The 230,686-nt window shown below is 48.5% G+C and carries 228 protein-coding genes, 2 tRNA genes, 4 pseudogenes and 2 riboswitches (1 of these 236 running past the window's edge); of the genes and pseudogenes, 123 read left to right on the top strand and 111 right to left on the bottom strand.

Annotation, left to right across the window (positions count from 1 at the left end; genetic code table 11):
• Positions 1-41 precede the first annotated feature (41 nt).
• From FC49_RS01430 to dtd, 5 genes are all read left to right on the top strand, one after another.
• Entirely contained in the window at positions 42-323 is a 282-nt protein-coding gene (locus tag FC49_RS01430) for a hypothetical protein (RefSeq protein ID WP_034537465.1), read from the top strand.
• Between the two features lie 68 nt (positions 324-391).
• The gene (prmA, locus tag FC49_RS01425; RefSeq protein ID WP_003715161.1) at positions 392-1,354 is read left to right on the top strand and encodes a 50S ribosomal protein L11 methyltransferase; all 963 of its coding nucleotides are present in this window, start codon (positions 392-394) and stop codon (positions 1,352-1,354) included.
• Entirely contained in the window at positions 1,354-2,109 is a 756-nt protein-coding gene (locus FC49_RS01420) for a 16S rRNA (uracil(1498)-N(3))-methyltransferase (protein WP_056983871.1), read from the top strand. Before prmA ends, FC49_RS01420 begins: the two co-directional genes overlap by 1 nt.
• 404 nt (positions 2,110-2,513) lie before the next feature.
• A complete protein-coding gene (locus FC49_RS01410; protein ID WP_056983870.1) occupies positions 2,514-4,751 on the top strand; it encodes a RelA/SpoT family protein in 2,238 nt (745 codons plus the stop codon).
• Between the two features lie 11 nt (positions 4,752-4,762).
• Positions 4,763-5,200, top strand: coding sequence for a D-aminoacyl-tRNA deacylase (gene dtd, locus FC49_RS01405; RefSeq protein WP_003715210.1), 438 nt, complete (start codon positions 4,763-4,765; stop codon positions 5,198-5,200).
• A gap of 170 nt (positions 5,201-5,370) precedes the next feature.
• On the opposite strand, the gene FC49_RS01400 is transcribed toward dtd, so the two are convergent.
• Complete coding sequence (locus FC49_RS01400) at positions 5,371-6,213, bottom strand: fructosamine kinase family protein (protein WP_056983868.1); 843 nt, start codon at positions 6,211-6,213, stop codon at positions 5,371-5,373.
• Positions 6,214-6,567: 354 nt separating this feature from the next.
• Between FC49_RS01400 and aspS the strand changes: the two genes are divergently transcribed.
• The 6 genes from aspS to FC49_RS01375 all read left to right on the top strand — a co-directional run bounded on the left by aspS (position 6,568) and on the right by FC49_RS01375 (position 11,138).
• A complete protein-coding gene (gene aspS / locus FC49_RS01395) occupies positions 6,568-8,355 on the top strand; it encodes an aspartate--tRNA ligase (protein WP_003715229.1) in 1,788 nt (595 codons plus the stop codon).
• Positions 8,356-8,559: 204 nt separating this feature from the next.
• Positions 8,560-9,501, top strand: coding sequence for a pyrimidine-specific ribonucleoside hydrolase RihA (gene rihA, locus FC49_RS01390; protein ID WP_056983866.1), 942 nt, complete (start codon positions 8,560-8,562; stop codon positions 9,499-9,501).
• A gap of 116 nt (positions 9,502-9,617) precedes the next feature.
• A complete protein-coding gene (locus FC49_RS01385) occupies positions 9,618-9,932 on the top strand; it encodes a MazG-like family protein (RefSeq protein WP_003715265.1) in 315 nt (104 codons plus the stop codon).
• Positions 9,925-10,074 (top strand): hypothetical protein, encoded by a 150-nt coding sequence (locus FC49_RS10030; protein WP_003715215.1) that lies wholly within the window; start codon positions 9,925-9,927, stop codon positions 10,072-10,074. Before FC49_RS01385 ends, FC49_RS10030 begins: the two co-directional genes overlap by 8 nt.
• A complete protein-coding gene (locus tag FC49_RS01380) occupies positions 10,074-10,319 on the top strand; it encodes a hypothetical protein (protein ID WP_003715234.1) in 246 nt (81 codons plus the stop codon). Before FC49_RS10030 ends, FC49_RS01380 begins: the two co-directional genes overlap by 1 nt.
• 36 nt (positions 10,320-10,355) lie before the next feature.
• Positions 10,356-11,138: a PhzF family phenazine biosynthesis protein gene (locus tag FC49_RS01375; protein WP_056983864.1), complete on the top strand. Its 783-nt coding sequence runs from the start codon at positions 10,356-10,358 to the stop codon at positions 11,136-11,138.
• 228 nt (positions 11,139-11,366) lie between these two features.
• On the opposite strand, the gene FC49_RS01370 is transcribed toward FC49_RS01375, so the two are convergent.
• Positions 11,367-12,107: an amino acid ABC transporter ATP-binding protein gene (locus FC49_RS01370; RefSeq protein WP_003715150.1), complete on the bottom strand. Its 741-nt coding sequence runs from the start codon at positions 12,105-12,107 to the stop codon at positions 11,367-11,369.
• Positions 12,097-13,605: an ABC transporter substrate-binding protein/permease gene (locus tag FC49_RS01365; RefSeq protein WP_056983863.1), complete on the bottom strand. Its 1,509-nt coding sequence runs from the start codon at positions 13,603-13,605 to the stop codon at positions 12,097-12,099. Before FC49_RS01365 ends, FC49_RS01370 begins: the two co-directional genes overlap by 11 nt.
• A gap of 311 nt (positions 13,606-13,916) precedes the next feature.
• On the opposite strand from FC49_RS01365, the gene rpsU reads away from it, so the two are divergent.
• The 18 genes from rpsU to pepT all read left to right on the top strand — a co-directional run bounded on the left by rpsU (position 13,917) and on the right by pepT (position 33,149).
• Entirely contained in the window at positions 13,917-14,108 is a 192-nt protein-coding gene (gene rpsU, locus FC49_RS01360) for a 30S ribosomal protein S21 (protein ID WP_003665847.1), read from the top strand.
• A gap of 64 nt (positions 14,109-14,172) precedes the next feature.
• Complete coding sequence (locus FC49_RS01355) at positions 14,173-14,622, top strand: GatB/YqeY domain-containing protein (RefSeq protein ID WP_003715212.1); 450 nt, start codon at positions 14,173-14,175, stop codon at positions 14,620-14,622.
• Positions 14,623-14,654: 32 nt separating this feature from the next.
• Positions 14,655-15,632, top strand: coding sequence for a choloylglycine hydrolase (gene bsh, locus FC49_RS01350; RefSeq protein ID WP_003715241.1), 978 nt, complete (start codon positions 14,655-14,657; stop codon positions 15,630-15,632).
• A gap of 347 nt (positions 15,633-15,979) precedes the next feature.
• Positions 15,980-17,209: an argininosuccinate synthase gene (locus FC49_RS01345; protein ID WP_003715160.1), complete on the top strand. Its 1,230-nt coding sequence runs from the start codon at positions 15,980-15,982 to the stop codon at positions 17,207-17,209.
• The gene (argH, locus tag FC49_RS01340; RefSeq protein WP_056983861.1) at positions 17,199-18,581 is read left to right on the top strand and encodes an argininosuccinate lyase; all 1,383 of its coding nucleotides are present in this window, start codon (positions 17,199-17,201) and stop codon (positions 18,579-18,581) included. The genes FC49_RS01345 and argH overlap by 11 nt, the downstream gene beginning before the upstream one ends.
• A 240-nt stretch (positions 18,582-18,821) precedes the next feature.
• Positions 18,822-19,814: a PhoH family protein gene (locus tag FC49_RS01335; RefSeq protein WP_003711878.1), complete on the top strand. Its 993-nt coding sequence runs from the start codon at positions 18,822-18,824 to the stop codon at positions 19,812-19,814.
• A complete protein-coding gene (ybeY, locus tag FC49_RS01330; protein WP_056983859.1) occupies positions 19,814-20,293 on the top strand; it encodes an rRNA maturation RNase YbeY in 480 nt (159 codons plus the stop codon). Before FC49_RS01335 ends, ybeY begins: the two co-directional genes overlap by 1 nt.
• Positions 20,277-20,672 carry a diacylglycerol kinase family protein gene (locus tag FC49_RS01325; RefSeq protein WP_056983878.1) on the top strand — a complete coding sequence of 132 codons (396 nt, stop codon included), beginning with the start codon at positions 20,277-20,279 and terminating at the stop codon, positions 20,670-20,672. Before ybeY ends, FC49_RS01325 begins: the two co-directional genes overlap by 17 nt.
• 8 nt (positions 20,673-20,680) lie before the next feature.
• The gene (gene era / locus FC49_RS01320) at positions 20,681-21,586 is read left to right on the top strand and encodes a GTPase Era (protein ID WP_003711858.1); all 906 of its coding nucleotides are present in this window, start codon (positions 20,681-20,683) and stop codon (positions 21,584-21,586) included.
• 22 nt (positions 21,587-21,608) lie between these two features.
• A complete protein-coding gene (gene recO, locus FC49_RS01315) occupies positions 21,609-22,394 on the top strand; it encodes a DNA repair protein RecO (protein WP_003711834.1) in 786 nt (261 codons plus the stop codon).
• 282 nt (positions 22,395-22,676) lie between these two features.
• The gene (glyQ, locus tag FC49_RS01310) at positions 22,677-23,666 is read left to right on the top strand and encodes a glycine--tRNA ligase subunit alpha (protein WP_288636341.1); all 990 of its coding nucleotides are present in this window, start codon (positions 22,677-22,679) and stop codon (positions 23,664-23,666) included.
• A 1-nt stretch (position 23,667) separates the two neighbouring features.
• The gene (gene glyS, locus FC49_RS01305; protein ID WP_003711916.1) at positions 23,668-25,743 is read left to right on the top strand and encodes a glycine--tRNA ligase subunit beta; all 2,076 of its coding nucleotides are present in this window, start codon (positions 23,668-23,670) and stop codon (positions 25,741-25,743) included.
• A gap of 140 nt (positions 25,744-25,883) precedes the next feature.
• Positions 25,884-27,755 (top strand): DNA primase, encoded by a 1,872-nt coding sequence (gene dnaG, locus FC49_RS01300; protein WP_003711815.1) that lies wholly within the window; start codon positions 25,884-25,886, stop codon positions 27,753-27,755.
• A gap of 1 nt (position 27,756) precedes the next feature.
• On the top strand, positions 27,757-28,899 hold the full coding sequence (rpoD, locus tag FC49_RS01295; RefSeq protein WP_003715240.1) for an RNA polymerase sigma factor RpoD: 1,143 nt from the start codon (positions 27,757-27,759) through the stop codon (positions 28,897-28,899).
• Positions 28,900-29,086: 187 nt separating this feature from the next.
• Positions 29,087-30,274, top strand: coding sequence for an aminotransferase class I/II-fold pyridoxal phosphate-dependent enzyme (locus tag FC49_RS01290; RefSeq protein WP_003711925.1), 1,188 nt, complete (start codon positions 29,087-29,089; stop codon positions 30,272-30,274).
• 94 nt (positions 30,275-30,368) lie between these two features.
• Complete coding sequence (locus FC49_RS01285; protein WP_003711897.1) at positions 30,369-31,070, top strand: tRNA (adenine(22)-N(1))-methyltransferase; 702 nt, start codon at positions 30,369-30,371, stop codon at positions 31,068-31,070.
• Positions 31,063-31,905 (top strand): Nif3-like dinuclear metal center hexameric protein, encoded by an 843-nt coding sequence (locus FC49_RS01280; RefSeq protein ID WP_003711850.1) that lies wholly within the window; start codon positions 31,063-31,065, stop codon positions 31,903-31,905. The genes FC49_RS01285 and FC49_RS01280 overlap by 8 nt, the downstream gene beginning before the upstream one ends.
• The gene (gene pepT / locus FC49_RS01275; RefSeq protein WP_056983857.1) at positions 31,905-33,149 is read left to right on the top strand and encodes a peptidase T; all 1,245 of its coding nucleotides are present in this window, start codon (positions 31,905-31,907) and stop codon (positions 33,147-33,149) included. The genes FC49_RS01280 and pepT overlap by 1 nt, the downstream gene beginning before the upstream one ends.
• Positions 33,150-33,208: 59 nt before the next feature.
• On the opposite strand, the gene FC49_RS01270 is transcribed toward pepT, so the two are convergent.
• On the bottom strand, positions 33,209-33,412 hold the full coding sequence (locus FC49_RS01270; protein ID WP_003711847.1) for a DUF2929 family protein: 204 nt from the start codon (positions 33,410-33,412) through the stop codon (positions 33,209-33,211).
• A 119-nt stretch (positions 33,413-33,531) separates the two neighbouring features.
• Here FC49_RS01270 and dnaE point away from each other — a divergent pair, with 119 nt between their 5' ends.
• From dnaE to FC49_RS01185, 17 genes are all read left to right on the top strand, one after another.
• Positions 33,532-36,873 carry a DNA polymerase III subunit alpha gene (dnaE, locus tag FC49_RS01265; RefSeq protein WP_056983855.1) on the top strand — a complete coding sequence of 1,114 codons (3,342 nt, stop codon included), beginning with the start codon at positions 33,532-33,534 and terminating at the stop codon, positions 36,871-36,873.
• Between the two features lie 169 nt (positions 36,874-37,042).
• Positions 37,043-38,464 (top strand): pyruvate kinase, encoded by a 1,422-nt coding sequence (pyk, locus tag FC49_RS01260; RefSeq protein WP_003711891.1) that lies wholly within the window; start codon positions 37,043-37,045, stop codon positions 38,462-38,464.
• 125 nt (positions 38,465-38,589) lie between these two features.
• The gene (locus FC49_RS01255; RefSeq protein WP_003711821.1) at positions 38,590-39,468 is read left to right on the top strand and encodes a CvfB family protein; all 879 of its coding nucleotides are present in this window, start codon (positions 38,590-38,592) and stop codon (positions 39,466-39,468) included.
• Positions 39,469-39,473: 5 nt separating this feature from the next.
• Positions 39,474-40,361 (top strand): tyrosine-type recombinase/integrase, encoded by an 888-nt coding sequence (locus FC49_RS01250; protein ID WP_003711879.1) that lies wholly within the window; start codon positions 39,474-39,476, stop codon positions 40,359-40,361.
• A gap of 13 nt (positions 40,362-40,374) precedes the next feature.
• Positions 40,375-40,734, top strand: a complete 360-nt coding sequence (locus FC49_RS01245; protein ID WP_003711844.1) for a hypothetical protein — start codon at positions 40,375-40,377, stop codon at positions 40,732-40,734.
• A complete protein-coding gene (locus FC49_RS01240) occupies positions 40,724-41,500 on the top strand; it encodes a segregation and condensation protein A (RefSeq protein ID WP_003711851.1) in 777 nt (258 codons plus the stop codon). Before FC49_RS01245 ends, FC49_RS01240 begins: the two co-directional genes overlap by 11 nt.
• A complete protein-coding gene (gene scpB, locus FC49_RS01235) occupies positions 41,478-42,083 on the top strand; it encodes an SMC-Scp complex subunit ScpB (RefSeq protein ID WP_039929885.1) in 606 nt (201 codons plus the stop codon). The genes FC49_RS01240 and scpB overlap by 23 nt, the downstream gene beginning before the upstream one ends.
• Positions 42,083-42,799, top strand: coding sequence for a pseudouridine synthase (locus FC49_RS01230; RefSeq protein WP_003711819.1), 717 nt, complete (start codon positions 42,083-42,085; stop codon positions 42,797-42,799). The genes scpB and FC49_RS01230 overlap by 1 nt, the downstream gene beginning before the upstream one ends.
• A 193-nt stretch (positions 42,800-42,992) precedes the next feature.
• Positions 42,993-43,112: riboswitch (FMN riboswitch) on the top strand.
• Between the two features lie 93 nt (positions 43,113-43,205).
• Positions 43,206-43,784 carry an ECF transporter S component gene (locus tag FC49_RS01225; RefSeq protein WP_003711928.1) on the top strand — a complete coding sequence of 193 codons (579 nt, stop codon included), beginning with the start codon at positions 43,206-43,208 and terminating at the stop codon, positions 43,782-43,784.
• Between the two features lie 215 nt (positions 43,785-43,999).
• Positions 44,000-45,040 (top strand): helix-turn-helix domain-containing protein, encoded by a 1,041-nt coding sequence (locus tag FC49_RS01220; protein ID WP_034537479.1) that lies wholly within the window; start codon positions 44,000-44,002, stop codon positions 45,038-45,040.
• Positions 45,030-46,463: a RecQ family ATP-dependent DNA helicase gene (locus tag FC49_RS01215; protein WP_056983852.1), complete on the top strand. Its 1,434-nt coding sequence runs from the start codon at positions 45,030-45,032 to the stop codon at positions 46,461-46,463. The genes FC49_RS01220 and FC49_RS01215 overlap by 11 nt, the downstream gene beginning before the upstream one ends.
• A 94-nt stretch (positions 46,464-46,557) precedes the next feature.
• Positions 46,558-47,139 carry an SAG1386/EF1546 family surface-associated protein gene (locus FC49_RS01210; RefSeq protein WP_003711926.1) on the top strand — a complete coding sequence of 194 codons (582 nt, stop codon included), beginning with the start codon at positions 46,558-46,560 and terminating at the stop codon, positions 47,137-47,139.
• Between the two features lie 28 nt (positions 47,140-47,167).
• Positions 47,168-47,854: a (d)CMP kinase gene (gene cmk / locus FC49_RS01205; protein WP_003711812.1), complete on the top strand. Its 687-nt coding sequence runs from the start codon at positions 47,168-47,170 to the stop codon at positions 47,852-47,854.
• A gap of 72 nt (positions 47,855-47,926) precedes the next feature.
• A complete protein-coding gene (rpsA, locus tag FC49_RS01200; protein ID WP_003711800.1) occupies positions 47,927-49,168 on the top strand; it encodes a 30S ribosomal protein S1 in 1,242 nt (413 codons plus the stop codon).
• 86 nt (positions 49,169-49,254) lie between these two features.
• Positions 49,255-50,568 (top strand): ribosome biogenesis GTPase Der, encoded by a 1,314-nt coding sequence (der, locus tag FC49_RS01195; RefSeq protein ID WP_003711831.1) that lies wholly within the window; start codon positions 49,255-49,257, stop codon positions 50,566-50,568.
• A 179-nt stretch (positions 50,569-50,747) separates the two neighbouring features.
• A complete protein-coding gene (locus FC49_RS01190) occupies positions 50,748-51,023 on the top strand; it encodes an HU family DNA-binding protein (protein WP_003711911.1) in 276 nt (91 codons plus the stop codon).
• A gap of 102 nt (positions 51,024-51,125) precedes the next feature.
• The gene (locus FC49_RS01185; RefSeq protein WP_003715290.1) at positions 51,126-52,388 is read left to right on the top strand and encodes a tetratricopeptide repeat protein; all 1,263 of its coding nucleotides are present in this window, start codon (positions 51,126-51,128) and stop codon (positions 52,386-52,388) included.
• Between the two features lie 167 nt (positions 52,389-52,555).
• On the opposite strand, the gene FC49_RS01180 is transcribed toward FC49_RS01185, so the two are convergent.
• On the bottom strand, positions 52,556-53,383 hold the full coding sequence (locus tag FC49_RS01180) for a site-specific integrase (protein ID WP_003711835.1): 828 nt from the start codon (positions 53,381-53,383) through the stop codon (positions 52,556-52,558).
• A gap of 144 nt (positions 53,384-53,527) precedes the next feature.
• Between FC49_RS01180 and FC49_RS01175 the strand changes: the two genes are divergently transcribed.
• The 4 genes from FC49_RS01175 to FC49_RS01160 are packed head-to-tail and all read left to right on the top strand — an operon-like array spanning position 53,528 to position 58,140.
• Complete coding sequence (locus FC49_RS01175) at positions 53,528-54,733, top strand: CCA tRNA nucleotidyltransferase (RefSeq protein WP_056983850.1); 1,206 nt, start codon at positions 53,528-53,530, stop codon at positions 54,731-54,733.
• Between the two features lie 18 nt (positions 54,734-54,751).
• Positions 54,752-56,653, top strand: a complete 1,902-nt coding sequence (locus FC49_RS01170; RefSeq protein ID WP_003715276.1) for an ABC-F family ATP-binding cassette domain-containing protein — start codon at positions 54,752-54,754, stop codon at positions 56,651-56,653.
• A 16-nt stretch (positions 56,654-56,669) separates the two neighbouring features.
• A complete protein-coding gene (locus FC49_RS01165; protein ID WP_056983848.1) occupies positions 56,670-57,632 on the top strand; it encodes a thymidylate synthase in 963 nt (320 codons plus the stop codon).
• Between the two features lie 10 nt (positions 57,633-57,642).
• Positions 57,643-58,140 carry a dihydrofolate reductase gene (locus FC49_RS01160; protein WP_003711822.1) on the top strand — a complete coding sequence of 166 codons (498 nt, stop codon included), beginning with the start codon at positions 57,643-57,645 and terminating at the stop codon, positions 58,138-58,140.
• Here FC49_RS01160 and trhA read toward each other — a convergent pair.
• Positions 58,120-58,761 (bottom strand): PAQR family membrane homeostasis protein TrhA, encoded by a 642-nt coding sequence (gene trhA / locus FC49_RS01155; RefSeq protein WP_003711856.1) that lies wholly within the window; start codon positions 58,759-58,761, stop codon positions 58,120-58,122. The genes FC49_RS01160 and trhA overlap by 21 nt on opposite strands.
• A 194-nt stretch (positions 58,762-58,955) precedes the next feature.
• Between trhA and FC49_RS01150 the strand changes: the two genes are divergently transcribed.
• The 9 genes from FC49_RS01150 to FC49_RS01110 all read left to right on the top strand — a co-directional run bounded on the left by FC49_RS01150 (position 58,956) and on the right by FC49_RS01110 (position 67,568).
• Entirely contained in the window at positions 58,956-59,798 is an 843-nt protein-coding gene (locus FC49_RS01150; protein ID WP_003711807.1) for a DegV family protein, read from the top strand.
• A 161-nt stretch (positions 59,799-59,959) separates the two neighbouring features.
• Positions 59,960-60,871, top strand: a complete 912-nt coding sequence (locus FC49_RS01145) for an SGNH/GDSL hydrolase family protein (protein WP_056983846.1) — start codon at positions 59,960-59,962, stop codon at positions 60,869-60,871.
• A 3-nt stretch (positions 60,872-60,874) separates the two neighbouring features.
• Complete coding sequence (locus tag FC49_RS01140) at positions 60,875-61,480, top strand: YpmS family protein (RefSeq protein WP_003711870.1); 606 nt, start codon at positions 60,875-60,877, stop codon at positions 61,478-61,480.
• A 16-nt stretch (positions 61,481-61,496) separates the two neighbouring features.
• Positions 61,497-61,721, top strand: coding sequence for a YozE family protein (locus tag FC49_RS01135; RefSeq protein ID WP_056983843.1), 225 nt, complete (start codon positions 61,497-61,499; stop codon positions 61,719-61,721).
• 13 nt (positions 61,722-61,734) lie between these two features.
• A complete protein-coding gene (ylqF, locus tag FC49_RS01130; protein ID WP_003711909.1) occupies positions 61,735-62,607 on the top strand; it encodes a ribosome biogenesis GTPase YlqF in 873 nt (290 codons plus the stop codon).
• On the top strand, positions 62,600-63,367 hold the full coding sequence (locus FC49_RS01125; protein ID WP_003711903.1) for a ribonuclease HII: 768 nt from the start codon (positions 62,600-62,602) through the stop codon (positions 63,365-63,367). The genes ylqF and FC49_RS01125 overlap by 8 nt, the downstream gene beginning before the upstream one ends.
• A gap of 46 nt (positions 63,368-63,413) precedes the next feature.
• On the top strand, positions 63,414-64,274 hold the full coding sequence (dprA, locus tag FC49_RS01120; protein WP_056983841.1) for a DNA-processing protein DprA: 861 nt from the start codon (positions 63,414-63,416) through the stop codon (positions 64,272-64,274).
• A gap of 129 nt (positions 64,275-64,403) precedes the next feature.
• Positions 64,404-66,542, top strand: a complete 2,139-nt coding sequence (topA, locus tag FC49_RS01115) for a type I DNA topoisomerase (RefSeq protein ID WP_056983839.1) — start codon at positions 64,404-64,406, stop codon at positions 66,540-66,542.
• Between the two features lie 147 nt (positions 66,543-66,689).
• Positions 66,690-67,568, top strand: coding sequence for an aldose 1-epimerase family protein (locus tag FC49_RS01110; RefSeq protein ID WP_056983837.1), 879 nt, complete (start codon positions 66,690-66,692; stop codon positions 67,566-67,568).
• Between the two features lie 96 nt (positions 67,569-67,664).
• Here FC49_RS01110 and plsY read toward each other — a convergent pair whose 3' ends face one another.
• Positions 67,665-68,294, bottom strand: a complete 630-nt coding sequence (gene plsY, locus FC49_RS01105) for a glycerol-3-phosphate 1-O-acyltransferase PlsY (protein WP_003711846.1) — start codon at positions 68,292-68,294, stop codon at positions 67,665-67,667.
• Between the two features lie 222 nt (positions 68,295-68,516).
• Here plsY and parE point away from each other — a divergent pair, with 222 nt between their 5' ends.
• From parE to FC49_RS01080, 5 genes are all read left to right on the top strand, one after another.
• Positions 68,517-70,508, top strand: coding sequence for a DNA topoisomerase IV subunit B (gene parE / locus FC49_RS01100; protein ID WP_056983835.1), 1,992 nt, complete (start codon positions 68,517-68,519; stop codon positions 70,506-70,508).
• 22 nt (positions 70,509-70,530) lie between these two features.
• A complete protein-coding gene (gene parC, locus FC49_RS01095) occupies positions 70,531-73,008 on the top strand; it encodes a DNA topoisomerase IV subunit A (RefSeq protein ID WP_056983834.1) in 2,478 nt (825 codons plus the stop codon).
• Between the two features lie 33 nt (positions 73,009-73,041).
• Positions 73,042-73,560: a DUF1836 domain-containing protein gene (locus FC49_RS01090; protein ID WP_056983831.1), complete on the top strand. Its 519-nt coding sequence runs from the start codon at positions 73,042-73,044 to the stop codon at positions 73,558-73,560.
• Between the two features lie 12 nt (positions 73,561-73,572).
• Positions 73,573-74,049: an NUDIX hydrolase gene (locus FC49_RS01085; protein ID WP_056983829.1), complete on the top strand. Its 477-nt coding sequence runs from the start codon at positions 73,573-73,575 to the stop codon at positions 74,047-74,049.
• A gap of 97 nt (positions 74,050-74,146) precedes the next feature.
• On the top strand, positions 74,147-75,082 hold the full coding sequence (locus FC49_RS01080) for a manganese-dependent inorganic pyrophosphatase (RefSeq protein ID WP_003711820.1): 936 nt from the start codon (positions 74,147-74,149) through the stop codon (positions 75,080-75,082).
• A gap of 242 nt (positions 75,083-75,324) precedes the next feature.
• Here the strand turns inward: FC49_RS01080 and FC49_RS01075 are convergent, their stop codons facing one another.
• The 3 genes from FC49_RS01075 to FC49_RS01065 form a co-directional block, all read right to left on the bottom strand.
• Positions 75,325-76,329: a LacI family DNA-binding transcriptional regulator gene (locus tag FC49_RS01075; protein WP_003711825.1), complete on the bottom strand. Its 1,005-nt coding sequence runs from the start codon at positions 76,327-76,329 to the stop codon at positions 75,325-75,327.
• Positions 76,330-76,423: 94 nt separating this feature from the next.
• Positions 76,424-77,767: a gluconate:H+ symporter gene (locus FC49_RS01070; protein ID WP_003711901.1), complete on the bottom strand. Its 1,344-nt coding sequence runs from the start codon at positions 77,765-77,767 to the stop codon at positions 76,424-76,426.
• 19 nt (positions 77,768-77,786) lie between these two features.
• Positions 77,787-79,307, bottom strand: coding sequence for a gluconokinase (locus tag FC49_RS01065; RefSeq protein WP_056983827.1), 1,521 nt, complete (start codon positions 79,305-79,307; stop codon positions 77,787-77,789).
• A gap of 203 nt (positions 79,308-79,510) precedes the next feature.
• On the opposite strand from FC49_RS01065, the gene FC49_RS01060 reads away from it, so the two are divergent.
• Both FC49_RS01060 and FC49_RS01055 read left to right on the top strand, forming a co-directional pair.
• The gene (locus tag FC49_RS01060; protein ID WP_003711854.1) at positions 79,511-79,900 is read left to right on the top strand and encodes an iron-sulfur cluster biosynthesis family protein; all 390 of its coding nucleotides are present in this window, start codon (positions 79,511-79,513) and stop codon (positions 79,898-79,900) included.
• A gap of 283 nt (positions 79,901-80,183) precedes the next feature.
• A complete protein-coding gene (locus FC49_RS01055; RefSeq protein ID WP_003714835.1) occupies positions 80,184-81,557 on the top strand; it encodes an NAD-dependent succinate-semialdehyde dehydrogenase in 1,374 nt (457 codons plus the stop codon).
• 107 nt (positions 81,558-81,664) lie between these two features.
• Here the strand turns inward: FC49_RS01055 and FC49_RS01050 are convergent, their stop codons facing one another.
• Positions 81,665-81,985 carry a hypothetical protein gene (locus tag FC49_RS01050; RefSeq protein ID WP_003711875.1) on the bottom strand — a complete coding sequence of 107 codons (321 nt, stop codon included), beginning with the start codon at positions 81,983-81,985 and terminating at the stop codon, positions 81,665-81,667.
• A 191-nt stretch (positions 81,986-82,176) separates the two neighbouring features.
• Between FC49_RS01050 and FC49_RS01045 the strand changes: the two genes are divergently transcribed.
• Both FC49_RS01045 and FC49_RS01040 read left to right on the top strand, forming a co-directional pair.
• Complete coding sequence (locus tag FC49_RS01045; protein ID WP_056983825.1) at positions 82,177-83,859, top strand: glycoside hydrolase family 13 protein; 1,683 nt, start codon at positions 82,177-82,179, stop codon at positions 83,857-83,859.
• A gap of 17 nt (positions 83,860-83,876) precedes the next feature.
• Positions 83,877-85,262, top strand: coding sequence for an SLC45 family MFS transporter (locus tag FC49_RS01040; protein WP_056983823.1), 1,386 nt, complete (start codon positions 83,877-83,879; stop codon positions 85,260-85,262).
• Positions 85,263-85,411: 149 nt separating this feature from the next.
• Here the strand turns inward: FC49_RS01040 and FC49_RS01035 are convergent, their stop codons facing one another.
• Positions 85,412-86,410 carry a LacI family DNA-binding transcriptional regulator gene (locus FC49_RS01035; RefSeq protein ID WP_225349467.1) on the bottom strand — a complete coding sequence of 333 codons (999 nt, stop codon included), beginning with the start codon at positions 86,408-86,410 and terminating at the stop codon, positions 85,412-85,414.
• A gap of 156 nt (positions 86,411-86,566) precedes the next feature.
• On the opposite strand from FC49_RS01035, the gene FC49_RS01030 reads away from it, so the two are divergent.
• The 4 genes from FC49_RS01030 to FC49_RS01015 all read left to right on the top strand — a co-directional run bounded on the left by FC49_RS01030 (position 86,567) and on the right by FC49_RS01015 (position 91,231).
• Positions 86,567-88,885 (top strand): glycoside hydrolase family 31 protein, encoded by a 2,319-nt coding sequence (locus FC49_RS01030; protein WP_056983821.1) that lies wholly within the window; start codon positions 86,567-86,569, stop codon positions 88,883-88,885.
• A gap of 226 nt (positions 88,886-89,111) precedes the next feature.
• On the top strand, positions 89,112-89,636 hold the full coding sequence (msrA, locus tag FC49_RS01025) for a peptide-methionine (S)-S-oxide reductase MsrA (RefSeq protein ID WP_040458656.1): 525 nt from the start codon (positions 89,112-89,114) through the stop codon (positions 89,634-89,636).
• 61 nt (positions 89,637-89,697) lie between these two features.
• Positions 89,698-90,471 (top strand): triose-phosphate isomerase, encoded by a 774-nt coding sequence (tpiA, locus tag FC49_RS01020; protein ID WP_056983819.1) that lies wholly within the window; start codon positions 89,698-89,700, stop codon positions 90,469-90,471.
• A gap of 22 nt (positions 90,472-90,493) precedes the next feature.
• Positions 90,494-91,231, top strand: a complete 738-nt coding sequence (locus FC49_RS01015; RefSeq protein ID WP_003711857.1) for a DUF975 family protein — start codon at positions 90,494-90,496, stop codon at positions 91,229-91,231.
• 87 nt (positions 91,232-91,318) lie between these two features.
• Here FC49_RS01015 and FC49_RS01010 read toward each other — a convergent pair whose 3' ends face one another.
• Positions 91,319-91,633: a hypothetical protein gene (locus FC49_RS01010; protein ID WP_056983817.1), complete on the bottom strand. Its 315-nt coding sequence runs from the start codon at positions 91,631-91,633 to the stop codon at positions 91,319-91,321.
• Positions 91,634-91,705: 72 nt separating this feature from the next.
• Positions 91,706-92,356 carry a phosphatase PAP2 family protein gene (locus FC49_RS01005; protein ID WP_003711848.1) on the bottom strand — a complete coding sequence of 217 codons (651 nt, stop codon included), beginning with the start codon at positions 92,354-92,356 and terminating at the stop codon, positions 91,706-91,708.
• A gap of 120 nt (positions 92,357-92,476) precedes the next feature.
• Here FC49_RS01005 and FC49_RS01000 point away from each other — a divergent pair, with 120 nt between their 5' ends.
• The 3 genes from FC49_RS01000 (at position 92,477) to FC49_RS00990 (ending at position 98,837) form a co-directional block, all read left to right on the top strand.
• Complete coding sequence (locus FC49_RS01000) at positions 92,477-93,727, top strand: chloride channel protein (RefSeq protein WP_056983815.1); 1,251 nt, start codon at positions 92,477-92,479, stop codon at positions 93,725-93,727.
• A 157-nt stretch (positions 93,728-93,884) separates the two neighbouring features.
• On the top strand, positions 93,885-94,556 hold the full coding sequence (locus FC49_RS00995) for a hypothetical protein (protein ID WP_003711841.1): 672 nt from the start codon (positions 93,885-93,887) through the stop codon (positions 94,554-94,556).
• A 294-nt stretch (positions 94,557-94,850) separates the two neighbouring features.
• The gene (locus FC49_RS00990) at positions 94,851-98,837 is read left to right on the top strand and encodes a mucin-binding protein (protein WP_056983813.1); all 3,987 of its coding nucleotides are present in this window, start codon (positions 94,851-94,853) and stop codon (positions 98,835-98,837) included.
• Positions 98,838-98,962: 125 nt separating this feature from the next.
• Here FC49_RS00990 and thiE read toward each other — a convergent pair whose 3' ends face one another.
• From thiE to xerS, 6 genes are all read right to left on the bottom strand, one after another.
• Complete coding sequence (gene thiE / locus FC49_RS00985) at positions 98,963-99,616, bottom strand: thiamine phosphate synthase (protein WP_003711899.1); 654 nt, start codon at positions 99,614-99,616, stop codon at positions 98,963-98,965.
• Positions 99,606-100,427 (bottom strand): bifunctional hydroxymethylpyrimidine kinase/phosphomethylpyrimidine kinase, encoded by an 822-nt coding sequence (gene thiD / locus FC49_RS00980; protein WP_003711888.1) that lies wholly within the window; start codon positions 100,425-100,427, stop codon positions 99,606-99,608. Before thiD ends, thiE begins: the two co-directional genes overlap by 11 nt.
• Before the next feature lie 14 nt (positions 100,428-100,441).
• Positions 100,442-101,206 (bottom strand): hydroxyethylthiazole kinase, encoded by a 765-nt coding sequence (gene thiM / locus FC49_RS00975; RefSeq protein WP_003711802.1) that lies wholly within the window; start codon positions 101,204-101,206, stop codon positions 100,442-100,444.
• 53 nt (positions 101,207-101,259) lie between these two features.
• Positions 101,260-101,365, bottom strand: a riboswitch (TPP riboswitch).
• 250 nt (positions 101,366-101,615) lie between these two features.
• The gene (locus FC49_RS00970) at positions 101,616-102,263 is read right to left on the bottom strand and encodes a site-specific integrase (RefSeq protein WP_003714840.1); all 648 of its coding nucleotides are present in this window, start codon (positions 102,261-102,263) and stop codon (positions 101,616-101,618) included.
• Positions 102,264-102,280: 17 nt separating this feature from the next.
• A complete protein-coding gene (locus FC49_RS00965; RefSeq protein ID WP_003714885.1) occupies positions 102,281-103,135 on the bottom strand; it encodes a patatin-like phospholipase family protein in 855 nt (284 codons plus the stop codon).
• Between the two features lie 406 nt (positions 103,136-103,541).
• Positions 103,542-104,606, bottom strand: a complete 1,065-nt coding sequence (xerS, locus tag FC49_RS00960; protein ID WP_003711918.1) for a tyrosine recombinase XerS — start codon at positions 104,604-104,606, stop codon at positions 103,542-103,544.
• Positions 104,607-104,699: 93 nt separating this feature from the next.
• Between xerS and FC49_RS00955 the strand changes: the two genes are divergently transcribed.
• Positions 104,700-104,939 carry a hypothetical protein gene (locus FC49_RS00955; protein WP_003711892.1) on the top strand — a complete coding sequence of 80 codons (240 nt, stop codon included), beginning with the start codon at positions 104,700-104,702 and terminating at the stop codon, positions 104,937-104,939.
• Positions 104,940-105,335, top strand: a complete 396-nt coding sequence (locus FC49_RS00950; protein ID WP_003714793.1) for an ASCH domain-containing protein — start codon at positions 104,940-104,942, stop codon at positions 105,333-105,335.
• A gap of 62 nt (positions 105,336-105,397) precedes the next feature.
• On the opposite strand, the gene FC49_RS00945 is transcribed toward FC49_RS00950, so the two are convergent.
• The 3 genes from FC49_RS00945 to FC49_RS00935 all read right to left on the bottom strand — a co-directional run bounded on the left by FC49_RS00945 (position 105,398) and on the right by FC49_RS00935 (position 109,633).
• A tRNA-Pro gene (locus FC49_RS00945) sits at positions 105,398-105,471 on the bottom strand.
• A gap of 247 nt (positions 105,472-105,718) precedes the next feature.
• Positions 105,719-106,576, bottom strand: coding sequence for a 5'-nucleotidase, lipoprotein e(P4) family (locus tag FC49_RS00940; RefSeq protein ID WP_003711804.1), 858 nt, complete (start codon positions 106,574-106,576; stop codon positions 105,719-105,721).
• 138 nt (positions 106,577-106,714) lie between these two features.
• On the bottom strand, positions 106,715-109,633 hold the full coding sequence (locus FC49_RS00935; RefSeq protein ID WP_056983811.1) for a YfhO family protein: 2,919 nt from the start codon (positions 109,631-109,633) through the stop codon (positions 106,715-106,717).
• 177 nt (positions 109,634-109,810) lie between these two features.
• Here FC49_RS00935 and FC49_RS00930 point away from each other — a divergent pair, with 177 nt between their 5' ends.
• Entirely contained in the window at positions 109,811-110,344 is a 534-nt protein-coding gene (locus FC49_RS00930; protein WP_003714892.1) for a GNAT family N-acetyltransferase, read from the top strand.
• Positions 110,345-110,560: 216 nt separating this feature from the next.
• Here the strand turns inward: FC49_RS00930 and FC49_RS00925 are convergent, their stop codons facing one another.
• Together FC49_RS00925 and FC49_RS00920 are read right to left on the bottom strand one after the other, a co-directional pair.
• The gene (locus tag FC49_RS00925) at positions 110,561-110,845 is read right to left on the bottom strand and encodes an MDR/zinc-dependent alcohol dehydrogenase-like family protein (protein WP_003711913.1); all 285 of its coding nucleotides are present in this window, start codon (positions 110,843-110,845) and stop codon (positions 110,561-110,563) included.
• Between the two features lie 160 nt (positions 110,846-111,005).
• A complete protein-coding gene (locus FC49_RS00920; protein ID WP_003714897.1) occupies positions 111,006-111,779 on the bottom strand; it encodes a (S)-acetoin forming diacetyl reductase in 774 nt (257 codons plus the stop codon).
• 164 nt (positions 111,780-111,943) lie between these two features.
• Here FC49_RS00920 and FC49_RS00915 point away from each other — a divergent pair, with 164 nt between their 5' ends.
• A complete protein-coding gene (locus tag FC49_RS00915) occupies positions 111,944-112,255 on the top strand; it encodes a hypothetical protein (RefSeq protein ID WP_003711816.1) in 312 nt (103 codons plus the stop codon).
• 272 nt (positions 112,256-112,527) lie between these two features.
• On the opposite strand, the gene FC49_RS00910 is transcribed toward FC49_RS00915, so the two are convergent.
• The 5 genes from FC49_RS00910 to FC49_RS00890 form a co-directional block, all read right to left on the bottom strand.
• Entirely contained in the window at positions 112,528-113,724 is a 1,197-nt protein-coding gene (locus FC49_RS00910) for a phosphopentomutase (RefSeq protein ID WP_003711814.1), read from the bottom strand.
• On the bottom strand, positions 113,724-114,446 hold the full coding sequence (gene pnuC / locus FC49_RS00905) for a nicotinamide riboside transporter PnuC (protein WP_056983809.1): 723 nt from the start codon (positions 114,444-114,446) through the stop codon (positions 113,724-113,726). Before pnuC ends, FC49_RS00910 begins: the two co-directional genes overlap by 1 nt.
• A 3-nt stretch (positions 114,447-114,449) precedes the next feature.
• Entirely contained in the window at positions 114,450-115,187 is a 738-nt protein-coding gene (locus FC49_RS00900) for a nucleoside phosphorylase (protein ID WP_056983807.1), read from the bottom strand.
• 5 nt (positions 115,188-115,192) lie between these two features.
• The gene (locus tag FC49_RS00895) at positions 115,193-115,867 is read right to left on the bottom strand and encodes a Crp/Fnr family transcriptional regulator (protein WP_235804856.1); all 675 of its coding nucleotides are present in this window, start codon (positions 115,865-115,867) and stop codon (positions 115,193-115,195) included.
• A 185-nt stretch (positions 115,868-116,052) separates the two neighbouring features.
• A complete protein-coding gene (locus FC49_RS00890; protein WP_056983803.1) occupies positions 116,053-117,981 on the bottom strand; it encodes an amidase family protein in 1,929 nt (642 codons plus the stop codon).
• 170 nt (positions 117,982-118,151) lie between these two features.
• Between FC49_RS00890 and FC49_RS00885 the strand changes: the two genes are divergently transcribed.
• Positions 118,152-119,093 carry a diacylglycerol/lipid kinase family protein gene (locus FC49_RS00885; protein WP_056983800.1) on the top strand — a complete coding sequence of 314 codons (942 nt, stop codon included), beginning with the start codon at positions 118,152-118,154 and terminating at the stop codon, positions 119,091-119,093.
• A gap of 96 nt (positions 119,094-119,189) precedes the next feature.
• Here the strand turns inward: FC49_RS00885 and FC49_RS00880 are convergent, their stop codons facing one another.
• From FC49_RS00880 to FC49_RS00850, 7 genes are all read right to left on the bottom strand, one after another.
• Positions 119,190-120,134 (bottom strand): sugar-binding transcriptional regulator, encoded by a 945-nt coding sequence (locus FC49_RS00880; RefSeq protein WP_056983798.1) that lies wholly within the window; start codon positions 120,132-120,134, stop codon positions 119,190-119,192.
• A 136-nt stretch (positions 120,135-120,270) separates the two neighbouring features.
• Complete coding sequence (gene deoC, locus FC49_RS00875; protein ID WP_003713003.1) at positions 120,271-120,924, bottom strand: deoxyribose-phosphate aldolase; 654 nt, start codon at positions 120,922-120,924, stop codon at positions 120,271-120,273.
• A gap of 86 nt (positions 120,925-121,010) precedes the next feature.
• A complete protein-coding gene (locus tag FC49_RS00870; RefSeq protein ID WP_056983795.1) occupies positions 121,011-122,156 on the bottom strand; it encodes an ArgE/DapE family deacylase in 1,146 nt (381 codons plus the stop codon).
• Positions 122,157-122,342: 186 nt separating this feature from the next.
• Positions 122,343-122,996, bottom strand: a complete 654-nt coding sequence (locus FC49_RS00865; protein ID WP_056983793.1) for a nitroreductase — start codon at positions 122,994-122,996, stop codon at positions 122,343-122,345.
• 24 nt (positions 122,997-123,020) lie between these two features.
• Positions 123,021-123,704, bottom strand: a complete 684-nt coding sequence (locus FC49_RS00860) for a DUF554 domain-containing protein (RefSeq protein ID WP_056983791.1) — start codon at positions 123,702-123,704, stop codon at positions 123,021-123,023.
• A 529-nt stretch (positions 123,705-124,233) separates the two neighbouring features.
• A complete protein-coding gene (locus FC49_RS00855; protein WP_003713042.1) occupies positions 124,234-124,929 on the bottom strand; it encodes a hypothetical protein in 696 nt (231 codons plus the stop codon).
• Positions 124,930-124,944: 15 nt separating this feature from the next.
• Positions 124,945-125,517, bottom strand: coding sequence for a TIGR01440 family protein (locus FC49_RS00850; protein WP_003713001.1), 573 nt, complete (start codon positions 125,515-125,517; stop codon positions 124,945-124,947).
• A 136-nt stretch (positions 125,518-125,653) separates the two neighbouring features.
• On the opposite strand from FC49_RS00850, the gene FC49_RS00845 reads away from it, so the two are divergent.
• From FC49_RS00845 to FC49_RS00830, 4 genes are all read left to right on the top strand, one after another.
• Positions 125,654-125,726, top strand: a tRNA-Arg gene (locus FC49_RS00845).
• Positions 125,727-125,889: 163 nt separating this feature from the next.
• A complete protein-coding gene (locus FC49_RS00840; RefSeq protein ID WP_003712999.1) occupies positions 125,890-126,297 on the top strand; it encodes a hypothetical protein in 408 nt (135 codons plus the stop codon).
• Positions 126,298-126,730: 433 nt separating this feature from the next.
• On the top strand, positions 126,731-127,090 hold the full coding sequence (locus FC49_RS00835) for a zinc ribbon domain-containing protein (protein WP_003713040.1): 360 nt from the start codon (positions 126,731-126,733) through the stop codon (positions 127,088-127,090).
• A gap of 56 nt (positions 127,091-127,146) precedes the next feature.
• Positions 127,147-127,944 carry an HAD-IIB family hydrolase gene (locus tag FC49_RS00830; protein WP_003713009.1) on the top strand — a complete coding sequence of 266 codons (798 nt, stop codon included), beginning with the start codon at positions 127,147-127,149 and terminating at the stop codon, positions 127,942-127,944.
• A gap of 58 nt (positions 127,945-128,002) precedes the next feature.
• Here FC49_RS00830 and ubiE read toward each other — a convergent pair whose 3' ends face one another.
• From ubiE to FC49_RS00775, 12 genes are all read right to left on the bottom strand, one after another.
• Positions 128,003-128,713, bottom strand: coding sequence for a bifunctional demethylmenaquinone methyltransferase/2-methoxy-6-polyprenyl-1,4-benzoquinol methylase UbiE (gene ubiE / locus FC49_RS00825; protein WP_056983789.1), 711 nt, complete (start codon positions 128,711-128,713; stop codon positions 128,003-128,005).
• 225 nt (positions 128,714-128,938) lie between these two features.
• On the bottom strand, positions 128,939-129,673 hold the full coding sequence (locus FC49_RS00820; RefSeq protein WP_003713018.1) for a LutC/YkgG family protein: 735 nt from the start codon (positions 129,671-129,673) through the stop codon (positions 128,939-128,941).
• Positions 129,666-131,177, bottom strand: coding sequence for a LutB/LldF family L-lactate oxidation iron-sulfur protein (locus FC49_RS00815; protein ID WP_056983787.1), 1,512 nt, complete (start codon positions 131,175-131,177; stop codon positions 129,666-129,668). Before FC49_RS00815 ends, FC49_RS00820 begins: the two co-directional genes overlap by 8 nt.
• Complete coding sequence (locus FC49_RS00810) at positions 131,178-131,987, bottom strand: (Fe-S)-binding protein (protein ID WP_003713026.1); 810 nt, start codon at positions 131,985-131,987, stop codon at positions 131,178-131,180.
• Positions 131,988-132,155: 168 nt separating this feature from the next.
• Entirely contained in the window at positions 132,156-132,632 is a 477-nt protein-coding gene (locus tag FC49_RS00805; protein ID WP_003713031.1) for a nucleoside 2-deoxyribosyltransferase, read from the bottom strand.
• 31 nt (positions 132,633-132,663) lie between these two features.
• Positions 132,664-132,825, bottom strand: a complete 162-nt coding sequence (locus FC49_RS10025) for a hypothetical protein (RefSeq protein WP_003713011.1) — start codon at positions 132,823-132,825, stop codon at positions 132,664-132,666.
• Entirely contained in the window at positions 132,822-133,706 is an 885-nt protein-coding gene (locus FC49_RS00800) for an alpha/beta hydrolase (protein ID WP_056983785.1), read from the bottom strand. Before FC49_RS00800 ends, FC49_RS10025 begins: the two co-directional genes overlap by 4 nt.
• Positions 133,707-133,751: 45 nt before the next feature.
• On the bottom strand, positions 133,752-136,061 hold the full coding sequence (locus FC49_RS00795; protein WP_003713015.1) for a P-loop NTPase family protein: 2,310 nt from the start codon (positions 136,059-136,061) through the stop codon (positions 133,752-133,754).
• 300 nt (positions 136,062-136,361) lie between these two features.
• Positions 136,362-137,207 (bottom strand): DNA/RNA non-specific endonuclease, encoded by an 846-nt coding sequence (locus FC49_RS00790; protein WP_003713008.1) that lies wholly within the window; start codon positions 137,205-137,207, stop codon positions 136,362-136,364.
• Positions 137,208-137,323: 116 nt separating this feature from the next.
• Positions 137,324-138,709 carry an amino acid permease gene (locus FC49_RS00785; RefSeq protein WP_003714903.1) on the bottom strand — a complete coding sequence of 462 codons (1,386 nt, stop codon included), beginning with the start codon at positions 138,707-138,709 and terminating at the stop codon, positions 137,324-137,326.
• A gap of 273 nt (positions 138,710-138,982) precedes the next feature.
• On the bottom strand, positions 138,983-140,167 hold the full coding sequence (locus FC49_RS00780) for a mucin-binding protein (protein WP_003714818.1): 1,185 nt from the start codon (positions 140,165-140,167) through the stop codon (positions 138,983-138,985).
• A 106-nt stretch (positions 140,168-140,273) separates the two neighbouring features.
• Positions 140,274-142,049 (bottom strand): 1-deoxy-D-xylulose-5-phosphate synthase, encoded by a 1,776-nt coding sequence (locus tag FC49_RS00775; protein WP_056983783.1) that lies wholly within the window; start codon positions 142,047-142,049, stop codon positions 140,274-140,276.
• Positions 142,050-142,239: 190 nt separating this feature from the next.
• Between FC49_RS00775 and FC49_RS00770 the strand changes: the two genes are divergently transcribed.
• Both FC49_RS00770 and FC49_RS00765 read left to right on the top strand, forming a co-directional pair.
• Entirely contained in the window at positions 142,240-143,490 is a 1,251-nt protein-coding gene (locus FC49_RS00770; RefSeq protein WP_056983781.1) for a DUF2075 domain-containing protein, read from the top strand.
• Positions 143,490-144,185: a TVP38/TMEM64 family protein gene (locus FC49_RS00765; RefSeq protein ID WP_056983779.1), complete on the top strand. Its 696-nt coding sequence runs from the start codon at positions 143,490-143,492 to the stop codon at positions 144,183-144,185. The genes FC49_RS00770 and FC49_RS00765 overlap by 1 nt, the downstream gene beginning before the upstream one ends.
• A 204-nt stretch (positions 144,186-144,389) precedes the next feature.
• Here FC49_RS00765 and FC49_RS00760 read toward each other — a convergent pair whose 3' ends face one another.
• Positions 144,390-145,217 (bottom strand): exodeoxyribonuclease III, encoded by an 828-nt coding sequence (locus tag FC49_RS00760; RefSeq protein WP_003714629.1) that lies wholly within the window; start codon positions 145,215-145,217, stop codon positions 144,390-144,392.
• 157 nt (positions 145,218-145,374) lie between these two features.
• Here FC49_RS00760 and FC49_RS00755 point away from each other — a divergent pair, with 157 nt between their 5' ends.
• Genes FC49_RS00755 through FC49_RS09700 form a run of 6 tightly spaced genes read left to right on the top strand, consistent with a single transcriptional unit; the run spans position 145,375 to position 149,668 of the window.
• Positions 145,375-146,274 (top strand): glycine betaine ABC transporter substrate-binding protein, encoded by a 900-nt coding sequence (locus FC49_RS00755; protein WP_003714631.1) that lies wholly within the window; start codon positions 145,375-145,377, stop codon positions 146,272-146,274.
• A gap of 2 nt (positions 146,275-146,276) precedes the next feature.
• Complete coding sequence (locus tag FC49_RS00750) at positions 146,277-146,942, top strand: ABC transporter permease (RefSeq protein WP_176605825.1); 666 nt, start codon at positions 146,277-146,279, stop codon at positions 146,940-146,942.
• Complete coding sequence (locus tag FC49_RS00745; protein ID WP_003714627.1) at positions 146,917-147,687, top strand: ABC transporter ATP-binding protein; 771 nt, start codon at positions 146,917-146,919, stop codon at positions 147,685-147,687. The genes FC49_RS00750 and FC49_RS00745 overlap by 26 nt, the downstream gene beginning before the upstream one ends.
• Positions 147,680-148,327, top strand: a complete 648-nt coding sequence (locus tag FC49_RS00740) for an ABC transporter permease (protein ID WP_039930331.1) — start codon at positions 147,680-147,682, stop codon at positions 148,325-148,327. The genes FC49_RS00745 and FC49_RS00740 overlap by 8 nt, the downstream gene beginning before the upstream one ends.
• Before the next feature lie 19 nt (positions 148,328-148,346).
• The gene (locus tag FC49_RS00735) at positions 148,347-148,811 is read left to right on the top strand and encodes an Rrf2 family transcriptional regulator (protein ID WP_056983777.1); all 465 of its coding nucleotides are present in this window, start codon (positions 148,347-148,349) and stop codon (positions 148,809-148,811) included.
• A complete protein-coding gene (locus tag FC49_RS09700; RefSeq protein WP_003714623.1) occupies positions 148,808-149,668 on the top strand; it encodes an NAD(P)H-binding protein in 861 nt (286 codons plus the stop codon). The genes FC49_RS00735 and FC49_RS09700 overlap by 4 nt, the downstream gene beginning before the upstream one ends.
• Before the next feature lie 50 nt (positions 149,669-149,718).
• Here the strand turns inward: FC49_RS09700 and FC49_RS00725 are convergent, their stop codons facing one another.
• Entirely contained in the window at positions 149,719-152,241 is a 2,523-nt protein-coding gene (locus FC49_RS00725; RefSeq protein ID WP_056983775.1) for an excinuclease ABC subunit UvrA, read from the bottom strand.
• Between the two features lie 93 nt (positions 152,242-152,334).
• Here FC49_RS00725 and FC49_RS00720 point away from each other — a divergent pair, with 93 nt between their 5' ends.
• A complete protein-coding gene (locus FC49_RS00720; protein ID WP_034537204.1) occupies positions 152,335-152,727 on the top strand; it encodes a VOC family protein in 393 nt (130 codons plus the stop codon).
• Positions 152,728-152,925: 198 nt separating this feature from the next.
• On the opposite strand, the gene FC49_RS00715 is transcribed toward FC49_RS00720, so the two are convergent.
• Both FC49_RS00715 and FC49_RS00710 read right to left on the bottom strand, forming a co-directional pair.
• Positions 152,926-153,768 carry a YdcF family protein gene (locus tag FC49_RS00715; RefSeq protein WP_003714640.1) on the bottom strand — a complete coding sequence of 281 codons (843 nt, stop codon included), beginning with the start codon at positions 153,766-153,768 and terminating at the stop codon, positions 152,926-152,928.
• A gap of 6 nt (positions 153,769-153,774) precedes the next feature.
• Complete coding sequence (locus FC49_RS00710) at positions 153,775-155,496, bottom strand: ABC1 kinase family protein (RefSeq protein ID WP_056983773.1); 1,722 nt, start codon at positions 155,494-155,496, stop codon at positions 153,775-153,777.
• A gap of 133 nt (positions 155,497-155,629) precedes the next feature.
• On the opposite strand from FC49_RS00710, the gene FC49_RS00705 reads away from it, so the two are divergent.
• The gene (locus FC49_RS00705) at positions 155,630-156,991 is read left to right on the top strand and encodes a hemolysin family protein (protein ID WP_003714866.1); all 1,362 of its coding nucleotides are present in this window, start codon (positions 155,630-155,632) and stop codon (positions 156,989-156,991) included.
• A gap of 43 nt (positions 156,992-157,034) precedes the next feature.
• On the opposite strand, the gene acpS is transcribed toward FC49_RS00705, so the two are convergent.
• The gene (acpS, locus tag FC49_RS00700; protein ID WP_003714628.1) at positions 157,035-157,391 is read right to left on the bottom strand and encodes a holo-ACP synthase; all 357 of its coding nucleotides are present in this window, start codon (positions 157,389-157,391) and stop codon (positions 157,035-157,037) included.
• A 163-nt stretch (positions 157,392-157,554) separates the two neighbouring features.
• Between acpS and FC49_RS00695 the strand changes: the two genes are divergently transcribed.
• The 3 genes from FC49_RS00695 (at position 157,555) to FC49_RS00685 (ending at position 161,216) form a co-directional block, all read left to right on the top strand.
• Positions 157,555-158,934: a DHA2 family efflux MFS transporter permease subunit gene (locus FC49_RS00695; protein ID WP_056983771.1), complete on the top strand. Its 1,380-nt coding sequence runs from the start codon at positions 157,555-157,557 to the stop codon at positions 158,932-158,934.
• A gap of 171 nt (positions 158,935-159,105) precedes the next feature.
• Positions 159,106-160,257 (top strand): MFS transporter, encoded by a 1,152-nt coding sequence (locus FC49_RS00690; RefSeq protein ID WP_003714625.1) that lies wholly within the window; start codon positions 159,106-159,108, stop codon positions 160,255-160,257.
• A 74-nt stretch (positions 160,258-160,331) separates the two neighbouring features.
• A complete protein-coding gene (locus FC49_RS00685; RefSeq protein ID WP_003714637.1) occupies positions 160,332-161,216 on the top strand; it encodes an aldo/keto reductase in 885 nt (294 codons plus the stop codon).
• Between the two features lie 108 nt (positions 161,217-161,324).
• Here the strand turns inward: FC49_RS00685 and FC49_RS00680 are convergent, their stop codons facing one another.
• The 3 genes and pseudogenes from FC49_RS00680 to FC49_RS00670 form a co-directional block, all read right to left on the bottom strand.
• Positions 161,325-162,188 (bottom strand): alpha/beta hydrolase, encoded by an 864-nt coding sequence (locus tag FC49_RS00680; protein WP_003714894.1) that lies wholly within the window; start codon positions 162,186-162,188, stop codon positions 161,325-161,327.
• Positions 162,189-162,726: pseudogene (locus FC49_RS00675) on the bottom strand (sugar O-acetyltransferase).
• A 143-nt stretch (positions 162,727-162,869) separates the two neighbouring features.
• Positions 162,870-163,355 (bottom strand): flavodoxin, encoded by a 486-nt coding sequence (locus tag FC49_RS00670; RefSeq protein WP_003714848.1) that lies wholly within the window; start codon positions 163,353-163,355, stop codon positions 162,870-162,872.
• Between the two features lie 155 nt (positions 163,356-163,510).
• On the opposite strand from FC49_RS00670, the gene FC49_RS00665 reads away from it, so the two are divergent.
• Entirely contained in the window at positions 163,511-164,302 is a 792-nt protein-coding gene (locus FC49_RS00665; protein ID WP_003714852.1) for a Cof-type HAD-IIB family hydrolase, read from the top strand.
• Positions 164,303-164,493: 191 nt separating this feature from the next.
• Here the strand turns inward: FC49_RS00665 and FC49_RS00660 are convergent, their stop codons facing one another.
• Together FC49_RS00660 and FC49_RS00655 are read right to left on the bottom strand one after the other, a co-directional pair.
• Positions 164,494-165,285: an Rpn family recombination-promoting nuclease/putative transposase gene (locus FC49_RS00660; protein ID WP_003714908.1), complete on the bottom strand. Its 792-nt coding sequence runs from the start codon at positions 165,283-165,285 to the stop codon at positions 164,494-164,496.
• A 108-nt stretch (positions 165,286-165,393) separates the two neighbouring features.
• Positions 165,394-165,684, bottom strand: coding sequence for a hypothetical protein (locus FC49_RS00655; RefSeq protein WP_056983770.1), 291 nt, complete (start codon positions 165,682-165,684; stop codon positions 165,394-165,396).
• A 116-nt stretch (positions 165,685-165,800) separates the two neighbouring features.
• Here FC49_RS00655 and FC49_RS00650 point away from each other — a divergent pair, with 116 nt between their 5' ends.
• On the top strand, positions 165,801-166,181 hold the full coding sequence (locus tag FC49_RS00650) for a winged helix-turn-helix transcriptional regulator (RefSeq protein ID WP_056983768.1): 381 nt from the start codon (positions 165,801-165,803) through the stop codon (positions 166,179-166,181).
• Positions 166,182-166,281: 100 nt separating this feature from the next.
• Here FC49_RS00650 and FC49_RS00645 read toward each other — a convergent pair whose 3' ends face one another.
• The 9 genes from FC49_RS00645 to FC49_RS00605 all read right to left on the bottom strand — a co-directional run bounded on the left by FC49_RS00645 (position 166,282) and on the right by FC49_RS00605 (position 172,442).
• Positions 166,282-166,557, bottom strand: a complete 276-nt coding sequence (locus FC49_RS00645) for a Txe/YoeB family addiction module toxin (RefSeq protein ID WP_056983766.1) — start codon at positions 166,555-166,557, stop codon at positions 166,282-166,284.
• A complete protein-coding gene (locus tag FC49_RS00640) occupies positions 166,557-166,820 on the bottom strand; it encodes a type II toxin-antitoxin system RelB/DinJ family antitoxin (protein ID WP_056983764.1) in 264 nt (87 codons plus the stop codon). Before FC49_RS00640 ends, FC49_RS00645 begins: the two co-directional genes overlap by 1 nt.
• Before the next feature lie 115 nt (positions 166,821-166,935).
• Positions 166,936-167,799 (bottom strand): aldo/keto reductase, encoded by an 864-nt coding sequence (locus tag FC49_RS00635; RefSeq protein ID WP_003714832.1) that lies wholly within the window; start codon positions 167,797-167,799, stop codon positions 166,936-166,938.
• Between the two features lie 14 nt (positions 167,800-167,813).
• Complete coding sequence (locus FC49_RS00630) at positions 167,814-168,695, bottom strand: aldo/keto reductase (RefSeq protein ID WP_003713799.1); 882 nt, start codon at positions 168,693-168,695, stop codon at positions 167,814-167,816.
• Between the two features lie 105 nt (positions 168,696-168,800).
• Entirely contained in the window at positions 168,801-169,013 is a 213-nt protein-coding gene (locus FC49_RS00625) for a type 2 periplasmic-binding domain-containing protein (protein WP_039930181.1), read from the bottom strand.
• Positions 169,014-169,058: 45 nt separating this feature from the next.
• On the bottom strand, positions 169,059-169,676 hold the full coding sequence (locus tag FC49_RS00620) for a LysR family transcriptional regulator (RefSeq protein WP_003713783.1): 618 nt from the start codon (positions 169,674-169,676) through the stop codon (positions 169,059-169,061).
• A gap of 1 nt (position 169,677) precedes the next feature.
• Positions 169,678-171,027, bottom strand: a complete 1,350-nt coding sequence (locus FC49_RS00615) for an MFS transporter (protein ID WP_003713839.1) — start codon at positions 171,025-171,027, stop codon at positions 169,678-169,680.
• Between the two features lie 179 nt (positions 171,028-171,206).
• The gene (locus tag FC49_RS00610; protein WP_003713829.1) at positions 171,207-171,683 is read right to left on the bottom strand and encodes a flavodoxin; all 477 of its coding nucleotides are present in this window, start codon (positions 171,681-171,683) and stop codon (positions 171,207-171,209) included.
• A gap of 18 nt (positions 171,684-171,701) precedes the next feature.
• Positions 171,702-172,442 carry an SDR family oxidoreductase gene (locus tag FC49_RS00605; RefSeq protein ID WP_003713793.1) on the bottom strand — a complete coding sequence of 247 codons (741 nt, stop codon included), beginning with the start codon at positions 172,440-172,442 and terminating at the stop codon, positions 171,702-171,704.
• Between the two features lie 164 nt (positions 172,443-172,606).
• Between FC49_RS00605 and FC49_RS00600 the strand changes: the two genes are divergently transcribed.
• From FC49_RS00600 to FC49_RS00590, 3 genes are all read left to right on the top strand, one after another.
• Positions 172,607-173,494 (top strand): LysR family transcriptional regulator, encoded by an 888-nt coding sequence (locus FC49_RS00600; RefSeq protein ID WP_003713776.1) that lies wholly within the window; start codon positions 172,607-172,609, stop codon positions 173,492-173,494.
• Positions 173,491-174,360 carry a LysR family transcriptional regulator gene (locus FC49_RS00595; protein WP_003713834.1) on the top strand — a complete coding sequence of 290 codons (870 nt, stop codon included), beginning with the start codon at positions 173,491-173,493 and terminating at the stop codon, positions 174,358-174,360. Before FC49_RS00600 ends, FC49_RS00595 begins: the two co-directional genes overlap by 4 nt.
• 121 nt (positions 174,361-174,481) lie before the next feature.
• The gene (locus tag FC49_RS00590) at positions 174,482-175,669 is read left to right on the top strand and encodes an ATP-binding protein (RefSeq protein ID WP_003713755.1); all 1,188 of its coding nucleotides are present in this window, start codon (positions 174,482-174,484) and stop codon (positions 175,667-175,669) included.
• Positions 175,670-175,796: 127 nt separating this feature from the next.
• Here FC49_RS00590 and FC49_RS00585 read toward each other — a convergent pair whose 3' ends face one another.
• The 5 genes from FC49_RS00585 to FC49_RS00565 all read right to left on the bottom strand — a co-directional run bounded on the left by FC49_RS00585 (position 175,797) and on the right by FC49_RS00565 (position 179,560).
• The gene (locus tag FC49_RS00585; protein ID WP_056983760.1) at positions 175,797-176,735 is read right to left on the bottom strand and encodes a nucleoside hydrolase; all 939 of its coding nucleotides are present in this window, start codon (positions 176,733-176,735) and stop codon (positions 175,797-175,799) included.
• Between the two features lie 275 nt (positions 176,736-177,010).
• The gene (locus FC49_RS00580) at positions 177,011-177,385 is read right to left on the bottom strand and encodes a DUF3021 domain-containing protein (protein ID WP_056983758.1); all 375 of its coding nucleotides are present in this window, start codon (positions 177,383-177,385) and stop codon (positions 177,011-177,013) included.
• A 14-nt stretch (positions 177,386-177,399) separates the two neighbouring features.
• Entirely contained in the window at positions 177,400-177,852 is a 453-nt protein-coding gene (locus tag FC49_RS00575; RefSeq protein ID WP_056983755.1) for a LytTR family DNA-binding domain-containing protein, read from the bottom strand.
• A 23-nt stretch (positions 177,853-177,875) separates the two neighbouring features.
• Positions 177,876-178,715 (bottom strand): ABC transporter permease, encoded by an 840-nt coding sequence (locus tag FC49_RS00570; protein WP_056983753.1) that lies wholly within the window; start codon positions 178,713-178,715, stop codon positions 177,876-177,878.
• Positions 178,715-179,560: an ABC transporter ATP-binding protein gene (locus FC49_RS00565; RefSeq protein WP_003713807.1), complete on the bottom strand. Its 846-nt coding sequence runs from the start codon at positions 179,558-179,560 to the stop codon at positions 178,715-178,717. The genes FC49_RS00570 and FC49_RS00565 overlap by 1 nt, the downstream gene beginning before the upstream one ends.
• A gap of 245 nt (positions 179,561-179,805) precedes the next feature.
• On the opposite strand from FC49_RS00565, the gene FC49_RS00560 reads away from it, so the two are divergent.
• Positions 179,806-181,200: a DHA2 family efflux MFS transporter permease subunit gene (locus tag FC49_RS00560; protein WP_003713831.1), complete on the top strand. Its 1,395-nt coding sequence runs from the start codon at positions 179,806-179,808 to the stop codon at positions 181,198-181,200.
• On the opposite strand, the gene FC49_RS00555 is transcribed toward FC49_RS00560, so the two are convergent.
• Genes FC49_RS00555 through FC49_RS00545 form a run of 3 tightly spaced genes read right to left on the bottom strand, consistent with a single transcriptional unit; the run spans position 181,201 to position 182,574 of the window.
• Positions 181,201-181,638, bottom strand: a complete 438-nt coding sequence (locus tag FC49_RS00555; protein WP_003713817.1) for a GNAT family N-acetyltransferase — start codon at positions 181,636-181,638, stop codon at positions 181,201-181,203.
• Between the two features lie 2 nt (positions 181,639-181,640).
• Positions 181,641-182,081 carry a MarR family winged helix-turn-helix transcriptional regulator gene (locus FC49_RS00550; protein WP_003713764.1) on the bottom strand — a complete coding sequence of 147 codons (441 nt, stop codon included), beginning with the start codon at positions 182,079-182,081 and terminating at the stop codon, positions 181,641-181,643.
• Positions 182,082-182,100: 19 nt separating this feature from the next.
• Positions 182,101-182,574, bottom strand: a complete 474-nt coding sequence (locus FC49_RS00545) for a TetR/AcrR family transcriptional regulator (RefSeq protein ID WP_056983751.1) — start codon at positions 182,572-182,574, stop codon at positions 182,101-182,103.
• Between the two features lie 85 nt (positions 182,575-182,659).
• Here FC49_RS00545 and FC49_RS00540 point away from each other — a divergent pair, with 85 nt between their 5' ends.
• A complete protein-coding gene (locus tag FC49_RS00540) occupies positions 182,660-183,514 on the top strand; it encodes an alpha/beta fold hydrolase (RefSeq protein ID WP_056983749.1) in 855 nt (284 codons plus the stop codon).
• A 21-nt stretch (positions 183,515-183,535) separates the two neighbouring features.
• Here the strand turns inward: FC49_RS00540 and FC49_RS00535 are convergent, their stop codons facing one another.
• Positions 183,536-183,718, bottom strand: a complete 183-nt coding sequence (locus tag FC49_RS00535) for a hypothetical protein (RefSeq protein WP_056983747.1) — start codon at positions 183,716-183,718, stop codon at positions 183,536-183,538.
• 13 nt (positions 183,719-183,731) lie between these two features.
• Positions 183,732-184,436, bottom strand: coding sequence for an alanyl-tRNA editing protein (locus tag FC49_RS00530; protein ID WP_225349502.1), 705 nt, complete (start codon positions 184,434-184,436; stop codon positions 183,732-183,734).
• Positions 184,437-184,602: 166 nt separating this feature from the next.
• Here FC49_RS00530 and FC49_RS00525 point away from each other — a divergent pair, with 166 nt between their 5' ends.
• Complete coding sequence (locus FC49_RS00525; RefSeq protein ID WP_003713752.1) at positions 184,603-184,923, top strand: carboxymuconolactone decarboxylase family protein; 321 nt, start codon at positions 184,603-184,605, stop codon at positions 184,921-184,923.
• Positions 184,924-184,976: 53 nt separating this feature from the next.
• Here the strand turns inward: FC49_RS00525 and FC49_RS00520 are convergent, their stop codons facing one another.
• On the bottom strand, positions 184,977-186,002 hold the full coding sequence (locus tag FC49_RS00520; protein ID WP_056983745.1) for a threonine aldolase family protein: 1,026 nt from the start codon (positions 186,000-186,002) through the stop codon (positions 184,977-184,979).
• A gap of 358 nt (positions 186,003-186,360) precedes the next feature.
• Between FC49_RS00520 and FC49_RS00515 the strand changes: the two genes are divergently transcribed.
• Positions 186,361-187,383 carry a serine hydrolase domain-containing protein gene (locus FC49_RS00515; protein ID WP_056983743.1) on the top strand — a complete coding sequence of 341 codons (1,023 nt, stop codon included), beginning with the start codon at positions 186,361-186,363 and terminating at the stop codon, positions 187,381-187,383.
• Positions 187,384-187,554: 171 nt separating this feature from the next.
• Here FC49_RS00515 and FC49_RS00510 read toward each other — a convergent pair.
• Positions 187,555-188,450 (bottom strand): annotated as a pseudogene (locus FC49_RS00510) (IS30 family transposase).
• Between the two features lie 277 nt (positions 188,451-188,727).
• Here FC49_RS00510 and FC49_RS10295 point away from each other — a divergent pair.
• From FC49_RS10295 to FC49_RS00495, 6 genes and pseudogenes are all read left to right on the top strand, one after another.
• Entirely contained in the window at positions 188,728-189,009 is a 282-nt protein-coding gene (locus FC49_RS10295) for an SDR family NAD(P)-dependent oxidoreductase (protein ID WP_003713827.1), read from the top strand.
• Between the two features lie 112 nt (positions 189,010-189,121).
• Positions 189,122-189,244 (top strand): annotated as a pseudogene (locus FC49_RS10290) (SDR family NAD(P)-dependent oxidoreductase); the annotation flags it as partial.
• Positions 189,245-189,283: 39 nt separating this feature from the next.
• Positions 189,284-189,427 (top strand): hypothetical protein, encoded by a 144-nt coding sequence (locus FC49_RS10110; protein WP_003713837.1) that lies wholly within the window; start codon positions 189,284-189,286, stop codon positions 189,425-189,427.
• Positions 189,428-189,522: 95 nt separating this feature from the next.
• A complete protein-coding gene (locus tag FC49_RS10105) occupies positions 189,523-190,014 on the top strand; it encodes an AraC family transcriptional regulator ligand-binding domain-containing protein (protein WP_225349504.1) in 492 nt (163 codons plus the stop codon).
• Complete coding sequence (locus FC49_RS10100) at positions 189,947-190,399, top strand: helix-turn-helix domain-containing protein (RefSeq protein ID WP_225349505.1); 453 nt, start codon at positions 189,947-189,949, stop codon at positions 190,397-190,399. Before FC49_RS10105 ends, FC49_RS10100 begins: the two co-directional genes overlap by 68 nt.
• A gap of 432 nt (positions 190,400-190,831) precedes the next feature.
• Positions 190,832-192,688: a mucin-binding protein gene (locus FC49_RS00495; RefSeq protein WP_056983741.1), complete on the top strand. Its 1,857-nt coding sequence runs from the start codon at positions 190,832-190,834 to the stop codon at positions 192,686-192,688.
• Positions 192,689-192,748: 60 nt separating this feature from the next.
• Here FC49_RS00495 and FC49_RS00490 read toward each other — a convergent pair whose 3' ends face one another.
• From FC49_RS00490 to FC49_RS00480, 3 genes are read right to left on the bottom strand one after another with little or no spacing between them, the layout of a single operon-like run.
• Entirely contained in the window at positions 192,749-193,960 is a 1,212-nt protein-coding gene (locus FC49_RS00490; protein WP_056983739.1) for a chloride channel protein, read from the bottom strand.
• Positions 193,957-194,460 (bottom strand): MarR family winged helix-turn-helix transcriptional regulator, encoded by a 504-nt coding sequence (locus tag FC49_RS00485; RefSeq protein ID WP_003713830.1) that lies wholly within the window; start codon positions 194,458-194,460, stop codon positions 193,957-193,959. Before FC49_RS00485 ends, FC49_RS00490 begins: the two co-directional genes overlap by 4 nt.
• Before the next feature lie 35 nt (positions 194,461-194,495).
• Positions 194,496-195,182, bottom strand: coding sequence for an FMN-dependent NADH-azoreductase (locus FC49_RS00480; RefSeq protein WP_003713824.1), 687 nt, complete (start codon positions 195,180-195,182; stop codon positions 194,496-194,498).
• A gap of 201 nt (positions 195,183-195,383) precedes the next feature.
• On the opposite strand from FC49_RS00480, the gene hpt reads away from it, so the two are divergent.
• The gene (hpt, locus tag FC49_RS00475; RefSeq protein ID WP_056983737.1) at positions 195,384-195,923 is read left to right on the top strand and encodes a hypoxanthine phosphoribosyltransferase; all 540 of its coding nucleotides are present in this window, start codon (positions 195,384-195,386) and stop codon (positions 195,921-195,923) included.
• A 45-nt stretch (positions 195,924-195,968) separates the two neighbouring features.
• Here hpt and FC49_RS00470 read toward each other — a convergent pair whose 3' ends face one another.
• Positions 195,969-196,946 (bottom strand): alpha/beta hydrolase, encoded by a 978-nt coding sequence (locus tag FC49_RS00470; RefSeq protein WP_202812913.1) that lies wholly within the window; start codon positions 196,944-196,946, stop codon positions 195,969-195,971.
• A gap of 140 nt (positions 196,947-197,086) precedes the next feature.
• Between FC49_RS00470 and FC49_RS00465 the strand changes: the two genes are divergently transcribed.
• The 5 genes from FC49_RS00465 to FC49_RS00445 all read left to right on the top strand — a co-directional run bounded on the left by FC49_RS00465 (position 197,087) and on the right by FC49_RS00445 (position 202,403).
• On the top strand, positions 197,087-197,971 hold the full coding sequence (locus FC49_RS00465) for a LysR family transcriptional regulator (RefSeq protein WP_003713766.1): 885 nt from the start codon (positions 197,087-197,089) through the stop codon (positions 197,969-197,971).
• Positions 197,972-198,262: 291 nt separating this feature from the next.
• Entirely contained in the window at positions 198,263-199,009 is a 747-nt protein-coding gene (locus FC49_RS00460; RefSeq protein WP_003713832.1) for an ABC transporter ATP-binding protein, read from the top strand.
• Positions 198,987-200,108, top strand: a complete 1,122-nt coding sequence (locus FC49_RS00455) for an ABC transporter permease (protein ID WP_056983733.1) — start codon at positions 198,987-198,989, stop codon at positions 200,106-200,108. The genes FC49_RS00460 and FC49_RS00455 overlap by 23 nt, the downstream gene beginning before the upstream one ends.
• 21 nt (positions 200,109-200,129) lie before the next feature.
• A complete protein-coding gene (locus tag FC49_RS00450; RefSeq protein ID WP_056983731.1) occupies positions 200,130-200,747 on the top strand; it encodes a TetR/AcrR family transcriptional regulator in 618 nt (205 codons plus the stop codon).
• Between the two features lie 384 nt (positions 200,748-201,131).
• Positions 201,132-202,403, top strand: a complete 1,272-nt coding sequence (locus FC49_RS00445) for an ATP-binding protein (protein ID WP_003714855.1) — start codon at positions 201,132-201,134, stop codon at positions 202,401-202,403.
• Positions 202,404-202,515: 112 nt separating this feature from the next.
• Here the strand turns inward: FC49_RS00445 and FC49_RS10020 are convergent, their stop codons facing one another.
• The 3 genes from FC49_RS10020 to FC49_RS00435 all read right to left on the bottom strand — a co-directional run bounded on the left by FC49_RS10020 (position 202,516) and on the right by FC49_RS00435 (position 204,465).
• On the bottom strand, positions 202,516-202,683 hold the full coding sequence (locus tag FC49_RS10020; protein WP_164477252.1) for a hypothetical protein: 168 nt from the start codon (positions 202,681-202,683) through the stop codon (positions 202,516-202,518).
• A 27-nt stretch (positions 202,684-202,710) separates the two neighbouring features.
• Positions 202,711-203,715 carry an aldo/keto reductase gene (locus FC49_RS00440; protein WP_056983729.1) on the bottom strand — a complete coding sequence of 335 codons (1,005 nt, stop codon included), beginning with the start codon at positions 203,713-203,715 and terminating at the stop codon, positions 202,711-202,713.
• A 99-nt stretch (positions 203,716-203,814) separates the two neighbouring features.
• Positions 203,815-204,465 (bottom strand): glucose-6-phosphate 1-dehydrogenase family protein, encoded by a 651-nt coding sequence (locus FC49_RS00435; RefSeq protein ID WP_056983728.1) that lies wholly within the window; start codon positions 204,463-204,465, stop codon positions 203,815-203,817.
• A 270-nt stretch (positions 204,466-204,735) separates the two neighbouring features.
• Between FC49_RS00435 and FC49_RS00430 the strand changes: the two are divergent.
• Positions 204,736-205,061, top strand: a pseudogene (locus FC49_RS00430) (DMT family transporter).
• Between the two features lie 64 nt (positions 205,062-205,125).
• On the opposite strand, the gene FC49_RS00425 reads toward FC49_RS00430, so the two are convergent.
• From FC49_RS00425 to FC49_RS00415, 3 genes are all read right to left on the bottom strand, one after another.
• Positions 205,126-205,992, bottom strand: coding sequence for an alpha/beta hydrolase (locus tag FC49_RS00425; RefSeq protein WP_003713789.1), 867 nt, complete (start codon positions 205,990-205,992; stop codon positions 205,126-205,128).
• Complete coding sequence (locus FC49_RS00420; RefSeq protein ID WP_056983726.1) at positions 205,979-207,280, bottom strand: PTS sugar transporter subunit IIC; 1,302 nt, start codon at positions 207,278-207,280, stop codon at positions 205,979-205,981. Before FC49_RS00420 ends, FC49_RS00425 begins: the two co-directional genes overlap by 14 nt.
• 106 nt (positions 207,281-207,386) lie before the next feature.
• Positions 207,387-208,427 carry an alcohol dehydrogenase catalytic domain-containing protein gene (locus tag FC49_RS00415; protein ID WP_003713822.1) on the bottom strand — a complete coding sequence of 347 codons (1,041 nt, stop codon included), beginning with the start codon at positions 208,425-208,427 and terminating at the stop codon, positions 207,387-207,389.
• A 211-nt stretch (positions 208,428-208,638) separates the two neighbouring features.
• Between FC49_RS00415 and FC49_RS00410 the strand changes: the two genes are divergently transcribed.
• Positions 208,639-209,481: an IS30 family transposase gene (locus tag FC49_RS00410; RefSeq protein ID WP_003713796.1), complete on the top strand. Its 843-nt coding sequence runs from the start codon at positions 208,639-208,641 to the stop codon at positions 209,479-209,481.
• 232 nt (positions 209,482-209,713) lie between these two features.
• On the opposite strand, the gene FC49_RS00405 is transcribed toward FC49_RS00410, so the two are convergent.
• From FC49_RS00405 to FC49_RS00350, 12 genes are all read right to left on the bottom strand, one after another.
• Positions 209,714-210,130 (bottom strand): MerR family transcriptional regulator, encoded by a 417-nt coding sequence (locus FC49_RS00405; protein ID WP_003714929.1) that lies wholly within the window; start codon positions 210,128-210,130, stop codon positions 209,714-209,716.
• 36 nt (positions 210,131-210,166) lie between these two features.
• Positions 210,167-210,514, bottom strand: a complete 348-nt coding sequence (locus FC49_RS00400; protein ID WP_056983725.1) for a MerR family transcriptional regulator — start codon at positions 210,512-210,514, stop codon at positions 210,167-210,169.
• A 12-nt stretch (positions 210,515-210,526) separates the two neighbouring features.
• A complete protein-coding gene (locus tag FC49_RS00395; protein WP_056983723.1) occupies positions 210,527-210,979 on the bottom strand; it encodes a flavodoxin family protein in 453 nt (150 codons plus the stop codon).
• Positions 210,980-211,151: 172 nt separating this feature from the next.
• Positions 211,152-211,709: a flavodoxin gene (locus FC49_RS00390; protein ID WP_235804855.1), complete on the bottom strand. Its 558-nt coding sequence runs from the start codon at positions 211,707-211,709 to the stop codon at positions 211,152-211,154.
• 211 nt (positions 211,710-211,920) lie between these two features.
• On the bottom strand, positions 211,921-213,093 hold the full coding sequence (locus tag FC49_RS00385) for an MFS transporter (protein ID WP_056983720.1): 1,173 nt from the start codon (positions 213,091-213,093) through the stop codon (positions 211,921-211,923).
• Positions 213,094-213,217: 124 nt separating this feature from the next.
• Positions 213,218-214,504 carry a ferric reductase-like transmembrane domain-containing protein gene (locus tag FC49_RS00380; protein ID WP_056983718.1) on the bottom strand — a complete coding sequence of 429 codons (1,287 nt, stop codon included), beginning with the start codon at positions 214,502-214,504 and terminating at the stop codon, positions 213,218-213,220.
• Positions 214,505-214,523: 19 nt separating this feature from the next.
• A complete protein-coding gene (locus tag FC49_RS00375) occupies positions 214,524-215,147 on the bottom strand; it encodes a flavodoxin (RefSeq protein ID WP_056983716.1) in 624 nt (207 codons plus the stop codon).
• Between the two features lie 19 nt (positions 215,148-215,166).
• The gene (locus FC49_RS09685) at positions 215,167-215,994 is read right to left on the bottom strand and encodes an alpha/beta hydrolase (protein WP_162253469.1); all 828 of its coding nucleotides are present in this window, start codon (positions 215,992-215,994) and stop codon (positions 215,167-215,169) included.
• A gap of 70 nt (positions 215,995-216,064) precedes the next feature.
• Positions 216,065-216,655 carry a flavodoxin gene (locus FC49_RS00365; RefSeq protein WP_156402449.1) on the bottom strand — a complete coding sequence of 197 codons (591 nt, stop codon included), beginning with the start codon at positions 216,653-216,655 and terminating at the stop codon, positions 216,065-216,067.
• Positions 216,656-216,750: 95 nt separating this feature from the next.
• A complete protein-coding gene (locus FC49_RS00360; RefSeq protein ID WP_056983710.1) occupies positions 216,751-217,629 on the bottom strand; it encodes an alpha/beta hydrolase in 879 nt (292 codons plus the stop codon).
• A gap of 1 nt (position 217,630) precedes the next feature.
• Entirely contained in the window at positions 217,631-218,515 is an 885-nt protein-coding gene (locus FC49_RS00355; protein ID WP_056983708.1) for an alpha/beta hydrolase, read from the bottom strand.
• A gap of 40 nt (positions 218,516-218,555) precedes the next feature.
• Positions 218,556-219,734 carry an oxidoreductase gene (locus tag FC49_RS00350; protein WP_056983706.1) on the bottom strand — a complete coding sequence of 393 codons (1,179 nt, stop codon included), beginning with the start codon at positions 219,732-219,734 and terminating at the stop codon, positions 218,556-218,558.
• Between the two features lie 159 nt (positions 219,735-219,893).
• Between FC49_RS00350 and FC49_RS00345 the strand changes: the two genes are divergently transcribed.
• Both FC49_RS00345 and FC49_RS00340 read left to right on the top strand, forming a co-directional pair.
• Positions 219,894-220,472: a TetR/AcrR family transcriptional regulator gene (locus FC49_RS00345; protein ID WP_056983704.1), complete on the top strand. Its 579-nt coding sequence runs from the start codon at positions 219,894-219,896 to the stop codon at positions 220,470-220,472.
• Between the two features lie 120 nt (positions 220,473-220,592).
• A complete protein-coding gene (locus tag FC49_RS00340) occupies positions 220,593-221,552 on the top strand; it encodes an NAD(P)H-dependent flavin oxidoreductase (RefSeq protein WP_056983702.1) in 960 nt (319 codons plus the stop codon).
• A gap of 57 nt (positions 221,553-221,609) precedes the next feature.
• Here FC49_RS00340 and FC49_RS00335 read toward each other — a convergent pair whose 3' ends face one another.
• The 4 genes from FC49_RS00335 to FC49_RS00320 form a co-directional block, all read right to left on the bottom strand.
• Positions 221,610-221,930, bottom strand: coding sequence for a carboxymuconolactone decarboxylase family protein (locus tag FC49_RS00335; protein WP_056983699.1), 321 nt, complete (start codon positions 221,928-221,930; stop codon positions 221,610-221,612).
• 23 nt (positions 221,931-221,953) lie between these two features.
• The gene (locus FC49_RS00330; protein ID WP_056983697.1) at positions 221,954-222,697 is read right to left on the bottom strand and encodes an SDR family oxidoreductase; all 744 of its coding nucleotides are present in this window, start codon (positions 222,695-222,697) and stop codon (positions 221,954-221,956) included.
• A 222-nt stretch (positions 222,698-222,919) separates the two neighbouring features.
• Entirely contained in the window at positions 222,920-223,906 is a 987-nt protein-coding gene (locus tag FC49_RS00325) for an aldo/keto reductase (RefSeq protein ID WP_056983695.1), read from the bottom strand.
• A 66-nt stretch (positions 223,907-223,972) separates the two neighbouring features.
• Positions 223,973-225,334 (bottom strand): MFS transporter, encoded by a 1,362-nt coding sequence (locus tag FC49_RS00320; RefSeq protein WP_056983693.1) that lies wholly within the window; start codon positions 225,332-225,334, stop codon positions 223,973-223,975.
• A 121-nt stretch (positions 225,335-225,455) separates the two neighbouring features.
• On the opposite strand from FC49_RS00320, the gene FC49_RS00315 reads away from it, so the two are divergent.
• Complete coding sequence (locus tag FC49_RS00315) at positions 225,456-226,334, top strand: LysR family transcriptional regulator (RefSeq protein WP_056983691.1); 879 nt, start codon at positions 225,456-225,458, stop codon at positions 226,332-226,334.
• A 46-nt stretch (positions 226,335-226,380) separates the two neighbouring features.
• Here the strand turns inward: FC49_RS00315 and FC49_RS00310 are convergent, their stop codons facing one another.
• The 5 genes from FC49_RS00310 to FC49_RS00290 all read right to left on the bottom strand — a co-directional run.
• Positions 226,381-227,241, bottom strand: a complete 861-nt coding sequence (locus tag FC49_RS00310) for a GRP family sugar transporter (RefSeq protein ID WP_056983689.1) — start codon at positions 227,239-227,241, stop codon at positions 226,381-226,383.
• A 20-nt stretch (positions 227,242-227,261) separates the two neighbouring features.
• Entirely contained in the window at positions 227,262-228,416 is a 1,155-nt protein-coding gene (locus FC49_RS09680; protein WP_156402448.1) for a low temperature requirement protein A, read from the bottom strand.
• Between the two features lie 246 nt (positions 228,417-228,662).
• On the bottom strand, positions 228,663-229,331 hold the full coding sequence (locus FC49_RS00300) for an NAD(P)H-binding protein (RefSeq protein WP_056983687.1): 669 nt from the start codon (positions 229,329-229,331) through the stop codon (positions 228,663-228,665).
• 24 nt (positions 229,332-229,355) lie between these two features.
• Positions 229,356-230,147 carry an aldo/keto reductase gene (locus FC49_RS00295; protein WP_056983686.1) on the bottom strand — a complete coding sequence of 264 codons (792 nt, stop codon included), beginning with the start codon at positions 230,145-230,147 and terminating at the stop codon, positions 229,356-229,358.
• A 142-nt stretch (positions 230,148-230,289) separates the two neighbouring features.
• On the bottom strand, positions 230,290-230,686 hold the 3' portion of the coding sequence (locus tag FC49_RS00290; RefSeq protein WP_056983684.1) for a lactonase family protein. Its footprint extends 638 nt past the window's final position; the window shows 397 of its 1,035 coding nt (coding positions 639-1,035); the start codon falls outside the window, past its right edge; it ends in the stop codon at positions 230,290-230,292.

Genomic DNA, 230,686 nt, shown 5'->3' with positions numbered 1-230,686 from the left:
GGGAGGAGGTGATTACCATTCTAAATCGAACGAAGCAGTTTATGCGTGATAACGACTTGATGTATAAACGTGAATACATTCGGCCGATGATGACCCCCCAGCACGTTTATGTTTTCCGCTTTGGCAAGCATCGGTTAAATAACCGGGTAATCATTCGTTACTCCCATACTTGGACTGGTCGGTTAAAGATTAATGAAATTGACGTGCGTCTTCACCACCAGCACCACCCGCGAATTTTTCTAACGGAGTCGGATTTAATCGACTACCTGAAGCATCACATGGAAAAGGAAAAGAAGAAGCGGGACAATGATGATGACGAATAGGACAGTAGGAAATCGTGACCAGTGCTTTTAGTGGTCACGATTTTTGTTAATTTTAAGGAGGAACAAGAATGGATTGGACAGCGGTAACGGTAATTACTTCAAGTGAGGCCGTTGAGGCGGTTAGCTACATCTTGACAAGTGAGGGGGCCCAGGGAGTGCAGATAGATGACGCCGCCGACTTTGCCCACCTCCAACCGGGAAAGTATGGTCGTTACGGCGAGATTATTGATCCAGAGGAGATTCCCCATCGGAAGCAAGGGGCCGCGGTCACGGGGTACTTCCCGGAAAAGACCTTTGTCCCTGAAATCGTCCCGACCATTACGAGCAAAGTAGCTAAACTCAAAGAGTATGGGCTAAACCCGGGGGCAAATAAGGTTACTGCGGCGATGGTCAATAACGAGGAATGGGCAACGGTCTGGCAAAAGTACTACCACCCGTTGCGGGTGACCAACGAATTGACCATTGTTCCGCAGTGGGAGGACTACACCCCTGAGCAGGAGAGTGAAAAGCTACTGTACCTCGATCCGGGAATGGCATTTGGAACGGGGACCCACCCGACGACCCGGCTGATGCTCCAGGCACTGGAACAGGTTATCAGGGGCGGTGAATCCTTGATTGATGTTGGAACCGGGTCTGGCGTTCTTAGCATTGCCGCCAAGCAGCTGGGCGCTGACCAGGTGGCCGCTTACGATGTCGATGACGTGGCGGTTGAGTCGGCAAAAAAGAACCTGGCCCTGAACCCGGTCGCCAGTGATGTGAAGATCGGCGTTAATAGCCTCCTGGATGGTATTCACACGCAGGTGGACATCATTGTTGCTAATATTTTGGCTGAAATCATCGTGCCACTGATTCCTCAGGCTTACGAAAATCTCAAGCCCGGCGGTCTCTTTCTGACTTCCGGAATCATTGATGATAAGGCCGCCCTGATTCGCAAGAAATTAAATGAGCAGGGCTTTATTATTGATAGTGAAACTAAAATGAAAGATTGGCATGGTATCATTGCCCACAAGCCGACGGAGGAGGAAGCATAATGCAACGTTATTTCCTTGCTGCTGAGCCGAGCAATGATGTCCTGACCCTTCCCCGGGATGTCGCTCACCACCTGACAACGGTTCTGCGTGCCCAACCGGGCGAACAGGTAGAACTGGTTCTCGCTGACCATCGGGCTTACTTAGCAGAAGTTGCGACAATTCAGCCAGCGACCACGGTTAAACTGGTCAAGCAGTTGCCAGGGAACAGTGAGCTGCCGGTGGAGGTGACCCTCCTCTGTGGCCTCCCTAAAACGAAGGAAAAGCCAGAGTGGATCGTGCAAAAGGCGACGGAGCTGGGTGCGACCACGATTGCCTTTTTTGAGTCTGAACGTTCAATCAGTCACTGGGCAGCTAACAAGCGGGAGCGTAAATTGGCCCGCCTGCAAAAAATTGCCGATGGGGCCGCTGAACAGTCCCACCGTAACTATCAACCACGAGTGGCCTACTATGAGAACTTAACGGCCGCGTTGGCAGCCAATCCTGCTCCAATACGGTTGGTAGCCTGGGAGGAGTCAGCCAAGCAGGGCGAAACCAGCGCCCTCGCTCAAGTACTGACCAAACTAACCGCCGGGGAGCAAGTCGTTGCTATTTTCGGCCCCGAGGGTGGTTTGACAACAGGTGAAGTGGAACGGATGCAGGCCGTCGGGGTAGTCCCGGTGGGGTTGGGTCCCCGAATTTTACGGACTGAGACGGCACCCCTGTATTTCCTCTCCGCGGTGTCATACGTTTGCGAATTGGCTGCCGCTAAAAAATAATTGGTGTTACAATTGAAAAAATATCTGGGGGCGTGAAGCATCCCAGACTGCAAGGTGTTGAGAAAATGAATTTGACAAAGAAGTTTAATATTTACTTGTGGGGAACGGCCATCTTATTCGGTATTTTATTGCCGTTAATCGCTGTTAAACTGCCGCTAACTAGGGCAATGTGGGTTGGCTTGTTCTTGATAGTCATTAACTGCTGTTACAGCGTTTGGTTGGGCGGCTACCTTTATCGGCACACAGGCCGCTGGTGGACACTGTTGGTTTTTCCGGGTTTGTTTTTAGTTGCGGCCTTCCTTTTTTTGCCACGGTATACCATGTACTTTGCGGCGGCCTATCTAGCAATCGTGTACCTTTCTTGTTCGCTTCGTAAACAGAATTAGTCGGAAGGGGGCTGTTTGATGTCAGAGATAAGAGAATTAACCCATGAAGATGTCCAAAAGATGGTATCTTCCTACATGAATGCCGAGCACGTTGCCCTGGTGGAAAAGGCCTATCGTTTTGCCGAGGTTTGTCACCACGACCAGCGGCGCAAGTCGGGTGAGCCGTACATTATTCATCCCATCCAGGTAGCGGGGATTTTAGCAAATCTTCAAATGGATCCAGAAACTGTCGCGGCTGGCTACCTGCATGATATTGTTGAGGATACGGGGGCGACCCTGGACGACATTAAGGAACTCTTTGGACCCACCATTGCGATGATTGTCGATGGCGATACCAAGTTAGGAAAGATCCAGTACAAGTCCAACAAGGAACAGATGGCGGCGACTCACCGGAAGCTCCTACTAGCAATGTCTAAGGATATTCGGGTGATGATTGTGAAGCTGGCGGATCGCCTGCACAATATGCGGACGCTGAAACACCTGCGTCCTGACAAGCAACGCCGGATCTCTAATGAAACGCTGGAAATTTATGCTCCCATTGCCGACAGGCTAGGAATTAGCACGATTAAGTGGGAATTGGAGGACTTGTCCCTCCGCTACCTTAATCCACAGCAATACTACCGAATCGTCCACCTAATGAACTCCCGGCGGGATCAGCGGGTTGACTCAATCAACCGGTCAATCAAGTTAATCAAGAAGGCCATCAGCGACCTTGACCTCGGTCCGAACGTGGAGATCTATGGGCGGCCGAAGCATATTTACTCGATTTATCGCAAGATGGTGACCCAGCACAAGCAGTTCAGTCAGATTTATGACCTGCTGGCGATCCGGATTGTGGTGGACACAATCAAGGATTGCTATGCGGCCCTCGGTGCTATCCACACCAACTGGAAACCAATGCCGGGACGGTTTAAGGACTACATTGCCATGCCAAAGGCAAATGGCTACCAGTCCCTCCACACCACCATCATTGGTCCCGAGGGGCGGCCACTGGAAGTCCAGATTCGGACCCACCACATGCACCAGGTGGCCGAGTTTGGGGTGGCCGCTCACTGGGCCTACAAGGAAGGAAAGACCGACGGCGTCCAACAGACTCGCGATAGTCAAAAACTGAACGTGGTTAAGGAAATCCTGGAGATGCGGAGTGAAAGTCAGGGCACTGACGAGTTCATGCAGGGTATCCAGAGCGACATCTTCACCGACAAGGTCTACGCCTTTACGCCTAAGGGTGACGTGATTGAAATGCCGAAGGGCGCGGGCCCGCTCGACATGGCCTACCAGATTCACACGGAAGTTGGTAACCATACCACCGGTGCCAAGGTTAATGGCCGGATTGTTCCCCTCGACTATGAAATCAAGAACGGGGACATTGTCGATATTTTGACCTCTTCTTCCTCGGCTGGCCCGAGTCGCGACTGGCTCGAACTGGTTTCGACGCGGCGGGCCCGCAACAAGATCCGGTCTTTCTTTAGGGCTCACGACCGGGAAGAAAACATTGAGCAGGGACGGCACATGATTGAAAATGAGCTGCGGGAGGCCGGTTACTCTCCAGCAGAATTAATGGCCGATGACAAGTGTGCGGCGGTGGCTGAACAGCTGCACTACCACTCTGCTGATGATATGTTTGCGGCGCTCGGTTTCGGTGACTTGCCGCCGGTCGGTGTCCGCAACCGCTTCACGGCTGATATCCGGGCCAAGGCGGAAAGCGACCGGCAGGAGGCTGCCGAGAAGGCCCTGCTAGAAGACCACCAGACCCTGCAGAAACCGGATGAGCGGGAAAAGCAGAAGCAAGCCAAGGCTTCCAGCGAGGGTATTGTCGTTGAAGGGGTCGGTAACCTGCTGGTTCGGCTCAGTCATTGCTGCAACCCGGTTCCCGGTGATGCCATTACCGGCTACATCACTAAGGGCCGTGGAGTTTCCGTCCACCGGGCAGACTGTCCAAACATTCGGGCGGCCCAAAAGAGTGGTCAGCGAATCGTCAGTGTTTACTGGGCTAACCCAGACGGCGATAAGACCAACTACAATGCGGATATTGAGGTCCAGGGCTATAACCGCAACGGGATGTTGAATGATGTTCTGCGGTCGATTAACAACAGTACTAAGTACCTGAACTCGGTTAACGGGAAGGTTGACCATAACAAGATGGTCACCATCAGTTTGACGATTGGTGTGCGGAACCTGCAGCAACTGCAATTAATCATGGATGCCCTGAAGAACATCCGCGACGTTTACGTGGTTAAGCGGGTAATTCAGTAGGAGGTGCCCTAATGCGAGTAGTATTACAGAAGGTCAGTCATGCCCAGGTTTCGATTGCCGGTGAGGTCGTCGGCAAGATCGGCAAGGGTTATATGTTACTGGTCGGTTTTGCGCCTAACGATGGGGATGCGGAACTTGACTACCTGGTTCACAAGATTGTTAACCTCCGGGTCTTTGAGGATGAAAACGGCAAGATGAACCGGGGCCTCAAGGATGTCGACGGGGAAATTCTTTCCGTTTCGCAGTTTACCCTCTATGCGGATACGCGCCACGGTAACCGCCCCGGCTTTACCGACGCGGCTAAGCCCGAAATTGCGGCGCCACTCTATGACCGCTTTAATGCGAAACTAGCGGCTACTGGCGTGCATGTAGAGACCGGCCATTTTGGTGCTGACATGCAGGTCGACCTGGAAAACGACGGCCCAGTTACCATTATTTATGAAAAGTAAGTGCGAAAAAGGGAGTGGGACAGAACTAGCTTGTCTAGTTCGTCGCCCCACCCCCGCAAGCACAAACAGGCCTCCAGTGTTCGGCTTTGCCCGAGCACTGGAGGCCGTTTGTGTACTGCGCTGTTAATGTTTATCTAAGTAATAGGGTTTATATCGCAGTTCCTTTTAAGTCAGTATTGGCTCAAAATCCGGTCAACCGCGGGTCCGTAGCTTTCACCGAAGAGAACTAGGTGCATGCAGAGGTAGTAGAACCGGTACCAGGGCAGGCGGTCATTGATACCCGGGGTGAACGGGTAGGCCGCGTTGTAAGCGTGGTAGAAGTCCTCGTCAAAGCCACCAAAGACAGTAGTCATCGCCAGGTCGAATTCCCGGTCGCCGTAAACCGCGTCCGGATCGATCAGGTAGGGCTCGTGGTCGCCGGCAAACATGAAGTTGCCGGCCCAGAGGTCCCCGTGGAGGAGGCGGGCCTTTATATCCCGGCCATGGTAGTATTGTTGGAACTGCTTAACCATCTGCTGGAAGTGGTCTTCCCGCCAGCGATTCCAGCGGCCGCGATCCGCGGCGACCTTAACTTCTGGCAGGAGCCGCTGGTTAACGTAGAAATCGGTCCAAGAATTATTCCAGGAGTTGTCCTTCACCAGGGCCTTGGTCTGGTGGTTATCGATAAAGCCAAACTGGTCGTTGGTCTGCTGGTGCAGCCGTGCCACCGCGCGGCCCAGGTCGGCCTGGCTGCCGGTGCTTTCGTCGAGCCAGTTTAAGACCAGGTAGGCATCCCCGTTGATGACCCCGTTGTGGAGTGGGGTCGGGGTATTGACGGCCTGGCCCAGCGCCTTGAGTCCGTTGATTTCGTGACGGAAGTAGTCGGCTGGGTGGTTAGGCTGGACCTTGATGAAATACCTCTTCCCATCGGCAGTAATCTGATAGGCTTCGTTGATGTCGCCGCCGCTGACCGGCTGGTAACTATTAATGTTTTTGATTGGCAACTGGCTAAACCACTGGTGATTTCTACTCATTTGATCCCGCTCCCTTGCGTAAAGTTTACTTTAATTCTAGGATAGTCGGTGGAAAATGCAAGGTGGCAATCAAGTATTGACTTTCCGGCGGCTGGCGAGTACAGTTAGGACTGTAATTAAATATTCGTAGCCGTAAATAAAAGAATGCTCGGTACCGGTAGGAGGTCAGCGAGCGGGGATAGTGGGAGCCCGCCAGACGAAGGTCCGATTGACCCTTTTAGGCTGGACAGTTGTCCCGTCAGGAAACTGATGTTATCGTTGAGTTTGATACCAAGGTGGTACCGTGCATGAGCACCCTTGTTTTGTTCAGGGGTGCTTTTTTATTTGGTTATGAGCAGAAGGAGAAGTGGAAGCATGAAGCGGACAAATTACGCTGGAGACACTAATGAACAGCAAGTCGGCCAAGAAGTCGTCTTAAAGGGCTGGGTAGCGAAGCGCCGGAACCTCGGGGGCTTGATCTTTATCGACCTCTGGGACCGGGAAGGCATCGTTCAACTGGTCTTTAACGAAAAGGAAAATCCAGAAGTATTTAAGGTGGCGAACGCCGTGCGGAACCAATACGTGCTGGAAGTGCACGGGAAGGTTCAATTGCGGGCCGAAAAGGAAATTAACCCGGACATGAAGACCGGGAAGGTTGAAGTTGCCGTTGATGATATCAAGGTGCTGGCTAAGTCTGAGACGACGCCGTTTGACATCACTGATAACGTCGATGCTAGTGAAGACCTGCGGATGAAATACCGCTACCTGGACTTGCGGCGGCCAGAGATGATGAAGAACCTCAAGCTGCGGAGTAAGGTGGCCTCGATTGTCCACAACTATTACGACGGTGAAGGCTTCCTGGACGTTGAGACACCAGACCTGACCCGGTCAACGCCGGAAGGGGCGCGGGATTACATCGTGCCTTCCCGGGTATACCCAGGCCACTTCTACGCTCTGCCACAGTCACCACAACTGTTTAAGCAGTTGCTGATGGCGGCCGGCGTAGACAAGTACTATCAGCTGGCTCGCTGTTTCCGGGACGAAGACCTGCGGGGGGACCGGCAACCAGAATTTACGCAGATTGATACCGAAATGAGCTTTGCCACGCCAGAAGACATCCAGACGGTCACCGAGGGCCTGATCAAGCGGGTCATGAAGGAAGTTAAGGGGATCGACGTCAAGACGCCGTTCCCGCGGATGGAATGGCAGGAAGCCATGGATAAGTACGGTTCTGATAAGCCAGATACCCGCTTTGGCATGCTGATTCACGACCTGTCCGCCATCGTCAAGGACAGTGACTTTAAGGTCTTCTCCGGAACGGTCGCAAACGGCGGCTTCGTGCGGGCCATCTGTGTACCGGGTGGCGCTGACAAGTACTCCCGGAAGGATATTTCCAAGAAGGAAGACTACATCAAGCGTTATGGTGCCAAGGGACTGGCCTGGGTTAAGGTTACCGCAGACGGTTACAATGGTCCGGTTGCTAAGTTCTTAAACGACAAGGCTGACCAGATTAACGCCGAGATGGGTGCCAAGGACGGCGACCTGATCCTCTTCGTTGCCGCTAGCTTCCACGTCGTTGCGGATTCACTGGGTTACCTCCGGCGGGCAATTGCTGAGGAACTCGACATGATTAAGCCAGGACAATGGAATTATCTCTGGGTTGTTAACTGGCCAATGTTTGAATACGACGAAGGTTTTGGTAAGTGGATTGCGGCCCACCACCCATTCACGATGCTGAATGAAGAAGACCTGCACTACTTGGAAGACGGCGAAGACCCTCACAAGGCCCACGCCCAGAGTTACGACATCATCCTGAACGGTCAGGAAATCGGTGGCGGTTCCATCCGTATCCACGATCCAAAGGTTCAGGAAAAGGTCCTGAAGGCATTGGGCTACACCAAGGAACGGGCCGAGGCGCGGTTCGGCTTCCTGCTGAAGGCGTTGACGATGGGGATGCCGCCTGAGGGTGGACTGGCCTTTGGGCTGGACCGCTGGGTAATGCTGCTGGCGGAAGCCGACAACATCCGGGACGTCATCCCATTCCCGAAGAACTCCAAGGCCGTCGAACCACTGACCGCCGCTCCCGGCAAGGTCAGCCAGCAACAGCTTGACGATCTGAAGATTGAATTCGGCGAAGATGTTGATTCTAAGCTGGATGATTAAACAAGACTGATATATGAAAGAAGGCCATCACTCGCTTGCGGGTGATGGCCTTTTTATATGGACTGGTTGGGATTTACGTTTCTCTCTCTTTAACTTTTCTTTATTGCTATGCCAAAGATGTGGCTGATTCTGAAAGCGCTATTATGATATTATTAATATATAAGTTTATTACCGTTGTACATAAAGAAAGGACAGCGATTACGAATGAGTAAAAAGATTATTCTGGATTGTGACCCGGGACATGATGATGCCTTGGCACTAACAATGGCGGTCGCATCCCCGAAGATTGACTTACTGGCGGTGACGACCTCGGCGGGGAACCAGACGCCAGACAAGACGCTCAATAATGCCATGCGGATGCTCACTTTGCTGCATCGGGAGGACATTCCCGTTGCACAGGGAAACCAAACGCCACTGGTAAAGCCATTGGAAACTGCTCCCGAAGTTCACGGAAAAACCGGATTGGATGGTGCCAACCTGCCTGACCCAGACTTTCAAGTTCAAACAATACCCGCCATTGACCTGATTGCAAAGGTTCTGCGGGAAAGTAACGAAAAAGTAACCCTAGTCGTGACTGGTCCAATGACGAATGCCGCTTTATTCTTCCGGGTTTACCCGGACCTCGCTAGGGAAAAGATTGACCAAATCGTCTTCATGGGTGGGGCCATGGGTCTCGGCAACTGGCGGCCGTCGGTGGAATTCAACATCTTCGTTGACCCCGAGGCCGCGAAAATCGTGATGAACTTTGGCATTCCACTGGTGATGGCGCCATTAAACGTAACCCACCAAGCACAGATTATGAAAGAAGAGATTGAGCAGATTGGTGAAATTGCCAACCCGGTCGGGAAAGCCTTTTATGGCTTGCTTAACTTCTTTGAACAGTACCATGAAAACCCAAAGTGGGGCTTTAAGGGCGCACCACTGCATGATCCATGTACGATTGCCTGGCTGATTGACCCAACCATGTTTAAGTCCGATAAGATGAACGTCGATGTTGAAACACAGGGCGAGCTGACCCGGGGTGAAACGGTTTGCGATTACTACACGCTGACCGATAAGCCGAAGAATACGGAAGTTCTCCTTGGCGTTGACCGTGAGAAGTTCATTGACCTAATCATGGCCTCGATTAAGAGTTTTTCCAAATAAGTAGACGGACCCCCATGACCAGATACAAATCTCTAGTTATGGGGCCGTATTAGTATAAGGGGATTGCAATAGCAGTAAGCCATCATTTACAATACAGACAAAAAGGGATGACTGTGATGACCTACGAAGAACTGAATGCCAAAATCATGGAATGGGCGCATGAACGGCGGATTGATGAAGCGGACCCGCGGGTGGAGTTTATGAAGATGGCTGAGGAACTCGGTGAATTGTCCTCCGCCTATAATAAACAGAAGCGGGCTAAGCTTGTCGACAGTATTGGTGATCTTCAGATTGCTTTGTTGATTTTCTCCAAACTTGTCGGCGTTGACCACCATGCTGCCATGGAGAAGGCTTATCAAGAAATTTCCAGCCGTCATGGCAAGACGACGGCGGCCGGCGTGTTTATTAAAGAGAGTGACCTTGATGACTAAAGCAGTAAAGTCGCGTCGCCAGCTGACCCGGCGCGAAAGCCTGACGTTCGGTGCGCTTCTCCTGCCGATGAACGTCTTCTTCAAGCTCTACTACGCTGACCAGGAAAAGCATGATGCTAAGAAGAGAGGAAGTGATAGCTAATGAGTCGTGATGCTCAAAACTTGACTTATACTTTATTGGGAGTGGTGTTGGTTGTCGGTGGACTTTTTATTAGTTGGAAGTCTACGGCGACGATGATTAACTTAATCGGTTGCATTCTAATTTTGGTTTCCTGTATGAATACTACTGATTTGAGTGCAAAATGGCGACGTATAATTAACTATGTTTTGATTGCCGGATTTGTTGTCTTTATTCTTGGAGATGTGCTAAAACTAGCAATACTATAATGGTCTAACCATGTTTCTAAGAAGGAGGAGAGGACAATGAAAATTTACCATGTCGATGCCTTTACCGACCGGCTCTTTGCAGGAAACCCAGCAGCCGTTTGCCTGATGGACGAATTCCCAGCTGACCAAGTGATGCAAAATATCGCCCGTGAAAACCGCTTATCCGAAACGGCTTACCTAGTGCCAGATGGTGAAGACCGCTACCGCTTGCGCTGGTTTACGCCGGGCGGGGAAATCGATTTGTGCGGCCACGCGACCCTAGCTAGTGGCTTTGTCGTATTGAACTACTGCCACCACCAGAGCTCGATAATCCATTTTATAACCAAGAGCGGGGAGCTGACCGTCAGTGCAGTAGGTGACCACTATCAAATGAGTTTTCCGAGCTACAAGCTCAAAGAAGTCCCGGTAACGCCTGAGATGACTGCGGTCTTCGGCGTCAAACCAGTCGCCGCCTACCTTGACCGAGATCTCCTCTGTGTATTGCCAACTGCCGACGCTGTCCGGAACTATCACCCGGACGCTGACCACCTCGCCAAGCTGCCGGGTCTCCTCCAAAACATTACGGCTGCCAGCGATGACCCGCAGTACGACTGCATATCCCGTTGCTTTGCGCCCAAACTGGCCGTCCTCGAAGACCCGGTCACTGGGAGTGCCCACTGCCAGATTGCCCCGTACTGGTCGCACCAGCTGGGCAAGAAGACGATTGCTGCCTTTCAGGCTTCGCCGCGGACCGGGATCCTCTATTGTGAAGAGGCTGGCGACCGCATCCTCCTGTCCGGTGACGCGGTTCTGTATTCAGTTGGCGAACTGCAATTGTAGCCATCGCGCATTTCTTAACCACAACGAAAAGAGAGTGAGAAAAAACGCCTAAAATCGGCTGACGCTGATTTTGGGCGTTTGTCTTCGAACCTCCGCAAGGATGGCTAGGTTGGTCAAATGCTGATTTATCAGCGTTTGAACTGCCAGCCAGCTACCGCGCTGAGGCATTTTTATCTTTAAAGTAGCAAAGAGGCTGAGTCAATTCCCAGCCTCTTCATATCTCTAGACTTATTTCAAAACTTTCTTCAAGAATTCCTTGGCCCGGTCACTAGTCGGGTGGCTGAAGAATTCCTCGGGAGCACCGGTTTCTTGAATGTAGCCGTCTGCCATGAACCAAATCTGGTCGGCCACTTCCTTGGCAAAGCCCATTTCGTGGGTCACGACCACCATTGTCATCCCCGAATCGGCCAGCTCCTGCATAACGTTCAGCACTTCGTCGACCATCTCTGGGTCAAGGGCACTGGTTGGTTCGTCAAAGAGCATCACTTCTGGGTCCATAGCCAGGGACCGGGCAATCGCTACCCGCTGCTTTTGACCACCAGAAAGGCTGTCCGGGTAGACATCGGCTTTGTCAGCCAGGCCAACCTTTGTGAGCAGTTCCTTGGCCGTCTTGGTTGCTTCTTCTTCGCTAATTCCTTTGACCTTGATCGGGGCAATCTTGATGTTGTCGATTACGGTCATGTTTGGAAAAAGGTTGAAGCCTTGGAAGACCATCCCCATTTTTTCCCGCAGCTCATCGAGTTCCTGGTCTGAAATGTGGGTAAGGTCTTTTCCTTCGAAGAGAACCTTGCCGGCGGTTGGCTTTTCGAGGACGTTCAGGCACCGTAAGAAGGTACTTTTTCCGGCCCCGGACGGTCCGATTACGCAGATTACCTGTCCTTGATCGACTTCTTCCGAAATATCTTTGAGGACTTCAGTGCCGTTGAATTCTTTTTTCAGGTGTTGGATTTCAATCATTTTAGTGGGCATGTTGCATTCTCCCTTCGAAGTAGTTCAGGATTCTCGTCAACGTAAAGGTCAGGATAAAGTAGATCATCATGGTAATGAACAGTGGCAGAACCCCCTTGTAGGTATCTGCTTGGACCAACTGGGTCTGGTACATTAATTCGCCGACCCCAATCGTGGAAACCAGTGAACTGTCCTTTAACAGGGTGATGAACTCATTCCCCAGGGCTGGCCAGATATTGCGCAGGGCTTGTGGCAGGACGATGAAGCGGAAGGTCTGCTTCTTCGTCATCCCCAGGCTCCGGGCCGCCTCAGTCTGGCCGACCGGCAGGGATTGGATTCCGGAACGGATAACCTCGGCGACGTAGGCTCCGGAGTTGACGGATACGGCGATGATCCCGGCAACGAGGGCTGGCATCGACTGGATAATGGCCCCAATTCCGAAGTAGACGAACATGATCTGAACCAGCATTGGTGTTCCCCGAATAAATTCGATGTAGCAGATGGCAATTCCGTGGAGGAGCTTGCTCTGGGACAACCGCATCAGTGCGAAGAGGGTCCCGAGCAGGAAACCGAAGATTACGGAGATCACGGTGATGATCAGCGTGTATTCAACCCCCTTAGCGAAGAAGGTCCAGTAGCTAGCCACGGTGTTAGCCTTCTTGTAAGACTTCATGTACTTAGCGGCTTGTGGAATCCACTTCTTGTTAATCAAGTCTTCCTTATTAATCTTAGCCACGGTTTGATTAGCAGCCGCTTCAAGGGACTTATCACCCTTTGGGAAGGCCATTGCAATTCCACCAGACTGAATCTTGATGTGGGAGTTAATCGCCATCAGGTTGGAATTGTTGTTAGCGTAAGCCTTCGCGGTTGCTTCGTCCATCAGGACCCCTTCAACCTTATGCGACTGGAGGGCTAAGACCAGTGAAGGAATCTTAGCGAGTCCCTTTTCCTGAACGTTCGGGACGTTTTCCTTCACCAGGTTGTAGTCCATCGCTCCGTTTTGGGCCCCGACTTTCTTACCAGCGAAGTCCTTGGTTGACTTGTACTTGTTCTTGTCAGACTTGTTGATTAGGAAGAACTTGTGACCTGCGTAGTAGGGGTCAGAGAAGTCAACGCTCTTTTTCCGTTCAGGGGTGATGTTCATCCCGGCAATGACGGTGTCGACCTTATGAGATTCCAACGCAACCAGGAGGGAGTCGAAGTCCATGTTCTTGATCACGAGCTTAACGCCGAGATCCTTAGCAAACTGCTTGGCAACGTCCATTTCAAAACCAACGTATTCGGTTTTGCCGTTCTTCTTGGTAGTAAATTCGTATGGCGGGTAGTCAGCACTGGTCCCGACGACCAGGGTCCCCTTCTGCTTAATCCGCTGTACCGAGTCATCAGTAGCCGCTGAGTTGGTCGCATCGGAGCTCGCACTGCTACTCGAGCTGGTGGCAGCGGCGAATGCGTTCAGGGGGGCGATGACCAGTGAAACACAGAGGATGACTAGCATTAGCAATGGTTTCAAGTGCTTCATAAATCAATTACTCCTTTTCAATTAGTATTCTCAAATAATAACTGTAAATGAATATACACCCTTATAACTATTTATGCAATACTTTTCTCAAAATTAGTATAAATATTCATCTTAAAAGTATCATCAATCTGACGGTTGGTTTTGTTTCTTCATTAAAAGTAGTGGCAAAAGCAGGCTGACCGTTCTCCAAATTAGGAAATCTCTGAAAAGAAACATTGACACTAACCGGCTTATTAGGTACAATATTTTTTGTAGTGAAAGGCTGCGATGGCCTTGTTACGTAACTTTAAGCTCGGAGGGAGGGAATCAACATGTCAAAAACAGTCGTTCGTAAGAATGAATCTTTAGACGACGCTCTTCGACGCTTTAAACGTTCAGTTTCGCGCAATGGAACATTGCAGGAATACCGGAAGCGGGAATTCTACGAAAAGCCAAGTGTAAAACGCAAGTTGAAATCTGAAGCGGCACGGAAGCGCAAGAACAAGCGTGGTCGTCGTTACTAAAAACGAATGCTCCTACCTTTCCCGGTGGGGGCTTTTTTGTTCAGTATTATAGGAGATGGATAGAATGAGCTTATTACAGGATTTAACGAGTGACATGGTTAGTGCAATGAAGAGTCGGGATAAGGAAACCCTGGCGGTGGTTCGGATGCTTAAAGCAGCTGTCCAGAACGCTCAGATTGAAGCCGGGCATGACTTAACACCCGACGAAGAAGTGGCAGTAATGTCTCGGGAATACAAGCAGCGGAAGGAATCCTTAGCTGAATTTGAGAAAGCGGGCCGCCAGGACCTGGTTGATAAGACTAACCATGAATTGACGGTGGTAGAAAAGTACCTGCCAAAGCAGCTGTCCGCTGACGATGTGAATAAGATTGTTCAGGAAACCATTGCGGCGGTTGGCGCTTCAAGCATGAAGGATTTTGGTAAGGTTATGGGCGCTGTCATGCCAAAGGTTAAGGGACAGGCGGATGGCAAGGTGGTTAACCAGGCCGTCAAGGCAGCCTTGAGCAGCAACTAACCTGTCTTCTGGCCGCCAAAGGGGGAATTAAAATGTGCACTTCAATTTTATACAATGCGGGTGACCACTACTTTGGGCGAAATCTGGACTTAGAAGTTTCGTTTGGTCAGGAAGTAGTGGTGACGCCGCGGAACTACCAATTCAACTTTCGGCGGGTGCCGTCAATGGGTCACCACTATGCGATCATTGGGATGGCCCTGGTGAAGGATAACTATCCATTATACTTTGATGGGGCCAACGAAGAGGGACTGGGGATGGCCGGCCTGAACTTCGACGGACCGGCCCACTACTTCCCGTTGGAAGAGGGCAAGGACAACGTTTCACCCTTTGAACTTATCCCGTACATCCTGGGACAGTGTAAGAATGTTGCCGAAGCCAGGGAGCTCTTAAAGAAGCTCAACCTCGTCAACATCAACTTCTCTGACCAGTTGCAACTGTCACCACTGCACTGGCTGATTGCTGATCGGTCTGGAAAGTCCATTGTGGTTGAATCAACGGTTACCGGCCTGCACGTCTATGATAATCCGGTCAATGTTTTGACTAATAATCCAGAATTTCCTGGCCAGCTGACTAACCTGGCTAATTATCAGGGAATATCCCCAACAACTCCACCCAACCAGCTGGCACCGGACGTGAACCTGGCGGCATATAGTCGGGGCCTTGGCTCCCATATGCTGCCAGGCGGGATGGACTCCGCGAGCCGGTTCGTTAAGGAAGTTTTTACCCTGCACCACGCTCCAACAGGCAAAAACGAGCTGGAGAACGTTACTAACTATTTCCATTGCCTGCACGCCGTTGAGCAGCAGGAAGGGTTAGACGAAGTGGTACCCGGAAAGTTTGAAGCCACCATCTACTCGGATGGGATTAATTTATCAACCGGGACTTTCTATTACACAACCTACCAGAATAACCAAATTAATGCGGTTCAGTTGCACCACACAGATCTGAATCGCCAGGAGTTAGCGCTGTTCCCATTGCAAACGGAGCAAGTGCTGCATTTCCAAAACTAATCAGTAATGGAAATTAGAATAATTTTTAAACGCTCCTAACGTGGAAATTATTGACACGCAACAAGTCGTTAGAAAGTATAAACGGGCCTCCAGAGTTCGGCTTTATCGAGCACTGGAGGTCCGTTTGTGTACTGCACTTTGATTATTGGCCACTTTCCAAAGTGGAGTTCCTTTAGGTATAAAATAGCCAGGCGGCTAAACGCTGCTTAATTGATTTTTATACAAAAATAATGGGAAATTACGCATAAATAAAACTTTTTAGTAAAAAACTCTTGATATATATTCATGTTCAGTGTATATTGGTCTCAATTAATAAATATACAAAATTATGAATGGAGACGATTGTTATGGCAAAGGAAAAGATTGTGTTAGCTTACTCAGGGGGCCTGGACACCTCAGTTGCAATTGCGTGGCTGATGAATAAGGGCTACGATGTGATTGCCTGCTGTATTGACGTTGGTGAAGGATTAGACCTGGATGCGATTCAGCAAAAGGCCGCCGCAATCGGTGCGTGGAAGTCGGTGGTGATTGACGCTAAACGTGACTTTGCCGAACAATTTGTTTTACCCGCTCTGCAAGTTCATGCAATGTATGAGCAAAAATATCCATTAGTTTCCGCGCTTTCCCGGCCGCTGATTGTGCAAAAGTTGGTCGGGGTAGCGAAGGAGTACGGAGCAACGGCAATCGCTCATGGTTGTACCGGGAAGGGAAATGACCAGGTCCGGTTTGAAGCGGGGATTCACGCCCTGGCTCCCGAGATGAAGATTGAGGACCCTATCCGGGACTGGCACTGGTCGCGGGAAGAGGAAATCCAGTACGCTAAGGATAACAACATCCCGGTACCGATTACTAAGGCGAGTCCGTACTCAATTGACCAGAACTTATGGGGACGGGCCAATGAATGCGGAATCTTGGAAGACCCGTGGGTCGCTGCGCCAGAAGATGCTTACGAGCGGACTACTCCAATCGAAGAAACACCTGACCAGCCAACGGTGATGGAAATCACCTTTAAAGAAGGGGTTCCAACCGCGCTTGATGGTGAAGAATTGCCATTGGACCAACTGATTATGAAGCTCGACAAGGTTGCTGGTGAGAACGGCATTGGGCGGATTGATCACGTGGAAAACCGGCTCGTCGGAATTAAGTCGCGGGAAATTTATGAGTGCCCTGCTGCTACCGTGTTGCTGGCCGCACACAAGGATATGGAAGACCTGACCCAGGAGCGGGAAGTCGCTCATTTCAAGCCGACCGTGGAACTAAAGATGAACGAGCTGATTTATAATGGACTCTGGTATTCACCGCTGATGAAGGCCCTAGTTGCCTTCTTGGAGGAAACGCAAAAGGTTGTCAACGGGGTTGTACGGGTCAAGCTCTTTAAGGGCAACGTCATCTGTGAGGGGCGGAAGTCAGCCAACTCGCTTTATGACAAGAACCTGGCGACCTACACGTCCGCTGATGAATTTGACCAGGAAGCCGCTACCGGCTTTATCAAACTTTGGGAGCTGCCTGACAAGGTTTATGCCCAGGTCCAGGAAAAGGCCCAGGCAAAGAAGGGAGCGTCGGCCGATGCCCATTAAAAAGATGTGGGGTGGCCGGTTTGAAGAGGCTGGTGACCAGTTAGTCGACCAATTTGGGGCCTCGATTTCCTTTGACCAGGAAATGGCTAAGGAGGATATTATGGGTTCACTGGCCCACGTCAAGATGCTCAAGGCAACCCAAATTTTAACGCCCCAGGACGCTGATCAAATTATTGCCGGACTGCAAGAACTGGCAGCTGAACTAGCCGATCACGGCCTCCCCTTTGACGTAGAAAATGAAGATATTCATATGAACATTGAAGCGCTTTTGACGGCGAAGATTGGACCCGTTGCGGGAAAATTGCATACCGGCCGGAGCAGGAATGACCAGGTGGCTACCGACTTCCACCTGTACGTCAAGGAGCGGCTACCCCAGGTGATTGGCGCGCTCAAGGATTTACAGGCCGCCCTGGTTAAGCAGGCGGAGCAGAACGTGGAAACCGTTATGCCCGGTTACACCCATATGCAGCACGCCCAGCCAATTTCATATGGTCACTACCTGATGGCTTACTTCCAAATGTTTCAGCGGGACGTCGAACGGTTTCAGTTCAACCAGCAGCATACCGACCTATCACCGCTGGGAGCCGCTGCACTGGCCGGGACGACCTTCCCAATCGACCGAGAAATGACGGCGCACCTGCTGGGCTTTAGTGCGCCGTATGCAAATTCCCTGGATGCGGTCAGCGACCGGGACTTTGCGCTAGAATTTCTGAGTAACGCCAGCATTTTGATGGTTCACCTGTCGCGGTTGTGCGAGGAATTAATTTACTGGTGCAGCTATGAGTTCGGCTATCTTGAGCTGGCTGATGCGTACTCGACCGGCAGTTCAATTATGCCGCAGAAAAAGAACCCCGACATGGCAGAATTGATCCGGGGGAAAAGCGGCCGGGTCTTTGGCAGCCTGACCGGCCTGCTGACGGTGATGAAGGGGTTGCCACTAGCCTACAACAAGGACATGCAGGAGGATAAGGAGGGGGTCTTTGATGCTGTCAAGACAATCCTCCCGTCCTTAAAGGTAATGACCGGGATGATTGCGACCCTCCAGGTCAACAAGGAGAAAATGGCCCAGGCGACCCACCACGATTTTTCCAACGCGACCGAATTAGCTGATTACTTGGCAACCAAGGGGATTCCCTTCCGGCGCGCCCATGAGATCGTGGGGGAACTGGTCTTGAAGGGCTTAAAGACCGGTACCGACCTGGCTGATATTCCGCTGGCGGAGTTCCAACAGATCGATTCGCGGGTCGAAGAAGACGTTTATACCGTCCTCAAACCAACGGTGGCGGTCGAACGGCGGAACTCAGTTGGTGGGACCGGCTTTGCCCAGGTTCGCCAGCAGATTAAAGCAGCTCAAGAAATTTTGCAACAATAGTTAAAAAAGGGGAAGGATTGGCTTGGTGATTCCTTTCTCATCGACGCGCGGCTAGCCTGTGTGGGCAAATGATGATGTTTGACCTGCCAGCTAGCTACTGCGCATAACACCGGCACCTGAAAAACAAGGAGGATGGGGTTGATTCCCAGCCTCCTTTTTGCTGTTATGTCAACGGAAAGCTATGATATAATCAACTTGGTAAAAGAACGAATTAAATTTAATAAAGGAGAATAGTGTAGTTTGGCAGAAAACACACAAGAATACGAACAAGTTTTTCAAATTGACCAACCAGAAGTAGAAGTTGGCATTCTCGGCCCCCAAGACAAGTTTGTCAGTCTCTTTGAACAGGGGATGGACGTTACGGTCAATCCCTTTGGCAGCGACTTACAGGTTCGTGGCCGGGAGGAGGACGTCAAATTAACGATCGACGTCTTTCATGCCCTGGTTGGTCTTCTTCAACAGGGGATTCACCTCCATAGCACTGACATCGTAAGCGCAATGAAGATGGCTCACCGGGGAACGTTGGAGTATTTTGCGGACCTGTATAGTGAAACCATTATTAAGGACCGGAAAGGTCAAGCAATCCGGGTGAAGAATTTTGGCCAGCGCCAATATGTCAATGCCATTAAACACAACGATATCACCTTTGGGATTGGTCCTGCCGGAACTGGGAAAACTTACCTGGCCGTTGCGATGGCGGTAGCCGCCCTTAAACGGGGAGAGGTCGAACGGATTATCGTGACCCGGCCGGCAGTGGAAGCGGGAGAAAGCCTGGGGTTCTTGCCTGGTGACCTGCAAGAAAAGGTGGACCCCTACCTGCGGCCTATTTATGACGCGCTGAACGCGATTTTAGGGACTGACCACACCCAACGTCTGATGGAGCGGGGGATTATTGAAATTGCTCCCCTGGCTTATATGCGGGGTCGGACGCTGGACGGGGCCTTTGTGATCTTAGATGAAGCCCAAAACACTACCAACGCCCAAATGAAGATGTTTTTGACCCGGCTTGGTTTTGGCTCCAAGATGGTGATCAATGGGGATATTTCCCAGATTGACTTGAAGCATGGGGTGCGGAGTGGCCTGGTCAGTGCCCAACGGATTCTCAAGGACATTCAGTCGATTCAGTTTGTCCGCTTCGGGGCGGAAGACGTAGTTCGGCACCCGGTAGTTGCCCGGATTATCACCGCCTATGAGGAGCAGACGACGCGCAAACAAGTGAAGGAGGAAGAGTAGTGGACCTGACGATATACGATGAAACTGACGGACAGGTAAGCCCAGCCCAGCTCGCCCTGGTGCGGGATGTTTTGCAATTTGCGGCCCGCCAACTATCCTTAAAAGACAGTACTGAAATGTCGGTAACGATGATGACTAATCCGGCAATTCGCAAGCTCAACCAGCAGTACCGTGGCGTAGATCGGGCGACGGATGTCTTGAGCTTTGCGGCCGAAGAAAGAGGCGATGAGACGCCGATTATCATGGATCCTGAGCTGGCAGCCGAGCTTCCGGAGAACCTGGGCGACCTCTTCGTCTCGATTGATAAGGTCGAAGAACAAGCCAAATTCCTTGGTCATTCCGTCGACCGGGAACTGGGCTTTTTAGTTGTCCATGGTTTCCTTCACCTGAACGGTTACGATCATGAAAAGCAAGCCGATGAGCAGCGGATGTTTGACCTGCAACGGGAGATCTTAGATGAATATGGACTCCAAAGATAAGCACCAGGTTGGCAAGAACCACCATCTATACCAGGCAATGGCCCATGCAACTGCTGGGATCGTTGCAATGGTGCGCGAAGAGCGGAATATGCGTTTTCATGTGCTAGCGGCGGTAGTGGCCCTGCTATTGGGGTGGTGGTTTCGGATCGGCAGCAATGACTGGCTATGGTTGCTCCTGGTGATTTTTCTGGTGTTTGCTGCTGAATTTTTAAACACGGTTACGGAGGCTGTGACGGACGTCATGGTTAACCACCAGTATAATGTAGATGTTAAGAAAGCCAAGGACGTGGCTGCGGGCGGGGTCCTGCTAGCGGCCTGTTTCGCGGTAGTGGTGGGGCTGATTATCTTTGGGCCCCACCTGGTAGACTTAGTAAGATAGGAGTAAAAATGGATAATCCAAACTATAAATCAGGTTTTGTTGCCCTGATTGGCCGGCCCAACGTTGGGAAGTCAACCCTGCTAAACTATATCGTGGGCCAAAAGGTGGCCATCATGAGCAACGTTGCTCAGACGACCCGGAATAAGATCCAGGGGATCTACACGAGTAAGGATGCGCAGATCATCTTTATTGATACTCCTGGGGTTCATAAGCCGGCAACGAAGCTGGGGGACTTTATGGAACGCTCCACGTTGTCGGCCCTCGATGAAGTCGACGCCATTGTATACGTGGTGAGCGCGACCGAAAAGCGGGGGCCCGGTGACAACTTTATTATCGAGCGCCTCAAACAGGTCCAACAGCCCATTTATCTGGTTGTCAATAAGATTGACCAGGTTCACCCTAACGACCTGCCAGGAATTGTGGATCAGTATAAGGGGTCGTTGCCATTTAAGGGGATTATTCCGGTATCGGCCCTGCAGGGGAATAACGTCAATGAATTAATTAATGAACTGGTAGCCGGTTTGCCGAACGGTCCGCAGTACTACCCAGCTGACCAAATTTCCGACCACCCTGAACGCTTTGTTATTGCTGAGATGATTCGGGAAAAGGTCTTCATGTTGACCCGGGATGAAGTTCCGCACTCCGTTGCAGTGGACGTCACCTCAATTCAGCGGGAAGATGCAGAGCACGTTCACATTTCGGCGAACATCGTGGTGGAACGGCCCGGACAAAAGGGGATTATCATTGGGAAAAAGGGACAGATGCTCAAGAAAATTGGGACACTGGCCCGCCAAGATATTGAACGACTCCTTGGTGACCGGGTATTCCTGCAATTATGGGTCAAAGTTGTTCCGAAGTGGCGGGATAAATCTGCCATGCTCAAAGACTATGGCTACCGGAATAAGGACTATTAACTGCTGAGAAAGGAGCGATCGCGTGGCCCGGGAAACAACAGACTTTCGGGGAATTATCATCTACCGGCGTGACTACCGCGAACGTGACCTCCTAATCAAAATTTTGACGGACCGGATTGGACCCGCAATGTTCTACGTTCGGGACGCCAAGAAACGCGGCTTTCGGCTAGCCAGTGACATCCTGCCGTTTACTCATGGCAGCTATATTGGTTCGCTGGATGATCACGGCCTTAGCTTTATCAATACCGCAAGTGAGACCCACCAGTACCAGCACATTGCCGGGGATTTAAGCAGGAACGCCTATGCTACTTATATTCTGGCCTTGGTTGACCACGCCTTCACGGACGGGCAGCCACTGGGCGGCTGGTTTGACCAGGTGGCGGCTGCCCTGGCCCTTATCGACCGGGGGCAGGACGAGCAGGTGGTAACCAACGTTATTGAGACGCAGTTGCTTACTGTTTTCGGGGTGGCGCCAACCTGGGACCGTTGCGTAATCTGCGGACGGGCAGACCGGCCGTTGGACTTTTCGGAGCAGTATGGGGGGATGCTGTGCAACCGTCACTGGCACCTTGACCCCCGCCGCTTTCACTTGGACCGGCGAACCGTGTACTACCTGCAACAGTTTGCCCAGCTTAACCTGCAGCGGGTCAATAATATCAAAATCAACCCGGTTACTAAGCTGCGCCTCCAGACCGTCCTTGATACCATTTATGATGACCAGGTGGGACTGCGTCTGAAGAGCAAGCGTTTTATCCAGCAGATGCACCGCCTGGAGCAAAAAATGGGGAATTTAACTGCGGGTGATTGACAAGCCCGGAAAAGTTTTCTATTATAAAACGTGTTTATTGGTAACACTTAATTGAATAAGTCCGGCGATGACGGAGAAGAGCAATGACCGGTCCTGCCCAGCGAACGGGGGAAAGTGTGAGCCTCGTGAGGATAGTCATTGGGTGGCCCTCCAGCAGCCAATTGAACTAAGCTGTTTTGCAGAAGTGCAAAAAAGCAGGGTGGAACCGCGAATTAATTTCGTCCCTGTGGTTACGGATTCCGTAACTACGGGGATTTTTTATTTATGAAGGGAAGTATTCAGATGACGACAAAGAAGCTAACTGTTCAAGAAATCATCTTCACGCTCGAGCAATATTGGGCTAAGCAGGGCTGTATGCTGATGCAGGCTTATGACAATGAAAAGGGTGCTGGGACCATGAGCCCTTACACCTTTTTACGGGCAATCGGTCCTGAACCATGGAACGCTGCCTACGTGGAACCATCCCGGCGGCCTGCCGATGGACGGTACGGCGAAAACCCGAACCGCTTGTACCAGCACCACCAATTCCAGGTAATCATGAAGCCTTCACCGGACAACATTCAGGACTTGTACCTGGGAAGCCTCAAGGAACTGGGGATTGACCCCTTGGAACACGATATCCGCTTCGTCGAAGACAACTGGGAAAACCCATCAATGGGGTGTGCCGGTGTTGGTTGGGAAATCTGGCTGGACGGAATGGAAATTACCCAGTTCACCTACTTCCAAGTGGTCGGTGAACTGCCGATGAGCCCAGTAGCATCCGAAGTTACCTACGGTTTGGAGCGCTTGGCTGAATATATCCAAAACGTAGATTCCGTTTACGACTTGGAATGGGCCGATGGGGTTCTTTATGGTGATATCTTCAAGGAACCGGAATATGAACACTCCAAGTATGCCTTCGAAGAGAGTAACCAGGACATGCTTTTGGCAGCCTTTAACGACTATGAACGGGAAGCAAAGCGCCTGATTAAGCTTGGTCTGGTCCACCCGGCTTACGACTACGTATTAAAGTGCAGCCATACCTTTAACCTGCTTGATGCCCGGGGAGCCGTGTCGGTTACGGAACGGGCCGGCTACCTGCACCGGATCCGGATTATGGCGAAGTCAATCGCAAAGGCCTTTGTTGAAGAACGGCGGAAGCGGGGCTTCCCACTGATTCATGATGAACAGCTTCGGCAGAAAACATTAGCGGAATATACCAAGAAGGCAGAAAAGGCGAAAGAACGGGCAGCTAAGCAGGCGGCCAAGAAGGCTAAGAAGGGGGACAAGTAACATGGCAAATTCATACTTACTCGAAGTCGGGGTCGAGGAAATGCCGGCCCACGTGGTAACACCAAGTATCAAGCAGTTGCACCAGCGGGTGGCTGACTACCTCCAGGAAGAACGAATCAGCTTTGACGAGATTCAAGAGTTCGCAACCCCCCGGCGGTTAGCCCTGCTGATTCGGGGCTTAGCTGATAAGCAGCCGGACGTTGACGAGACCGTCAAGGGGCCAGCCAAGAAAATCGCCCAGGATAGCGATGGAAATTGGACTAAGGCCGCCATCGGTTTTACCCGGGGACAGGGAGCAACGGTCGATGATATTGAGTTTAGGGAAGTTAAGGGCGAAGAATACGTCTTTGTTGAAAAGCACATTGCCGGGAAGCCGGTCGCTGAAGTGCTGACGGGCCTCCCAAACGTCATCACCGCGATGAATTTCCCTACCCTGATGAAGTGGGGGTACAATAACCTGCAGTTCATCCGGCCGATTCGCTGGCTGGTTTCACTCCTGAACGACCAAGTAGTTCCCTTCAGCATCCTAGACGTTGCCGCCGGTCGAACTACCCGTGGTCACCGTTTTCTGGGGCATGATATTGAATTAGCAACTGCTGAGGACTACGAAGCGGAATTGGAAAAGGAGTTCGTGATTGTGGACCCACTGCGGCGCAAGAAGGTCATCAGTGACCAAATTGACGCCATTGTGGAAGAGCATGATTGGGTAATCGATAAAGACCCCGACCTATTAGAAGAGGTTACTAACCTGGTAGAATGGCCGACGGCGTTTGCCGGATCCTTTGATAAGAAGTACCTGGTGCTGCCGGATGAAGTGCTAATTACTTCAATGAAGGATAACCAGCGCTTCTTCTACCTGCGTGACCACCAGGGCAAGCTCTTGCCAAACTTCATTGCTGTCCGCAACGGCAATAAGGAATACCTGGAGAATATCATCAAGGGGAATGAACGGGTCCTGGTTCCGCGACTGGAAGATGCTAAGTTCTTCTATGAAGAGGACCAAAAGCTGACGATTGACCAGTACGTTGACCGCCTCAAGAAGGTTAGCTTCCACGATAAGATTAGTTCGATGTACGATAAGATGCAGCGGGTTGCAGTAATCGCCCAGTTACTTGGGAAGCGCCTGAACTTGTCCGCTGCCGAGTTAGCGGACCTTGACCGGGCTGCCCACATTTACAAGTTTGACCTGACGACTCAGATGGTCGGTGAGTTTGCGGAATTGCAGGGAGTAATGGGCGAAATTTACGCCAAGCTCTTTGGTGAAAAGGACGATGTCGCTGCGGCTATCCGGGAACACTACATGCCAATCTCCGCGGAAGGTGACTTGCCAGCTACTAAGCTGGGGGCCATCCTGGCAATTGCGGACAAGCTGGATAGCATTCTCAGCTTCTTTGCCGTAGACATGATCCCATCCGGTTCTAATGACCCCTATGCATTGCGGCGGCAAGCATTTGGAATTGTCCGGATTATCAACGACCGTGGTTGGCACCTTTCCCTGCTGGGAATTCAGCCAGTCCTCATTAAGGCCTTTGCCGACTCCGACGTTGCAATCGACTTTGATTTGACGAAGAATGCGCCCGCCGTGCGGACCTTCTTCCTGGACCGGCTTAAGCAGTTCTTTAGCGGTCGTCGCTTGCGGCATGATATTATTGATGCCGTTACCGATACGGAAAACGACGACATTGAAACGGTCTTTGAAGCCGCGGCGGCAATCGACGAGCACAAGGAAGACGCCGACTTTAAGGATGCGGTCGAGGCCCTGACACGGGTATTGCGGATTAGCAAGAAGGGCCACCAGGACTTGGCTGCCCAGGTTGACCCGAGCCTCTTTGAGAACCCTTCTGAAAAGAAACTGTACACGGCGGTAAATGAGGTTGCTGCTGGTGCCGCTAACCGGACCGTAGCGGAAAACTTTGCTGAACTGCGCCAATTAGCGCCAGTGATCACCGAATACTTCGATGAAAACATGATTATGGATAAGAACGAGGCCGTGCGGAACAACCGGTTAGCCCAGTTGGCAATCATCGCGCGGCTTGCCCGGGTCATGGGAAACTTGAATGATTTAATCGTTAAGTAGTGCTTTTTGATTGTTTTCCAGCTGCCTTGTGGTATCATATATATTAAGTGAATTATGGCTAGATAAGTAAAGGAGGGTCGCATTCCGTTGGGTTGCGGCCTTTCGTTACTGTTCACAGGTTAACTAAATGGGGTGGTTCAATGGCAAGAATACCGCGGGCGGTAATCGATGAGGTGCGTAATTCAGTTGATATTGTTGACGTAATTGGCCGTTATGTTCAACTAAAAAAGGCCGGCAAAAACTTTACCGGGCTCTGTCCATTTCACAATGAGCAGACCCCGTCGTTTTCGGTTAACGCGGAGAAGCAGTATTATCATTGTTTTGGTTGCGGCCGGAGCGGCAATGTTTTCCAGTTCTTGATGGACTACCAGCACATTAACTTTGTGGAGGCAGTGGCAGCAGTTGCTAAGGATGCCGGAATTAGCTTGCCTGAGCAATATGTTCAGTCGAGCAACCATCCAGCAGCTCCAGTCGATAGTGAAACCGGGCAGTTGATCCAGCTCCACCAGAAGGCGGCGGAACTATACCACTATATCCTGGTAGGTACCCCCGCGGGAGAGGCTGGGTTGCACTATTTGACTCGCCGGGGTGTTTCCCGGGAGCTGATTGATCAATTTCAGCTGGGGTTCGCGCCGGAACAGCAGGTGTTAAAAGCATATTGCGACAAGGAAAAGCTGGATTACCAGCTCTTGCGCAAGTCCGGCTTATTCACTGAGGACCGTGAAGGCCAGCTCCACGACCGTTTTGCCAACCGGGTGATGTACCCGATCAAGAACCGTCGTGGTCAAGTGATTGCCTTTTCTGGGCGCCTGCTCAGTACGGTTAACACCGACCTGCCCAAGTACCTCAATAGCCCGGAAACACCAATCTTTAACAAGCGGCGGACGCTCTTTAATCTGGATGTGGCGCGCAAGGCGGCCCGCCAAGACGGAAAGCTGTACCTGTTTGAAGGGTTCATGGACGTTATTTCAGCTTTTGGTGCTGGGGTTCAGGGCGGTGTGGCCTCGATGGGAACCAGTTTTACCGAAGAACAGGTGGGGACGATCCACCGGACGACTACCCAGTTAGACATTTGTTATGACGGTGACAGTGCGGGGCAAAATGCGATTGACCGGGCCATCAAGTTGGTGGAAAGTCAGCAGACTGGGAACCTCCAGGTACGGGTAGTCCAACTGCCAGCTGGGATTGACCCGGACGAGTATGTTCAACGCTTTGGGCCGGAGAAGTTTCGGCAGTACCTGGCTAGCCAGGAGGAAACGACGGTTGACTTTTACCTGCGCTTTTTGCGGCAGGGACGCAATCTGGACCAGCAGGGCGAACGAATGGACTATTTAAACCAGGTCCTGAAAGTGATTGCGACGGTGCCGACCCCGCTGGAAGAGGATTTGTACCTGAGCAAACTGGCCCAGGAATTTTCTCTTGATAAGGCCGCGTTGCAAAGTCAACTAGCCCAGGTGCGGGCGCAAACTGGAATTCGTCAGCCGCGGCCAGCTCCCGGCCAGCGAAATCAGCTGACTAGCCAGTCCCCAGCTGCGGTTGTTGAGTCCCGGCCGCAGGTAAAGATCAGCCGGGCAGAGTTGGCAGAACAGATGCTCCTGTACTATATGCTGCATAGTCAGGAGGTTTGGGCGCACGTAACGGCAACCGCTGGCTTCCACTTTGTTCATGAGCGCTACCAAACCCTGTACCTGCTGGCGGCTAGTTATTTTACTGAGCATGGCGATTACTCGGTAGCAGACTTCCTTAATTACCTGAATGAGGATGAACTGCGGACAACACTGAGCCAGATTGAGCAGCTGCGGGTCAATCCGGCCGTGCAAATGCCAGTTATTGATGACTGCATGCACATCATCACCCGGCAGACGCCACTGGATGATCAAATTAATCAGGTTCAAAAGCAGCTGCGGGAAGCCAATACTTTGAACAATACTGAACTGGTAATGAAATTGACGGTTAAATTGGTGGATTTGTTAAAAGAACAGCAACAGTATAAAGCAGAGGAGACTAATTAATATGGCAAAGAGTAAGAAGAAAGACCTTGTTATTTCCAATAGCGAAGATTTTGACCAACAAGAATACGATACTGCTGTTGGTAAATTGATTCGCCAGTACAAAAAGCAAAAGGAAATCCAATACGATGTGCTGACGGACAAACTTGCCAAGCCGTACGAACTGAATGCGGATGGCATTGATAACCTCCTCCAAAACGTTGAAGACGCCGGGATCAGTGTGGTTGATGCCAATGGTGACCCTGATCCACGGGCATTGAAGGCAACCGAAAAACTTTCCCAAAATGCGATGAAGGATACGTCCGCACCGACCGGTGTCAAGATTAACGACCCCGTTCGGATGTACCTCAAGGAGATTGGTCGGGTCAACCTGCTGACGGCTGATGAGGAAGTTAAGCTCGCCCTCCGGATTGAGCAGGGGGATGAGGTCGCTAAGCAACAGCTGGCAGAAGCAAACCTGCGGCTGGTGGTCTCCATTGCCAAGCGGTACGTCGGTCGGGGAATGCAGTTCCTAGACCTGATCCAGGAAGGAAACATGGGGCTGATGAAGGCCGTCGAGAAGTTCGACTACCGGCGGGGCTTTAAGTTTTCCACTTACGCTACCTGGTGGATCCGGCAGGCGATTACCCGGGCGATTGCCGACCAGGCGCGGACGATTCGGATTCCGGTTCACATGGTGGAAACGATTAACAAGCTGATCCGGATTCAGCGGCAGCTCCTGCAGGACCTCGGTCGGGAACCATTGCCAGAGGAAATCGGGGCAGAGATGGACATGCCAACGGAAAAGGTTCGTAACATCCTCAAGATTGCCCAGGAACCAGTTTCGCTGGAAACGCCGATTGGCGAAGAGGATGACTCCCACCTGGGCGACTTTATTGAGGACCAGGATGCGACGAGTCCGGCTGACCACGCGGCTTACGAAATGATGAAGAAGCAGTTGGAAAATGTCCTGGACACTCTGACCGACCGGGAAGAAAATGTCCTGCGGCTACGCTTTGGTCTCGACGACGGGCGGACCCGGACCCTGGAAGAAGTTGGGAAGGTCTTCGGTGTTACCCGGGAACGGATTCGGCAAATTGAAGCGAAGGCTTTGCGGAAGCTGCGTCACCCATCTCGTTCTAAGCAGCTAAAGGACTTCTTAGAGTAGTCCCTACTAAACTAAATACGGATTATTTCCCTAAGCACGTTAAATTTTTAACAATTTAGCGTGCTTTTTTGCAATAATTAAAATCAAATTAACGAATTATTAAAAACTTCTTGACGAAAATTTATTCGAATAATAAAATTATTTAAGTAAAGTTGTTATTGCTTAGAGACAGAGAGGGAGTTGCAGTATGCCTGAATTATCAACGGATTTATACGGAACTATTAGCCATAAGCTGGACGCCTTAAAACCATCTGGGATTCGTGCTTTCGATAAGGAAGTTTCACGGATTCCGGGAATTATTAAGCTGACCGTGGGTGAACCGGATTTTAACACACCGGAACACGTCAAGCGGGCGGCAATCAAGAGTATTCAAAATGATGATTCGCACTACGCACCACAGGCCGGGAAGCCGGAGCTGTTAGCGGCAATCAGCGATTATATTAAGCAGACCCGTCAGGTCGAATATGATCCCGCTAGTGAAGTAGTAGTGACGGTGGGGGCCACTGAGGCGCTCGACGCAACCCTGTTTAGCCTCTTGAACACTGGGGATAAGGTGATTGTTCCTACCCCGGCCTTTGCACTCTACTTTCCGTTAATTGCCATGACCGGGGCTACGGCAGTCCAAGTTGACACGTCTGCCGATGGCTTCGTTCTGACGCCGGAACGGCTGGAAGAGGTCTTAGAACAGGAAGGGACTGGGGTTAAAGCGGTCCTCCTCAACTATCCAAGCAACCCGACCGGGCGGGAATACCCCGCAGACGTGCTCGCTGGGCTGGCTAAAGTCATTGCCGCTCACCACCTTTATGCCATTGCGGACGAAATTTACAGTGAGTTGGTCTATGGGGTAGAGCACGCCTCGATTGCCAGCATGATTCCTGAACGGACCCTGCTGATTTCCGGACTCTCGAAGTCTCACGCAATGACCGGTTACCGGCTGGGCTACATCGCCGGGCCAGCTAAAATCATGAAGAGCATTTTGAAGATGCACTGTTACCTGGTAACCACCGTTACTGACAGCACCCAGGCCGCGGCCACGGAAGCATTGGTCAACGGTCTTGATGACCCGCTCGCTTTCCGCCAATCCTATGAGAAACGCCGGGACATGGTCATCGCGGGGCTTTCCAAGTTAGGCTTTGAAATGGCCACGCCAGAAGGAGCCTTTTACATCTTTGCTAAGATTCCAGCGGCCTTTGGCAAAGACGATGAACAATTTGCCCGGGATCTGGCCAGCCAGGCAAAAGTTGGGGTGACCCCGGGGAGTGCCTTTGGCGCCGGTGGCGAAGGCTACATTCGCTTATCCTACGCGTCCTCTGAAGCTGATATTCAGGAATGCTTAAAGCGGATTGCAAGTTTTGTTGAAAAAATTGCTGAATAAGAAATGATTCCAGGGAGAACGGGGAAATTCCTCAGGCTCCCTGCTTTTTTGGTATAATTATTCCTGAATAACTGATAAAGGAAGAATGATAAACGTGGATGCGCAACACCTTTCAAAACGGCTGGCGGTGGTCGCTTCATTTGTTCCCCAGGGAGCGCGACTCGCGGATATTGGGTCGGATCACGCCTACCTGCCGGCAGCCCTAGCGTTAGCTGGGAAAATCGACCAAGCAGTAGCGGGTGAAGTTGTCGCGGGGCCGTACCAGAACATGGCAAATGAGATTCAGCAAAGTGGCCTCGGTGGACAGGTTATCCCCCGTTTGGCAAATGGTCTCGCCGCAATTCACCCAGGCGACCACATTGATACCGTGGTAATAGCGGGGATGGGCGGGACGCTGATCGCCGATATCTTGGAACGGGGGCAAAAACAGCTGGCCGGCGTTCAGCGCTTGATTCTCCAACCCAACGTTGGCGAACCGCGCCTGCGCGCCTGGCTGCAAGCTCACCGCTACCAAATTATGGCAGAACGCTTAGTCAAAGAAGACGGGCATATTTATGAAATTATCGTTGCCGAGCCGTCACCAGTTCCGTTCCGGTATAGCGATTACGAGTTGCAGTTTGGCCCACTGCTGTTGGAGAAAAAGGGCCCCATCTTTGCGGAAAAGTGGCAGGATTATATTCAACGGCAGATAGCGGTGCTAAAACAAATTGCAGCGGCAAAACAGCCCCCAGTGGCGAAGATGGAACAGTTAAAAGCGGCAATTGCAATTGTTAAGGAGGCGCTTGCGGATGATTAATGGGACGACGTTAATTCAACGTTTTGAACGGTTTGCCAGCCCCCAGCTGGCTGAGAAATGGGATCACGTTGGCTTACAAGTCGGGGACCCGGACCAGCCCCTGCGGCGGTTAATGACCAGCTTAGATGTCCGGCCCGAGACCGTCGCCGAGGCAATTGACCAGCAGGTTGATTTTATTTTTGCCCACCACCCGGTGATGTTTCATCCAGCGCAGAATTTGGATACCAGAAATCCGCAGAATCAGATGTATGCCGACTTGCTTGCTCATCACATTACGGTTTATGCTGCCCATACCAACCTTGACACCGCCAATGGGGGGATGAATGACTGGCTTGCCGCCAAACTGGGTTTGACTAACTGCCAGCCATTGGTTCCAGCGGGAACGGACCCCATCACTGGCGCTCCCGTTGGGATGGGACGGATTGGTAACTTCAACGGTCAAATGACACCCCGGGAGTTTGCTGATTACTGCCGCCGGTTATTTGGCGTGGCGGGCCTGCGCTTGATTAACCACCCTGATGATGGCCGGAAAGAAATTCACCGGGTAGCTGTTCTCGGCGGTGCCGGTCAGGACTTTTACGCCGACGCCGTTCGAATGGGCGCGGATGTTTACGTGACTGGGGATGTTAGTTACCACTTCGCCCATGATATGCTTGCCAACCACCTGACCGTGGTGGATCCGGGCCACCATATTGAGGCGGTTTGTGAATACCAGCTGGCGGAGCTTTTTAGAAGCTGGCAAGCGGAGAACGACGGCTGGGATTTTGAGATTGTCGAAAACCAGCTCAACACGGATCCTTTTACTTTTGTAGTTGATGGAAAGGAAAATCAATAATGGCAAATGAACAGTACGAAGGTTTACTAGACCGTTTCTTAAAATATGTCAAAACCGAAACCCGTTCCAACCCGGCGGCGACGACGGTTCCGTCTGACCCTAAGGAAACCGCGTTTTTAAAAGAGCTGGCAAGGGAGCTGGAGGGGTTAGGCCTGGCAAACGTGCACATTAACCAGCAAAGTTCGTACCTGATGGCGACAATTCCAAGCAACCTGGATTATCAGGTGCCGGTACTGGGACTGATTGCCCATGTCGATACGGCGGATTTTAATGCCCACAACGTTAATCCGCAAATTGTCGAGAACTACGACGGCCATTCGCCGATTCAACTCGACGGGGATGGCAAGTACCAGTTGACGGTTGACGAGTTTCCGGCGCTCCGGAATTACCAGGGAAACACCCTGATTACAACTGACGGGTCAACTCTCCTGGGGGCGGATGATAAGTCAGGAGTTGCGGAAATTATTACACTGGCGGCGTACTTAGTGGCCCATCCAGAAGTTAAGCATGGCGAGATCAGGATTGGCCTGGGGCCGGATGAAGAAATCGGAACCGGTGCTGATCACTTTGACGTTGCGGACTTTGGGGCTGATATTGCCTACACCGTTGACGGTGGGCCGCTTGGTGAGCTGGAGTACGAAACCTTTAACGCGGCGCAGGCGGAGATTGAAATCGAAGGCAAGGATGTTCACACGGCGGTTGCGAAGGGGACGATGGTCAATGCCATCCAGGTTGCCATTGACCTCCATAATAGCCTGCCTGCCCATGAACGGGCCGAGCGGACGGCAGGACGGGAAGGGTTCTTCCACCTATATAAGTTTACCGGTACGGTTGACCATGCCACGATGACCTACATTATTCGCGATCATGACCGGCAAAGTTTTGAGGAACGCAAGCACCTCCTGAAACGAATCGTAACTGGTTTGAACACCGAATTGGGTGCCGACTGTATCAGCATGAAGCTATATGATCAGTATTACAACCTCAAGGATGCCTTAAAGGGACACATGGAAGTGGTTGAACTAGCTAAGCAGGCGATGGAAAACCTGGGGATTACGCCCAATATCTATCCTGTTCGTGGGGGAACGGACGGGTCGACGATTTCCTACCTAGGTTTGCCGACCCCGAACCTCTTTGCTGGTGGCGAAAATATGCACTCCCGCTTTGAATATGTTTCCCTCCAAACGATGGAACGAGCGGTTGATGTCTTGCTTGAGATTATTCGGCTGAACAGTCGACAATAATATAAAAACGCCAGACCGAAAATTTTCAGTCTGGCGTTTTTGAACTCAAATTATTAAAATTACTTTTCCTGTTTAGCCGGATCGGCCTTGCCGGTAATAGCGTTGACAGCATTAACCGCAATCAAGGCCATGACGGCACCAATGACGGCAACTGCCGTATAGTCGGGAGTCATTCCTTCCAACTGGGAGGTAATGTAGGCTAATACCTCGGCCAGAATTAGTCCCCAGATTGCAGCAACAATGTTTTTAGATAGCAGATTCATTAGTTTCATCCCCTCTGTATAATAAACATTTTAGCACAACTGAACGCGAAAGGCAGGGGTAAAAAGTCATCACGCCAGGAATCTTTTGTTATAATTTGAAAGAAAGGGGGCGGCCAAACGTGAATTATGTACCATTAGAGGTGCACAGCAGTTATAGCTTACTCCAGAGTCCGACTCGGATTCCGGACCTGGTTAAGGCGGCCAAACAGCGGGGGTACACCGCCCTGGCCTTGACTGATCAAAATATATTATATGGGGCTGTCGATTTTTATAATACTGCCCGACAGGCAGGAATTAAGCCGCTGTTAGGATTAGAAATCACAGTGGCCCTGGACGAGCTTGCGGGGAGTCAGCTCAAGATGACTTTGCTGGCGAAAAATGAGCAGGGTTACCGCAACCTAATGGACATTTCGACACGCCAGCAGACCGCAGAGCGCGGGAAGACAATAACGTTCACGGAACTGGCAGGATTACTGAAGGAAGTAGTCGTAATCCTGCCAGTCCAGCTGGCGGTGCTGAATTTGATCCGCCAGGGGACCGGCTGGCTGACTTCCCTGCAGCAAACCGTTGGCCGCAATCTCTATCTCGGGATCAACTTGCAATTGGATGAAGTTGAACGCTCCTCCCTCCAGCGTTTTGCCCAGGAGGCGGGTGTCCCCATTGTCGCCACGACGCCAGTTGACTATTTGAACGCGACCGACCTTTTTGCCACGAAGACCCTCCAGGCGATTGGTCAGGGGGCCCAGCTGACTGACCTGGACGCCCAGGCAACCGCCACGGGGGATAACTATCTGCCGGTACGTCAGCAGGTGGAAGCTGCCTACCATCAGCTCGGTCTAGCCGCTGCCGTTGATAATACAGCGGTCATTGCTGACCAGTGCAACGTTGAATTAAAGTTTCAGGCCCCAGTCCTGCCGCATTATCAGACCCCCCACGGGGAAACGGCGGTTGATTACCTCCGTCAACTATGTCTTGCCGGACTAAAAAAGCGACCGCTAGCGGCTGGCTATTCGGCGACAGCTTATCGGCAACGCTTAGACCATGAGCTGGCGATTATTCACCGGATGGGGTTCGATGATTACTTCCTGATTGTCTGGGACGTAATGAATTTTGCCCACCGGACAAAGATCACAACCGATCCGGGCCGGGGCTCGGCAGCCGGTTCTCTGGTGGCCTATGCCCTCGCGATTACCGAAGTCGACCCGCTGGAGTACCAGTTGCTATTCGAACGTTTCCTTAACCCAGAGCGGGCGCAGATGCCTGATATCGACTTGGATATTCCCGACAACCGCCGGGAGGAAGTCCTGGCATACGTTCATAGGAAGTACGGGCATGAGCGGGTGGCGCAGATCATTACTTTTGGGACCCTCGCTGCTAAACAGGTTCTCCGGGATGTCAGCCGGGTTTTCAAGCTGACAAAATTTGAGACAACAACCCTGCTGGATGCACTGCCGCGGGGCGGATCGTTTACCCTTGACCAGGCCCTCGCGGAGTCGCAGCGTTTGAAGAACCTCCTCAATGACCAGCCAAAACTCCGGCAGCTCTTTCAAGTGGCTCGGCAGTTGGAGGGGTTGCCCCGGCACTACTCAACCCATGCGGCCGGGATCGTCCTGTCGGCTGCTCCCCTGCACGAGATTGTTCCGTTGCAGGCGGGGAGTGAGGGACTCTTAATGACGCAGTTTCCAAAGGACACGGTGGAAGCACTGGGCCTGCTGAAAATGGATTTTCTGGGCTTACGCAACCTGTCGATCATGGACAATACGCTCCGGATGATTCGCCAACAGGAGCCCCAGTTTAGCCTGGAGCGGGTCAGCCTGGCCGACCCGGCCACCCTGCAGCTGTTCCAGCGCGGGCAGACTGACGGGGTGTTCCAATTTGAATCAGCTGGGATTCGGAATGTTTTGACCGCCTTGCATCCCGACCACTTTGAAGATATTGTGGCAGTCAACGCCCTCTACCGCCCTGGTCCGTTGGAAAACATCAGCCACTTCATCGCCCGGAAGCAGGGGCAGGAGCCGGTGCGGCTACCGGATCAATCCCTAGCGCCAATTCTTGCGCCCACCTACGGAATCCTAGTTTACCAGGAACAGGTTATGCAACTGGCGTCAGCCATGGCGGGCTTTACTCTGGGGGAAGCCGATTTGCTGCGGCGGGCAATGAGTAAGAAGAAAAAGCAGACCATGGATAACATGCGGGCTAAGTTTATGGCCGGGGCCCGGGCAAAGGGCTACCAGTCAGCCTTAGCCAGTCAGGTGTTTGACTACATTGACCAGTTTGCCAATTATGGGTTCAACCGCTCCCACGCCGTTGCCTATTCTAAGATGGCCTTTGAAATGGCCTACCTCAAGTGTCACTACCCGACAGAGTTCTATACGGCACTGCTTAATGCGGAGGGGAACATCACCAAACTTCGCCAGCACGTTACCAACGCGCAGCGGATGGGTGTTAAAATCAATGGCCCCCGCATCAACCTTAGCCGGGCCCAGTTTACGGTTCATGACCAGCAAATTTACTTTGGTTTAACCGCCATCAAGGGGGTTCGCCGGGACTTTATTGCGGATTTGCTGCAGGAACGGGACAGTAACGGTTCTTTCAAGGATATTCGGGACCTCATTCACCGCTTGCCAGACAAGTGGCAAAAAGAGGAGGTGCTTACTCCGCTGATTTATGCGGGGGCCCTTGATGGCCTCGGTTACAACCGGGCGGAAATGATAGAGAGCTTGCCTAACCTCCTATCGGGGATCGAATTACTGGCGACCTTGCCGGGCCTCTCCGGTGATCCAAGCCTCCAGTCTTCAATCAGTCACCGGCAGGAATACCCGCTGACGACCCGGCTGGCCAAAGAAAATGAACTCCTAGGCGTCTACCTGTCCGGGCATCCGGTCAGTCAGTACCGCCAGCTTGCCAGTCGTTTGCGGGCCGGACGGGTAGCTGACCTGCGTCCAAACCAGCGGGTAACCCTGATCCTATTTATTAACCGGGTCAAGGTAATCCACACGAAGAAGGATCACCGCCCGATGGCCTTTATATCCGGCTCGGACGAGAGCGGCCTCCTGGACGTGACCGTGTTTCCACAACAATACCAACAGTTCCAAGAATTGTTAGAGCGGAACCAGATCCTCGTAATTACGGGCAAGACCGAAGAACGGGCGGGGCACGGCCTCCAGGTGGTTGCCCAGCAGGTTCAGGATGCTAAGGATCTCCAGAAGCAGCTGATTCCGGCTGCTCGCTGGGTCCTGAGGGTTACCGCAAAAAATGACACGCCGGCACTTCGGCAGGCGCTGCACCGCTTTATGCAGCAGCACCGGGGTCCCGTCCCAGTGCTATTGTATTATCCGCATACTGATACGAAGCTGCTGGAACCTAGCAGCCGGTGGATGAATTCTGCTCCCGCCACCCGGCAGGGACTTGCCGAACTTCTGGGGGCAGATAACGTTGTCCTTCAATCACTGAAAAATTAGAGGGTGATGAGAAATAAAAACAATTTCCTGATGACAGCGTTTTCTTGCGAACTTTTGAACAAAAAATAAAGACACCTATTTTGAAAAGTGCTATTATACAAGTGTGCAAATGAGGGATGCAAATGGCAGACCGCAGTTGATGCATAAATGCAAAAGGAGAGATTCATTTATGAAGAAAACCAAGATTGTAAGTACCCTTGGTCCTGCAAGTACTGATGTCGATACAATCGTTAAGTTGATTCAAGCGGGTGCGAACGTTTTCCGCTTCAACTTCTCACACGGTGACCACCCAGAACACCTGGGTCGGATGCAAAACGTTAAGAAGGCGGAAGAAATCACCGGCAAGCACGTTGGTATCATGCTTGATACTAAGGGTGCTGAAATTCGGACTACTGTTCAAAAGGAAGGTAAGATCGAATACAACATTGGTGATGAAGTACGGATTTCAATGGATGCTTCTATTGAAGGTACTCATGACAAGATTGCTGTTACCTACCCAGGCCTGTACGATGACACTCATGTTGGTGGCCACGTCCTCTTCGATGATGGTCTGATTGACATGCAAATCGAAGAAAAGGATGACGCTAACCGTGAATTGGTCTGCAAGGTCCTGAACCACGGTGTCCTCGGCTCACGGAAGGGTGTTAACGCTCCTGGTGTTTCCATCAACCTGCCAGGTATTACTGAAAAGGACAGCAGCGACATTCGCTTCGGTCTGGACAACAAGATCAACTTCATCTCTGCATCCTTCGTTCGGAAGCCACAGGATGTTCAAGACATTCGTGAACTCCTCAAGGAAAAGAACATGGAAGACGTTCAAATCTTCCCAAAGATCGAATCTCAAGAAGGGATCGACAACTTCGAATCCATCATCGAAGTTTCTGATGGTCTGATGGTTCCTCGTGGTGACATGGGGGTTGAAATTCCAGCTGAAAATGTGCCAATCGTTCAGAAGCACATGATCAAGCGTTGTAACGAACTGGGCAAGCCAGTTATCACCGCTACCCAAATGCTGGACTCCATGCAAGAAAACCCACGGCCAACTCGTGCCGAAGTATCTGACGTTGCTAACGCCGTCTTTGATGGTACTGACGCCACGATGCTTTCTGGTGAAAGTGCCAACGGTGACTACCCAGTAGAATCAGTTGCCATGATGAACGCCATTGACATCAAGGCTGAAAACCACCTCTGGGAATTCGGTACTGAAACCTTCGATTGGGACAAGTCCGACGTTACTGAAACGATCGGTTCTGCTGTTGCCAACGCTGCTAAGGACATGGACATCCACACCATTGTTGCCTACACTGCTTCAGGCTACACTGCTAAGATGATCTCTAAGTACCGTCCAAACGCTGACATCGTTGCCTTGACGCCAAACGAACGGGTAGAACGCGGCCTGATGATCAACTGGGGTGTTCAACCATACGTTGTTGACGAAATGAAGAACACTGATAAGATGTTCGACCTGGCAGCTAAGAAGGCGGTTGAACTTGGCTTTGCTAAGAAGGGCGACAAGATCATCATCGTTGCTGGTGTTCCTTTGGGTGTTCCAGGTGCAACCAACATGATGCGTGTTAAGACGATCGACTAATTAAAATTAGCATTGATCGCAAAAAGGGCTAGACGTTTGTCTGGCTCTTTTTTAGTAGTGCTGGTCAAACCATTTTCAGCCGTGTAAAATAATAAGAAGGATTTAAAAGGAAGATGGGGTAAAATATGAATTCAGCATTAGGAAAAGTTGTTTCAGCGGTGATGATTGACGAAAATGACCAGGACTACTTTGTTCAGCCGGACCGGAACGGGCAGACTTATCGCTTGCCAAAGGCAGAAAGTCCCCAGCAGCTCCATATTGGTGGTCAGGTCCAGGGCTTTGTGTACGAGAACGAAGATCACCAACTGCAAATGACCTGTCAGCACATTCCCACCGTCCAAGTTGACCACTATGATTACGGGACGGTGGTCAGCGTTCGTCGAGATTTAGGGGTCTTTGTAGACATCGGTTTGCCAAACAAGGACATCGTGGTGTCATTAGATGACCTGCCGGAGTTAAAGCACCTCTGGCCCCAACCAGGTGACCGTCTACTGATGGCGCTGCGGGTGGACGATAAGGACCGTATCTGGGGCCAGTTAGCGGATGACCAGATTTACCAAACCATCTCAAATGCCCCGTCAAAAAGAGCAATGAACCGGGACGTGATGGCGACCGTCTACCGCCTGAAGCTGAATGGTACCCACGTGCTTACCGATGATTACCAGCTGGGCTTTATCCACCCCAGTGAGCGTGACCAGGAACCCCGTCTCGGTCAACGGGTCAAAGCCCGGGTGATTGGCTTGTCGTCACACGGCAGCCTGAACCTTTCCTTGAAGCCCCGGGCCTACCAGGCGATTGGGGAAGATGCGGCGATGATTTTAACCATGTTAAAGCATGACTTAAACCAGCGGTTGCCGTATACGGATAAGACCGACCCGCAGGTAATCCGGCAGGTTTTCGGCATCAGCAAGGGCCAGTTTAAGCGGGCCGTGGGACACCTGCTGAAGGCTGGCCTGGTTGAAGAAACAAATGGCCAGCTGCTCCTGCTCAAGAAAGAAGAGTAGTCGGCATGGAGGAACTTGTTGATAAATACCTGGCCTACTTAAAGGGGAGTCAGGGGCGGTCGGCTAATACGCTCATGAGCTACCGGCGGGACCTGGACCAAGCGGCGGCCTTCTTACAAGCACAGGGTGTCGGGAAGTGGTCGGCGGTAGATCAATACCAGCTGTTAGCGTTAATCGCTGAGCAGAAAAAACGGGGCCGGTCACCGGCGACTATTAACCGTCAGCTATCCGCTCTGCGCCAGTTTTACCGCTACTTGGTCCGTCACCAGCAGCTGCGGTTTAACCCCATGGAGCTGGTCGATAACCAGCAATTAACTGAGAAGCTGCCGCCAGAGATTCTGACCGAACCGGAAATCAAGCAGCTGCTAGCGGCCCCCGACCAGGCGCACGCCCTCGGAAAGCGTGACCGGGCGCTCCTTGCGGTCTTAGCGACCACCGGAATGCGGGTCAGTGAATTAGTCGACCTGCTGGTCACGGATTTACACCTTGATATTAAGATGATTCGGCTCGGCAGCGGGGGCCGGCGGGAACGGCTGGTACCGATTAGTGACCAGGCAGTTCAGGAATTAAAACAGTACCTAGCCGCTGTCCGCCCGCTGTTAGTGGCGGAGGGTGAACAAGCGGTCTTTGTCAACGCCCATGGCCACCAGTTAACGCGTCAGGGTGTCTGGAAGAATCTTCGCACCCTGGTCCGGCAAGCGGGGATTGAAAAAGCCGTGACTCCCCGGACGCTACGCTATTCTTTTGCCGTCCACCTCTTGCGGAGCGGGGCTGATGGCCGGCTGATTCAAGAAATGCTTGGTTATAGCGAGCTGCGGGCAATTAAACCCTACTTAAAAATGACGGTTCAGGAATTAAGCGCTGACTACCGCCAGCACCAACCGAAAATTTGAGGAGTGAAGAAGCGTGCTAGTACGGTACCGAAAGGATTATGAAAAAATTGCGATGGGCTTGTTGTCCCTGGTCCCCGACCTGCGAAATTACGGCCGGTTTACGGATGAACTGACGGGGGCGTTAACTGCGGGCTACCCCGTTTACCTGTGGAAGGATGCCGAGGATAACCACTTCATTGCAATCGCGATTGTGGAGGAGGGGACCGATTACCTGCTTTTACGGCAGCTTTCGTTTACCCCGAGTGAGCGGTCTGGCAAGAACGTCTTTGCCCTTTTGACCGCTCTCCAGGACCAGTATCCGGGGAAACGGTTAATGGGAACCCTCAAGAACCAGTCGCTAATTACCAATTGGGAGCAGTTTAATGAGCACTAAACCAGTTACGGAACATCCATACCAGCCAACAATTAAAATTGCCGATTTCGAGGGTCCACTGGACTTGCTCCTGCACCTTATTCGGGAAAATAAGATGGATATTTATGATATTCAGATTGCCCGCATTACTAGTCAGTACCTAGATTTTTTGCACCAGCAACAGGCTCACCAGCTGGAGATTGCTGGTGATTATTTCGTGATGGCGGCGACTTTGATGAACATCAAAAGCCAGTTGCTCTTACCACAACCGAGCGAACCGGATGAAGAGGCTGAGGAGCTGCCGGATCCACGGGAAGAGCTGGTTGAGCAACTGCTGGAATACCAGCGGTACAAGAAAGCAGCAGACCAGTTAAAGGATAAAGAAAATTTGCGCCAGCAGGAGTACACCCGTCCCGCCATGCACGTTCCCCGGGAGCTGATTAGCGCCCACGTGGAACCAGGGGTGACGGTCGACCAGCTTCAGGCGGCCTTTGTGGAAGTATTAAAAAAACACCGGCTAGCCCAGCCGCTGGTTGAAACGGTTGCAACCGAAAAGGTTAGTGTGGCCGAAAGAATGGCTGCGGTGGTCAAGCAGGTGAAGGCCGGGCCGGTCCAGTTTACCGCCCTGTTTGCTGGTGATCGCAGCCGTGACCAGTTAGTGACGACTTTTATTGCAGTCTTGGAATTAAGCAAGCACCAACGGATTGCGGTGCAGCAGGCGGAACTGTTTGGCCCGATTATTTTAGTGAAGGGAACGCGAATTGATGACGAAGATACAAGCAAGTAACCTGGCCCAAGTGGAGGGCCTGTTATTTATTAGTGGGGATGAGGGTATCACCCTGGGCGATCTTGCTAAAATTACTGGTTTTATGAAGCCGGCCCTGCGTGAAATGCTGGCTGCTCTCCAAGCCAAGTACGCGCAGGATCAGGACTCGGCACTGATTCTCCTTCAAAGTGCCGATACCTACCGCCTGGCGACCAAACAAGCCTTGGCGCCGGTGATCAAGCACTTCTTTGAGGTGCCATTGACGGTGCCGCTTACTACTGCCCTGCTGGAGACCCTTGCTATCATTGCCTACCGCCAGCCGATTACGCGGTTAGAAATCGATAGCATCCGCGGGGTGCAAAGCTCGGGAGGAATTCAGAAGTTGATGGTACGGGGGCTGATTGACACGAAGGGCCGGTTAGATGCCCCCGGGCGGCCGTTTTTGTACGTCACGACCGATAATTTCTTGAACTATTTTGGCCTGACCACGCTCGATGAATTACCGGCACTGCCAGAACAGGCGGACGCTGATGACGGTGCGCTGAGTGGGGACTTGTTCCTGACGGCGTTGCAGTCACGGGAACGGCATGAGGAGGATGAGTAATGGAACGTTTACAAAAAGTGATGGCGGAGGCCGGCGTGGCGTCCCGGCGGGCGTCGGAAAAGTTGATTGCGACCGGACATGTCCAAGTTAATGGACAGACGGTTACCACCTTAGGAACGAAGGTCACCGCTAAGGATAAAATTGAAGTTGACGGGATCCCGCTTCACCGGGAAAAGCAGGTTTACTATCTGTTGAACAAACCGCGGGGCGTGATTTCGAGTGCGCATGACGAAAAGGGCCGCCGGACGGTTGTTGATATCCTCCGGGAGGACGAAATTGAAGAGCGGATTTATCCCGTTGGTCGTCTGGATTATGACACGACCGGTCTCTTGTTGCTGACTAATGACGGTACTTTAGCAAACAAGATGATGCACCCTAAGTTCGCGGTCGATAAGACTTACGTCGCTAAGGTCAAGGGACTTATCAGTAATGATGACTTGAAGCAATTGCGGACGGGGGTCAAAGTTGATGGCCGGCGAACGAAGCCGGCCAAGACCCGGCTGAAGGGCACCGACCGGGAGAAGAAAACGAGTATCGTGCAGCTAACGATCCATGAGGGGCACTACCACCAGGTTAAACGGATGCTGGCGGCAGTCGGTCACCCGGTGATTAAACTTCACCGTGAGAGCTATGGCTTCCTGAACCTCCAGGGAGTTCAGCCAGGGGACTATCGGGAATTGCGCCCTGAAGAAGTCAAACGGTTGAACCGCTTGTAAGCTATTAGGCAGGACAGGGACCCCAGCAGGTGAGAGACAGGGAACCGGTTTTGCTCTAGTTTTAAAACGGAGCAAGGATGGTAAAACGGATGAAAAAGGCGAATATCCGCGAAGCAAGGCGTGGTTGCTAGAAGCCATCAGCGTTGACACGGCGCGGAATTCTCGCTACAATGAAAACGTACAATATGAACTGATTCGTCTTCAAGGCAGGGTGCAATTCCCGACCGGCGGTTACAGCCCGCAACCCGTGTGAACGGTTGAATCTGGTGTAAGTCCAGTGCCGACAGTAAAGTCTGGTATAGAGAAGATTTCTATAAAGTAATGCGTTGTTGACTGTAAGCAGTTGACAGCGCCTTTTCTTTGTGGAAGGGCCAACGAAGGCAATCTCAATGGAGGTTGTTGATTTATGACAGTATCACATCAGCGTATTCAACGGATGGTTGGCATCGCTTGTTTGGGTGCCTTAGCGTTTATCCTAATGATGTTTGAGTTTCCCATCATTCCGGTTGCTTCATACCTTAAAATCGATTTTTCCGACATTCCGGTGCTACTGGGCGGTTACCTCTACGGACCGTTGGCGGGGGTCGTGGTGGCCTTTATCAAGTGTTTTCTGCACGCGATGGTCAATGGTTTTGCAATCGGTGACCTGATTGGGGTTGGCAGTGACTTCATTTCGTCATTAGCGTTGTTATTCCCGTTTTACTATGTCTGGCGGCACCAGGGATGGTCCTTTAAGCGGCAGGCGCTGACGGCCATTCCACTGGCAACGCTGGTGCTGACCGTAGTGATGTCTCTACTGAACCTTTGGGTGATCACACCGCTCTACATGGCGGTTTGGCACTGGCAGTCTTCACTGCCGGTAGCCCAGCTAGTGGCCCTGGGGGTGTTGCCGTTTAACATTGTCAAGGGCTTGCTGCTGTCGATTGTCTTTATCTTAATCGCTGCTCATCTACGGCAGTGGCTGCAGCGCCACCGGATGGAATAATTACTGTCAGGATAGTAAGACTTCACTTGCACGGGAAGTGTAGGTGGAGTCTTCTTTCTTTTTTGTGGTAAAGTAATTTTGGGACAGGGCCGTTGCAGGTTAGCAACCGTGCGTCAGCACCATGAGCCTGATTACCGATCGGGTAAACTTTTTGCCCGAATTACATGAAAACGACCACTTTTACCGTATTATTTAAAGGGGAGGGGAATGTGGTGATGAATACATACCTACTGCGCTTATGCAGCTACCACCAGCCGCGGCGAGAACGGGTGATTGAGAACGTCCTGGCTAATCGGCAGACGGTAGCGACCCTTTTCTGGGCCCAGCATTACGGGATTTTAACCTGGCTTGGTGCGCGGCGCCGTCTCAGCCGGGCGCAATTTGACCAGGAAGTTGCAGTGTTGATCGGGGCGGGCCTGCTTGAACGCGTCGGTGCTGACGAAATAAAACTGACGGCGGCCGGGGTTAGCTATGAGGAAAGCCAACCGTCACCTTACCAGCCTCACTTTTATCCTTGGTACTGGCTTGCCAATACGCAGACAGTTCAGCGACGCCTCCTGTTGGGGTTTCAAGTGGCTTCCGAGCTTGCATACCACAACCGCTACTATGCACCCCTCGCCGTTCCATTTACGGACCAGGAAGCGGTGCGGGGCTGGTTTCGGCACTTTAAATCAGCCCAGTTTGTGCAGGAAGTATATGCAGAGCTGCACCTCCTTGCTGGTGCCTTGGCTAATGAAGACCAACGCTTGGCGGCGGCACTGGTCAACCGCTTGATTGGTCATGACCAGGCTGGGTGGACGCTTAATCAGCTAGCTGACCGCCTCCAGCTCAGTCTGGCTGATGCCCTGGTTCTTGACCATGATCTGTGGTTAGCCGTTACTGCTTTTTCCCGGCGGACGACTGGCCCGCTGGCGAGTCTGTTGCGCCCGCTCATTGCGCCAGCACCAATTTCGCGCAGTTGTCAGACAACCGTCCAGCTAGCACGCCAGGGGCTCGAGCTTGTTAGGATCGCAGAGCGCCGGCGTTTGAAACTGGGAACCGTTCGTGAACACCTCCTGACAGCTGCGATCCTGACGCCCCAGCAGCTTGACTGGGCACAACTATTGCCAGCAAAGCAGCGGAAATTTTTAGACCATCACTTTCGCGGTGATGTGATCCACTGGCGTTTTCAGGGCTGGAGCGGCGATGAGAATAGTGACTTTTATTATTTTCGCCTGTACCAAATTTATAAGGAGTATTCACAAAATGAATCGTGACCGGCTTTACCAAGCATTACAGCATCACTTTGGCTATCAAGAGTTCCGTGACGGCCAGTTGGCAACGATTGAGGCGATTTTAGCGGGGCAAGACACCATGGCAATTCTGCCTACTGGGGGAGGAAAATCGCTGCTTTACCAGCTACCAGCCTACCTCCGTCCCGGAATCGTCTTAATCGTTTCGCCGTTGATTTCACTAATGCAGGATCAAGTCGATCGCCTCCACCGCCGTGGCGAGAAACGGGTCTTGCTGCTAAGCGGCCAGGATCGGCGAACCCGGGACCAGCAATTAAGCCAGCTGGACCGGGCAAAATTTGTCTTTGCCTCCCCGGAGATCCTAGCCAATCCGGCAGTTGCTGCTTGTCTGCGCCGGGTCAATGTTGCTATGCTGACCATCGATGAGGCCCATTGCATTTCCCAGTGGGGCCCAGACTTTCGGCCGGAATACCTGTTGCTGCGCCGGTTTAGGGAAGAACTGGGGACACCACCGACTTTACTGCTGACTGCTACGGCCACCCCGCGTGTTCAGGCGGATATTATTGCTAAAATGGGGCTGACAGCTGACGAGGTGACGGTTATCCGGCGGTCAGTCAACCGGGCAAATATTTTCCTGGCAGTTGAGGAGCTGGCTTCACCGGATGAAAAGGCAGCCAGGCTGCTCCAACTGGTAAAAGAACTCTCCGGAGCAGGGATCATTTACTTCGCCAGTCGCCGCCTTGCAACGGCGACCGCTGACTGGTTGCAAAAGCAAAGTGGGTTAGCTGTGGCGGCCTACCATGCGGGGATGCCTGCCGCCGACCGTTTTCGTGTTCAGCAGCAATTCATGGCTGACGACCTTCAGCTGATTTGTGCCACGAGCGCCTTTGGGATGGGGGTAGACAAGGACGATATCCGCTTCATCATCCACTACCACCAGCCGACCAACCTTGCTGACTATGTACAGGAAATTGGCCGGGCTGGTCGTGATGGGCGGCAAAGCGTCGCGGTTTTGCTGACCTGCCCTGGCGATGACCTGCTGGCCCGGCAGCTAACGACCGTCGACCTGCCACCGCTCGGCCTGCTGGAAAAAGTTCACGCGGGGCAGTTGCCGCCGTCAGCCTTGGGCAGTAATCACGACCTCTTTACCTTTTACTTTCGCCAGCACTACACCGCCGACCAAATTGTTGCGGCGTTTAAAAAGCGGCACCGCCAGACCAATCGGCAGTTAGTACAAGTGCAAAGGTACCTGCGCCTCACTTCCTGCCGCCGGGCCTTCCTGCTTAATTACTTTGGCGAGCAGGTGGTTGAGCAGGACCGGTGTTGTGACAGTGAAGTTCCCGACTGGCGCAGTCAGTCGCTCTTGCCGCCCCGGCAGCAGCAGGTCCGTCAGACGGTTAACGATAATTGGGATCAGCACCTCCAGACTTTATTAAATCTTAGCTAAAGTTACCTTTTCGGTTTTTACCAGCTAGACAAGGGACAAATTAGTGCGCTACAATCAAAATGTTAACTTTCAATAGAGGGGAGGGGCATAGCTTATGAGTGAGAAGCGAGAAGAAAGCCGCCGCCAAAACGATGAATTGTGGGATAAGAAATTTACTGATAATGAAGATGTCGATAGCACCGGCCACCTATCGCGGACGGAACGGCGGAAGCAGGAGGCTCATAGTTCGACCATTACCACTGTTTTAGTGGTCTTAATCATCGTCCTTGCTGCTTCACCACTGATTTTCTGGTTAAACAATAAGCAGTCGTTTAACCATCCGGCCCGGACCGAGCAAACTGCGGCGGTGAGTAGTAAAAAAAAATCAACTCATCGGGTGAGTTCAACCAGCAGTCACCGGTCGGTTAGCAGCACTTCAAGGGCCGCCAGCCAAACTAGCAGTTCGTTTAACAGTGCTGCCCGGGAGGCAATGACGACTAGGCAATCAACTGCTGGTCAGGCGGCCTCCAGCAACCGGGAACCGGCTGCCAACCGGCAGTACGTGGTTGTGCGCCGGGGGCAAAGTGTTTACCGAATTGCAGCTCAGAACGGGTTAACAGCTCAAGAACTGGCCCGGCTGAACAACATTTCAATCAATACACCGATCCACCCTGGACAACAGCTCCGGGTACGGTAAATCATTAGGGAGTGGAAAGTTCATTATTATGAAAAAAGGAATTCAAGTGGCCATTGATGGTCCAGCATCGGCCGGCAAGTCGACGGTCGCCAAACTTGTTGCCAAACGCTTTAACTATGTTTACTGCGATACTGGCGCAATGTACCGGGTAGTGACGCTCGCAGCCCTTGACCAGGGGATTGCGGTGACGGATTCGACCCAGGTAAGCCAACTCGCCCGGGAAATTAAGATTAGTTTTGCTCCGGGTGAACCTGAACAGCGGGTTTTCTTAAACGGCCGCGACGTCACGACGGCTATTCGTCAGGGGCGGATCGACCAAAATGTGTCAGCAGTTGCCGCCATTCCAGCAGTCCGGGAAGAAATGACTAACCAGCAGCGGCAGATTGCCGAAGAAGGCGGGATTGTCATGGACGGCCGCGACATTGGTTCAACGGTTCTGCCAAACGCTCCCGTCAAGATTTTTATGGTTGCGACCGCTCATGAACGGGCCCGCCGCCGGTACGTCGAAAATAAGGCAAAGGGGATCGCAACTGCTTCGCTGGAGGAGCTGCAAAAGGAAATTGAATTGCGGGATCAGAAGGACTCTTCACGGAAGGTCTCACCCCTCGTTCAGGCGCCAGATGCGGTCCGCCTTGACACGACTTCCTTAACGATCGACGAAGTTGTTGACCGGATTAGCACGATTATTGAAAAAACTCTCAACGAATTGGCTTAAACACTGGAAAAGGGTGAAGTTTTCTAGTAAAATAGTCATCAGAGTTGATTGTTGCAAGGAGGATTTTTTTTAATGGCTGAAAACAACGAAAACAAGAACGATATGTTAGAAGCGCTTGATAGCATCGAAACTGTAAAGGTGGGCGATGTTGTCAAGGGTGAAGTTTTGGCAATCGATGATGATCGCCAAGCTATCGTTGGTATTAAAGATGCAGGGGTTGAAGGTGTCGTCCCTGCTAAGGAATTATCAACCAAGCCAGTTGAAGACATCAATGATGCAGTTAAAGTAGGTGACGAATTAGACTTAGTTGTCATCTCTAAGATTGGCAATGATAAGGAAAATGGTAGTTACTTACTTTCTCACCGTCGTCTGGAAGCCCGTAAGGTATGGGATGACATTCAGAAGAAGTTTGATGATGGTGAAACCATCACTGCTAAGGTTACCCAGGCAGTTAAGGGTGGTTTAGTTGTTGATGCTGGAGTACGTGGCTTTGTTCCTGCTTCAATGATCACTGATCACTACGTTGAAGACCTGAACCAATTTAAGGGTCAAGAACTGGAATTCAAGATTATTGAAATCGAACCAAGTGAAAACCGGCTGATCCTTTCCCACAAGGAAATCGTAAAGGCAGAACACGAACAAGCTGCTGAAAAGATTTTTGCTGAATTACAACCAGGTGACGTAGTTGAAGGTAAGGTTGCCCGGATGACTAACTTCGGTGCCTTTGTTGACCTTGGCGGCGTTGATGGTTTGGTTCACGTTTCTGAAATTTCCTACGACCACGTTGACAAGCCGTCAGACGTTCTGTCTGCTGGTCAAGACGTAAAGGTTAAGGTATTGAGTGTTGACCCTGACCGTGAACGGATTTCACTGTCAATCAAGCAAACTCTGCCTGGCCCATGGGATGACATCGAAGAAAAGGCTCCTGCTGGCAGCACCCTGACTGGGACTGTTAAGCGTCTGACGAGTTTCGGTGCATTCGTGGAAGTCTTCCCTGGTGTTGAAGGTTTGGTTCACATTTCCCAAATCTCCCACAAGCACATTGCTACGCCAGCTGACGTGCTGAAGCCAGGTCAAGAAGTTCAAGTGAAGGTCTTAAACGTTGACCCTGAACGGCAACGTCTTGGCCTTTCCATGAAGGCTCTTGAAGAACGTCCAAAGGGTGAAGACAGTGACAACGGTGAAAACTACCGTGGCCGTCGTCGTTCTCGGCGGAACAACAACCGTTCTGCAATGAGCAACGCCCCTGAAGAAGAAAGTGGCTTCTCAATGGGTGACTTGATTGGTGACCAATTAAAGAACCTGCGGAACTAGTTTCGCTAATTAAAAATTAACTATTAAGGAGGAAGTGGCGCCGTTGGTGGTTACTTCCTTTTTATTCTTTGAAGGAAGGTGAAAAGATGACTAATCCAGTTGTTGCAATTGTCGGTCGGCCGAACGTCGGGAAGTCGACCTTGTTTAACCGGATTGCTGGTGAACGAATCTCCATTGTCGAAGATACCCCGGGAGTCACCCGGGATCGGATATATGCACATGGAGAATGGCTCGGCAAGAACTTTAACATGATTGATACCGGAGGAATTGAGTTGTCAGACCAGCCCCTGCTGACCCAAATTCGTCAACAGGCAGAAATTGCCATTGACGAGGCCGACGTCATTGTGCTGGTGGTTGACGTTGAGAGCGGGGTGACCGATGCCGATGAGCAGGTAGCACGGATCCTTTACCGTTCCAACAAGCCAGTTGTCCTGGCGGTGAATAAGGTCGATAATCCAGAACGGCGAAATGATATTTACGACTTTTACTCTCTTGGCCTGGGCGAACCATATCCTGTTTCCAGTGTGCATGGTGTTGGCCTCGGGGACCTGTTGGATGCGGTAATCCATAACTTCCCCGAGAACGCTGCAAATGAGGATGACGATAGCATTCGCTTTAGCTTGATTGGCCGCCCAAACGTTGGGAAGTCGTCCCTGGTCAACGGCATTCTTGGTGAAAACCGGGTGATCGTGTCGAACATGGCGGGGACGACCCGGGATGCCATCAATACCCGCTTCGTCGCTAAGGACGGGCAGGAATTTACCATGATTGACACCGCGGGAATTCGCAAGCAGGGCAAGATTTACGAAAATACTGAGCGCTACGCCCTGATGCGGGCAATGCGGGCAATCGATGGGAGTGACGTTGTCCTGGTCGTGCTGAACGCCGAGGAGGGAATCCGGGAGATTGATAAGCACATCGCCGGTTACGCTCACGAAGCTGGTTGTGGGGTCATCATTGTCGTAAACAAGTGGGATACGCTAGAAGAGCGTGACCAACGGACGATGACCGACTTTACCAACTTGATCCGTCACGAGTTCCAGTACCTGTCCTATGCGCCGATTATTTTTGTATCTGCCAAGACCAAGCAGCGCTTGAACAAGCTGCCGGAAATGATTGAAGAGGTTTATGCCCACCACGAACGGCGGATCAAGTCGTCTGTTTTGAACAACGTTATTATGGACGCGATTGCTGCCAACCCGACGCCAACGCAAAACGGCAAGCGTCTGCGGATCTTTTACGCGACGCAGGTGGCAACGGCCCCACCGACCTTTGTTGTCTTTGTTAACGATCCAGAGCTGATGCACTTCTCCTACGAACGGTACTTGGAAAACCAAATTCGGCAGGCCTTTGACTTTACGGGGACCCCGATTCATATCATCAAGCGGCAGCGACAATAAAAAAGATTAAAAATCGGGTGAAATCTTGCCAAAACCGCTTGCCAGCAGGGTTTCACTATGCTAACCTTAACAATGAAATGATACGAACTCCTCGTAATTATTTCGTTAATTTTGGACCACTCAAAATTAACATTTGAGTGTCAGCATCTTGTGTGTTGACTTGTGGGAGGTGAAAACAAATGGCAAACAAAGCAGAATTAGTAAGCAATGTTGCTAATGCAACTGGCTTGACCAAGAAGGATGCTACTGCAGCTGTTGACGCTGTCTTCAGTTCAATTCAAGCATCTTTGGCCAAGGGGGAAAAGGTTCAATTGATCGGCTTCGGTAACTTCGAAGTACGTCAACGTGCTGCACGGAAGGGCCGTAACCCACAAACTGGACAAGAAATCCAAATTCCTGCAAGCAAGGTACCAGCATTCAAGCCTGGTAAAGCTTTAAAGGATGCTGTTAAGTAATTTAACAGTCTAAAGACGGTAAAGCGAGAAGGGTCTTTCCTTCTCGCTTTATTTTGTCTCATGGTATAGTAAAGGAAGTAATTACATGAGGAGGGACTATGAATGACCTATTCAGAACAAATGCTTGACCAGCTCCAGGCGGGTCAGCTAGAAGCCGCCCGGTCAAGTTTTCGCCAGGCCCTGGCAAAAGACGATGATGAGCTGCTCTTCAGTCTGGGGGAGGAGCTTTACGGTCTCGGCTTTCTTCAGCAGGCCCAGCGGGTGTACCTGACCCTGTTAGAAAGATACCCCGCCGAGGATGAGTTGCGAACCAACCTGGCAACGATTGCCATCGACGAAGGCCACAACGATGAGGCCCTTTCCTACCTTGCCCAGGTCAAGCCGGATTCACCCGCCTATTTAGAATCGTTGCTGGTCGCTGCCGACCTGTACCAGACGGAAGAAGAATTTGAGGTGACCGAACAGAAGTTGCAGGAGGCTTACCGGATTGCACCGGACGAGCCAGCAGTGGAGTTTGCCCTTGGTGAGTTTTACTTCCTGATTGGTCATTACGACGAGGCGATTCGCTACTACTTTGAGCTGATCAAGCATGGCTATACCGACTTTGCCAAGGTCGACATCGCCGGACGCTTAGGGATGTGTTACGCCCAGAGCGGGCAATTTAAGCAGGCCCTTGGTTACCTGCAGCAGGTTAAGCCGGAATACCGGACCAGCGACATCCGCTTCCAAACTGGACTGACGGAACTCTCGCTCGGCCAGTTAGACGCCGCGGAAAAAGAACTGAGCGAACTGATTGAGGATGATGACCAGTACGCGTCTGCCTACCCGGCCTTAGCCACTGCGCTGACCAAGCAGCACAAGTACCAGCAGGCCTTGAAGGTGGCCCAGGAAGGGCTGGCGGTTGACCAGTATAATGAGCAACTGTATGCCCAGGCGGCCGCGATTGTCAGTCACCTGGGAAACGCTAAGTTAATGAAAAAGTACCTGACTAAGGCTCACGAGCTGGATCCGGATAACCTGACGATTACCTTGCAGTACAGTAACTTCCTCCTGCACCAGCATGATGACAAGGCAAATATTGCCTTGCTGGCTCCCCTAACGGAAGAGGACGAGGTCGACCCCCAGGTATACTGGAACTTGGCCCGGTCGTACCAGCGAACCGAAGAATTTGCCCAGGCTGGTAAGGATTACCAGGCGGCGGCCCCTGCTTATGCTGACAACCCGACTTTCCTCAAGGAACTGGTTGGTTACTATCAGGAAACTGGACAGCGTGAGCACCTCCTGCCGACTTTGCGCCACTACCTGGAACTAGAACCAACGGATGCTGAAATGCAGGACTTATTAGCGGAATACGAAGAGTATTAAAACCGCCCATCATTCCCTCATAGTCTTGGAAAGAGGGTTCAGCTGAGCAGGCAACATCCCTATAAGAAAATAAATAGTGTAGTACCCCAATGAGCTCCAGTTCGGCTTTACCGAGCGCTGGAGCTCATTGGGCTTTTTAAAGGGAAACACTGCCAACTTACTGTCAATTAGAGGTCGGCGCTGATCAAAAGCCGTTGGTAGTAGAGCAGTGAGGCCGGATCAAGGTGGAGGGCGTCCTCAAGCTGTTGGTCACTGTCCCGGCGGTGTTCGGCCAGGTAGAGCAGGATGTAGCTTTGGTGCAGGTACTTGGGGGCGAGGCTGAACCCCAGGTATTCCTCGTCCTGGTGGAGGAACTTATGCAGGGCGGGGTTACTCAGCCGGGGATTCGTGGGGTTGAACCGCTGCTTGAGAAAGAGGTCGGACGAGTGTTGTAGCCGCTGCCGGGGAGCGAGATAGTCCAGCAACTGGCGACGAAAGCGCTGCTCAGCGGGGGTGGCCAGTGGTAGCTGACCGAAGACCTGGTAAAATCCCGGTTGGAGAAATTCACCGACCGTGAAGCCATACTTGCTCAGGAGCAGGGTGAGCCGGGTGTAGTAGTGCAAGTGCTCATCCGCTAACAACTGGTCGAGCTTTGCTAACCACTTGCTAGCAACACGCTGGTTGGGAGCCACCGCCTGCCCGTGCAGGGTAAGGGTGGGGTAGTCGCTGATCAGTTGGTGGGTGAAGAGGTAGCGAAAATAGCGGTTCAGCTGTGAAAGAATTTTGTTGTAAGTCGTCATGGTGATCTGCTTGTCGTCCCGGAGGTAGTTAAGGTAGGCGCGGACATCCGTTTCGGTTAGGTTGTCGAGTGTCGGTTGCTGGGCAAATTGGGGACGGTTCGCACGCAAGTAGTTAAAGAGGTTGGTAAGGCTGGTGTCGTAGGTTTTGATGGTCAGCGGGGAAAGCTCCTGCTGGTCAAGGAACCGGCGGAAATTTTGCTGGTAGGGATAATCCATGGTTGAAGCTCACTTTCAAGAAATTATTTACTTTAACTATAACACAAAAACCAAACCGCTAAATAAAGACTTTCGCATGATGAGCCGGGATTTGCTATAATCAATACTGATTGTTACAAAATTTCACGGTAAGGGATTGATGAAATGATAATAAAAAAATTACCACCAATATTTGAACCCGCCCGTCCGGTACTGCAAAAAATCGAGCAGGCGGGGTTTGAGGCCTATTTTGTCGGTGGCTGTGTTCGCGACACCATTCTCGGTGACCCGATTCATGACATTGACATTGCGACGAGTGCCTACCCTAGTGAAATTAAGCAAATTTTTAAACGGACGGTTGATACCGGAATCGAACACGGGACGGTGATGATTCTTGACCACGGGGTTGGGTATGAAACCACTACCTTCCGGACCGAGTCTGGCTACCAGGATTTCCGCCGACCAGACAATGTCACCTTCGTGCGCTCCCTAGCTGAGGACTTACAACGCCGGGACTTTACCATTAATGCCCTGGCCCTGCGTGAAAACGGCGAGGTAGTGGACCTCTTTGACGGCTTGGGTGATTTGCAGCGCCGACTGATCCGGGCGGTGGGTGACCCCAACGAACGTTTTCATGAAGACGCCCTCCGCATGATGCGCGCGGTCCGCTTCGCCAGCAAGTTGGACTTCGTGATTGACCGGCCAACCTTGGAAGGCATTAACGCCAATGCGCACCTGCTAGCTAAGATCGCTGTGGAGCGGATCCGGGTAGAACTGGAAAAAATGTTTTTAGGCCAAAACCCGCCCGCAGGGTTAAAGGACTTCCTGGAAACGGGCCTTTACCAATATTGTCCAGGACTGAAAGCTGCTCGCCAACAACTCAGTCTCCTGCTAGTGAATGCTAATGGCTGGGCCCTGACAAATGTCGACCAAGTCTGGGCATTGCTGGCTGTTCAACTGGGCTTGAGTGGAAAGCAGGCGGCTAAGTTCCTGCGTACGTGGAAAACATCGAATGAAACCATCCGTCAGGTGGGAAAGATTATTTTAGCGGTCAATGCTCTCCGCCAGAAACAAGTCACTCCAGACCTGATGTTTACGGTTGGTTGGCCGGCATTAAGCGACGCTAACCAGGTTGCGGCAGTTTACGGCTGGCAGCAAGCAGCGGCTAGTTTGAAAAAGCAGTACGATGAGTTGCCAATCAAGACGGCCAAGGAGCTGGCGGTGGATGGCCGAACTTTAATTCAGGAGGCCGGGTTAAAACCAGGCCCCGCCCTGGGAAAAGTATTGAACACCCTGGTGGAAGACGTTGTTAATGGTCGGCTGGCAAATGACAAAGCTGAGCTGCTGCAACGGGCCGCCATTTTAGGATAGCAAAGAAGGATTGATAAAATGCAAACGATGAAGGTAGAGGGGCTGACCAGTACTTACGGTGAAAAAGTCCTTTTTGACCACGTAAACTTCATTATTAATGAAAACGACCGGATTGGTCTGATCGGGGTTAACGGGAGCGGTAAAACAAGTCTGCTAAACGCTATCGCAAGGGAAACCAGTGCCGAGAGCGGGACGATTACCACGCCTAACGACTATTCGATTGGCTATCTCCGCCAACAGCCCCGGTTGGATGAAGGCAAAACCATTATGGAAGCCGTCTTTGATGGAGAACAACCGGTTTTCAAGACGATTCGGGCATACGAGCAAGCCCTGGCTGACTTTAGCGCCCATCCAGAGGACCAGCAGGCCAGCGACCGCTACACGAAGATGCAAGCACGAATGGACCAGGAGGACGCCTGGGAGGCTGATAGCCGGATTAAGACGATTTTAACCCAGCTTAAAATCACTGACACCAGCCAGCGAATCGCTGACTTGTCTGGAGGCCAGCTCAAGCGGGTTGGCCTAGCGCAAGTCTTAATTCAGCAACCTGACCTGTTGCTGTTAGACGAACCGACCAACCACCTGGATCTTGATTCGGTTGTTTGGCTACAGGACTTCCTGGCGGGCTACAAGGGAGCAGTCGTTGTCGTAACCCATGACCGTTACTTCCTGGACCAGGTCACCAACCATATTTGGGAACTTTCCTTTGGTAAACTGTACCAGTATGATGGCAATTACCAGGACTTTGTACAAAAAAAGGCCGAGCGGGTTGAACTTGCCAAGGAAACTGAACGCAAGAATCAGCAGCTCTATAAAAAGGAACTGGCCTGGATGCGGACAGGGGCCAAGGCCCGCTCAACTAAGCAGAAGGGCCGGATTAACCACTTCCACAAGCTGGAGGGGGAAATTGGCAAGCTCAAGACCGATGAGGACATCTCAATCAACCTTGGCTCCCAACGGTTGGGAAAAGATGTGATTGAGTTTAAGGATGCCAACCTTACCCTGGGCGATCACCAGATCCTTCAGGACTTTAACTGGTTGGTCCAAGCCGGTGACCGAATTGGGATTACCGGTGAAAACGGGGCTGGCAAGACTAGTCTCCTGAACGTGATTGCTGACCGGCTGCCATTAGACAGTGGGGTCGTTAAGATTGGTGAAACGGTCAAGTTAGGCTACTATACTCAGCAAACCGAGGGGGTCGATGATGACCAGCGAATGATTAGTTTCCTGACCGAGGTGGCTGATAGCGTGACGGACAAGGATGGCAACAAGCTCAGCGTTACCCAGCTCCTGGAACGCTTCCTTTTCCCACGCTTTATGCACGGCACGCTGATTCGAAAGCTATCTGGTGGTGAGAAGCGGCGGTTGTACCTGCTCAAGATTTTAATGCAGCAACCGAACGTCCTGCTCCTCGACGAGCCGACAAACGACCTGGATATTGGAACGCTGACGGTGCTAGAGGACTACCTGGATCACTTTGCAGGAACGGTCATCACGGTGTCTCACGACCGTTACTTCCTTGATAAAGTGGCGGATAACCTGCTGATTTTCCATGGACAGGGAAACATCGAACGCTACACGGGTTACTTCACGGACTACCTGAAGCAGCAACAGCAGGCTAAGGAAAGTGAGCAGGATGCTCCTAAGGCCAAAAAAGCCAAGACCAGCCGTCCCGCATCCACCCAAAAGCAGCCAGCCGAAAAGACGAAGTTGACCTATGCCGAGGAAATCGAATGGAAGCAGATCAACCAAGACCTGGATGACCTCAGCCAGAAGCAGCAGGAAATTGAAGAGGGAATGGCGGCGGCCGCTAACGACTACCCGAAACTAGCGGCTCTCCAAAAGGAATTAAATGAAGTTCAGCAGGAAGTCGATGAAAAGACGGCCCGCTGGGAATACTTGAGCAATTACGTGGAATAGTAAAGGAGTAAGACAAGTGGCAGTAAATCAAAATGAACAGCAATACCTGGACCTCGCCCGGTACGTCTTGGAAAACGGTCATGAAAAAACTGACCGGACGGGAACGGGAACCCGGTCGGTCTTTGGCTACCAGATGCGCTTTGACCTTGCAAAGGGCTTCCCGATTTTAACGACCAAGAAGGTCCCGTTTGGCTTAATCAAAAGTGAACTCTTGTGGTTCCTACGAGGCGACACCAACATCCGTTTCCTCCTCCAGCACCATAACCATATCTGGGACGAATGGGCTTTTAAGAAGTGGGTGGAAAGTGACGAGTACCAGGGCCCAGACATGACCGACTTTGGTCACCGCTGGTTGGTCGATGAGGACTTTAAGAAGCAGTACCTGGCAGAAAAGAAGGCTTTTTGCCAGCGGATCATTGACGACGCGGACTTCGCGAAAAAGTACGGGGACCTCGGCCTAGTTTACGGTAGCCAGTGGCGGCACTGGAAGACCAGCAATGGGGAAACGATTGACCAGATTGCTAACGTCATTCACCAGATCAAGACGACCTCGGATTCACGGCGGATGATTGTTTCCACTTGGAATCCAGAGGACGTGCCATCGATGGCTCTCCCACCGTGCCACACGATGTTCCAATTTTACGTTAACGATGGCAAGCTCAGCTGTCAGCTCTACCAGCGGAGTGCTGACATCTTCCTGGGAGTTCCGTTTAACATTGCCAGTTACGCGCTCCTGACCCACATGATTGCCCACCAGTGCGGTTTACAGGTGGGGGACTTCGTGCATACCTTAGGGGATGCCCACATTTACCTGAACCACCTCGACCAGATTAAGGAGCAGCTCTCCCGGACGCCGCATGAGGCACCACGGTTGATTCTGCCGGCAGAACCGAAGCTGATTGACCAGTACGAAATGGAAGACATCAAGTTGGAGGGTTACACTCACGAGGCCGCAATTAAGGCTCCGGTAGCAGTCTAGGAGGTTTTAAATGACAGAAGTAAACTTTGTGTGGGCGGAGGATCTCGACGGCTGGATTGGCAAGGACCATGACCTTCCTTGGCACGTGAGCGCGGATTTGCGTCACTTCAAGAAGGAGACGGTCGGTCATCCCGTTGTGATGGGCCGGCGTACCTACGAGTCAATTGGCCGGCCGCTGCCCCAGCGGGAGAATATCGTTCTGACTCACCATCCGATTGCTGATGAGCGGGTCCAGTCGTTTGCCACGACCGCTGATTTTAAGCAGTGGCTAGCCCAGACTGGTGCGGAAACGGTGAGCGTCATCGGCGGGGCGCAGGTGTTTGCTCAGCTGCTTGACCAGGCGACGGTGTTGACCCGGACGGTGATCAATGGTCACTATGGTGGCGATACAAAAATGCCACCGATCGATTATGATCAGTGGCACCGGGTTAGCCGCGAACCGGTCGAAGAAGCTGGCCAGGTCGTCTGCTGGTTTGAAAAATGGGTGTTAGACGTAAAAAAGAATTGAGAAGTACATCAGTGCTGTTCCGGCCAGAACGAAGAAGTGCCAGATAAAATGGGTGTAAGCGGTTGGCCGACTGTACAGCAACGCCCCTAAGGTAAAAGTAATGCCGCCGGCTAGCAAGAGGCCAAAGCCGACCGGCCCCAGTGCGTGCCAGAGGGGGAAGAAGGTAAAGACACACAGCCAGCCCATCAGGACGTAAATCAGGGTCGAGTAGTTGCTCTTGTGTTTGAGCCAGATGCTTTTGTAAACGACACCCAGGACGGCCAGTGCCCAGATAATGCCAAACATCGTCCAGCCTTCCCAGCCCCTGATGGCAACCAGACAATAGGGGGTGTAGGTGCCGGCAATTAGGATGTAGATCATGCAGTGGTCAAAGATTTGGAAGAGGTGCTTAGCCTTGGTAAAGACGAGGGCGTGGAAGAGTGTCGACGAGAGATAGAACAGGATGAGGATACTGCCGTAAACCGTAAAGGTCACGACCCGCATGGGACTTCCAGTATGAGCTGCTCTGATAATCAAAAAGACTAACCCAGCGATTGCCAGGGCGGTGCCAATCCCGTGAGTAATTGCGTTTCCAATTTCAATTAAGAGTGTTCTAGTATCTGTCTTGCTTGTTTGTGCCAACTTTATTACTCCTTTCGTACCAATCCGCGGTGAATTCTAAAGGGCTTTTTGGTATACTATTACTATAAAAAATTGAATTAGGTATTTAAATATAACCGTTTTTCGTTATAATGATTTTGTAAACCCATTACCTAGTTATCAAAACTAGGTAAAATTATAACACATAATGGCCGACAAGGAGGAGCGAATTTTCCATGTCTCAAGTAAAAATTGTCTGTGATTCATCGGCAGGCTTAACCGAAGAAGAAATTAAAAAGTATGATATTACGATTATTCCCCTAACGGTAATGATTGACGACACGATTTACGTTGAACGGGAGACCATTACTAATGACCAGTTCCCGGAAATGATGAAGAATGCTAAGTCATTACCCAAGACGTCCCAACCGCCAATCGGGAAATTCGTCGACGCCTTTGACAAGCTCGGCGCGGACGGGAGTGAAGTCCTCTGCGTAACGATGATGGAGTCGATTAGCGGGACCGTCCATGCGGCGGAGCAGGCAGCCACGATGACTAAGACGAAGGTCACGGTTTATGATTCACAGACGACCGACCAGGGGATGGCCTTTCAAATTGTTGCCGCAGCCAAGGTCCTGGAGGACGGCGGCAGTGTTGACGACGCGATTGCCAAGATGAAGGACGTCCTGGCAAAGTCAAAGCTCTACCTGGCAATTGACAACCTCGATAACCTGGTAGCAGGTGGTCGGGTTAGCAAGTTTGCCGGTGCCCTATCAAATATTCTGAATATTAAAATCATGCTTCAGGTCTACGGTGGCCAAATCCATATCATTATGAAGGGCCGCGGGACCAAGGCTATCCACAAGGAATGGGACCGGATTCTCAAGGAGATGGCGGAAGGGCCCAAACCAGTGCGGATTGGGATCTCCCATGTAGAGGGTGACAAGGAAGTTGACCGGCTCAAGGCGGCGGTCGAAGAACTTTACCCGAATATCCCAGTAGTTGTTCGGGAGACGGTGCCGATTATTGCCACCCATACGGGGATGGGCGCTTGCTGCCTGCTGTACTATACTGAATAGGTTAAGATTGACAAGGACGCAGGGTTAAACCAGCTTGCTTGGCTTGCTGTCCCGGCCTGGTGCCGCGCGGCAAGCTACTGCGTGATAACATTATTAGTTTTAAAATAGTAAAGAGACTGGGGTGGTTCCCGGTCTCTTCTTGTTCAGAGGAGGATTATGCTGTGAAGAGGAAATGGTGGCTAGGATTACTGTTGCTATGCCTGCTGGCCGTGCTTGGCGGCGGGTGGTATTTTTATAACCACCTGGCTGGGCAGCGGTCAGCAGAGCCGGTGTACGTTCAAAAGAAGGATGTTCACCTGGTGGCGGTCGGTGATTCGTTGACTTTCGGCCAGGGGGACGAAACGAAGAATGGCGGTTATGTCGGGATCATTAAGCAAAAAATTGAACACCACTACCGGCAAACCACCGTTGAAACGGCTAACTACGGCGTTAGCGGGGACCGGTCTGACCAAATCCTTGCGCGCCTAAACGCACAAAAAACGATGCGGCAGGATCTCCGCCAGGCCGATGTAATTACCATGACCGTTGGGGGAAACGACTTGCTGCAGAATCTGGAGAAAAATGTCCTAAACTCACCGCAGACGATTGACAAGGACGTTGCGGCCGCTCAGCAGACCTATACCGCAAGTTTAAATAAACTGCTCCAGGCGGTCCGCAAGGAAAACCCGCAGGCCCCGATTTTTGTCCTGAGTATCTATAACCCTGTTTATACCTACTTCCCGGATGTGGATACCATCAATGATTCCATCGCCAAGTGGAACACAACGACGGCAGCGGTGACCCGGGGATATAAGCGGGCCTACTTCGTCGACATTAATCATTTAATGTCGTGGGGACAGTACAAGACCGCGGCCCAGCGTCAACAACTGGTGCGGAAAGAAGAGCAGGCCAACCAGGGGAAGGTTACCCAGGCGCGTTTGCTTAACATTATGAAGAATAAGGATCATAATTTAAACCAGTACATTTCGACCGAAGATAATTTTCATCCCAACCACCGCGGCTACGAGCAGATGGCTGACCGCCTTTTCCAGGCAATGCAGCGGCACGACAGTTGGGAGTACGTAAAGAGGTAAACTATGGAGAAAAGATCAGTAAAGACAAACCGGCCAGTGAACCGGTGGAAGTGGGCCTTTATCGTTTTGCTGGCGGTGATTGTGCTGGCAACCGGAATCGTTGTCAACCGGGTGACGGCGCCGGCACCAACCCCAGCAGTAACCCGCAAAGCTGACATTGGCGACACCTCGATGACGGTTGAACTCAATCGTCATCAGGTGAATGCGCTAGCGGCAAACTACCTAAACCGTTTCTTGAAGGGCCAGCAGGTCAAGTACACCTTTATTGTCGGCCAGCAGTATGCGACCTTGGCCGGGGACACTAAGTTTCTGGGAGCCAAGATTCGCTTTGCCCTCAACTTTATTCCCGAGCGGCAAAAGAACGGCAATGTTTTGTTGCGGGCTAAGGGATTGTCAATTGGCCGGCTCAATATTCCTGTTAAAATCGTGATGGGCTACATTGCGAAGAACTATAATGTTCCCAAATGGGTAAAAATTGACGCGAAGAAGAAGACAATCTTATTGGATCTTAACCAGTATAGTGCTAAACGGTCGCTAAAGTATTCGGCTCAGGAAATTAACATGGCCCAGGGACGGTTTAAGTTCCTGATTACGGTTCCGACTAATTAAGAAGGGAGAGTTTTATATGAACCAGGAAAGTTTTTACCGCTACCTAATGACGCAGCGCAATCCGAACAGTGCAGACGAGATTGAGCAGTTCGCCAATAACGCCTTTTTAGACTCGGCCTTTCTGAAGCAGTCAACGGACTTTGAGGAAATTTCGCAGTATCTGGAAGAAAACGCGGATTACCTGCCGTCGATGACAATTTTTGACGCGGCTTGGCGGCGGTATTTGGATGCGATGAATTAGGAGGGAGTTAATTATGGCAACGATTCAATGGTTCCCAGGGCATATGGCTAAGGCTCTGCGGCAGATTCGTGAACAAATGCCGTTGGTTGACATTGTCTTTGAACTGGTGGATGCACGGGTCCCGTACTCGTCCCAAAATCCCGAGGTGGCCCTGGCAGCAGGCGATAAGCCCCGTTTGCTAATTATGACCAAGACCGACTTGGCAGATCCGGACCGGCTGGCGGAATGGAAGCAATACTTTACGGCGAAGGGGCAGCCATTCTTGGCACTTGATTCGCGGCAGCATAACGTCAGCAAACTGGTTACCAATAAAAGCAAGGAGATTCTCCATGACCAGTTAGCGCAGGAAGCGGCCAAGGGGCTTAAAAAGCGGCCGATTCGGGCCATGTGTGTTGGGGTACCGAATGTTGGTAAATCGACCCTCCTCAACCACCTGGTCAAGAAGAACGTCGCCCAGACGGGCAACCGCCCCGGCGTGACGACCGGGCAGCAGTGGCTGCGTTCGTCGGCGGAACTTGAGTTATTAGATACGCCTGGTGTGCTCTGGCACAAGTTTGCCAGTCCTAAGCAGGGGGTGATGCTGGCTCTTTCCGGCGCCATCAAGGATAGTCTCTATCCAAAGGACGACGTGGCCCTCTTTGCACTGGCCTACCTGCGGGAACACCAGCCGGAGTTGTTGAAGAAGCGTTACCACCTGACTGACCAGGACTTAGACCCGGCAGTTGGCAATCCCGACCTTTTGCTAACGATTACCAGCAAACTTGGTTTCCGTGACGACTATGACCGGGCCAGTGAACGGCTGATTTTTGATTTACGCAAGGGCAAGCTGGGACCCATCACGATGGAAGTTCCGAGCGATTTGAACGCGGAGGGAATCAATGAGTAAGCAGACGGTCAGTGAAGTCCGGGCCTTGCTGGCAACAATTGACAATTTGACGGATCCCCGGTTGGCCGAACTGGCTGCCGATGACCGAAAGGGAGTGCAGGCGGCACTACGGCAGCACCAGCGACGGGTAGAACGCCAGGAAGCCGCGCGTCAGGCCTTTCAGCAACGCTTTAATTACGAGCGGCAGCTCTGGCAGAGCGGTTGCCGTTACGTCGCAGGGATGGATGAAGTGGGGCGCGGTCCCCTTGCTGGCCCGGTGGTGACCTGCGCGGTAATTTTAGATCCTGATTTTGACCTGATTGGGGTAACGGACTCCAAGCAGCTGACCCGCCACGAACGGGAGCAGCTCTATCTCAGGATCGTCGATGAGGCCGTGGAAGTCAGCATTGCGGTTAACGACCGGAAAACGATCGACCGGCTGAACATCTACGCGGCAACCCAGGATGCGATGATGCGGGCGGTGCGTAATCTGAACCACCGGCCGGACCACCTGATCGTCGACGCGGTTCCGTTGCCGTTTGACTACCCGCAAACCACCCTGATCAAGGGCGACCAAAAAAGTATCAGCGTGGCGGCCGCCAGTATTGTCGCTAAGGAATACCGGGATCATCTGATGAAGGATTATGACCGGGTCTACCCCGGTTATGGCTTTGCCGAAAACATGGGCTACGGGACGAAGGAGCACCTCGCCGGACTTGCTCGCCTAGGGGCGTGCCCAATTCACCGGCGGTCGTTTAACCCGGTGCCGAAATATTTATAGTGCAAATTAGTGAAAGTCTCGTACTTATTAGGTAGGAGGCTTTTTTATGATGTCGATTCGAAAATTCTTATTACAGTTAAATTTATGCCGCGGGATTGGTCAGGTCAGCAAGGTCCGCTTGTGGCAGGCCACCAGCCAGCACCACTGCTTTACCGACCTCAAGGCACTGGCGCAGTGGACTCAGCTTGGTCCGAGTTCGCAGGAGGCACTGCTGAACAACTGGGCTAGTGACCAGCTTGCCGCGGCGGTGGAGTATAACCAGCGTTTTCCTTATATTACGATTGTGGATGATGACTACCCGGACCAGCTGCGGGAGACCTACTGTCCGCCCCTAGTTTTGTTTTATACTGGGCGCTTGGAATTGCTCAAAAATCCACTCTTGGCAGTAGTTGGTACCCGGGACATGTCTAATTACGGGGAAACGGTCTTACGGGGGCTGATTCCCCAGCTTGCCAAGCGGCAGGTTACTGTTGTAAGCGGCCTTGCCAAGGGGGTTGACGGGATGAGTCACCGGCTCGCCCTGGCCAATGACGGCCCGACCATTGGAGTAGTCGGTTGTGGCCTGGATCGGGTATATCCCACCGAAAACCGGCAGTTGCAGGAAACAGTGGCCCAGCGTGGCTTAGTTCTCTCCGAGTATGGTCGCGGCGAGCCGCCCCTGGCCTACCATTTTCCAGAGCGCAACAGGATTATTGCGGGCTTAGCCTCAACCGTGCTGGTAATTGAGGCCAAGAAGCGCAGCGGGAGTTTGATCACCGCTAATTTAGCCCTGGAGGAAAACAGGACCGTCTGTGCGGTTCCCGGTCGAATCGACACTAGCCGGTCAATGGGGTGTAACGAGCTGATTGCGGCCGGTGCCAAACCGATTCTTCGGGTTCAGGATATTTTGGACGAGTTCTTACTTTGATTAAGCGTGAACCTTGCATTTATTATGAAATTACCATAAAATCAATTTTTACATTTGACAGAGTACTGTTCCATGTAATAATAGATATGTATTAATGAAGAAAAAATATTAAATGTGAGGAGCCTGTTTATGGCAACCAAAACCGCTAAAAAAACAACGAAGGCTACCGCGACGAAAAAGAAGACGACGCGGCGCCGTTCAAAAGTGAAGAAAAATCTTGTAATTGTCGAATCACCGTCGAAGGCTAAAACGATCGGCCGCTTTTTGGGGCGCTCCTATAAGGTCGTTGCTAGTCTAGGCCACGTTCGCGACTTGCCGAAGAGCCGGATGGGGGTCGATATTGAACACGACTACCAGCCTGACTATATTTCCATCCGGGGGAAGGGTGACGTCATTAAGGAGTTGCGTAAGGATGCGAAGAACGCTAAGGCGGTCTACCTGGCATCTGACCCCGACCGGGAGGGGGAAGCAATTGCCTGGCACGTTTCCAATATTTTGAAACTAGATGATGACCAGAAGAACCGGGTAACCTTTAACGAAATTACCAAGGATGCGGTTAAGAACGCTTTTAAGGAACCGCGGACTATTAACATGGACCTGGTTGATGCCCAACAGGCACGGCGGGTGCTGGACCGGTTAGTGGGTTATTCCATCAGTCCAATCCTGTGGAAGAAGGTTAAGAAGGGACTGAGTGCCGGCCGGGTGCAGTCCGTTGCCCTTAACCTGATTATCCAACGGGAAAATGAAATCCGTAATTTCAAACCCGAAGAGTACTGGACGATTGACGCCGAATTTAAGCACGGCCGGGATAAGTTTACCGCTGCCTTCTACGGTGAAAATGATAAGAAGGTCAAGCTCAGTAATAACGAGGATGTTCAACGGATCTTGAGCAAGCTCGATAAGAAGCAGGACTTTGCTATTACCAAGGTCACGCGGAAGGAACGGCGGCGCCAACCACAACCGCCGTACACAACGTCAACGATGCAGCAGGACGCTAACCGGCGGCTAAATTTCCGGACCCGGAAGACGATGATGGCTGCGCAGATGCTTTATGAAGGAATTGACATTAAGCAGGGAGCCCCTGTCGGCCTCATCACCTATATGCGGACGGACTCCACCCGAATTGCCTCGATTGCTAAGCACGAGGCCTCGCAATTTATTCATGAGCAGTATGGTGGTGAATACGCGGCGGTCAAGCCGGTCAAAGGGAAATTGCCAGAAGGGGCTCAGGACGCCCACGAAGCAATTCGGCCAACCTCGGTTCACCGAACACCAGCCAAAATGAAACCCTACCTGACCAATGACCAGTACAAGCTATACAGCCTGATTTGGGCACGCTTTGTCGCCAGTCAGATGACCCCTGAAGTAATTGATACGATGAACGTCAACCTGGAACAGAATGGGGTTGACTTCCGTGCTAATGGTTCCAAGGTCAAGTTCCCAGGCTTTACCAAGGTCTACAAGCGGGGCGATGATAAGGATAACGTTCTTCCCGAATTGAATGAGGGGGACCAAGTGCAAATGGTCAGTGATGATCCGGCCCAGCACTTTACCCAGCCACCGGCTCGTTACACAGAAGCGGCCCTCATCAAGACCTTGGAAAGCAATGGGGTCGGCCGGCCATCGACTTACGCACCGACCCTGGACACAATCCAGCGGCGGTACTATGTTCGGCTCGTATCCCGGCACTTTGAACCGACGGAACTGGGGGAAATTGTCAATAAGATTATTGAAAAACAGTTCCCCGACATCGTTAACGCCCAGTTTACGGCGGACGTCGAGGGTGAACTAGACCAAGTCGAAGAAGGAAAACAAAACTGGATTAAGGTGGTCGACAGCTTCTACCAGCCATTCTCTAAGGAAGTCCATAATGCCGAAGAGCAGGTTGCCAAGATTCAGATGAAGGATGAGCTTGCCGGCATCGATTGTGATATTTGTGGAGCGCCAATGGTCGTCAAAATGGGCCGGTACGGTAAGTTTTACGCCTGCTCGCGCTTCCCTAACTGCCGTAATACCAAGGCCATCGTCAAGGATACCGGGGTGACCTGCCCGGTCTGCAAGCAGGGAACGGTCGTGGAACGGAAGTCCAAGAAGAACCGGGTCTTCTACGGGTGCTCCCGCTATCCTGACTGTGACTTTGTTTCCTGGGACCGCCCAATTGGCCGTGATTGCCCTAAGGATGGTCACTTCTTAGTTGAAAAGAAGGTCAAGGGGGGCAAACAGGTTATTTGTCCAAACGGTGATTACGAAGAAGCCGTTCAGAAATAAGGTAAAACCAGTAAAACTTGGCGATAAAAGTTTTACTGGTTTTTACTTTGAAAGAATTGAAAGCGCTTCGTAATTCTGCTATTGTGCAAGGGAAAGGGTTTGTATATACTAGGTGTTAAACGTTTATCAATGAAAGGGAGAAACACGATGATTACTCTGCAAAATGACGTCTTATTAGCGGTTGAAATTAATGAACTCGGTGCCCAACTGCACAGTATTAAACGCCGGGACAATGGGCTGGAATACCTCTGGCAAGGAGATGCTCGTAGTTGGGGACGGCAAGCGCCCATTCTTTTCCCGTTCGTTGGCCGGTTGAAGGATGACCAGTATGAGTTTGACCACCAAACTTATCACCAGGGTCAGCACGGTTTTGCCCGGGACCGGCAGTTCGCGGTGGTTAACCAAGATGATAATCAGGTAGTGCTGGAACAGCGCTCTGATGACGAGACGCGGCAGGTTTTTCCCTTTGAATTTATTTTACGGGTCCACTACCAATTAGTTGCCGCCCAGCTCCAGGTAAGCTATGAGGTCATTAATCCGGCAGACCGTTCATTAATTTACGCGATTGGGGCTCATCCCGGCTTTAATATGCCGTTAACACCAACCGGAGATTTTAATAATATTAAGTTTACGGTTAGCCCGGCGGAGGAATATTCCCGGATTGTCCTGGAGGGACCCTATAACGATTCTGGACACCCACGACTGATTGACATGACCACCGGCTTCAATCTTGACCACCAGTTGTTTGCCCATGATGCAATTATTTTTAAGACCGGGGGAATGGACTTTGCGGCGACGCTGACCGACTTGGCAACGGATCATGGAGTGACCGTTTCAACTAAGGAAACCCAATACGTGGGACTTTGGTCAGCCTACCCGGCCAAGGCTAATTTTGCCTGCATCGAGCCCTGGTGGGGAATTGCCGATAACGTCGCGGCAGACGGCCTGCTTCTTCATAAGCAGGGGATGTCGCGGTTGGCACCTGGTGCAAGCAAGCAGTACCACTTTAGTATCAAGCCATTCTAAACAAGCTAGTAATCAACAAAAAAGGGAAGCAAAATCTGGTTTGGATTTTGCTTCCCTTTTCCAATTGCTGTTAGTTATGCGTTCAAACACTAACTTCTATTTCTCACGGTTCTTTTCTCGCAGGTAATGCCCCAGTCCAAAGTGAACCATCGACTCTTTGCCGGTGATGATTCGCTTAATATTTCCCTTGTGCCGGTAGACTACCAGAACTGTCAGAATACCAGCGACGAGTGAGAGAACCAGGTCTCGCTCACAAAGGGCAATGATGAAAATTGAGGTGATCCCGACGATGCTGGCAGCACTCGCCATCGACGACAGGAGAAGGGTGCCGATAAAAATCAGGCAGGCAATGCCAAAGAGCGGCGGGTTATATGCCAGCAAGATCCCTGCGCTGGTCGCCACCGCTTTGCCGCCGTGAAAGTGGTCGAAAATGGAAACCGTGTGGCCGAGTGAGGCGAAGAGCCCAATCAGCAGCGGGTTGACACTGTGGCTAACCCCCAGCAGGTAGGGCTGACTGGCAGCCAGCGTTCCCTTGAGGACGTCCATGAAGAGGACGACGGTCCCAGCTGCCGGGCCTAGCGTACGGAAGGTATTAGTAGTACCGATGTTGCCACTTCCCAGCTTTCGAATGTCCTTGTGGTAGAAAATACGCCCGATCCATAAGCCTGACGGGATAGAACCGAGCAAGTAGGCGATGATAATCATCCCCCATATTTCGAACGTCATCTTTAATTCACCTCAATAATGTGCTTGTCAAAGTATTAGGATACCATGAATTCTAGTCTGGCGGTAGTTTCTCAGACTAAAAATGAGATTGGAGTTTGCGAAATAGCTTTAATTTGAGTTATTATCAATATTGTAACAATTTATCGGCGCTGCTGGCTAGGATTGCCAAGCACTAGCAGTCATGATAAAATTCAACTATCGAACATCTGTTCAAAACGCGATATGGGAGGTCATTTTGTGACCACGAAGAAAGTAAAATACGATGAATCATCAATCCAGGTCTTGAAGGGTCTGGAAGCCGTTCGCAAGCGGCCGGGAATGTATATCGGCTCGACCGATAGCCGGGGGCTGCACCACTTAGTTTACGAAATCGTCGATAACGCGGTGGATGAAGCTCTTTCTGGCTATGGTGACGAAATCAACGTGACCATTGAGGCCGACAATTCGATTACGGTTCAGGACCATGGTCGGGGGATGCCCGTGGGGATGCACGCCTCGGGTAAACCCACGCCAGAAGTTATCATGACGGTCCTTCATGCTGGTGGTAAGTTTGGCCAGGCCGATGGCTACAAGACCTCTGGTGGTCTGCACGGGGTCGGGGCCTCGGTAGTGAACGCCCTATCAACCAACTTAACGTTGACGATTGTGCGGGACCATGTTCGCTACCAGGAAAAATTTAAGAATGGTGGGCAACCAGTTGGGACCCTGAAAAAGCTGGGCAAGACCCGGGCGGATAGCGGGACAACTGTAACCTTTAAGCCGGATCCGGCCATTTTCACAACCACAACTTACGACTATAATACTTTAGCAAACCGTCTGCGGGAATCGGCATTCCTGCTCAAGGGAATCAAGATTGTCCTGACTGACAAGCGTCCGGGCCAGGAGCAGGAAAACGTCTTCCAATTTAATGACGGAATCCAGGAGTTCGTTTCCTACCTCAACGAGGGGAAAGACACCCTGGGCAAGACCCTTTACTTTGATGGTAAGGATCAAGGGGTCGAGGTCGAAGTCGCTGCCCAGTACAATGACGGTTATTCCGAAAACCTACTCTCCTTTGTCAACAATGTGCGGACGCCAGATGGTGGGACCCACGAAGCAGGATTTCGCAGCGCCTGGACCAAGACCTTTAATGAGTATGCCAAACGGGTTGGCCTCCTGAAGGCTAACGATAAAAACCTCGAGGGTAGCGACGTCCGGGAGGGGCTGACGGCGGTCATCTCAGTCCGCATTCCAGAACGGCTCCTCCAGTTTGAAGGCCAGACCAAGGATAAGCTGGGAACACCGGAAGCTCGCAAAATCGTCGATACGATCGTCAGCGAGCAGCTCAACTATGCCTTGATGGAAAATGGCGACTTCGCCCAGATGCTAATCAGAAAGGCACTCAAAGCTCGGGAAGCCCGGGAGGCGGCGCGGAAGGCCCGCAACCAGGCCCGGGGTGGCAAGCGGAAGAGCCGGAAGGAACGAAACCTGTCCGGTAAGCTCACCCCTGCCCAGTCGAAGAACGCTAACAAGAATGAACTCTTCCTGGTCGAAGGGGATTCTGCCGGCGGGTCGGCTAAGCAAGGCCGTGACCGGAAGTACCAGGCAATCCTGCCCCTTCGTGGAAAGGTGCTGAACACTGAAAAGGCGAAGCTCGACGACGTGCTGAAAAACGAGGAGCTGAACACAATCATCTATACCGTTGGTGCCGGTGCCGGATCCGAATTTGACGTTGACGACTCCAACTACGACAAGATCATTATCATGACCGATGCCGATGATGATGGGGCCCACATTCAAATCCTCCTGCTGACCTTCTTCTACAAGTATATGCGGCCGATGATCGAGGCGGGCAAGGTCTACATTGCCCTGCCACCTCTCTACCGTCTCCAGCAGGGAAAGGGCGCGAAGACGAAGATTACCTACGCCTGGACCAACGATGAACTGACTAAGCTGACCAAACGGATGGGCAAGACGGCCCAGTTGCAGCGGTTTAAGGGGCTGGGGGAAATGAATGCCGACCAGCTCTGGGAAACAACGATGAATCCGGAAACGCGGACGCTGATCCGGGTACGGATTGAAGACGCTGAGCTGGCAGAACGGCGGGTGACGACCCTGATGGGGAATAAAGTGGAACCACGGCGGGAGTGGATTGAAGAAAACGTTCAATTTACCCTGAGTGATGACCAGGAATCCGATGAGTTAGTTGCCAGCAAAAAGCACCTTAACCAATAAGTGAGAGGAAGGAATCAGTTTCGTGAGAGACGCAAAAATTGAAACAATGTCGCTTGAACGGCTCATGGGTGAGCGGTTCGGCCGTTATTCAAAATCCATCATTCAGGAACGGGCCCTGCCAGATATCCGTGATGGCCTCAAGCCGGTTCAACGGCGGATCCTATACGCGATGAATAAGGATGGCAATACCTATGACAAGGGCTTTCGGAAGTCCGCCAAGTCCGTCGGTAACGTCATGGGGAACTTTCACCCCCACGGGGACAGTTCGATTTATGAGGCCCTCGTTCGCCTTAGTCAGGATTGGAAGCTCCGTGAACCACTGGTAGAAATGCACGGTAATAACGGTTCGATGGATGGGGACCCCGCCGCGGCAATGCGGTATACTGAGGCCCGGCTAAGCAAAATTGCCGGCCTGATGCTCCAGGATATTGACAAGGACACGGTCGAAATGACCCTGAACTTCGATGATACCGAAAAGGAACCGACCGTCTTGCCGGCCCGGATTCCCAACCTGCTGGTCAACGGGGCAACCGGGATTTCCGCTGGTTATGCGACCGAAATCCCGACCCACAACCTGGGCGAGGTACTCGATGCCTTGATCTACCTCATCAAGCACCCTGACGCTAGCTTAGAGAAGCTGATGGAGTTTATCCCCGGTCCCGACTTCCCGACCGGCGGGATTGTGCAGGGGGCTGATGGCATCAAGAAAGCCTACCAGACCGGCCGCGGCCGGATCGTTGTCCGGGCCAAGACAGAAATCGAAACCCTGCGCGGCGGGCGCCAGCAGATTAACGTGACGGAGATTCCGTACGAAGTCAACAAGGCCCAGCTGGTTAAACGGATTAACGACCTCCGCTTAGCCAAGAAGGTGGAAGGAATCGTTGAAGCGCGGGATGAAACCGACCGGAGCGGCTTGCGGATCGCAATTGAGCTCAAGCGGAACACTAATGCCAACGGGATCTTAAACTACCTTTTGAAAAACACTGATCTGCAGATCAACTACAACTTCAATATGGTGGCAATTGATGACCAGCGGCCAATGCGGGTCGGTTTGAAGCACATTCTGACCTCTTACCTGGCCTTTCAAAAAGAAGTCGTCCGCCGGCGGACCAGCTATAACCTTGATAAGGCCCAGCGTCGGCTTCATATTGTCGAGGGGTTAATCAAGGCCTTGTCCATCCTCGACCAGGTCATTAAGACTATCCGGGCCAGCAAGAACCGGAAGGACGCCAAGCAGAACCTGATTGACCAGTACGCCTTTACCGATGTCCAGGCCGAAGCAATCGTAACCCTGCAGCTGTACCGGTTGACCAACACCGACGTCACGGAGCTGGAGGATGAACAGCAGCACCTGACCGACCTGATTGACGAATACCAGCTGATCCTGAGCGACGATGAAGAATTGTCAAAGGTTGTTCGCCGGGAAATGCAGGCGGTCAAGAAGGAGTTTGGCAACCCAAGGCGTACCCAAATTGAGAACCAGGTTGAGAAACTGGAAATCGACACCAAGGTCACGGTGGCTAACGAAGACGTGGTGGTGCTTGTTTCCCATGCTGGCTACATCAAGCGGAGCAGTATCCGGTCCTTTAAGGCCTCCTCACTGGACGAAGATGGCCTGCGGGAGGACGACTACCCGCTGCTGATTACCCAGACCAATACATTAGCCCACCTCTTCATGTTTACGAACCGGGGCCACGTGATTTACCGGCCGGTTCACGAACTAGCGGACGTTCGCTGGAAGGATACCGGGGAGCATATTTCACAGACGATCGGCCTTGCGGAGAACGAGGAAATTATCAAGGCGATGGTCTTTGATAAACTTGACCTGCCAGGGTCCTTTATTTTCGGGACGTCTGACGGCCAGGTTAAACAGTCTGCTTACAAGGACTACCAGCCTGGTTCTCGCTACAAGAGTCATGCCAGCATGGCGGTGAAGCTCAAGAGTAAGGATGCGACGGTAATCAGCGTGGACTACTACGAACCGACGGATGAAAACCGCTCCCTCCTGGCGATCAGCCGGGAAGGGTATGCGGTCCGCTTTGATGTAGCCGACGTCCCAGTTACGGGACTGCGCACGGCCGGTGTACGAGCGATTAATTTAAAGGATGACGATGCTTTGGCTGACCTGGTATTGGTTAAGGATGGTCAACGGGTCGCCTCAATTACTCAGCGTGGGGCCTTTAAGGAAATGCCGATTGACGAGATTGCGGTCGGTGCCCGGGCCCGGCGTGGCGAGCTGGTCCTGCACCGACTCAAGAGTCACCCGCACAAGATCGCGGACTTTTTGGCCTATGACGCTGACTTTGCGGGGACCTTTGAGGTTATTACTGATCGGCCACAATTCCAAGACGTGGCGGTTGCTGACCACCATCTTGGTTCTATTAAGTCGAACGGCACCTTTGTAATTGATACTGAAACTCAAGGGACGCCGGTCAAAATCCGGGTTAAAGAAACCAATATCCTCCATGAAGGGGAGCAGGAGCCGCTCCTGCGGAACTAACATTAAAGTCGCGGAATTTAGAGGGGTGATTTGATGGGAATTATCAGACGGCAAATGCGGAGTGCGACCCAGGAGCTGATTATGCCGCGCTACGACGATTTACCACGACTAGGACTCTACTTAGAACAGGTAACCCGCTATTTAAACCAGACCTTTGATGGCCTGGCACCCCTGCACATTTCCACGGGGACCGTTAGCAGTTACGTAAAGCGGGGGATTGTTGGTCATTCCCACCAGCGGCAATATGACCGGGACCAACTTGCTGCTTTGATTTTTATGGCGGCGTGCCGGCGGGTCGCTACCTTTGACGACCTGCGCTTTTTACTGCAAGTCCAGGCACGGAACCACGACCTCGCCGCGGCCTACGACTACTTTTGCGCCCGCCTGGAAGAAGACTACCAGTATGTCTTTGGCTTACGCCCCGACCTAGCCCCGATTGGAACCGATGACTCGGATGAGAAGGCCGCTCTGGATAAGCTGTTGTGGATGGTCAGCTGCCAGCTCTACTGGCAATCCTACCTTGACCAGGCGCGGCAGAATCATAATTCCTAGGAGGGATGCTTGATGGCGTATATTGCAGACTTGCGGGCCCTAGTTGGCCACCGGCCCTTGATTTTAACCAGTGCGTCGGGAGCCTTGATTGACAAAGATGGTGCTATTCTCTTGCAGGAGCGGGCGGACACCGGTGATTGGGGGTTCCCCGGCGGCTACATGGATTATGGCGAAAGCTTTGGTCAGACCGTCGTCCGGGAATTTAAAGAAGACGCCGGGGTAGTGGTGGCACCGGTGAAGCTCCTGAAACTCCAGGACGGTGACTTATATACTTACCCGAATGGGGACCAGGTGCAGCCCGTCAATGCTTTCTACCTAGTCCGGGAACTTGAGCAGAATAGTTACCCGGTCAAGGCTACGGAAACGGTACGGACGGCCCGCTTCCCGCTGGATGGGCAGCCACCCCGCTTTTTTAACCAGCAGCATGCGGTCATGTGGACGGTGGCGAGGGATTACTTTCACCGGCACCGGGCAGAAATAATCCACTAATTGCCCGCACCATTACCGGAATCATGATAGAATAGTGAATGAATAATCCTGCCGCCGGGTGTTGGACCGGTGGGGGATAAATTGGAGGAATTACTTTATGGAAAAAGAATTAGTCTTTGGACACCAAAAGCCAGATACTGATGCCATCACTGCGGCCATGGCATACTCATACTTCCAAAATCAATTGGGATACGAGACGGAAGCCGTTGCCCTGGGTGAACCAAACGCGGAAACCCAGTTTGCCCTGAACAAGTTTGGCATGAAGGCACCCCGGGTTATCAAGACTGCGGCAAACGAAGTTGACAAGGTAATGCTGGTTGACCACAACGAACCACAGCAAAGTGTTAGCGACATTGACAAGCTCACTGTTACCCACTTGGTTGACCACCACCGGATCGCCAACTTTAACACTGCTCAACCGCTGTGGGCTAACTTTCGGCCATACGGCTGTGTGTCAACCATCCTGACTGAAATGTTCCAGGAAAAGCACATTGATATTCCAGCGAACCTGGCTGGAATGATGCTGTCCGCAATCATTTCTGACACCCTGCTCTTAAACTCACCAACGACGACTGACCATGACCGGGAAGCCGTTGAACACCTGGCAAAGATTGCCGGGGTTGACGACTACGAGAAGTACGGTGTGGAAATGCTGAAGGCCGGGGCCGACGTTGACGCCAAGTCTGACGCGGACATCGTTGACGGTGACGCCAAGACCTTTGAACTGGGCGGTACCAAGCTGCGGATCGGCCAGGTCAACGCGGTTGAACTGGATGACGTTTTCAAGCGCCAAGCCGACCTGGAAAAGAAGATGCGTGAATTGATGGACGCTAACGGCTACCAGGTCTTCATCCTGATTGCTACTAACATCCTGAACAGTGATTCCGAACTGCTGGTCATCGGTGACGATACAGAGAAGGTTGAACAGGCCTTCAACCACAAGCTGGGCGACAACCACCGGATGAACCTGCCAGGCGTTGTTTCCCGGAAGAAGCAAGTGGTTCCACCATTGACGGACGCTTTCGAAGGCTAATTTGAACTAACTGGTAAAATAAAAATCGTGAGGCTAGGAATTAACTCAACCTCTTAGTTACCTTATAGATAATGATGCCTCAGCGCAGTAGCTGGCTGGCAGTTCAAACGCTGATAAATCAGCATTTGACCAACCTAGCCATCCTTGCGGAGGTTCCCAGAGGCTAGCTTCGCGTCGAAAGACAAACACCGAAAATCAGCTGCCTGCCGATTTTCGGTGTTTTTTCTCACTCTCACGATTTTTTAAATTGAGGGACGGTCGACGATTTCGACCGGGAGCAGGGTGGTGGAGCCGTCTACCCGGCGCTGCTCAATTTGCTGGAGAAGGCGCTGGGCGGCGAGGTTGCCCATTAGCTCCATGTCTTGTTTGAGCAGGTAGATACCGTTAGCTACGAACTGCGACCATTCCCAGTCATCAAAGCTAATTAGGCCAAAATCATCGGGGAAAGTCAGGTGGTATTGCTGGAAAATCGCGAGGAGGTCGAACAGGACCGGCCCCATTAACGAAATCACCGCTGTCTTACCGGGTAGCTGGGCGAGCTCATGGGTGAAGTGGTCCGCCAGCCAGCGGCGGTCGTGCCCCCGTGTTTCCAAGTTGCGGAAGGTTAAGCCGTACTCAGTCGCGGCGGCCTCTAATCCAGCCAGGCGGGGAATTTGCCCCGACGCCTCGGCAAAGTGCGCGCTGATTGCCAAAACATTATCATAGCCATGCTCGACCAGGTGTTTGCCGAGCCGGAAACAGGCGTCCCGGTTGGCGCTGGTAATGGCGGCAACACCTAGGGGCAAGTCGTCAATTTCCCGGTCGACGATTACCAACGGAACCTTACGCTTGACCATCCCCGCAAACTGCTTAAAGTGGCGGGCGTCCGGCTGGATGATCAGTCCGTCGACCTGCTGCTGGTAGAGCCTTTGCAGCGCCCGCTTTTCGGTTGCCTGGTCATTGTTGGTATTTACTAAGAGGATATCGTAGCCAGCCTGTTTGAGGACATCGTCAATCCCTTTCGCTAGCAAGGAGGAGAAGTGGTTAGCAATGTCCCCAACCAGGACGCCGATAACGTGGCCCTGGTCTTGGCGCAGGCGCTGGGCGGAAGCAGTGGGGACAAAGTGCAGCTGGTCAATGACTGCTTCCACCCGCTCTCTGGTGGCCGGCCGCATCTTTTCGTAGTGACCGTTAATAATCCGGGAAACTGTGGTTACGGAAACACCGGCCTGCTTGGCAACATCGCCGATGGTTACACGTTGGCTCATAAAACTTTATCATCCTTACACAAGTAGTTATAGTATAAGCATAACAAACCAGCAAAAAGGCGTCACTAGCTAGTGACGCCTTTTTTAGCTGAACTTAAACAAACAGTGAGATGGCGTAGACCGAACCCAGTCCGGCAATCGCCAGGACGGAGGTCAGAGTTGACCAGGAAAGCAGGGTTTCCTTGAGGGAAAGGCCGAAGTATTCCTTGATCATCCAGAACCCGGCGTCGTTGACGTGGTCACAGAAGACGGAACCGGCACCAACACTCAGTACCATCAGGGCAGCCATCGCGGAGTTGGAACCGAATTGGTGTGCCATTGGGGCCACCAGACCGGCCGCGGTCATCGCGGCAACGGTCGAGGAACCAAGGGAAACCCGGAGCAGGGCGGTAATCAGCCATGCGGCGAGGATTGGTGAGATGTTAGTCTGGGCGAACAGACTGGAGATGTACTTGGAAATCCCCCCGTCGACCAGGACCTGCTTGAAGGCACCCCCACCACCGATAATCAGCAGCATAACGGAAATTTGCTTGATGGACAAAACCATCGAGTCGGTAATCTGGTTCATCGTCTTGTTCCGGTGCAGACCCATGGTAAAGATGGCAAAAATTAATGAAAGCAGCATTGCCAGGTCAGGAGCCCCGACGAATTGGATGAATTCGTTGACCGGGTTGCTCTTAGGGAAGATGAATGAGCAGATGGTAGCGATGGCAATCAGGATTACCGGCATCATGGCGGTCAAAACTGAAATGCCAAACTTAGGTGTCTCGTCGAGCTTGAATTCCTTGTAGTCGCCCAAAACGGAAATATCGATGTTCTTGCGGTAAACCTGTGGGTAGACCTTGTGGAGGAACCAGTTGAAGACCGGCCCGGCAATGATGATGGTTGGAATCGCGGCGATGATCCCGAGCAGGAGGACGTGCCCCAGGCTGGCGCCAAGAATATCAGAAATGGCAGTTGGTGCCGGGTGCGGTGGCAGGAAGGCGTGGGTGACGTTCAAAGTGGCAGCCATCGGAATCCCCAGGTACATCAGTGGCATATCCAGTTCCCGGGCGATAATAAAGATAATTGGCAGCACTACGACCAGGCCGACTTCAAAGAAGAGGGCCAGACCGATGATGAAGGAGGCCAGGATGACGGCAACTTGGATCCAGCGCCGCCCAAATTTGTCGATCAGGGTCGTAGCAATCCGGTAACCACCACCGGCATCGGAAACCAGCTGGCCCAGCATAGACCCAAAACCGAAGATAATTGCTAGGTGCCCTAGTTGGCCGCCGATCCCAGTTTCAATTGTTGTTGGAATTTTAGTCAGTGGCAGGCCCAGCATCAGGGCAACAATGAATGAAGTGATAACTAAGGCGACGAAGGTGTTGAGCTTCAGCTTGACAATCATGAAGATCAGCAGGATGACGCCGATTAAAACAATTAATAATGGCATAGTAACATTCTCCTTTTAGTTATTTTCGCTGCAATTTTGCAATCGTGGAGTAGGCCGGTGATAATAGTCCCTCGACCTGTTGGAAGAGCGGCAGGTACTTTTGGTAAACAGTGACGGTTTCCGGGACCGGCTGGTAAGACTTCTCTTCACCGATAAAGTCCTGGACCGCGCTCAGGCTGTCAACCATCCCCAGGCTCTTCATCGCCATCGTGATGGCGCCGAGGCAGCCGGACTCGAATGATTCAGGGATGTTGACCGGGCAGTTAAGGACGTCGGCGAGCATCTGCCGCCAAACTTCAGCCCGGGCAAAGCCGCCGGTTGCGGTCACACTCTTTGGCTGGCCGACCAGATCGCAGACTGCCTGGTAGACCGTCGCAATGTTCATGCAGATTCCTTCCATGACGGCCCGGAGCATATCGGCCCGGGTGTGAAGGTTATTAAGACCAAAGAAGGAGCCCCGGGCGTTGGCATCCCAGAGTGGGGCCCGTTCACCCCCGAGAAATGGAAGGAAAATCAGCCCATTGGCCCCCGCTGGTTCACCCTCAATCACCCGATTGGCGAGGGTGAACGGGTCGGTTTGCTCGTTTTGAACGGCACTCGGGGTCACCAGGTGTTCAACAGCCCACTGGTAGACGTCCCCACCGTTGTTAAGCGGCCCGCCGACTACCCAGAGGCCGTTATCGACGGCATAGCAGAAGAGCCGCTCTTGGGGGTCGATTACTGGGTGGTCGGTGATAACCCGGACCCCCGCAGAAGTTCCGATGGTGATGGCGACCGTGTCCTGCTGGATGGCCCCGACGCCAAGGTTGGAAAGGGCCCCGTCAAAGGCGCCGTAAACGAACGGGGTCTCCGCCGGAATGCCCATCTGGGCAACGGCTTCGTTCGTCAGGCCGCTTGCCTGGGTGGTCCCGTTGACGATTTCCGGTAGCTGGTCCTTCTTAACCCCCGTCAGTTCCAGGGCAGTTGGGTCCCAGTCCCCGCTGTTGATGTTCATCATCCCCGTGCAGGAGGCGATTGAGATGTCAACCTTGAAGCTGTTAAAGAAGCGGTAGAAGAGGTAGGACTTGATGTCGCCAAAGTAGCTGGCAGCAGCTAGCCTTTCTGGTGCCGTGTCTTTGAGCCACAGGAGCTTGGTCAGGGGGGACATCGGGTGAATTGGCGTCCCGGTTTTAGCGTAGAGTTGTTTTCCCAGCGGCGACCGCTTTAATTGGTCGGCGGCGTTCCGGGCCCGGGTATCCGCCCAGGTGATTACCCGGGACTGGGGCTGGAAGTGTTCATCCAGTAAAATTAAACTCTGGTTGGCACTAGAGAACGAAACCGCTAACAATTTTTCGTTAGCGAAATCAATCTGTTGGCCAGCATCGTGGATGACCTGTTCAACGGCGGCCACCATTTTTTCCGGATCCTGCTCTGCCATCCCGTTGCTGTCCCGGTAGAGTGGGTAGCCCTGGGTAAACTGGTCGATCACGTGAGCGTGTTCGTCATAGAGGACGGCTTTCGTGCTCGTAGTTCCAACGTCCACACCAATTAAGTAGTTCAATGCAATCTCCTCCTCAGTTTTTATGAAAGCGTTTTGGTTTATCGTTACACCAAATAATATACTCACTCCTGGAAGCGGTGTCAACCGTAAAATTAAAATTAGTGTATCGTTTTCCTAGATCAAACGGGGCTGAGCAGGAAATTTTACTTTATTCCGTCTGTCTGTAAAATAGTAAGTGTAAACTACGAGAAAGGGTGACAAGAATGAACGTAACCTTTACTGACGACGCCTTACAACGAATTAAGCGGTACCTGAGCCCGGCAAAGAAGATTTTGCTGGACTACGATGACGGGGTCGGTCCTTTTTCCGCGGTTGGCAACTGCTCCTTGGACAGCGGCTACCAGCTGCTCTTCGTTGACAAGGACTTGGCCGTGCCTGACTATGACCGGCAGATTGATTCCAACGTTGGCCCCATTTTAATTAAGGGCGAATCCCTTCCCCAGTTTGAGGAGGAGATGGAGGTTCGTTTTAATCGTCACCTCTTCACACTGCCCCTGGTCAGTCGAAAGGGGATCTTAACCGACAACCTGGAAGTGATCGATTACAGCGGTACCCCTGGAGCTACCCAGCAGGGGACGGCTCACGACTGCTAAATTTGCCGAGAACGCAAAGAAATAACCGGCTCTAAGATTCCTGGAATTGAGGAATTTTAGAAGCCGGTTTGTTTTTTACACGACTTTCAAAGATAAAAAATAGCTTCACAAATTGGTCTAGCTGAAAATTGTGAGCGGGACGAAATGACCGTCATAGCCTAATTATCGCCATGTGATGAACTTAATTAGCGAATAGTGTTTAAGAAAATCAAAGGTGGATTAGTTGAATTGGTCTAGGGGTTAGTTATAAAATGTAAGCGCTTAGTAAAAAGGAGGAAGCGTTATGGCATATCAAACAATTAATCCATATACCAATGAAGTTGAACAAACATTTGAAAATACGACCGATGAAGAGCTGGAGCAAACGCTGGCAACTGCCCACCAGTTGTACTTAGAATGGCGAAGGGATAACAAGCTGGAAGAGCGCAAGCGGGTGATCTTGAACCTTGGTCGGCTTCTCCGTGAACGGCGGGAAGAGTACGCAGCAATTATGACGAGAGACATGGGAAAGTTAATCGGCGAGGCAGAAGGGGAAGTGGACCTTTGTGCGTCCTTCTGTGATTACTATGTAGCGAATGCCGATCAGTTTTTAGCACCAGAGATAATTGCGACGACCAGCGGACGGGCAAAAGTAATCAAGCAGTCCCTGGGTACGCTTGTCGCGGTCGAACCATGGAACTTTCCGTTTTACCAAATCGCTCGGGTGTTTATTCCAAACTTTATCGTTGGCAACCCAATGATTCTAAAAGACGCATCCAATTGTCCGGCATCGGCGCAGGCCTTTGCGGACGCTGTTAAGGAAGCCGGGGCGCCTGCTGGTAGTTTAACAAACCTTTTCTTGTCGTACGACCAAGTAAATCGGGCAATCGCGGATAAACGGGTTGCTGGAGTCTGCTTAACTGGTTCTGAACGGGGTGGAGCAACGGTTGCTAAGGAAGCCGGGGCTAACTTAAAGAAGAATACGATGGAACTGGGTGGCAACGATGCCTTTATCATTCTGGACGATGCCGATTGGGACCTTGTTGAAAAGGTTGCTCCGGCTGCGCGCCTCTATAATGCGGGGCAGGTATGTACATCATCCAAGCGGTTTATCGTATTAGAAAAAGATTACGACCACTTCTTAGAAATAATGAAGGACGCCTTTTCTAAGGTTAAGATGGGGGACCCGCTCGATCCATCAACAACTTTGGCACCACTATCTTCAAAGAAAGCCAAGGAAAAACTTCAAGGCCAAGTTGACTTAGCCGTTGCCAACGGTGCCAAAGTTTACTACGGGAACCAGCCGGTAGCACTTGCTGGGCAGTTCTTTATGCCAACAATTTTAACGGACATTACGCCAGCTAACCCGCTCTTTGATACCGAAATGTTTGGACCGGTGGCATCAGTGTACAAAGTCAAGTCCGAAGAAGAGGCAATTGAGCTGGCTAATAATTCCAGTTATGGTTTAGGAAACACGGTCTTTAGCCAAAACTATGAACATGCTGAACGAGTAGCTGCTCAGATTGAAACTGGGATGAGCTGGATCAACGCCGGCTGGGCATCATTACCGGAGCTTCCGTTTGGCGGAGTGAAGAATTCCGGCTATGGTCGTGAACTCAGTAGCTACGGAATTGAAGAGTTTATGAATAAGCACTTGATTTATGAGGCCCGGCAGTAATAAGCGTTAGCACTGCTGATAACTGCTTCCAAATTATAGCTAAGCGCCTAAAATCGACTTGTTAGCCGGTCTTAGGCGCTTTTCGAATGCTCTTAATTATTAGTAGTTTAGAGAACCAAGCTAAATAACAATGCCAGCAACAGGGTCAGGGCGCTGAGGGCGACGGCACCCCAATAATGGTGGCGGTTATCCTGGCACTCGATTGCCCGGTAGACAAACAGAATCGCCAGGGAAGCCGAAAGCAGGATCATTAGGAGCATGACCCAGAAGGCCCAGCCGTGTGCTAGGCGGTGGTAAAAGTTGGCATAGAAAATAACGGCCCCGACGTACATGACGAAGGAGTAGGCATAGTTGCCCCGCCGAAAATTAGCCACGAGGGCGTAGATGAATCCGGCCATTAAGAGAATACTAATCAAATTAATTAACATACCAGAACCTTCTTTAAGTTTAAGGAATTATCTCTATTATAAACACATTTCACCAATAATGTCTTTTAGCAATCAAAATGTACTCGTTTTCATATCATTATCGTGTAACCGCTTGCATATAAATAAAAACGTGCTAAGATAGTCAATGTAAACGATTGCAGTGAAATCATTGGATTGAAAGGTGTTATTTCATGGAGAACAAACATTGGTGGAATAATTCAGTTGTTTATCAAATCTACCCGAAGAGTTTTCAGGATAGCAACGGTGACGGGGTTGGTGACCTGCGCGGGATTATCAACCGGCTGGATTACTTACAAAAACTGGGTGTCGACGTCATTTGGCTTAACCCGATTTACAAGTCGCCCCAGGTAGATAATGGCTACGACATTAGTGATTATCAGGCGATTAATCCAACCCTCGGTGACATGGCTGATTTTCAGGAGCTGATTGATGGCATCCACCAGCGGGGAATGAAATTGGTCATGGACCTGGTAGTCAACCACACTTCGGACCAGCACCACTGGTTCCAGGAAGCGAAGAAGGGGAAGGACAACAAGTACCGTGACTACTACATCTGGCGGGATGGTAAGGATGGTCACGAACCAAATAACTGGGGTTCGTACTTCTCCGGTTCGGCCTGGCAGTATGACCAGGATTCTGACCAGTACTACCTTCACTTATTTGCTACCCAGCAACCAGATTTGAACTGGGAGAACCCAGACGTTCGTCACAGTGTCTATGACATGATGAACTGGTGGGCTGCCAAGGGGGTCGATGGTTTCCGGATGGACGTCATCAACCTAATTTCTAAGCCGGAGGGCCTGCCAGACGGTAAAAAGGCGGCGGATGAGAAGTACGCCAACGTTGAACCGCTCGTCGCCAATGGCCACCGGATTCACGAGTTCTTGCAGGAAATGAACAAGAATGTCATGAGTAAGCACAAGATGATTACCGTGGGTGAAACGCCGGGAGCTACACCAGAAGACGCTGAGAAGTACGCGGACCTGGACAACAAGGAACTAAACATGGTCTTCCAGTTTGAACACATGGGCCTGGATGGCAACCCGAATCCGGCGTTGGGTAAGTGGTACGACCAGAAGACTAAACTGAGTGACCTGCGGGCTAACTTCACCAAGTGGCAGGAAAAACTTGCTGGCAAGGCCTGGAACTCCCTTTATTGGAACAACCATGACCAGCCACGGGTAGTTTCCCGCTTTGGTGACGATAGCACCGAAGAATACCGGGTTAAGTCCGCTAAGATGTTAGCGACGATGCTCCACTTCCAGCAGGGAACCCCATACATTTACGAGGGGGAAGAAATTGGGATGACCAACGCGGCCTTCCCGAAGCTCGACGATTACGTCGACCTTGAATCAATCAACGCCTACCACCAGCTCGTCGACGACCAGCACCTCCTGGACGGTAAGACGATGATGAAGTACATTGCTAAGCACAGTCGGGACAACGCCCGGACGCCAATGCAGTGGGATGCCTCTGCTAACGCTGGCTTTACGACTGGCACCCCGTGGGAAAAGGTCAACCCGGCGTACAAGTACATCAACGTTGACCAGGCGCTGGCGGATCCAAACTCAATTTTCTACTACTACCAGAAGCTCATTCAGCTACGGCATGAACTGCCGGTCATCACTAACGGGAGCTACCGCTTGGTAGATGGCAATGAAGATGACCAGGAAGTTTATGCTTACCTGCGGCAAAACGCTGACACCACATTGTTGGTTATCTTAAACTACACTGACCAGGGGCTGACCCGTCACTATGATGTGCCAAGCGACGCCAAACTGTTAATCAGCAATTACGCCGACGATGCCGGTGACGTGCTCCGGCCGTACGAAGCTAAGGTTTACCAGTATTAAGGGAAGAGGTAATTATCATGGATAGAAAGACAAACGAAGATAACCGGGTCGATCTTGACTCGGGGATGCCAGCCCTGACGAAGAGTCAAATCTTTTCCATCACCTTCGCCTTCTTTGGCATTAACATGGCGTTCTCGTTGCAAAGCTCACAGATGAGCCGGATTTGTCAGACGATTGGGGCGAACCCTAACAGTCTGGGCTTCTTCTTCATCTTCCCACCGCTGATGGGGATGATCGTCCAACCAATTTTAGGGCAAATGTCTGACCGGACGTGGAACCGCTTTGGTCGGCGGCTGCCATACCTGCTCTTTGGGACGCCAATCGCGGCATTAGTCCTGATCATGCTGCCATTCTCTGGCTCCTTTGGCTTCGGTTACGGCTCGCTGGCCGCAATGACTTACGCCGCAATTGCCATCTGTTTCATGGACCTGTTCTCGAACGTTTGTATGCAGCCCCTCCGGATGCTAGTCGGGGACATGGTTAACAACAAGCAGAAGAACGCCGCCTGGTCCTGGCAACAGGTCTTCTCTAATGGTGGTGCGATTCTCGCCACGATTTTGCCATTCGTCTTCACCGCATTTGGGATGTCCAACACGGCGAAGCGGGGAGTGGTCCCACAAACGGTTATCTGGGCCTACCTCTGTGCCGCTGCGGTGCTGCTGATTACCGGTCTCTGGACGGTCTTCAACGTTAAGGAATACGATCCCAAGACCTACGCTCGTTACCACCGGATCAATGTCGAAGAGGTACACCAAAAGGTCAGCCTCTGGAAGCTGGTCAAGCAGGCACCACGGTCCTTCTGGGAAATCAACCTGGTTCAATTATTCTCCTGGTTTGCAATTATGTACGTTTGGACCTACACTACCGGGACCGTTGCCAAGAACATCTGGGGTACGACCGATGTTAGTTCCGCCGGCTACCAAGCTGCCGGGAACTGGTACGGGATTTTGACCGCCGTTTACAGTATTGCCGGAATCGTCTGGGGCTTGCTGTACGCGCACGCCAAGGCCAACGCCCGGAAAAAGTGGTACGTAGTAGGAATGTTACTCGGTGCCCTCGGCCTGGGCAGCATGGCCTTCATCACTTCCAAGACCTTGTCGGTGGTCGCGATGATTCTCTTTGGGATTGCTAACTTCAGTATCAACACGATTCCATTTACCCTGTTGACTTCTTCTCTGAACGGGAAGAACGAAGGGGCCTACCTGGGGCTCTTCAACGTCGGAATCTGTGTCCCACAAATTCTGGCATCACTGTGCAGCTTCTTCATCTTCCCGTTGGTTGGTCACAACCAAACGATGATGATGCTGATTGCCGGTCTGTCACTGTTAGTTGGTGCCCTGGTGGTTCCACGGATTCACGAAGGGGTTACCGTTCAAAAGGCCGAACAGCAGGAAGAACAGTAGTAACTGAATAATTAGATTCGGTAGTTGACCTAATCGGTTGGACTACCGAATTTTTTTATGAAGCATACAGAAAAACCGTTCTAAACCAGCTGAAAAGCTGATCTGGAACGGTTGTTTTTTGCTAAGAAAGAATCTATCATTCACGCGCCTTACTTTTCCGTGGGTAAGGGTTGAACACTGTCTCGTTCGATTAGGGTGGTGGGAATAAAGGTCGAGGGTTGATCCTGGAGCAGGTTGTCAACGCTTGTGATACCCATCTGGTAGAAATCCTGGCTAACGGTCGTCAGTTCTGGCGTCGTCAGTTCACAAGTATCGGACCCATCAATTGAAATGATCGAAAGTTGTTCCGGGAGCCGCCAGCCGGCCTGAGTCGCGGCTTTGAGTAAGCCGGCACCAATCATGTCGCTGCCGGCGACGACCGCGGTCACGCTGCCATCCTGAATGGCACTAAAGAGCTTTTTCCCGTCCTGATAGCTGTAATCGCCATAGTGGATCCAATGAGGATTGATTGGCAACCCTGCCGCCGTCATCGCGCGTTGGTAGCCAAAGAGTCGCTGCTGGCCGGTCAGGTAGTGGTCAATGCCAACGAGGCCGATTCGCCTGTGTCCCCGTTTAATCAGGTAGTTCGTTGCCTGCTCACCAATTTCGACGTTGTTAGAGGAAACATAACGGTGCTCGGGGTGCTCAGGATTGTAAATCGAGATTAAGCGGTAGGGCATGTGGGCGGTACTGAGGATCTCGACTTGTTCCTGTTCCATCTTGCCGGAAATCATTAAAATCCCGTTTGCCTGGTGTTCGAGCGCCTCGTTAACGGTCTGGGTGAGTCGGCGGGAATCATTGTCACCCGCGTAAAAAGTGATGACCTGATGGTTAAGCTCCCGGGCGCGGTGGAGAATTCCGTTGAGAATCCCGATCCAAAAGTCCGTCTGCGTGTAGTTGATAATGACGGCGATCGTATTGGTCATGTTGGAGGCTAGTTGGGAAGCAGCAACGTTCTTGTGGTAACCCATTTCTTGGGCGATTTGCCGAATCCGCTTAGCGGTCGCTGGTTTTAAATTATTCTTGTAAGCGAGGGCGCGGGAGACAGTGGCGGTTGAAACGCCGGCTGCCCGCGCGATGTTTTTAATTGTTGGTTTCGTGACTTTCATCCCCAATCGTTTTCTTTTATTATAATCGTCTTTCCTCATCTAAGAAAACGCTTACAATTAGGCTAAATAAGATTTGTAAACGTTTGCAGAAAGTGGTACATTAGTGGTGTGAAGAATATTGCATGGGATAATCATCGTAGAAAGAAGAGACAAAGTATGACAAATCGCTTAACAGGCTATCAAAACGCAGCACCAAAGGTAACATTGGAGTACGCCGATGGCCGTCAGCTGTTATTAGACGTTTACACGAACGAAATTATCCGGGTCTTCATGAACCGGGGACGTGCAACTAATTCGTATGCGATTGAAGGAGACAAGCACCATAAAACTAGCTATACCGTGGAGGACAAGGGCGATCACATTGAACTCCGCACGCCCAGTTTGATTGTCAAGGCTTATGACAACTGCAAGGTTGACTTTTACGATGGCGACGGCAATCCGCTAGTGATGGACTACCGGGGACAGCGGCAACCACTGCCCAACGACCTCGATGAAGAACACCAATCGACGGTCCTTGCTGAGGGGCACGATATTAACCTGCTGGATAAGACGAACGACCACTACTACGAAGTCATTAAGTCAATGAGCCCGGACGAGCAGTTTTATGGACTGGGCGACAAGCCAGGCTTCTTAAACAAGCGGGGTTATGACTATGATAACTGGAACGTCGACTTCGGCCAGGTTCACAACGAGTCGGTCAAGGGCATTTACAAGTCCATCCCCGTTATGTACGGTCTAAAGAACGGTCACCCTTATGGCCTCTTCTTTGACAATACTTACAAGAGCCACTTCGACCTCGGCAAGGAGAGCGAAAACTACTATTACTACTCCGCCACTGACGGGAACGTGGACTACTACGTTCTGGGCGGTCACTCTCTAAAGGACGTTGTCGCCAACTATACCTACCTGACGGGGGTAACGCCGCTGCCGCAGAAGTGGGTCCTGGGTTATCAGCAGTCTCGCTGGGGCTACAGCACCAGTGATGACCGGGTCGCTAAAATTGCGGACGGCTTTGAAAAGTACCACCTGCCGATTGACGTCATCCACCTCGATATCGATTACATGCGGGGCTACCGCGACTTTACCTGGGACACGACTAAGTTTAAGAATCCCAAGCAGTTCGTTGCCGAGATGAGGAAGCGGGGAATTCGGTTAATGCCGATTCTCGACGCCGGTGTTAAGCAGGACAAGGACGGCTACGATATTTACCAGGAAGGGATTGAAAAGGGCTACTTCGTCGAAAATCCTGATGGCACCGTCTTTGTCGGGCGGGTTTGGCCCGGTGATGCGGTCTTCCCTGACTTTGGGCGGCCCGAGGTTCGCAACTGGTGGGCTAAGCACGTCAAGTTCTTCGCTGACATGGGCGCCTGTGGGGTTTGGAATGACATGGACGAACCAGCGTCCTTTGACGGCGAGTTGCCGACGGACCTGATTTTCCATGATGGTGAACAGAAGACTACCCATACCCGGATGCACAACGTCTTTGGTCACCTTCAAGCACAGGCGGTCTACGAAGGGATGAAGGCGGCCACTGGTAAGCGGCCATACATCATCACCCGGGCAGCCTACGCCGGAACGCAGAAGTACTCGACCATTTGGACCGGGGACAACCAGTCGATTTGGTCCCACCTGCAACTAGCGATTCCCCAGTTGAACAGCCTGGGGATGAGCGGCTTTGCGATTGCCGGGACGGACATCGGGGGCTTCCAAAAGGACACGACACCGGAATTGCTGACCCGGTGGCTGGAAGCATCCCTCTTCGTGCCGCTCTTCCGGAACCACGCCGAGATGGGGACCCGCTACCAGGAACCATGGTCCTTTGACCGGCAAACGCTTGATACTTACCGCGACTACCTGAATTTACGCTACCGCTTCGTCCCATTCCTCTACGACCAGTTGCGGCACGAAACCGAATCTGGCCTGCCAGTAATGCGGCCGTTAGTTTTGAACTATGACCAGGACCCAGCAGTGCGGCAGATTAACGATGAGTACATGGTTGGCACGAGCATTTTGGTTGCCCCAATCGTCAACCAGGGGGCTGATAAGCGGCTCGTTTACCTGCCAGCGGGTAAGTGGCTGGACTTCTGGAATAACGCCGAATACTCTGGCCAGCAGACGATTATGGTCAATGCACCATTGGAAAAACTGCCGCTCTTCATTAAGAAGGACACGATCCTGCCATGGGGCAACAAGGTTAAGCACATCAGTGACGAGCCAGAAAAGGTCATGACCTTCCGGCTGTTCGGGGACTGTGGTGCATACAAGCACTACCAGGATAACGGCTTGGACTTCAAGTACCAGGAGGGTGAGTACAACGAATACTACGTCGAGGTTGCCAATGATGGTCAGGTTGCCGTTAAACTGAACAAGCATGGCTACCAGCCAACCTATGAGCGGGTCTACGTTGAAACCGATCGCGGCCGCTTTGAATTCGATTACGACGACAGCAATGAGGACTACCGACTGGTGAAGTAAGCAGCGGAGAATAAATTGAGTAAATACCTTGGGAGACTGGGAATAAACTCAGTCTCTTTGCTATTTTAAAGATAAAAATGTAACAACACAGTAGCTGCTGGCAGTTCAAACGCTGATAAATCAGTGCTTGTCTCACTCTCTTTCCTACTTCCAAGCAGTTTTCTCTGTTTTCGTCTGCTGAGATTGTATAATGAGGCCACTAAAACAATCGGAGAGGACGATTAACATGAGTTTAGATACAGCGATTTTTGCGGGTGGGTGCTTCTGGTGCATGGTTGAACCCTTCGATACGTTTCCCGGTATCAAGTCGGTAGTGTCCGGGTATACGGGTGGGCACCTCGCCAACCCGACCTATGAGCAGGTTTGTGCCGGCAATACCGGTCATACGGAGGCAGTTAAAATCACTTTCGACCCGGATGTGGTTTCTTACGATGAATTAGTGACTATTTATTGGCACCAGACCGATCCCACCGACGCACTGGGTCAGTTCCAAGACCGCGGTGATAGCTACCGACCAGTAATCTACGTCAATAGTCCGGAACAGCGAGCGGTGGCCGAAAAGTCGCGGACGGCTCTGCAAGCTAGTGGCGAGTTCGGTGATGCTCAAATTGTAACCCGAATCGAAGATGCCCAGCCCTTTTATCCTGCTGAGGACTACCACCAGGATTTTTATAAGAAAAATCCCTTCCGCTACGCAATCGAAGAGCAGGGCGGTCGGGCCCAATTCAAGCGCACCCACTGGCAAAGCTAGGTGTGCAATTTTCCTCCAGATATGCAATAATTATTAAAAACGTTTACATGGAGGAAGACTCATGCGAAAACCATTCATTGCTGCTAACTGGAAGATGCACAAAAACGTCGCGGAATCCGTTGACTTTGTAAACCAGATCAAGGGGCAGCTGCCTGATCCGGCAAAGGTTGAAGTCGGCATCGCGCCACAGGCATTTGCCCTATACAGCATGGCCCAGGCTGCCGGTAAGTCTGGCCTCAAGATTATCGCCCAGAATGCCGCGGCAGAGTACAGCGGCCCCTTTACCGGTGAGCTGAGTCTCCGGGGACTGCGAGATCTTGGGACGGATTATGTTATGCTGGGCCACATCGAACGCCGCCGGTTATTCGGTGAGGATAATGAAACGGTCAACCGCAAGGTCAACGCGGCTTTACAAATGGGAATCACACCGATTATCTGTACCGATGAGACGATGGTGCAAAAGGAAGTCAATGGCGAGATTCACTATGTATTCCAGCAACTGATGAGCGTTTTGCGCGGGGTTTCCCTCGACCAAATTCGCAACGTCGTGATTTCCTATGAACCAAGTTGGGCGGTCGGTGCCGGTCAGCACGCCAACGTGGCCCTGGCCGAAGAGGGTTGTCGGACGATTCGCCGGACCATCGCGGACAACTATACTTATGAGATTGCCGATAAAATCCGGATCCTGTACGGGGGAAGCGTCAATCCTGATAACATTAAGGAGCTCATGGCCAAACCCGACATTGATGGGGTCCTAATTGGCCGGGCCAGTCTGGATGTTGACAATTTCTTAAAAATGGTCAACTATATGGAAGACGAAGAAAGTAAGAAGTAGTTGTTTGTAAGGGGGAGTTACGTTGCAGACACGGCGGGAATTAAAAGCAAACGCGCAGACATTATTGGCTGGCAATTGGGGAACGGCAATCAAACTAAATATCGTACCGGTGATTTTCCAAGTGCTGACTGGACTGATAGTGAGTGGAGCAGTAGCCAGCTTGGGTTTCTACTTCGTCCATTTCCACCCGGGGATAGCGCTGAGCGATTTTACGTTTGACTTTGGCGATGACTACTCGATCCAGCAATCTTTTATCAGTGGCTTGATCACGACCTACCTGTTAGTCGGGGTGGACTTTGCACTGATCGATTGGCTGCGTACCGAGTTGGCCCCAACCGCCCCGTTTAAGAAGGCCTTTCAGGCTTTTACCGGGAAGTACATTATTCCGGTCTTTGTTTTATTTGTTATCCAGTGGGTCCTGCTCTTTTTGTGGACTTTGCTGTTGTTTATTCCGGGAATTATCAAGAGCTTCTCCTATTCACAGACCTACTACCTGTATAAGGACTTGCAGGAGGCCGACGCAAGCGGTCACATCGGCTACGTTGACTATGTGACCCTGAGCCGGCGCTTAATGGACGGTCATAAGTTGGACCTCTTCATTCTCCGCCTGAGTTTTATTGGCTGGGATATTCTCGGCTGGCTGACCTGCGGAATCGGCTTTATCTGGATTACACCGTATAAGCATATGACCTACATGAACTTCTACACGAGTCTGGTTGAGGGCCACGACTTGGTAAGCGAAGCAGAGGCACTGCATTAGGGAAGAGAAAAAGAGGTTGGAAAATTAATTCCAACCCCTTTTTTCATTTTAAAGTTATTGAGAGGGCGGACCAAGTTCCGCTTTTTCTCATTCGTTTTTGTTAATACTATCGGCATAGTTCCGGGCATTTTGCAATTCGTAGACAACCCAGGTTTCAATCAGGGTGATCACACAAATAACGAGGAACGTGTACACGTCAGGCAGGACGAAGAGGAGGAGCAGGAAAATCCACGAGATCCAACTCCATTGGTTCTCAATTCTGATAATCCTTGCTACCCGCTTCGTCGGTTGGGCCCGGCCGGACCGGTAAAAAATGTCCCGAACCTGCATGAATAAGCGGACCTCAGCAACGCTTTCAATCAGGAAAATCGCGGTTAGTGCAATCAGAAAGAAATTTTCCATCAATTTCACCCCATTCCATTATTATAATTAGCCTAAACATCATTCTACCCGTTTCACTGCTGTTCGGCAAACCTAATCCGGGTAGGTTGTGATTGGTTCAATTAGCCACTTGTGTAAGTGCGGTCGTAGTGCTGTGGCGAGCATGAACCAGCCGGCTGCCAAGAGTAGGCCTGCGGTGACGTCGCTAGCATAGTGGACCCGTAAGTAGACCCGGCTATCCATGATTGCCAGAATGATTATGGCGGCTAGTAAAGCTAATAGCCAGCGCTCCCAACGGCGCTGGAGGTGTGGCCAGAGCAGGGCCACCACCGTCAGGACAAAGACAGTCATCCCAAAGGTGTGGCCGCTGGGGAAACTGTAACCGCCAATGCTGACCAGCTGGTGGGACGGCCGGGGACGGAGGACCGTATGCTTGACCGCAAAGAGCAGCAAGCCGCCAATAAAATTGACCGCCCCGTACCACATGCTATCACTAATCCGCTGGCGCCACCATAAATAAAGCATTAGGGCAACCGTAGCGCCACCGAGGACGGCTGGTTCACCTAACGTGGTTAGCCCTCGTAGGAATGCTGTTTTGGCGGGGGTGGCAGGTTGGGTGAGTTGATAGCCGAAAGTGTCGTAGCTTTTGAGCCAAGCACGGCCGTGCAAGTAGGCAAGCATGAAGATCAAGAAGCCTAGCCAGCAGACCCCGCCGCCAATTAGTAGTCGTTTGCTATTTATCATTGTAATTCTCCTTCGTCCTTATTCTACCAGATTTCTCCCGTAGCCCGGCGAAAAGGCTTGGGATTTTGCCGAAGCATGATAAAATGATAAGCGATTGATAGAAAGGTGGTAATTAGAGGGATGGAAGAGAAAAGCAGTGGTTGGGGGCTGGCTGTGACCACGATCATCTTAGGAACGATTGTCGGTACCAGCTCGCTTCTCCTAAGCGTGCTGCTGGATTTGACCGAGCACGTTTTCCTTCACTTTCGGGAAAGCAATCTAGTGCCGGTTGACATCAGCGCGGGGCCTGGGCGGCGGTTCTTGTCGGTCTTAGTGGGGGGAATCGTCGCGGCCATTATTTGGTACTTCCTCCAGCGCAAGTACCACCCGGTTAGCATTACGAAGGCTTTGGACGGCAAGACGATGCCGTTAGGGAAAACGTTCGTCCACGTCTGCACCCAGATTTTCTTCGTGGGAACGGGAAATTCGATTGGACGCGAACTGGCGCCACGGGAAGCCGGGGCGGCCATTGCGCAGAAGTGGACCCGGGCTACTCACCGCTACCCCTGGCTTTACTTAAACCGCGAAGACCAAAAGATACTGATCGCTGCCGCGGCGGGAGCGGGGTTCGCCGGGGTCTATATCGCCCCGATTACTGGAGCGGTCTTTTGCATTGAACTGCTCTACAAGAAGGTTAACGCCCGAGTAGTGGCGGTCAGTCTGACCATGTCAGTGATTGCGACCTTGATTGGGTCGATTGTCAAGGGCTATGAACCATACTACTTGGTGGGGAGCCAGCACTACGGCCTCCAGCTCCTTCCCCTGGTAATAGTCTTGGGAATCCTCAATGGGACTGCCGGAACGTTCTTTAAGGCGGGCGTCAAGCTGGCAAGCAAGCACCGGGCAGTCACGAAAAACGTCCTGGTCCAGCTCCCCCTGTTAGCGGTGCTAGCCGGGGGCGTTGCCAGCTTCTATCCCCAGGTGATGGGGAATGGCCGGGGGCTGGCCCAGCTGGCGATGAACGCGAATACCAGCCGTCAGGCGTTACTGCTCCTGCTCTTTGGGCTGGTTGCGAAGGTCGTGATTACCCTCGGGACCATTAAGTGCGGGGGCTATGGTGGAATCCTAACTCCTTCCATTGCTGCTGGAGCGGTGATTGGGGTCTTTGCCGGGGTCGTTTATACCGCTCTGGTTCCCGGTATTACCCTGGCCCAGACGGCGGTTCTCGGTGCTGCCTGCTTTTTAGCGGCGTCCCAGCAGGCACCCTTGATGGCAATGTTCATGTTATTCGAAGTTTGCCACTTGGACTATACCGCGTTGCTGCCGCTGGCCCTAGGGGTGGCGTTGGCTATCAGCACAAGTAAGGCCCTCCAAAAACGATTTACCTATTGAGAAAACACATAATTATTGCTACCATAAATAGTGGTAGAGTGATTGCCTACCGGAAGAGACGCGGGTGCGAGCCCGAGTCTCTTTTTTTGTCTAAGTAAGCAGCAACAAGGTATAATAAAAGAAGAGACACGGGTGTCACATTAACGGGGGTTCCATAATGGAATATAGAGAACTGCTGGCTCGGTTGGCGGAGTTCTTTAACACGTGGAATAGACGCCACGTTCCCGCTGGCCAGGTCAATCGCCTGCAAATCAAGATGCATGAACAGACAATCAACTACGTCTTTAACGGACAGGTTCTGTGTACGGTTGAAGTTGTCGCTGATCAGGAACTGCGTAATTCGTTGAACATTAACCCGCTCCTGGCAGAGAAGCGGTTGCTATTAAGCATTTTGGAAACAACCAGTAGCCTAGCGACTAGTCCGGATTTGCAACAAGTTACGGACAGTCGGGAGCGAGAAGAGGTGGTTGTGCTCCTCCTGCGCCTTTACCACGCTTTGGAAATGGACATAATCAAATCTTTTCCGGAGGTGCGGGCGCTCTTTAACCGTAAGTATTTTCGCAAGCAAGGCCGGACCGCGACGGAACGAATCAGGCTAATGGAGTCAATTGAACGGTTCCGTGATGACCTTGATAGGTATTTTTACCGCTGGTCAGGCGCGGGCCCAGATGGCGCGGTAGTTGCAGATTATTTGGCAACGATGTCGGTTGCGGAATTGTGCGTATTGCTCAATGCGACAATTATCGTGACGGGTGAGCAAGGTCGGTGGCCAAATGTAACGACTGCAGCCCGGATTGTGACCAAACTAGCATTTCCACTGAAAAAGTAAATATTGATTGAATGGAAACGGCTGTTTTTCCCGTAATGACGGGGAGAACAGCCGTTTTGGGCTTTTTACTAATGATTCGATAAGGACGAAAAAATTTTCCATATTTGTTCGGTTAAATTATAACGAAAAATATAAAATAAACACGATTGTCAAAATATCTGGGTGAGAGTAAACCCATTCACCTGATAAGTCCAGAACGTTCCCTGAAACTAGACGCATTTGACTGATTTGACTAGGAAATGGTCAATCCATATAATTATTGACGTTTCACAATTTTTGAAGGGAAGATTAGAAATGGTTTCTAGAAATAATCAGTGGTACAAGCTCCAACAGGGAATGGAGCAGGTGCCGCACTTTGGTATTCGGAAGTTAACGGTTGGCGTATCGTCAGTATTGCTCGGCTTGTTATTTATGGGGATAAACATGACAACCGTCCATGCCGATACCGCCACGCCGGCGACGAATAGTGCCAGCCAGGTGGCCGCCCAGGGAACGACCACTACGGCAAATACCGGGGAGAAAGCAAATCCAGAAACTGCACAGAGTACGGATGAAAACGCAAAACAACACCTATCTGACACTCTTAAGTTAGCCCAAGAAGCAGGTGTGAATGTTACAAAGTCAGGGACTAAGGTGATTAATGGTACCAACGCAAATGATGCCGAGAATCAAGCAGCCTTAGACTATCAGGGTCAAAACGAACAAGTAAAGAAGGCATTTGACGAGCAGCAAAAGGCCAATACACAAAGTCAGGATGAGTACAATAAGGCCTTGGAAGCATATAAACAGGCTCTTAAAGATAAAGGCTATCCTGTAAAAGATGGGGCTTTAACAGGAAACGACATTCAACAGAATTTAATTTTTGGTGATGAGCCTAACGTTGTAGTAAACGGAACCGTGACGGATAATCGTTTGATGATTGAAACCGGAAATGACATTAATTACAAGCACCCGACGTTTCCAAGTCAGGGAAATTATCATGAAATTGTGTTTAAGGATGGTAATAGTACAGCGGTTGAAAGGGAACTGGGAGAATTTACATTTACCAATCTCCAAAATTCATACTACGAAGGGAGAAAGATTAGTAAAGTTGTAGTCTCGTTTTCCAATCTAGAACGTGACGGTCTGACGGATAGCCATTTCGGCAAACATTGTGTCGTTATTTATGATAATTTGACTAAGGGGTTAGAGTTTGCCGGAACGTCAATTGATGTTACTTATCGTTTTTATGATGAGAACGGACAATTAATTACGTTAAACTTAAAAGATTCATATATTGTTCCCGCATCGCTAAATAACCATGGGAATGATAAAGAAAGTCAAACGGGTGTCAACATTGAAAGTGTTGAGTTGCTTTCTGATGGTAAAGCTGAACAATTGTTGGGTTCGTCTGTAGCTGTTGATGGCAATAATGAATACTCTAACCATTTTAATGACGGTGACTGGGATCAATCAGTTACCGATGACCCACATGGAAAACGGACGTATGGTTCAGGACTTTTTAACGTTTCTGGAAACCATGTAACTTTGCGGTTTTATACTCAGGTAAGCCCGGATGTTGCAGCCAGTTTGAATAAGTTGACACCAGATGAGTGGAATAATGGAAGTATGTGGGCAATCGTGCAAACAGTGATTCCAACTTACGATGACCCAGTGCCACCCGTAAAAAAGAACTCCAATGCTAAAGTTGCCTACCATGATGTTGAGTTGCATGTTAATGGTAGTCAGCATGTAACAGTTAATATGCCAAATGGGAAAACTACCACTACCCCGGCTGATCAGTCGTATCAATTCACAAAAAGCGCCAATGGTTGGGGTAGCGAACATCGTTTTGAAGATTTCACGTTAACGATTATTCCGGGCTATCACGTTGATTCGGTTATTGTTAATGGAAAACGGGCAGATGACCAGGTTAAGAATAATATTTTAGCTGGTCAAAGTGTGACTGCAGATAACCCAAATGCTGATATTGTGGTTAACTATGCCGCCGATAATCAAGCGACTAACATTGTCTATGAAGACAAAGATGGCAATATTATTAAAAAAGATATGGTCAACGGTAAAACCGATGAGACGGTTAATACGGATTCCTCTGTTCCCGATGGTTGGAAACTAATTCCTGGGCAGACAATCCCCAGCAAAGTTACTTTTACGGGTGATAAGACACCTGATACTATCATAAGTGTCGAACATGTCACTGTTCATGTTGACCATGACCAACCAAAGCAGCCTGGAGCGCTTATTCCAGGGACTAAGGATAAGCATTTTCCTAGTGGTGTAAAACAAAACGACTTAAACAGTACCGTTACCCGGACAGTCAGGGTTACGGAACCATATAAGGGCACGTCAACTATTAAGCAAACTGTTGCCTTTACTCGGGACGTAACCGTAGATGCTGTTACCGGCGAGGTTAAGTATCAACCGTGGTCTGAAGATGGTAATCATACCTTTAGTAAGGTTGATATTCCGGTCGTTCCAGGTTATACGCCGAGCCAATCAGGTGTTGATTCGTTGACCGTTAAGCCGGGTGATAGTGACTCTACCATCACAATCACCTACACGCCAAATAACTACGCCGGCAAGGTTTCCTACATTGACGACCAGGGCCACGAGCAATCGGCAACGGCTTTGGCAGGTCACATGGACCAAACTATCGACATTGATACTGACAATGTCCCGGCTGGCTGGGTTAAGGAAGATGGACAGAACCTGCCGAAGAAGATGACGATTACTGACCAGGGGATTGCCACGGCCTATGTTCACATCAAGCATGGCAAAGTCGTTGTTAACCCTGACCAACCGAAGACGCCACAGGACAAATTACCTGACAACCCTAGTCAGGGCTACCCAACTGGTGTCGATTCTGACAGTTTGAACAAAACCATCACCCGGACCATTGAGGTACTTGACCCTCATACCGGCAAGACAACCACAACGCAAACTGTCTACCTGACCCGGCAGGCAACGGTCGACGAGGTTACTGGCCAGGTCACTTATGGTGATTGGACGACCGGAGAATGGGATGAATTTGTCGTTCCTGCCGTTGCGGGCTACACGCCAAGTGAAAGCAAAGTTGCCAGTCAAGCGGTTACTGGCCAGACCAACGACACCACCGTCACGATCACTTACACAGCAAACGACCAGCAGACTAACATCATTTACCGGGACAAGGATGGTAACACCATCAAGACGGATACTGTCAACGGGAAGACTGACCAGACTGTCAAGACGAACTCCACCGTTCCAGCTGGTTGGGAAGTTGTGACAGGCGAAAAGCCAGCTCCAAGTGAGATCAAGTTTATTGGTGACCACACACCGGACACTATTATTACCGTCCAGCACAAGCATGACATCGTCAAACCTGGGGATGATCAGCCAACTGGACCGCTACCGGGTGACAAGGACAGAGATTATCCGCAACTAGAAGAACTGGCTAAGAATGTCCACTTCACAGTACGGATTACTGATCCGCGGACCGGCGAGGTGACGACGAAGGCTCAAGAAGTCGATTACGTTCGCCAGGCGGATATTGATGAGGTTACCGGGGATGTTACTTACAGTGACTGGAAGCCGGCCGCGGCTGAAGCTAGCGCTGACGCAGACGCTCCACAGTCCCAGTCCTTTGCTGACGTGGTTGTGCCGACCATCCAGGGCTATACGGCTCACTCCCACCGAAGCCACGCTGCTAGTGATGAACTGCGGCTCTTCAAGGCTCAAACCGGCGATGAGTCCGTTGACACTGACTTGGCTGTTGATCCTGACGGCTCCGTCAAGGTCAAGGGTGATAGTAACGTTACCGCAGGCACGCCAGACCGCCTAGTAGAAGTGACCTACACGGCAAACCCACAGAGTGGCAAGATTATCTACGTTGACCCGAATGGTAACCCGATTGCCGAAACACCGATCCAGGGGGTTACCGATCAGACGATTCCGTTTACGCCGCAGATTCCAGCGGGTTACGAACTCGTGCCGGGTCAGACTATCCTAACTGAAATCACCTTTAATGGCGATGGTCAGCCGGTGGTCGTCAAAGTTGAAATTGAAAAGATTCCAACGCTTAATAATCGTGGTGGTAACGGCCAGGCTAACGGCGGTTACTATAATGGGACGCGTCTGGAAAACGACGGTAGCCAGGCGAACGATAACGCCGCTGGTCAACACCAGGCTAATGACCAGCAGTTGCCACAAACTGGGGACGAAAATTCCAGTGCCTTAGTCGGCCTGGGCCTGATGGGGATTACCCTCGGCATGTTTGGCCTCAAGAAAAAGGAAGATAACTAATTTAGCCTAAATTCACTGCTCACTCTTCTCCCCCCCCCAATTACGTGAGTGGGCAGGAAGCTAAAGGGCCGGTTCCATAAACGGAACCGGCCCTTTTCCTCTGGGCTTAGTTGACATAATGACAGTTACGATTGAGAACTAGCCGTCAACATCTGATGGACGGTCTGAGAAATGTCGTCACTCTGGAAAACCATAGAAATCACCGCGGCGCCCGCAACGCCGGTGGCAAGGGTTGCCGCAATGTTGTCAGCGGTAATGCCGCCAATGGCAACGACCGGCTGCTCGCTGAGGCGGTTGAGCAGTGCCAGCCGGCTCAGGCCCAGTGCCGGATCCGCGTCTGCCTTTGACTGGGTGGGGAAGACTGGGCCAGAACCGATATAGTCGACGGCTGCCAGCTGGTTGGCTTTTTCGATTTGCGCTGGCCGATTGCAGGAGTAACCAATCATCAATTTCCCTTGGGCCCGCTGGATAACCTGCTCAATCCGCTGGTCCTTTTGGCCGACGTGGACCCCGTCAGCGCCGACCGCTAATGCCAGTTCCTCGTCGTCATCGATGAAGAAGGGGACCCGGTAGTGCCGGGTTAGTTCCCGGAGTTGCTGAGCCAGCTTTAACCGCTGGTCGGCCGAAAGGTTAGAAGAGCCCTTTTCCCGGTACTGGAAGGCTGTTATCCCGGCCTGGAGTGCTTCTTCCGTCTTGGTCAATAGTTCTGCCGGGGCGTGGTGGGTATCCTGGCTACCGCCGACCAGGTAGGCCCGGAGCATGGTTGGCTCAAATTTCATCCTGGTCACCGCCAATCTGGGCCCAGTGGTTGAGGGGGCCGTGCCCATGGCCGACATTGATCCCGTCTTTGATTGTGGCCTCCACATAGACTTTTCCAATTCGAATTGCCTCTTCCATTGACTTTCCCTTGGCAAGCTCCGCAGTAATGCAAGCAGAGATGGTATCACCGGTGCCGTGGGTATTATGGGTTGGTATTCGCTTGGCGGTCAGCCAAAAGTTATGGCCGTTTTCAAGCAGGACAAAGTCGTTGGCTTCATCCGCGCTGGCAAAGTGGCCCCCTTTGACGAGGACGTTCTTGACACCCATTCCCTGGAGGAGTTTTCCCACCGTAATCATGTCAGCTTCCGTTTGAATTTTCATTCCCGCCAGTTCTTCGGCCTCAGGCAGGTTGGGGGTGACGAGACTGGCGAGGGGGAGGAGCTGGTCACGGACGGTGGCGATGGCGTCATCGCTAAGTAGCTTGGCGCCGCCCTTGGCAATCATTACGGGATCAACCGTAACGGGGCCAAAGTCATACTTTTGCAAGTTCTTGACCACCGCCGTGACCCTGGTTGGATCGGCCAGCATCCCGGTCTTACAAGCCCTGATTTTTAGGTCGGCTGCCAGTGAAGCACACTGCTCGTCAATCAGCTTAGGCGGCATTGGCAGGGCGTCCTGGACTCCCAGGGTGTTTTGGGCGGTCACCGCCACCACCACCATCGTTGCGAAGACTCCCCGCTCCTGCATGGTCTTAAAGTCAGCGGCAATCCCGGCCCCGCCACCACTATCGGTTCCAGCAATGGTCAGTGCTTGGGGGAAATTATTAGTCATCTTGCTCATCCTTTCTATGCTAAATCTTCGTCGGTAATCATCGTCAGTTCATCAAGGAAGTGTTCTTGCCAGCTGCCAAGCCCGTTAGTGCCCTTGGTGGCGTTCTTTCCAGCAGTTGTTACGAGCCGGCAACCGAGCCAGCCGGCGGTCACGGGATCTGCTCCCTGGCCGAGCAGGGCGGCGATGATGCTGGAAAGGATATCGCCAGAACCAACGTTGGTGGCGAGCCGCTCGGTTCCGCGGTCATTGTGCCGCGTTGCCTGGCCGTTAGTGATAACATCGACCGGTCCGGAAAGGACTACCGTGGTCTGGTAACGGCTGGCACACCGTTCGGCGAGGGTGACCAGGTCGCCATCACCGGAGCCCGCGTCAATTCCGTGACCGTCCCAGTCAACTCCGGCCAGGCTGGCAATTTCGCCCGCATTTCCCCGGATAACCGTGAACTGGTGACTGGTTAGCAGGTCGTGGTTGATTTGTTGACGAAAGGCGGTAGCCCCGCAGGCGACGGGGTCAAGGACCAGGGGCTTGTGGAGGCGGTTAGCCGCGGCCGCTACGGCAGTAAGCTCTTTGCAGAGTTCGGCCGTCGGTGTACCGATATTCAGAGTGACCGCGTGGGCAGCTGCTACCAGGTCGGCAGCCTCTTCTGGTGCTGTCGACATAATTGGGGAAGCGCCAATCGCGCTGAGGGCGTCGGCAACTTTCCCGCTGGTAACCGTGTTGGCAACTGTAAATGTGATTGGGTGGTTCTGACGAACGGCCGTAATTAGATGATTATCCATTAAAGTTCCTCCTAACAAAAAAGTGGTCAGGTTACACTGAACCTGACCACTGGTGGTTTAAACGCACATTTTCCTTCGCAAGTATCAACTTGACAGGTTCTAGAGTCCACGGCTCTGGCCGTATCTCAGTCCGGTAAACGGACACCCCTAATGTAATTACATTATTTAATTGACTTAATTATACACTAACCAGGGTACTTTGCCTAGTTTACATAATTTCGAATATCTTAGTGATCTCTTGCAAAACGTAAACTAGACGAAGGGGAAGCAGTTAACCATTAGCGGATTAGTGGCAGTTTTGAATCACCGTGGAGTGCAGTTAAGGTGAAGGAATAATAAATAACGTTGCAAACCAAGATCTTAGTTCGCAACGTTATTTTAGTTTACATAATTCCAGATACAATAATTACTACTCAAATTTAAAGTTCTGCACTACTTTATCAAGGTCCTCCTGCTCAATCCCGAGGTAGTGACGGGTGTTGCGCTCGGAGGAGTGGTTGAAGAGCTGGGAGATAATTTCAACGTTGACGCCCTTCTTGTAAAGTTGACGGCCAAAGGTTTTGCGGAAGGAGTGGGTACCCAATTTTGCGGCTAGCTGAGGGTTGCCTGTTTTGCGTCCCATTCGTTGAAGCATCTCGTAGAAGCCATGGACGGAAAAGTGGCCATCCTGGTTGCCAGGAAAGAGGTAGTCGTTTTCGTCATGGTAGTCCAGGTCATTGAGATAGTTAATGATTTCAGCCAGACAATTATTCCAAAAAAGCGTTTTGGCCTTCCCGGTTTTCTGCTCAATCACCCGGGTCTTGGTCTTATTGAGGACGTGCCCAACACGGAGGGTGACCACGTCTGAGGCCCGCAGGCCATTATTGAGGGCGATTGCGATCATCAGGAGGTTGCGGTTGACCAGTTCCGGTCGTGATGCCGCCTTGATGGTGGTACGCAACTGCTCATATTCCGTGAGGGTCAAAAATTTAACGTTCTCGACCCAAATTTTCCGTCGCCCCTTAACCTGGCCGTTGGTCTTGTTCTTCGGAATGTATTCCCGCTTTTTAGTTGACATAATATCATATCCTTTGATTACTTTTCGAGGTAGGCAATCATCTGGGGAAGGTATTCCTCACACTCCTTCTTTCCCCGTTCATAGAGTTTGCGAATCTTCCTGACGTTTCCCTCAACCCGCTTGATTTTGATGGGCTTCTTCGGCACAATATCAAAAATCTTGCCATCGTTAGCCAGCCGGTTAAGCTCGGTGATTTGCCGGTTGTAGACGAGGGGACGGTTAATCCCCGCTTCAGCAAACTGGGGGTACTCCTTGTAAAAACGGTGGTACAGTTCCTGGACTGCCCGACTGGATGGCTTTTTCCGGTACTTGGCATCGCGGGTGCGGACGACAACGATTTTATCGAAGCCCTGCTGCTGGGCGATGTCGTAGGGAATCGAATCAGCAATGCCACCGTCGAGGCACAGTCCCTGGCTGGTTTCTTGCGGATCCGAGAGGAAAGGCATTGAGGAAGACGCTTTAAGTGCCTGGTTTAGTTCATCACCAGTAGGGTCGGTAAAGAGGACCGCCTTCCCGGTATTAAGGGACGTGGCAACGGCTGTAAAGTGGGATGATGACCGCTTATAGGCCTGTTCGTCGAAATTACGCCAGGAGTAACCATGGTCCTCAAAGAGATAATCAAGGTTGATAATCTTTTTCTTAAAAACACGGGCCATTGAAATGTACTTTCGATCATGCCGGTAGTTGATATTGATGCTGGCGGCCCGGCCGTACTGCTTAGCAACGAAATTAACGCCGTTGAGTGAGCCGGCAGATACCCCGATGACACTCCGGAACTCAATATGGTGAGCGAGGAAGGTGTCGACGATTCCGGCCGTGTATTGCCCACGAAAGGCACCACCCTCAAGAACAAGTGCTGCATTGTATAACATACTTCTCTAAGTCTCCTTTTTTTGCCGTTAAAAGAGGTCATTTAACGTAAGCCTGTTTTTCAATAAAATTATACAACAGTCTCACGCAAAATGTCACCCATTTAAAAGCCTATGAGAACGGCATTTGCGACCTGTGATAGTAAGACTCTTTTATCAAAAGAGTCTTACTAATTGCTTTTTAGTGGTGAATCTGGCCAGATTTGGGAAATTAACTCTCAGACGTTCTGAAATCATTTTCGATGGGTAAGTCATCAACTGGAAACGTCTGAGCGGCAAACTAAGTGGGAGTAGGATAAAATAAAACATTCGTTGACCCACGGCCCGCTTAGCTTGCCAGCCAGTGACTGTGTTGATGCATTTTACCTTTAAAATAGTTAAAAGGCTGGGTCAATTCCCAGCCTCTTAACTATTTCTTTTCTTTGCTAATTTCGTCTAATGCTTCCCGCTGTTGGGTGACACCAACGTGAGTGTAGAGATCGGTTGCCGATGTTCCTTTCTGCCCCAGTTGCTGGGCGACCAAGACCTGGTCCTTGGTAACCTCGTACATCTCCGAAGCCAAGGTGTGACGGAGTTTGTGGGGGGTAAGGGGGTGACCGAAGGCGGTTGAGTACTTTTTAACCATCCGTTCGATCGCATTGGCGGTCATCCGCCGGGTTTCGCCGTGGTAAACTGTCAAAAAGAAAGCTGTATCTTTCTTTAATGCGTGGTAACGCTGGGCACGGATTGCCAGATAGTCTTGAACGTACTGGATCGACCAAGGAGCAATCGGCACCGAGTCACGTTGCCCACCCTTACGCACGACGTCGAGCAGTCCCTGGTTGATATTCAGGTCGCCAAGGTTAACATTCGCCGCCTCGGAAACCCGCACCCCAGTTCCTAAAATTAAGGCAATGATTGCAATGTCCCGTTCCCGGTTGACTTTAAAGGCGGGAAGAGCACGCTTGTCACACTTGTGCGGGTACTCATTTTGGATAAAGTTAATGAAGTCAAACTTCATTTGCCCCCGATACATGTGCGAAGACAAGGTATGGGCCCGGTAGTTCAGGGTCTGTGTATCATTTAAGGAATCAATCTTCAGCATAACGTTGCGGTAGAAGTAAGGTTCTCCGTCATTGATATCGGCAGTGACCGTTAAATATTTGAATAGGGAACGGAGGGCGTTGATTGACCGGTTGATGGACGTCGGCGAATTTAGCCGCCCCTGTGCATTTTGGGTATGTTTGAGGTGGTCGATGTAAAGCATGATATCGTTTCGCCGAAGTTTTTCCAGGGCCTTAGTGGAAATACCGGTGTTATCTTGGGCGTCCGTCAAGCCGCTTACCCGAAGCCAGTCAAAAAAACGGCGGATTTCGGTTAGGTACTGGTAGGTTGTCGTGACGGCATGGTTGGTACCAAGGTAGTATTCATTGACGTAGTCCGGCAGCTTTGCCAGTTCGGACTGAATTAGGGTTAGGTATTTATCTGCTTCCATGTTTCCACTCCTTGAGAAAGTCATAAACTTATTATAAAACGAAATTGGCGAAAAAGTGTACAATAGGAGTGGTACAAAAAGGAGGAACAAAAGATGAGTATTGAAAAAGACCGGGCCTTCGCGGAAGTTTTGCGGCAGTTATCGACCGCGGAACTGCTGGATCGCTACTATCGGCAGACCCCCGAACTAACGGATAAGGTCCTGACGAACAAGATAGACGACGAACAACTAGCGGAAGGGCCGCTTACCATTAATGGCGTCCAGATGAGTGAACAGGATGCCCGTGATTATCTGATTATGCAGCTGGTTAAGCGGAGCCACAAGGAGAAGTAGATGAAAGCTCTCTCCTTACACCCGGAAAACGCAGCGGCAGTAGCCTGGGGCGATAAGCTGGTTGAATACCGAACCTGGCAAACCAATTACCGTGGACCGCTACTGATTTGCGCTAGTGCAAAACGTCAGCCTGGTTTTCTTGCCGGGCATGCTCTCTGCGTGATGAACTTGGAGGGAATCTATCACTTTCCCGACGGTAGTTATGGCTGGCGCTTTTCCCCGTTTCAAACTGGGCTGTCTTACCACATCGAGCCGGTGGCTGTAAAGGGGCGGCAACGCTTGTTTAACGTTGCTGATGCCCTAATCCGTCCGGTAGACTGGGAGCACCAGGGCCAGGTCGATTGGGACCGGGCTGAGCAGTGGTTGGTTGAAGTTTACCGGCCGCTAATTCAATAGTAGGTAAAAAAGAGAGCTTGATAAAAGTTGTTAATGACTTTTATCAAGCTCTCTTTGAGTAGTCGGGAAAACAGGATTCGAACCTGCGACCCCCTGGTCCCAAACCAGGTGCTCTACCAAGCTGAGCTATTTCCCGAATATACGTTGCTCATTTGACAACGTTTATTATTTTACCAATCTATTCGGTGTTCGTAAAGCACTTTTTATGATTTTCTGTAAATTTCTGTTCTGCGGGAATTGATTTACGATGATGAAATTATGTAAACTAACGACCAGCCAAGTTCAGTCCCACTGTCCCTGGCAGGCCGTTTATTTATGTTCGCTTGTTGTTTTAATTGCTTAAACGTGTAGAAATATCCTTGCTAGTGCGGTTTGAAATCAACTTATGGTTCAGTAACGGTCTTGTTTTCAACCTTGTTGGTCTTAGGGTTAAAGTAGGTCAAGTGGGACTTGCGCGCCTGATTCTTTTTGGCATCACTGATGCTGTAATCATTCCCGTAGAGGGCAGCTTCCCAGCCGCCATACATTGGACATGGGAGGACGATGTACTTGCTACCAAACTGGTTGGTGTTCTTTAAGACATCATTATAGCGTCCCTTGACGGAAGCACTCTGGGGATCATTAAAGTCGGTTAGACTATCACCAAAGAGCATAATGACGTTATTATGCCGTTCGATGGCCTGCCGCCGACTTTCCTTGGTCTTGTCTTTTTTACCCTTGAGCATGATGTGGTCATTGGTTGCCTGGGGCAGGCCCTGGTCAACGAGGTTTTTCTTGGTTGCCTTTAGCTGGTCAGTTGTGCGGTCACTAACGTAGTAGATTTGGACGCCGTTTTGGTTTGCGTAATCCAAAAAGTCCTTTGCTCCAGGAACGGGCTTGGCCTTCGCAGCGCTAACCCAGGTATTCCAGTACGTAGGAAATTGTCCATTGTGGAGGGCGTTGTAAGCCTGGTAGGGTGAATTATCAAGCACCGTTTCATCAATATCTAAAATAATGGCACGGGGTTGGTCGCTTGGCTGGGCTAAACTTTGGTTCAGATTTTGCCGGGCAACGTTGTACCCCTGTAAGTAGAGCGCTTTACATTCTGCCGATGTCTGGTACCAGGCAACCGCCATGGTGTTCTGGTTGCCGAGGTCAGTTTTGGCGGCCGTAACGGTGGCTGTCCCACCGAAGCCAAGGACGCTTAGTGTCATTAACGTTGCTGCGCCGGCTTCCATCGTTATTTTTCTTAACTTATGCATATCTTGGACATCCTCTCGATAAAGTGATAAATCTACACTCTCTAGATTATAGCAAGCGCTTACATCTGAGGGAATGACCTAATAAAAAAGGCACCGCCGATACAAAGCGATACCTATTAAAGATGGAATGTAAGGACACTACTGCCGGCGATGATGCCAGATGACAGTAGCTCCGGCAGCAATGACGACCCAGATAAGACCAACCAAACTAATTTTGGCCCCGGTAGTTAGTCCCGGAGTTTGATAGTTAAAGGTGATCCGGTGGTGGCCCTGGGGGAGCCAAACACCGAGAAAGGCTTGGTTGGTGCGAACCGTTTTCGCCCGGTGTCCGTCAACGTTGACTGTCCACCCAGTAGAGTAGGGGATCGAGGAAGTCAGGATCCCGGAACGCGGAGTGGTAATTGTCCCGCTGACCTGGTTCCGCTTGAATTGGAGGTTAGTCAGGGCGTGCTGCTGGATGGCCCGAACTTGCTGGTCATAATGACTGTCAAGTTTTTCGGCCACCACCTTGTAGTCTAGCTGGTAAGTGCCAAGCTTAGATGGTTGGAAGGTCAGCGTTTCCGGCAAGCCCCCCTGGTAGTAACCAATGTTTAAGGTCGAATTGGTGACCTTCTTAAAGAGGGAGAGGACGTTTTGCTTTGCCTGGACCACGCTGGCAGTGCCAAACTTGCTTGTGTAGTTTAACTTAAAGCTGATATCCGGCGAGCCGTTGAGCACGTGGTAGCGCCAGTATTGATACTTAGTGAAGCGCTGGTTGATGACGCTGCCCGGGTTCACCGCCATCTGCTGGAGGTGTTCCTGGTCATACTTGATCTGTTCCTTCATGCTAAACGGCGTGTACTTAATTTTGGAGAATTCAATGTGTAATTCAGTCTGTTTGAAGCGCTTGGCAAACTTCTTATTCTCCAGTTCTGGGAATTGCAGCTGGTAGGTTTCATCACTGTCGGTATACTTGAGCTGGTGGGGGTTAACCTGGTTGAGCCGATTGGACACCAGAACACTCTTGAGGGTGTAAACCTGGTTGTGAAGGTTGGCCGGCCGCATCCCCTTGATCGAGCCGTCCACCAATACTCCTGCCGCAAGCGCCCGTTCTTTAGCGGTTGGCGAAAGACTACGGTAACGCTTGGCGCTAATGTAGTCGCCTTGCCAGTAAAGCAGTGGAAAGGCCTGCTTGCTCTGGTAGCGGATTGTCTGGGTCGGCACAAAAGGTTCCTTTCCCTTTTGGATGGCCCGTGGATTGGGCTGACCGCTATCATAGTTGATAACCGGGTCCGTGGCCTTATCCATGAAGTAGCCGGCCGGGACTTTCGTTGCGTTCTTGCCGTTACTCTGCACGAAGAGGTACTTTACACCAAAGAAGTTGTTCATGACGCTCCGATCATCGGCCTGGCGGATGGGGATGTTCGCCTGGTACTGGTTGTTTTGCAAGCTGGTGTTGAACTGGCCCAGGTACTTATTTTGCAGGGAGTAATAGGAGTCAATATTATTAAGCCCGGACGTAAGGTCATTATCGAGGTTTGGCCCAAGGTCGTCGGCACTCCCGCTGCTATTGATGATTTGGTTCTGACTGACGGTTGAAACCCGGTAGAATGGCTTTCCCGTTAGTCCCTGGTCGAGGCCGCCATAGCGGTTGGCGGTAATTGCCTGGTACTCACCCCGGCTCAGCATATTTTTCGTGAAGTTTCCGTTATACGGGAAGGCGGAATAAACCGCGTTAAAAGCCGCGTTAAGGACGATTAAGCCGAGCAGCCAGCGGTCAGGCGATTGCGGGCGGTGCAGGTCAATCATCCACAGGGTCAGCAATGAAACAATCAGGAAAATAACCGGCATGAAAATATCATCATTGTTCTCAAAGAAGAAGGTGACGATTAGAACCAGCAGGTAAACGCCGGTGGCCCAGCTGAGGATCCAAAGGTCGCGGTGGCTCAGCTGGGGAGCGTTCTGGACGAGAATGCAGACTGTCATTGCTAGTGGCAGGTAAATTAACAGTGTCCAGCGGTTGGAAGCCGACATCATCCCGTTAAAGAAGGCCCCCACAGCTGGGATGAGCAGCATGATTAGTGCCAAGGCAAGACTAATCGTCAGAAGGGGGTACTGCTTGGGCCGGCTGTAAATGTAGATTAGGGCCAGAAAGCCGATGGAGACGATCCCCAAGGCTGTCCAATACATGAAGTACCACTGTCCACCATTAATCAGCTGCTTAGGTAGAAAGAGGTAGTAGTAGAGGGGGTAGGCCTTTAGACCGTTCGCAAATTCCGACCCAGTCCGGGTAGAGTTCATGACGGCAATCAGTTCCGGAACCAGCATGACTGCGGAAACCAGGATACTGCTAATGGTGGCAAAAGCAAGTTTAGCAAGCGTTTGCCAGTAGTTCAGCTTTGTCCGGTAATGGGTAGCAACGCGCAGGATCAGGTAGAGCACGGCGCCGATTCCCAGGACGAAGGCAAAGTAGTAATTACTGATCAGCATCCAGGTAAAGACCCCCACCAGTGGCCAGGCACTTCTTCCCTGAAGGACCCGTTCTAGCTGAACCACGATCAACGGGAAGAGGATAAATGGCGTTGTGAAGAAAGGCTGGGCAATGCAAGCGTACAGGAGAAAAGCATTTACCATGTACGTTGCCGCCCCCGCTAGAATAACGTTATCCCGAAAGCGGAAGTGCTGGGCAAAGTAGACAAAGGCTAAGCCAACACAGTACAGACGGATCACCGTGATTACCTGGTAGGCGAGTGTCATTTTAGCGGCCGGGAAGAGGAGGGCGAGGTAGGCGAAAACGTCACCGATTGTATAGTAGGAATAAACCTGAAAAGTATCGGTCCCCAGCCCCATCTTCCACGACCAGTACTGAAACTGCCCGGGATGGTGGAAAAAGTGGATTAAAGCTGCCCGGTAGTTTGCCATTAATGGCAGGTGCTGGTTGAGGGCGTCCTTACTGAGGATAAAAGTATGCCCAGTCAGTAAGTACGTGCCAAAGATACAAACCGCCAGGAACGCAAACATCACCGTGTATTTGAGGTAGAGCTGTTTTACCGGCCGGCGGGTAAACGTGAAATTCATTGTTCAACTTCCCATCTTTACTTAATCAAATATCCTTATTTTAGCATTATGTCCGGTCCGTTGCGAATTTGCTTTGCTACTTTGTTGAATACTGGGCGTTGATGCTTTTTCGCTAAATTGACAGTCAACTGGCAGTGAATTAGAATGAAAAATTAAAGCAAAGAAAGGACTGAAATTATGACCAAACAAGCTCAAGGCCACTTTAGAGCAGTTACCAGCAGTCCCCAGGACTTAGCCCAGCTGGAAGCAATTATGCGGGAGACGTTTACGGATACCTTTGCTAACGAACAGTCGGCAGAGGATTTAAACGCTTTCTTAGATAAAAATTATAATCAGTTGGTGCTGAAACGTGAATTGACGGACCAGGACTCAGAAACATTCTTTTATAAGGTTGACGGCCAGCCAGCAGCATATTTAAAGGTCAATTGGAACGCAGCTCAGACTGAAAAGCAATTTGAGAATGCATTGGAAATTCAGCGGATTTACGTCCGGCAGCAATTTCAAAAACTGCACATTGGTGGCATCTTAATGCGGCACGCGCTGGAAATCGCTCAGCAGCAAAATCGTGACCGAATCTGGCTTGGCGTCTATGAACATAATTTAAATGCCCAAGGTTTTTACCAACATTTTGGTTTTCAACGTGTCGGCCAGCACACGTTTACGGTGGGCACGGATCGCCAAACAGATTTTTTGCTGGCAAAGAAGTTGTAAAAGTTACGCTAACACACGTTATTTGTGGTTAAACAGCAAGGCAATCAAAATGATCAAAATTGCTGTTTCCGGGGGCTTTCTTAAATCAATCGCACTAAAACTATAATTTTAATGACAGGTTGATTTTTAAATTAAGGTCTGCCCTGTTTAGCTAATTATCCATAATAAAAATAAAATCCCTGGACAAAAATAACACTGTTCAGGGATTTTACTAGTTTATTTAAATGTAATGACCGGCTTGATGACCTTGCCGCTGGTGAAGTCGTCAAAGGCCTGGTTGACTTGATCGAACGAGTAGAACTTCATCAGTTTATCAACAGGAAACTTGCCTTTCTTAAAATACTTGATGAGTTTGGGGATGAAGAGTTGGGGAATGGCGTCACCTTCAATCAGACCGATAATCTGCTTGGATTCACCCATGATGTCCATCCCGGTCAGGTTCAGTTTACCGGCAATCCCGATTAAATATAGCTTCCCATCGGTTCCCAACGAATGCAGCAAGTCTGTGATTAGCGGTCCGAATCAACGGCGTAATCTAAGCCAGCTGGTACGATTTTGCGGATGGCGGTCTCCATTAGCCGTGTTAATTACATCGGTCGGTGCTTTTGGCATGAAAAAAGCCCAGCTGAGCAAGAACTCACTGGACTTTAGAATGATTATTCTAGTGGAACTGCATTCCACCGTCGACTTCAAGAGTTTGACCGGTGATGTAATCGGAATCTGGACCAGCCAGGAAGGCAACGGCATTGGCAACGTCCTCTGGTTCGGAGAGCCGCTTCAGGGCGATGTCCTTAGCAAAGGTCTGCATACCCCATTCATCACTCTTGCCGGCGTTTTGACCAACCTTGTGGGCAATGTCGTACATCATTGGCGTCTTAACGATTCCCGGAGCAAAGGCGTTCACGGTCGTCCCTTCTTCAGCCAGTTCACGAGCAACAACCTGGGTGATTCCCCGAATGGCAAACTTAGAGCTGGAGTAGACAGTCAGGTTCGGGTTACCAACCACCCCGGCTTGGGAAGTGGCGTTGATAATCTTGCCTGGGTGACCGAGCTTCTTGAACATCTCGTGAGCGGCCTGGATTCCCCAGATGGTCCCGTAAACGTTGATTGTGTAAACGTAATCTAAGTCGTCCTTAGTAACGGTATCAATCGGCGTCGTTGGGGCAACCCCAGCGTTGTTAACAATTACATTGAAGTCCCCGTACTGGTCGACAGCCTTTTGCACTGCTGCGAAGACTTCTTCACGCTTGGAAACATCAGCGGTTACTGGGAAGGCTTCCCCACCGTTCTTCTTAATTTCGTCGGCGACTTCCTGCAGTTTGTCCATGTGCCGGGCAACCAGCACTACTGAAAAGCCGTCCTTAGCCAACCGCTTGGCGATTGCTTCACCAATTCCTTGACCGGCACCGGTGACTAATGCTACTTTGTTTGCCATAATCGATTCTCCTTCATATGTTTGTTTTTTCACTAACTGCGGTAATTATACCCTGATATGTTAAAAACTGTCAATGCGTAATTAGTGTAAATTGCCAGCACACCGCGGCAATTACTCATTGACCATGCTATAATAAGTTTTGCACTAACATGGAGGAGAGGAAAATGGCAGAAGAAAACTATCAGAGTAATGAGCAGGAACCCGGGACGTTAGACCAGCCGGATGCTGACCGTTCTAGCTGGGAACTGAAAAGCCTTGATTATGATGAAACGCTGGCCGTCCTAAACGGCGAGCAGAAAGTTCAACCGGAATTTGCCTTTGCGGATGACGTGCTAGCGAAAATCAGGAAGGACCAGCCGGAGCTCAAAAGTGGCGAGGACCTGAACAGCGTCATTGAAGATAAGTACCAGCAAATTCTCTTGGCCCGCTACAATGTCGACCAGGAACAGAATGTTACCGTTAATAAAGATAAGTAAAAAAACTCGGCACCGTTGTCCTTTTAACAATTGGTGCCGAGTTTATTCTCTCCCAAACAATAAGTGCTTTAGTAACAAAACCTCCCTAGTGTTCCCAAGCAGGCTTATTGTACACCGTTATGGACATTAAAGGTGCACTTTTCAGTAAATGGACGAATCTTTCAGTGACGGGCAGCTTTCATTACTTTAGCTGGTCGCACCCTCATGGTTATGTTGCCCTTCACCAACTCTAAAACAGCCACCCCCCCGCACTGCGAGTTGGTGGCTGTTCGTTATTGTAATTGGCTTAGGAAGCTGCTCCCATACCGTCCTGCCGGCAAGTTGAAGTTTTCCAGCACCGTGGCGCCAAAGTCTGCAAAAGTCGCCCGGGTACCAAGTGTCCCGTGGCCTTGCATCGATGGTGAGTATACGAGTAACGGGACGTTTTCCCGTGTGTGATCCGTTCCCGTAAAGCCAGGGTCGTTGCCGTGGTCGGCGGTGATCACGAGCAGGTCGTCATCATGCAGCTGGTCCAGCACGGTTCCCAGTCGCTGGTCAAAGTCCATCAGGGCCTGACCAAAACCGATTGGATCTCGCCGGTGGCCGTACATGGCGTCAAAGTCAACCAGGTTGGTGAAGCAAAAGCCAGTAAAGTCCTGCCCCATTACCTCGTCGACGTGATCCATCCCGTCCATGTTGTTCTCGTTATGAAAAGCCTGTCCGAAGCCCCGCCCCGAGAAAATATCGTTCGTTTTGCCGATTGCAATCGTATCCCAGCCAGCTTGGTGGAGCTTGTCAATAGCTGTTTCACCAGTCGGCTCGAGGCTAAAGTCCCGCCGGTTGGCAGTGCGAGTAAAGTGGTCCTTATCTGGGCCAATGTACGGTCGGGCAATCACCCGGCCAACAATGTTATCCGGTCCGTTCAACAGGGTACGGGCATACTGGCAAATCCGGTATAGCTCAGCCAGTGGAATGACATCTTCGTGGGCGGCAATCTGCATTACCGAATCACCGGAAGTGTAAACAATCAGTGCACCGGTATCCATCTGCTGTTCGCCATAATCATGGATGACGTCCGTCCCCGAGTAAGGCCGGTTAACAATCACCTGCCGGCCGGAAAACTCTTCCAGCTTCCGGATAATCTCGGCTGGGAAACCCTGCGGAAAAGTTGCTAATGGCTGTTTGACCGGCAAGCCCATCATTTCCCAGTGACCGTCCATACTGTCCTTGCCAGCGGAAATCTCGGCCATCTTCCCCTGGTAACCAAGGGGCGCCTTTGCTGGTGCGATTCCCAAAATCGGCTGGTCACGGAGGTTGCTGATACCGAGCCGGGCGAGGTTTGGCAAGTGTAGCTGGCCATGGTAGGCCACGCCGACGTGGCCGAGAGTGTCGGCTCCCAGGTCACCGTACTGAGCTGCGTCCGCCGCGGCTCCGGTGCCAACAGAGTCCAAGACAATGCCCAAGACCCGTTTATATTTTTGATAATCCATTACTTCGTGGTTCCCCCTTCGTTATCCGCTTCACCGCTTGCCCAGACCTTGGTAGCGTAAACGGAGTTGAACAGCAAGGCTGCTTGCAGTGCAATTTGTGACAGGTCGCCGCCGAAGGTTCCAATGTGAACCCCCATTTGGAAACGAACCGCGAGGATAATCCAGTAGATGATGTTGGCAGTGTTGACCCAAATCCACAGGGACCAGTTTTCCTGGTACTTTAGGATGTAGAGCAGCTGGGCAATGAAACTAACCACCAGGTTGAAGGAGTCAAAGTATGGCAGCTGACCGTTGAACAAGCCGATGAAGTACCAGCCAATGAAGTAAGCCACTACGACCCCAGCGAAGACCCACCGCCGGACCTTTGGGCTAAACCGCTTGGTAGCGTCGTCATGTCCCCACATAAACCAGCCGATCGGTTGTGAAATGACGTAGAAGATGTCCATCACGAAAGTTCCCCAGGTGTGACTCTGCCAGGCAACGTAGGTCATGGCAATACACTGGATAAAACCGAAGATAAAGGTGACCTTCCGCCCCTTCATCCCGTAAACCAGGGCCAGGGTACCAAAGACTCCGGAGAGCATTCCGATCCAGCTATCTGGGGCGATGAGGTAGACCCCAACTTGCAGTAATAGCAGAATCGTGACGTAAATTACTTCAAACTTCTTCCATTTGCTGAATAGCTGGGTAAACAGCCAGCTGTGGTTACTTGTATTAGTCATTGTTTATTCCTCCTCCAGACTCTGATCGCTTAAAATATCTAACGCTAACTTGAGTGATGCGACTTCCCCATTGGCCATCAGGTCATCCCCGTTGACCAGGTCGTTGACCCCGGCGGCCAGGTCGCCCTCATACAGGACGACGTTGTTTAGAATCGACAGGGTCTTCATCCCCCGCTGCCGGCCAATGGTCATCAAGGCCCCGGATTCCATATCGGCGCCGACGATTCCCTTATCTGACCAGAAAGCCTCGTTTTTAGCATTATCGTCCATGTAGAAACCATCATGGGAACGGATAATCCCGTAGACTGCCTGGGGGGCGTACTTATGTGCCAGGGCCATTAAGCGGAATGCCGGTACTGCCGGGTAAATTCCTGGGACGTATTTTTGAGTGAGCCCGTCATCGCGAACGACCCCCTCACCGATAATCAGTTCTCCCAGACCAATACCGCTCTGCATGGCTCCAGCCGAACCAACCCGGATGACCTTCTTGACGTTGACATTATGGAGCTCCTCAACCCCGATCCCAGCAGACGGGGCGCCAATTCCCGTTGACATCACGAGAATGCGCTTGTTTTTGTATGTCCCGAGGATGGACTTGTATTCCCGGTTAAAAGCCCATCCCTGGACGTCATCCAATAGCTGGGTTGCCGTATCTACCCGGGCGGGATCACCAACGATTATGGCACTATCGGTTCCGATTTCAGTAGTAAGCTGGGTGTGTGGTTGTTGTTCTTCTGTCATGGTAGCTAATCCTCCGTTTCCACGATTTTGCGTAGGGTTTGATAATCGGTGATTTTGATGGTGGCGTGGTCGATCCTAATAACGTCAAGGTCGGCCAGTCGCTTGAGCACCCGGTTGATATTCCGGTAAGAAGTATCCACTTCATAGGTGATTCGTTCCCGGGTAATCGGGATGTGTTCATCGGCACAGTTGAGAAGGAAGAGACCGATTTGCTGCAAAGCGGAGTGCATACTGTAGCGTTCCATTCGTTTGGTCAAGTGGTAGATTTGCGCTGAAAGATTGCTAATCAGCTGGTCGGCGAAGCGGTGGTCCCTTTGCGACCATTCGACGAAATCGGCATTGCGAATTGCGAGAACCGTAATTGGCGAAATGTTAATAATTGAGGCACTGTATGGCCGGTTGATAATCGCTTCCTGCTCGCCTAAAAACATCCCCGCGTCATAGACATCCAACACGACTTGCTTCCCACTAGGCGAATTAAGGAAAACCTTGACCCGCCCCTTGACCAGTAGATAAGTAGACTGGTACTGCTCTCCCTGGTGCAGGATAAATTGCTTGCTGTCAAAATGCTTGACCTGCATTCGCTCAATGATGTTAAGCGGCGCCGTTTTAACTAGCTGGCGAACGCGTTGGTCAGAGTTGATTGCTGTATACACTTCTTTAATATCCAAGAGTATCACCCTCACTCTATGTAATTATTATAATTGGTAGCGCTTACGATTGACTATGTCACCTGTCCTTAATATACACGAAATTTGTGTTTTTTGTTCATTAAGTCCCTATATTTGAGGACATTTGTCCCCGGAGTTTTTCGACTAGTTGAAAAAAAGCCCCGTGCTGCCGAGGGCACGGGGTGATCAAAAGATTAACGTTGTTTGTGGCGGGTTTCAGTATCAACGGCCAATAGGGTCAACAAGCTGCCGATTCCCAGGACAACCAGGATGGTTGACTGCTGGTTGCCGGTTTGGGGGAGCCCTGGTTGCAAAGCGCTAACTTCCCTGGTTTTGTGACTACCTGTGCTTGCTAGCCGGCTGCCCGCAACCATGCGGTTATTCGCCAGCTGTCCGCCTGTTGCCCCTGCTTCTTTGGTCGGAGCTGTTGCCTGCGGGTTGGCGGCTTGCTTTGGCGGTAGGACTTGCGCCCGGTAGTCATTGAGAAAGTGGAACTGCTGGTGGTCCTCAAATAGTTTTCCAAGCGCTAAGAGAACCAGGTCGCTGCCGGGGGCACCCTCCAGCTGGATCCCGAGCGGCAACCCCGCCGCACTAACGTAGGTTGGCAAACTGAGCGCCGGCTCCCCTGCTACATTGGCAAGCTGAGTAAAGGGAGTTTTGCTCAGACCGTGAAGCCAGGCCGCATAAATCAAATTCATTTGGTCCTTGAAGTTTAGGTCCTTAATCTGTAGCAGCTTAGCTACGTCTGCTGGCATGAAGGCTGGATCACTGTTCAGCGGGGCGGCCGTAGCGGTTGTTGGAGTTAAGTAGATAGGGTACTGCTGATGAAAGGCAGCCATCTGCTGGTGAACCGTAGCCAGACCGTCCTGGTATTGCTGGCGCACGTTTTTGGGAGCTTTGCGGCTGGCTTCGTAGAGCGCGTAAGTCATTGGGCTGACTAGCCCCGCCTTGACGTCTTCGGCAGTCAGGTTGCGGTGGTACTTTTGCTGGAAAAGAAAGTTGGCGACGGAGCCATCACTAAGGGCTCCCAGGTAGTAATTCTGCATTAGCTTAACGCCGTCGACGGGGCTGTCCTGCTCGACCACATTGAACCCCTGGGTGCGCAGAAATTGGACAGCATTGAGAACCGCTGCCCGGGCGTCCTGACTAACCGGGGTGCCTACTGGCGAAACTAAGGAATAGGCAATCCTGAGTGAGCGTAAGTCTTGGGGAAGGGACTTTAATGTTCCAGCCTGTTGGGGATTTAAGAGGCCCTTTAAGAGGGTCACTGTGTCGTTAATGTCCCGTGTCTCCGCAAAGTTGACCACGGATGGCGTTGTTGAATCGCCAATGATCAACCCCTGGGTTGGCTTGAGGCCGATTACCCCCGACCAGGAAGCAGGAATCCGTAGTGAGCCCCCGGCGTCGTTCCCGGTCGCAATGGGAACAATGCCCGCGGCAACGCTTGCGGCTGCCCCACCAGAGGACCCGCCGGGATTGCGGTCCAGACTCCACGGGTTATGCGCGGGGCCATAGAGGTTGGAGTTAGTGATGTTGATCAACCCTAGTTCGGGATAGTTAGTCTGTCCGAGAATAATAAAGCCGAGGTCCTTTAAGCGTTGGACGAAATTTTTAGTATAGTGTGACTGGACACCCTGCTCGTAAGGCAAGCCATTTGTGTTGGGATAGCCCTTGTATGGCTGACCAATTCCCTTGATGAGGAGCGGAACCCCATAGAAAGGCTGCTCTTTTTGCCCCGCCTTTTGCAGGTCTTGCAATTGCTGGTTAGCATCGGCCGGATTTGTGTAGATGACGTTATTTAGCTGGTGGTTCTGCTGGTCGATCTGACGGTAGGTATCGTTGATCAGGTCCTGGTCATTGATTTTGCCATCCCGAACCTGCTGGGCGAGTGCTCCGGCGGATTGGTTGGCGAACCGTCCCGTTTCAGCTGGATTAGTGGTTTGCGACTGGTCGGCGTTCCCCTGCTGCCCGCTTTGCCTGGCAGTCGCCTGGGCAGTCTGGCTGCTAGTTGGCTGATTGCTAGCGGGAAGCTGATCGGCGAATGCCGGTACCGCGATGCTGAGATTTCCTGCCAGTAGAATCGCAGCAGCTAGCGTACTCCATTTTCTGCGATGATGATTCAAAATTGACACCCCTCCTGTAAAAAACTACCGTTATTATATAAACAAATGGCACCGCTTACAACTAATAACTATTGTCTATTTATGAGCAAGCCGGACATTGTCAATTAAGGAGTCGTTCATTTTGCGGTATAATGGGAGTATTGATTTTTACGGAACGGAGTAATGAATAAGTGCGGTACCTATTTTTGATTAACCCTCATTCTGGCAGTGGTAAGGGGATGGCAGTCTGGCAGAAAATTCATCACTACTTAGCAAGCCGGCAGATTGACTACCGGTACGTTTTCAGCAAGTACCCGGGACACCCACGCGAATTGGCGGCCCAGTGTGGTCAGCACCGCCCTGCTATCGACTGCTTGGTTGTAATTGGCGGGGATGGGACTCTCCATGAAGCGTTTAGCGGCCTGCTAATGACGGAAGCTCCGTCTTGCCCGATTGCATATATCCCAGCCGGAACCGGGAACGACTTTGCCCGCGGTTACCGGATTTCTACGAAGCCCCTCGTCGCCCTGCAGCAAATTTTAAATAATCGGCAACCCCACCCTATTAACGTGGGGTGTTATCGGGACCTAAACGCAGGGGAAGCGGGAATCTTCCTTAATAACTTTGGCATTGGTTTTGACGCCGCCATCGTCCATGCCACGAACCATTCGCGCGCCAAGGAGTGGTTGAACCACCACCATCTCGGGACCTTTTCTTATATTTTTAAGGCGGTTCATGTTCTCTTCACTCAGCCGGCATTTGAACTACGGGTAGCGTGCCAGGGCAAGGAAAAGGTTTTTCCACGGGCATTCCTAGCCATCGCCAGCAACCACCCGTACATCGGTGGTGGAATCTGTGTGGCGCCGGACCAGCGCATCGACGTGCGGCAGTTGGAGCTGGTAGTAGTAGAAAAACGGGGCTGGCTTCCCCTGCTGGGGGCAATGCTGGCCTTTGCTTCCGGCCGGATCACGAGCTCATCGTCCGCCCACGTCTTTCGCGATAGTCAGCTCAGCTACCGTGTCCGTCCGGCTCAGTACGGCCAAATTGACGGTGAGGAACCAGGTCGGCGGGCATTTTCGCTCGAACTTACCTGTCGTGACTACCCGGTGCGGCAGGAACCGTTGGCTAAGTAGGCATCAACTGTGATGTCAAATGCGGTATGAAAAAAGGCCGTCAAGTTCGGATTTCCGGCTTGGCGGCCCTTTTAAAGCATTCTAGGGCTAGAAATTTCAATCTTCCGCCAGCAGCTGCTGGGCGACATCAACGTCAGTAACCAGGGTGTTAGCATAATTTCCTGCCAGGGCCGCCCGAATTGCGGGGAGCTTTTTGGCGCCCCCGGCGACCAGGATGGAATCATGGAGACCCCTCAGCCGGTCGATTGGGAAAGCCATTGTCCGGGCGGTTAGCTCCTGGTTGACAATTTGTCCCTGCTGGTTAACAAACTGAGAGATAATATCCCCCACTGCCGTTTGCTGGAGACTTTGCACCTCGGCTGGGCTAAGGTAGCCAAGTTCAAAGAGGGTTGCGTCAGGGGCCGTGGTACCGACAGTGAAGATTGCAACCGTGGTTTTCATCATCGTGGCGATGACGTTGTCAATAAAACGATCCTGGGTGACCATTTCTTTGACCTTTTGGTTGGCGAAGATGACTGGTAGCGGCAAAATTTGGGCTTGGGTATGGAAACACTCGTTGAAGCGTTTGGTAACCTCAACCACATAATTGTTATGGGTCGAGTTAGCGACTGTTCCCTTGAGGTAGGTAATTTGAACCCCCTGTCGTTCACTAATACTAAGGTGTTTAGCCACTGCGTCGAGGGTTTGTCCCCAGCTAATTCCGAGGACGTCGTTGTCAGTCACGACTTGGGGGAGATAGTCCGCAGTTGCCTTGCCTAGGGCAGCTAATAGTGCTGCCTGCCCCTCCCCCGCTGGAGTAGCAATCAGCACGTTTTTGAGCTTAAACTTATTCATCAGCTGCTGACGGAGACCAGCGATGTCTTGCAGAGGATCAGTGACCTGGATTTTGACGATGTTAGTATCGCGGGCGTACTGTAAAGCACGCGAAATGGTTGGGCGGGACAGGTTGAGCTGTTTTGCAATTTGGGACTGCGTGGCCCCGTCAAGGTAGTACAGCTTGCTGATTTCAACTGCTTGTTTAATTTGCTTTTTGGTATCCATTAATTTTGCTCCCCTGGATTGGTTATTGTAGTTATTATAGCAAAGAAGAGGAATCTAAAGGAGTGGGACAAAACGAGCTTGCCTAGTTCGTCGCCCCACTCCCGTTATAGATTGGAAAAGTTAAGAAAGGAGTTGCTTATTCCTTACCGATAACCTTCATACTGTGGCTAACACCGAGCCGGGTCGCTCCGGCGTTGACCATCGCCTCTGCTTCTTCCGCGGAGTGGATGCCACCAGAGGCCTTAACTTGGGTGGTGGTTCCCGCAACCGCTGCGCTCATTAACTCAACATCGTGGACAGAAGCGCCACGGGTGGAGAAGCCGGTAGAGGTCTTGACAAAGTCGGCTCCCGCTTCGGCCACGATTTGAGAAGCCTTTGTAATTTCGTCATCGGTAAGCAGAGCGGTCTCAATGATCACCTTGACCACTTTCCCAGCGTCGTGACCGACCTTGACTAGCGCTTGGATATCATCGGCAACCTGAGTGTAATGCCCAGCCTTCATCTCACCGATATTCATTACCATATCAACTTCGTCCACCCCGTCAGCGATGGCCTGCTTAGTTTCAAAGACTTTGGCCGCTGTTGTCGTTGCGCCAAGGGGGAAGCCAATCACGGTTGCCGTGACAACATCAGTCCCCGCCAATGCCTGGTGCGTTTTAGCAACCCAGTAAGGGTTAATCATGACGGTGTGAAAGTGGTTATCAATGGCCTGCTTGATAACGGTGTCAACTTGCGCCTCAGTTGCGTCTGGGCTTAATAGGGTGTGATCAATGTACTTATTTAGTTCCATGTTGTTCAGCTCCTTAATTTGAGTACACCATTATCATAACATAATTTTACATATGTTCAAGTATCTATTTGCAAATGTAAAAATAACTAGGCAAAAAAGTCCTGCGCTAATTGCTGGTAGAAACGGCTGGCTTGATAAAAGGCTGTCAAATCCACGTATTCGTCGGTTTGGTGTTTGCTATCATTGCCCGGACCAATCAGGGCAATGTCGAAGTTCCCCTTGGCATGCAAGAATTCGGAGCCATCGCTGGCGCTGGTTTGTCCTGTCGGCCGGACCGGGCTCGCCAATAGTTTTTCATGGACCTTGCTAATCAGTTTGACCAGGGCGGAGTCCTTGCTACCGGGCATGGCCTCTTCGGGGTAGGAAAACTGGAGTTTGAGCTGGTGCTGCGGTTGCTGGTTCAACCGGTCAACCAGCTGGTTTAAGGCGTCAAAGATAACCTGGTTGGGGTATTCGGGAATCGTCCGGATATTCCCCTTGATAACCGCCTTGGCCGGGACACTATTGACTTGCTGTCCCCCCTGAAAAACACTTTGCACATGAGTGAGTTTGCCGAGGATGGGGTTGACCTGGTTGAAGGACGCCATCAATGGCCGAACTTGACTAGCAAAATCAACCAACTGATCGACGGCGTTGATGCCGTTCTCTGGCTGGGAGCTGTGGGCCTGCTTGCCAATTGCGGTGACGCTGTAATCGATTACTCCCTTGGCCGTGTAGCCAACCTCACTCAGGCCATTCGTCGGCTCACCGATAATAAGGCCGGCTAAGTCATCGGCGTAGCCAGCCTTGGTGAGCTGGGCTGCTCCGTACTCCCCTGTTTCTTCACCAACGGTAGCGAAGAGCCGAATCCGGCCGGGGATGGTATCAGTAGCGAGCATCTCGAGCATCATGACAAGCATTGCAGCGAGACCGCTCTTCATGTCGCTGGCCCCCCGCCCGTACAAGCGTCCGTTCCTGATGGTGGCGACAAAGGGATCGCTGGTCCATTGGTCGGGGTTGTCGGTGGCAACAACGTCTTCGTGACCACAGAAACCAAGCGTCCGGTCGCCTTCCCCGATGGTTACGACCAGGTTATCCCGGCCGGGCGCAAAGGGAACCCGATCGATTTGGACCCGCTTGCCGTAAGGCTGAAATAGCGACTCGATGAAGTCAGCTACCTGTGCTTCGTTACCGTTGACGCTATTAATTGAAATTAGCTTCGCCAGAGTTGCGACTTGCGCTTCTTTTTTCATCACAATGATTCCTCCTTAGTCCTTGCCATTAATGATACTCTTTGCTGAAGGGTGAAGGAAGAATAAATCAAAGAAAGCAAACTGGACGTCCGAAATCGGCAGAGCCCCGTTAAAGATAAGAGAAAACCCAGCAGAATCGGCTGGCAAGCTAATTCTGCTGGGTTCCTCACGCTCTCTTGAATAGAGTTAGTTAAAATGCAGTACGTTGCTTAACGGTACTCGTTGCGAATGGTAATGGTTGAGCGGCTGATCTGCGGGATAACCGAGAGAAATACCTACGAGCACCCGTTCGGTATCGGGAATTCCTAGAAAGCGACGGAGAATTTTGGGGAAGCGGGCACTGTTGTAGGTGGGAATTGAACCCAGTCCCCGGTTGGTAGCGGCCAGCATGAGGGTTTGGGCAAAGGCCCCGGCGTCAAAAATCGACCAGTCCGGGGATGCTTGGGGAACTGTTATAAAGAGAATCACCGGCGAATCATATAGGTTGTTGCTTGCCGTGCTCATTGCGGTATGGGCCTCGTCAAAACTGGGAAAGTGGTGGACGATATCATGCCGCCACTGTTTCATATTAGCCTGGGTACGTGGTGCCCACTCTTCCCTGCTCATCACCGGGAGGTCAGGCTGACTTGCCTGTCCGGTTTGGTCAGCTTCGCGGTAGGCTTTCTTAATCCGTTGCAGGACGGTTCCCCGCGCACAGTAGACTTGCCAGGGCTGCGAGTTGACCCAGGAAGGTGTCCGCTGGGCGACGGTGACGATTTCTTTGATTAGATCTGTCTCGACGGCCTGGTCGGTAAACTGCCGGACCGAGTGCCGTTTATTGACGACTTTGGTAAAATCCATAACGGTAAATCCCCCTTACCTAAATTAAATCAATCCCTTAGCGAGGAAGAACAAAATGGGAATCAATAGCGCTGGCAAAAAGTTCAGCGTTTTGATGTTTCGCAATTTTAGCAGAGTAATCCCGGTGGTTGCGATTAAGAAACCACCGACGATTGAAATCTCGGTAATGAGCTCGTTGCTGAAGAAGTCGGCTGATAAAAACTTGGCAATCAGGTAAAGCCCACCCTGCCAGCAGAAGAGCACCGGTGCGCAAACCAGCATTCCCCAGCCGAAACTGGCACCAAAAATAATTGCGGTTACAAAGTCGAGCATGGCATTAGTGTAAAGCATTGTCTGGTCGCCCTTCACTGCCGCCATTACCGGACCAACAATTGACAAGGCGCCGATGCAGTACAGGAGCAATGCGGTGGCAATCCCCTTGGCAAGCTGGGAATGACCGCCACAGCGTTCGATAAGGTGGTTATAATGTTCATCGATCTGCCACCAGGTCCCAAGAACGGCACCAACAGCCAGGCTAACAATAAACAGCACGGGATAGTTGCTTCGCGGCATGTTCAGAATTGTGTTTTCCAGGCCAATCCCGAGTGCAGCTAAGCCCATGGCGGCAAAGAGAACCTCCTGATATTTTTCTTTAATGCCGCCCTTAATCACACAACCGGCAACGGTCCCGACTAGCACCGCTATAAAGTTAACAATGGTGCCTACCATTGTGTTCATCCTCCCTATTCAATAGTTAACGTATCCGTACTAGAATACACTTACCAGTTTAAATTAGTTTAGGTGATTTCGCCAGTAGAAAAGATGGAGATGGTAGTCAGAAACTTGGTTCAGAATTTTAAGTTGAATTATTAATGTGAAAGATTGGTTGTTTGGACAAAGTAGACTGAATTTTTGCTAGAGGCCAGTTCATCTCAGCCCCGTGTTTTTGGCCCTCCCAACCCTAATCCGCAGCAAAACGAATTACTATTATTGGCCGGATCACTTATCAATCTATTAGCTTTTAGACGCTATTTACAACGTTTTTAGAATATTTTGATTATTTGGCATGTTTAGACTTGATATTATTTTTAATAATCATATAATAAATGGTGTTAGGTAGTTTATGGATTTGCTACTTAACTCCCCCAGAATCTAAATAATACTCTTTCCTAGAAACCATTTGAGTGTTACTTAGTGTGAGACCTCCCTATCTCACAAAAAAGGCATCGGTTCTTTCCGCCGATGTCTTTTTCTTTTGCTATTGATTATTTTCTTGGCTACTTGTGTTTGTGGTTACCGGGCTGCTTGTTGCAACAGCTGGACTAGCACCACCCTGTCTGACGCTACTGGTTCCGGTGGTATTGGCGTTGTTAACAGAGGCAGCTCGACTGACGCTAGATTGGCTCACTGCCGTCGGTGCAGAACTAATCGCCGTTGCCCTTGCCTGGCGAACGGTTAGGTCTTTAGCAACCTGCTTGCCGTTTCGCTTCGCAACCACCTGGTAAGGCCCGGCGGAGTCTAAGCTAATGACTTTCGTGGTGGTTCCACGTCCTCGAGCGACTGTGAAGCTCTGGTAGATATGTCCCGTGTTGCGGCCCTTAACTGTGACCGTGGTACCACGGGATACAGTGATTTTGATGTTGACCTGGCCGTTATCTTCCATCGTTACGTCTGAAGTAAAGTCTAATTTGATAGCTTGCTCAGCCTGTGACGATGTTGAACTAGACGCTGCTTTAACCGGTTTGGCGGGTTTGGCGGCCTGCCGGTGAGTGCTTACACCGGTGTAGACCGTGCCTCCAACGCCGACCAGGAAAACAAGCAACAGTAGCCAATTGAAGAAGATCGCTCCCCTACTGATTTCGGTATTGCCTTTTTTAGTGCGGCGAACCTGACGAATGAACTGGATTATTAGTAGTAGCAGAGCAAGCGCTGCGCTGATGATGAAAATATTCATGCGAACTCCTATCCGTTAATTATTGCCGTGTTCGTTGAAGGGATCCCAGCGGTACTTCGCCCGGGGACCACCAATGTATTTCGGCCGGGATCTGAGATAGGTAGTATGGGCATTGCCAATTTCGGTAACTGAGGTTCTGACCGGGACCTGAACAAATTTGACATGCATGCCGATTGAAGTATCTCCAATGTCCATTCCGGCTTCCGCTTGGATATGTTCAACTTCAACTGGATCATTCATGCTTTCAAATGCTGCAATTTGTCCCGCCCCACCAGCGTGGATTTGGGGATAAACCATCACGATTTCCAGTCCCCGTTCCTTAGCGACTGAGCGTTCAACTACCAGTGCCCGGTTAAGGTGCTGACATCCCTGCACTGCCAGGTGGATTCCAAGCGGTTTGATGATGTCGAGAATTGTTTTAATGATTGCCCGGCTAATTTCAATGCTGGGGAATTTACCAATCATTTTGCCCTGGACTTCACTTGTACTAAGGCCGACAACCAGGATATCTCCCTGATTAAGATTAGCCTCTGCTAGTAGTTCGTTAAGTCCCTGCTTCGTTTCTTCTTTGATCGTTTCAATATTCATAATTATACTAAAGCCTCCTTTAGCTACACTACTAGTTTAGCATTTTTTAGGATTAAGTGGTCGTTTTAATGATTATTCTGGTTGCTATCTTCACCCTGCTAATTTTGCCTAAAAGGGTTATAATTAATTATGTGAAGCGCTCTTAGTGTAACCGGATAGCACATGAGATTTCGGTCCTCATGATCCGGGTTCGAGTCCCGGGGAGCGCATTTTTTATGGGTTTTGAAGCGCATTATAAAATACTAAACCGCTATTAAATTAGTACTCTGAGTGCTTTGTTGTAGGCCATAGCCATTCGACAAGTGAGTGGTTATGACTTGTCCAAACACTGAAGACACTAAAAGCTGAAATAAATTTCTTGGGGGAATCACAATGAAGAAAATTAGCTTATTATGTTTTACTGCATTAATGGGCCTGTCACTGGCAGCATGCGGGAATAACAATTCTAATAAGAAGGCTACAAGCAGTTCCACTCATTCTTCTAGTAAAGTAGTAAAGCATCATAAGAAAAGTAGTGAAGAATCGTCATCGCAAGTCCAACAGCAAAGCCAGCAGCCACAACAAGCTACAGCACAACAATCACAAACAAACAGTAGCAATAGCGCTGATGGTAAAACAGTAATCGCTGGTCATAGTTTTCATAGAGAAAATTTTTATGGAAATAGTATTTTAGTTGGTGACAACGGTGAAGGTGAAGCAGGAGAATGGGCCGCTAATAATCCAGCCACTCAAAATGATCCTAATGTTGAGGCCCAATTAAAGTCAGCATATGGTAATTAACTCAATCTCTCTTTACCATTTTAAAAATGAAAATGCAACAGCGCAGTAGCCGGATGGCAGTTCAAATGCTGATAAATCAGTATTTGCCCCTATAAGCTAACCGCGCGTCGACGGAGGTAGGAGACGTAGTTCTGTCCCACCTCTTTTATTATATGCAATTTTGTAATGGAAAGCTCAATTATAATTAGAAGAACTTAAACGTATTAATTGAGCTGCAAAGAAACGAGACCTTACTAAAAGTATATTTTAAGTAGTTTTGAAGAAAATTGTATCAATAATCTGCGGACGCTGTGACCGTGTAATGTTATGTACCATAAATTTAAGCTCTCCCCGCTCCGCTATAGGATGGCGGCTTATCGTCTGTTATAATTATTAGCAATAATCAGCGTGCAATTTCAACGCTGAAAATTTCGCTCAAGGAGTATTGACTGTAATGGATAATCAAAGTACTATGGCGTCGCAAAACGATGCTAGACAATTCAAGTTCTGCCAAAACTGTGGTGCCAAGATTGATATTAACGCGGTAATTTGCCCGCATTGTGGTGTTGCGCTTCCCGCATTCACCCCCGCAAGTTCGACGCCTGCCGCTACCACCACTGATGGTAAGGAGGGGTCCTATTGGTGGAGCGTCCTCGGTTTCTTCGTTCCGGTTGCTGGACTGGTTCTTTACATTGTCTGGCGCACCAGCGAGCCAAAGAGTGCCAACGCGGCGGGCCTGGGAGCCTTGATTCACGTTGTATTGTGGACCGCCATTTTGGCGTTCTTTGTTACACTCGCTATAATGACAGCATAGGGTTGCCGGTGCTGCTCATTTGGACCAGTCCTGTTCATCTTTAAGGAGGGATGCTGATGCACTATCGTTACGTTGCTGTGGATATTGACGGGACCCTGCTTGACGATCATGACCGCTACGACCAAGTGCGCCTTGCCAAAGATATTTGCGCCCTCCGTCGGCAAAACGTCACCTTCTTAATTGCAAGTGGAAATAGCCTTGATGCCTTACAGACGCAGTTCGGTAAGCTGGTCAATAACTTCGTGGCAGAAAACGGCGGTCGGGTCGTGGTTGCCGAGCACGAGATTCGTGGAGTTGCCCATCGGCCAGAGACGCTTGCTAAGCTGTTAGACTACATCCATTGTCTCCCCCAGCCAGACCTCCTCTCCCTATCTGCCGCTAGTCAGACAATGATTCCCCAGAAATTCGCGTCAGTACCGGTCCCCTACTATCCTCATCATGCCTATTTTAAGCGGCTGGTCGAGATAAGGGAGCCGGTTTACAACGTCAATGTTAACTGGTATCAGCGTCAGCTGCCCTTGGATCAGATCCAGCAGATTGCCCGCACGATTAACTGGACCTTCCCAGAAGTCAATGCTACGTATAGTGGTACCTATGGCATTGATATTCTTCCCCACGGCGTGAATAAGGCCCGGGGGCTGCGCAAGTTTGTCCAGTACACTGGTGGCAGCATGGACCAGGTCGTTGCCGTTGGTGACACCTCAAACGATGTGGAAATGGTCTCAGCGGTCGGGCTCGGCCTTGCTATGAGAAACGCCACCCCAGATTTGCAAAGCGCCGCCGCTGCCGTGACCATTGCCGATAACAACCATGCTGGCCTGCTTAGAGCAATCGAAGCGCTCTTTTCTTTGTGACCAATAATAAAGGCTCTAAAGTCCCTGAACTTCTTCAAGGATTTTAGAGCCTTTCTCACTATTTCTTGCCAATATGCAGGGCCCCCGCTCCCCAGTTGAGTTTGGTGTAGTGGCAGCTGTGGAAACCACTTGCCTGCATCATCTGTAACAGCTGGTCGGCCGAAACAAACTGCTGGGCTGTGGTTTGCAAGTACTGGTAATCCGCGGCCTTTCCGCCAAAGAGTTGTGCGAGGTGAGGAAAAACATGGAAATAGGCTCGCCAACCAGCTTTTACCACTGGGTTAATCGGCTGCGACATTTCCAAACAGGCAAATTGCCCGCCTGGCTCAAGGACACGATAAGCCTCGGCGAGCACTTGATTGGCATCTGGAACGTTGCGCAGGCCAAAGCCGATGGTAACCACGTCGAATGCCCCAGCAGAAAACGGGAGCGCCATTGCATCGGCCTGGATGAGTTCAATATCTTTACCCAGCCCGGCTTTGCGAACCTTTGCTTCTGCATGTGCGAGCATGTCCTGGTTAAAATCTAGGCCGATTGTTCGGCCACTCGGCCCCACCTGCCGGGCAAGGGCAATTGTCAGGTCCCCCGTCCCGCAGCAAAGGTCGAGACAGTCCATACCGGCTTTAAGTGTTAACTGGTCAAACAGCTTTGCCCGCCAGCTCTTTTGCGTTCCCAGGCTGATAACGTTATTAAGCAGATCATATTTTCCTGCTACCCGGGAGAACATTTCATTGACTTCATTTTCAGAGTGGTGATTGGTTAATATCATTTATCTCCGCTGTGTCAGTACGGGAACTCGGCTAATTTCCGAGCAGAAAAGAAACACAGCACTCCCTCCATGATGAATCCTGCCGACCGGTTGGTGGAGGTCAGCAATTCTTGACGATTGAGCAGTTGTCCCGTACTTGCTCTTCACAACCAGCCTGTTATTAAATATAGCACCGCCAGACTAGAAAAGCTATCAAGGCTTGTTCGCACTTGATAGCTTTTAATCTTAACGGTCGGCGACGACGAGGTAGGTGCATTCAATTGGTCCGTGAACCCCGACGACCAGCTCCATCTCGATATCACCAGAATTGGAAGGACCAGAAATAAAGGTAATTGCGGAGGTGGCTAGGCCGTCAGTGAACCGGTCCTGATACTTTTCCACTGCTTCTCTAGTAGACCGTACCAGGCCGCTTTTAGGAACGATTGCTAAGAACCGGGTAGGCAGGAAATTGAAGCCCCGCCCCTGCGCCGGACTATTAACCACGGTAACTGTCCCCGTGGAGGCAATCAGGTAGTCAGCCATCCCAACCGCCAAATCAGCCTGGTTGGCATACTCCTCGTTAGTCATGCGGTCGGCTTGCGGGGACCAAGTGTTGACCGTTGCCACGCCCGAATGCTGGTACCAGTCCCCTAGTCCATAATTATCCCAAACTGCCTGGTCAACTCCTGGCAGAAGCAAGTTTTGAATGTCCTTCTTTGCCGCTAGCTGACGGAGGTAGTCTGCGACCTCCGCGGCCGGTTTTTCGACAACCGTCGCGTTAACCGATTCGCTATTTTTAACTGCCTCTGTGTAAAGCTCTTCGGGGCTTTTGTCAGCTAAGAGCTGGTCTGGCAGGTCATTCAGCGGCTTGAACGGATAATCGGCCAATTGGTGGCGTTTCCGGCCACTGGCCTTTTGCAGGCGGTTAAGAAACTGCTCGCGGTTCTCCTTGCTATTAGCTTGTTCTAAGAGACTACTCATCTGCCTGTCCTCCTTCCTTTTTGACAATTGGTGCGGGTTCTACCGGCTGGTGGTGCTTATACCAGTGGCGGAAGTTATTCTTGGCCTTGGGCGGACGTGGAACGTCACGGGTATCGATCCAACCATGGATCAGCTTTGGCGCTGCCTTTGGTACGTAGTCGATCTTCCCGCCATCGTACATTGGCTCAACTGAATTTGGCCCGCCATCAGTAAAGAGCTTTGTCCCCGGATGGGCCATAGCTAGTGCTGAATCAAAGAGAAATGGTGAACCGGTCCCGACGCCGACCATCTTTAGAATCAGGTTGGTCATCGAGTGGTCCATGTGCTTATCGTCCATCTCAACGATCCGGTGTTCTCGAATCAAATGTTGGAGTGGAATCTTGACCGGACAGGTTTCGGTGCAGGCCGCGCAGAGAGAACAAGCGTATGGCAACTCTTGAAACTGCTCGTAACCGCCCAGAATTGGTGACAGTACCTCACCTAATGGTCCAGGATAAATCGAACCGTAGGCCTTACCACCGATCTGCCGGTAAACCGGGCAGACGTTCATGCAGGCACCACAGCGAATACACTGGAGGATAGGCTCAAACTCAGTTCCCAGGGCCTTAGAACGCCCGTCATCAACGATTACGACCCAGAAGTCTTCTGGACCATCAACTTCGCCCGCCTTTTGCTTTCCGGTAAAGGTACAGTAGGTCGTTAGCTTTTGCCCGACCGCACTCCGCGCGAGCATGTTGTCCAGTACTTCCGCTTCCTTCATCGATGGCACGATCCGTTCCATTCCCATTACAACTACTTGGGTCTTGGGAATAGCCATCGTCAAGTCGGCGTTTCCTTCGTTGGTGTCTAGGTTAATCATCCCGTTGTCAGCAATGGCGAAGTTGCAGCCGGTAATGCCAAAGTCAGCGTTCATGAAGTACTTCCGCAGGTAGCCACGGACGAAGCGGGCCTCGTGCTGGGGATCATTGTCGCCATCGTAGCCCAGTTTCTGGAACTCCTTTTGAATCTGGTCACGGTTCTTGCCGAGAGTCGGGAAAACAATGTGAGCTGGCTCGTCCCAGTTGTCTTCCTGGAGGATGAACTCGGCTAGGTCACTTTCCAGCAGGTTGACACCAGGAATCGACAGCAGGATCTTGTCCAGGTCAATTTCGGTCGTGACCATTGACTTAGATTTAACGATGTTCTTCGCCTTTTTTGCAATTGCCAGTTCCTTAATGAACTGGTGAGCTTCATCTTCCGTCTGGGCAAAGAAGACGTGGCCTCCCTGCTGCTCAACATTACCAGCGAATTCTTCCAGGTAGTCTGGCAGGTATTTGAGAACGTGCTGCCGGATCTGTTCTGCTAAGTCCCGCCACTCGTTCCAGTGCCCGAGTTCTCGCCGGGACGCAGTACGCTTAACAAACTGGGCGTCCTGGGCTTTGGCGATTGCGGTGCGCATAAACTGGTCTGATTCTGCTTCTTTTACCCGTTGCTTGAAGGGTTGGTTACTCGTTGCGATTCCCATTTAAAACACCCCTTCCCCGTTGGCTGGAACGACCGCTTCATCAGTATCCTTCAAATATTTAATCCTGCTTGGGTCGACATCGTGGTTGAGTACTTCCGCAATGTGCATGACCTTAATGTGTTGGCCGTTTCGGTTCATATAGCCCGCAATATTCATTAGACACGAAGTTTCCATCCCCACCAGGATATCTGCCTTGGTATCCATAATGTTCTTGGCCTTGTCGGCAACCATCGCCGTGGAGAGCTCAGGCTCCTTGGCAGAGAATGTACCACCAAAGCCGCAGCACAGCTGAACATTATGCAACGGAATCCGCTTAATCCCCTTAACATGGTCCAGGAGGACAAACGGCGCCGTTCGTTCACCGAGTAGCCGGGTCATGTGGCAGGACCGGTGAACCGTAATGGTAGCGTCCAGCTCGGCCCCACAGTCGACGACCCCAAGCACCCGATAAATGAATTGGCTAAATTCATAAATCTTATCGGCAACCGCGGCCGCCCGTGGCCCGTACACCGGATCATCCTTTAAAATGTCCTTGTATTCCTTAATCATGAACACACAAGAGCCGGTAGGACCAACGATGTAATCCGCGTCCAGACTCAGCAGAGCATCAATTTCGTTTTTAAACGTCTTCAGCGATTCCTTAGCATAACCGCTGTTATAAGTTGGCTGCCCGCAGCAAACTTGCTTGTCCGGCAGAAAGGTCTGACAGCCCAGGCGTTCGAGCACCTCGACCATTGACTTGCCGACGTTTGGAAAGAGCAGATCAACTAAGCATGAAGAAAAAATACATACTCGTGGTTGATTATTCATAATAAAGCACCCAGCTAAACTTCCTAGTTGAGCTTCCTCCCTTCGTTATCTATCGCTATATTAGTCTTTTTAATATTGTAAGCGTTTCAAACAGAACTGTCAATTTTTTGATTATCAATGTAATATAAAAAGGATTATGGCGAGCTGGTCACCATAATCCTCTTCACATTAATATACGCTACCTTCGTAGAAGTTATAGCTAGGCTGGTTGAAGTTAAACTTGGCAAGGTCTGACATCTTAATAAAGTTGTCCGCGATTCCCCAGGTCATCAGGTTGATCGGCTTGCCAAAGTCCTCGTCAGGGATAACCACCGTGATGTACTTGCCCAGGGCATTTGCCATCCCTAGTTCGATCCCCATTCCGACGTCTTCTTCCTCAGGAATGTAGACTGCTAAAACCATGTCCGAAGTTGAGACCCCGACCCGGTCGCCATTGTAGGTTGCAGTTGCCCACTCCCGGTCTTCCAGCAGTTCTGGGTGTTCGTCTACCCGGAGGCCCTTGTACTGGTGTTGGAGAGGAACATAGGAATTTTCAACATCGACTGTCGGGTTAGCTTCGATTGCCTTCATAGCCTCTTGGTAGGCCCGGTTTTGCTTGTCGGTGAACCAACCAGCACAGAAATAAACGGTCTTGCTCTTATTCATAAAAAATAACTCTTCCTTTCAAAATGGGTGCTTAACGCTCTATGGCGTCTAACGTCTGTTTGATAATTTGCTTAGCTGCCGTAGCGACCGACAGCTCATGAGCGGCCGCGTAGTCCCGCAGCTTTTGGTAAGTTGTCAAATCGGCGGCGCCCCGCCAGATCAGGCCGGTTACCTGACCGTGTTCCTTCTTCACTCGGAATCATCCTTTCCCCAGAGTTGGTGTGCGACGTAGCGAAAAATTGTTTTGCGAGCATGCAGCTGGCTGTGGGTGGTGTTCGGGTAAATTTTTTGCTGGTAGCTAATCGTTGGGTGGCCCTTGACCAATGAACGCAGCATTTCAGCCTGGATCAACGGCACCGCCCCATCTGTGCGGGTACTCCCCGGCTTGGTCCCCATGATATTATAAATCATTATGGGGTAATCAGGCTGCCAAGTCCGCATTTGCTGGCGGAGACGAAGAAAGTTTTGGTCGTGTGAGTGGTGGATTAGATGGTAGTGATAATCTAACCGGGCCGAGAGGCTTTCCTCAACTGGTACACCTAAGAAAATTAGCTTGTGCAGTTTTAACTTGCTTTGCAGTGTCGGTGAATTCAAATAGGCGTGCATAAATTCAGTTCCACCATAGGAGTGCGCGATGACATTGACCTGGTGAAGATCGTAATGGCTTTGCAGGTAAGTCAGGACAGCAGTGAGCTGCTTGACCTGTAGATGAAATGTTTGATTATAGTTCCAGTCGTAGAGAACTTGAATCAGCGGGTTCTTTTGGGTCTTCGAGAGGTGTCCGGACACGCGGATGCTTCCCCAGGGTGAAACCCAGATGGTCAACACCTTCTGCGCCAGGTGGTGACTCTGATAGTAGTTGATCATTTTGTCATACGTAACTGTGCTACCGCCCCAACCGGGGATCAATAAGGTGGGCGTTGTTGAATATTCGGTGTCTGCCCGCAAATCAGCTTCACGCAGGGGCCGGCCAGGTGTCCCGCGCAGCAGGTAAAGCTGTACACAGCCGCCGATAACGAACACACTAGCAATAACCAGGCCCAAGCCCTTTAAAAATTTCTTGATAGTAACCATCCCTTTGTTCAACTAATCCTTAAATTAGGGATTGGTTTTAGTTTACTAGCCGAACAGCCGGGCCCAAAAGCCCTTTTTCTTCGGCTTTTCCGCCGGCTGCTGGTCGTTCTTAGCGGGTTCCGGAGCAGCTGCTGGTGCTTCGTCGGCATAGGGATTGCGCTCCCCAATCCAGTTAAAGAACTCCTTTGCCTTGATTTCTACAAACTTCCCCCGCTTACCATTAATGCCGTTTACGCACAGTTCAATTGGCAAGGCGTTCCGGTATTTTTCGATGCTGTCAGCGGTAAAGCCGTTCGCCGGATTGAGCTTAGAAATATCGAAAAGCATGCTATCGTCACTTTCCCGGTACTTGAAGTCATCTTCTTGAGTAAGGTAGAGTTTAGCCCAACTGTTCCGCGAACTCTCCTTGAAGTCGTCGCAGATGGTATCCGCAAAGTATTCCGGAACATCCAGCCCAGCCATCTTGTAATAATCACGGAACAGCTGCCGGGTCTGTGCAAGGAAGTCGAGCCGCCCCGTTTCGGGGTCAAAGGACCGCCAAGGGGTCTCGTCGTCTTCTAACAGGCTGGCCATCCGGAGTACGAAGTCTTTAAACAGTGTATTGTTTAAGGTTTGCCGGACATTGTAAATATACCGGTTGGCCTCGCCCTTGAGCTTTTCGTCAATGACCTTATCAATTTGCAAGTAGTAAGTCCGTCGTGCGGTTTCCCGAAGCATCGTAAAGCCGGAGTCATAGTTGGTCGTTCCGATTAGCGGTGCGATGGCCTGTGGGTTGTTGACTAGTTCGTTCATGGTGTCAACGACCAGGTGCCGGCTGTATTGATCCTGCTGGAAGAAGTACGGTTCGATTTCGTCTAAGAGGACGGGATAGGAACTCCCCGTCCTCATGTAGTGTTCGATTGCCTCGACCGTTTTGTTTTTCTTTTGCGCGACGTCCGTTGGGTAAATCGTCCCAAAGTCGATCAGGGAGCGGTCGGTATTCCAGGTGAGCTGGTTGATGATCCGTAAAAGGGTTGACTTTCCGGAGCCCGCGGTTGCACCAAGAATGAGGAAGTTTGGAATGTCATTCCCGTCTTCGGGGTTCAAACTGGCCTTTGTCCGAATTTCCCACAGAAACGGCGCCGTAAAGCTATACATGATGGCTTCATAGAAACGTTTCCCGTAATTATCCGAATAGTCGACCACGTAACGCTGGTAGCCCTTCATAACGTCATCAATACTCTTTAGACTATCGCGAATCTGGCTGATTGTCGCCAGCTTACCGAACGGGATTGGGTGGGTCCCGGCATCATTAGGAACGTATAGTCCACTGTTGTTATTAACCAGGTTGCGTTCCATCGGACGGTCATACAAAAAGGTCGTGTACTTCTTCTCCGCTGACCGCTGCTGGGGTGTCATGCCGCTTACGAGCGCCTCTTTGACCTGCTGGTAGATCTTTTGCCGGTCTTTGATCTTTGGCTTGGCCGCCCGGGGAGAAACCGAGAGCTTTTGGAGGTTGTAGATGGTGTCGTGCTGCTTAGTGTCCCGTTCAATTCCCTCCTTGACCAGCGAGCGGTCAGTGGTGACGTTGCGCATTGCGATGGTCGTGTCATGAGGAATGATGGCACTGTCAATCTGCTGCTGGAGGTCGTGACTGATGATGTCGGTCATGTCCTGGGCAGCCACCTGGTCAGTGGTGTCGTTGTCCAAAATGACGACATTGTTCCCCGCAGCAGCTGCATTTTGGTCCTTCTTACTTTCGTCCAGCTGCTTTTGGGCCGCCTTTAAAAGGTTATCACTGAAGTATGGCCGCAGGACCGGCTTAATGTCGTGCTTGAAGTGTTCCAGCAGGTTGGCGAAGAGGCGCTGGTCATTATCAAAAACCAGCACTTCGCTGTATTGGTTGCGGTCCTTAGTAAACGATTCCTCGGTCAGGTCGATGCTGCCGAGGATTACCCGGCAGTCCCCGCTCTCCTCGTTGCTTAGCAGGTAAAAACGGGAGTAGATAGCCTGGGCGGGCGCGTATTCAAACTTAAACAGGCCGTTTAAAACATTGGCCTGGTTGCTGCTTGAGAGGGCCTCAAACAGTTTCACCGGCTTCTTATTCGCCACCGCTAATAAAGCGTCGGTCAGGGCAACCTTGGTGATTACTTCGCTCGCGGAATTGACGTGCTTTGCTGGGGATGCCCCGAGTACGATGTCCGCTTGGATGAACTTGCTGAGGTAGCGGTTGACAAAGTCGGCATCGGCTTTCCCAGTAATCGCTGTAAAACGGTTGAACCGGCGGGCATCAAAAAGCTGGTTGACTTTTAGCGGAGGTGTTTTCTGCCCGTTAAACACAATGTGTAATTTAGTTAAGTCTGATTCGCTTGGCATACGTGTCCCTTTTCTTTCTTCATTAGAGTAATAATTAATCTTATTTTCGTTGATTTAGGCTTATTTTGCAAGCACTGGACGAAAGATTAGCAAAGTGTTTATAAGTCATGACGATTTGGTGTTAGTAGTGTGGCAAGGTTGACGACCCTATGACTAAGAAGCAAACAATTATTGTCACCACGCCGGATGGCAAAATAGAAAAAGTGTGTTAGCTTAGTAGCTGGCTGGCAAGGTAAAAGCCAAAGGCACCGAAAATCGGCTGGCAAGCTGATTTTCGGTGCCTTTTCTTACTTTCAACAGTTAGTTATTCAATTGTGTTACTGCCCCGGTGGCGTAATTAATTTTAATATTCCGTTGCACGTTCGGCACGAAGACATTGAAAGATAAGCTACCGTCGCTGGAGAGTGCCTCAATATGGGCGCCTGCTGGCACGACATCATTACCGTTGTATATATCAGTGACCCGGTACCGCACCTGCTTGCCCCGGTCAAGCGCTTTGCGGACGAGCCCTTCATAGTAGTTTTGCCCGGTTGAGGTCGAACTGCGGGCTTCATTGGCCCAGGCGGTCTGCGTGGCGATGTTAGCGGGGTTAGATTCGGAGGCGTCAAAACGATTAATCCCCCCGACTAGGGCGTAGCCGAGTAAGTGCCCCCGGTCATAGGCGTGCCGGTAACCTCCAGTCAGGTTGCTGGCCTGTAAAAATCCTGCTGGGCGCCAGCTAGTAGCGCCGTTACCAGTTTCATTCCGGTTGCGGTATTGACGAGTGGTGCGATTGAGCCAGGCATCCCCCCGCCATGCCCGGCCCTGCTGGTCACGGAGATTAACGGCGTATGGCGCGCTGCTAATGTTAGCGTTCAGTTGCGGCCGGTTATTGTTGACGATGAAGGCACCAGAACCATTCCAACTGATAGAGTCCCCTAACTGCTGGCGGACGGCCGGTGTTAGTACTGACTCCGCCTGCTCCTTGGTTGGCGGTAGGCTTTGCTGACTCCCGCTGTGGTAATTACCACCCCAGGAGACTAGCCGCTGGATGCCCTGCGCCCAGGCGGTATTACTGCCGTTGGACTGGTTGATGAAACCACCGAACAGTAGTACCAACCCCAGGGCGAGGATGGTTTGCCAGAGTCTCTTTTTAATTCGATACATAATGCCAATCCTTTCATATAGTAAAAATCATTTTTATTTTACTATATTTGGCGAACAAATGGTCAGCTGATTCTACAAAAAAAGAGGCTGGGATACCCAACCTCCTTAGATTTAACTTAGTTGGCCCGCTCTGGATCCCGCTTTAGCTGCCAGCGGAAGGCGAACCAGATAATGATGATAAAGATAACCCCTACCGAAACGGAAACCCGAGTATCTGGATTGAAGAACATGAAGACCAGGATGATTGCCAAGGCCGCCAAACTAAAGTAGTTGTACAACGGGTAAAGTGGCATCTTGAATGGGTGGTCAACTAAGTCTTCAGGGTGCTGACGGCGGTAATTTAATTCGGCCAGCAGGATTACGAACCACGGTACCATCCCAGGCAGGACACTAGAACTATAAACAATTACGAAGATGTTGCTTGCGTCCTTATTTACGACCGAAATGATGGAGTTAACAATGAAACCAAGGGCAATCCAGAAGGCAATCGTTAAGACAGCGACGTTTGGAACCACCCGCTTGGAAAGTTTACCGAAGAATTTCGGTACCTGCTTGTCAATAGACAGCTTGAAGAGCATCCGACTAGCACTGTAAATTCCAGAATTAGCTCCAGACAGTGCTGCCGTCAAGACAACGAAGTTAATGATTCCAGCTGCACCAGTAATTCCGACCTTAGTAAAGGTTTCGACAAACGGTGAACCAACAGCGTCTAGTTTGTTCCATGGATAAATTGAAACGATTACGAAGATTGCACCGATGTAGAAGATTAAAATCCGCCAAATAACAGACTTAACAGACTTGACGATGGCGTGCCGTGGAGAAGCAGCTTCCCCGGCCGTGATTCCCAGCAGCTCGATTCCCTGATAAGATCCGGCAATCACTGACAGTGAGAACATGAAGCCCATGAAGCCACCGGTGAAGAAGCCGCCGTGCGTCCATAAGTTGGAGATACCAACAGGGTGCCAATTGTTTCCTAACCCCAGGACGATTACCAGCAGACCCAGAATGATCATCACGATAATCGTTACCACCTTAATCATTGCGAACCAGAATTCCAGCCGGCCATACGCCTTTGCTGAAACCAGGTTGGCGAGGGTCAGCATTGCAATCACGATAATCCCAGAGAACCAGTCGGGCAGCTTCGGCCACCAATAGTTCAGGTATTGGGACATTGCGATGATGTCTGAAATCCCCACGATGATAAACTGGAAAATATTGCTCCACTTGGTCAAATAACCGGCAAAGGGATGAATATACTTATCACCGTAGTCGGCGAAGGACCCAGTGCCGGGGCTAATGTAAATCATTTCCCCCAGTGCCCGCATTACGCCGTAGAGAACTAAACCAACGAAGGCGTATGCCAGTAAAACTGACGGCCCGGTCCATTTAATCGTTGACGTAGCCCCCATGAAAAGACCACTACCGATAGTCCCCCCAATTGCAATCATTTCCATTTGTCCGGGCGTCATCGTCCGTCTAAGTTTGACCTTTTCTTCCGCCATGTAAAAAACCTCTCTTTCTCGACAAAAAAAGCTATCCACCTTCTCCGGCCACTGAGCATCATTTTCGTTGCTGCCGTGGCTGAAGTAATTGGATAGCTGATTTATACAGTATTCAAAGGAATAAAAATTAATCCCCAACCACGCCTTAGTTTGTTGTGGTTGTGGTGGAAGTAAGTTCAATTAGGATTTTAATCTTAAATAATTGCATTTTAACTTCCTCCATTCCTTTTGGTTGTTATTAGAATACTATGAGAAAATTAAAATAGCAAGTGTTTATTTAAAATAATTGCGTTTTTTCTTGAAAACGGCGCCCGCTGAAAACGCTGTCCACGCCGCCGCTATTAGTCCTGGGAGTATTCCACTTTTTTCTGAGTGATTCCCCGTCTGTGGGAGGGCGACGGGGCGGCTCGTTTGCTCATTGTTTTCTAATTGGTCAAGTGGTGCTTGCAACTGTGCCAGGCGGTCTTTTAGGTCTGGGAAAGCAGTGGTCCCCTTACCGGCAACGTTTACGGTATTGGCAGGAGTATCTGCCGGTTGACTATCCTGAGCCGGGTTTACAGTTTGGTGATCGTTCGCTGGCTGATCTGGCCCCACGGGTTTAGTCGGCGTAATGGCTTGGTATGTGACCTCAACGACCACCGGTGCCTGATCGGGATCAGCGGTTAGTTTCTGAACGGTTGGCAGCGAGGGCTGGTAGCCGGTCGGGGTTGGGACATTGAATGCGGGAAACGCCGGCAGCTTCCATGGTTGTTTGCCAATCTTCGTGGCCGTAACGGTTTGCGTATAGACTTTGTCGCCGCCTGGCAGGTGGCAAATAATCTTTCTCGTGACTTGCTTCGTTTGGACCTGCTCTGCTGGCCTTTTTACCAGGAAGACGTAGAACGGGTCTTTATAATCATAGCAGATGAAAGAGTCCGGTAGCTGGTCGCGGTTGATGTATTCCCAACCCTTAGGAGCCTCGGGCATCTGGACAATTCCCTTTTTGTCAACGGGCTGACAGAGCATTGGTACGACTCGCTTACCATTGACATCCTTAAAGAATATTCCGGCAAAAGTATTGGTTCGAATATCATCCTGCTTGAGCGGCCGGTAGGTAATTTCGACGTTACTAGGCTGGGTTTCCGGCGTAACAACGGTGACAGGAACAAATGGCTGGGATGGCTTATATCCCTGGTAGACCGGTGGGAAATATACCTGCCAAATGTTGGTGTCAGCACCGTCCGGACCTGGCGTCTTAGTTGCAGTCTGCGTAACGACAGCTTTTTCGCCGCTGACCGGGTTGACGACCGTTATTTGGCGGTCGACCGTGGCTGCCTGCTGGTCGCCCATTAGGACAGCTTCCTGTGCTGGCGCTTCTCCCGTTGGTACTGGGTCTGCTAACGCATTAGTCGACGCGAGTGTCAGCAAGGCAAGAGTAGAACACAGGGTGAGCGTGCCCTTAATCCTAAGTTTATTCATAAGTAATCCTCCTCGTAATTGATGCTCACTAAATATATACGGGAAGATTAGCCGACTGTACTAAAAAACTCGGTAAGAATTTTGCTTCTTACCGAGTTAGTGGTGCTTAAAGGGCGTGGAGGACCTTTTCAACGTCGTCGACGATCTGCTTTGGCGTCAGGTGGTACCATTCGTACAGGACGTCTAACGGTACGTTATCAGCAAATTCCCGTGGGGCACCGAAGTTTAAGACCTTCATTGACTTTGGCCCGTAGTAACGGTCAATCGTTTCTCCAAAGCCCCCGCTGAGGTTGCCGTCCTCCAGGGTCACAACGACATCGTGATTTTCGGCCAAGTGGTGGAGAACTTCTGGGTCAATCCCCGTGACCGACTTAGGATTGATCAACGTGGCATCAATGTTGAGCTTTGCCTTTAGTTCGGCGCGGACATCCTCCCCTAATTTCCAAAAATCACCAACGGCCATAATAGCGACTTCGCTTCCCTGGTGTGCAATGTCGTATTGAATGTTGCTGTAATCATCCTGCGTGGCCCGGCCATGCAATAACGGCTTTTCTGGCTGGCGAATGACTACCGGCTGGTCGGTCTGCTTGATAGCCCACCGGAGCATGGAAATCAACTCTTCCACGTTTGTTGGTGCCAGGTACTCAATATTCGGCAGGTCGCTGATCATTGAGATATCAAAGGACCCCTGGTGTGTGGCTGACTCAGTCGCAATCGCACCGCCCCGGACAATCATCACGACGGGCGCATCATTGAGGGCCATGTCGTGGATTAGCTGGTCGTAAGCCCGCTGCAGGAAAGTGCTGTTTTGAAAGACGACGGGCCGCGCGCCAGCAACTGCCATTGCGACGGCTGAGCTGATACATTCTTGCTCGGCAATTCCCGTGTCAGAGTAGCGGTCGGGATGCTTCTTTTGGAATTCTTTGAGATCAAAAACACCCGGAATAGCAGCATTCATAGCCACTACTGGTTCTCCGGCAGCGATTTGCTTATCCAGCTCGGCTAAGATGGCCGCACTATAAGACTCGCCGTTTGCGGCTTGCTTGTCCCGGCCGGTTTTAAGGTCAAATGGTGCCCGCCAATGGTAGGTCATTTTGGCTTCTACGGCCGGTTCATAGCCCTTTCCCTTGAGCGTATTAACGTGGAGAACGATTGGGTGGTCAATGTCCTTAACGGCTTTGAAGGCCTCAATCATTGCGCGGAGGTCGTTACCGTCCTTGACGTACCGGTAGTCCAACCCCATGAACTTAAAGATATTGTTAGCAGCCTGGCCATCGCTGTCCCGGAGTTCTTTCAGCCCCTGGTACAAGCCGCCCTGGTTTTCATCAATCGACATCTGGTTATCGTTAACCACGATGATGAGGTTAGAATTGAGCTTTGCGGCGTTGTTCAAGCCCTCGAAAGCCAAGCCCCCGCTGAGCGATCCGTCGCCAATGACCGCGACGATGTTATCCTTGGAGCCGGTTTTCAGCAAGCCCCGGGCCTGCGCCATCCCCACTGCCAATGCAATCGAAGTTGAGGTGTGGCCGATTTCAAAAAAGTCATGGTTGCTCTCTTCGGGCGAAGTAAAACCAGAAATGTCCTCGTAATGATCTGGGTCAAGGAAGCCGAGCTTGCGCCCCGTCAGCATCTTATGCGGGTAACTCTGGTGGGAGACATCCCAGATTACCTTGTCGTGAGGAGAATTAAAGACGTAATGGTAGGCAATGGTCAGTTCCATCGCCCCGAGGTTGGGCCCGACGTGACCGCCAATTGCGGAATCCCGTTCCAAGACTAGCTGACGCATTTCGCTTGCCAGCTGCTTTAATTCATCAAGTGACATTCCCTTGATGTCTTGGGGCTCATTCACTTCGTTTAGTAAGAAATCTGGATGCCGATTCATTTGCCGCCACTCCTTTAATAATTATTGATTATTTATATTAGTAATTATTCGTTTCTTAATATTTTAACACTTTTCACAAGCCCGCGAAAATAAAGCCCGCGAAAATAAAGCCCGTGAAAATTGACGAACTGCCTGGACTTCGATACCATAAATGAGGAATAAAGATGTTAATGGGGGTGTCGTTGTCACAATGGGGGAAACTACAAATGCCGCGGTAGAAAAGCTTTCGCCGCTGAAAAAATTAACACCAGAGCAGGAAAAACTGGTCGAGGATATTCTCGCCTTTGCTGGTCAACACATTACGGGTGCGTTTCCCGCAGTTTATACGATTTACGGGGACGCGGGGACCGGCAAGAGCGTGGTGCTCTCCCAGCTATTTGCCCGGCTGCAGCGAGCAGCGCGGCATAATCACGCCTCCCCTTTCTATGGAACGACGAACTACTTTTTGGTCAACCATCCGGAAATCTTGAAGGTTTACCGGGAAATCGCGGGAACCCGGCCCGAACTATTTAAAAAGGATTTTGCCCGGCCAACTTCCCTCATCAACCAGCTCGATAAGCGGGGACAGACAATTGACGTGGCGGTGATCGACGAAGCCCACCTGCTCCTTTCCAAGGCCGACCATTACAACAACTTTTACCACGATAACCAGCTGGTGGAGATTATCAAGCGGGCTAAGGTGGTTGTGCTCGTCTTTGATCAGTACCAGGTACTCCGGATGAAGAGCCTCTGGACTCCTGAACGTCTCCGGGCCATTACCGACCAGTACCCGCACCGGGAATACCAGCTTCAGCGGATGTTTCGGATGACGGCGAGTCCAGAATTAGTGCAGTGGTTTAACCACTTTACGAGTGACTACCGCCTGGAAGCTCTGCCGGAAAACGCACGCCACCATTATGACTTCCGGGTTTATGATGATGCGGAAGCAATGCGTCAGGCAATCGTCCGCCGTAACCGGGAGGTAGGCTTGTCCCGAATCCTGTCAACCTCTGGCTACCCGTCCACCCTGGATGGCGGTAAACACTATATTTGCGAGGGGCGCTTTAAGATGCCTTGGGATCAGTATAACTATACGGTTACTCCCTGGGCGGAACTTCCTCAAACGATTGACGAAGTCGGGTCGATCTATACCTGCCAGGGCTTTGACCTCAACTATACCGGCATTATTATCGGGCCACCGATCAGCCAAGTGCCAGGCAGTCGCCGTTTACGGGTCAACCTGGACAAGTATACAGACAGTGAGGCATTCAAAAAGCGGGCCGACTTGACAGACCCGACAATGATTACCAAGCTGGAAAAGAGAATGATTATGAATTCCCTTAACGTGTTGTTTAAGCGGGGTGTGTACGGGACCTATATTTACGCCCATAACCCCCTGTTGCGGCAGACCCTCAGGCAGCTCTTTGCGCAGGCTGGCCTAACCATCCCTCAGGAGTATTGATGATGAAAAGAAAACTTAATAAGGCCCTGCTAATTCTAGGCGGGATCATAATTTCAGCTATCCTAATTTATTTTATCTACCGTGATTATCAGCCGGAGATCAACCTCTTGCTGCACATGAATGACCATAACCGAATCGTGTTAATGCACCTGATACGCAGCCACGGGATTAAGGACATGTTACTGTTGCTGGCGTTGATTGCCACATTCAACGCGATTCCTGGCATGTCTAACTCGCTGATTTGTATATTAGCCGGCTTGTGCTATGGTCCTGTCGTCGGTTTTTTGATTAATTGGCTGGGGAACATTTTGGGAAACTGCGGCGTGATGAGCATTATCCGCGAGGTGGACCTTTCCAAACGTACCCGAAAGTCCAAGCTGCTAGCCGCGTTAATGCACCAAAAGCACCCCCTGATTGGACTGACGATCGGTTTCATGGTTCCGGTGATTCCTAGCATCTTGGTTAATTATGCCGGGGCCCAGCTCAACATCAACCGCTTCCGTTACCTGGCGATGGTGACTGTCGGCATGGCCCCAACGTCATTTATCTATGCCTTTGGGGGCGACGCGCTTTTCCAGGGCAACAGTCACAAGCTAATCGGGGCTGCAGTGGCGATTGTCGTGGTAATTGCTATGTATGTCCTGATTAAAAAACTCATTAAACACGACCGGGCTGCTAAACAGCCGGCAGCATAATAAAAGAGGCTGGGAATTAACTCAACCTCTTTAATATTTTAAAGTTAGTAATGCCTCAGCGCAGTAGCTGGCTGGCAGTTCAAACGCTGATCAATCAGCATTTGACCAACCTAGCCATCCTTGCGGAGGTTCGAAGAAAAACGGCTAAAATCAGCTTGCCAGCCGATTTTAGCCGTTTTTTCTCACTCTCGATTTTGTTTAAAGTTACAGGTCAATTTCTAACATAATCGGGGTATGGTCACGCCGCTCACCACTATCGATCATAGATGAAGAGCTAACTCTATCGGCCAGCCGGTTGCTGACTAACCAGTAGTCGATCCGCCAACCAGAGTTGTTCTGCTTACTGGTTAATACTCGCTGGGCCCACCATGAGTACGCTCCCGCCTCTTCGGGATGCAAGAAGCGGAAACTATCGGTAAAGCCAGCAGCGAGCAGCTGGCCGAAGTGTGACCGTTCCTCATCGGTAAAACCAGCGGAATGGTGATTGTTTGCCGGGTGGGCCAAATCAATTTCCTCGTGAGCCACGTTAAAGTCGCCGCTGGCAATTACTGGTTTCTGCTCATCAAGCTGGTGCAGATAATCGCGGTAACAGTCGTCCCACTGCTCCCGGTCTGCTAGCCGCTTTAGACCATTCCCAGAGTTGGGCGTGTAAACCTCAGTTAAGAAAAAGTCATGGAATTCCAAGGTAATGATCCGGCCTTCACTATCCATCGGCTCCGGGGCCCCAATTTGCGGATAAGTAACCGTTGGCTGGTATTGGTCTCGGTAGAGATACATAGTACCAGCATAGCCCTTCCGTGCCGGTTCGACCGAACTGCGCCAGGCAATCTGGTATCCCGGGAAAAGGTCAGCGAGGACTTGCAGGTGCTTTTTGGTGGGGCCGTTTTTTGACAATTTAGTTTCTTGAATTGCCACGGCGTCCGGTTCCAGTGCCGAAATCTTTTTGAGGACGGCCCGGGTCTCCCCCGCCCGAGTCGAAGTTCCAGTTAAGGCTGCGTTGATTGAGTCGATGTTCCAAGAGATGAATTTCATAGTTCTGTTGCCGCTCCTTTATTGCTTATGCTGTCCCTTATTATACCTTTTCTCTGCTCATTTCAAAAATTAATTGGGCGGCTGCCTCGACAGCTGGCCAACACTATGTTACGATATAGGCAATTTAAAACTATAAAAGTTACAAGGAGAATGCGCGATGAAAGTTAAACAAGCACTGATTACATCCCTAGTGGCTGCAACGGTCCTTATTTTGGGGACGGCTGTTCCAAGCGTCGCTAGCGCTGCTAGCAACAAACCGATCATTGTCGGCTCGAAGAATGTTTCCGAGAGTAAGACCGTTAGTGAAATTTACGCCCTCGCCCTCGAACATGAAGGTTATAAAGTTACACGGAAGCCTAACATTGCCAACAATGTCATCTTCCAAGCAACCCAAAAGGGCCAGGTCGACGTTTACCCTGACTATACTGGGACAATCGTTGAAGCCTACCTCAAAAAGCGGGCCAGCGGCAAGAGCGCCAGTGAAATTGCCAAGATTGCCCATCAAGGGGTTCAAAAGGATGGTCTGACAACCTTCGACTATGCTCCCGGCGATAATCGTCAAGGAATCGCTATGCCTACCAAGGTCGCCAAAAGGGACCACATTAGAGATTTGAGCCAGCTACAAAAGAAAGCTGATAAAATTCGCTTTGCTTCGCAGGGGGAATTTGAAAAGCGGGCCGATGCGCTCCCAGCGATGAATAAGGCGTACGGCAAGTTCGATTTCAAATCGATTAAGGACTACGACGTGAACCTGCTCTACAAGATTATGGAACAGGGAAAGGCCGACGCCGCTCCAGTTTCAACGACTGATGGTCAGCTGGCAACCGGGAAGTTCACCCTCATCAAGGACAACAAAAACATTTGGCCCCCTTACAACCTGGTTCCCGTGGCAAACCAAAAGGCGGCTAAGAGCCACCCAAAGATGGCCCGGGCCTTGAACAAGGTTGATGCTAAACTGACGACTAAGCAGTTAACGACCCTCAATCGAAAGGTGAATGTCGATGGGCAAAACTACAAAACCGTTGCCAAAAACTGGTACGAGCATAATGTCAAATAGCGGTGAGGAGTGATTCTTTGTTTTCACAGGTGGTTCAATATTTTCAATCAAATAGTGGCCAATACTGGCAGTACGTTGGTCAGCACCTCTTCCTCACGCTGGTGACCCTAGCAATCTCCATGGTGATTGCTTTACCGTTGGGGTACTTAGGCTCGCGGTTAAAACCGGTGGCTAGTTTCTGCGTTGCCTTTGCGCAAGTGCTACGTATAATTCCTAGCCTGGCCCTGCTATTTTTACTGATTCCCGTTATCGGTACCGGGATGGTCCCCGCTTTAATTGCTCTGGTCGTGTTAGCCCTGCCGCCGTTGCTAATTAACACCATTCTGGGCTTCAACGAGGTCAGTCCCCTGTACAAGGAGGTCGGAACGGCCCTCGGGATGACTTCCCGGCAACTGCGTCGGCAAATTGAAATTCCCCTGGCCCTCCCCTACGTCCTTAACGGAATCAAGCTGGCAATCGTTGAAATTATCGCCAGTGCAACCCTGGCGACCTATATTGGGGCTGGCGGCCTAGGAACGTTAATTTTTACGGGCCTGGGGTTGTACGATATGACCTATATCGTAATTGGTGCCGTTAGTGTCGCGGCCCTCTCGCTGGGGGCAATGCTCGGCTTCGACTTCTTAATCAGAAAGGTTCGGAAACATGACAAAAGCAGCTATTCAATTTAAACACGTTCAAAAGCGGTTTGGCGATGACCTGGTTATTCCTGACCTGAGCTTTACGATTAGCCAGGGTGAGTTTATTACTATCCTGGGGACTTCTGGCTCGGGAAAGACCACGACCCTTAAAATGGTGAATGGCCTGTTACAGCCGAGTGCGGGTGAAATTACCATTGACGGGCGGCCGCTCAGTGAGCTAGACCTGGTTCAGCTGCGCCGCCATATGGGCTACGTGGTCCAGCAAATCGGCCTCTTCCCTCACATGACCATTGCGCAAAATATCGCGGTGGTGGCCCAGCTGTTGCACTGGAACAAGGAGCAGACCAGCCAGCGGGTTCGTGAATTGTTACAGCTGGTCCAGCTTAATCCCAGGGAGTATGCTACTCGGTACCCCAGCCAATTATCCGGTGGCCAGCAGCAACGGGTCGGGGTGGCCCGGGCCCTAGTCGCCAACCCGCCCTATGTGTTGTTTGATGAACCCTTTGGCGCGTTAGACGCCCTTACCCGGGAGGAGCTGCAGCACGAGATTAAGCGAATTCATGAATCGTTAGCCGACAAGACCTTTATGTTTGTGACCCATGATATTAACGAGGCTCTCTACTTGGGGAGCCGGGTCATGGTGATGCACGAAGGACGAATTGAGCAGTTTGCCACACCAGCGGAAATTGTCCGCCAGCCCGCGACGCCGTTTGTTAAAAAGCTACTGGGAACCGTCCGCCAAAACCAAGAACTGTGGGGCCAGCAAGATGATTGAGTATTGGAATGAAAATTGGACAACGATGATCACGGACAGCCAGCAACACGCCCTCATGGTTCTTAGCTCGCTTGGAATTGCGTTGGTGCTGGCCCTTGTCATTACCCTGCTATTTCTCCGCCGGCGCAACTGGCTGAATAGTTTGGTCTATTTCTTTTCCCTCTTGTACTCAATCCCTAGCTTCGCCTTTTTTGCCCTGCTCCTGCCGCTTTCCGGATTAGGGATGCGGACCGCAATCATCGTTTTGACCATTTACGCTGAGTACGTCCTGCTCCGTTCCTTCATCACTGCCCTGCAAGAAATCGATCCCCAGTTGATCGAAGTAGCTACGGGGATGGGGATGACCCGCCAACAGGTATTCTATAAGGTTCAGCTCCCCCTGGCATTGCCGGCAATTTTTAGTGGCTTGCAGGTGGCGTTGGCTTCCACGATGGCAATGGCAACCATTGCGGCCACCATTAACGCGGGCGGCTTAGGTCAACTCCTGTTTGAGGGCTTGCAGGGGCAGCAGCTCGCTCCCATTCTGTGGGGAACGTTTTTGACAATGGCCTTGACCCTAGTTTGTGCGGGGTTCCTGCGCTTGCTTGAATGGGGCCTTACCCATAAGTGGCGCGCGGCCCTAGCAAAGCACGATTCTTAATTTAGAGAGGAGGATCAAAATGCGCGTTTCAACCCGTCTAAGCGATAGTATTCATATCTTGGCTTTCTTGCAGATTTACCGTGGAAAAGTTCCGCTGACGAGCGAAAATATTGCCGGTAGCGTCGAGACTTCACCGGTAGTGGTTCGCCGGCTAATGAGCGCCCTCCGTAAGGTCGGCCTTATTGAAACGGTCCCAGGATTTGCGGACCCCCGTTTAGCCCGGCCCGCTGATGAAATTTCACTGTATGATATTTATTTAGCTGTTGAGGGACCCGACCGGCACCTTTTTGCAATTGATGAAAAGACTGCTCCCGAGTGCATCGTGGGGGGTAATATTCAAGCTACGCTGGCTGAATATTACCAGCAGGCGGAAACTGCTGCCCAGGCCAAATTAGCAGGCATTTCACTGCAGGATGTGCTAGACAGCATTCTCGTAAAGCAGGCTCAGAAAGAAGCACAGCAGCGAAAGGAGAATTCTCAATGAAGTATTTAGTTACCGGTGCGACCGGCCACCTTGGCGGAATGATTGTCACCGAACTTCGTAAGTTAGTCCCCCAAGCCGATATCCGCTTGGGTGTTCATAGAATTGAAAAGGCCACCGCCCTGCAAGCCGCTGGCTATGACGTGGTTGCCTTGGACTATGCCGCTGTTGACAGCATGACTGCGGCAATGACTGGAGTTGACGTCCTGGTTTACGTGCCCAGCCTCACCTACCAGGTCCAACAACGGATTGCCGAGTTTGAAAACACCCTCGAAGCCATGCATCGGGCCAATGTTTCAACTATTGTGGCAATGAGTTTTATCGCTGACCAGTATAATAACCCCTTCCAGATGGCGAGCTATTATGCCTACTTGCCAGCCCGACTGGCCGGCAGCGGTTTAAACTATGCGGTGGTTAAAAATGCGTTATATGCGGATCCGTTGGTACCCTACCTGCCGGAACTGATTGCGCGGCATAACGTCATCTATCCCATCGGCGACCAGGCAATGTCCTTTATCAGTCGGGAAGATAGTGCGGAAGCCATGGCTAACATCGCTGTGAAACCATACCTGCGTGATCGCGGGCAGAACTACCTGCTGACGATGAAGCAAAACTATAACATGGTAGAATTGAGTTCCATTATGTCCCAAGTGACCGGCGAGCAAATCGGCTATGCACCGGTTACCCTGCAGGAATTTGCCGATATTTACCGGTCCGAGGGGGATGGCGATGAGTTGGCATCAATGTACCGTGCCGCTGCTCTGGGCTTGATGGATGAGGTCACTAACGACTTCCAACATATTACCGGTCACGCGCCACAAGGGATGAAAGAATATTTGACCCAGCATTATCAAAAGTAAGTGAAAAGCATCTCAGCTGCCTTGTCAGTCGAGATGCTTTTCATTTACTATTATTCAAATCTGTGAACGTAATCTGCTAGGTACTGGGTCGTCAGGCTGGTTGGCTTCTTAACCAGCTCTTGGGGTGTCCCGGTAGCAACTACGCGGCCCCCATTCTTGCCGCCCCGCGGGCCTAAGTCCATTAGGTAGTCTGCGTTGACGATTAGGTTTAGGTCGTGGGTAATAGTGAGAATGGTGGCACCACGGTCCAGCAATTGTTGCATGACTCCCAAAAGCGTCTTGACGTCCAGCGGGTGGAGGCCAATCGTCGGTTCATCAAAGACAAAGAGGGTCGTACTTTGCCGCCGGTTGAGGTGCTTAACCAGTTTCAGCCGCTGGGCCTCCCCACCCGAGAGCGACGGTGTACTTTCCCCAAGATGAAGGTAGGCCAGGCCAACTTCATCCAGCAGCTGCAATTCGTGTTCAATTTTCGGTTCCGAAGTAAAGACCCCGAGTGCCGTGCGAACATCAAGTTTGAGAAGGTCAACGATCGAATAACCGTGCCACTTGACCTCCTGAATCTCCTGCCGGTAACGAGCTCCCTCACAGCTTGGGCAGGTTTGCTGCATGTCTGGCAAGAACTGGATGTCAAGGGTTACCACGCCGGTTCCGCCGCAGGTTGGACAAGCCCCCTGCTTATTATTGTAGGAAAAGTAGCTGGCGGTGTAGTGCCGTTCCTTAGCCAGTGGCTGGGCTGCAAAGAGCTTTCGCAGGTTATTCATAATGCTGGTGTAGGTGGCGACGGTTGACCGGGTTGTCTTGCCGATTGGTGCCGCGTCGACACTTACCACGTTTTTGAGCGGTGTCGTCAGCGACTTGACCTGCTTTGGTAGGGGACGGCCAGTAGCCTGGTCCGTAATTGCTGGAACCAGGCTGTCGAGAATCAGGCTGGTTTTCCCGGCTCCGGAGAAGCCTGTGATGGCACTCAGCCGGCCCACCGGGAGCTGCCCCGTAATCTTTTTGATGTTGTAGTAGTCAGCGACGGTGAAATTAATTGACTTCTTAGCTGGCACCGGTTGGCGGGTCCGAGCGAGTAACTTTGCCGTTCCATTCAAATAGGGGCTGATGTTAGAATTCGGGTCAGCCGCAATTGTCTGCGGGCTGCCGCTGTTAAGCACCTGGCCGCCCTCCTCACCAGAGCCGGGGCCGATTTCGATAATCCAGTCGGCTTCCCGGATGATGTCCACATTATGGTCAACTACTACCAGCGAATTGCCCTGGGCAACCAGTTCATGGAAGACTCCGAGCAACCCCTTGATGTTGTCGGGGTGCAGACCAATTGACGGTTCGTCGAGGATGTAAAGGACTCCGGTCGTCTGGGTGCGCAGTGTCCGGGCGAGCTGGATGCGTTGTAGTTCCCCCGTTGAAAGGGTATTACCATTCCGGGACAGGGTCAGGTAGTCCAGGCCAAGCTCTAACAGGGGCCGCAGGTTGTCATCGAATTCCTTAAACAGTGACCCGGCCATCGTCAGCATGTCATCCGGCAGTGTCTTGAGGACCGCCTTCTTCCAGCCGCTGAGTTCACCCAGTGTTAGGTCGGTCACCTGGGCAATGTTTAGCCCGCCCGCTTCCTGCTTGAGCAATTCTGGTTTAAGCCGGGTGCCGTGACAGACCGGACAGGTGGAGTAGCTGAAAAATTCACTGATCCGTTTTTGCGAGCGTTCACTCTTGCTCGTCTGGGCAGAACGCAGCACCGCCTCATGGGCGTTTTCATAGAGGGCGTTAAAGTCATGAAAGACCCGGCCGGTGCCGGAACGAAAGTCCATCTTAAACTTCTTGGCCGGACCATTGAGGACAAAATCCTTTTCCTTATCCGTCAGGTCCTTGTAGGGAACATCAATCCGGACCCCGGCCTGCTCAGCAACGTTTGGCATGAAATTCCTGCCGGGCAGGTGCCAGGCGGCCACGGCACCCTCAGCCAGCGTTAACGTGGGATCACCGATTAACTTGCTTTCGTCGATTTGCCGGACTTTCCCAGTCCCCTGACAATTATCGCAGGCGCCAGCAGAGTTAAAGGCAAAGTCCTCCGCACTATAGGCGCTGAACTGAACACCACAGACCGGACAGGTCAACCGCCCCATCTCTTCACCACTCTTACTCATAGCTTCCGCAATTGTCAAACTGGGTTTTAACCGGTGACCATTAGGACAGACTGGTGACCCCAGTCGGGAGAAAATCAGGCGGATGACGTTAAACATTTCACTCATGGTTCCCACTGTGGCCCGCTCTGAGGGGATACTCGGCCGCTGCCGCAGTGCCAAAGCGGATGGAATATGTTTGACACTGGTAACTTCGGCCTGAGCACCAAGTTTGATTCGCCGGCGGGTGTAGGTTGAGAGTGCTTCCAGGTAGCGCCGGGAGCCTTCCTCATACAGGATTCCCATCGCTAGTGAACTCTTTCCGGATCCCGAAAGACCAGAAATGGCAACGAACTTGTGGAGGGGAATGTCGACGTCGATGTTTTTGAGATTATGAACACGCCCACCCCGCACTTCTACTTGCGCTGGAATAGTACTTACTTGCTTATTAGTCACTTACGAGTGCTCCTTTCGTTGGTTTTAAAGCAGTTGCGATTAGACCAACTACCATCATATAATATTGAGCAGGAAAAGAGGAATGATTTGAATATGAAAATGCGCAGAATTGACCATATTGTATTGACTGTCAGTGACCTGGAAGAGTCGACCCGGTTCTACCACGAGGTCTTTGACATGCCGGTGCTGGACCAGCAGAGTAACGATCAGCTGGTGACTTTGCGGTGTGGTCACCAGTTAATCCGCCTGCAAAAAAGTGACCGGCAAACGGAGCTAAAGGCGCCCCACTTAACCACCGGGGCCGCCGACTTCTGTATCGTGGCTGGTGATCAGCTGGAGGACATCCTTCACCACCTCAAGAGCTACTTCGTCGACATTGTGGCCGGTCCAGTTGAAAAGCACGGCTCCGAGGGCGCCATGACTTCGGTTTACGTTCACGACCCGGATAATAACCTGGTAGAGATTGCTGTTTACGAGAATAAGTAGGGTTATGATAAAGAGGCTGGGAATTAACTCAACCTCTTTAATATTTTAAAGTTAGTAATGCCTCAGCGCAGTAGCTGGCTGGCAGTTCAAACGCTGATAAATCAGCATTTGACCAACCCCAAATAGGCTTGCTGCGCGGCGTAGCCATCCTTGCGGAGGTGGGACGACGAACTAGACAAGCTAGTTCTGTCCCACTCTCTATTTCAACAGTAAACTTTCCTCTAATATTAATATCACTAGCAAGACGGCGCCAGCAAAGCGGCGATGGTCACGGATAATTCCCAGATAGTCCCGCACCAGGTTCAATGGGAGGTAAGGCCAAGGAGTTGGTGCGGAAAGGAAGTGCCAGTTCAGACCTAAGCGGTGGGTGTATAGCATTGCCCGTGGAACATGAAAGGAACTTGTGACCACTGTTACTCGTGGCTTCCCTTCCCTATGCCAATGCTGGGCAATCAATTTACGACTGTTTACCAGGTTTTGCCAGGTGTTGCGGGCCTGGGATTCTAGCAGGATCTTCGTTGCAACGACGCCGAGCCGTTGTAGGTAGTCGGCCATTGCCCGCGCTTGCGTTACCTGGTCACCATGGACGTCGCCGCCACTGACGATAACCACTGTTTCAGGATGGACCTTCCAAAAGCGGTACGCCGAATCCAAACGCGCGGCGAGGACCGGTGGGACCTGTCCTTTAGTTAGCCCCGCCCCCAAGACGACCAGGTAGTCTGTTGCCCGTGGATGGGGCCAGACCCGCAGGAGAAGTACAGATAGGCCCATCATGATCAGACCGGCAGTTGCCAGGCTATCAGTGGTTATCACCAGCAGCCATAGCTGTTGCCCTAGCTTGGGTAGCCGTGCTAGTGGTAGGCTCCACAATCCTGGTAAGCACACTAGCATATTAAGGCTCATCATAATCGCAGTCCAACGGTTATAGGCTAAACTACGGGCCCGGTTTTTAACCCGGCGAATCAGAATGAGGTAAATCGTGAAAGTCCACAGAAGCGCGACCAGGCTAGTTAAAATTAGTAAAATAATCAGCGTACCCATTTAAACTCACTTCTTACTATTGCGCCAGTGCTTAAAGCGATGCCAGAGTTCACTTACGACCAGTATGGCGATAACTCCTAGCGAAATGGCATAGCCAAAGACCCCGAGATGATAAATGTGAGGGTGGCGGGTACTGCTTTCGACCAACAGCGAAGAGCCAAGAATCACTGCCGCTAATACGATAACAACCAGCAGCCGGTTAGCAACCCGTTCTACCTGTTTCAGCAAGTGCTTCTGCCCCTCATAGCGTAACTTGACTTCAATGTCGCCGTTGTTAAAGTTGTCCAATGCGGTGTCGAGTCGTTCTGGCAGCTGGCCTGCCGATTCCAGAACGGACCACAGTTTAAATAGACTATCATCGGCAAGATCACGCGCTTTGAGTTTACGCTTGAGGTAGGATAAACCAAACGGCCGGGCCACCGCCATCATTGAAATGTCCGGATCCAGATGGGCAACCGTTGACTCGAGCGTTCCAAAAGCCTTGATCAGCATCGTCACCTCTGGCTTGATCTGCAGGTTATTATCTTCGCAGAGCTGGATGATGCGGTAGAGCATGTTGGAGAAGTCGATTTGGCCCAAGCCCTCGGCCAGGTACGGACGCATAAAGTTGCTCAATTCTCTGCTGAAACGTTGCTGGTCTAACTCACCTGTTTGGTTGCAAATTCCGAGGACCGCCTGGGCAATTCGGTGCTGGTCCTTGCTGGTTAGTGCTAAAACCACCTCGGCAATGCCGTCAGCCATGACGGGTGTAAGGCGTCCCATCATCCCGAAGTCTAGGTAAGTCAACCGGTAAGGCGGGAGCGGCGTTTGCTCCTGGTAGGCTAGCTCCACGTGCTTAAATGAATGCGTGAATTCCCTACTGGTTTCTAGCTGATCCCCCGGAGCTGTCGTAAACAGAATATTTCCGGGATGAGGGTCGGCATGGAAAAAGTGATCAACGAACACCTGCTTCATAAAGTTACGGACCAGAGCCGTCGCAAGCGCTCGGTTGCGTTCTTGTTCCGCGGCACTTGACGCATCAAACAGCTCACGAATACTCTTCCCGGTCATTGCCTGGTTGACCAGAATTCGTGGAGCACAGTATTTGAGATAAACCTTAGGAACCACAAAAATTCCCTGCCCATTATTGAGGCGGTAAAACTCTTCCCCGTTTTTAGCCTCGTGGAGGGTGTCGATTTCACTGAGGAGGGAGGTGCTGACTTCATCCAGTGTGCGGTCTAAGTCAACGACCGCCGTATTGGCAGGCACGTACTTCACCATTTTAACTGCTCGGCGGAGCAAGGCGAGGTCAGTGTTTACCAACTGAGTGACGGTTGGGTGCTGAACCTTGACCACTACCGGAGTGCCGTCTAAAAGGACTGCGCGATGAACTTGGCCGATGGAAGCAGAGGCAAATGGTTCTGGATCAAAACTCTTGAACACCTGGGCGATTTGTTTGCCGCTGGCCTCTTCAAAAGTTTGTTCAACGCTCGTAAACGGGTCGGCCTTGACCTGATCTTGGAGTTTCCGGAGCGCCTGTGCGTAATCGGTGGACACTAGGTCGGGCCGGGTCGAAAGGATTTGCCCCAGCTTAATGAAGGTTGGCCCTAATTCTTGCAACGCGTTGCAAATCGCCTCCGGGTCCCTTTGATGGTAAAAATTCGAAATAAAGTGATACTTGCGCATCACTGTGATAATTTCTTTTAAGCGGGTTCCCTGTTTTATTTCCGTTTGTTGCTTATTTTCCATTGATAACCTCACCCTCACTGAGTCTGCTTATCATAATTTTACCGCACTTTTTTACTAAATAGTTGGTCAGTCAAATGGGAAATTGATACAATAGGACTAAACATCAATGAAAGATTAGGTGATTTTGTAAGTTATGGATGCACTATGGTCATCTTATTGGTTCAGATTACTGGTAATTATTTTAATTTTGTTACTGGCGGCCCTCTTTACCCTGCTGGAATATTCCGTGGTTAAAGTACGGCCGAGTGAGCTGCAAGAGCTTCGCCAGACACGGAAGGTTAAGCGCGCCGAGCACATGGTCAACAACCTAAACGAATACTTATCGACTGCCCAGGTTGGGGTTACCATGACGTCTCTGGTCTTGGGGTGGATTGGTGACCAGTTTATCACCGACCTCCTCTTAAAGATCCACTTGATTCCGCGAGAAGTATTGGTTCCACTGGCACCGGTGATCGGGGTCCTAATTTTCACTTTCTTCCACGCCGTTTTCACCGATTTGGTACCGAAGAACATGGCAATCGACCGGCCGGTTCAGATTCTGTTAGCCATCGTTCATCCAATCCAGTTCTTCCACACGATCTTTTATCCCTTCGTTTGGTTATTTGCCGTAACCGCGGCGTGGATCACCAAGCTACTGGGCTACAATGTTCAGCCGGAAGAAGATACCTATTCGCAAAACGAAATCATGACCCTTTCTCAGCAGTCTGAAAAGGCTGGGGAAATGGATAAGGAAGACGTTCTCTTTATGCGCCGGGCCTTTGAAATGAACGATAAGGTTGCCGAAGACATCATGATTGACCGGACTCAACTAGCCGTGATTGATATCCAGGCTTCGATTGAGGACGCGGCTAAACTCTACTTTGAGAAGAAGTTTACCCGCTTCCCAGTGGTAGCGAATAACGACAAGGACCACATCTTGGGTTACGTGTTTGCCTATGATATCATGCGGCAAAACCAGATTAACCCGCAACAATCAATTCGGACGATTATGCGGCGGATCCCGATTGTTTACGAGAACGAACCGATTACCAATGTCCTGCAGACGATGGTGAAGAAACAAGTGCCAATTGTCGTTGTTCAGGACGAATACGGAGGAACTTCAGGAATTGTAACTGATAAGGACATCTATGAAGAACTTTTCGGAACGGTGGGTGAAGAAATTGACCATGCCACCTCTGACATGATTGAAAAGAAGGATCCTGACAGCAAGGGAAACCCGACCTACGAAGTTTCTGGAAAGATGCCGCTTGATGACTTTGAGCGCTTCTTTAATACAAAGATTGATCAGTTCGAAAATTCCGAAGTAACGACCCTGACTGGTTTCTTCTTGGAGCGCCAATACGACATGAAGGTCGGCCAGCCGATTAGAGTCGAAAACTTCTCCTTTACCCCACTCGACTTGCAGAACGCGTACGTCAATAAGTTCAAAGTGGTTTACATTAAGCCAAAGAAGAAAGCGGCGCAGACCGACGAAGGGAAAACAGATAATAAATAAATTAAGAAGCGGCCAGCGAAATTTTCGCTGGCCGCTTTCTACGTTAATCCGTTTCTAGTATAATTTCGGTCATCACTAGGCTGCCCGTGTGGCTGACCGAGGCATGGACTCGACCAGCGAAGGGCGACCGGGTGACCACCGGTTTACCAAGCCGGCTGTCGAGGATTTCAACGTCCTGAAAGCCGACCGCTTTGCCAATCCCGGTTCCCCAGGCCTTGGCAAACGACTCCTTTAATGACCACCGCCCTGCCAAGTATTCCAGAGCGCGTTGCCCAGTAAAGCCGTGATACTGTTTCTGCTCGGCCGTTGTCAGGACTCGATCCAGAAATTGCGGGTGCTTGCTTGCGAGTTCACCTACTCGGCTAATTTCCGTTAGGTCGATCCCTAATCCCTTAATCATTGATTGCCCTCCTCTTTTAATCCGGTCCATTGTTGTTTCTTATAACTAAATTTTAGCATGGTTAAGAAAGCTGACCAAGGCAATTTGCGTTTGACAAACCTCACTGAATTGTTAAACTGGGAAAGCATTACTGTAAACAAAGGAGAAAAAACAACTAAATCACATGAAAGATCAACGAATTAGCCGGGCACTTATTATTATGGTTTTTGGGACCTTCTTCGGCCTCCTCTGCTCGACCTTAATGAACATCGCCCTGCCGACCTTTATGAAGGTTTTTAATATTTCCGAAGGTCGCGTCCAGTGGGTTATGAACGGCTACATGCTGGTGAACGCGCTGATGATCCCCGTCAGCTCATACCTCATCAAGCGTTTTTCATTCCGGCGGCTCTTTATTATTTTCGCCGGTGTTTTCCTGCTGGGGACCGTTCTCGGTGCCCTGGCAACGTCCTTTATCTTCATCGTTATTGCCCGAATGATTCAGGCAATCGGGGCTGGAATGATGATGCCATTGGTCAACGTCCTGGCAATTCGTTATGCCGTGCCGGGAAAGAAGGGCCGGATTATGGGAATAATTGGTCTTGCCTTTAACTGTGCGCCAATTCTTGGTCCGGCCGTTTCCGGCTTCTTGCTCAACTACCTTTCCTGGCGTTACCTTTTTATCTTAATTATTCCATTCGCGGTCATCACCCTGATGCTGTCATTTTTCTTCCTGCCCTATATTCCCCATAACGAATTACCCCGGTTTAATCTGCCAGGGTTAATCCTGATTACGATTGGCTTGTGGTCACTTCTGATGGGACTGTCAAACGTTTCTAGCTATCCCTTGGCGACCTTTAACGTCGTTGGCTATCTTGCGATTGGTTTAGTGGCCTTAGGGCTCTTTGTCCTCAACCAGCGTCATAGCAGCCACCAGCTAATTAATTTTGAAATTTTTGCCCATAGGCAGTTCGTCCTGGCAACGGTGATTAACATGTTAATCACGGCCACAATGTACGGAAATTCTATTTTGATCCCCCTGCTGGTCCAGATCGTCCTGGGTAAAGGGACGGTTACTTCAGCGATTACCGTGCTGCCTGGAGCAATTCTAACTGGTTTGCTCTCGACGACCAGCGGGCGCTGTTACGATATTTACCCGATTAAGTGGCTAGTCGGCGCGGGGCTGATTATTGACATCATCGGGACAACCTTCCAGGCCGTTGTGGGAGCCCAAAGCACGATCCTGATGATTACAATTTTCCAAACTGTCCGGCAATTTGGTCTGGTAACAATGCTGATTCCGTTGCAGACGCAGGCCCTCTCACTCTTGCCAAATGAAATTGTTCCTGATGCGGTGGCGACCTTTAATACCATGCGGCAAATCGCTGCTTCCTTTGGGACCGCCTTAATTGTCGCGGTGGTCGGCATCGTCAATAATTTCCTGCACTGTCAGTCTTCCCACCTGGGAATCCAAACTGGTTTTGCCTTCTGCCTGCTCCTGCTGGTCGTTTCCCTGGTATTAAGCCAGCAGCTTTACCACAAGATCGTTCGTGCCCAGGCAAGATAAAAACATTGTAACGTTTTACCTAACGGCTATGGTATAATATCAACGGTAAATTTAACTGCTTACCCCGGGGTTTTAAAAGCAGCTTCCCCATTTTGTCCCCGTTCTCAACAAACAAAACGTGCACACCAAACTGCATTAATATGCTTGTAGAAGGGATTGGATAAACTAAATATGAAGTATCGTTTGCAATGTATTGTTTTTGTGCTGGTTGCATTTATGCTTGGCTGTAATGAATTTATGGTGGTTGGGGTCCTCTCCAACATTGCCGAAAGCTACCACGCTTCGCTTTCGGCGGTTGGTCTATTGGTTACAATGTACGCGCTGACCTACGCCATTTGTACGCCGATTCTAACAACCATTACGGGAAAATATGACCGCTTTAAGGTTTTAATGACACTGATGGTCGTGTTCTTCCTGGGAAATACACTGACGGCGGTGGCACCGAACCTCTTCCTCCTGTTCGTTTCCCGGATAATTACCGCTGGTGTTGCGGGAGCCATTATTTCGCTGATCCTTGTCTACGTCAGCATTATCGCTCCAATCGAAAAACGGTCAATGATGGTAGCAACGGTTTTTGCTGGCTTTAGTACGGCGACGATTATCGGGGTTCCCTTGGGAACAACGATTAGCTCCGCCTTTTCCTGGCACGTGAGCTTCGCGGTTATCAGCGGGTTAGCACTAATTATTGGCGCCTTTCTCCTGGTACTGGTCCCCCGTCATACTCCGCAAACAAAGGGGTCAATTGGTCACCAGGTTAAGCTGCTCAGGGATCGGCGAATTATCCTCGGCATTGTTGTGATGGTTACCTTAATGGCCGCGGAGTATACGTTCTACACCTACATTCGGCCAATTATCACTGACGTCCTGCACTTCAGCACGACGGATTTGAACTGGCTGCTGGGCCTGGTCGGCGTCATGTTTATCATTGGAAACGCCTGTGCCGGGATCATCTCAAGCCGGTATGGAATCCGCAAGCTCCCGTTGATCAGCGGTGCCTGCCTGGTGCTCCTCCTGCTAATGGGAGTGAGTTTTGCCAATTCATGGACTGGCGTGGGCCTGCTGTGCCTGATTTGTTTAGTCCTCGGAATGCCCGGATCAATTTTACAAGTAATGTTCTTGAACGTTGCTGACAAGGATTATCCGGCAGCGATCAACCTGGCATCGTCACTGAACCCGATCTGCACCAACGTGGGGGTGACGGTCGGCTCCTTCCTGGCTTCGCTGAGTGTTAACTTCATTGCAATTAGCCAGATCGGGTACGTTGGTGCCGTCTTGGCAGTAATCAGTACCATTGGGGCGGTTTTATTAGTTCGCCATGATTGAACTAACTGGTCTCTCGGAAAAGTCACCGGGAGGCCTTTTTCAATGCTATACTTGATTACAAGAAGGTGTTAAAAATGGATGAACAAAGGAATGTGAAACTAAATAATGGTATTTTGATGCCCCGGGTCGGCCTGGGCGTCTGGAAATCACTGAATGATGAAACTCAACAAATGGTTGCGACCGCCTTGCAAAATGGCTACCGCTTGATTGATACGGCTAAGCAGTATGGCAACGAAACTGGTGTGGGTGCCGGGCTGCAGGAAGGCATGAACAAGGCTAATCTCAAGCGGGCAGACGTTTTCCTGACGACCAAAATTTGGAATGGTGACCAGGGGGACTATGATCAGCTGCGCAAGAGCTTTAACGAACAATTAGGGAAGCTGCAGACTGATTACGTAGACTTACTCCTCCTTCACTGGCCAGTCTTTGACAAGTACCTGGAAAGCTGGCGGGCGTTGGAGGATATTTACCGGGACGGTCAGGCCAAGGCAATCGGGGTCTGCAACTTCAACGTTGACCACCTTACTAACCTACTCGACCATGCTGAAGTAAAGCCGGCCGTCAACCAAATTGAATTTAATCCCCGGATCCACCAGCCAGATACGGTGGCGCTCTGCCAAAAGGAAAAGATTCAGCTGGAAGCTTGGTCACCACTGGGGAATGGGCAGACGCTGAACGAGCCGGTAATCAAAGACATTGCGGCCAAGCACCACAAGAGCGTTGCCCAGGTCGAATTGCGTTGGGAACTGCAACAGGGGTTCGTTGTTATTCCAAAGTCCAGCCACTTTGCCCGGATGCGCGAGAACCTGGATGTCTTTGACTTCCAATTGGACGCGGATGAAATGGAAGCAATCGCGGAACTAGACCAGGAAAAGCATTCCATCTGGTATAATAAGTTTAAGTGGTCCGGTAACCCAGACGGTGTTGACGACTACATTGCTGATGGAAACGGCTTTTAGGCACTCCATGTTTGATATGGATATCATAGGTACCACTCTTGTACCAGTCATTTAAAATATACAAAAACTCGCAGGCTCAACGGGGCTTGCGAGTTTTTAGTTTAGCGATTACTTTTCCCACAGGAACTTTATCAGTGCTTGGTCGACCTGGTGGTTGTTATTATGCAGGCGGCTGTGCTGGGCACTCTTCCCGTGCAGCTCAATTTCTTGGTAAGACTTGGCCCGGTTGCCAACCAGGTATTTTAGCGACTGTGCAGAGGCGACGGGAACGTCACCATCAGAGTTGCTGCCGTCGTCAAGGTTGCCATAAATATTCAGTACTGCGGTACCAGTTGGAAAGTGCTGACGCAGGCCTAAGAGTTCTCGGTAAGACGGGTCCATGCTGCTTGGCTCTCCTGTTTTACGGTTGATGGTTGCCTGTTCACTGCTCCGCTGCCCCACCAAGCCGTTATAGTGGCCGGCAATGGCAACCAGGTGGGCAACCTTCGGCAGGTTCGCGTTGGCGTAATTATCATTGATGTAGTTGATAATTTCTAGGTTTCCCATTGAGTGACCGACCAGGTTGATTTGTCGGTAGTGGTGCTGCTTTTGCAGGGCTTGCACAACGTTCCGAACATAGGTGCCGCCGTGGTGGTAGCCGGCCGTGTAGTCGCTCTGGTAATTTGCCAGCTTATTGTCTTCGAGGTTAACCTCAACGATCGGGTTAACTGCGTGTGCTGGAATTTCCCGGTTAAAGCTTACCCGCCCCTGTTTATCCACGTTTGCTTTGACGATAGTCCTGGTGACGCCAGCATTCCGAGCGGCATTCGCCATCTTTTCTTCAGCGTGGGAACTACTCCCCCAGCCGTGGACGAAAATGGTTGGCGTGGATAATTGAACATAGTGCGTAATTGCGTGGACTGGCTGACTGGCGGTCAAGATTCCACCAACCACGGCGCTCAGTGCCAATAATATTTTGACTATTCTGTTCATTTAACTTTCCTCCTCATCAAGTTGTTTGATGACCCGTGCTGGTATACCAGCCACAATGGTATTTGCAGGGACATCCTTAGTAACCACTGCTCCTGCCGCGACAATTGCGTTCTTGCCGACGGTTACTCCTGGCAAAATGGTGGCGTTGGCACCTAGCCAGGCATTTTCTTCAATATGAACGGGGTTCAGCTCTACCCCATGACGCTTGTGGGGATTTAAAGGATGGTTAACGGAAATGATGGTGACGTTGGGCCCGACAAGGACGTCATCGGCCAGGCTAATCCCGCCCAAATCAGTTAACATTACGCCGCTATTAATGAAGACGTTCTTGCCGATCTTTAGGTTGGCCCCGTAATCGCTCCTGATGGGAAGCCGGATTTCAACCGAATCGTCAATTGGGGTGTCCCGTCACACTAGTCAAGACCTGACGGATTTGTTCCTGGCTGGGTACACTGTTGTTCAATTTTTGCAAAATGTCCTGGTTTTTCAATGCCCGCTTGGTGATTTCTGCCAAGCCGGCCTTACTGATTGTTTTCACTGGCTTCTCCTTTTCTATTTTTATTTGCTTAATATCTTACCTGCAACAACGATTATTGTTAAATATTTACTTTTGATAGCAAAAGATAGTTTTTAGCTATGGAAAAGCCACTAGAAGAACGGCTCTCCTGGTGGCGATTCATGCTAATTGAAGTTAAGACGATCAATCCAGGCATCAATCTGCCGGGGACTGTTCAAGATTGCCCCTTGGTTGACCTGGGTATCATAATTATTTTCCCGGACAGAGCGTTCGATAAAGCTCTGTGAACGGTCATAGGTGGATCCACCTGATGTTGCGAACATGGCGAGGTTCTTACCGTTTAAATCGAGTTTATCAATCACGTCGGCAATCATCCGTGGCGGAATCGCCCACCAGATTGGATGACCGATGACAATATTATCATAGTCTTGAATGTCAGGAAGGTCATCCTTTACGGCAACCCGACTGTCGTGCTGGTGCTGTTCAATCGAAGTTCGGCTCTTTGAATCGTGCCAGTTAAGGTCGGCAGCGGTGTACGGCTGGGCCGCGTGAATTTCCGCAATGTCCGCGTTTAGCTTCTGGGCAACCTGCTCGGCAATGTTTTTGGTAGTATTAGTTGCTGAATAATAAAGTACTAAGGTCTTTGCCATAATGAATTCCTCTTTTCTAATTATTTGTTAGTTAAATTATAGTGGTTGGCACAGTAAAAGAAAAATACTTATTACTTGTACATAACCATGCTAAAAGTGAATAAATCAATTTGTTATAATGGGGTTAACCTATCGTTACTGAGGAGGAAATATTAATGATTCGCGCAATTGCTACTGATATTGACGGCACTTTTTTAACCACCAATCGCCACTATGACCGGCAGCTCTTTAAGCAGCTTTATCAGCGGATGATCCGACAAGAAATTCGCTTTATCGTTGCCAGTGGTGATCAATATTACTTCCTGCGGTCTCTTTTCCCAGATATTGCGGACGACTTGGCCTTTGTTGCCGAGAATGGTGTGCTAACGGTTGACTGCAACCAGGAAATTGCTTGTGGGCAGTTAAAAGCAGCTGATGTTACCAGGATTGTCGCCTATCTGGAAACTCTTCCGCAAACGAACTACATTGTCTGTGGTCGGCAGTATGCCTACGTCAAGGACACCATGCCGGACTACTTTATTCAGAATATGGATAGGTTCTATACCCGGACAGAGGTCGTGCATGAATTTGACTTTACGGGAGACAAGATCTTTAAGTTTGCCCTGACCGTCCCAGCTAAAAAGATGCGCGCGATTGCTCATGATATTAATACTAAGTTTGCTGGGATTATCCGGGCAACGGCCAGCGGGAACGGCGCGATTGACCTGATTATTCCCCACATGGATAAGTCATACGGGTTGAAAAAGCTGTTAAATCGTTGGCAGGTTGACCCAGCCGACCTGGTAGTCTTTGGCGATGGTGAAAACGACCTCGAGATGTTTGACCTTGCTGGGACCAGTTATGCCATGGGAAACGCACCGGCTAACGTAAAAGCAGCAGCGAGCCAGACGATTGGAACTAATGATGACCAGGCAGTATTGCAGCAATTGGCGAAGATGCTTAATTAATCTCGTTACTCAGAAGCTACTGCGCTGAGGCACTTTTTTTAAACAGCAGGGCCGTGACATAAGTCCTATTACTTTAACAAAAAGCGAACAGCGCAGTACACAAAGGGGCTTCAGTGCTCGGCAAAGCCGAACTCTGAAGCCCTCTTTGTGCTTTCTAAAGACTAGCTACGCGTCTTCACGCTCCCCTTACTTTACTCAAATAATTCTCGCATCTGTGAATCAGTTAGGGCGAATTGCTGCTGGACTTTGGACTTAACCTCTGCCTCAGCCATTCCTGCTTGGCGTAATAATTCGATTGTACCTCTAATGGCGTCTCTCTTCCCTTCTTCACGAACGTCTTCGTCGTGGAACATCATGTGGGTCCGGTTGTCCATATAATCATTCCTCCATTCCGTATTCTTGCTTAAATTCTGGATGTAGCCCTTTAATTCGTCGACATACTTGTCATTGTCTACATCCCTATTATCTACGTAATCAAGGAAATTGCGCAAGCCTTTTGATACGTCATTTTTAATTCCCTTAGTATTGAGAAAAATTGCCGTCCGTCCATCATCTAACGCCAATGCTTTATCTTGCCGACAGTAATTCGCAAAGTCATACCGGTGCAATCCAAGGTCAAAGGGGTCAAACGGACAAATAAAAATCACGTAGGAACGCCGCAAACTTGCGTATTTTTGCCCGTGCTTCAACATTTCACTGTCGATTCGGCCCTGGTAGTAACGGACCCGTTGTGGTAGACCGCGGGTGTGGCGAATCTGCATATCAATCTCGTAGACCACCCCGTTTTGATCCTTCGTATACACATCAAAGCGGACACCGTGACTGAATTGACTCTCCTGAACCACTTTTTGGATTGTTGGAAACTCAATCCGCTCAATCTTTAACTCGGGTAAAATTAATTGAATCAAACGTTGACAGAGCCGCTTATTACTCATTACACTGCCAAAAACAAAATCATCCTGAATGCTAATTTTATTTTTCATCTCGCCCACCCCGTATTTATTCCTCTATGATAATAAATACGGGAAATTTGCTGATGTCTACCAAGCAATATAAAAACGGCAGCCTTCAAAAGCTGTCGCTGTTATTTCTTATGCTACGGTGTAGATTCGTACTTCCGGATCTTCAGTCCAAGTTGGCTTTAGGCCGGGAAAGACGTGTTGGGTAAACATCTCACTGTTTAGATATGCCTTGGCATGTTCAACACTATCGAAGCCATGAAGCACTTGCACATCCTCATCCCGAATCAAGAAATCCTTGGTTTCTGCACCGGGGATGGTCTTGAGAAACGGTTCACGATAGTCTGTATAGACCTTCGCTGCCGCTGCCCGATTCTTCTCTGGAATCACCATTGTTACTTGCAAATATACTTTAACTGCCATTTTACTTCCTCCTCAGATCAATTAATTTACAATTCTGATAGTAGTCGTTTACAATCAAAATTAATACGAATTCAAAAGCGATTGAGCTACTAAAAAATTGTTGAGGAAGGTCAGTTATGTATCAACGAAAAATACCAAAAGAATATTACTGTACTTTGGACTATGGTTTGGATATTTTTGGCGGTAAGTGGAAGCCGCGGATTCTCTGTATTCTTGGCCACGTTAATTCAATGCGCTACGGCGAATTAAAGGCGCAGATGGAAGATATTTCGGACGCCGCCCTAGCGGATAGTCTCCACGAATTACAGCAAGCTGGCATCATCAACCGTCGTCAATATAATGAAATGCCGATTCGGGTTGAATATTCTTTGACGGCGGAAGGTGAAAGCCTAATTCCAGTACTTAATACGATTTCCGCTTGGGCGATCAAGCATAGTGATGCGGAAATATATACCGGGAAACACTTTGAGAAGATTCACCGGGCAAAATTTGATTAACAACTGTTCTCTTTATAATAAAAAAGACTATATACTAGATTGTCATATCTAACATCAGTCTAGGGTTCCGTCGCTTAGCTGCCGATGGCTTTTTTATTCGCTAAAATCTAGCGTTTTGATAGTGGGTCTTGCATTGGATGATTGTAAAGGCGCCGTTATCTTCTGGAACATATACCAATCGATCAACGTCGTTAATTCGGCGTGACCATAGTCCTGCCAAATTTCCTTTCAGCGGCTCTGGTTTTCCTAATCCTTCAAATAAACCATCGCGTTGAATCGACTTAATTAGCTTATTAATCCGTTTCAACGTCTTTTTGTCTTCTCTTTGCCAGTTAACATACTCAGCCCAGGCTTCGTCACCCCATTTGACAGTCATTACTTATCCTCCAGCAAGTTATGACTGGAGGTTGCAGCCCCTTTTTTATATTTTTTAAAGCGTTCTTCCAGGGTTTTCATATTTTCATTGCTGTAAAAAGGACTTGCTTTTACTTCAAATGGAATCTTTTTTTCATTAACCAGTGCCTTAGTCGCCATTGTAATCCAAACGGAAAAGTTAAGCCCCATATCATTGAGGAGCATCTCTGCCTCACTCTTTAATGCCGGGTCCATGCGGGCTGTTACCTTTGTCTCATTAGCCATTTGTTGTTCCCCTCCTGTCTTACTTTGTAACTACATTGTACTTTGAACATAAGCGAAAGTAAATTAAAAAGACCCGAGCAGCTCCGCCCAGGCCTCAACTTATCAATATTCAATTTTAATCATTAGCGTGCACATCATATTGACTGAGCATTTCTTCAACGCCCGGTGCATCTGGATCGTGCATTCCCTTGCCCTTATCGAGGGCCCGCATTTGATCCATTTCGGCGGAGTTCAATTCAAAGTCAAAGATTTCCATGTTGCTCTTGATCCGTGCTTCATGAACTGACTTTGGAAAGACCGTTACTCCTTCTTGATGTTCAAAGCGGAGGATAATTTGACCAGCGTCCTTACCATACTTTTCCGCCATCTTAGTAATGACTGGTTCCTTAAAGAGATCTGCATTTCCTTGGCCTAGTGGTGCCCAAGCTTCAAGGGCAACCCCATTCTTAGCCATGATTTGCCGCAATTCTTTTTGCTGGAAGTATGGGTTAAATTCAACTTGGTTAACTGCTGGCATTACGTCAAAGTTAGGAACAAACTTATTCCAAATCTTTGGTGTCATGTTGGAAACACCGATTGAACGAATCTTACCAGCCTTTTGTGCTTCTTCCAATGCTTTCCAGGCTTCATCGACCTTGCCGTATGGTTGGTGAATCAAGTACATATCCATGTAGTCCAAGCCCAACTTCTTCAATGAAAGATCAATTGCCTTCTTAGCATCTTCATAAGCGTAGTCTTGGAGCCAAAGCTTAGAAGTTACCCAGATTTGATCACGAGGAATACCACTATCCTTAATTGCCTTACCGACTTCTTGTTCGTTAAAGTAGGCTGTTGCAGTATCAATATGCCGGTAACCAGCAGCTAAAGCATCCTTGACTGCTTGGTAGGTCGTGCCATCAGCTGGGATTTGGAAAGTTCCAAAACCAAATGAAGGAATTTCATTACCGTCGTTGAGTTTAAATGTTGGAATATTAGCCATGATTAAGATCCTCCTTATTTTTCACTGTTTTGGACTTGCTTTAAGCTAGAACCAAAGATTTGTTCAATGGTAACTGGATCACGGTGATCAAAGAATTGACTTTCGTTCTTATCGAGGCTAGCCATCTTCTTCATATCATCATCAGAAAGTTCAAAGTCAAAGACATCAATATTTTCGGCCATCCGGTTCTGGTGAACAGACTTAGGAATGACGGTGATTCCACGTTGTAAGAGCCAACGCAGGATTACTTGACCATTGCTCTTACCATACTTTGCGGCAATTTCTGCAATGGTTTCGTTAGTAAAGATGTTGTGCTTACCTTCTGCAAATGGTGCCCAGGCTTCAACGCGGACATCTTGACTTTGGGCGAAGTTAACTTCAGCATCTTGTTGGTACCAAGGGTTAACTTCGATTTGGTTAACAGCTGGCTTAACTGGCATCGTCAGCATTAAGTCTTGCAACTGGTCAGCGTAGAAGTTAGAAACACCAATTGCCCGAATCTTACCTTCTTTTTGCGCTTCTTCTAAGGCTCTCCATGCACCCATTGTATCACCATATGGTTGGTGAAGCAGGTAAAGGTCCATGTAGTCTAAGCCAAGCTTTTGCAGAGAAGTATCAATTCCCTTCTTAGCACGTTCGTAGTTAAAATCAGAAACCCACAGTTTTGAAGTAACAAAAATCTCGTCACGGTTAACTGAACTGTTCTTAATGGCCTTACCAACTGCTTCTTCATTTTGGTATGCAGTAGCGGTATCAATTAAGCGGTAACCAGTTTCAATGGCGTCCGTAACTGCCTGCTCAGCTTGAGATAAGTCAGGAACTTGGAAAACCCCAAAACCAAGCGTTGGCATTTCGACACCGTTATTTAACTTTACTGTTGGCACATTGTTTGACATTAGATTAACTTCCTTTCGGTTGCTTTTGTGATTGTCTATATCATAACTACCAGGCAACGAATTGAAAATTACTTGATTAGTATAGAAGCATACGTTCAATGTATACTATGGTTTAACATGTTGAAATTCACTGATAAAGAGTTGCTCCAGCTGTGACTGCGGACGGTCTTTCTTCCAAATCAGCTTTACCGGCGCAGTAGTAAAGTCGTTCAAAGGAATAAAAGTAAACTCTGAACTTTCTTGGTGGTATGTGTCACGATCAAAAGTAACCGCCATGCCAACCCCGTTACGAACTAGCGAGTGCATGCTAACCGTCATATCATAAGTACCAACAAACCGGACTTGTTTGACAACATTGCCTAACTACTCCTTAAAGCCCCTAATTAACCCATTTTGCCTTGCTAAGATGATTCGCTGGTTAGCTAGATCAGTCGGGGTAATCGTCCCATTAACCTTCAGTGGGTTCTCCTTCTTCATTAAGATCCCCCACCGGTCTTGGTAGTTAATGGGTAATTGGTGGAAGTCAGCAAGGTTAGTTTGATTACTGACAAAGCCAAAATCCAAAATGCCCCGGTTAATTTCACGCGGAATTAAATCGCTAGCAACGTTATGCAGGTTAACTTTAATCTTGGGATAACGCCGAACGAGCGTACCAAAAGTTTCCGCAACTAGCTCTTGCATCCGGTCCTCCCCAACGCCAATCTCTAACTCACCGGTTACCAACTCATTTGATTTGATAATCTCGGTGGTGTTATTCGCAATTTGAAGCATCTCTTGGGCCCGGGAGTAAAGAAACTTCCCATTATCGGTTAGGCCGATTGGTTTCTGGTCGCGTTCTAATAAGATCGAACCGAGCTCTTCCTCTAAATTTTGAATTTGGCGGGATAAGGTGGATTGGGAAAGGTGAAGGACATTAGCTGCCTTTGAGATATTCCCCTCCTGGACAACCGTGACAAAGTACATTAAGACTCGTAATTCCACGTTATTTCCTCCCTTCATGATTAAAGTAGATCAGGATGCTCATTAAAACTAGTAAGACTGCGATTACCAGGCCAGCAATCATTGCCAGATGGAATTGGCCTGCAAAATTCTGACCATTGCCGAGTTTAATTCCCATTTGAACCATTACGGCGATCCCAAGAACTCCGCCGAGTTGGTGGAACATGTTAAGGATTCCGGATGCGGCTCCTGATTCTTGTGGCTTCACGCCATTGATTGCCAAGTTTGTTTGGGGTGCTAAGGCTAGTCCCTGACCAACCCCTAATAGCAATTCAGGAACCAGTAAAATTGTCAAATAGTTATTACCATTAACAAATACTGCCCAAACAAATGCTAACATAATTGCGCCACTTCCAGATAGGAGAACGACCTGATTATCTAGTTTTTCGACCATCCGTGGTACCAGAATGGCGACGACAAAGAGCGTAATTGTCATTGGTAAATAAGCCAATCCTGTCAGCAACGGCGAATAGTGTAAAACCTCTTGCAAAAATTCTGAATCAAAAAAGTAAAAGCCCATTGCAGCGGCGACCAAGAAAGCTCGGGACAAGTCCGCTAGCAGCCGTCCGCGGTTAGCAATCAGCTTTAATGGCAGGACTGGATTATCAACTCGCTTTTCAATAACAAATAGACCGGCAAGGATTACTAATGCGGCAATCATGAATGGTGCCATTTGGCGAGCACCGTTGACAGCGTAAACAAGCAACCCACTGCCGATAACAGATGCCAGACTCCCTAGAGTATCAATCCGGCTATCAGCTTGTGCCGCTTGCTTCTGCTCTAACGTTTTAACCGAGAGAATGAATAAGCCGAGCGCAACGGCAGCATTGAGATAGAAACCAACCCGCCAGTTGAGGTAGGATGTCAAGATTCCACCAAGGATCAAGCCAATACTCATCCCCAGGCCCGCGATTGAACTGTACCAAGCAATTGCCTTAGAAAGCATCGGTTCTGTAAAGTAGTCGACCAATAAGGCCAGTGAAGTTGGTGCTAAAATAGCAGCGCCCATCCCCTGAACAAAGCGTGAGGCAATCGTCATTGCGGCAGCAGTTGAAATTGCGGTTACCAATGAACTAACCGCAAACAAAGCTAGGGCAATCTCCATCATTAATTTTCGCCCATACATATCACCCAAGCGCCCGCTAAGCAGGATAAAGCTCCCAAAGGCCAGACCATACGCATCCTGAATCCAGGATAGTGAAATTTGACTTAGGTGTAAGTCAGCTTGAATCCTGGTAAGACTCGTCAGGACTAGCGAATTATCCAGTGCGGTTAGCAGGTAACTCATTAACGCGATTAACAAGACTAACTTCTTTCGTAAACCGATTCTCATTTCACAGACCACCTTTAATTTGATAACTGTGATTATTTTAGGTGGCAGTGGTGATGATGTAAAACAGTTATATTGCAAGAGCGATTATGCTCTAAAGTCATAGTAACTTAAAAAACAGGCAGCACCTATCTTACGGCCTGCCTGTTTTATCTAGCTCTTAACGTGTTTGAAATATTAATTTAAATTTGTGTTAACCAATGATCAATCGTTTGTTCCAATTGATTCTGGTTGTTCAAAGTACCCATAGTTAGTTCCAGTAAGTCATGAACTTGGCCATTGTGAAGCTGCCTTTTCAGATCAGCTAAATATTGTTCATCGTGATCATAATAGGTTACCCAAGGATAAACATCGTTCCCTGCAAAGTTAGCCATCTTCAGGAACGATTGTAAAGGATTAGAAACTGTGAATCCCCAGCTGGGACCACCAAGGAAGACCTGCTTATATTTGCTCATGTCAGGATAGCCAGTTTTGAGTGCTGGCAAATTATTATCCTCACGTTCCTTTTTAGCGACATCCCAAGCTGCCCACATATTTTTATCGTATTCTTTAACTGGCTGAACTTCAAATATATCAGCACCAGTCTTTTGAGCAATCAGGTTAGCTACACGTTGGTTATAGCCCGTACTAGAATAGTAAATAATTAGTTTGTCTGTCATTGGTGATCCCCCTTTCTTTTACATTGATTGCAGTGTTGGCCGAACGATCATCTCGGAAACGGACATGTTATCCTTCGTGGCAATTGCAAATTCAACCGCTTGAGCAATCTGATCAGCAGTTAAACCGTCAACATTTGACCAATAATCAGTATTAACCTTCCTTGTTTCTGGATCGCTGATGTGGCTGGTTAGTTCACTTTGGGTTGCCCCTGGTGTAATGATTGTGGTTTTAATATGATTTTGAGCTTCTTCCATTCGTAAACCATCCATAATAATCCGGGTAGCGTACTTAGTTCCTGAATAGACTGCCATATCAGGAGCAACCATGTGTCCGGCAACGGAATCAGTGGTGATAATATGACCTTGACCCTGCTTCTTCATAATTGGCAACGCGGCAGCAATTCCGTTCAATGGTCCCATAATATTAATGTTAACCATGTTTTGCCATTCGTCACGATGCCCATCACTTAATGGGGATAATGGCATAATTCCAGCGTTATTGTAGAGCACATCAATTCTTCCAAACTTCTCTACTGCCATATTAATAGCAGTTTGAACTTCCTTAAAATTGGTAACATCAGCTTTAACTGGAATGACCTGCCCTTCCGGAAATTCACTAGCAATTTCGTTGAGACGATCTAGCCGACGAGCAGTAATAACCAGCTTAGCCCCATCTTTAGCTAGCTGGCGAGCGGTTGCGGCGCCAATCCCTGAAGAAGCCCCCATAATTACAACTACTTTATTTGATAAATCAGTCATGATATCCAACCTTTCTTGTTATTATTTCTGTTGATGATTTTATTCTATTAGCTATCATTTCAGATGTACAACAGTTATTAAAGATGGAAATGCATGACTAAAAGCGATTTATAAAAATAAACGTTGTATAATTAAGGAATAACTTACTAAAGAGGTGTCCACGAATGGAACTCCGCGTTTTAAATTACTTTGTCGAGATTGTCAATCAGCACGGGATTACCAAGGCTGCTAACCATTTACATATCTCACAATCGACTCTGTCACGACAGATTCAAGATCTGGAACAAGAACTCGGTACTCAGCTTTTTATCCGTAAGCCCCGCCAGCTTTCATTGACCGAAGATGGTTACTTTCTGTATCACCGTGCTTTGGAGATTCTCAAGCTATCTCAAAATACAGAGAGCTATCTTCAGCAGGGCCAAACGCTTGCTGGAGAATTAAGTATTGGTGCCGGTGAAAATCAGGCGAATGATTACCTATTGCCAAGCTTTAAACAGTTGATTAACCAGGGAAATGGTGTCCAGATTGACTATAAAAGTCTTAACGGGGACCAGATTATCGAAGGAATTAATCGTGGCAGCTTAGATTTTGGTGTAATTTCAACCAATGAACCACTAAATGAATACCATACGCTGACATTACCGTTTGAAGATTACTGGGGCGTCGCTTTCCCCAGTGGTCATCCATTTGACCAAAAGAATGAGATTATTGCGGCTGACTTGCAGGAAAAGGATCTGCTGATTCCCTACCAGCTAGACTCTAGCTCCCAATTGCTTTCTTACCTGAATGAATACGTTGTCGACTACCGGGTTGTTGGTACCTATGACATGCACTACAATATGCGGGCGATGATTAATGCTGGACTCGGGCTAGCGTTGACTTTTAATAAACCGATCTACCAATCCGGTAATATCCATTTTCGCCGTCTTCAGTTCCTTCACCCAATTCAAACAACCTTAATTTGGCGGAAGGATCATCAACTGACGCGGCTCGGCAATGCCTTCATTGAAGAAGTTAACAAACAGGTAAGGAATGGAGGGAATAATCAGTGATTGATAATTACCTATTAGAAGAACTTGTCACGTTTGCCAAATACAAAACCCTCGCGAAAACAGCGGCTGAGTTGAATGTCACTCAACCAACTGTTACGCGGGGGATGCAAAAATTAGAAGATGAGTTGGGAGTACAGCTATTTGATCGGCAGCCTAACAGAATTAGTCTGACTAAGACGGGCGAGTTAGCTGCTGAAAAAGCCAATGCGCTCCTCCAAGCTAACCAGCAATTTATCACTGAAATCAAAAACTACGCCCAAAGTCAACAGGTCCTCAAAGTTGCAAGCGTGGCACCTGGGCCATCGATTTTGTTAGAGCGACTGCATGAACAGTCTGCTCTTGATTATCAAGTAGCATCAGACCTCTTACCAGAAGCTCAGGCTGCTGAAAGTCTGTTAGACCATCAATATACATTCGTGATTACCAATCAGGAAATTCAAACTGATTTGATTGAGTCACGGTACATTGGCCAGGAACATCTCTTTGCCAATTTGGATCAATTTATGTACCTAGCTAACCAGCAGCAGGTTACTTTTAAGGAACTGGCCGGATTAAGCTTTGTTGTTCTTTCTGACATTGGACCATGGAAAGAGGTTATTCAAGATAATATTCCCGACGCTAAGTTCTTGTATCAAAGCGAGTACGATGCCCTGACTGAATTAACCAAGTACACCAACTTTCCCTTTTTCACGACTAATATCACTGAGCCGGATGGTACTTACGACACCACTGACAGTGTTTCCCTGCCGATTACTGATGACTCAGCAACCATCACCTTTTACGCTGCCTATTTAAAAGATCAGCGAAGAACGGTTACACCGTTGATGAAAGAGTTAGTTAAGATTTGGCCAAAAAAGCAATTCTGATGAGTTTAAAAATACTTTTACATTCTAGATAATTTCTCGAAAAGTATAAAAGTAATTTCAAACTAATGGTATAATTGTCATAATTATAAAAGTAATTTCAAACTTATGAGAGGTTAACTAAATGATCCAACGAGATAATTATATGCAACGATTAGACCTGGTTCGCGACAAGCAAATTATTAAAGTATTAACGGGAGTTCGCCGATCGGGAAAGTCTACAATCTTAGAAATGTACATGCAGCGATTAAAAGAAGAATTTAGCGTTGGTGATGACCAAATCCACCATCTTAACTTTGAAGATCTTGGGATTTCTAGTCTCCAAGACTACCATGAGCTATATGACTACTTAAATAATCATCTAGTTGTAGATAAAATGAATTATATTTTCCTGGATGAAATCCAAAACGTCGCCCACTTTGAAAAAATACTTGATAGCTTATTTATTAAAAAGAACGTCGACCTGTATGTGACCGGCTCAAACGCTTTTATGCTTTCTGGAGAATTATCGACACTGTTGTCCGGGCGTTATATTGAAATTCACGTTTTCCCATTGTCATTTGCAGAGTTTTTACCAACCATGAATAACGATTCTAAAGTTCAAGCATTCGATCGTTACTTAGAAAGAGGCGGCTTCCCGTTCGCTATTGAATTGAATGATAGTCAAACTTATCACGACTATATTGATGGCATTATTAACACCGTGTTAATCAAAGATATTCTTGCTCGTCGTGAACGAGGTAACGCCTCCTTTGTTGAAGAATTGGCTAAATATTTAACGGATACAGCTGGAAATTTGGTCACACCAAGAAAAATAGCAGGGTTAATGACTTCTAAAGGTGTCAAAACCAGCTCAGCAACCGTTACTTCATATCTGAAGAACTTTACTGATGCCTATCTTTTCTACAAATGTGATCGCTATGATATTAACGGTAAAAAATACTTAACGATCAATTCAAAATATTATCCAGTCGATCCAGCGTTGCGAATTGACCTATTAGGGACTAAACGCCCCAACTTTGGTAGTCGTCTAGAGAGTATCGTATACCTAGAACTACTGCGGCGAGGATATGAGGTTTACGTTGGTTCATTAGGTAATTTAGAGATTGATTTTGTAGCAATTAAGGATGGTATCAAGGAGTATTATCAGGTTTCCCTTTCCGTTAAGGATGAACACACCTATCAACGTGAAATACAAGGGTTTCAACAGATTAATGATAATTTCCCCAAAAAGTTATTAACTGAAGATCATGGTTACTACAATGACAATGGAATTGAACAAATTAACGTAATCGATTGGCTGTTATCTTAATCCTCTCATTACCAAAAAGTGGTCTACTAAACTAGCTCTTAAAAGCTGATTAGTAGACCACTTCTTTAAATCAATGCTCCATTGACAAACAGGGTAGTTAATTTTCGTAATTCAGTCAGTTCAACCACTACTTCATCTGAGCACTCTTCAGCAGTTTATCGAAGTGCTGGTAGAATTTTTCCTGGTCGGCCTTTGTAACCAATGTCAGTTCGCGACCTTCAACACTTTTGTATGTCCGACCAGCGCCGCGTCCATTAACTTCAATCGCGGCCTTTTCTACCGTCGATTCGACAATTTCAGGGTATAAGCTCGACAAGGTCGTCAGCACGTCCCACAGGTAGTAGGTCGAGTCCGCTTCGTCAGCTAAAACCAGCGAGTACCCCTGCCCTACCAGGTCAAATGCTGGGTAACGCCGGTTGACTGCGAAATGACGGCGTAATTCTGGCGTTAATGGCAGCTCTTCGGTGCTTTCCAAGCCGACCATCTGAATATCTAAATCAGAATCAAAGACCGTCTTGACCGCTTCGGGATCCCAAAAGGCATTCCATTCCGCGGTCCCGTCAAAGCCAGGTTCATTGACGTTGCCATGACCATCTAAGCTGCCACCCATCCAGTACAGTCTATCAATGTTGTCCTGAAGCGATGGGTCAATCTCCAGGGCCCGGGCCAGGTCGGTCAGGGGACCCGTCATGACCAGGGTAACCGGAGAATCGGCCGCTTTAATTTTGTCCAGCATATCCAAGTGGGCTGGCTTGGCCGCCTGCTTCGTTTCTACCTTCCCTGGTTCATTCAAAATCGGCAGGTCGTTAAACGAGAAGGAACTCAGCCGCCAGTTGGACGGAAACTGGTGGTGGGCACGTGAATCTGACTTAGCAACTTCCAGCTTGTCACCGCGCAGGTTGAAGCGGTCAATAATCTTGCGCGCCGCCATGACGGCCGGATCAACGTAACAGTCTGCATCAATCACGCCGACCCCCAACAGCTTAATGTCCGGCGCCTGCAACATCAGCAACAGGGAAACCAAATCGTCAACGTTACCGTCATGATTAAAATAAATATTCTTCAAGTTTAATTCCTCCTTTATGCTGTTATGATAATAGCATAAAAAAGATAATTGCGAACGAACTATTTTGACTATTTTTTATTATTCGTTTAGTAAACCCTTTTAGCTCCGAGGTACCAACCGAGAGTTCGGTAATTTTAAAATAAATTAGGCGGTATAAGTAAGGGCCTAAAAATTAACTCAACCGTTTTAACCAACTTCTTCCGCGTCAAAAGACAAAGACTCGAAATCAGCCTATCAGCTAATTTCGGGCCTATTTCTCGTTCTCATCTTTGCCATTATTTCCGCTTATTCAACTTTGCGTTAATCTCTCGAACATCACGCTCTTGCTGGAGCCGAAGGACAATCCAAATAACCACGTGGGCAATCACGATTAACCACAACGACTGTAAAGTGATTCCCCAGTGGTTGACGACAATCATAACTGCCACCAGCAGAACCGTAATTATAAAATGAACGATTAACGCCACAAAATAGTTTAAGTCCGTTTGAAAGATAAACGTTGCCACGCCAATTAGCCCACTGATGACCATGACGCTGATAGTATTAAATGCCGTTGGCAACATCGGTTGGAAGTGAATGGTTAAAAGCACTAAGTATGTAGTTGACCCAATCGCCAAACCTTTTAAAAATCGTTTTAAAATTCTCTTCATCTGTGAAATCCCCACTACAAGCCTAAGTATTGCTTAATTACCGGCACGTACCGTCTACTAACCGTTGTTCTGACACCCATCTCGAGTCTGGCTACTAACGTTCCCGAAAAGCCGTTCTCGATTGCCTGCAAGTAATCCATGTTGATGATGGCAAAGCGCGAAACTTGGATAAAGTTAGGCGCTGTTAGCCGGGTGTGAACATCCTTCAATTTGCCCACCGACTTAATAACTTGAGCGGTAGTATAAAATGAGAGCTCATTTTGATTGACTTCGACCATCACTAAGTCGGCCGTCTTAATAATCATAAAGCGGTCAGGCGTCTTGATTGGCAGCTTCTTTGCTGAGTTACTCTCAAACGCTTTTAAATAATTAAGAAGGTGGTCAACGTGTGCCGTTTTAGCAGAACTCTCGACAATTACTGTAAGTTTTCCCGGCTCTAGGTCCGCCTTTTGAAACCGAACTTTCAATTTACGGAAACCTCCTGAATAAGTTAATGCTGCTTATATTTTAAATGATTAACGATAATTAGCAAACCAAGACCAAGCAAACTTACGATTGTGACCAACAGCAGGTTTTGTGACAGGCTCAAAGAATGCTTAAACACCGTTAGCTTGATCCCTAAGTAGTCATTGAGCTCTGGCCGAACTACTGCCGGAATTTTGTTTCCAATCAGCAGTTCACGAAAGCTGCTGGCAATGTAAGAACTTGGAAAGACCTTGACCAAATGGCGGCTAAACGCTGATAATGCGCCCACTGGCATATAAGTGGCAATTGCGAACCCAATTCCAGTTCCAATCAAGGCCGACATTCGGTTAAAGACAACGTGGCTGTGAATGAATTCGATAATAATCTGGCAAAAGACGGTTGCGACAAATGTGCCCAGTAGCGAAACTAGCAGGAGTTTACCACTATCTTCCCACTTGATCGTCAAGTTATCAGTCACTTTAAAGTAGACTGCCATGATGACAAAAGACACCAGTTGCATAATCAAACTAATTAAAAAGGCACTGATAAAATAACTAATCGCGAGCTGCCACTGCTTCAGTGCTGTCATCTGAAAATCCTGATAGCGGTTACCTTCCCGGTCGCTTACTAACTGCCCTAAGGCGCCAAAGGCCGTAGTGACCCCGGCAATTGTTAAAATACCACCCATCATCCAGGCATCTAAGACCTGATTTGCATTAGCGACTCTTTGCCATTCTTGGACTAAATTTTCTTTCAGAAAACCAATATAAATAAAGAATGCAATCAGAGCTCCTAGTAACGACATCATAGCACCCATGCGGTTACGAAAATATAGTTTGAGATTACGGTAAATTAAAGCTGCCATTATTGAATCTCCTTTCCGGTAATGTTGACAAAAGCGTCATCCAGGTCGCCCTGCCGGTATTCAAAATTTTCTAAGCTGCTCCGGTAATGGTCGAGGAGCGTCAGAGCTTGCTCATGGTCAATTCCGTTAATTGCATAGCGCCGGTGGTCAACCAACTTGGCTCTTTCAGGTACTGTGTCATCCTTGAAGGTCATCAGCAATGAATTCTGCGCGTATTGTTGTTTTAATTGCGCTGCCGAACCGGTTGCCAGTACCTTACCCTCTTCCAGAATATAGATTAATTCCGCGTTACTGGCCTCTTCTAAGTAGTGGGTCGTCAGAAAAATCGTCAGCCCCTGCTCGTGCTGCAGTTTTTGTAAAAGCCCCCAAATGACGTTGCGCGTTTGAATGTCAAGACCCGTTGTTGGTTCATCCAGAAACAGCAAATTGGGATGGTTTAACAGTGCCCGCGCAATATCGACCCGTCTTTTCTGACCACCGGACAGGGTTCCGTACCGCTGGTGAAGGAACTTAGTCAGCCCCATCATCTTTGCTAGGCGCTCAATCCAGCCTTGCTCAATACCCTGGTACATTGCCGCCCGGCTCTGTAAATTCTCACTGACCGTTAAGTTATCATCCAGCACGCTATTCTGGAAAACAACGCCGATTTTTAAGTCCTTGGCGTAGGAAATGATTCCGCCAGTCGGTTTTAGCAGGCCCACCAGCATGTTAATGGTAGTTGACTTGCCAGCGCCGTTTGTTCCCAAGTATGCAACCAATGCTCCTTGGGGAATCGCTAAATCCAGCTGATCGACAGCGATTTTGTTACCATACTTCTTAGTTAAATTTTGGGTTGTTATTAACATTTCTCTCACCTCAGTTAGCATTGTATTAACTTGGGGTCACTAATACGTTGTTTTCTCAATGGGCGGTCAACATTGGCGGGTGAGTTGCTGATTTTCTTATCCCAAATTCAGTTTGCAATCTCTACCATTCTTTGCTATGATACTGATAATTTAATAACAGGCGCTCAAGAACAGCGGGCGAAAAAATAAGAGCTGGATAAGGAAGTTAATTCCTGTCCAGCTCTTTTTCTTTGAAAGGAGTTATTATGTCTCGTCAAAATAAGATTCTAATGGTGATTACCCTGCTCTGTGGGAGCTTTATCACTGCCTTTTCCGAAACACTGCTCAATAATGGTCTGCCGACAATTATGGCTGAAGTCCACGTTAGCGAAATGACCGTTCAATGGCTCAGTACTGGGTATATGCTAGCTGCTGGAATTACCATGCCGCTAGCCGCCTATCTCACTAATTCGGTTAAGTTAAAACCGCTTTTCTCCATTACGATGCTGATTTTCCTCGTTGGGACCGTTATCTCAGCACTGGCACAGAACTTCGCCCTCTTACTAATTGGGCGGCTGATTGAAGGCGTTTCCGTTGGTATTACCATGCCACTGGTTCCTAATGTCTTGGCATTGCTTTTCTCACCGCGGCACCGGGGAACCGTGATGGGCCTGGCAGGAATTATCATTAACTTCGGACCGGCTGCCGGCCCCACCGTTTCCGGAATCATCGTCGACTACTTTAGCTGGCGGATGCTATTTATTATCTTGATTCCAGTCTGCATCGTTGTCCTGATTGCCACCCAATTATTCGTTAAAAACGTGGTCCCAGCTAAGCCTTCTTCTCTTGACGTTCCCTCCGTTTTAGTTTCCATGGCGGGATTAGCAATGCTGCTATACAGTCTAGGCCGCGTTGGCGAAACTGGGCGGCTAGATTGGCTGACTGTGGCTCTCCAGGTAGCCGGAATCGCCATCATGGTTTACTTTGTCAAACGCCAGCTCAAGCTCAAAAAGCCATTGCTGGAAATGCGGGTCTTCAAGGCACCTTCCTTCCGGCTTGGCGCAACCCTGGCCCTCCTTAATACCTCGTCCTTAATGGCAACCGAGCTGATGCTGCCGCTCTTTAACCAGAACGTCTTAAAGGTCACGCCAACCGTCTCTGGTTTGATGCTAATCCCGAGCGCCCTCGTGATGATGGTGGTTTCGCCAATCGCTGGACGGCTCTATGACCAAATTGGGATTAAGAGGGTCGCCTTCCTCGGCTTTGGGATCGGCTTGCTGACAACAATCCCAATGGCTTTTTACTCACCAACTACCAGTATTTTCACCGTAACGGCTTTCTATGCCATTCGCTGCGGAGGGATTAACCTAGCTTACTCTCCGGTCAGTGTCTACGGCCTAAATGCCCTTTCGCAGGAGTACGTGGTTTTCGGTAATACCCTGATGGTCAACATGAACCAAATTGGAAATGCCTTTGCTAATGCGATGGCTGCTAGCTTGCAAGCACTCGGCCAAAAACACGGCATCGCCCACCAGCTTTCGATGCCCGCTTCAGTTCTCCAGGGTTTTCACTGGTCTTTCTGGTCGATTGCGTTTCTCAATATTATTGCCTTTGCGCTCCTATTCAAGCTCAAAAACCGTTCGACGGTAGAGCTAAAGTAGCTACATCGGCTCATGCACCATCTTGATATGCGGCGTGGACTTATAAATGAACGGCTCACCTTCACTAACAAAGCCGACTCGTTTATAAAAATCTTCAACTTGGACCTGGGCTTCAATTTCAATCTGTCTACCTGGGAGCTCTTGTTGGATTGTTTGCATAATTTTATCCAACAACTGGCCGCCAATCCCTTGACCACGAACTTTAGCGCTCGTCGCCACCCGGCCAAACGATACCAAATCATCCTTCAGAAATACTCTGGCATAAGCCACAATGTCTCCGTCTTCGTCACGGTTAAAAATGTGAATTGCCTTTTGATCCCGACCATCAGGATCCTGGTAAATACGCTGTTGGTCAACCACAAAAATCTGTGCTCGTAATGCGAGGATTTGATAAAGATCAGTTACCGTTAATTCATTGAATCGTTTCGTCTGCCACATGCCTAGTTCATCCCTTTCTTGAAAAGTAACCTATTAATGGCCTTGATGCTTTGAAAGTATTCTTCCTGTTCCGCGGGCGAAAGGTCTTCAATCATCTTCTTGATCAGGTCGTTAGATTTCTGGTTAATATCTTCAAATACCGCACGCCCATGTTCAGTCAGTGAAATATTAATCGACCGTGAATCCGTTGGTGACGGTGTCTTTTGTAAGATCCCCTTGTCTGTCAACCGTTTAATTGTCCGACTGGCATAACTTTTATCCAGGTGCAGGGCCCGGGTGACTGCCATCGGGGTATCGAGGTGGTTAACCGCTACTTCGATTAAGATCCGCCCTTCCGGCCAAGTCAGATCGGTATCGAAGGTCCGTTTGTTCAATACTCCTAAGACTTGGGTGTAGTGCCGGTTAAATGCCCGGATACTATCAATTTCTTGGTCAGTTAGCATAGTTCATCTTCCTCCTTGATTAATGATGCTTTTTCACGAAAAGATTAAAGATAATGTTGTACTGGGCGCCTGCAAGACCAAATAGCTCAATCTGTTCTTCTGTCGTCATGGTGTATGGGTATAGAGTTAATAAATGTTTGTTCAGCTCTTCCAAGTAGAGGTATGAAAGCCCCGCCCTTTCAAGCCCTAAAACTGCTCGTTGGTCACGCAATAAGTAACGCCACACTTCTCGCATGTACTCCTTTTGAAACCGTTTTTTAATTGTCTGGGGATGATACTGCTGATCAAAGGCAGTTAATTCCTGTTGGATTAAAAAACGGACAAAATCTAATTTATCTGTAAAGTGCCGATAAAAAGTTGATCTTGCCACACCGGCAGTTGTTACCAACTGGCTAATCGTAATTTTTTCAAAACTCTTTTGGTCTAATAACTGTAATAATGCTTCCTTTAACGAAGAAAAAATCACTTGTTTCTCTTCGGCTCGTTTTTGCATAGACAATTCCCTCTTCATTGTCCGACTAACGTTAATTATTTCTCACTAAAATGATTATAAAGATAATGTTAGAAAGGTGTCTAAAATGAATCAAATAACAATCCAACAAATCACTGTCAATCAGCAAACATTCACGGTTCGGACAGCTGGACTGGATAATAAAGGTGACCTGGTGATGTTACTCCATGGTTTCCCCGAAAGTTCACTAATGTGGGAACCATTAATGATTGAACTAGCAAATCAGGGATACCGGGTAATTGCCCCTAATCAACGCGGCTATTCTGCTGGGGCTAGGCCAGCAGGTGTCCAAAATTATACGATGAAGTTACTGGCTGCTGATGTTGTTGCGTTAGCTCACTTTTTCGGTTTTCAACAAAAATTTCACCTAGTAGGTCATGACATTGGAGCAGTTGTTGGTTGGACAACCGCCACCCTCTATCCACAACTATTGAAGTCCTGGACTGCTCTTTCTGTCCCTAATTGGCCAGCATACATTTGGGCATTAGAAAATGATCCTGTCCAAAAGGAAAAGGGGCATTATGTTCATACCTTCCAGCATAAGTACATTCCAGAACTAATTCTTCGTGCATTTCACTACCGAGTATTAAGAAAACTATGGACCGGGTTCCCACAAACAACGATTGACACTTACCTAGATCTCTTTTCAGAAAAAGGCGCGTTAACAGCAGTTGTTAACTGGTATCGCGCCCTTCTCCAACTACCGCAAATTAATTACAAACAGATCACTGTACCAACCAAATTTATTTGGGGCAATCAAGATTTGGCAATTGCTAGGAGTGGTGTTGAGCGAAACCGCCAATATATCAGTGGCCCATATCAATTTGTCGAATTAGACGCTAGTCACTGGTTCATGGAATTCAACCGTGAAGAAATTTGCAAAGAAATTAGTGAACACATTAAAAGTATTCCTAATAACTGATTGTTAAACATTATAGCTGATTTAGTTTACTTTAGCCACTATATTAAACAGGTAGGCGAGCACTACTGAAGGACCAGTCCACCTAATCGTTGAGGTTGAACACATGAAGAGGCCAACCCCGATAGAGCCGCCAATGCCGATCATTTCCATTTGCAGCGGGGTCATTGACCGGCGAAGTTTTTTACTTACAACGTTTTTTGCCATTCACATTCCTCCCCTATAAAACTTGTACTTTAATGCGTTTCTTTAGCCGCCCTTTGTTCTTTAACTGGATAAACTTAAAGTTCCCTACCTCTCCGGTTGAAGCCACATGAGTGCCAGCACATGCTTGCTCATCGAAGTCACCGATTTTGACCAGGCGGACGTTTGTAATTGACTTAGGAATCAGGTTGGTGTACGTCCTAATCAGGTCCTCTTCGTTCAAAGTATTTCGGTCAATTGTCGCGGTGGTAACCGGGAAGTCGTCTTTAATTAGTTGCTGGATATTTTGCGTAATTAGCTCCGGATCAAACTCACTCGGGACATTGTCCTCCTGAAATTCGACTTCGAGTCGGGCGTGGTCTGACATTATCCCGCTACTGGTGACTAACGCATGGTATTTGCGGTACAAGTAGCCGGAAATAATGTGGAGTAAAGTGTGATAACGCATGTTTTGGTAGCGGAAGGCCCAGTCAATCTGGATGAACGCCGCCTGGTCATCACCCACGATTGGTCGGTCCAGCTTGTAGCTAATCCCGTCCTCCTGGCCGCGTCTGATTTCAACTACCTGGTACCATTCTTCGTTAATCAACAGTTTCGCCTGGTCGGCAGGTTGCCCACCGCCACCAGGATAGATGATGGTTTGGTCAAGACTGATCCACCGTCGGTCCGCTGATACGTGAGTAATCGTACATCCCTGCTCACGTAGGTAGCTGTTATTCAAGTATAAGTTTTCGATAGGATCTCCTCCTTTTTTATTGTGGCTCTTGTCCACTATTGGTTTAAAATTCAATTTTTGAATAGGTAATTACTTGATATTGGTATTTTTCATTTTGCACCTGGCGGTTTATAGTAAAAGTATAGAAATAGTTTTGAAGGGAGTTTTTCTTATGGCAAAGAAACAAACTGCTGGCCGTGATCAACTGGGTGCTTTTGCTCCGAAATTTGCGGAACTGAATGATGATGTTCTCTTCGGACAGGTTTGGTCCCGGGAAAAGGAACTGAGTCCCCGTGACCGGAGTTTTCTCACCGTCACTGCGTTAATCACTAAGGGCGCTTTTGAACAGCTTCCCTACCACATGCAAACCGCAAAGAAAAATGGGATTACCAAGGAAGAAATTGCTGAAATGATTACCCAACTCGCCTTTTATGTTGGCTGGCCGAATGCCTGGTCAGCATTCAACGTTGCCAAGAAGGTCTGGGACGATTAATGAAGTGACTCCGGCTCGCCGTTACATTCACGGCAAGCTGGAGCTTTTTAGTTTTAAATCAACTTCAGTAATTGGTCGACACTCTCCGCCGGGGTGGCCCAGCAGGCGACAAAACGGATGACCGAGTGCTGGTCATCATACTTTTCCCAGCGGGCAAAGCGCACCTTCTTTGCTAACTCGACAATTTTTTGGTTGTCGACGATGAAGAATTGCTGGTTGCTGACCGAGTCGAGGTAAAGCCGGTAGCCTTTATTCAGGAAGCCCCGCTTGATTTTTGCTGCCAGTTTGTCGGCGTGCTGACTGAGCTTGAAGTAGAGGTCGTCCTTAAACAGTTCAGCAAACTGAACGCCGAGCAGCCGCCCCTTTGCTAACAGGGCCCCGTGCTGCTTGACAATCGTAAGGAAATGGTCGGGCTCATTGTGGTGACAAAAGACTACTGCCTCCCCGCATAAGGCTCCCTGCTTGGTCCCGCCGATGTAAAAGACGTCACACAAGTCGGGTAAATCACTAAATTTGAGGTCAGCTTGCGCGCTCATCAGGCCATAACCGAGCCGCGCACCATCAATGTACAGTGGGATGGAATGCTTTTGGCAAACCGCGTGCAAGGCGGCCAATTCTTCCCGCGAGTACAAGGTCCCGAATTCTGTCGGGTAGGTAACGTAAACCATTCCTGGGAAAACCATGTGATCACGATTCTCGTCCTGGTCGAAGGTCTGGATGTACTGGTCAACGGTTTGGGCGTCGAGCTTGGCATCCTTAGCTGTCAGGGCCAAGACTTTATGTCCGGTTGCTTCAATGGCTCCGGCCTCATGCACGTTGATATGCCCCGTTTCAGCCGCGATGACGCCTTGGTACTGCGTCAGCATCGCATCAATGACAACTTGATTGGTCTGGGTTCCCCCAGTTAGAAATTCAATCTGTGCTTCTGGGTGCCCCAGCGCCTTTTGAATTCTTTCCTTTGCCAGCTGGGAGAATTCATCAAAACCGTAACCCGGTTCCTGGACCATGTTGGTTGCCATTAGCTGCCGTAAGATATTGGGATGCGCACCCTCAGTGTAGTCACTCTCAAAAGATAACATTTGCTAGTCCTCCTCTTAATGTTTAAACAATGAATGAATAACTTCGATTAACTCTTCAATTAGTTTTGCGTTGTATAAGTATTCGTTTCTCATCAAAGCTCTTCTCCTTTAGTTGACTTTAGCAACCATTATAGCGATATAGTTGTCAAAGTCAACTACTATTTCAAAAAGAGCTTTACTTCGCGCGCACGACATGCCCTGTACCACTTTACCTATTCCGCTAGCAAAGCGACCAAAAGCGGGCAGCTTGGGTTCTTGCCCAATTGTCGGAAGCGGTTTAAAATAAAAATGGGTAAATTTAATCTCCCACTAACTTAGAGCCAGAGAGTATCGGTTCAATTACAGGTAGGTATCAATTATGAAAAAAATCAACTTATTTTTCCTTCTAATGCTTTGTTCCCTGGGGCTATTGCTAATAATTCAACAACCGCAGGTCAAAGCCGCCCCAACTGATCAGCAGAGTCAAAAACACCTTCAGGACTACCTAAAAGCCCACCACATCAACGGAGTAATGCTGGTCAATGGCAAGGGGAGCCAACCAATAACCATCACGAATAACGAAAACGCTAACTATAGACAGACCGTCAAGGCTGACCAATTATTTCCGATTGCCTCCCTCCAAAAAATCATTACCGGAACGGCAATCTACCAACTGAGACAGAAAAAGCAGCTTGACTGGGATACGCCGCTGAATAGATACTTCCCCCAAGTTGCGGGCAGTGAGGATATTACGGTTCGCGAATTAATGAACCACACTAGCGGATTGGTCAATAACGACCGTCCAGTAATGCCGCTAAAGGGTGAAAAGCAGCAAATTGCCTATATGCTGAAGCACCTGAAAAACGACCATGTCCATACTTGGGACTACCAGGACGTGGATTATGAAATGTTAGCGGCCATCATTCGCAAGCAAACCCACACCAGCTACAATACTTACCTCCACCAGAAGTTCGCCCAACCCCTGCAGCTTCGCCAAATGAAGGACTTTTCCGAAGTTGCTCAAAAGGAAGTTCCCCAGACAATGGACCAGACTGTTGACTGGCGGCAAGTGACGGTCACGACCTCCTCGGACTTCGGGGCGGGAAACCTCTTTATGTCGCCAAATGATTATTGGAAGTTTATTTACAACGAAGTCTTAAATAACCCAACTATGACTACGGAATTTTACCAGCAGGCGGCCAAGCAAGAAGTTGCCTACTTCGGTGGAGTATACTTTGGCGGAGACATTATCCGCGCCAACGGCAGTGTCCCCGGCTATAACTGCTGCTTCATCGCCAACTACAAAACCAAGAAAATGGTAATGCTCTTTACCAACAACATCGACTACCTGACTCTCAAGTCAACGTCCGATGACCTGCTGCACAATTATATGGGCGATTAGGAAAGTATCATTATTAAAACGAAATGAGCTCCAGTGACCGGCAAAACCGAAAATCCTGGAGCTTTATTTATGATTCAGAGTATAAAGGTACTTTTACACAAGTCAATGAACTTCGCAAAATGCAAAATTACTTTTATATACGGCAGATTGCAAGAAATAACTTGAACGAATTTAGTGACGCAGATTAAGCAAGAAGATCTCGATTGGTGTATGCCAGTTAAGACATTTAAGTGGTCGGGAATTCAGATACCAATTAATTTGAACTAGCTTGGCCTTTGGGAATAAAGCGCCGTAAAACTCGGTTACGGTTCTCATTACTGCCTCGTTCATGTGGTGAATAAGCATGGGCAAAATAAACCGGAGTACCAGTTAGCTGCTCAATTGCCTGGTAATTAGCGAACTCTTTACCATGATCTACGGTCAGCGTCTTGAGTTTGTCTTGAAGTTGACTAGCTAGTTCAAGCACGGCTTGAGTCATGGACTGACTGTCGCGACCATGGAGCCGTTTAACAATTGTCAGGCGACTCTTACGCTCCACAAAGTAGCCACAGCTTGACCTTTATGCTTGCCAGAAAGCACGGTGTCAGCTTCAAAGTGGCCAAATTCCTGGCGAGTTTCGATTTTATGAGGACGCTCCTCAATTGAGCGGCCGTGACTGAATGTACCACGCTTTTCTTTAGCGCGATGGCGACGTATTCCATGATCAGGCAAATCAGATAACTGCACATCGAGCCATTTTTGATCAATCCAGTTATAAACCGTCTTGTAGGCAATCCCAACCACAGGGGCAACTTGTTCAGGTGACCATTTCTGGGTTTGAATCTTTCCTCAATCAAGTGCTTAAGGTTTTTAGTGAGCGAAGACTTTCGCCCACGTTGACCAATCTTTCGTTCGCAGTCAGATTGCGCTAGCTCAGCCTGATACTCACCATTTAGTCGGTGAAGTTCGTTAAAGATCGTGGCCTTACTAAAGCCTAAGTAGTTAGCGATATATCTCAAGGAACGTCCTTCATTATGAAACATTTCAATGACAACGCGGTGCTGGAATGATAAAATAGTGGTGCCTATCAAGGTCCTTCTTTCTAATGGAATGTTGAGGTAACACCATTAAAGACCTTGATGGTTTTTTCTGTCCACTTAAATGTTCAACTTAAATTTTACAATCTGCCATTTCAAAAAATTGTGTGGTGTAATAGCGCTTACACAAAGGAGGGCTATCTGTACTTTCCTAGTTTTTGGCGTCATCTGATAATCATTTGGCTCCATTTGGTGTTAAAATCACTCTCGCCTCCTCATATAATAATCACAACATCAAACGAAAGATAAACTTGAGGAGGAGTTAATAATGACAAATAAAACTGCTTTGATTACTGGTGCAACTGGCGGCTTAGGAAAAGAATTTGTTCGGATTCATGCCCAAAACGGTGGTGACCTGATCTTAGTTGGCCGGAACCCACAGAAGCTGGAGCAATTACAGCATGAAGTCCAAAATAAGTACCACGTTAAAGCAACAACAATTGCGGTTGACTTTACCGAATTTGATGCTACCGAGCAAATCTTTGCTGAATTACAAAAGGCTAACATTCAGGTCGATTATTTAATCAATAACGCTAGCCTCGGTGATTAGGGAACCTTCCTTGACCGAACGATGGAAGAAGATATCAACATGGCAAAGGTAAACATGATCGTGCCAACGAAGTTAATGAAGCTGCTTCTCCCACAAATGGTTAAACGGGGGCGTGGGACGCGTATTGAACGTCTCATCCTCAGTCGCCCTAATCCCAGGGCCGCTCCAAGCAGAATATTATGCAACTAAGGCGTACCTCACTTCATTAAGTGATGCCCTCTGGTATGAACTGAAAGACACTGGGGTAACACTAACAACTTTAATACCCGGGGCAATGGATACGGGCTTTGCTAAGGCTGGTGGCCTTACTGATACTAAGATGTTTGCAAATGGGGTTAGCCCGAAGAAAGTGGCTGAAGAAGGCTACCAGTCAATGCTTGATGGTAAAATGAATGTGTTTGCTGGCCTGCCAGGCTGACAACGACCATTCGTCAGCATGATGCCAATGATGCCGAAAAAGACAACTATGCGCTTTGTCGCTGATCAACAATCAAATCAGAAATATGTGATTAGGTGGAAAAATTTATTATTGATGGTCGCTATGTGCAACTCTTGATGGCAAACGGGGTCGACCCGTCTGCAGTTCTAAGAGTAGCAGGTTTGCCGATTGATACTTTTGCTCATCAAACACTTAAATTAACCGAAACAGATTACTTTAAGATGATTGGTTCAATTGACTCATTAACTGACGATCCCCTACTCCCAACTAAATTGGTTGCTATAGATAATATTGAAACCTTTTCGCCACCAATTTTTGCTGCCTATTGCAGTCAAAACGGTGAGCAATTCTTACAACGACTAGCACACTATAAAAAATTAGTTGGCCCGGTTACTTACCGGATTTTGCAGGAGGAAGAAAACACGACGATTACCCTTTTAACCCTCAACGTCCATGAGCCTCCTCCCACCGTTTTTTGTAAAGGGGGAATTTGCCTTTATGGTTCACCTGCTCGCGAAAGCAACCGGAAGGGAAATCAAGCCCTCAAAGGTCATAACCACCTTTGACGAAACTGCTCCAGAAATTCAAGAATACTTTACCATTGTCTTCAGCCGGGGAAGCAGGAATTCCATCAGCTTTCGAAAGGCGGATCTACAACTGCCGTTCATCAGTGAAAATCACTCGCTGCTTGAATATCTGGAACCCGAATTAAAGAAGCGGTTGGCAGAATTAGACGTTGACGACTCGGCTAGTCAACGGGTTCGGAACGCCTTGGTTGAACTTCTTCCCCGCGGCGCGGCAACAATTGACGACGTTGCTCCAGCACTCGGTGTTAGCAAGCGCACCCTCCAGCGGAAACTGAAAGCAGAAGAAACTAATTTTCAGCAGCAGCTAAATGCCACCCGAGAGATGCTCGCTAAAAATTATACTGAATACAACGATGTCAACTGACGACATCGCCTTTCTCCTCGCTTACTAGGAAACGAACTCCTTCCTCCGGGCTTTTATGCCTGGACCAGTGAGAATGTCCAGCAATACCGTCAATTATACATTCCACAGGCATAAATAGAGTCCCAGAGTTCGGCTTAGCTGAGCACTGGGGCTCATTGTGTCCTTTTATTAAGGTAAAATTTTTCCGTTCCCACTTATTTATCAGCTCTTCTAAAAAAATCTAGCTTGGCTAATTAGTCAGACCAGGCCGGCACTAGTGGAGAGACAAGACTTAATAGTCAACTATTAATCGGTCGTTAACAATGGCTAATCACTCTAAAAGCAGAATCTAGTTTTTGATAATCAAGGAACTTTATAAATATGAATGAACTTGCTATAATGAAAATGATTATAAGATAAACGCCAATACAGCAGCCGAAAGGAGCGGTGATGATGACAGCAAAGAAGCAGTTCAAATTATATAAGCAAAAGAAGCAATGGGTTATCGGCTGTTCAACACTACTATTATCCTTAACGCTTGGTGCAGTTGATGTTCAGGCTGCCGACAATTCGACCACTGAGAAAACCGACGATGCCCAATTGGCCACTGCAAATTCACCTGAAACGTCAACGGCAGTCCCTCTCCGCTCAACGGGTACTACTGAGCCGCAGGGACAAACTAATGCTAATCCTGTAACCAGTCAAGCCACCCCAAGCGCTGTTCCACAGCAGGCTGCCAACAATACTACTCAAGCAACCGCTCCTGTTACCCCAGTAGCTAGCTCTACCGGCCCATCCTCTTCTGATTCACCAGCAAATTGGGATTATAATTACGAGCGTATTATCAATATTACATACCAAGACCATTACGATACTAACGGTGGAGCAAGCAGTAATTATCATTGTGAAAAAATTATTCAAATGGCAGAGAACGGTCGCTGGGAAGAAGTCAATTGGTATCCTCCTAAGGGGACCTTCCCGCCTGGTGTTAAGGTTCCCCCAGTCCACTTTGCTGCTGCCTCGCCAACAGAAGCAGCTAACCAGCGATGGGAAGTTAGTTACGTTATGCGTTCAATCGACCTTCAAACTGCTACTGGTCACCAGATTATTAGTCAGGTTTACGCGATTCACAATGGACAAACTATTGACATTCCAGAAATGGAAATTCAAGATTCTGGTATTCCGGTAGCCTACCACCCTAGAATAAGTCCACTGGGAATCCAGAATGATAAGGTTATCGAACGTGGCGGCTACTATTACCTGACAGGTGCGACACTCACATATAATACTGCTGGCATTATTTACCATGGTGCTAACCTTAGTACTGCAGCCAATATCGTTAGCTTTAGTGAGCTAGTCATCTTTAGCGCACCAATTAACTTGGTCTACCAGGACCTCAGCGGCAAGGTTTACAACGCCTATGGCGACCAATATCCTGCTTATGCGGCCAGCTACCAGAACGTGGCCCAGGTCGATTACGGACAAACATTGAGTGTCAACCAGCTGTACGCGGACGCGCAAAAGTATCTGAACCGATACGTCACCAGTGTATTTGATGATCCCGACAGCAATTATCAAATCTACGGCTACTTCGATCCTGCTGGCAAGCTCCACCCAATCCAGTCGCCTGCCGACTACCCCGGCTTTACCGACGCTCAGGCTAGCTCCGACGGGCTGACCTATCAACTGGCGATTATCTACCGGCGGTATGGCAAAGTTGATGCCCCTGTGACCAAAACGCGGACAATCATCGTTAACATGCCAGATGGTAGGCAGGAACAAACTATCCAGGAAGTAACCCTCGCCCAGTTTGCTGACTACGACGGCATTACTGGTGAAGAGCTTGGTACCCCTACCTGGAAGGTTCTGACCGGTAACGAGCCGGACAGTAATGATGATTGGGAAACGCTCACGGCTGGTAATCACAACTGGCAAACTTTCATCGTCCCATCGATTGCAGGCTATACGCCAAACCTAACCCAGGTGGGTGCGAAAACTGTTACCGATAGCAGTCAAGACCAAACCATTAATATTTACTACACCGCCAACGCTGAGCCTATCTCCCCTGCCCAGCCTGATCAAGGGGAAAGTGGTCACTCAGGATCAGCCAATGCTGCTGGTCAAGGAGACACCAAATCTGTTAATGTTGCTGGTCAGACAGTATCTAAATCCTCTAACCAGCAAGGCACTACGGCCCGCCTCCCACAAACGGGGGATCAATCTTCTGCGGGGCTAGTAGCACTTGGCGGACTAACCCTCCTGACTCTCTTCGGCTTGGCCGGCCGGCAGAAGAGAGCCCCACGCAAGTAATTAATTGTTAATATAAATAATAAGCTAGGTTTTCGTCCAATTGGTGAACGAAAGCCTAGCTTATTTACTTTTATTTAGGACTGCCGGGAGTTTTGCTAGTCCGCTGACAAGCAGGGCAATGACGATAATTACCGGTGATAGTTCAACCGCTACCAGGAAAAGGAGGAGGACGATTACCAGGATCGGTTTTCCCAAAATTCTGGTCAAGCTAGCAGTTACCACAACGATGGCATTAACCCGCAGACTACCTGGCAGGAGCATTGCACAGGCAACTCCCACTGCTACACTCGAAAAGATTGCCGGAAAAATCATTCCCCCGCGCCAGCCCATCACGAAGCCTAGGTTAGTCAGCACCGCCTTGAGCAGGGCGAGCAGGATCAGGAAGGCAACTGATAAATTGAGAGCTTCGTTACTAAACGGCACAATCCGGAATTCGCCGGAAAACATAACGTCGGGACTAACCAGCGAAGCTAGTGCTAAGGTCAGGCCAAAGACGATTCCCTGCGCGATTGGCCCCAAGCGAATGTTGATCAGCTTGGCGAAACTATTTTCAAGGTAGACAAAGAAGCAACCAAAGGCAACTCCGACGACCATTGTCGGCAGCCAGGTCCACAGGTTGGCTGGCGTCCATTGAATAGCCTGGTGGTGAATACCAAAGGCCCCTTCTTCCGGAAATAATTTAAAAATAATACCGGCGCCCACGACCCCAACAATGGTCAAGGCGGTCACCGTCGCTAAGCGCTCCGCCTTTGAATGAAATAATACCGAAAAGCGCGGTGCTTGCTCTAACTGTGCTGGTGCCATTCGTCCACTCCATAAGTGGCGGGCGGAATGGCTGGAAGAACTGACCTTTTCCCAGCGCAGGCGGTCACCGAGCCAGTTAATCATACTGCCCGTCAGAACCGCCGTGGATGCTTCGGGACCAATGCTTCCACCGAGCCCCAGGACTAGGAGACCAAGGATCAAAGACTTCCACCACTGGTGGTAATCCAGCCTGCCGTGGAGTTTGACCTTGCTCAACACCTGCTCAATCGTCCAGGGGTAGTTTCCCCAACGCCGGTTCAGCCAGCCGACCAGGCCCCCACCGAGCCCGCATACCAGGAAGGGGTACCAACGACCAAGCACATTTCCACCGTGGAGGTAGGAGTGCCAGACCAGCTCGATTAACCAGTTGACAAAATTAAGGTAGCTTGCCGTGGCAACCCCGATTACGAAGCTCCAAACGATGGCATATATTCCAAGGTTGAGTTGGCGTTTCCACTGTTTCTTCATTTGCTATTCTGCCCCCTGCCAAACTGTTCCTCTAATTGTTGCAGGTCACGCAGGAAACTAGCAACGATCCGCAAGTCCTGGGAAGAATACTTCTTTAGTAGCGCGGCTTCAATGTTTGTCCTGATCGATTCATGCATTTCGTCATGGGCAGCAGCCACCTGTCTTCCCTGGGCGGTCAGCGAGTAGTAAATTTTCTTTTGGTCCTCTGGTCGCTTATTGGCCCGTACCAAATCATACTCCAATAACTTTTGGGCCGCCCGGGTAACCCCACCGCGGGTAACCCTAATTTTCTGGGCAATTTCAATTCCGGTCAGCGGAGCATCTTCCAGGGCCGAAAGGATGTGGAGGGCAACTAACGAGAGCCTGGTTACGGTCTCCTGAAGATTCTCGTTAGCTAGATGGTGCTGGAGCCATTGCTGTTCGTGCGAGCCCCGTGGATTCTCATGGGATGCCCGAAGCTCCTGAATAGCCCGATAGATTTCATCAGTAGCAGTAGTCATAAAAGTACGTTCACCAGCCTTTTTTACTGATTATATCAAAAATGCTGGGCAAGCGTTTCAGCTTGGGTGAGCGCCTGCTTTAAAATCGCCGCTCGCTGGTCACGGTGGGCGTCAGCGCCTTCAATGAAGAGCTTTGTAACGTCCTTAACACCGTAGAACTTCATCATGTTAGTTAGGTAAGTATCACCCAGGTCCTGCAACGCACAGCTTTCCTTGCTTTGAATCCCCAAGGTCTTGCGAACCAAGAATTTGACAATCCCCCACTTACCGCTTCGGTGGTATTCACTCCCCGCCGCCTGAATATGCAGGGCTTTCTTTCCCTCAAGCAAGCCGACCGGACCCTTCGACGTGTACTTGAATGTTTGGTGGGCAACTGCGGTCAAATCAAGGTACTGCTTCATTTCAGCCGGCAGAAAGTGATTGTACATCGGGTTGACAAAAACGTACTTGTCAGCATTGATAAACTCGTCCAGCCATTCCTTGTGGCGCTTTAGTAGCGCCTTTTCTTCCCCGATCATTGGCTCATCAAACTTTTGCTTTCGCCAGGCTGCCATCGTCACATCGTTCAGCGGAGGAACGCCGCCCGCAGCATACAAGTCCCGGATGATGATTTGGTCGTTGGGGTGACTTTGCCGGTAAAAATCAATAAAATGCTGACCAACCGTCAGTGATAAGCTGTTTGAAGTATGCGGGTGGGCTTGGATTACTAATAACGTACTCATAATTAATCTCTCCTTTGTTGACTGGCAACATAAATCAAATACAGTTTACCACCATTTTGTTGCGTGTCAACAAAAAACATAATTGAGAATATTTGGCGGATTTACCCTTTAATTCTAGTCGAGATATGATAAAATGCTACTATCAAGACGGATTAGCCGACAATAATGTTCGGCTTTTGCTAATCAGACAGGGAGAATAGAATGAATAACGATATTGAACAGGTCTTATACAGTCAAGAAGAAGTTAACCAGCGGATCGACGAACTCGCGGCGACCCTCACCGCTAAGTACCAGGGTGAATTTCCAGTTGTCGTACCAGTAATGACTGGGGCAATGATGTTTGCGACCGAGTTGATGAAGCGCCTGCCAGTCAAGCTCAACGTTGATTACGTTGATGTATCCAGTTATGAGGATAACTCCCAATCATCAGGACGGGTGCGCCTGCTCCGGGACCTTTCCCATGACGTGAATGGACGGCCAGTTATAATCGTCGAAGACATTGTGGATACCGGTCACACTCTTCAGTTCTTGAATAAGCTGTTTGCCAGCCGGGGTGCCAAGAGTATTGAAACCTGCTCCCTCCTGGACAAGCCGGCCCGCCGGGAAGTCGAAGTCAACGCTGATTACGTTGGTTTTGAGGTACCAAATGAGTTTATCGTCGGCTACGGGTTAGACTACGACGGCCTTTACCGCAACCTCCCCTACGTTGGAATCCTAAAACGCTCAGTTTATGAAAATTAAAAATGAAGCCTGTTGCACAGCAATGTGTGGCAGGCTTCATTTTTATTACAAGTTTTGTTTAAAGAAACTATCAATCTTGCCAAACGGAATGTAATCATGTTCACCGCCATCATATAAATCAGTATGGTTTGCATCGGGCACAATTACTAATTCCTTGTTGTCACCCTTCAATTTCTTAAAGGTGTCTTCCCCCATATACCGTGAATGAGCTTTTTCACCATGAACAATCAAAACGGCATTCTTGATGTCTTTTGGGTGAACTAGGATCTGCGTATTCATCCAGGCTGGCTGACTCTGCAAAACCCAGCCTTCATTGGAGTTAACGGAACGCTTATGGTAACCGCGCTTGGTCTTGTAGTAAGCACTGTACTGCTTAACAAAATCTGGTTGGTCATCAGGAGCCGGATAATCGTAGCAGCCACCCGCCTTCGCCAAATCCTGCTGACCATATTCCTTGGTGCGTTGTTCCGCAATTTGCTTTTTACTTGCGTAGCGTTCTTCAGCAGTTCCCTGATCAAAGTAACCCCAAGCACCAACCCGTGGCATATCATACATCGTCACTGCTGCCGTGGCCTTAATCCGGGGATCAATTGCGGCGGCGTTGAGCGAAATGCCTCCCCAACCACAAATACCGATAATTCCAACTTTTTCTGGATCAACATTACCGAGGTTGCTTAAATAATCGACTGCAGCTTGATAGTCTTCAGTATTAATATCCAATGAAAAAACGTCGCGGACATCCCCACCACTTTCACCAGTAAAGGATGGATCAAACGCAATCGTTAAATAACCCTTTTCAGCCATTGTTTGCGCGTAAAAACCACTCGACTGTTCCTTAACTGCGCCAAAGGGGCCGGCAACTGCTAACGCTGGTAATTTACCTTCACAATTTTTAGGTGTGTACTGGTCAGCTGCCAGTGTAATCCCAAAGTGATTGGTGAAAGTGACCTTCTTGTGGTCAATTTTATCGCTTTTAGGAAATACCTTATCCCATTCTTGAATTAAATGTAATTCTTGCATTATTATCACCTTTAATTATTGATTTCCATTGACTTAATAAATGCCGCTTATCTAATATTTTCTATTATATCGACCCTAGCCTATAATCGGAAATACTTATATAATATCAATAACAATAGCTTTTAGTTATAGGAGGAAGTGAAATGGAATTAAGAGTACTGCGCTACTTTCTCGCCGTGGCTCAGAAACGGAACATCACTAAGGCCGCACAAGAATTACTTATCTCGCAGCCGACACTTTCTAAGCAACTCGCCGACCTGGAAGACGAGCTCGGTGTCCAACTCTTTATCCGTGGACACCGGCAAATTACCCTGACGGATGAAGGAGAATATTTACAGACTCAGGCAAGGGAGATTATCCAGCTAGTCGAGCAAACCGCCCTAAACATTAAAGGACAGGAAGTCATCAGCGGGACAATTTCAATTGGAGCTGGAGAAAGTATCGCCATGAATCGAATTATGCAAATCCTTAGCGGAATCGTTAAGGACTATCCTGATGTCAAAGTTCGCTTAATCAGTGGTAATGCTGACGAGATGGAAACGGCCCTCCAGCACGGAAGCATTGACTTTGCAGTCTTAATGGGGAACCGCTCCCTTAATAATTACCATCACATCCAACTCCCCGAAAAAGACCAGTGGGGGTTAATAATGCGAAAAGATGATTCTCTCGCAAATAAAGTGGAGATCACGCCTGAAGACATTGCTGGGCTACCCCTTTTAATGTCAGAGCAAGCAATCGAGGAACACCGTTTTCAAAGTTGGTGGGGTAATCTTGACAGAAAAATGAATATTATCGGAACTTATTCCCTATTATTTAACGCTCAATTAATGGTCGCTCAAGGAAGTGCTTATATGATTTCTTTTGACAACCTGATTAATAATTCTAACAACAGTCAGCTAACTTTCCGCCCTCTTTCACCTACGCTAACTGAAACTACCAGTGTAATTTGGAAAAAGAATGTTACTCAATCTAAAGCCGCCCAGCTTTTTATGAAGCGCCTCTTGGCATCGCTAGACACATGCGCATAACATTATAAAAAGAGGCTGGGAATTAACTCAGTCTCTTTAATATTTTAAAGTTAAAAATGCAACAGCGCAGTAGATGGCTGGCAGTTCAAACGCTGACCAACCCCAAATAGGCTAGCTGCGCGTCGTAGCCATCCTTCCTACAGGCTAGCTTCGCGTCGACGGAGGTGGGACGACGAACTAGTTAAGCTAGTTCTGTCCCACTCCCTCTTTTTACGGTTGACAGGTGAGTATTCACTCACTATAATAACCATAAAATCTAAGTGAGTGTTTACTCACCACGGAGGTACAATTATGCAACACTTAATTGAGCTTGATCATTTAGCCAAGTCATTTGGTAACCGTGCTATCCTTCACGATATTAATTTAACTGTCAACCGCGGGGAAATCGTTGGCCTGATTGGCCCATCTGGTTCCGGGAAAACCACGACCATTAAAACAATGCTGGGGATGGAAAAGGCAACTTCTGGAACGGCCCTCGTTTTGGGTCAACAAATGCCTAATCGGCAGATCCTTGGGCGGGTTGGCTACATGGCCCAGTCAGATGCCTTATATGAAAGCCTATCAGCCCGGGAAAACTTAGAATTTTTTGGTGAAATGAAAGGTGTTACTGGTAAAAAGCTAAAACAGGAAATCGCCCATGTCAGCCAAGTGGTCGATTTAACAAATTACCTCAATCAACGGGTTGGCGGTTATTCAGGTGGGATGAAGCGACGGCTCTCACTGGCGATTGCCCTCCTCGGTCATCCTGAACTATTAATTTTAGATGAGCCAACGGTCGGGATTGACCCCGCATTGCGGAGAAAAATCTGGAAAGAGCTAAAGGCGTTGCGTGATCGTGGACAAAGCGTTTTGATCACAACCCACGTGATGGATGAGACGGAACTCACCGACCGGGTCGCCCTCTTATTGCATGGCGATGTAATTGCCTTTGCTTCGCCCCAAGAGTTAGAGAAGCAGTATGGAGTACCAACGATTGAAGATGTCTTCTTAACGGCAGAAAAGGAGGAAGAACAAAATGAGAACCCTCGCCATTACTAAACGAATTTTGAAGGAACTGCTCCGGGACAGACGGACCCTCGCTCTAATGTTTCTCGCGCCAATCTTGATTATGTGGTTAATGAACGTCATGTTCTCCGCTAATTCAAAGACGGATGTTGAGATTGCAACTGTCAACGTCAGCCAAACAATTCGCCACAACCTCGCTCAGGTCGATGGGGTTACGGTTACGCCAACAAAAACGGTCCGCCAAGCCGAAGATAAGCTCAAAAGTGACCATGTTGACGCGGTAATCGAATACCAACAGAAAGCAAACCGCTTCAACGTGACGTATGCTAATACTGATTCCAGCAAGACTGCGCTGACTAAGCAAGCGCTTAAAGCAGCAATCACCGGACAAACCATCACGACCCTTTCCACTGGAGTCCAGCAATTGCAGTCAGTGATTAAAGCCACTAACCCTAGCTTCAGCGCTCCACAGCAAAGTAATAAGGCACCATCAATCAGCAACCACTACCAATACGGAAACGCTGACACCGGCTTCTTCGCTAAGATTGTGCCAATCCTCATGGGTTTTTTCATCTTCTTCTTTGTTTTCCTTATCTCTGGGATGGCCCTGCTCAAAGAACGGACATCTGGTACGCTTGACCGCCTCCTGGCGACACCGGTTAAAAGGAGTGAAATTGTTTTCGGCTACATGCTCAGCTATGGGATCCTCTCTATCCTGCAATCGACGGTCATCGTGATGGCAACCATCTGGCTATTAAAGGTCGAAGTGGTTGGTAATATCCTCAACATTATTATCATTAGCGTCCTGCTGGCCTTTGTCGCCCTTGCATTTGGAATCTTGATGTCAACCTTAGCTAACTCTGAATTTCAGATGATGCAATTTATCCCGCTAGTAGTGGTGCCGCAGGTCTTCTTCTCGGGAATCATTCCACTTGATTCAATGGCTTCCTGGGTCCAGTACATTGGTAAAATCCTTCCCCTGACTTACACCGGGGATGCGTTAACCCAAATCGTAATGTACGGGAAAGGATTAACTAGTCTCGGCGGCGATATTTTAGCCCTGCTGATCTTCCTCGTCGTGCTCCTCTGGCTGAATATCGTTGGCCTGAAACGCTACCGCAAAGTACAATAAGGAAAAAAGGAGGCGCCACCCTTGTCACAAGTATTAAATAATTATGCCGCCCAGCTTGACCAAGCAAAAATGCCGGCCGGTAAGAAAAAGGTTCTTCAAACTGCTCTGAACCTCTTCGCCAATTACGGCTTCCACGCCACTACAACCGCCAAAATTGCCAAACAGGCCGGGATTAGTGAAGGAACAATTTATAAGTATTTCAAGTCGAAGGACGATCTGCTGGGTAAGCTGCTGGAACCGATCCTATTTGAAATCAAAGATAACTTCTTCGCGACGATTGACGATTCACAGTCGTTAGAAGAGCTGGTAACCTTCATTGTCGCCGATCGTCTGGAATTTATCGAAGTCAACTTTGCTTTCATCCGGCTAATTATCCAGGAAGTCTTAACCAACCGGCTGGCACCCCAGTATTACGGTGCTTTCTTCAATGGCGATAATGGGATGTTCGACCGGGTCCGGGAGTTGCAAAGCCATTACCCGGAGATTAATCAGCAACTCACCCCGAGCCAGTTGCTGCGGGCGTTTGTCGGTCCCATTCTGACCTACGTCGTTCAGGGAAAGATCTTTCAAATCCCCGGCACGCCAACCGACCGCCAAGTTATCGTCAAGCAAATTATCGCTAGCCTAACTTTTAAGTGAAGTAAGTGCCGATAACAAGTTAATAATAAGGAAGCCAACAGCTTGGTGAACCGTTAAGCTGTTGGCTTTTAAATTCTAAAATTTCTTTCTCCTGATTTAATTGTAAATGAAACGTCATTAATTGCCTTTTTTCGGCCGTAGTACACGTTTAAATGACTGACATTCAGCATAATTGCACTCCCCCTATCTATGTTTCTACTATAAAGTTAGCACTAAATTTACCGGGGGGGGAGAAGCGCTTTATTATCAATAAGGTGAATTGCTAAATGCGAACAGTTATTTTCTGTAAGCTACATAGAACAATTTATTAATATTATTGACCTCTATATAGAACAATATTACAATTAAAACAATACATATAGACGCAAAAAGGAGTGAGCTAACATGAATACGGATACCTTGGCTAGTTTAATTCTTGACCAACAACAAATTATTAAACGAATACAATTAGTTCCTCGCGAATTTAACTTTGAAGACAACATGGACTATGTCTTAGTCGGCTTACGGCGGGCGGGAAAGTCTTTTTTGCTCTTTCAACGAGCACAAGAATTGCTTAAAAAAGGAATTTCGTTAGAACAAATCATCTACATCAACTTCGAAGATGAGCGCCTAATCAATTTTAAGTTAGAAGACTTTAACGACATCCTGGTGGCAGCTAACCAAATTACCACCAAGAAACACTATTTTTTCTTTGACGAGATTCAAAACATCACCGGTTGGGAGCACTTTGCCCGGCGGATGGCCGATCAAAAAGAAATTGTATACATTACCGGAAGTAATTCTAAAATGTTGGGACACGATATTATCATGCGACTTGGTGGACGCTACCTAACTAAATACGTTTCACCATTTAATTTCAATGAATTCCTTACCGCTAATGAAATTCCTCACACTCAAACCGACTTACTACTCACAAGTATTAAGGGCAGAGTGAGGGCAAAGGCAAATGAATATCTTCAATACGGTGGCCTTCCCGAAGCAATTCAGCTTCAAGACAAACGAAATTACCTCAATAATATTTATCAGAACATTTACCTCGCCGACATCATCGTCCGCAACAGAATTCGGAATCCCGAGGCACTACGGATCATGATTCGAAAAATTGCCGATACTGTCATGCACGAGCTTTCTTACAGTAAGCTGTATAATGCTGTCAAAAGCGTTGGCCTTACGGTTAGTAAGAATTCGATCATTGAATATGTTGAAAATGTCAAGAATGCTTATTTACTGTTCACTACCAAGAATTATTTCAATAAATTTACTAGTCGGGAAAGCATTCCTCGCTATTATTTTACTGATAATGGCCTTCTAAATATTTTTCTCGTAAATAAAAGTGCGTCATTACTTGAGAATCAGGTGGCGGTTAAACTCTTTAACCAATACCAAAATAAAATCTATTATCTTAAATCTAATAAGACAGGGATCGACGTCGACTTTTATGTTCCCGAAGCACAAACAGCAATTCAAGTTGCCTGGACCATTCAAGACGAAGCAAGAGAAAGAGAAGTTAATAACCTGATTAAATTGCATCACAGTTTCAAGGACGCCCAGCAGTTAGTAATTGTGACGAAGGATGATCGAAAAGAAATTATTACCAAAGACGGCGCTGAGATTAAAGTAGTTCCGTTGGTTGATTTTCTCTTGAACCTCGACTAATCAAAAATGAAAACTAGCATTGAAAGACAAACGACCCAAATCAGCTATTACCGTCGATTTTGGTCGTTTGTTGCTTACTAGGGAATAAGAAAGTTTGGCCGATGTTTAGTCTTCATCTTGTCCCCCAGCCATATTTTCCAAAGCGTTTCTTCATATCTTCTTCGTTAAGGAGTAGATCATACTCAAAAGATTGTTCAACCAGGTGCCAATCATGTTCAACATCAGCTGATCTTATAATTAAACGATCCTGATTTGTCCCTCCAGCCGCTTTATAATTCATCCACTCATCTCGCACATAAGTATGTCATTACCTTACATCCTTAGGCAACAGGCCCGTCGGATTGCTATCCAGCGCACCGACAATCTCATGGGCAGTGTAAGGTTCATCAAGGTAGGCAACCTCTTCTGGCGTCAGCACAATTTCAGTGGCTTGGGCCGCGTCGTCGAGATATTGTTCCTTCGTCGCTCCGACAATCGGTGCCGTCACTCCCTTCGCCCACTGCCAAGCAAGAGCAATCTGTGACATCTTAACATGATGCTTTTCCGCTAATCCTGCCACCCGTTTGATGATCGGCAGGTCTTGCTGTTCAGCGTGGTCGTACTTGGACCGGGCCGAAGTGTCGACTTGGCTCCGTTTCGATGAACTGTCCCAGGTTGGCCGCGCCAGGTGTCCACTAGCTAGCGGACTGTACGGCATCAGCATCACCCCGTCCTGCTTGCAAATCGGGAGCAGTTCCCGTTCGTCTTCCCGGTACAGGAGATTGTAGTGATTTTCCATTGCAACAAACTGGTGCCAGCCATTCTTTTCCGCAACGTGTTGCATATTTTGGAACTGGTAACCGTACATGGCGGAGGCACCAATTGCCCGAACCTTTCCTTCTTCAACCAGGTTGTTAAGAGCTTCCATTGTTTCTTCGATTGGGTGGTCATAGTCAAAGCGGTGAATGATGTAGAGGTCTAAGTAGTCGGTTCCCAGCCGCTTTAGGGTTCCGTCAATTTCCCGGTTGATAGCCTCCTTGGAGAGACGGCCGTCATTGAAGTAAACCTTGCTGGCAATCGCCACTTGGTCTCGCGGAACCTGGTGTTTCTTTAGTGACTTGCCGATAAATTCTTCACTGGTCCCGGCACCGTAGACGTTGGCGGTGTCAAAAAAGTTAATCCCTAAGTCAAGGGCGTGCTGAACCATCTGACCAGTCTGGTCTTCGTCCAAAATCCAGCGGTAGGTTTTCACTGCGGGGATCCCGAAACTCATCCCCCCGACCGCTAACTGAGAAATTTTAATATCTGTTCCTGGAATATGACTGTATTTCATTTGGCACCCTCCTGTCTTCTTGCTAATTTTCAGTATAAAGAAGGGCGGATCCAATGTTAAATACTTATCATTGATGGCAACCTATCTAAGAAGTGAATATCAAAGCTGTTCATATAACGGCAACAAGTCGTTAATGGCCGTCAAGATATACTCTTCCAAATCGTCAACGGTGTCCTGACGCCGAAAAGCAAATTTTCCCAGGAGGAAACTCGTCTGCAAAGCTGTGTTATTAAAAGTCTGTCGTTTCTCCTGATCATCAAGGTACTCTGCTAGTGATAAATGGTCAGCAAACTCCATTTCATCCTTGTCCCACAGATACCAGTGAGCAGGATCGATTCCGTCAGCCCAGGCTGGCAGCTGGGGTAAAAGCTGGTTATACTCTGCCGCCGTGCCGGTCCGCTGGTCGCTCTTGTAATGCTGAAACATCAGGTAAACCTGAAATTGCTTGCGGTCCAGCATTACCCCAACACAGGGATTGGCATCGGCCAGCCGTGCCAGCCGGTAAGCGGCCCAGTAGTGGTCACGTAAGTTCCAGCCATTAGTCCAGCTCTCGACGTGGACTTTTGCAAATTTGCCCGCTGGTAATTCTTTTGCCACGTTTTGCTGAACCTGTTTCCAAGTCTGCCAAACGGTTTTAAATTTGGCCTTTAATTGGTCAACCTCAGCGGGCGTGCGTTGCTCCTTGATCTTTTTGAAAGAAAATTCGGGCTGGTCAAAGATGGCATACATTTCTTCTGTTAAAGCGGTCACGGTATTATCCTCCTTAAAATCTAATTTGATTCTACAAAATCCCTAAAATTGCCGGTGCTCAAAAATTCTGTACCTAGTCCTATATTAAATTACCTCGTTATATTCAGCCGGTTTTGAAATACCCACCATTTGCCATTAACGATTAACTTTGGTAAGCTAACTGGTAAATACCAATATTCCCACCGGGGAAGCCGAACAACTATTACCACCATTAGGTCATTGAAGATGGTAATAACTATTCGGCATTTTTTATTTTAGGAGGAAATGATAATGGCATGGATTTACTTGTTGATTGCGGGAATTTTTGAGGTGGTTTGGGCAACGGCAATGAAGCTCAGCAATGGCTTTAGTAACCTCCCTTACGCGGCGCTAACGCTGGTGGGGATGATCATCTCCTTTGCCGGCCTGGTAATGGCTACCAAGCACCTGCCGCTCAGCCTCGCCTACCCTACCCCATCTGGACAGGAATTGGCGCGGTTGGTTCAATCATTGTTGGGGTGGTCCTCTTTCACGACCAGTTACCGGCAATCACTTGGGTTTTCGTTATCCTGTTAATCGTTGCCATCATCGGCATTAAGCTAACGGCGGGCCACTAAAATAAACGGCAGGAATCTGATCAAAAAATCAAATCCCTGCCGTTTATTATTTCGCAGCCAACGGTTAATTTGCAAGCCTTGCCGGTCTCCTGCCATTTAGTCGCTGCGGATTGTCGTGTTCAAGAATGTTCTGCTGGATCAGGTCCAACACTTCCTGGTTTTGGGGTAGTGCCGAATGCTGAGCCAGTTTCCCGGTCACCGTTACCTGGGTGTAATGCTTAACCGTCCCCTGGTAAATATACTTGCCAGCCATCACACTACTGAGTGGGACCAGACCGTCCTCGACGTAGTTTTCCGAACCGGCTACCGAGTACATCGTCAGGTTGCTGGGCAGGTTCTGCCGATACTTAATGAAGTCGGTCAGCATTTGGGTCCGTCGGTTGGCCGGTTCCGCAAAGTTATACGGTGTCCCAATCGTCATCAGGCGTTTGATTTTGATCTGCCTTTCACTGAAGTAGTGTTCCAAGAAGTAGGTATAAATCAGTCCCCCATTAGAGTGACCGATCCCCTTAAAATTATTGAAATTATAGCGGACTTTCAGTTGGTTAAACGCCGCCTTAAACATTTTAGCCTGTTTCTTGATGTTGTTATAACCATCGTGGTTATTTTCAAAGCCAACGACGATGAATGGTTCGTTATCGTTTTGGCGAATTTGTCCAGTATAGGTGATCTTACCGTTATTGTAGACCTTCACCTTTAACAAACTATGGTTTCGGTGGTCCATCCGGTTAATCTTGGCAACCAGTGTATCAAAGCGATTTACGGTCGCGCTGCTTCCGGGAATCATAATTACTGGTGACATCCGTGATTGCTGCCGCCGTTCGAGGACGTCAATGCTCTGGCGTGACCAGCAATAGGAAAAGAAGGTCAGGATGGTAAAAATCCCCACAAAGACAGCAATAATCCACTTGCGCCGCTTAGTCATTTTCATTTTGAGACGCTTCCTTTCCGCCGTTTGCTTGGTGGGGCTCAAATGCCCACTTAATAAAGGGAAGATAGACGGCAATATCAAGGAGCAGTAAGGCAATCGAAAGCACCAGGGCTCGCCAATCGCCACCCGTCCCAATAAACGGAACCAGGATTCCTGGGGTCCCATTAGGAACCGGGTAAACAATTGGCGGAATGATGTGCAGGAAAATGAAGCCACTGGCAATCACCATATTAAGAACCGGCAAGAAAACGAACGGCAGGACAAAGAAAGGATTGAGAAATACCTGCGCCCCGAACATGATTGGCAGGCCCGTATTGAAGATTGCTGGTAGGGCACTCCACACGGCCACCGTTTGCTGGTTCTTGTGTCGACCAATCCACAGAATCCCAATTACCAGTGCTAACGTAACCCCCACACCCCCAAAGTTGGCAAAACCGTTGTAGAGCGAGGACGGGGTAAAGGGGTACGGAACATTGACGAGGGTCTTATGGGTCAGTGCATAGACCAAATTGCTCGTCACCTCGTTGTTATAGGCCCCGGATGATAAGCGAACTGGTTCTGCAAACCCTAGCCAAACCGACACGGTATTATTGAGTGAAAGAAAGCCATTTAATAAATAATTACTGTTTTTGCTAATCGAAGACGTCAAAATCTGGTTGGCGGTGACGTCGAGGTTGAAGATCCGTAATAAGGCGTAGCCCAAGTGGAGCACAAACGCCCCACTAAGGATTCCCACGACTAAGGGCAGGTTTGCCAGGCTCTTGCTCATTAATTGTTGATCCCTTAACCGAACATCAGCAATGCTGAATTCTTTACCCCACTTAGCAAAGATCAGGCCAATGGCGTAGCCAATCAAAACGGCAACTATAAGCCAACCGGCATTGTAATAACGCATTTCGATTGTCTGCGCCCCCCGCTGGCTATGGAAGAAAATTAAAATATACGTGGCCGCAGCTGTTAAACCAGCAATAATGTTGGGGTGCTTATAGTGATAAGTTGTTAGCGTCGCGCTCGTGAAGGCTGCATATGGCGACACTAAACCAATCGTCGCCAAAGTGATGTCGTTGAATAGTTGCCGCCAAAACTGCATATAGGGCAACCACTGACGAACCCGAAAAATATTTGCTAAAAAGCCGTTAGTGGCTAATAAGTTATCGCTAATCATCCAGGTAAAGGACCCAATCAGGGCCACTGGAAACAGGATAATCATTGTTTGCTGCATGATTTTGACAAATGGCCGCTCGTTAAACCACGTCGCCCAGTTGACAAACCGTCGCTTCTTCCCCATGAGGCACCTCCAATTTTGTTTCCTTCCTATTATAAAGCTAGATAATGAAAAAGAGGACGGAAATTTCCCTCCTCTTCATTATTAATCTTAATTACGCCCCATTGGTTTATTTACTAACAATCAATAATGACTTGATTGCTTCACGCTTGTCCATTGCCTGGTATGCGTCTTGGATGTTATCCAATGAGAAGCTCTTCGTAAAGACCTTACCAGGATTAATTTTACCATCGAGGACTGCCTGTAATAGGACTTCCTTATCTGGCTTAGTAACGGAGGCAATTCCCCCGCGGAGACCAACGTTCTTCCAGAAGAGTTGGTTGGACTTTGGTTCAGTTTGCGGAACACCAACCCGGCCGATGACGGCACCAGGACGGGCAATCTGACCAGCTTGGTCAATCGCGCTAGTGGCACCAACACATTCCAGCACAGCGTCAGCACCGGCATTCTCCTTGGTCAATGCCAGAACATCCTGCACTGCTTGGTCGCCTTTTGTCGCCACAATATCAGTTGCACCAAATTCTCTACCTAATGCCGCCCGATCCTCATGGTGGCTAAGCAAGATGATCTTTTCGGCGCCTAAGAGCTTGGCACCAATCACCCCACACAGGCCAACAGCACCGTCACCAATCACCGCAACCGTGTCGCCTTCCTTTACTTCAGCACTCTTAGCGGCATGGAAGCCAGTAGCCATAACATCAGAAAGGGTCTGTAAGGAGGCTAATTGGTCAGCAGTATAATCTGCTGGAGTACCCGGAATTTTAACTAAGCCGGAGTTGGCTGGTTCGTACTTCATAAATTCTGCTTGGTAACCGCCATTTGTCCCTGGTTTCTGGTTTAGACAGTTACCTTCGAAGCCATTCACACAAGCAACACAGTGACCACAACCATGAGTAAACGGTACGATTACAAAGTCACCTGGCTTGATCTGATCAACATCATCGCTAACACTTTCGACCACTCCGATGGCTTCATGGCCGACTAAGGAATTTGCTTGCCGTTTGGCAATTCCCCGATACCACCATAAATCAGAGCCACAGACACTCGCCCGGACTACTCGAATGATGGCTTGGTTGTCACCATCAATTGTTGGCTTAGGAACATCGTGAATTTCAACTTTTTCTGGTTCCATAAATACGGCTGCTTTCATTTATATCCGCTCCTTTAATGTTTTTTGCATTGTATCAACTTAACAGTTCTTACTATAAACCTTGAAGTCGACTATAAGGCAAGCAAAAATTTAGCTAGTATGTAGTTTAAGCATGTTTTTTTTCGTCATTTGTAAAATTAAGTTAGAAAAAATAAAAAGCCATTTGTGATAGACTTTTGAATATCCCTAATCAAAAGAAAGACAATCACAAATGACCTATAAACATCTTACCACACGTGAATTAACTCTCATAGCTGATTTTTGGTATCAAGGTACTAAAGCTTATCGGGCTGCTAAATTACTTCAGCGTAGTCAAGAAACCATCTATCGTGTTTATCGTTTCCTCAACGACGGTAAAACCATCGACCAATATCTTCAGACTTATCAGCGACATAAGCGTCGTTGTGGTCGGAAGCAGACCCAACTGCCAACTATCGAAGTTAACTATATCCATGCGCAAATCAAGGCAGGTTGGACTCCTGATACTATTATTGGTCGTCATGAACACCCAATTAGCTGCAGTATGCGCACCCTTTATCGCATGTTTGCCCGCAATCAGTATGGCTTTTCCGTTAAACAGCTACCGATGAAAGGAAAACGCCATCCCAATGGCTATGTGGAACATCGTGGTAAAGTAGAGCGACAATCCAAAGTAATGATTGTCCTTAATATTCATCATAAAACAGACGAAGCAGTGAATTGCCAGCTTGATCAATGGCTCGCTAAACTGCCACGTCACTTTGTTAAATCAATTACTTTTGATAACGGAAAAGAATTTGCTGGATGGCGAGAAATAGCCAATAAGTATGATCTTCACACCTATTTTGCGGAAGTCGGTGCTCCCAATCAACGAGGGTTAAACGAAAATAATAACGGCCTCTTGCGTCGTGATGGTCTTAGTAAAAAGCTAGATTTTCGCGATTTACCAGACGAACTAGTCACTCAGCTAATGCATTGTCGCAACAATATCCCACGAAAATCTCTTAATTATCGTACACCATTAGAAGTATTCTTGAGTCATGTCACAGAAGAACAACTTTCACCTTTTTTCTAATTTAAATTGACATTTCAGGTCTATTTTAATCATGGTGTTAGCCATACATAATCCAATCCTTTGCAATGAGATTAGTATAGGCTACCAAACTGTGAAAAGAAAAACAAGGATAAATTTAATAATCCCGAATACAGTGAACTTCTATCTGCCCTCGTTGAATTATTCAATGCCCCATAAAAAACAAAACCACGCTCCCGGATTATAATAACGGGAGCATGGTTTAGTAATATCTTTATTCATCTTCATCCAGCATCTTTTTCTTCTTTAGCTCATAGTATTCTTCTTCATCTAAGAATGGCATCACGTGATCTTCAAAGTGATCAAGCTTATAAGATAGGTAATTTAAAGTCTTATCAAGTTCATTCCGTTTAGCCAGTAAAATATCATACTGTTCCTTGACTAGTGACTTTTGGGCATCGCGACTATCACTATGTTCACGATATAATCCAACAAAGTCAATCAATGATTCAACTGACATTCCCGCATTACGCATTGCCTTAATAAACAGCGCCCACTTAATTTCATTTTCTGTATAGTTGCGGTAACCACTGGCATTCCGCGGGACCTCTGGAATCAATCCGCTATTTTCCCAATATCGTAAGGTTTCTTTTGGAATATCCAATCGTTCACTTACTTCTTTGATGTTCATTTACATTCCTCCTGTACCTTCTTTAATTCTAACACATCAAGCAAGTTCTTCTTTCTCAACCATCTTTTCCATCTCGTTGATGCAATCAGTTAAGCATTGATGGTCTTCCTTTAATTGGTTCAACTGCTCCTGAAGTAAAGATTGCCGGGCAGGAATAGCTTTTTTACCTAACATTGCTAACTTGACATATTCGATTTGAAAATCAGGAGAAACATTCATCATATTTAGTAGTTTAGCGTATTTAACCCATCGAACATCCGCATCAGTAAAGGTTCTTAACCCGTCACTATCGCGTGTAACAGGTGGAATCATTCCGAGACGTTCCCAACGACGAATTGTATCGGTAGAAATAGATAGTTTCTCCGCTACTTGTTGAATGTTCATTGTTTTACTCCTTTAATTCAATTCTTTAAGCCATGTTGCTAAATTATTTGATCCTTCATGTGCAGGGAGCACATTTAGTTTACCAGCCCATTGCTTAAATGTTTCTTCATATCCATTTGCCATTCCGGCATCAGTATAAAAAGATGCTACTTTACCAGAATAATTTTGGATTTTTTCAAGGAAGGTGTGAACTGGAGTTGCTGGTGCCCCTCGCCATACAGGACTACCAACTAAAATAAGATCATATTGGTCGGTGTTTGGCATTTCATTAACTAAATCAGGATATTGGTTATTGTTAATTTGTGCTGTCGCAATTTCATCAGTCTTATACATATCTTGATCGAAAGTATTATCAGGTGCCTCTATTTTATACATATCAGCGTCATCAATTATCTGTTTTAATTTTTGCGCAACACTTTCAGTTCGTCCTGACCAGGAATAAGTCGCTATTAATACTTTTGACATTATTTCGTCCCCCTTATCTAAACTTTGCTACTACTATAAACCCTGCAGTTAACTTTAAGGCAAGATATTAATTTAAACTTTTTAACCACCGTTCAATTTGATAATCAGAACGGTCAACCTTATTACCATCCACTACTAATGGGCGAGAATACACAGTAGCTTGTACTCCTTTTTAGCGGAGAATCTGTGAAATTCGCTGAACACTATTTCCCTGTCCATAACCACCTTCAGACATAAAAGGAACAATTTGTTTTTGATTCAATAAATTTCCATAATCAAGCAGGAAGGAAGTCATTGGATGTGATAATGTCATTGCCCAAATCGGATATCCTAAATAGACACGGTCATATTGACTTAAATCTGGTACCGACATTTTTAACTCTGGATAAGATTCAGTTTGGCGTTCAAAATTTGCTCTTGATAACGTTTGTCGATAATTTCCTGAATATGGTTCATCAACTACAATTTCTAGAATATCAGCTCCGGTAAGTTTAGCCAATTTGGCGGCTAATAACTCGGTACTTCCAGATCGTGAAAAATAAATAATAATCTCTTTTGCGTCTTTTGTTAATCGCCGAGTTGGCTTATTTTGACTATTAGTATCTTTTCCATCCGAAGGAACCCCATAGCCATTTCGCCATTGAAGTGCCGGCATTCCTAATTGAGGTGCCTGAATCGGTTGACCATCAATTTTAGCTGTAATTTGTACATTTCGTTTAAAAAGCGCCATTATGTTCACTTCCTAACGTCTATTTGTCGTACCTGTACTCATGATTAAAAGCAGTATAAATAAAACACTAAGTCCAATTAATTAATTTACTATCATTTCCCTTCCTCCTTAAATTTTGCATTGATTTTCATTGATATTATGTAGGTACTATAAACCTTAAAGTTTGCTGTAAGGCAAGTGTTTTTTAGAAAAAATAATATTTTATATGATTTTAGTTTTGATCAACTGCACTATTTAATTTTTGACGATTCAAGATGAAAACCAATAAGATAATTGGAATTAAAATAAGCATTATTGGATAATACCAACGAATTGAGAAAATATTACTAATTAAGCCACCCAGAATAGGGCCTAATGCCATGCCAATATCAAGGCCAAGATAAAAAGTCGAGCTGGCAAGGCCTTGCTCTTCAATTGGTGCAAGCAAGAGTGATGTTGACTGACAAATTGAAAACATTATCCCATAGCCAAGCGCCATCATCCCTGCTGCAATTGCCATTTCGAAATTGTTATTCATAATTGTTAAAAAAATAATGTAAACTACTGTTGCGATAGTACAAATACCAAACCAGATCCCAAACCTAACAGTATCGAAATAATTTTTTAGCGAAATCCGAATAATAAACAAAACAATTGCATAAATCAGAAAATAAAGACTAATGGTAACATGTAATCCGCGTTGTGCAACATATTCTACAATATCAGCTTGCGTTGCAAAATAGGGGATAGAGAACAACGAGACGATTACTGCTACAGGTAAGGCATCACGTTGAAGGATTTTAAAGTGATTTGTCTTTTTTATAGTTGTTACTGGTTGAGCGCGGTTACCAATAAACTGAATCGCAATAACCATTAAAATAACAGCAACAGTTGAAATACTAAGCATCGCCTTATAGCCAATCACTTGGTAAAGACTAATTGCTAATGCTGGTGCTAGTGCCATTGAGGTTGCATTTAACAGGCCATAATATCCCATGGCTTCTCCAACATGATTACGGGGCACAAGAAAAGCTAACCATGTAGCCATGCAGACGGTACAAAAGACGAACCCTGTTCCATTAATTAGCCGAAATAAGAGTAGTAATCCCGCTTTTGGCGTAATAATGTAACCAATATTACCAATTGTACACAAAATTCCTCCAATAAGCGTCAATCGAAACTTTGAAACTTGATCAGTCAAGTTACCGGCAATCGGTCGTAGAAACATTGAGGTGATACTCATTATTCCAACAATAATTCCTGCAAATGCACTACTAGCACCTAAACTTTTCGCATAACCATTAATCAATGGGTTGACTGACATCACACTAAACTGAAATAAAAATGTAGCAACCATAACTAAAACAATATCTTGCGAAAAGAACGAATCATTCTTTCTTCTCATTTAATCGCTTCTTTCTTTAACTTGTATCTACTATCTACATGTGCACACCAAATAAGCGCCAATCATCCGAAGTTCCGAATGATTGGCGCTTATTTATAACTATCATTGTGACGACAAGGTTTTATCACATTGTCATCCGTTCATCCATTAACCGATTTTTTTCAAAGCCAAGTTTCCGTAATTTTCGACGTACGTAAAGAATCCGTGCTGCAGAGCCAACGATAATTACATTAGCATTTTTTAATTCATTACTACTAATAACTTGAATTAAATCCTTTGGTGTAAAGCGATGAACTTGTGCATCTACCTTTACGCCTTTCTTTCTTAAATCAGTAAGTATTTTTTGATAATAAGGATTATTTACTTGTGGTCCTGACCAGATAAGATGTAACTGTTTTAATCCTGCATACTGTTGCGCCAAACTAATTAATGGTGCAACCCCTGACCCAAGGCCGTATAAGATAAGAGGATCTTGACTATTTTTTACTTCACGGTTAAATAAGCCAAAAGGTCCTTCTAATTTTACTTCCGTCCCTACTGGAACATTGGCTATTTTTTGCGTAAAGTCTCCTAGACTATGAATCATAAAACTAACTTCATTCGGCTTATTCCGTGGCGCCGATGCAACAGAAAATGGATGCGGTTCTTTAGAGATTCCTTTTGCATTTCTGAATGATAAGAAGTAAAAATCACCAGCTTGGTAACTTTCATTATTATTTTCAAATTGCAGCGTTAACTCTTGCATCGATGGACCAAGCGAAACATTATTTTTTACTTTTGCCGCTGAATGATAACGACCAATTTTTAACTTCCACCAGCAATAGAAAATAACTGTTAGTCCGGTATAAATATCGAAAGTTAACCGAAATCCAGGAACCACGCCAAGTCGCGGAATTACATGTACATGAACCCAAATCAAAGCAATGACGACAAAGTTCAATCGATGAATCCACATTGTTACTTGGTGATTTAACAAATGACGTTCAATCCACACCTTTAGCCGATTTAAATTACGCAAGCGATCTACTAGCCAGCCTGATAAAAAGAGAACAGCATAAGCTAATAAAAAGATTTCCAAATACCAAGCAATATTTCCTGTTTGCTTAATTAACGGAAACATGGAAAAAGATGTAAATCGATGAATTGTTGCAGCAATTAATGCCATTACACCTAATGCCCCATGGATGGCGTATAATGCGGGCATGCCAATTTGTTGTATTAGCCAATGAGGACGCGTTGACATCAAAATAATCATTAGCCACCAGACGTAAGCAACAACTCCCAAGTCATATGCTAGTAAGTGTCCAGGGGTATCAATTAAACCGCGATTTAAGATAATAATTAACGGAAACGGTGAAATTATTAGTACTAACCACGTTAAAGCTAGGTAAATTCGACGGCTTTTTTTCATCTTTTACTCCTGCCTAGTACTAGTAGCCCAAGTCGTCTAACCAACTATTTACTTGACTCCGTACACGGTTAGGATTGTTCTTAACCGTATTTCCAGTAGCAGTAAATCCTTGGCGAACCTTTGACTTAGGGAATTGCTTCTTCAAGACTTGGCGAGTATTTCCTAATCCTGAACCTTCGTTAGTAGTAAATGGAATTAATGTCTTTCCGTTCAAGCCACTTTCCTTATCAAGGAAGGTCCGAACAACCATTGGATATTCACCCCACCAAATTGGGCCACCAATGAAGACAGTATCGTACTTACTTACATCTGGTAACTTGCCCTTAATTGCGGGACGAGCATTTTGATTTTGTTCACGTTGAGCCACTTGAGTAGTTCGATCATAGCTCTTTGGGTAAGCCTTCTTCGGAACAATTTCATAAGTATCAGCGTTAGTTTTTTGTTGAATAAAATCTGCTACCCGGGCAGTATTTCCACGCTTCAACCTGCCACCGTAAACACCTTGAGTTCGTGAGAAATAAACAACTAATACTTTCTTGTTGTTGCTAGCAGCTTGTGCACTACTGTTTGAATTAACTGCAAAGCTAGCTACCGCAGCAAATACAGTTACGATCACAGTAATAACTGACCAAAATTTCTTCATGATTTGACTCCTTCTTTCTTTAATTAAAGATTTGGTTCGCATAGTGATTAAAAATTTGCGCAATTGTTTGCGGACTATGGGTCCCATTTGGCGCTTGATAATACTTTAAGTTTTGCTTATCGAATTCTGATAAGCGGCGCATTGCATTGATCTGCGGTGTCATTGATCCAGACGTTCCATCATCAGCACCAACACCAGCTAAAATCTTAAATTTCATATTTGGATTATCCTGCACTGTCTTTGCAAGACGTTGTGCAGTTCGCGTACTTGCGGCAGCACCACCGTCATCAGTAATTGTCCAACTATCACCAGCCATTGGAAGATAAGTACTAAAGTATGGCAATTGATATTCAAAAACATACCAAGTAGTGATGCTTCCCATTGAAAAACCGCCAAATGCACGGTGTTTTCGTGAATTTCTTAATTCTGTTTTACTTGTCCCATTGGCATAAGTACTATAGTGACCTTCGACAGCTGGAATAAGATCATTAACTAATTCATTTTGAGCAAATGCGCGATTTAAACGATTATCGCGATAATAATTTGAAGTAACAAAACGTCTCGATGGATAATAGGTAGGGAATACAACAATCGTATCTTTTAAGCGTCCATTTTGATTTAACCGATCTAATAAGCGTTTAAATCGTCCATTGCGAAAGAAATCTTGACTACTTTCCGTTGATCCATGCAACAAATAAACAACATTATATTTTTTTGTATCGGTATAGTCTGTTGGGAGATAAACTAAAGCCTGCTTATTATATTGACGACCTTGATATTCAGTCTGATACCGAATCATTTCTGTTCGAGAAGCCGCTTCAGCATGATTGGAATTAATTAAAATCATTAATCCTAAAACACCTCCAACAGTAAGTACTATTTTTAAGAGTCTAGCAAGCATTGGTCTTCCCTACTTTCTAGTTATTATTTTGTAGGAGACCATTACGTTGTAAGAACCGCCGTAACTGAGCGTTGTTATTATCATAGCGGAAGCCCGACTTGATTGTTGCTCCATCAGCCTTCGCTAACCGACGCATCGTTGGCATTGAATCTTTCATTGGGGTACTCATGCTGGTAGTAAATGGAATTATCGTCTTACCACGGAAGTCATAAGTATCAAATAAGGAGTGGATTACCATTGGCGGTTGTTGCCACCATGTTGGGAAACCAATTAAAATCGTGTCATATCGATTTAAGTTAGGAATATTACGCTTAATTGCTGGGTGAATGTTTCGACGGCGTTCACGATCAGCTACCCGTGCATAATTGTCGTACCCCTTAGGATAAGCTTTCGCACGTTGCAATCGGACAATATCAGCGCCAGTATCACGTTGAATTTGTTCAGCTGCTTCTTTAGTTGTACCGGACATTGAGAAGTAAATAATCAATGTTCGATTATTTGAGGCAGCTTGAACTTGACGAGTTTGTCCAAAGCCAATAATCATTGCTAAAACGGTAACTACTGTTGTTAAGATGGAAATAATCCATCGGTTCTGCATTCGCATCATTACTCACTTCCTAAATTTATATTTGAGATTGTGAGTAGTATAGACCTTAAAGCTGACTTCAAGGCAATACCTTTTTTAAATTTTTTCATTATATTTTAATCAGATATATTAACTTCCCAGAAATTGATGGCGTCATTAATCCAACCTTCTGCAACCGTTCCTTCACCTAGTCCAAAACCGTGGTTAAGTCCAGAATAAACATGAAATTCAGTTGGAATTCCAAGTTGCTCCAAATAAAAGAGACGTTGTTTCATAGTTCGCCAATTAGCAATCCAATCATTATCACCAACGCTAACATAAGTAGGAGCGTCAGCCGAGGATACCCTACTAAAGCCGGTATACTGCATAATAACTGCATCAGCTTGTGGAATATCTGAGCGACCAGTTAATTGATAAAGCACTTCTTTATTTCCGAGTTCGGCTGCCATTCGCGCTCCAGCAGATCCTCCCCATAACGAATAATGACGTGGATTCACTCCTAGTTCTGTGGCATGATCCTCAATAAAGCAAATTGCTTGGGCCAAATCTTCATACGGATTCGTTGGCCGATAGATTAATGCAAATGCATTGTAGCCATACTTACTAATCTCTAAAGCATGAGGGAAACTATCCTGCATTGCTGCTACATATGCAAAGCCACCACCCGCATTATTAATTGCAAATGGTGCTCCTTCTTTTCCACGAAAGAAATAAAGGCCAGTATTAGCTTGACTCGGATGAGCTGCGATTTCATCTTCAGAATAGATCGGGTAAAAGATTTGGTGCTTCTTTTGTTCTGCTGCCAAATAATTTAAAACTTCTACTGTTTTATTTGCCTTAATATTTGAATACCAAATGTAGTGAGCGCTGTTACTAATTTGCGCTAACGTTTCATTTGGATTAAATGGACGATCCACTGGAAATAGTAATCGGCCAGCATTCCCAAAATAATTTTCTACATCATTGACTGTTGAGTTAAGGGTAAATTGAGCCATTTTAATTCTCCTTCCATAATTGAATTAAACAATTGTAAAAATCTTCAAGGGCATTTTCCGGACTATGTGTTCCACCAGGGGCAACAAGATAATATAAGTTGCCGTCTTTTTCGTTTCCCGCAAATTTAAACATCTCTTTATAGGATGCCATTGCTTGAATTTGGGCAGTAAACCCCGAATAAGCAAAATCCGCCGTCCCTGAAGCCGCAAAAATATAGAAATCAAAGGAACGATACCCTTGCTTTTCAACAAATTTTGCAAGAAGCTCGGCGTTTGCGGTTAAAGCACCACTAGACGGGAAAAAGTAGCGGAAATACCTTAAGCAGTATTGAAAAACATGCCAAGTAGTTACTGAACCCATTGAAAAGCCACAGAATGCACGATGATCTCGAGAATCAATCAAGCCTTGTTCTGTAACATTTTCAGCATAAGTACTAAATTCATTTTCAATCGCTGGAAGGAGGTCATCAGCAAGTTCATTGTGGTAATTATCAGTTAACTGCAACGCCAACCCATAATCACTACTATCTTGAACGCTTAGATTGTTATAAGTTGGGCATACCACAATCATGGGAGTAATCTTTCCTTCTGCAATCGCATTATCCAAAATATTTTTTAATGGATGAGGATCGTCAGGAGTACCTAAATAAGTAGTTTCGTCACTCCAACCTCCATGCATTAAATAGAAAACATTGTATTTATTATCGGAAGAGTAGTTGTAAGGGAGGTATACAATAGCACGTTTTGTCAATTTTTGGCTCTTCTGTTGATAGCTAAATGATTCATAGGTATCGTAGTTAAAACTAACAAGTTTTCCTGGTTTATCATTATTTTTCTGTAAATATCGACTAGGAATTTTTTGTAGTTGAGTTGGAAATTGGAGCATTTTTACATTCACCTCTTCTATCAATTATTAAAAATATCGATTAATCTAAACCTGGTAATGGAATCCCATTACGATATGAAACTACTCGTGTTGACCCATCTTTATCTGCATAGTTATCTACGAATCCATCAGGTAGTCCAACAGCTTTAAGCTTTTCAATTGTAGTCGTATTAACAATTTCTTCTGGTCGGTCTTCCGCAATCTTTTGAACAAAATCAGGATCCATTAATAATTCACGACCAACATATACCCCTTCGGCATCAGTTACAGCCGCCAATGCATCATCAGCTGTTAAAACATTACTTCCGATATAAATTGGACAATATCCGCGTAATGCAGCCCGATAATATTCAGGAAAACTCTTATTAGTGCCCTTTACTTTGACGTCATAACTAGGTCGCACACTATTAGAATAGTCTGCCGATAAATTCAATGAGATGTTTAAATAATCAATTCCAAGTTCAGCGACCTTTTTAGTTTGGGCAAACATATCATCAACATCATAGCCAATTTCATCACCATGCTTTTCTTGTGGACTAATACGCCATCCTAGGATAAAGTTAGCGTTTCCTGATTCAGCAATTACTTTTTTAACTGCACGTTGAATAGCCAATGGTAATGCCATTCTCTTTTCACGTGAACCACCCCATTCATCAGTTCGGTGGTTGGCGCTAGCAGAGAAAAATTGTTGAAGCAAATCATGGTTACAATTATGGACTTCAATCCCATCAAACCCAGCGGCAATCGCTCGTTTAGTTGCTTGGACATAATCATTAATTACTTGCTCAATATCAGCCGTCGTCATTTCGTCAACATCATAATCAAGCCAAGGAAATGGCAACTTACTTGGTGCATATACTCGATAGCCCTTTGCTACTGATCCACCAGCACCGCGGCCTGCATGCGAAAGTTGCAAAATAGCTTTCGCACCCCCAGCCTTCATTACCGTGGCTAATTTTGCTAAGCCATTGATGTCTTCATCATGAGCCACGCTAAGTTGTCCTGGAACTTGGTCACCGGAATCATTAACATAGGCATAACCGGTAACTGCAATCCCTACATTAGCTGCACGGCTTTTCATATATTCCAGTTGCTGGTCTGTTACTTGTCCATTTTCTGCTGAATCATCACACATTGGAGCAAGCATAAAGCGATTTTGTGCTTTAACTCCATTGCTAAAAGTAACTGGTTCAAATAACTTTTTATATTTTGTCATCATTAACTCACTATCCTCAATTTATTTGGTAATAGTGTAGACCTTACAGTCGACTTCAAGGCAAATTAAAAATATTGAGTTTCATCTCCCATCCCCCCCTTTTTCAAAAATGAATATATTTTTAATTTTGAAAATATATATTTTTAAAGCTAAAATATATATATGCAAGTTAAAGATTTTAATAAAAAGAAAAAAATATTAGATAGTACAAATAGTTTAATCATTAATCAAGGAATGGAAAATCTCTCAATCAGCAGGGTTGCTAAACAGTCCGGTATTTCTGTCGGGACAATATACATATACTTTAAAGATAAAGATGACCTTATTTATCAAACTTATATAGATAGAATTAAGTTTTTTAGTGATTATATTAATGAAAATATCTCGAAGCATGGAACAGCGGTTATTAAACTCACTTCATTTATGTATAATATCTATCAATTTGGAAAACAATTTCCTGATCAGCTTTTACTTATCGATACCATCGTTTCTAGTCATCGTCGTATTGAATTTTTTAAAGAAAAAATTGAACCTCAAAATATTACAAAAAGATGGTACAAACTAATTGAGGAAGGTATTACAAATGGTGAATTTAGGGACATTGATCCTTATGCTACAAGCTTTCTAATTTTCCATTGTATTATTGGTTACTTAAAAGATCTTAAGAATGAAGCGTATAATCAAAAAAACATATCGATAGAGGAAATTATCGATATGTTAATTACTGGTTTGAAAAAGTAATAGCTTATGGATGATGAATAGAAATAATTTCTACTCCTCACCCATTTTCTTTTAACTCGCTTGACAATAATGAACAATCATTTATTATTGGAATCGATATATAAAAAATAAGGAGTTATTATGAAAAATAAAGTTACACAAATTTTAAATATTAAGTTTCCCATCATTCAAGGTCCTATGAATTGGCTAACCGATGCTAAATTCGTTGCAGCTGTCTCTAATGCAGGTGGATTAGGAATATTAGGTCCAAACGCTGGTCAAGAGAACCCAACCAGAGATTCTAATGAAATTGTTAATAGGATGCATCAAGAAGTTATTAAAACTAAGGAGTTAACAAATAAACCCTTTGGCATGGTTTTAGTTATCACAATGAACGCTAAGGATACGCAAGCTTTGGTTAATATTGCTATTACAGAGCACGTACCTGTAGTAATGATTAATGGTGTTCCAGGAATTTTAAAACCAGAGCTTATTACTCCTCTTAAAGAAAATAATATAAAAATTATTTATCGTCCTCTTAATCCTACCGTAGCAGAAGTTCGAGAAGCAGAAAAAGCTGGAGCCGATATTATCGTTGCAACTGGCTTTGACGAAGGAGGTACTCTTCCAAAACAGGTAATTGGAACTTTTAATATCGTACCAACTATTTCTGATGCTATTAATATTCCTGTAATCGCAGCAGGAGGAATAACTGATATTCGCCATGTGCGAGCTGCTTTTGCTCTTGGAGCTGAAGGGGTTTATGTTGGAAGTGCCTTCTTAGCTACTAAAGAGAATCGTGCTGCTTCCAATATAAAGGAAAGTATTGTTAATAGTACCTCAGATGATCTTTATCTTTTCCGCACGCTTCCATACTTTTATCGCTCCTTACCAACAACCCTTGGAAAAAAGTTAAAAAACATGAGTGATAGTGGAGCTTCGCGTGAAGAAATTGATCAATTAATGCATGGAATGATGAGAATAGGAATGTATAAAGGTAAAGAGGAAGGTTATATTTCTTTAGGGAACGGAATTTCAGAAATTCATTCAATTCTTTCAGTCAAAGATCTAATTTCTAATTTAATGCAAGACTTTATTTAAAAAATATGGCTCAACAACAATTGGTATATGCTGTTGAGCCATATTTTTTATAACTATTTAATCTGTCCAAATTTCCTTAGCAATATTAAAGGCAGACCAGGCATTAGGCCAGCCAACATAAAAGGCTAATTGAGTAATTACTTCAACAATCTCATCCTTAGTAATACCGTGTTCTTTAGCCAATTTCATATGTGCCGGAAGTTGAGCAAATGCTCCCTTGGTAATTAAGGCAGAAACAGTGACCATGCTCCGGTCACGAGGACTCAATTCTTTTTCCCGCGACCATACTTGACCAAAAAGAACATCATCATTTAATTCAGCAAACTTCGGTGCAAAGTCACCTAAATTATCCCGTCCAGCTGTTTGCTTTTTAGCCATTATAAAGACTTCCTTTCTTTATATTACATTTGTTGGCTAGTTGGCCGAATAATAACTTCATTCCAAGCTGCATCTGCAGGAAGGTCCATTGATTGCTTAATGGTTTGAGCGATTCGATCAACTGGAATACTAAAGTTCTTATAGAATTCTTCAGTTCCCTTCTTAACGTTTTCATCGGTAATCGAGTTGACCAATCCAGTATCAACAGCACCTGGTGAAATCAAAGTTACCCGAACATTAGATTGGGCTTGGGCCATTTCCTGACGAAGACCTTCACTAATTGCACGAACAGCATACTTAGTCCCTGAATATACTGAGCTCAATGGGCCGACAATGTGACCAGCAATAGAAGCAATGTTGATAATTTGACCACTCTTTTGCTTCATCATGTATGGTAAGGCAGCACCGATACCATAAAGTGTCCCCTTGATATTGATATCAATCATCATATCCCAATCTTTAACCTTCTTTTGTGAAAGTAATGATTGAGGCATAATACCAGCAGAATTAATCCAAACATCAATCTGACCAAATTTATCCATGGCTAACTTAGCTAATGCTTCTACTTCATCATCGTTAGTAACATCAGTAGCAGCGTAGACAGCTTCACCACCAAGTTTTTCGATATCCTTAGCAATTTCTTGAAGACGATTTTCACGACGAGCGCCGAGGACTAACTTATCGCCATCCTTAGCGAGGAGTTTAGCAGTTGCTTCACCCATTCCGCTAGATGCACCAGTAATTACGACTACTTTACTTTCTGCCATTTGCTTTTCCTTCTTTCGTAATTGATTGACACTAGTTTAAACTATGGAGTCTACTCCAAGGCAAGAATATTTTTTAATTATTTTCCTAATTGATCATCTCCTTTTCTAAATAAATCATAAACTTTGGGCCATACTAACGAGCAAGTATTTACACTCAAAATACTTAGATAGCAATAAAATAAGGAACCTTGATCTTAGTAAATCTTGGTTCCTTTTTAATGCTTATTTTTCAATCTTTGTTCCGCCAAAGACCTCTGACATTGGTACAGCATCAAGTGCCTTATCAATTTGAGCAACTTCTTCAGGGGTCATCTTGATTTGAGCAGCCTTCAAGTTATCTTCAATCCGGTTAAGGTGCCGACTACCTGGAATTGGAACAATGTATGGTTTCTTGTTGACCATCCATGCCAAGGAAATTTGTGCTGGAGTAGCATCGTGATCTGCAGCAATCTTATCAAGCAATGCTAATAATTCCTTGTTCTTTTCTAAGGCTTCTGGCGTAAATTGTGGCATTTTATTTCGTAAATCCTTATCCGAGAAACTGCTTTGCTTAATTTGACCAGTTAATAAACCATTTGCTAATGGTGAAAATGCAACTAAGCCAACATTTAATTCTTCAAGTACTGGGAAAAGATCTTCGTATTCCCGGTACATCATTGAATAACGGTTTTGCACTGCGGTTACCTTGCAAACTGCATTAGCACGACGGAGGTAATCTTCATTAGCTTCAGAAATACCCCAATGCGTAATCTTACCTTCATCCATTAATTCCTGCATAACCTTGGCAACTGTTTCCGGTTCAACATTTGGATCAATCCGGTGTTGGTAGTAAAGGTCAATATGGTCAGTATTAAGGCGCTTTAATGAACCTTCAACTGACTTCCGAATCGTTTCTGGACTTGAGTCAACTTTAATTCCAGTTCCTTCATGAGCTGCAATTCCAAATTTTGTAGCGATCACAACTTGATCACGCACATCATGAAGAGCTTTCCCAACTAATTCTTCGTTATAATTAATTGAACCATCCGGATTCGTGCCTTGATAAATCTCAGCAGTGTCAAAGAAACGGTAACCCATGTCATATGCGGCACGGATTGTCTTCACAGCTTCATCAACATCTGTTGGCTTACCATATCCATGAGAAAATCCCATACAACCAAGGCCGATTGCTGTTACTGTTAAATCTTTTCCTAATGTCCGTGTTTCCATAAAAACATCCCTCCATTTTTTGATATTGGTATTCTAAACCTTGAAGTCGACTATAAGGCAAGGACTTTATTTATGTGAACCACGTAAAATATTAAGACCAGCAATTAACATAATTACAGCTAGAACAACCATCCACATCTGAGCATGATCTATCATCGTTGCTGGGGAAGCAATTCCGGCAACCATCTCAGAAACGATTGATAATCCCACAGCTCCGCCAATTTGGTGCACGGTATTAACAACTCCAGAAGCTGCACCGGCAATATCGCCGGATGTATCAGCAACCCCGGCAACTGTTAATGGACTCATGATTAATCCCTGACCAATACCAATGAAGACCATTGGTAATGCCACGCCCAACCAATATCCTTGTTGGATGCCAATAATTGCGCCTAATGATAAACCCAATGTATCGATAATTGCCCCACTAATAAGTACAGCTGCATTGGAGAAACGGAAAGTCAAGCGAGCTACTAAGAGGGAAACGCCAAACTGAATTACTGTTAATGGTAAGAAAGCAATGGCAGCTAGCAATGGTGTAATGCCAAAGACTCGCTGTAGTGCTTGAGGCATTAGGAAGAAATAAGACATACTGGCACCCAACATAAAGAACCGGGAAACCAATGCACTTGCCCGTTGATTATCCTTAAAAATAACTAATGGCATGAGCGGATTCTTTGTGTGGGCCTCAATCAATACAAAACTTATTAATGCAACAATAGTAACAATAATTGCTGCACTACGGTATAGACTTCCATTAATACTGTAAACCAAAGCACTAAAGCCAATAATTGAGGTGATGGTACCCCACCAGTCAATCGTTAACTTATTTTGATAGTCAACAGTTGGATGGACGTAGCGCCAAGACATGATGATTAAGATTAATCCCATTACCATATCTAGATAAAAACCATTTCGCCAACTTGAATAGCTACTAATAATTCCACCAACGATTAAACCAAGACTCGTTCCAATACCAGCAGTAGCTCCGTAATAAGCGATGGCTCTTGTTAACATTGGACCAGAATAGTAGTCCATTAGTAAGGCCAATGTTGCTGGGGCTAATAATGCTCCACCAATTCCTTGAACTGCCCGCATTGCAATTAATATCGTTTGGTTTGGCGCGATTCCGACTAAGAATGACGCTATCGTAAAAATCCATAATCCTGTTAATAACACAGCACGTCGGTTTAAAATATCGCCAAGCCGAGCCCCAAATGATAGGAACCCACCAAAAGTTAAAGCGTAGGCATTACTTACCCATGCAATCATAATGATATTCATATGCATATCGCGGCTAATTTGAACAGTACTTGTAAATACTAATGAATTATTTAATAAAATCAAAAAGTAACTAATTAAAACAATCGGTAAAATAATCCCAAATTTACCAGAATCATTTACTAAATCATCGGTTTGATTTTCCAATTTCGTATCCTCCTCACAATTTAATTTATGTTGCTAATTGTAAGAGGATTGGGATTACTTGAAAATTACTACTTAACTATGGTAGGTTACGTGTGACGCAAGCTAAGAAAGGAAAAGAATCATGATCGATAATTATCTCTTAGAATATCTTGTTGCCTTTGCGCAAACCGGAACAATTGCTGGCGCTGCCGAGCAATTAAATATTACACAACCAACTGTTAGTCGAGGCCTGAAAAAATTAGAAACTCTACTGGACGTAAAGTTATTTGATCGTCAGCCACAAAAACTCTCTTTAACTGCCACTGGTAAATTTACCGCGCAACGAGCCCGTATCCTTTTACAACAGCAACATGATTTCAAAAAAGCTGTCCAACATTTTGCTAGTAAGAATGACTATTTACGAATTGCTGGAACTATACCAGGGCCATTATTATTACTAGAAAATATAATTGAACGTCTCGACAACCAGCTTGTTATTGAAACGAAAATAATTCTGCCAAATAACATTGAATCTCTTCTTCATAACCATAATTATGCTTTAATATTTAGTGCCCATGAAATACAAAATGCTGATATCGAATCACGATTTATTGGGATGGAGAAACTAGCAATCAAAATTACTAAGTTCAACCCGCTTTATCATCGGACGACTGTCAATTTTAATGACTTAAATGGTCATGAATTTGTTCTTTCTGATAACATTGGTGAATGGCGCAAAATAATCAAACAGTATATTTCAAATGCACAATTTCTTTATCAAGCACAACCTGAAGCGCTTCGTGAATTAGTGCATTATTCAAATTTTCCCATTTTTAAAACGAATATTACTAATTACCTTGATGAAAGATTAGCAATTGTTGATAGAAAGAGAAAATTTATTCCAATTAATGATCCCCATTCTGCGATTGAACTATATGCTACTTATTTAAAAAATGATCGCCAGAAAGTTACCCCTTTGATATCAGAAATGACAAAAATTTTGACACAGATATCAGACTAAAAAATGCCAGACCATGGATGCTTTTCATGATCTGGCGTTTAACTTTTTAAAAGACTGATGTAATAATTGCACCAACAACAATTAATACTAAACCAATACTGGTAAAGATATACCCGCGCTTACTCTTCCGTTCGTGAAGGAAAATAAAGCCACCAAGCGTTGAAATAACAACGGATAATTGTGAAACAACAAAAGCTGTATTAACCCCATTATCTCGAACACTGAGGATATAAGTAAGGGATGCAATTGAGAAGACAAACCCAATAATTAAACTACGCCAACTTGCCGGTTCACGTAATGCTGTAGTCCGGTGAGTAGCAAAGATATAGATCAATACACCAATCACCATCCCAACAGATTCTGGAAAGAAGATAGCGATTCCGGAAGTTGTTAAAGCCCGTGGAATGGCATTGTAAATAATATAACCGATGGTAGTTAAGAGAAGCATCAAAAGCGTTGTTGCTTTGCTACCATGAACATTATTTGCTTCTCCGTGGTCATTAATTGACGTTAAAACAGCACCAACAATCAAAAGGGCAATCCCAACAAAACCAGCAATCCGAGCAGTTGTTGTTGCCCACTCACCAAAAATAAATACCCCAACTAGTGAAGTACCGACCAACTGAAGGCCTGTTGAAATCGGCATTGTTTGTGAAACGCCAATTCGTTGATAGGCAGTGTATTGTCCTAATTGACCAACTATCCACATTGCCCCCGCTACAGCAGCCATGATAAACGTAGTAACTGATAACGACGGCCGTAAAATAATCATTACAAAAATACTAATAATTAGTGTTCCAACGGCAGTCCCAAAAATTTGATTAACAACTTTACTATTTGTTTTCATCACAATAAGTGGAAGAATCCCCCAACCAATTGCGGGTAAAAATAACCATAAATATCTCATATGTGTATCCTCCAATAACTTTAATTTAATAAGCGACCTTGCATAATCATGATTAGCAAAATAACAACTGTTCCACTTAAAAACCAAAGTGTTGGTGCAAATGCAATTCCAACTAAGATTATTCCTTCAATGATTAAATAACCAGTAATTAATTTTTTATTTACTTGTTCTTCTGTTTCTGTCCCAATAAAGACAATTGCGCGAATAATCGTCAAAAATAAAATCAAGCTCAATCCAAAAGATAGATTACCCATCAATTGACGATCAGTTCCTTCATAACGAAGCACCATTTGAATCGTGACTCCCATATAAAACGAGAACATTATTGCAAGAATAAAGAGCCAGCCAGTTAAAATCGTTGCAATTGATGAAGATAAAATAATATGGAGTGTGCCGAGGACTTGGTAATAGATTGCGGCGATCAAGGCAATTAAAATAATACAGATGATAAAGCGAATAATTGTATCACTAGTGATTCGGCTATTAACTGTCTCATATAAACCAGCAATAATTTCACCGAGGGCAATCATTGTCATCAACCCATATCGTTCAATCATCGAATCTTTAATTTGGTGTTCCATCTCTGCTTGATCATATTCTCTAGCTAAACGCGGATTAGCCGCAACGACATCAAAAATATTAAGTAATAGACCAAAGCAAAGACCAATTATTAGAACAAAACCGCCAATAAAATACGTCACCAACATTATGGCTAACGAAATCAAATGAACTGCGCCCCAAACCCGTGATGCGGGACCGTGAATGCGGTCAAAATAAGCTAAGCCGAACCAAACGGCTGCCATCAATAATTCAATCAGCATTAATACAATACTGATTCGGCTAAACTCACCCTCAATCGCTTCTGGAATAAAAAGTGCCCCAATTCCTGTTAGAATCATTTCTGTATTAATAATGAGCACGTTAATAATTGAGTCATTTCCATGATTATCAAAATAGCCTGATACCTCATTCCAGCCCCAAATAAACCAGCCAAATATAAGTACTGAATACCCAATACTAGTAATCGTTAAATTTTCTAACAAACTATCAGTTAATCTAGCGATAACAACCGCAAAAATTAAATCGTAGAACAATTCTAACCAGCTTACTTTACGATTAGCGATTTGATGATTAATTGTTCGCGGTTTACCCAAAAACGTGAATATCTTATTCAATTCGGCTTCTTCCTTTCTTCCAAATTTGACTGTCAAAAGTATAGACCTTGAAGTCGACTGCAACGCAAGGCCTTTTCTTCAATTAATTTAAAAATAATAAAAGGAACGAAACGATAGTCATTCACGACTACCATTTCGCCCCTTTTTGAGAATATGAAAGGTTATTGTACGTTAATTTATTGTATTAATGAATATTCACTATTTTATTAAGGGGGTATTTATTCTTTTGGGAGAGAAAGATAAATATTAATATACTGGACGGTTGCTGCCTTGAGTATCAGGGTCAGCAATTCCTAAACTATCATTGCTGCCGAATGTTGGATCAGCAACAATCTTCAAAACAACGTCCGCAATACTTTGACGTGAACCAGATACACCAACGAATTCGTCATCTTTATGAGTAATAGTGTACTTAATTTCATCGCGGTCGTTAAGCCATGGTAAACGAAGTGTAGTGTAGTCTAAGCCAGATTCGGCTGCTAGACGGTCAGATACTACAGCAGCGTTATCATCCCGAACAGTTCCACCGAAGCAAGTATCGCGGTTCCACTTACCAAATTCACCAGGAACCTCATCATAAATTCCAAGTAAGTTGGTAAGGATAAGGCGGTTAACGCCATCTTTCTTCATTGCATTAATAATGTTATGAGTTGGTCGATTATGACCAGCATCATCATGGTCAATAACAGCATTGAAGACCATATCTTGGCCCTTAACAGCCTTTTCAACATCCTCAGGGTTATTTAAATCTCCTTCAATAACCGTAACGCGAGGATTATCAGCTAGGTCACTGAGCCGACTGCTGTTACGTAAGAATAATGTCAATTCAACATCCTTAAATTTATCTTCGTTAAGAATACGATTTTCAACGATCCGGGCGATTTGTCCGTTTGCTGCTAAAATTGCTAATTTCATTTCTATTCCTCCACATCAAATTGATTAGTAATAACGCTTATTTTTGTTAACCTTGGCAATTTCTGCCATTTCTTCATCAGTTAACTTAAAGTCAAAGATATCGTGGTTGTCGTGAATATGTGCAGGGTTAGTAGATCCTGGAATTACAACAAATCCCATTTGAGTGTGCCAACGAAGAATAATTTGGACGTTGGACTTACCATACTTTTCTGCAAGCTTAGTAAAGATTGGTTCATTGATTAGACTACGATCACCTGATCCAAGTGGGTACCAAGCCATCAAACGAGTTCCGTAAGGCTTCAAAATTTCACGGGCTTCGGTTTGAGGGAAGTAAGGGTGAGCTTCAGCCTGAAGAACTTGTGGCTTAACTTCAGCAAAATCCATAGCACTCTTTAGCAGTGAAGCACTCCGGTCAAAGTTTGAAATCCCAATGGCCTTAATCTTACCGTCAGCGTAAGCTTTTTCTAAAGTCCGGTAAGCAGTTTTCCAATCACCAGTTGGTTGGTGAAGAAAAAGAAGATCGATGTAGTCAAGGCCGAGACGATCCAGCGCCTTATCAACTGCATCTGGATCATTGTATGATGAAGTCCAGAGCTTCGTGCTGACAAATAAGTCTTCACGATTGACACCAGAATTTTTAATACCACGGCCAACCCCATCTTCGTTGTAATAGGCTTCGGCAGTATCAATTAAGTGGTAACCATCAGCCAGTGCTGCTTCAACAGCACCCTGGGCTGCACTAGATGACATTCTAAATGTTCCAAGACCAATTTCTGGCATCTTAACACCGTTGTTCAAAGTAAATGTTTCTTCCATTTTATTTCACCTCATTATTTTTGATATCCTTTCAACAATTTATATCCTAATCCTTATAGTCGACTTTAAGGCAAGCCTTTTTTCTAAAAAAATAGCAATTATCGAAATATCACTAATCAGCTCACCACTAATTACTGATTTATCAACCTTTCTGGACACAAATCGGTTCAGGGCAGAAAATATTCCTTTGCAATAAAGTTAACTTGCCCGTGCCTAATGAGCGTTGGTAAAGAGCTAAATTCTCAGAGTTTTGATTAGCAACAACCAGGTATTTCTCGTTGCTACTAAGGTTAAAGTCCCGCGGATAATCACCCTCACTACTAATCGACTGAATGTGATCAACGGTAAAGTTAGGGTTAATTTTAAAGACAGCAATTGTGTTTTCACCGCGGTTACTAGTGTATACAAACTTACCATCTTGCGATAACCGGATTGCTCCAGCAGCATTATGGGCTGTCCAGTTAGCCGGAATTGTCTTAATCCTTTGAACTCGGGTAAAGCGACCAGTGGTTGAATCATATTTTACGACATCCAGCTCA

The organism is Limosilactobacillus oris DSM 4864, from assembly GCF_001434465.1.
GTDB classification, from domain to species: domain Bacteria; phylum Bacillota; class Bacilli; order Lactobacillales; family Lactobacillaceae; genus Limosilactobacillus; species Limosilactobacillus oris.
The sequence above is the reverse complement of the archived record's forward strand: the minus strand, read 5'-3'. Positions and strand labels throughout refer to the sequence as shown.

What these genes read in the sequence shown, in the direction of transcription:
- FC49_RS01430 (WP_034537465.1), top strand. Translation starts at nt 42, where the DNA reads ATGCGTGATAACGACTTGATGTATAAACGTGAATACATTCGGCCGATG.
- prmA (WP_003715161.1), top strand. Translation starts at nt 392, where the DNA reads ATGGATTGGACAGCGGTAACGGTAATTACTTCAAGTGAGGCCGTTGAG.
- FC49_RS01420 (WP_056983871.1), top strand. Translation starts at nt 1,354, where the DNA reads ATGCAACGTTATTTCCTTGCTGCTGAGCCGAGCAATGATGTCCTGACC.
- FC49_RS01410 (WP_056983870.1), top strand. Translation starts at nt 2,514, where the DNA reads ATGTCAGAGATAAGAGAATTAACCCATGAAGATGTCCAAAAGATGGTA.
- dtd (WP_003715210.1), top strand. Translation starts at nt 4,763, where the DNA reads ATGCGAGTAGTATTACAGAAGGTCAGTCATGCCCAGGTTTCGATTGCC.
- FC49_RS01400 (WP_056983868.1), bottom strand. Translation starts at nt 6,213, where the DNA reads ATGAGTAGAAATCACCAGTGGTTTAGCCAGTTGCCAATCAAAAACATT.
- aspS (WP_003715229.1), top strand. Translation starts at nt 6,568, where the DNA reads ATGAAGCGGACAAATTACGCTGGAGACACTAATGAACAGCAAGTCGGC.
- rihA (WP_056983866.1), top strand. Translation starts at nt 8,560, where the DNA reads ATGAGTAAAAAGATTATTCTGGATTGTGACCCGGGACATGATGATGCC.
- FC49_RS01385 (WP_003715265.1), top strand. Translation starts at nt 9,618, where the DNA reads ATGACCTACGAAGAACTGAATGCCAAAATCATGGAATGGGCGCATGAA.
- FC49_RS10030 (WP_003715215.1), top strand. Translation starts at nt 9,925, where the DNA reads ATGACTAAAGCAGTAAAGTCGCGTCGCCAGCTGACCCGGCGCGAAAGC.
- FC49_RS01380 (WP_003715234.1), top strand. Translation starts at nt 10,074, where the DNA reads ATGAGTCGTGATGCTCAAAACTTGACTTATACTTTATTGGGAGTGGTG.
- FC49_RS01375 (WP_056983864.1), top strand. Translation starts at nt 10,356, where the DNA reads ATGAAAATTTACCATGTCGATGCCTTTACCGACCGGCTCTTTGCAGGA.
- FC49_RS01370 (WP_003715150.1), bottom strand. Translation starts at nt 12,107, where the DNA reads ATGCCCACTAAAATGATTGAAATCCAACACCTGAAAAAAGAATTCAAC.
- FC49_RS01365 (WP_056983863.1), bottom strand. Translation starts at nt 13,605, where the DNA reads ATGAAGCACTTGAAACCATTGCTAATGCTAGTCATCCTCTGTGTTTCA.
- rpsU (WP_003665847.1), top strand. Translation starts at nt 13,917, where the DNA reads ATGTCAAAAACAGTCGTTCGTAAGAATGAATCTTTAGACGACGCTCTT.
- FC49_RS01355 (WP_003715212.1), top strand. Translation starts at nt 14,173, where the DNA reads ATGAGCTTATTACAGGATTTAACGAGTGACATGGTTAGTGCAATGAAG.
- bsh (WP_003715241.1), top strand. Translation starts at nt 14,655, where the DNA reads ATGTGCACTTCAATTTTATACAATGCGGGTGACCACTACTTTGGGCGA.
- FC49_RS01345 (WP_003715160.1), top strand. Translation starts at nt 15,980, where the DNA reads ATGGCAAAGGAAAAGATTGTGTTAGCTTACTCAGGGGGCCTGGACACC.
- argH (WP_056983861.1), top strand. Translation starts at nt 17,199, where the DNA reads ATGCCCATTAAAAAGATGTGGGGTGGCCGGTTTGAAGAGGCTGGTGAC.
- FC49_RS01325 (WP_056983878.1), top strand. Translation starts at nt 20,277, where the DNA reads ATGGACTCCAAAGATAAGCACCAGGTTGGCAAGAACCACCATCTATAC.
- era (WP_003711858.1), top strand. Translation starts at nt 20,681, where the DNA reads ATGGATAATCCAAACTATAAATCAGGTTTTGTTGCCCTGATTGGCCGG.
- glyQ (WP_288636341.1), top strand. Translation starts at nt 22,677, where the DNA reads ATGACGACAAAGAAGCTAACTGTTCAAGAAATCATCTTCACGCTCGAG.
- glyS (WP_003711916.1), top strand. Translation starts at nt 23,668, where the DNA reads ATGGCAAATTCATACTTACTCGAAGTCGGGGTCGAGGAAATGCCGGCC.
- dnaG (WP_003711815.1), top strand. Translation starts at nt 25,884, where the DNA reads ATGGCAAGAATACCGCGGGCGGTAATCGATGAGGTGCGTAATTCAGTT.
- rpoD (WP_003715240.1), top strand. Translation starts at nt 27,757, where the DNA reads ATGGCAAAGAGTAAGAAGAAAGACCTTGTTATTTCCAATAGCGAAGAT.
- FC49_RS01290 (WP_003711925.1), top strand. Translation starts at nt 29,087, where the DNA reads ATGCCTGAATTATCAACGGATTTATACGGAACTATTAGCCATAAGCTG.
- FC49_RS01280 (WP_003711850.1), top strand. Translation starts at nt 31,063, where the DNA reads ATGATTAATGGGACGACGTTAATTCAACGTTTTGAACGGTTTGCCAGC.
- pepT (WP_056983857.1), top strand. Translation starts at nt 31,905, where the DNA reads ATGGCAAATGAACAGTACGAAGGTTTACTAGACCGTTTCTTAAAATAT.
- FC49_RS01270 (WP_003711847.1), bottom strand. Translation starts at nt 33,412, where the DNA reads ATGAATCTGCTATCTAAAAACATTGTTGCTGCAATCTGGGGACTAATT.
- pyk (WP_003711891.1), top strand. Translation starts at nt 37,043, where the DNA reads ATGAAGAAAACCAAGATTGTAAGTACCCTTGGTCCTGCAAGTACTGAT.
- FC49_RS01255 (WP_003711821.1), top strand. Translation starts at nt 38,590, where the DNA reads ATGAATTCAGCATTAGGAAAAGTTGTTTCAGCGGTGATGATTGACGAA.
- FC49_RS01250 (WP_003711879.1), top strand. Translation starts at nt 39,474, where the DNA reads ATGGAGGAACTTGTTGATAAATACCTGGCCTACTTAAAGGGGAGTCAG.
- FC49_RS01240 (WP_003711851.1), top strand. Translation starts at nt 40,724, where the DNA reads ATGAGCACTAAACCAGTTACGGAACATCCATACCAGCCAACAATTAAA.
- scpB (WP_039929885.1), top strand. Translation starts at nt 41,478, where the DNA reads ATGACGAAGATACAAGCAAGTAACCTGGCCCAAGTGGAGGGCCTGTTA.
- FC49_RS01230 (WP_003711819.1), top strand. Translation starts at nt 42,083, where the DNA reads ATGGAACGTTTACAAAAAGTGATGGCGGAGGCCGGCGTGGCGTCCCGG.
- FC49_RS01225 (WP_003711928.1), top strand. Translation starts at nt 43,206, where the DNA reads ATGACAGTATCACATCAGCGTATTCAACGGATGGTTGGCATCGCTTGT.
- FC49_RS01220 (WP_034537479.1), top strand. Translation starts at nt 44,000, where the DNA reads ATGAATACATACCTACTGCGCTTATGCAGCTACCACCAGCCGCGGCGA.
- FC49_RS01215 (WP_056983852.1), top strand. Translation starts at nt 45,030, where the DNA reads ATGAATCGTGACCGGCTTTACCAAGCATTACAGCATCACTTTGGCTAT.
- FC49_RS01210 (WP_003711926.1), top strand. Translation starts at nt 46,558, where the DNA reads ATGAGTGAGAAGCGAGAAGAAAGCCGCCGCCAAAACGATGAATTGTGG.
- cmk (WP_003711812.1), top strand. Translation starts at nt 47,168, where the DNA reads ATGAAAAAAGGAATTCAAGTGGCCATTGATGGTCCAGCATCGGCCGGC.
- rpsA (WP_003711800.1), top strand. Translation starts at nt 47,927, where the DNA reads ATGGCTGAAAACAACGAAAACAAGAACGATATGTTAGAAGCGCTTGAT.
- der (WP_003711831.1), top strand. Translation starts at nt 49,255, where the DNA reads ATGACTAATCCAGTTGTTGCAATTGTCGGTCGGCCGAACGTCGGGAAG.
- FC49_RS01190 (WP_003711911.1), top strand. Translation starts at nt 50,748, where the DNA reads ATGGCAAACAAAGCAGAATTAGTAAGCAATGTTGCTAATGCAACTGGC.
- FC49_RS01185 (WP_003715290.1), top strand. Translation starts at nt 51,126, where the DNA reads ATGACCTATTCAGAACAAATGCTTGACCAGCTCCAGGCGGGTCAGCTA.
- FC49_RS01180 (WP_003711835.1), bottom strand. Translation starts at nt 53,383, where the DNA reads ATGGATTATCCCTACCAGCAAAATTTCCGCCGGTTCCTTGACCAGCAG.
- FC49_RS01175 (WP_056983850.1), top strand. Translation starts at nt 53,528, where the DNA reads ATGATAATAAAAAAATTACCACCAATATTTGAACCCGCCCGTCCGGTA.
- FC49_RS01170 (WP_003715276.1), top strand. Translation starts at nt 54,752, where the DNA reads ATGCAAACGATGAAGGTAGAGGGGCTGACCAGTACTTACGGTGAAAAA.
- FC49_RS01160 (WP_003711822.1), top strand. Translation starts at nt 57,643, where the DNA reads ATGACAGAAGTAAACTTTGTGTGGGCGGAGGATCTCGACGGCTGGATT.
- FC49_RS01150 (WP_003711807.1), top strand. Translation starts at nt 58,956, where the DNA reads ATGTCTCAAGTAAAAATTGTCTGTGATTCATCGGCAGGCTTAACCGAA.
- FC49_RS01140 (WP_003711870.1), top strand. Translation starts at nt 60,875, where the DNA reads ATGGAGAAAAGATCAGTAAAGACAAACCGGCCAGTGAACCGGTGGAAG.
- FC49_RS01135 (WP_056983843.1), top strand. Translation starts at nt 61,497, where the DNA reads ATGAACCAGGAAAGTTTTTACCGCTACCTAATGACGCAGCGCAATCCG.
- ylqF (WP_003711909.1), top strand. Translation starts at nt 61,735, where the DNA reads ATGGCAACGATTCAATGGTTCCCAGGGCATATGGCTAAGGCTCTGCGG.
- FC49_RS01125 (WP_003711903.1), top strand. Translation starts at nt 62,600, where the DNA reads ATGAGTAAGCAGACGGTCAGTGAAGTCCGGGCCTTGCTGGCAACAATT.
- dprA (WP_056983841.1), top strand. Translation starts at nt 63,414, where the DNA reads ATGATGTCGATTCGAAAATTCTTATTACAGTTAAATTTATGCCGCGGG.
- topA (WP_056983839.1), top strand. Translation starts at nt 64,404, where the DNA reads ATGGCAACCAAAACCGCTAAAAAAACAACGAAGGCTACCGCGACGAAA.
- FC49_RS01110 (WP_056983837.1), top strand. Translation starts at nt 66,690, where the DNA reads ATGATTACTCTGCAAAATGACGTCTTATTAGCGGTTGAAATTAATGAA.
- plsY (WP_003711846.1), bottom strand. Translation starts at nt 68,294, where the DNA reads ATGACGTTCGAAATATGGGGGATGATTATCATCGCCTACTTGCTCGGT.
- parE (WP_056983835.1), top strand. Translation starts at nt 68,517, where the DNA reads ATGGGAGGTCATTTTGTGACCACGAAGAAAGTAAAATACGATGAATCA.
- FC49_RS01090 (WP_056983831.1), top strand. Translation starts at nt 73,042, where the DNA reads ATGGGAATTATCAGACGGCAAATGCGGAGTGCGACCCAGGAGCTGATT.
- FC49_RS01085 (WP_056983829.1), top strand. Translation starts at nt 73,573, where the DNA reads ATGGCGTATATTGCAGACTTGCGGGCCCTAGTTGGCCACCGGCCCTTG.
- FC49_RS01080 (WP_003711820.1), top strand. Translation starts at nt 74,147, where the DNA reads ATGGAAAAAGAATTAGTCTTTGGACACCAAAAGCCAGATACTGATGCC.
- FC49_RS01075 (WP_003711825.1), bottom strand. Translation starts at nt 76,329, where the DNA reads ATGAGCCAACGTGTAACCATCGGCGATGTTGCCAAGCAGGCCGGTGTT.
- FC49_RS01070 (WP_003711901.1), bottom strand. Translation starts at nt 77,767, where the DNA reads ATGCCATTATTAATTGTTTTAATCGGCGTCATCCTGCTGATCTTCATG.
- FC49_RS01060 (WP_003711854.1), top strand. Translation starts at nt 79,511, where the DNA reads ATGAACGTAACCTTTACTGACGACGCCTTACAACGAATTAAGCGGTAC.
- FC49_RS01055 (WP_003714835.1), top strand. Translation starts at nt 80,184, where the DNA reads ATGGCATATCAAACAATTAATCCATATACCAATGAAGTTGAACAAACA.
- FC49_RS01050 (WP_003711875.1), bottom strand. Translation starts at nt 81,985, where the DNA reads ATGTTAATTAATTTGATTAGTATTCTCTTAATGGCCGGATTCATCTAC.
- FC49_RS01045 (WP_056983825.1), top strand. Translation starts at nt 82,177, where the DNA reads ATGGAGAACAAACATTGGTGGAATAATTCAGTTGTTTATCAAATCTAC.
- FC49_RS01040 (WP_056983823.1), top strand. Translation starts at nt 83,877, where the DNA reads ATGGATAGAAAGACAAACGAAGATAACCGGGTCGATCTTGACTCGGGG.
- FC49_RS01035 (WP_225349467.1), bottom strand. Translation starts at nt 86,410, where the DNA reads ATGAAAGTCACGAAACCAACAATTAAAAACATCGCGCGGGCAGCCGGC.
- FC49_RS01030 (WP_056983821.1), top strand. Translation starts at nt 86,567, where the DNA reads ATGACAAATCGCTTAACAGGCTATCAAAACGCAGCACCAAAGGTAACA.
- msrA (WP_040458656.1), top strand. Translation starts at nt 89,112, where the DNA reads ATGAGTTTAGATACAGCGATTTTTGCGGGTGGGTGCTTCTGGTGCATG.
- tpiA (WP_056983819.1), top strand. Translation starts at nt 89,698, where the DNA reads ATGCGAAAACCATTCATTGCTGCTAACTGGAAGATGCACAAAAACGTC.
- FC49_RS01010 (WP_056983817.1), bottom strand. Translation starts at nt 91,633, where the DNA reads ATGGAAAATTTCTTTCTGATTGCACTAACCGCGATTTTCCTGATTGAA.
- FC49_RS01005 (WP_003711848.1), bottom strand. Translation starts at nt 92,356, where the DNA reads ATGATAAATAGCAAACGACTACTAATTGGCGGCGGGGTCTGCTGGCTA.
- FC49_RS01000 (WP_056983815.1), top strand. Translation starts at nt 92,477, where the DNA reads ATGGAAGAGAAAAGCAGTGGTTGGGGGCTGGCTGTGACCACGATCATC.
- FC49_RS00995 (WP_003711841.1), top strand. Translation starts at nt 93,885, where the DNA reads ATGGAATATAGAGAACTGCTGGCTCGGTTGGCGGAGTTCTTTAACACG.
- FC49_RS00990 (WP_056983813.1), top strand. Translation starts at nt 94,851, where the DNA reads ATGGTTTCTAGAAATAATCAGTGGTACAAGCTCCAACAGGGAATGGAG.
- thiE (WP_003711899.1), bottom strand. Translation starts at nt 99,616, where the DNA reads ATGAAATTTGAGCCAACCATGCTCCGGGCCTACCTGGTCGGCGGTAGC.
- thiD (WP_003711888.1), bottom strand. Translation starts at nt 100,427, where the DNA reads ATGACTAATAATTTCCCCCAAGCACTGACCATTGCTGGAACCGATAGT.
- thiM (WP_003711802.1), bottom strand. Translation starts at nt 101,206, where the DNA reads ATGGATAATCATCTAATTACGGCCGTTCGTCAGAACCACCCAATCACA.
- FC49_RS00970 (WP_003714840.1), bottom strand. Translation starts at nt 102,263, where the DNA reads ATGTCAACTAAAAAGCGGGAATACATTCCGAAGAACAAGACCAACGGC.
- FC49_RS00965 (WP_003714885.1), bottom strand. Translation starts at nt 103,135, where the DNA reads ATGTTATACAATGCAGCACTTGTTCTTGAGGGTGGTGCCTTTCGTGGG.
- xerS (WP_003711918.1), bottom strand. Translation starts at nt 104,606, where the DNA reads ATGGAAGCAGATAAATACCTAACCCTAATTCAGTCCGAACTGGCAAAG.
- FC49_RS00955 (WP_003711892.1), top strand. Translation starts at nt 104,700, where the DNA reads ATGAGTATTGAAAAAGACCGGGCCTTCGCGGAAGTTTTGCGGCAGTTA.
- FC49_RS00950 (WP_003714793.1), top strand. Translation starts at nt 104,940, where the DNA reads ATGAAAGCTCTCTCCTTACACCCGGAAAACGCAGCGGCAGTAGCCTGG.
- FC49_RS00940 (WP_003711804.1), bottom strand. Translation starts at nt 106,576, where the DNA reads ATGCATAAGTTAAGAAAAATAACGATGGAAGCCGGCGCAGCAACGTTA.
- FC49_RS00935 (WP_056983811.1), bottom strand. Translation starts at nt 109,633, where the DNA reads ATGAATTTCACGTTTACCCGCCGGCCGGTAAAACAGCTCTACCTCAAA.
- FC49_RS00930 (WP_003714892.1), top strand. Translation starts at nt 109,811, where the DNA reads ATGACCAAACAAGCTCAAGGCCACTTTAGAGCAGTTACCAGCAGTCCC.
- FC49_RS00920 (WP_003714897.1), bottom strand. Translation starts at nt 111,779, where the DNA reads ATGGCAAACAAAGTAGCATTAGTCACCGGTGCCGGTCAAGGAATTGGT.
- FC49_RS00915 (WP_003711816.1), top strand. Translation starts at nt 111,944, where the DNA reads ATGGCAGAAGAAAACTATCAGAGTAATGAGCAGGAACCCGGGACGTTA.
- FC49_RS00910 (WP_003711814.1), bottom strand. Translation starts at nt 113,724, where the DNA reads ATGGATTATCAAAAATATAAACGGGTCTTGGGCATTGTCTTGGACTCT.
- pnuC (WP_056983809.1), bottom strand. Translation starts at nt 114,446, where the DNA reads ATGACTAATACAAGTAACCACAGCTGGCTGTTTACCCAGCTATTCAGC.
- FC49_RS00900 (WP_056983807.1), bottom strand. Translation starts at nt 115,187, where the DNA reads ATGACAGAAGAACAACAACCACACACCCAGCTTACTACTGAAATCGGA.
- FC49_RS00880 (WP_056983798.1), bottom strand. Translation starts at nt 120,134, where the DNA reads ATGGATACCAAAAAGCAAATTAAACAAGCAGTTGAAATCAGCAAGCTG.
- deoC (WP_003713003.1), bottom strand. Translation starts at nt 120,924, where the DNA reads ATGGAACTAAATAAGTACATTGATCACACCCTATTAAGCCCAGACGCA.
- FC49_RS00870 (WP_056983795.1), bottom strand. Translation starts at nt 122,156, where the DNA reads ATGAAAAAAGAAGCGCAAGTCGCAACTCTGGCGAAGCTAATTTCAATT.
- FC49_RS00865 (WP_056983793.1), bottom strand. Translation starts at nt 122,996, where the DNA reads ATGGATTTTACCAAAGTCGTCAATAAACGGCACTCGGTCCGGCAGTTT.
- FC49_RS00860 (WP_056983791.1), bottom strand. Translation starts at nt 123,704, where the DNA reads ATGGTAGGCACCATTGTTAACTTTATAGCGGTGCTAGTCGGGACCGTT.
- FC49_RS00855 (WP_003713042.1), bottom strand. Translation starts at nt 124,929, where the DNA reads ATGAATATTTTCATCATCAGCGCAGCGCTTGCTCTGCTACTACTAATA.
- FC49_RS00850 (WP_003713001.1), bottom strand. Translation starts at nt 125,517, where the DNA reads ATGAATATTGAAACGATCAAAGAAGAAACGAAGCAGGGACTTAACGAA.
- FC49_RS00840 (WP_003712999.1), top strand. Translation starts at nt 125,890, where the DNA reads ATGAAGAAAATTAGCTTATTATGTTTTACTGCATTAATGGGCCTGTCA.
- FC49_RS00835 (WP_003713040.1), top strand. Translation starts at nt 126,731, where the DNA reads ATGGATAATCAAAGTACTATGGCGTCGCAAAACGATGCTAGACAATTC.
- FC49_RS00830 (WP_003713009.1), top strand. Translation starts at nt 127,147, where the DNA reads ATGCACTATCGTTACGTTGCTGTGGATATTGACGGGACCCTGCTTGAC.
- ubiE (WP_056983789.1), bottom strand. Translation starts at nt 128,713, where the DNA reads ATGATATTAACCAATCACCACTCTGAAAATGAAGTCAATGAAATGTTC.
- FC49_RS00820 (WP_003713018.1), bottom strand. Translation starts at nt 129,673, where the DNA reads ATGAGTAGTCTCTTAGAACAAGCTAATAGCAAGGAGAACCGCGAGCAG.
- FC49_RS00815 (WP_056983787.1), bottom strand. Translation starts at nt 131,177, where the DNA reads ATGGGAATCGCAACGAGTAACCAACCCTTCAAGCAACGGGTAAAAGAA.
- FC49_RS00810 (WP_003713026.1), bottom strand. Translation starts at nt 131,987, where the DNA reads ATGAATAATCAACCACGAGTATGTATTTTTTCTTCATGCTTAGTTGAT.
- FC49_RS00805 (WP_003713031.1), bottom strand. Translation starts at nt 132,632, where the DNA reads ATGAATAAGAGCAAGACCGTTTATTTCTGTGCTGGTTGGTTCACCGAC.
- FC49_RS00800 (WP_056983785.1), bottom strand. Translation starts at nt 133,706, where the DNA reads ATGGTTACTATCAAGAAATTTTTAAAGGGCTTGGGCCTGGTTATTGCT.
- FC49_RS00795 (WP_003713015.1), bottom strand. Translation starts at nt 136,061, where the DNA reads ATGCCAAGCGAATCAGACTTAACTAAATTACACATTGTGTTTAACGGG.
- FC49_RS00790 (WP_003713008.1), bottom strand. Translation starts at nt 137,207, where the DNA reads ATGTATCGAATTAAAAAGAGACTCTGGCAAACCATCCTCGCCCTGGGG.
- FC49_RS00785 (WP_003714903.1), bottom strand. Translation starts at nt 138,709, where the DNA reads ATGGCGGAAGAAAAGGTCAAACTTAGACGGACGATGACGCCCGGACAA.
- FC49_RS00780 (WP_003714818.1), bottom strand. Translation starts at nt 140,167, where the DNA reads ATGAATAAACTTAGGATTAAGGGCACGCTCACCCTGTGTTCTACTCTT.
- FC49_RS00775 (WP_056983783.1), bottom strand. Translation starts at nt 142,049, where the DNA reads ATGAATCGGCATCCAGATTTCTTACTAAACGAAGTGAATGAGCCCCAA.
- FC49_RS00770 (WP_056983781.1), top strand. Translation starts at nt 142,240, where the DNA reads ATGGGGGAAACTACAAATGCCGCGGTAGAAAAGCTTTCGCCGCTGAAA.
- FC49_RS00765 (WP_056983779.1), top strand. Translation starts at nt 143,490, where the DNA reads ATGATGAAAAGAAAACTTAATAAGGCCCTGCTAATTCTAGGCGGGATC.
- FC49_RS00760 (WP_003714629.1), bottom strand. Translation starts at nt 145,217, where the DNA reads ATGAAATTCATCTCTTGGAACATCGACTCAATCAACGCAGCCTTAACT.
- FC49_RS00755 (WP_003714631.1), top strand. Translation starts at nt 145,375, where the DNA reads ATGAAAGTTAAACAAGCACTGATTACATCCCTAGTGGCTGCAACGGTC.
- FC49_RS00745 (WP_003714627.1), top strand. Translation starts at nt 146,917, where the DNA reads ATGACAAAAGCAGCTATTCAATTTAAACACGTTCAAAAGCGGTTTGGC.
- FC49_RS00740 (WP_039930331.1), top strand. Translation starts at nt 147,680, where the DNA reads ATGATTGAGTATTGGAATGAAAATTGGACAACGATGATCACGGACAGC.
- FC49_RS00735 (WP_056983777.1), top strand. Translation starts at nt 148,347, where the DNA reads ATGCGCGTTTCAACCCGTCTAAGCGATAGTATTCATATCTTGGCTTTC.
- FC49_RS09700 (WP_003714623.1), top strand. Translation starts at nt 148,808, where the DNA reads ATGAAGTATTTAGTTACCGGTGCGACCGGCCACCTTGGCGGAATGATT.
- FC49_RS00720 (WP_034537204.1), top strand. Translation starts at nt 152,335, where the DNA reads ATGAAAATGCGCAGAATTGACCATATTGTATTGACTGTCAGTGACCTG.
- FC49_RS00715 (WP_003714640.1), bottom strand. Translation starts at nt 153,768, where the DNA reads ATGGGTACGCTGATTATTTTACTAATTTTAACTAGCCTGGTCGCGCTT.
- FC49_RS00710 (WP_056983773.1), bottom strand. Translation starts at nt 155,496, where the DNA reads ATGGAAAATAAGCAACAAACGGAAATAAAACAGGGAACCCGCTTAAAA.
- FC49_RS00705 (WP_003714866.1), top strand. Translation starts at nt 155,630, where the DNA reads ATGGATGCACTATGGTCATCTTATTGGTTCAGATTACTGGTAATTATT.
- acpS (WP_003714628.1), bottom strand. Translation starts at nt 157,391, where the DNA reads ATGATTAAGGGATTAGGGATCGACCTAACGGAAATTAGCCGAGTAGGT.
- FC49_RS00695 (WP_056983771.1), top strand. Translation starts at nt 157,555, where the DNA reads ATGAAAGATCAACGAATTAGCCGGGCACTTATTATTATGGTTTTTGGG.
- FC49_RS00690 (WP_003714625.1), top strand. Translation starts at nt 159,106, where the DNA reads ATGAAGTATCGTTTGCAATGTATTGTTTTTGTGCTGGTTGCATTTATG.
- FC49_RS00685 (WP_003714637.1), top strand. Translation starts at nt 160,332, where the DNA reads ATGGATGAACAAAGGAATGTGAAACTAAATAATGGTATTTTGATGCCC.
- FC49_RS00680 (WP_003714894.1), bottom strand. Translation starts at nt 162,188, where the DNA reads ATGAACAGAATAGTCAAAATATTATTGGCACTGAGCGCCGTGGTTGGT.
- FC49_RS00670 (WP_003714848.1), bottom strand. Translation starts at nt 163,355, where the DNA reads ATGGCAAAGACCTTAGTACTTTATTATTCAGCAACTAATACTACCAAA.
- FC49_RS00665 (WP_003714852.1), top strand. Translation starts at nt 163,511, where the DNA reads ATGATTCGCGCAATTGCTACTGATATTGACGGCACTTTTTTAACCACC.
- FC49_RS00660 (WP_003714908.1), bottom strand. Translation starts at nt 165,285, where the DNA reads ATGAAAAATAAAATTAGCATTCAGGATGATTTTGTTTTTGGCAGTGTA.
- FC49_RS00655 (WP_056983770.1), bottom strand. Translation starts at nt 165,684, where the DNA reads ATGGCAGTTAAAGTATATTTGCAAGTAACAATGGTGATTCCAGAGAAG.
- FC49_RS00650 (WP_056983768.1), top strand. Translation starts at nt 165,801, where the DNA reads ATGTATCAACGAAAAATACCAAAAGAATATTACTGTACTTTGGACTAT.
- FC49_RS00645 (WP_056983766.1), bottom strand. Translation starts at nt 166,557, where the DNA reads ATGACTGTCAAATGGGGTGACGAAGCCTGGGCTGAGTATGTTAACTGG.
- FC49_RS00640 (WP_056983764.1), bottom strand. Translation starts at nt 166,820, where the DNA reads ATGGCTAATGAGACAAAGGTAACAGCCCGCATGGACCCGGCATTAAAG.
- FC49_RS00635 (WP_003714832.1), bottom strand. Translation starts at nt 167,799, where the DNA reads ATGGCTAATATTCCAACATTTAAACTCAACGACGGTAATGAAATTCCT.
- FC49_RS00630 (WP_003713799.1), bottom strand. Translation starts at nt 168,695, where the DNA reads ATGTCAAACAATGTGCCAACAGTAAAGTTAAATAACGGTGTCGAAATG.
- FC49_RS00625 (WP_039930181.1), bottom strand. Translation starts at nt 169,013, where the DNA reads ATGACGGTTAGCATGCACTCGCTAGTTCGTAACGGGGTTGGCATGGCG.
- FC49_RS00615 (WP_003713839.1), bottom strand. Translation starts at nt 171,027, where the DNA reads ATGAGAATCGGTTTACGAAAGAAGTTAGTCTTGTTAATCGCGTTAATG.
- FC49_RS00610 (WP_003713829.1), bottom strand. Translation starts at nt 171,683, where the DNA reads ATGACAGACAAACTAATTATTTACTATTCTAGTACGGGCTATAACCAA.
- FC49_RS00605 (WP_003713793.1), bottom strand. Translation starts at nt 172,442, where the DNA reads ATGACTGATTTATCAAATAAAGTAGTTGTAATTATGGGGGCTTCTTCA.
- FC49_RS00600 (WP_003713776.1), top strand. Translation starts at nt 172,607, where the DNA reads ATGGAACTCCGCGTTTTAAATTACTTTGTCGAGATTGTCAATCAGCAC.
- FC49_RS00590 (WP_003713755.1), top strand. Translation starts at nt 174,482, where the DNA reads ATGATCCAACGAGATAATTATATGCAACGATTAGACCTGGTTCGCGAC.
- FC49_RS00580 (WP_056983758.1), bottom strand. Translation starts at nt 177,385, where the DNA reads ATGAAGAGAATTTTAAAACGATTTTTAAAAGGTTTGGCGATTGGGTCA.
- FC49_RS00570 (WP_056983753.1), bottom strand. Translation starts at nt 178,715, where the DNA reads ATGGCAGCTTTAATTTACCGTAATCTCAAACTATATTTTCGTAACCGC.
- FC49_RS00565 (WP_003713807.1), bottom strand. Translation starts at nt 179,560, where the DNA reads ATGTTAATAACAACCCAAAATTTAACTAAGAAGTATGGTAACAAAATC.
- FC49_RS00560 (WP_003713831.1), top strand. Translation starts at nt 179,806, where the DNA reads ATGTCTCGTCAAAATAAGATTCTAATGGTGATTACCCTGCTCTGTGGG.
- FC49_RS00555 (WP_003713817.1), bottom strand. Translation starts at nt 181,638, where the DNA reads ATGTGGCAGACGAAACGATTCAATGAATTAACGGTAACTGATCTTTAT.
- FC49_RS00550 (WP_003713764.1), bottom strand. Translation starts at nt 182,081, where the DNA reads ATGCTAACTGACCAAGAAATTGATAGTATCCGGGCATTTAACCGGCAC.
- FC49_RS00545 (WP_056983751.1), bottom strand. Translation starts at nt 182,574, where the DNA reads ATGCAAAAACGAGCCGAAGAGAAACAAGTGATTTTTTCTTCGTTAAAG.
- FC49_RS00540 (WP_056983749.1), top strand. Translation starts at nt 182,660, where the DNA reads ATGAATCAAATAACAATCCAACAAATCACTGTCAATCAGCAAACATTC.
- FC49_RS00535 (WP_056983747.1), bottom strand. Translation starts at nt 183,718, where the DNA reads ATGGCAAAAAACGTTGTAAGTAAAAAACTTCGCCGGTCAATGACCCCG.
- FC49_RS00525 (WP_003713752.1), top strand. Translation starts at nt 184,603, where the DNA reads ATGGCAAAGAAACAAACTGCTGGCCGTGATCAACTGGGTGCTTTTGCT.
- FC49_RS00520 (WP_056983745.1), bottom strand. Translation starts at nt 186,002, where the DNA reads ATGTTATCTTTTGAGAGTGACTACACTGAGGGTGCGCATCCCAATATC.
- FC49_RS00515 (WP_056983743.1), top strand. Translation starts at nt 186,361, where the DNA reads ATGAAAAAAATCAACTTATTTTTCCTTCTAATGCTTTGTTCCCTGGGG.
- FC49_RS10295 (WP_003713827.1), top strand. Translation starts at nt 188,728, where the DNA reads ATGACAAATAAAACTGCTTTGATTACTGGTGCAACTGGCGGCTTAGGA.
- FC49_RS10110 (WP_003713837.1), top strand. Translation starts at nt 189,284, where the DNA reads ATGGATACGGGCTTTGCTAAGGCTGGTGGCCTTACTGATACTAAGATG.
- FC49_RS10100 (WP_225349505.1), top strand. Translation starts at nt 189,947, where the DNA reads ATGGTTCACCTGCTCGCGAAAGCAACCGGAAGGGAAATCAAGCCCTCA.
- FC49_RS00495 (WP_056983741.1), top strand. Translation starts at nt 190,832, where the DNA reads ATGACAGCAAAGAAGCAGTTCAAATTATATAAGCAAAAGAAGCAATGG.
- FC49_RS00490 (WP_056983739.1), bottom strand. Translation starts at nt 193,960, where the DNA reads ATGAAGAAACAGTGGAAACGCCAACTCAACCTTGGAATATATGCCATC.
- FC49_RS00485 (WP_003713830.1), bottom strand. Translation starts at nt 194,460, where the DNA reads ATGACTACTGCTACTGATGAAATCTATCGGGCTATTCAGGAGCTTCGG.
- FC49_RS00480 (WP_003713824.1), bottom strand. Translation starts at nt 195,182, where the DNA reads ATGAGTACGTTATTAGTAATCCAAGCCCACCCGCATACTTCAAACAGC.
- hpt (WP_056983737.1), top strand. Translation starts at nt 195,384, where the DNA reads ATGAATAACGATATTGAACAGGTCTTATACAGTCAAGAAGAAGTTAAC.
- FC49_RS00465 (WP_003713766.1), top strand. Translation starts at nt 197,087, where the DNA reads ATGGAATTAAGAGTACTGCGCTACTTTCTCGCCGTGGCTCAGAAACGG.
- FC49_RS00460 (WP_003713832.1), top strand. Translation starts at nt 198,263, where the DNA reads ATGCAACACTTAATTGAGCTTGATCATTTAGCCAAGTCATTTGGTAAC.
- FC49_RS00455 (WP_056983733.1), top strand. Translation starts at nt 198,987, where the DNA reads ATGAGAACCCTCGCCATTACTAAACGAATTTTGAAGGAACTGCTCCGG.
- FC49_RS00445 (WP_003714855.1), top strand. Translation starts at nt 201,132, where the DNA reads ATGAATACGGATACCTTGGCTAGTTTAATTCTTGACCAACAACAAATT.
- FC49_RS10020 (WP_164477252.1), bottom strand. Translation starts at nt 202,683, where the DNA reads ATGAATTATAAAGCGGCTGGAGGGACAAATCAGGATCGTTTAATTATA.
- FC49_RS00440 (WP_056983729.1), bottom strand. Translation starts at nt 203,715, where the DNA reads ATGAAATACAGTCATATTCCAGGAACAGATATTAAAATTTCTCAGTTA.
- FC49_RS00425 (WP_003713789.1), bottom strand. Translation starts at nt 205,992, where the DNA reads ATGAAAATGACTAAGCGGCGCAAGTGGATTATTGCTGTCTTTGTGGGG.
- FC49_RS00420 (WP_056983726.1), bottom strand. Translation starts at nt 207,280, where the DNA reads ATGGGGAAGAAGCGACGGTTTGTCAACTGGGCGACGTGGTTTAACGAG.
- FC49_RS00415 (WP_003713822.1), bottom strand. Translation starts at nt 208,427, where the DNA reads ATGAAAGCAGCCGTATTTATGGAACCAGAAAAAGTTGAAATTCACGAT.
- FC49_RS00410 (WP_003713796.1), top strand. Translation starts at nt 208,639, where the DNA reads ATGACCTATAAACATCTTACCACACGTGAATTAACTCTCATAGCTGAT.
- FC49_RS00405 (WP_003714929.1), bottom strand. Translation starts at nt 210,130, where the DNA reads ATGAACATCAAAGAAGTAAGTGAACGATTGGATATTCCAAAAGAAACC.
- FC49_RS00400 (WP_056983725.1), bottom strand. Translation starts at nt 210,514, where the DNA reads ATGAACATTCAACAAGTAGCGGAGAAACTATCTATTTCTACCGATACA.
- FC49_RS00395 (WP_056983723.1), bottom strand. Translation starts at nt 210,979, where the DNA reads ATGTCAAAAGTATTAATAGCGACTTATTCCTGGTCAGGACGAACTGAA.
- FC49_RS00390 (WP_235804855.1), bottom strand. Translation starts at nt 211,709, where the DNA reads ATGGCGCTTTTTAAACGAAATGTACAAATTACAGCTAAAATTGATGGT.
- FC49_RS00385 (WP_056983720.1), bottom strand. Translation starts at nt 213,093, where the DNA reads ATGAGAAGAAAGAATGATTCGTTCTTTTCGCAAGATATTGTTTTAGTT.
- FC49_RS00380 (WP_056983718.1), bottom strand. Translation starts at nt 214,504, where the DNA reads ATGAAAAAAAGCCGTCGAATTTACCTAGCTTTAACGTGGTTAGTACTA.
- FC49_RS00375 (WP_056983716.1), bottom strand. Translation starts at nt 215,147, where the DNA reads ATGAAGAAATTTTGGTCAGTTATTACTGTGATCGTAACTGTATTTGCT.
- FC49_RS09685 (WP_162253469.1), bottom strand. Translation starts at nt 215,994, where the DNA reads ATGATTTTAATTAATTCCAATCATGCTGAAGCGGCTTCTCGAACAGAA.
- FC49_RS00365 (WP_156402449.1), bottom strand. Translation starts at nt 216,655, where the DNA reads ATGATGCGAATGCAGAACCGATGGATTATTTCCATCTTAACAACAGTA.
- FC49_RS00360 (WP_056983710.1), bottom strand. Translation starts at nt 217,629, where the DNA reads ATGGCTCAATTTACCCTTAACTCAACAGTCAATGATGTAGAAAATTAT.
- FC49_RS00355 (WP_056983708.1), bottom strand. Translation starts at nt 218,515, where the DNA reads ATGCTCCAATTTCCAACTCAACTACAAAAAATTCCTAGTCGATATTTA.
- FC49_RS00350 (WP_056983706.1), bottom strand. Translation starts at nt 219,734, where the DNA reads ATGATGACAAAATATAAAAAGTTATTTGAACCAGTTACTTTTAGCAAT.
- FC49_RS00345 (WP_056983704.1), top strand. Translation starts at nt 219,894, where the DNA reads ATGCAAGTTAAAGATTTTAATAAAAAGAAAAAAATATTAGATAGTACA.
- FC49_RS00340 (WP_056983702.1), top strand. Translation starts at nt 220,593, where the DNA reads ATGAAAAATAAAGTTACACAAATTTTAAATATTAAGTTTCCCATCATT.
- FC49_RS00335 (WP_056983699.1), bottom strand. Translation starts at nt 221,930, where the DNA reads ATGGCTAAAAAGCAAACAGCTGGACGGGATAATTTAGGTGACTTTGCA.
- FC49_RS00330 (WP_056983697.1), bottom strand. Translation starts at nt 222,697, where the DNA reads ATGGCAGAAAGTAAAGTAGTCGTAATTACTGGTGCATCTAGCGGAATG.
- FC49_RS00325 (WP_056983695.1), bottom strand. Translation starts at nt 223,906, where the DNA reads ATGGAAACACGGACATTAGGAAAAGATTTAACAGTAACAGCAATCGGC.
- FC49_RS00315 (WP_056983691.1), top strand. Translation starts at nt 225,456, where the DNA reads ATGATCGATAATTATCTCTTAGAATATCTTGTTGCCTTTGCGCAAACC.
- FC49_RS00310 (WP_056983689.1), bottom strand. Translation starts at nt 227,241, where the DNA reads ATGAGATATTTATGGTTATTTTTACCCGCAATTGGTTGGGGGATTCTT.
- FC49_RS00300 (WP_056983687.1), bottom strand. Translation starts at nt 229,331, where the DNA reads ATGAAATTAGCAATTTTAGCAGCAAACGGACAAATCGCCCGGATCGTT.
- FC49_RS00295 (WP_056983686.1), bottom strand. Translation starts at nt 230,147, where the DNA reads ATGGAAGAAACATTTACTTTGAACAACGGTGTTAAGATGCCAGAAATT.